This is a genomic window from Falsigemmobacter faecalis (assembly GCF_003863335.1).
Taxonomy (GTDB): domain Bacteria; phylum Pseudomonadota; class Alphaproteobacteria; order Rhodobacterales; family Rhodobacteraceae; genus Wagnerdoeblera; species Wagnerdoeblera faecalis.
Genome location: NZ_RRAZ01000004.1, coordinates 1 through 200354 on the forward strand (window position 1 = coordinate 1; position 200354 = coordinate 200354).

General features: G+C 64.3%; 175 protein-coding genes, 8 tRNA genes, 1 other RNA gene and 4 pseudogenes. 75 read left to right on the plus strand and 113 right to left on the minus strand.

The window, feature by feature from the left end; genetic code table 11:
• Window positions 1-574 (plus strand): annotated as a pseudogene (locus EG244_RS20820) (transposase); the annotation flags it as partial.
• A gap of 1877 nt (window positions 575-2451) precedes the next feature.
• Window positions 2452-3142, plus strand: a pseudogene (locus EG244_RS20620) (ATP-binding protein).
• A gap of 262 nt (window positions 3143-3404) precedes the next feature.
• Here EG244_RS20620 and rlmF read toward each other — a convergent pair.
• The 14 genes from rlmF to EG244_RS03345 form a co-directional block, all read right to left on the minus strand.
• Entirely contained in the window at window positions 3405-4310 is a 906-nt protein-coding gene (rlmF, locus tag EG244_RS03280; protein ID WP_199737765.1) for a 23S rRNA (adenine(1618)-N(6))-methyltransferase RlmF, read from the minus strand.
• Window positions 4311-4551: 241 nt separating this feature from the next.
• Window positions 4552-5592 (minus strand): peptidoglycan-binding domain-containing protein, encoded by a 1041-nt coding sequence (locus tag EG244_RS03285; protein WP_124963592.1) that lies wholly within the window; start codon window positions 5590-5592, stop codon window positions 4552-4554.
• Window positions 5593-5703: 111 nt separating this feature from the next.
• A complete protein-coding gene (locus EG244_RS03290; RefSeq protein WP_158617228.1) occupies window positions 5704-6585 on the minus strand; it encodes a LysR family transcriptional regulator in 882 nt (293 codons plus the stop codon).
• 210 nt (window positions 6586-6795) lie between these two features.
• On the minus strand, window positions 6796-7023 hold the full coding sequence (locus EG244_RS03295; RefSeq protein ID WP_124963594.1) for a hypothetical protein: 228 nt from the start codon (window positions 7021-7023) through the stop codon (window positions 6796-6798).
• Between the two features lie 187 nt (window positions 7024-7210).
• Window positions 7211-8425: an OpgC family protein gene (locus tag EG244_RS03300; RefSeq protein ID WP_267900255.1), complete on the minus strand. Its 1215-nt coding sequence runs from the start codon at window positions 8423-8425 to the stop codon at window positions 7211-7213.
• A gap of 267 nt (window positions 8426-8692) precedes the next feature.
• On the minus strand, window positions 8693-9655 hold the full coding sequence (locus EG244_RS03305; RefSeq protein ID WP_124963596.1) for an ABC transporter ATP-binding protein: 963 nt from the start codon (window positions 9653-9655) through the stop codon (window positions 8693-8695).
• Complete coding sequence (locus tag EG244_RS03310) at window positions 9652-10566, minus strand: ABC transporter ATP-binding protein (protein WP_124963597.1); 915 nt, start codon at window positions 10564-10566, stop codon at window positions 9652-9654. The genes EG244_RS03305 and EG244_RS03310 overlap by 4 nt, the downstream gene beginning before the upstream one ends.
• Complete coding sequence (locus EG244_RS03315; RefSeq protein ID WP_124963598.1) at window positions 10563-11384, minus strand: ABC transporter permease; 822 nt, start codon at window positions 11382-11384, stop codon at window positions 10563-10565. Before EG244_RS03315 ends, EG244_RS03310 begins: the two co-directional genes overlap by 4 nt.
• 5 nt (window positions 11385-11389) lie before the next feature.
• Window positions 11390-12325 carry an ABC transporter permease gene (locus EG244_RS03320; RefSeq protein ID WP_124963599.1) on the minus strand — a complete coding sequence of 312 codons (936 nt, stop codon included), beginning with the start codon at window positions 12323-12325 and terminating at the stop codon, window positions 11390-11392.
• 138 nt (window positions 12326-12463) lie between these two features.
• The gene (locus EG244_RS03325) at window positions 12464-14056 is read right to left on the minus strand and encodes an ABC transporter substrate-binding protein (RefSeq protein ID WP_124963600.1); all 1593 of its coding nucleotides are present in this window, start codon (window positions 14054-14056) and stop codon (window positions 12464-12466) included.
• A 98-nt stretch (window positions 14057-14154) separates the two neighbouring features.
• Window positions 14155-15774: an amidohydrolase gene (locus tag EG244_RS03330; protein WP_124963601.1), complete on the minus strand. Its 1620-nt coding sequence runs from the start codon at window positions 15772-15774 to the stop codon at window positions 14155-14157.
• A 396-nt stretch (window positions 15775-16170) separates the two neighbouring features.
• The gene (locus EG244_RS03335) at window positions 16171-16971 is read right to left on the minus strand and encodes a M55 family metallopeptidase (RefSeq protein WP_124963602.1); all 801 of its coding nucleotides are present in this window, start codon (window positions 16969-16971) and stop codon (window positions 16171-16173) included.
• Window positions 16968-18011, minus strand: a complete 1044-nt coding sequence (locus tag EG244_RS03340) for a DmpA family aminopeptidase (protein ID WP_124963603.1) — start codon at window positions 18009-18011, stop codon at window positions 16968-16970. Before EG244_RS03340 ends, EG244_RS03335 begins: the two co-directional genes overlap by 4 nt.
• Window positions 18012-18023: 12 nt before the next feature.
• On the minus strand, window positions 18024-19583 hold the full coding sequence (locus EG244_RS03345) for a D-aminopeptidase (protein WP_233588904.1): 1560 nt from the start codon (window positions 19581-19583) through the stop codon (window positions 18024-18026).
• Between the two features lie 94 nt (window positions 19584-19677).
• On the opposite strand from EG244_RS03345, the gene EG244_RS03350 reads away from it, so the two are divergent.
• Window positions 19678-20037 carry a YigZ family protein gene (locus EG244_RS03350; protein WP_124963605.1) on the plus strand — a complete coding sequence of 120 codons (360 nt, stop codon included), beginning with the start codon at window positions 19678-19680 and terminating at the stop codon, window positions 20035-20037.
• A 21-nt stretch (window positions 20038-20058) separates the two neighbouring features.
• On the opposite strand, the gene EG244_RS03355 is transcribed toward EG244_RS03350, so the two are convergent.
• Together EG244_RS03355 and EG244_RS03360 are read right to left on the minus strand one after the other, a co-directional pair.
• Window positions 20059-24150: a glycosyltransferase family 2 protein gene (locus EG244_RS03355; RefSeq protein WP_124963606.1), complete on the minus strand. Its 4092-nt coding sequence runs from the start codon at window positions 24148-24150 to the stop codon at window positions 20059-20061.
• Window positions 24151-24277: 127 nt separating this feature from the next.
• Complete coding sequence (locus EG244_RS03360) at window positions 24278-25159, minus strand: LysR family transcriptional regulator ArgP (protein ID WP_124963607.1); 882 nt, start codon at window positions 25157-25159, stop codon at window positions 24278-24280.
• An 84-nt stretch (window positions 25160-25243) separates the two neighbouring features.
• Here EG244_RS03360 and EG244_RS03365 point away from each other — a divergent pair, with 84 nt between their 5' ends.
• Genes EG244_RS03365 through EG244_RS03380 form a run of 4 tightly spaced genes read left to right on the plus strand, consistent with a single transcriptional unit; the run spans window position 25244 to window position 27626 of the window.
• Window positions 25244-25852 (plus strand): LysE/ArgO family amino acid transporter, encoded by a 609-nt coding sequence (locus EG244_RS03365; protein WP_124963608.1) that lies wholly within the window; start codon window positions 25244-25246, stop codon window positions 25850-25852.
• Window positions 25853-25900: 48 nt separating this feature from the next.
• On the plus strand, window positions 25901-26245 hold the full coding sequence (locus tag EG244_RS03370) for a DUF952 domain-containing protein (protein ID WP_124963609.1): 345 nt from the start codon (window positions 25901-25903) through the stop codon (window positions 26243-26245).
• Window positions 26246-26250: 5 nt separating this feature from the next.
• Complete coding sequence (locus EG244_RS03375) at window positions 26251-27306, plus strand: quinone-dependent dihydroorotate dehydrogenase (RefSeq protein ID WP_124963756.1); 1056 nt, start codon at window positions 26251-26253, stop codon at window positions 27304-27306.
• Window positions 27297-27626 carry an ArsC/Spx/MgsR family protein gene (locus EG244_RS03380; RefSeq protein WP_233588905.1) on the plus strand — a complete coding sequence of 110 codons (330 nt, stop codon included), beginning with the start codon at window positions 27297-27299 and terminating at the stop codon, window positions 27624-27626. Before EG244_RS03375 ends, EG244_RS03380 begins: the two co-directional genes overlap by 10 nt.
• A gap of 249 nt (window positions 27627-27875) precedes the next feature.
• Here the strand turns inward: EG244_RS03380 and ychF are convergent, their stop codons facing one another.
• The 3 genes from ychF to EG244_RS03395 form a co-directional block, all read right to left on the minus strand.
• Window positions 27876-28973 (minus strand): redox-regulated ATPase YchF, encoded by a 1098-nt coding sequence (gene ychF / locus EG244_RS03385; RefSeq protein WP_124963610.1) that lies wholly within the window; start codon window positions 28971-28973, stop codon window positions 27876-27878.
• A gap of 115 nt (window positions 28974-29088) precedes the next feature.
• Window positions 29089-29670 (minus strand): acyltransferase family protein, encoded by a 582-nt coding sequence (locus EG244_RS03390; protein WP_124963611.1) that lies wholly within the window; start codon window positions 29668-29670, stop codon window positions 29089-29091.
• A complete protein-coding gene (locus EG244_RS03395) occupies window positions 29667-30218 on the minus strand; it encodes an acyltransferase family protein (RefSeq protein ID WP_124963612.1) in 552 nt (183 codons plus the stop codon). Before EG244_RS03395 ends, EG244_RS03390 begins: the two co-directional genes overlap by 4 nt.
• A gap of 201 nt (window positions 30219-30419) precedes the next feature.
• On the opposite strand from EG244_RS03395, the gene trpA reads away from it, so the two are divergent.
• Complete coding sequence (trpA, locus tag EG244_RS03400) at window positions 30420-31211, plus strand: tryptophan synthase subunit alpha (protein WP_124963613.1); 792 nt, start codon at window positions 30420-30422, stop codon at window positions 31209-31211.
• Window positions 31212-31327: 116 nt separating this feature from the next.
• Entirely contained in the window at window positions 31328-31681 is a 354-nt protein-coding gene (locus tag EG244_RS03405) for a cupin domain-containing protein (RefSeq protein ID WP_124963614.1), read from the plus strand.
• 1110 nt (window positions 31682-32791) lie between these two features.
• Here the strand turns inward: EG244_RS03405 and preA are convergent.
• The 3 genes from preA to EG244_RS03425 form a co-directional block, all read right to left on the minus strand.
• Entirely contained in the window at window positions 32792-34090 is a 1299-nt protein-coding gene (preA, locus tag EG244_RS03415) for an NAD-dependent dihydropyrimidine dehydrogenase subunit PreA (protein WP_124963616.1), read from the minus strand.
• Window positions 34091-34190: 100 nt separating this feature from the next.
• Window positions 34191-34730, minus strand: a complete 540-nt coding sequence (locus EG244_RS03420; RefSeq protein WP_124963617.1) for a DedA family protein — start codon at window positions 34728-34730, stop codon at window positions 34191-34193.
• Window positions 34731-34820: 90 nt separating this feature from the next.
• Window positions 34821-36125: an NAD(P)-dependent oxidoreductase gene (locus tag EG244_RS03425; RefSeq protein ID WP_124963618.1), complete on the minus strand. Its 1305-nt coding sequence runs from the start codon at window positions 36123-36125 to the stop codon at window positions 34821-34823.
• 299 nt (window positions 36126-36424) lie between these two features.
• On the opposite strand from EG244_RS03425, the gene accB reads away from it, so the two are divergent.
• From accB to aat, 3 genes are read left to right on the plus strand one after another with little or no spacing between them, the layout of a single operon-like run.
• On the plus strand, window positions 36425-36913 hold the full coding sequence (accB, locus tag EG244_RS03430; RefSeq protein WP_124963619.1) for an acetyl-CoA carboxylase biotin carboxyl carrier protein: 489 nt from the start codon (window positions 36425-36427) through the stop codon (window positions 36911-36913).
• Between the two features lie 10 nt (window positions 36914-36923).
• Complete coding sequence (gene accC, locus EG244_RS03435) at window positions 36924-38270, plus strand: acetyl-CoA carboxylase biotin carboxylase subunit (protein WP_124963620.1); 1347 nt, start codon at window positions 36924-36926, stop codon at window positions 38268-38270.
• Window positions 38261-38860 (plus strand): leucyl/phenylalanyl-tRNA--protein transferase, encoded by a 600-nt coding sequence (gene aat / locus EG244_RS03440; protein WP_124963758.1) that lies wholly within the window; start codon window positions 38261-38263, stop codon window positions 38858-38860. The genes accC and aat overlap by 10 nt, the downstream gene beginning before the upstream one ends.
• A 116-nt stretch (window positions 38861-38976) precedes the next feature.
• Here the strand turns inward: aat and EG244_RS03445 are convergent, their stop codons facing one another.
• The 4 genes from EG244_RS03445 to EG244_RS03460 form a co-directional block, all read right to left on the minus strand.
• Entirely contained in the window at window positions 38977-39519 is a 543-nt protein-coding gene (locus EG244_RS03445; protein WP_124963621.1) for a GNAT family N-acetyltransferase, read from the minus strand.
• Between the two features lie 154 nt (window positions 39520-39673).
• Window positions 39674-39943 (minus strand): 50S ribosomal protein L27, encoded by a 270-nt coding sequence (gene rpmA / locus EG244_RS03450; protein ID WP_124963622.1) that lies wholly within the window; start codon window positions 39941-39943, stop codon window positions 39674-39676.
• Between the two features lie 13 nt (window positions 39944-39956).
• Window positions 39957-40343 (minus strand): 50S ribosomal protein L21, encoded by a 387-nt coding sequence (rplU, locus tag EG244_RS03455; RefSeq protein ID WP_124963623.1) that lies wholly within the window; start codon window positions 40341-40343, stop codon window positions 39957-39959.
• Between the two features lie 225 nt (window positions 40344-40568).
• The gene (locus EG244_RS03460; protein ID WP_124963624.1) at window positions 40569-41393 is read right to left on the minus strand and encodes a DUF2059 domain-containing protein; all 825 of its coding nucleotides are present in this window, start codon (window positions 41391-41393) and stop codon (window positions 40569-40571) included.
• 153 nt (window positions 41394-41546) lie between these two features.
• On the opposite strand from EG244_RS03460, the gene EG244_RS03465 reads away from it, so the two are divergent.
• The 3 genes from EG244_RS03465 (at window position 41547) to EG244_RS03475 (ending at window position 45416) form a co-directional block, all read left to right on the plus strand.
• Window positions 41547-41636 (plus strand) — tRNA-Ser (locus EG244_RS03465).
• 521 nt (window positions 41637-42157) lie between these two features.
• Window positions 42158-42247 (plus strand) — tRNA-Ser (locus EG244_RS03470).
• Window positions 42248-42356: 109 nt separating this feature from the next.
• Complete coding sequence (locus EG244_RS03475) at window positions 42357-45416, plus strand: bifunctional RecB family nuclease/DEAD/DEAH box helicase (protein WP_124963625.1); 3060 nt, start codon at window positions 42357-42359, stop codon at window positions 45414-45416.
• A 349-nt stretch (window positions 45417-45765) separates the two neighbouring features.
• On the opposite strand, the gene hslU is transcribed toward EG244_RS03475, so the two are convergent.
• The 4 genes from hslU to EG244_RS03495 form a co-directional block, all read right to left on the minus strand.
• Window positions 45766-47070 (minus strand): ATP-dependent protease ATPase subunit HslU, encoded by a 1305-nt coding sequence (gene hslU, locus EG244_RS03480; protein ID WP_124963626.1) that lies wholly within the window; start codon window positions 47068-47070, stop codon window positions 45766-45768.
• On the minus strand, window positions 47067-48116 hold the full coding sequence (locus EG244_RS03485) for a hypothetical protein (protein ID WP_124963627.1): 1050 nt from the start codon (window positions 48114-48116) through the stop codon (window positions 47067-47069). Before EG244_RS03485 ends, hslU begins: the two co-directional genes overlap by 4 nt.
• Window positions 48113-48673: an ATP-dependent protease subunit HslV gene (gene hslV, locus EG244_RS03490; protein ID WP_124963628.1), complete on the minus strand. Its 561-nt coding sequence runs from the start codon at window positions 48671-48673 to the stop codon at window positions 48113-48115. The genes EG244_RS03485 and hslV overlap by 4 nt, the downstream gene beginning before the upstream one ends.
• Window positions 48674-48741: 68 nt before the next feature.
• Window positions 48742-49218 carry an Lrp/AsnC family transcriptional regulator gene (locus tag EG244_RS03495; RefSeq protein ID WP_124963629.1) on the minus strand — a complete coding sequence of 159 codons (477 nt, stop codon included), beginning with the start codon at window positions 49216-49218 and terminating at the stop codon, window positions 48742-48744.
• Between the two features lie 291 nt (window positions 49219-49509).
• Here EG244_RS03495 and EG244_RS03500 point away from each other — a divergent pair, with 291 nt between their 5' ends.
• The 5 genes from EG244_RS03500 to EG244_RS03520 all read left to right on the plus strand — a co-directional run bounded on the left by EG244_RS03500 (window position 49510) and on the right by EG244_RS03520 (window position 54141).
• A complete protein-coding gene (locus EG244_RS03500; RefSeq protein ID WP_124963630.1) occupies window positions 49510-50328 on the plus strand; it encodes a ferredoxin--NADP reductase in 819 nt (272 codons plus the stop codon).
• 603 nt (window positions 50329-50931) lie between these two features.
• Window positions 50932-51270, plus strand: coding sequence for a P-II family nitrogen regulator (locus tag EG244_RS03505; RefSeq protein ID WP_124963631.1), 339 nt, complete (start codon window positions 50932-50934; stop codon window positions 51268-51270).
• 48 nt (window positions 51271-51318) lie between these two features.
• A complete protein-coding gene (glnA, locus tag EG244_RS03510) occupies window positions 51319-52728 on the plus strand; it encodes a type I glutamate--ammonia ligase (protein ID WP_124963632.1) in 1410 nt (469 codons plus the stop codon).
• A 161-nt stretch (window positions 52729-52889) separates the two neighbouring features.
• Entirely contained in the window at window positions 52890-53585 is a 696-nt protein-coding gene (locus EG244_RS03515; protein WP_124963633.1) for a glutathione S-transferase family protein, read from the plus strand.
• A gap of 100 nt (window positions 53586-53685) precedes the next feature.
• On the plus strand, window positions 53686-54141 hold the full coding sequence (locus tag EG244_RS03520) for a universal stress protein (protein WP_124963634.1): 456 nt from the start codon (window positions 53686-53688) through the stop codon (window positions 54139-54141).
• Window positions 54142-54144: 3 nt separating this feature from the next.
• Here EG244_RS03520 and EG244_RS03525 read toward each other — a convergent pair whose 3' ends face one another.
• The 6 genes from EG244_RS03525 to EG244_RS03550 form a co-directional block, all read right to left on the minus strand.
• Window positions 54145-54912, minus strand: a complete 768-nt coding sequence (locus tag EG244_RS03525; protein WP_124963635.1) for a TIGR02186 family protein — start codon at window positions 54910-54912, stop codon at window positions 54145-54147.
• Window positions 54909-55826 carry a sulfite exporter TauE/SafE family protein gene (locus EG244_RS03530; RefSeq protein WP_124963636.1) on the minus strand — a complete coding sequence of 306 codons (918 nt, stop codon included), beginning with the start codon at window positions 55824-55826 and terminating at the stop codon, window positions 54909-54911. The genes EG244_RS03525 and EG244_RS03530 overlap by 4 nt, the downstream gene beginning before the upstream one ends.
• Before the next feature lie 82 nt (window positions 55827-55908).
• The gene (locus tag EG244_RS03535) at window positions 55909-56325 is read right to left on the minus strand and encodes a GNAT family N-acetyltransferase (protein ID WP_124963637.1); all 417 of its coding nucleotides are present in this window, start codon (window positions 56323-56325) and stop codon (window positions 55909-55911) included.
• Window positions 56318-57040 (minus strand): tRNA (adenosine(37)-N6)-threonylcarbamoyltransferase complex dimerization subunit type 1 TsaB, encoded by a 723-nt coding sequence (tsaB, locus tag EG244_RS03540; RefSeq protein WP_124963638.1) that lies wholly within the window; start codon window positions 57038-57040, stop codon window positions 56318-56320. The genes EG244_RS03535 and tsaB overlap by 8 nt, the downstream gene beginning before the upstream one ends.
• 1 nt (window position 57041) lies before the next feature.
• On the minus strand, window positions 57042-57599 hold the full coding sequence (locus EG244_RS03545; protein WP_124963639.1) for a NifU family protein: 558 nt from the start codon (window positions 57597-57599) through the stop codon (window positions 57042-57044).
• 77 nt (window positions 57600-57676) lie between these two features.
• Window positions 57677-58240 (minus strand): 5-formyltetrahydrofolate cyclo-ligase, encoded by a 564-nt coding sequence (locus tag EG244_RS03550; protein ID WP_233588906.1) that lies wholly within the window; start codon window positions 58238-58240, stop codon window positions 57677-57679.
• A 73-nt stretch (window positions 58241-58313) separates the two neighbouring features.
• On the opposite strand from EG244_RS03550, the gene EG244_RS03555 reads away from it, so the two are divergent.
• On the plus strand, window positions 58314-58610 hold the full coding sequence (locus tag EG244_RS03555) for a hypothetical protein (protein ID WP_124963641.1): 297 nt from the start codon (window positions 58314-58316) through the stop codon (window positions 58608-58610).
• On the opposite strand, the gene mgtE is transcribed toward EG244_RS03555, so the two are convergent.
• Window positions 58607-59977, minus strand: coding sequence for a magnesium transporter (gene mgtE, locus EG244_RS03560; RefSeq protein ID WP_124963642.1), 1371 nt, complete (start codon window positions 59975-59977; stop codon window positions 58607-58609). The two genes, EG244_RS03555 and mgtE, sit on opposite strands and share 4 nt — an antisense overlap.
• Before the next feature lie 129 nt (window positions 59978-60106).
• On the opposite strand from mgtE, the gene guaD reads away from it, so the two are divergent.
• The 3 genes from guaD to EG244_RS03575 all read left to right on the plus strand — a co-directional run bounded on the left by guaD (window position 60107) and on the right by EG244_RS03575 (window position 64775).
• Window positions 60107-61390: a guanine deaminase gene (guaD, locus tag EG244_RS03565; RefSeq protein ID WP_124963643.1), complete on the plus strand. Its 1284-nt coding sequence runs from the start codon at window positions 60107-60109 to the stop codon at window positions 61388-61390.
• Window positions 61383-62582, plus strand: coding sequence for an MFS transporter (locus EG244_RS03570; RefSeq protein WP_199737768.1), 1200 nt, complete (start codon window positions 61383-61385; stop codon window positions 62580-62582). The genes guaD and EG244_RS03570 overlap by 8 nt, the downstream gene beginning before the upstream one ends.
• 144 nt (window positions 62583-62726) lie before the next feature.
• On the plus strand, window positions 62727-64775 hold the full coding sequence (locus tag EG244_RS03575) for a catalase (protein ID WP_124963645.1): 2049 nt from the start codon (window positions 62727-62729) through the stop codon (window positions 64773-64775).
• 33 nt (window positions 64776-64808) lie between these two features.
• On the opposite strand, the gene EG244_RS03580 is transcribed toward EG244_RS03575, so the two are convergent.
• Window positions 64809-65783 carry a TerC family protein gene (locus tag EG244_RS03580; protein WP_199737771.1) on the minus strand — a complete coding sequence of 325 codons (975 nt, stop codon included), beginning with the start codon at window positions 65781-65783 and terminating at the stop codon, window positions 64809-64811.
• A gap of 294 nt (window positions 65784-66077) precedes the next feature.
• On the opposite strand from EG244_RS03580, the gene EG244_RS03585 reads away from it, so the two are divergent.
• From EG244_RS03585 to pdeM, 9 genes are all read left to right on the plus strand, one after another.
• Window positions 66078-66152 (plus strand) — tRNA-Gly (locus tag EG244_RS03585).
• A 145-nt stretch (window positions 66153-66297) separates the two neighbouring features.
• Window positions 66298-66372, plus strand: a tRNA-Gly gene (locus EG244_RS03590).
• Between the two features lie 145 nt (window positions 66373-66517).
• Window positions 66518-66592, plus strand: a tRNA-Gly gene (locus EG244_RS03595).
• Window positions 66593-66738: 146 nt separating this feature from the next.
• Window positions 66739-66813 (plus strand) — tRNA-Gly (locus tag EG244_RS03600).
• Window positions 66814-66959: 146 nt separating this feature from the next.
• A tRNA-Gly gene (locus tag EG244_RS03605) sits at window positions 66960-67034 on the plus strand.
• 96 nt (window positions 67035-67130) lie between these two features.
• Window positions 67131-68135, plus strand: coding sequence for a ligase-associated DNA damage response exonuclease (locus EG244_RS03610; RefSeq protein ID WP_124963759.1), 1005 nt, complete (start codon window positions 67131-67133; stop codon window positions 68133-68135).
• Window positions 68132-69676: a cisplatin damage response ATP-dependent DNA ligase gene (locus EG244_RS03615; RefSeq protein ID WP_124963647.1), complete on the plus strand. Its 1545-nt coding sequence runs from the start codon at window positions 68132-68134 to the stop codon at window positions 69674-69676. The genes EG244_RS03610 and EG244_RS03615 overlap by 4 nt, the downstream gene beginning before the upstream one ends.
• Window positions 69673-72075 carry a ligase-associated DNA damage response DEXH box helicase gene (locus EG244_RS03620; protein WP_124963648.1) on the plus strand — a complete coding sequence of 801 codons (2403 nt, stop codon included), beginning with the start codon at window positions 69673-69675 and terminating at the stop codon, window positions 72073-72075. The genes EG244_RS03615 and EG244_RS03620 overlap by 4 nt, the downstream gene beginning before the upstream one ends.
• Complete coding sequence (gene pdeM / locus EG244_RS03625; protein WP_124963649.1) at window positions 72068-72718, plus strand: ligase-associated DNA damage response endonuclease PdeM; 651 nt, start codon at window positions 72068-72070, stop codon at window positions 72716-72718. Before EG244_RS03620 ends, pdeM begins: the two co-directional genes overlap by 8 nt.
• A gap of 35 nt (window positions 72719-72753) precedes the next feature.
• Here the strand turns inward: pdeM and EG244_RS03630 are convergent, their stop codons facing one another.
• The 5 genes from EG244_RS03630 to EG244_RS03650 all read right to left on the minus strand — a co-directional run bounded on the left by EG244_RS03630 (window position 72754) and on the right by EG244_RS03650 (window position 76204).
• Window positions 72754-73245, minus strand: a complete 492-nt coding sequence (locus EG244_RS03630; protein WP_124963650.1) for a copper chaperone PCu(A)C — start codon at window positions 73243-73245, stop codon at window positions 72754-72756.
• 51 nt (window positions 73246-73296) lie between these two features.
• A complete protein-coding gene (locus tag EG244_RS03635) occupies window positions 73297-73662 on the minus strand; it encodes a hypothetical protein (protein ID WP_124963651.1) in 366 nt (121 codons plus the stop codon).
• 222 nt (window positions 73663-73884) lie between these two features.
• Entirely contained in the window at window positions 73885-74337 is a 453-nt protein-coding gene (locus EG244_RS03640; protein ID WP_124963652.1) for an RrF2 family transcriptional regulator, read from the minus strand.
• A 142-nt stretch (window positions 74338-74479) separates the two neighbouring features.
• Window positions 74480-75634 (minus strand): acyl-CoA dehydrogenase family protein, encoded by a 1155-nt coding sequence (locus tag EG244_RS03645; RefSeq protein WP_124963653.1) that lies wholly within the window; start codon window positions 75632-75634, stop codon window positions 74480-74482.
• Window positions 75635-75706: 72 nt separating this feature from the next.
• On the minus strand, window positions 75707-76204 hold the full coding sequence (locus EG244_RS03650; RefSeq protein WP_124963654.1) for a methylated-DNA--[protein]-cysteine S-methyltransferase: 498 nt from the start codon (window positions 76202-76204) through the stop codon (window positions 75707-75709).
• 99 nt (window positions 76205-76303) lie between these two features.
• Between EG244_RS03650 and EG244_RS03655 the strand changes: the two genes are divergently transcribed.
• Complete coding sequence (locus EG244_RS03655) at window positions 76304-77365, plus strand: ACP S-malonyltransferase (protein WP_124963655.1); 1062 nt, start codon at window positions 76304-76306, stop codon at window positions 77363-77365.
• Between the two features lie 40 nt (window positions 77366-77405).
• On the opposite strand, the gene ispG is transcribed toward EG244_RS03655, so the two are convergent.
• The 4 genes from ispG to EG244_RS03675 all read right to left on the minus strand — a co-directional run bounded on the left by ispG (window position 77406) and on the right by EG244_RS03675 (window position 81760).
• Window positions 77406-78557 (minus strand): flavodoxin-dependent (E)-4-hydroxy-3-methylbut-2-enyl-diphosphate synthase, encoded by a 1152-nt coding sequence (gene ispG, locus EG244_RS03660; RefSeq protein ID WP_124963656.1) that lies wholly within the window; start codon window positions 78555-78557, stop codon window positions 77406-77408.
• A gap of 90 nt (window positions 78558-78647) precedes the next feature.
• The gene (locus tag EG244_RS03665; protein ID WP_124963657.1) at window positions 78648-79853 is read right to left on the minus strand and encodes a helix-turn-helix domain-containing protein; all 1206 of its coding nucleotides are present in this window, start codon (window positions 79851-79853) and stop codon (window positions 78648-78650) included.
• Between the two features lie 121 nt (window positions 79854-79974).
• The gene (hemA, locus tag EG244_RS03670; protein ID WP_124963658.1) at window positions 79975-81204 is read right to left on the minus strand and encodes a 5-aminolevulinate synthase; all 1230 of its coding nucleotides are present in this window, start codon (window positions 81202-81204) and stop codon (window positions 79975-79977) included.
• A 157-nt stretch (window positions 81205-81361) separates the two neighbouring features.
• Window positions 81362-81760, minus strand: a complete 399-nt coding sequence (locus tag EG244_RS03675) for a hypothetical protein (protein ID WP_124963659.1) — start codon at window positions 81758-81760, stop codon at window positions 81362-81364.
• Window positions 81761-81881: 121 nt separating this feature from the next.
• On the opposite strand from EG244_RS03675, the gene EG244_RS03680 reads away from it, so the two are divergent.
• Together EG244_RS03680 and EG244_RS03685 are read left to right on the plus strand one after the other, a co-directional pair.
• Entirely contained in the window at window positions 81882-83264 is a 1383-nt protein-coding gene (locus tag EG244_RS03680) for a dipeptidase (protein WP_124963660.1), read from the plus strand.
• Window positions 83265-83363: 99 nt separating this feature from the next.
• Window positions 83364-84086, plus strand: coding sequence for an NYN domain-containing protein (locus tag EG244_RS03685; RefSeq protein ID WP_124963661.1), 723 nt, complete (start codon window positions 83364-83366; stop codon window positions 84084-84086).
• 424 nt (window positions 84087-84510) lie between these two features.
• Here the strand turns inward: EG244_RS03685 and rpmG are convergent, their stop codons facing one another.
• Entirely contained in the window at window positions 84511-84678 is a 168-nt protein-coding gene (gene rpmG, locus EG244_RS03695; RefSeq protein ID WP_101752137.1) for a 50S ribosomal protein L33, read from the minus strand.
• Window positions 84679-84792: 114 nt separating this feature from the next.
• Entirely contained in the window at window positions 84793-85428 is a 636-nt protein-coding gene (locus tag EG244_RS03700; RefSeq protein WP_124963663.1) for a DUF533 domain-containing protein, read from the minus strand.
• 375 nt (window positions 85429-85803) lie between these two features.
• On the opposite strand from EG244_RS03700, the pseudogene EG244_RS21635 reads away from it, so the two are divergent.
• A pseudogene (locus EG244_RS21635) lies at window positions 85804-85953 on the plus strand (thermonuclease family protein); the annotation flags it as partial.
• Between the two features lie 64 nt (window positions 85954-86017).
• Here the strand turns inward: EG244_RS21635 and rnpB are convergent.
• The 22 genes from rnpB to EG244_RS03805 all read right to left on the minus strand — a co-directional run bounded on the left by rnpB (window position 86018) and on the right by EG244_RS03805 (window position 104497).
• Window positions 86018-86433, minus strand: an RNA gene (gene rnpB, locus EG244_RS03705) — RNase P RNA component class A.
• A 164-nt stretch (window positions 86434-86597) separates the two neighbouring features.
• The gene (gene cysE / locus EG244_RS03710) at window positions 86598-87407 is read right to left on the minus strand and encodes a serine O-acetyltransferase (protein ID WP_124963664.1); all 810 of its coding nucleotides are present in this window, start codon (window positions 87405-87407) and stop codon (window positions 86598-86600) included.
• Between the two features lie 401 nt (window positions 87408-87808).
• A complete protein-coding gene (locus EG244_RS03715) occupies window positions 87809-91699 on the minus strand; it encodes a baseplate multidomain protein megatron (protein WP_124963665.1) in 3891 nt (1296 codons plus the stop codon).
• A gap of 24 nt (window positions 91700-91723) precedes the next feature.
• Window positions 91724-92155 (minus strand): C40 family peptidase, encoded by a 432-nt coding sequence (locus EG244_RS03720; protein ID WP_124963760.1) that lies wholly within the window; start codon window positions 92153-92155, stop codon window positions 91724-91726.
• On the minus strand, window positions 92152-93000 hold the full coding sequence (locus EG244_RS03725) for a DUF2163 domain-containing protein (protein ID WP_124963666.1): 849 nt from the start codon (window positions 92998-93000) through the stop codon (window positions 92152-92154). The genes EG244_RS03720 and EG244_RS03725 overlap by 4 nt, the downstream gene beginning before the upstream one ends.
• Window positions 92997-93641 carry a DUF2460 domain-containing protein gene (locus tag EG244_RS03730; RefSeq protein ID WP_124963667.1) on the minus strand — a complete coding sequence of 215 codons (645 nt, stop codon included), beginning with the start codon at window positions 93639-93641 and terminating at the stop codon, window positions 92997-92999. Before EG244_RS03730 ends, EG244_RS03725 begins: the two co-directional genes overlap by 4 nt.
• 6 nt (window positions 93642-93647) lie before the next feature.
• Window positions 93648-94307, minus strand: coding sequence for a phage tail tape measure protein (locus EG244_RS03735; protein WP_124963668.1), 660 nt, complete (start codon window positions 94305-94307; stop codon window positions 93648-93650).
• Window positions 94249-94521 (minus strand): rcc01693 family protein, encoded by a 273-nt coding sequence (locus EG244_RS03740; RefSeq protein ID WP_124963669.1) that lies wholly within the window; start codon window positions 94519-94521, stop codon window positions 94249-94251. The genes EG244_RS03735 and EG244_RS03740 overlap by 59 nt, the downstream gene beginning before the upstream one ends.
• Entirely contained in the window at window positions 94502-94831 is a 330-nt protein-coding gene (locus EG244_RS03745; protein ID WP_124963670.1) for a gene transfer agent family protein, read from the minus strand. Before EG244_RS03745 ends, EG244_RS03740 begins: the two co-directional genes overlap by 20 nt.
• Window positions 94831-95244 (minus strand): phage major tail protein, TP901-1 family, encoded by a 414-nt coding sequence (locus EG244_RS03750; RefSeq protein ID WP_124963671.1) that lies wholly within the window; start codon window positions 95242-95244, stop codon window positions 94831-94833. Before EG244_RS03750 ends, EG244_RS03745 begins: the two co-directional genes overlap by 1 nt.
• 9 nt (window positions 95245-95253) lie before the next feature.
• A complete protein-coding gene (locus EG244_RS03755; RefSeq protein ID WP_124963672.1) occupies window positions 95254-95661 on the minus strand; it encodes a DUF3168 domain-containing protein in 408 nt (135 codons plus the stop codon).
• Complete coding sequence (locus EG244_RS03760; protein ID WP_233588907.1) at window positions 95658-95981, minus strand: head-tail adaptor protein; 324 nt, start codon at window positions 95979-95981, stop codon at window positions 95658-95660. The genes EG244_RS03755 and EG244_RS03760 overlap by 4 nt, the downstream gene beginning before the upstream one ends.
• A gap of 11 nt (window positions 95982-95992) precedes the next feature.
• Entirely contained in the window at window positions 95993-96586 is a 594-nt protein-coding gene (locus EG244_RS03765; protein ID WP_124963674.1) for a head-tail connector protein, read from the minus strand.
• Between the two features lie 123 nt (window positions 96587-96709).
• Entirely contained in the window at window positions 96710-97879 is a 1170-nt protein-coding gene (locus tag EG244_RS03770) for a phage major capsid protein (RefSeq protein WP_124963675.1), read from the minus strand.
• 24 nt (window positions 97880-97903) lie between these two features.
• Window positions 97904-98467 carry an HK97 family phage prohead protease gene (locus tag EG244_RS03775; protein ID WP_124963676.1) on the minus strand — a complete coding sequence of 188 codons (564 nt, stop codon included), beginning with the start codon at window positions 98465-98467 and terminating at the stop codon, window positions 97904-97906.
• A gap of 14 nt (window positions 98468-98481) precedes the next feature.
• On the minus strand, window positions 98482-98709 hold the full coding sequence (locus tag EG244_RS03780; protein ID WP_124963677.1) for a GTA head formation protein, RCAP_rcc01685 family: 228 nt from the start codon (window positions 98707-98709) through the stop codon (window positions 98482-98484).
• 1 nt (window position 98710) lies between these two features.
• Window positions 98711-99898: a phage portal protein gene (locus EG244_RS03785; protein ID WP_124963678.1), complete on the minus strand. Its 1188-nt coding sequence runs from the start codon at window positions 99896-99898 to the stop codon at window positions 98711-98713.
• Between the two features lie 22 nt (window positions 99899-99920).
• The gene (locus EG244_RS03790; protein ID WP_199737779.1) at window positions 99921-101264 is read right to left on the minus strand and encodes a DNA-packaging protein; all 1344 of its coding nucleotides are present in this window, start codon (window positions 101262-101264) and stop codon (window positions 99921-99923) included.
• Window positions 101215-101544 carry a hypothetical protein gene (locus EG244_RS03795; RefSeq protein ID WP_124963679.1) on the minus strand — a complete coding sequence of 110 codons (330 nt, stop codon included), beginning with the start codon at window positions 101542-101544 and terminating at the stop codon, window positions 101215-101217. The genes EG244_RS03790 and EG244_RS03795 overlap by 50 nt, the downstream gene beginning before the upstream one ends.
• A gap of 253 nt (window positions 101545-101797) precedes the next feature.
• On the minus strand, window positions 101798-102982 hold the full coding sequence (locus EG244_RS03800) for a vWA domain-containing protein (protein ID WP_124963680.1): 1185 nt from the start codon (window positions 102980-102982) through the stop codon (window positions 101798-101800).
• 13 nt (window positions 102983-102995) lie between these two features.
• On the minus strand, window positions 102996-103160 hold the full coding sequence (locus EG244_RS20625) for a hypothetical protein (RefSeq protein ID WP_199737774.1): 165 nt from the start codon (window positions 103158-103160) through the stop codon (window positions 102996-102998).
• 20 nt (window positions 103161-103180) lie between these two features.
• Window positions 103181-104497 carry a DUF2927 domain-containing protein gene (locus EG244_RS03805; RefSeq protein WP_124963681.1) on the minus strand — a complete coding sequence of 439 codons (1317 nt, stop codon included), beginning with the start codon at window positions 104495-104497 and terminating at the stop codon, window positions 103181-103183.
• A gap of 160 nt (window positions 104498-104657) precedes the next feature.
• Here EG244_RS03805 and xth point away from each other — a divergent pair, with 160 nt between their 5' ends.
• Entirely contained in the window at window positions 104658-105440 is a 783-nt protein-coding gene (gene xth, locus EG244_RS03810; protein WP_124963682.1) for an exodeoxyribonuclease III, read from the plus strand.
• Between the two features lie 39 nt (window positions 105441-105479).
• Here xth and EG244_RS03815 read toward each other — a convergent pair whose 3' ends face one another.
• From EG244_RS03815 to EG244_RS03835, 5 genes are all read right to left on the minus strand, one after another.
• A complete protein-coding gene (locus tag EG244_RS03815; protein WP_124963683.1) occupies window positions 105480-106403 on the minus strand; it encodes a homoserine O-succinyltransferase in 924 nt (307 codons plus the stop codon).
• An 86-nt stretch (window positions 106404-106489) separates the two neighbouring features.
• Complete coding sequence (locus EG244_RS03820; protein WP_124963762.1) at window positions 106490-107350, minus strand: ATPase; 861 nt, start codon at window positions 107348-107350, stop codon at window positions 106490-106492.
• Between the two features lie 42 nt (window positions 107351-107392).
• Window positions 107393-108235, minus strand: a complete 843-nt coding sequence (locus EG244_RS03825) for a DMT family transporter (protein WP_158617229.1) — start codon at window positions 108233-108235, stop codon at window positions 107393-107395.
• Window positions 108236-108744: 509 nt separating this feature from the next.
• Window positions 108745-109506: an EcsC family protein gene (locus tag EG244_RS03830; protein WP_124963685.1), complete on the minus strand. Its 762-nt coding sequence runs from the start codon at window positions 109504-109506 to the stop codon at window positions 108745-108747.
• A gap of 65 nt (window positions 109507-109571) precedes the next feature.
• Window positions 109572-110090, minus strand: a complete 519-nt coding sequence (locus tag EG244_RS03835) for a GNAT family N-acetyltransferase (protein ID WP_124963686.1) — start codon at window positions 110088-110090, stop codon at window positions 109572-109574.
• 210 nt (window positions 110091-110300) lie between these two features.
• Between EG244_RS03835 and EG244_RS03840 the strand changes: the two genes are divergently transcribed.
• The 3 genes from EG244_RS03840 (at window position 110301) to ptsP (ending at window position 115648) form a co-directional block, all read left to right on the plus strand.
• Complete coding sequence (locus tag EG244_RS03840; RefSeq protein WP_124963687.1) at window positions 110301-111560, plus strand: aspartate kinase; 1260 nt, start codon at window positions 110301-110303, stop codon at window positions 111558-111560.
• Window positions 111561-111671: 111 nt separating this feature from the next.
• The gene (locus EG244_RS03845; RefSeq protein ID WP_124963688.1) at window positions 111672-113282 is read left to right on the plus strand and encodes a glucan biosynthesis protein; all 1611 of its coding nucleotides are present in this window, start codon (window positions 111672-111674) and stop codon (window positions 113280-113282) included.
• Between the two features lie 128 nt (window positions 113283-113410).
• Window positions 113411-115648, plus strand: a complete 2238-nt coding sequence (gene ptsP / locus EG244_RS03850) for a phosphoenolpyruvate--protein phosphotransferase (RefSeq protein ID WP_124963689.1) — start codon at window positions 113411-113413, stop codon at window positions 115646-115648.
• A 3-nt stretch (window positions 115649-115651) separates the two neighbouring features.
• Here ptsP and hisI read toward each other — a convergent pair whose 3' ends face one another.
• Window positions 115652-116011 carry a phosphoribosyl-AMP cyclohydrolase gene (gene hisI / locus EG244_RS03855; protein WP_124963690.1) on the minus strand — a complete coding sequence of 120 codons (360 nt, stop codon included), beginning with the start codon at window positions 116009-116011 and terminating at the stop codon, window positions 115652-115654.
• Window positions 116012-116093: 82 nt separating this feature from the next.
• Between hisI and EG244_RS03860 the strand changes: the two genes are divergently transcribed.
• Window positions 116094-116546 carry an iron-sulfur cluster assembly scaffold protein gene (locus EG244_RS03860; protein ID WP_124963691.1) on the plus strand — a complete coding sequence of 151 codons (453 nt, stop codon included), beginning with the start codon at window positions 116094-116096 and terminating at the stop codon, window positions 116544-116546.
• A gap of 413 nt (window positions 116547-116959) precedes the next feature.
• On the opposite strand, the gene EG244_RS03865 is transcribed toward EG244_RS03860, so the two are convergent.
• The 3 genes from EG244_RS03865 to EG244_RS03875 all read right to left on the minus strand — a co-directional run bounded on the left by EG244_RS03865 (window position 116960) and on the right by EG244_RS03875 (window position 119436).
• Window positions 116960-117199 (minus strand): sulfurtransferase TusA family protein, encoded by a 240-nt coding sequence (locus EG244_RS03865; RefSeq protein WP_407644025.1) that lies wholly within the window; start codon window positions 117197-117199, stop codon window positions 116960-116962.
• 58 nt (window positions 117200-117257) lie between these two features.
• Window positions 117258-118184: an ornithine carbamoyltransferase gene (argF, locus tag EG244_RS03870; RefSeq protein ID WP_124963692.1), complete on the minus strand. Its 927-nt coding sequence runs from the start codon at window positions 118182-118184 to the stop codon at window positions 117258-117260.
• A gap of 79 nt (window positions 118185-118263) precedes the next feature.
• A complete protein-coding gene (locus EG244_RS03875) occupies window positions 118264-119436 on the minus strand; it encodes an aspartate aminotransferase family protein (protein WP_124963693.1) in 1173 nt (390 codons plus the stop codon).
• Window positions 119437-119819: 383 nt separating this feature from the next.
• Here EG244_RS03875 and EG244_RS03880 point away from each other — a divergent pair, with 383 nt between their 5' ends.
• A complete protein-coding gene (locus tag EG244_RS03880) occupies window positions 119820-120446 on the plus strand; it encodes a GcrA family cell cycle regulator (RefSeq protein WP_124963694.1) in 627 nt (208 codons plus the stop codon).
• A 180-nt stretch (window positions 120447-120626) separates the two neighbouring features.
• On the opposite strand, the gene EG244_RS03885 is transcribed toward EG244_RS03880, so the two are convergent.
• From EG244_RS03885 to EG244_RS03905, 5 genes are read right to left on the minus strand one after another with little or no spacing between them, the layout of a single operon-like run.
• Entirely contained in the window at window positions 120627-121382 is a 756-nt protein-coding gene (locus tag EG244_RS03885; protein ID WP_124963695.1) for an ABC transporter ATP-binding protein, read from the minus strand.
• A gap of 2 nt (window positions 121383-121384) precedes the next feature.
• A complete protein-coding gene (locus EG244_RS03890) occupies window positions 121385-122218 on the minus strand; it encodes an ABC transporter ATP-binding protein (RefSeq protein ID WP_124963696.1) in 834 nt (277 codons plus the stop codon).
• Window positions 122215-123120: an ABC transporter permease gene (locus tag EG244_RS03895; RefSeq protein WP_124963697.1), complete on the minus strand. Its 906-nt coding sequence runs from the start codon at window positions 123118-123120 to the stop codon at window positions 122215-122217. The genes EG244_RS03890 and EG244_RS03895 overlap by 4 nt, the downstream gene beginning before the upstream one ends.
• 12 nt (window positions 123121-123132) lie before the next feature.
• Window positions 123133-124200: an ABC transporter permease gene (locus tag EG244_RS03900; RefSeq protein ID WP_124963698.1), complete on the minus strand. Its 1068-nt coding sequence runs from the start codon at window positions 124198-124200 to the stop codon at window positions 123133-123135.
• Between the two features lie 51 nt (window positions 124201-124251).
• Window positions 124252-125859 carry an ABC transporter substrate-binding protein gene (locus tag EG244_RS03905; RefSeq protein WP_124963699.1) on the minus strand — a complete coding sequence of 536 codons (1608 nt, stop codon included), beginning with the start codon at window positions 125857-125859 and terminating at the stop codon, window positions 124252-124254.
• A 180-nt stretch (window positions 125860-126039) separates the two neighbouring features.
• Between EG244_RS03905 and EG244_RS03910 the strand changes: the two genes are divergently transcribed.
• Window positions 126040-127059, plus strand: a complete 1020-nt coding sequence (locus EG244_RS03910; RefSeq protein ID WP_124963700.1) for a dipeptidase — start codon at window positions 126040-126042, stop codon at window positions 127057-127059.
• A gap of 222 nt (window positions 127060-127281) precedes the next feature.
• On the opposite strand, the gene hemP is transcribed toward EG244_RS03910, so the two are convergent.
• The gene (gene hemP / locus EG244_RS03915; protein WP_124963764.1) at window positions 127282-127434 is read right to left on the minus strand and encodes a hemin uptake protein HemP; all 153 of its coding nucleotides are present in this window, start codon (window positions 127432-127434) and stop codon (window positions 127282-127284) included.
• A gap of 168 nt (window positions 127435-127602) precedes the next feature.
• Complete coding sequence (locus EG244_RS03920; protein WP_158617230.1) at window positions 127603-128307, minus strand: SIMPL domain-containing protein; 705 nt, start codon at window positions 128305-128307, stop codon at window positions 127603-127605.
• A 156-nt stretch (window positions 128308-128463) separates the two neighbouring features.
• Between EG244_RS03920 and EG244_RS03925 the strand changes: the two genes are divergently transcribed.
• A complete protein-coding gene (locus EG244_RS03925; protein ID WP_124963702.1) occupies window positions 128464-131481 on the plus strand; it encodes a hypothetical protein in 3018 nt (1005 codons plus the stop codon).
• Between the two features lie 256 nt (window positions 131482-131737).
• Here the strand turns inward: EG244_RS03925 and EG244_RS03930 are convergent, their stop codons facing one another.
• The 13 genes from EG244_RS03930 to EG244_RS03990 form a co-directional block, all read right to left on the minus strand.
• Complete coding sequence (locus EG244_RS03930; RefSeq protein ID WP_124963703.1) at window positions 131738-132634, minus strand: alpha/beta fold hydrolase; 897 nt, start codon at window positions 132632-132634, stop codon at window positions 131738-131740.
• Window positions 132634-133611, minus strand: coding sequence for a threonine ammonia-lyase (locus EG244_RS03935; RefSeq protein WP_124963704.1), 978 nt, complete (start codon window positions 133609-133611; stop codon window positions 132634-132636). The genes EG244_RS03930 and EG244_RS03935 overlap by 1 nt, the downstream gene beginning before the upstream one ends.
• A gap of 246 nt (window positions 133612-133857) precedes the next feature.
• Window positions 133858-135519 (minus strand): DNA repair protein RecN, encoded by a 1662-nt coding sequence (recN, locus tag EG244_RS03940; protein ID WP_124963705.1) that lies wholly within the window; start codon window positions 135517-135519, stop codon window positions 133858-133860.
• A gap of 56 nt (window positions 135520-135575) precedes the next feature.
• Window positions 135576-136418, minus strand: coding sequence for an outer membrane protein assembly factor BamD (locus EG244_RS03945; RefSeq protein WP_124963706.1), 843 nt, complete (start codon window positions 136416-136418; stop codon window positions 135576-135578).
• A 133-nt stretch (window positions 136419-136551) separates the two neighbouring features.
• Window positions 136552-137487: a UDP-3-O-acyl-N-acetylglucosamine deacetylase gene (gene lpxC / locus EG244_RS03950; RefSeq protein WP_124963707.1), complete on the minus strand. Its 936-nt coding sequence runs from the start codon at window positions 137485-137487 to the stop codon at window positions 136552-136554.
• 250 nt (window positions 137488-137737) lie between these two features.
• On the minus strand, window positions 137738-139483 hold the full coding sequence (gene ftsZ / locus EG244_RS03955) for a cell division protein FtsZ (RefSeq protein WP_124963708.1): 1746 nt from the start codon (window positions 139481-139483) through the stop codon (window positions 137738-137740).
• A 178-nt stretch (window positions 139484-139661) separates the two neighbouring features.
• A complete protein-coding gene (gene ftsA, locus EG244_RS03960) occupies window positions 139662-140996 on the minus strand; it encodes a cell division protein FtsA (protein WP_124963709.1) in 1335 nt (444 codons plus the stop codon).
• 5 nt (window positions 140997-141001) lie between these two features.
• Window positions 141002-141892: a cell division protein FtsQ/DivIB gene (locus tag EG244_RS03965; RefSeq protein WP_124963710.1), complete on the minus strand. Its 891-nt coding sequence runs from the start codon at window positions 141890-141892 to the stop codon at window positions 141002-141004.
• On the minus strand, window positions 141880-142803 hold the full coding sequence (locus tag EG244_RS03970) for a D-alanine--D-alanine ligase (RefSeq protein ID WP_199737777.1): 924 nt from the start codon (window positions 142801-142803) through the stop codon (window positions 141880-141882). The genes EG244_RS03965 and EG244_RS03970 overlap by 13 nt, the downstream gene beginning before the upstream one ends.
• Window positions 142804-142916: 113 nt before the next feature.
• The gene (gene murB / locus EG244_RS03975) at window positions 142917-143852 is read right to left on the minus strand and encodes a UDP-N-acetylmuramate dehydrogenase (protein ID WP_124963712.1); all 936 of its coding nucleotides are present in this window, start codon (window positions 143850-143852) and stop codon (window positions 142917-142919) included.
• A 90-nt stretch (window positions 143853-143942) separates the two neighbouring features.
• Window positions 143943-144719, minus strand: coding sequence for an enoyl-CoA hydratase-related protein (locus tag EG244_RS03980; protein WP_124963713.1), 777 nt, complete (start codon window positions 144717-144719; stop codon window positions 143943-143945).
• Window positions 144720-144787: 68 nt separating this feature from the next.
• The gene (locus tag EG244_RS03985; RefSeq protein ID WP_124963714.1) at window positions 144788-145282 is read right to left on the minus strand and encodes a cytochrome c-type biogenesis protein; all 495 of its coding nucleotides are present in this window, start codon (window positions 145280-145282) and stop codon (window positions 144788-144790) included.
• Window positions 145279-147249: a heme lyase CcmF/NrfE family subunit gene (locus EG244_RS03990; protein ID WP_124963715.1), complete on the minus strand. Its 1971-nt coding sequence runs from the start codon at window positions 147247-147249 to the stop codon at window positions 145279-145281. The genes EG244_RS03985 and EG244_RS03990 overlap by 4 nt, the downstream gene beginning before the upstream one ends.
• Before the next feature lie 217 nt (window positions 147250-147466).
• Here EG244_RS03990 and EG244_RS03995 point away from each other — a divergent pair, with 217 nt between their 5' ends.
• Window positions 147467-148798, plus strand: coding sequence for an amidase (locus tag EG244_RS03995; protein ID WP_124963716.1), 1332 nt, complete (start codon window positions 147467-147469; stop codon window positions 148796-148798).
• 80 nt (window positions 148799-148878) lie between these two features.
• Here EG244_RS03995 and EG244_RS04000 read toward each other — a convergent pair whose 3' ends face one another.
• Entirely contained in the window at window positions 148879-149325 is a 447-nt protein-coding gene (locus EG244_RS04000; protein ID WP_158617231.1) for a hypothetical protein, read from the minus strand.
• A 112-nt stretch (window positions 149326-149437) separates the two neighbouring features.
• On the opposite strand from EG244_RS04000, the gene moaA reads away from it, so the two are divergent.
• Genes moaA through EG244_RS04020 form a run of 4 tightly spaced genes read left to right on the plus strand, consistent with a single transcriptional unit; the run spans window position 149438 to window position 153948 of the window.
• Complete coding sequence (gene moaA / locus EG244_RS04005; protein ID WP_124963718.1) at window positions 149438-150442, plus strand: GTP 3',8-cyclase MoaA; 1005 nt, start codon at window positions 149438-149440, stop codon at window positions 150440-150442.
• A gap of 26 nt (window positions 150443-150468) precedes the next feature.
• Window positions 150469-151995: a class I adenylate-forming enzyme family protein gene (locus EG244_RS04010; RefSeq protein WP_407644026.1), complete on the plus strand. Its 1527-nt coding sequence runs from the start codon at window positions 150469-150471 to the stop codon at window positions 151993-151995.
• Complete coding sequence (locus EG244_RS04015) at window positions 151995-152636, plus strand: DsbA family oxidoreductase (RefSeq protein ID WP_124963719.1); 642 nt, start codon at window positions 151995-151997, stop codon at window positions 152634-152636. The genes EG244_RS04010 and EG244_RS04015 overlap by 1 nt, the downstream gene beginning before the upstream one ends.
• 49 nt (window positions 152637-152685) lie before the next feature.
• Complete coding sequence (locus EG244_RS04020; protein WP_267900256.1) at window positions 152686-153948, plus strand: multidrug effflux MFS transporter; 1263 nt, start codon at window positions 152686-152688, stop codon at window positions 153946-153948.
• Window positions 153949-154112: 164 nt separating this feature from the next.
• Here EG244_RS04020 and rpmB read toward each other — a convergent pair whose 3' ends face one another.
• Together rpmB and EG244_RS04030 are read right to left on the minus strand one after the other, a co-directional pair.
• Window positions 154113-154400, minus strand: a complete 288-nt coding sequence (gene rpmB, locus EG244_RS04025) for a 50S ribosomal protein L28 (RefSeq protein WP_124963721.1) — start codon at window positions 154398-154400, stop codon at window positions 154113-154115.
• A gap of 336 nt (window positions 154401-154736) precedes the next feature.
• Complete coding sequence (locus EG244_RS04030) at window positions 154737-155504, minus strand: gamma-glutamyl-gamma-aminobutyrate hydrolase family protein (protein WP_124963722.1); 768 nt, start codon at window positions 155502-155504, stop codon at window positions 154737-154739.
• A 214-nt stretch (window positions 155505-155718) separates the two neighbouring features.
• On the opposite strand from EG244_RS04030, the gene EG244_RS04035 reads away from it, so the two are divergent.
• A complete protein-coding gene (locus EG244_RS04035; protein WP_124963723.1) occupies window positions 155719-156402 on the plus strand; it encodes a hypothetical protein in 684 nt (227 codons plus the stop codon).
• A gap of 72 nt (window positions 156403-156474) precedes the next feature.
• Here the strand turns inward: EG244_RS04035 and EG244_RS04040 are convergent, their stop codons facing one another.
• Together EG244_RS04040 and EG244_RS04045 are read right to left on the minus strand one after the other, a co-directional pair.
• A complete protein-coding gene (locus tag EG244_RS04040) occupies window positions 156475-158619 on the minus strand; it encodes a malate synthase G (RefSeq protein WP_124963724.1) in 2145 nt (714 codons plus the stop codon).
• 125 nt (window positions 158620-158744) lie between these two features.
• Window positions 158745-160058, minus strand: a complete 1314-nt coding sequence (locus EG244_RS04045) for an FAD-binding domain-containing protein (RefSeq protein WP_124963725.1) — start codon at window positions 160056-160058, stop codon at window positions 158745-158747.
• Window positions 160059-160212: 154 nt separating this feature from the next.
• On the opposite strand from EG244_RS04045, the gene EG244_RS04050 reads away from it, so the two are divergent.
• Window positions 160213-160659 (plus strand): DUF4177 domain-containing protein, encoded by a 447-nt coding sequence (locus tag EG244_RS04050; protein ID WP_124963726.1) that lies wholly within the window; start codon window positions 160213-160215, stop codon window positions 160657-160659.
• Between the two features lie 416 nt (window positions 160660-161075).
• On the opposite strand, the gene EG244_RS04055 is transcribed toward EG244_RS04050, so the two are convergent.
• Window positions 161076-161333 (minus strand): BolA family protein, encoded by a 258-nt coding sequence (locus EG244_RS04055; RefSeq protein ID WP_124963727.1) that lies wholly within the window; start codon window positions 161331-161333, stop codon window positions 161076-161078.
• An 87-nt stretch (window positions 161334-161420) separates the two neighbouring features.
• On the opposite strand from EG244_RS04055, the gene EG244_RS04060 reads away from it, so the two are divergent.
• The 18 genes and pseudogenes from EG244_RS04060 (at window position 161421) to EG244_RS04145 (ending at window position 184107) form a co-directional block, all read left to right on the plus strand.
• A complete protein-coding gene (locus EG244_RS04060) occupies window positions 161421-162056 on the plus strand; it encodes a J domain-containing protein (protein WP_124963728.1) in 636 nt (211 codons plus the stop codon).
• Between the two features lie 677 nt (window positions 162057-162733).
• Window positions 162734-163978 carry an aminotransferase class V-fold PLP-dependent enzyme gene (locus tag EG244_RS04065; protein WP_124963729.1) on the plus strand — a complete coding sequence of 415 codons (1245 nt, stop codon included), beginning with the start codon at window positions 162734-162736 and terminating at the stop codon, window positions 163976-163978.
• Between the two features lie 77 nt (window positions 163979-164055).
• A complete protein-coding gene (locus EG244_RS04070) occupies window positions 164056-164496 on the plus strand; it encodes a TrgA family protein (protein WP_124963730.1) in 441 nt (146 codons plus the stop codon).
• 23 nt (window positions 164497-164519) lie between these two features.
• The gene (locus EG244_RS04075; RefSeq protein ID WP_158617232.1) at window positions 164520-165602 is read left to right on the plus strand and encodes an NUDIX domain-containing protein; all 1083 of its coding nucleotides are present in this window, start codon (window positions 164520-164522) and stop codon (window positions 165600-165602) included.
• Between the two features lie 69 nt (window positions 165603-165671).
• Window positions 165672-166703 (plus strand): cysteine synthase A, encoded by a 1032-nt coding sequence (locus EG244_RS04080; protein WP_124963732.1) that lies wholly within the window; start codon window positions 165672-165674, stop codon window positions 166701-166703.
• 8 nt (window positions 166704-166711) lie between these two features.
• Entirely contained in the window at window positions 166712-169117 is a 2406-nt protein-coding gene (locus EG244_RS04085) for a DUF3772 domain-containing protein (RefSeq protein WP_124963733.1), read from the plus strand.
• A gap of 165 nt (window positions 169118-169282) precedes the next feature.
• Window positions 169283-170017 (plus strand): alanyl-tRNA editing protein, encoded by a 735-nt coding sequence (locus tag EG244_RS04090; RefSeq protein ID WP_124963734.1) that lies wholly within the window; start codon window positions 169283-169285, stop codon window positions 170015-170017.
• 333 nt (window positions 170018-170350) lie between these two features.
• Window positions 170351-172897: a putative PEP-binding protein gene (locus EG244_RS04095; RefSeq protein ID WP_124963735.1), complete on the plus strand. Its 2547-nt coding sequence runs from the start codon at window positions 170351-170353 to the stop codon at window positions 172895-172897.
• A 179-nt stretch (window positions 172898-173076) separates the two neighbouring features.
• The gene (locus EG244_RS04100; protein ID WP_124963736.1) at window positions 173077-173859 is read left to right on the plus strand and encodes a cell wall hydrolase; all 783 of its coding nucleotides are present in this window, start codon (window positions 173077-173079) and stop codon (window positions 173857-173859) included.
• A gap of 99 nt (window positions 173860-173958) precedes the next feature.
• The gene (locus EG244_RS04105) at window positions 173959-174852 is read left to right on the plus strand and encodes a dihydroneopterin aldolase (protein ID WP_124963737.1); all 894 of its coding nucleotides are present in this window, start codon (window positions 173959-173961) and stop codon (window positions 174850-174852) included.
• A 10-nt stretch (window positions 174853-174862) separates the two neighbouring features.
• Window positions 174863-175870 (plus strand): dihydropteroate synthase, encoded by a 1008-nt coding sequence (folP, locus tag EG244_RS04110; RefSeq protein WP_124963738.1) that lies wholly within the window; start codon window positions 174863-174865, stop codon window positions 175868-175870.
• Window positions 175871-176300: 430 nt separating this feature from the next.
• Window positions 176301-177959, plus strand: coding sequence for an energy-dependent translational throttle protein EttA (gene ettA, locus EG244_RS04115; protein WP_124963739.1), 1659 nt, complete (start codon window positions 176301-176303; stop codon window positions 177957-177959).
• 147 nt (window positions 177960-178106) lie between these two features.
• On the plus strand, window positions 178107-179186 hold the full coding sequence (locus EG244_RS04120) for a GIY-YIG nuclease family protein (protein ID WP_124963740.1): 1080 nt from the start codon (window positions 178107-178109) through the stop codon (window positions 179184-179186).
• Between the two features lie 176 nt (window positions 179187-179362).
• Window positions 179363-180304, plus strand: a pseudogene (gene folE2, locus EG244_RS04125) (GTP cyclohydrolase FolE2); the annotation flags it as partial.
• 234 nt (window positions 180305-180538) lie between these two features.
• The gene (glpX, locus tag EG244_RS04130; RefSeq protein ID WP_124963742.1) at window positions 180539-181501 is read left to right on the plus strand and encodes a class II fructose-bisphosphatase; all 963 of its coding nucleotides are present in this window, start codon (window positions 180539-180541) and stop codon (window positions 181499-181501) included.
• Between the two features lie 99 nt (window positions 181502-181600).
• Window positions 181601-183334, plus strand: coding sequence for a single-stranded-DNA-specific exonuclease RecJ (gene recJ, locus EG244_RS04135; protein WP_124963743.1), 1734 nt, complete (start codon window positions 181601-181603; stop codon window positions 183332-183334).
• Window positions 183335-183478: 144 nt separating this feature from the next.
• Window positions 183479-183553: transfer RNA gene (locus tag EG244_RS04140), tRNA-Glu, on the plus strand.
• Window positions 183554-183678: 125 nt separating this feature from the next.
• Window positions 183679-184107 (plus strand): DUF1489 family protein, encoded by a 429-nt coding sequence (locus EG244_RS04145; RefSeq protein ID WP_124963744.1) that lies wholly within the window; start codon window positions 183679-183681, stop codon window positions 184105-184107.
• Here the strand turns inward: EG244_RS04145 and EG244_RS04150 are convergent.
• Window positions 184104-185090 carry a YcjF family protein gene (locus EG244_RS04150; protein WP_124963745.1) on the minus strand — a complete coding sequence of 329 codons (987 nt, stop codon included), beginning with the start codon at window positions 185088-185090 and terminating at the stop codon, window positions 184104-184106. The two genes, EG244_RS04145 and EG244_RS04150, sit on opposite strands and share 4 nt — an antisense overlap.
• A gap of 241 nt (window positions 185091-185331) precedes the next feature.
• Between EG244_RS04150 and ileS the strand changes: the two genes are divergently transcribed.
• Entirely contained in the window at window positions 185332-188289 is a 2958-nt protein-coding gene (ileS, locus tag EG244_RS04155; protein WP_124963746.1) for an isoleucine--tRNA ligase, read from the plus strand.
• Window positions 188290-188354: 65 nt separating this feature from the next.
• On the opposite strand, the gene EG244_RS04160 is transcribed toward ileS, so the two are convergent.
• Window positions 188355-188978 (minus strand): NAD(P)-dependent oxidoreductase, encoded by a 624-nt coding sequence (locus EG244_RS04160; RefSeq protein ID WP_124963747.1) that lies wholly within the window; start codon window positions 188976-188978, stop codon window positions 188355-188357.
• Window positions 188979-189082: 104 nt separating this feature from the next.
• Between EG244_RS04160 and EG244_RS04165 the strand changes: the two genes are divergently transcribed.
• The 4 genes from EG244_RS04165 (at window position 189083) to EG244_RS04180 (ending at window position 193161) form a co-directional block, all read left to right on the plus strand.
• Window positions 189083-189466 (plus strand): winged helix-turn-helix transcriptional regulator, encoded by a 384-nt coding sequence (locus EG244_RS04165; protein ID WP_124963748.1) that lies wholly within the window; start codon window positions 189083-189085, stop codon window positions 189464-189466.
• 112 nt (window positions 189467-189578) lie between these two features.
• Window positions 189579-190037 (plus strand): (2Fe-2S)-binding protein, encoded by a 459-nt coding sequence (locus EG244_RS04170; RefSeq protein ID WP_124963749.1) that lies wholly within the window; start codon window positions 189579-189581, stop codon window positions 190035-190037.
• Between the two features lie 4 nt (window positions 190038-190041).
• The gene (locus tag EG244_RS04175; protein WP_124963750.1) at window positions 190042-192195 is read left to right on the plus strand and encodes a xanthine dehydrogenase family protein molybdopterin-binding subunit; all 2154 of its coding nucleotides are present in this window, start codon (window positions 190042-190044) and stop codon (window positions 192193-192195) included.
• Between the two features lie 84 nt (window positions 192196-192279).
• Window positions 192280-193161: an XdhC family protein gene (locus tag EG244_RS04180; RefSeq protein WP_124963751.1), complete on the plus strand. Its 882-nt coding sequence runs from the start codon at window positions 192280-192282 to the stop codon at window positions 193159-193161.
• A 1487-nt stretch (window positions 193162-194648) separates the two neighbouring features.
• Here the strand turns inward: EG244_RS04180 and EG244_RS04185 are convergent.
• From EG244_RS04185 to EG244_RS20830, 5 genes are all read right to left on the minus strand, one after another.
• Window positions 194649-196121 (minus strand): TniQ family protein, encoded by a 1473-nt coding sequence (locus EG244_RS04185; RefSeq protein ID WP_124963752.1) that lies wholly within the window; start codon window positions 196119-196121, stop codon window positions 194649-194651.
• The gene (locus EG244_RS04190) at window positions 196121-197119 is read right to left on the minus strand and encodes an ATP-binding protein (RefSeq protein ID WP_124963753.1); all 999 of its coding nucleotides are present in this window, start codon (window positions 197117-197119) and stop codon (window positions 196121-196123) included. Before EG244_RS04190 ends, EG244_RS04185 begins: the two co-directional genes overlap by 1 nt.
• Before the next feature lie 5 nt (window positions 197120-197124).
• Entirely contained in the window at window positions 197125-199230 is a 2106-nt protein-coding gene (locus EG244_RS04195; protein ID WP_124963754.1) for a DDE-type integrase/transposase/recombinase, read from the minus strand.
• A complete protein-coding gene (locus tag EG244_RS04200; protein WP_124963755.1) occupies window positions 199227-200015 on the minus strand; it encodes a hypothetical protein in 789 nt (262 codons plus the stop codon). Before EG244_RS04200 ends, EG244_RS04195 begins: the two co-directional genes overlap by 4 nt.
• A 134-nt stretch (window positions 200016-200149) precedes the next feature.
• Window positions 200150-200354 (minus strand): hypothetical protein (locus tag EG244_RS20830; protein ID WP_233588908.1); only part of this gene is annotated, 205 nt, incomplete at its 5' end.

A 200354-nucleotide genomic window follows, 5' to 3' on the forward strand; every position in this document is an offset into this window, starting at 1 on the left:
ATGAAACCTGGGCCATGGACTTTGTCCATGACCAGTTGGCGACAGACCGGAAGATCAGGGTTCTGACCGTTGCTGACATCTTCTCCTGCTTCTCGCCGGTCGTTAATCCGCGCTTCAGCTATCGGGCTGAGAATGTGGTGGAGACCCTTGAGCCTGTCTGTGCTGAACGCGGCTCCCCCAGGACGATCCGGGTCGATCAGGGATCTGAGTTCATCTCCCGCGACCTGGATCTCCGGGCCTGCACCAAGGGGGTCACCCTCGACTTCTCACGCCCCGGAAAGCCCACCGATAACGCCTTCATCCTGCGTCGGGGGAAACAGTCCCCCGGACTGTTTCCTAATCCCTCCTCACGTTCAACGGCCGCTTCCGCGAGGAGTGTCTCAGCGCTCACGGGTGCATGACGTTTGCAGATGCGAAGGAAAAGATGGAGACTTGGTTGAGCGACGACAACACCGAACGACCGCATGGCGCCATTGGCGACAAGACGCCCTGCGAGCTGGCAAATCCGGGGTCGCTTCCGACCCGAGCCCCGGTCAAACACCCGAAAACTCCGGCCTCGGGTGATCCGGATTAGAGGCTCACTTCAAAGGCCTGGGATGATCTTTGCCACACAGACGTGCTGAAGGGGGCAGGCAAATGAGCCGCTCCGGCAAAGGCACCGGCTTTCATAAGGATCTGGTGTCTTCCTCGACAGAGGTCATGGAAACACCGGCAATCAGTGCCGGCACGCTCTCCAGCCGGAAAGCGCAAGGTTTACGGCACAGTGAAGGAACCCGGCCAAATCTTTTTCGCGGTCAGGAACTGATCCGGTTCCAGGCAGAGAAAAAATCAACCGGGCAAGGGACGCGAAGCCTGACCTGCGGTGTGTTTCGGCGTGCAGTTTTGCCCCCCTGGAGTTTCTGCGTATCACTCGCTGTGGAGCCGCGGACGGAGGGGGGGGTAAGCAGGTGGATAGGATTGCGCGGGTCTGGCGGGCCTTCTCTGTGTGCAGCGCGGGTCGAGGAGGAAGACTGCGGGTCTCGCGGAATACACCCCGCAGAATTTTGCGGTCGGATGAGACAGGGTTCAGCTCTGAGCGCTGTCCTCAGCCGATGCCACGGATCGGGGCCTGGCCGGAGCAGCCGGACCGGCCTCTCTCATCGAATGCGAACAGGCCGTCCCGTGTGCAGCTGACACGGATCCGGGCCTTCGAAGCCCTGCGCGCGTCCTCGGATATGAGGGCGCTCTGATGCCGTCCGCCGATTTGCGCGAAGCGGGTCGCAGACCCGCGTGGCACCAGCGCCAGAGGCTTATGTTCCGCGGCCTTACGATCAGGCTGAGACCGGCCAGTCCGACCGGAGCCACGGGGGGCGACCTTTCCTGTGCAGGCCGCCCCTATTCGGCTTTGTCACAGCAGAATGATGCTGGCCTGTCCTCGCGAGAGCCAGAAGACTCAGCCGAGCAGGCCCGGACCGATGGCACCTCGCCGGCCTCGATTTTCGAGGCGCATGATCAGGCCTTTGGTTCTGCACGCGGGGCATCTGCGACATCTAGCCATGAGCGGGGCCATGGCAAGAGAAGGCGGTAGCAGAGGCGGTATTTACCGGCAAAGAACGGCTATAGAACCGCCATTTTCTGCAGATGTGCAGCCCTGATCGGGTCCGGCCGGTCGCCTGCACGCCCGCTTCGGGCGGCGACCGGGCCATTGTCCGCCATGAATGGCGAGCGGTCAGGTGGAGAACCAGGCCGGGCTGGTGTGGGAGAGGTGCTTTACGCCTCCTCTGCGGATGCAGAGTTTCGAAGACCTGAATGCATGGCTGCCGGATAAATATGTGGCCTGAGCCAAAGCGCACCGCCATCCTGAACAGACCCACCGGACCCTCCGGGAGGGTGTCGGGAAAGGGCGACGGCACCTCCTGCCCTGCGCAGATCCTTTCGATGGATGCCACAGGGCTCCGGCCTCCGTGGCAAAGACCGGCACAATGCGGTTTGATAGCTAAAATACGCCGTCGTGCCGACTGCCGCTGGTCGGCCGGCTGATGTGCATGCCTATGTAAAAGGATCGTTAGTCGCCCGGATGGGATGGGGGTCGGAGAGCACGCACGCCTCTGCGGTCACAGACAGACGGCTGATCATTATGGGCCTGTTCTGGCCGCGAACCGGATGCTCTGCGCAAGGGCGCAGCCTTCAAAAACCGGGTGTTCCCCCTGGGGATGGCGCAGTCGGGCGCAGACTGACGGGGCGCGATGATGGCGAGCGCCAGATGAGCTGCGTTCCGGAAGACGGCCTGCAGGCGGTCAACCAGGCTGTTCACCCGGCGCCAGTGGCCATTAACATTCCTGTACGTCGTCGTGGCCCGGCTCCAGCCGTTCTGCCCCCCCCCCGCGGCTCCGCGTCTGACCCACGAGCCCGTGGCGGATTGCGCAGGATATGACGACCTGGCCGAAATGCCCCCCCCAAATCCTCGACCTGATGGGGACGCTGAAGCTTTGCGGAATGCGCAGCGCCTGTGAGGAAGTCATGACCCGCGGCATCAGGCGCCTTCGCGCATCGTCGGTGACCTGTTTCCATCAGAGATCGCCGGGAAGCAGGTGCGCTCAATCCGGTACCAGATGACTGTTGCAAAGCTTCCGCGGACCAAAGACATCGGTGCGTTAGACTTCAGGGGATCCCCTGGGACTGAGGGCCTTGTCGAGGGCCTCAGTCCCAGAACAGGCAATGGGCTGACCGGCGTCATGTGGTCGCGATCGGCGGGACGGGCACGGGAAAGACCCATCCCGCAATTGTCCGTGCGCTTATCCGTAACGGGATCCGCAGCTGACTTCGTGAACCGCCTTGCAACCGAAACGCGCAGCGGCAGGCAGGGGCGGTTTGCCGACGACATACCCGCCTTGACCTCGCGCGTCAGGAAACGGTCCCCCGGACCGTTTCCTGACCTTCCGCGCTTCCTGGTGAACCCGGGCGATTTGCCCTGTGCTCAGTCAGGCGGCAGGTGCTCTTGCCTCTGAACAGCCGCCTCTGTGAGCGCAGCTCGATTATCGTCACCCTTCGGCGAATGACCGGTCGTCTTCAGCGATCCGAAGAGGGCAATGACCCTCTGACGCATCCCTGCGAAATCACAGGGACTGGCAACGCGTCATGGCACTGCAAAACCCGCGCCTGACACTCCTGGCCTGATCTGCCTGCAAAACAGGATCCGTCTCATTGGATCAGGCCAGGATCTCCAGTCCCTTGGGGGGAGTATTGCGCGCCGACGGGCGGTGAGGTTTGAGCGCGAATTGACCGGCGGCAGTCTTGAAACCGGACATCCGGAACCTCCTGGCTTTCGTTCCGTCGCCGATCCGCGGTGCCAGGAGGAACTTACCTGCATACCCGCAAAAATGGCGGCGCAGGCGCGCAAAGCCGCGGTGGCCGCCCGGGCGCGGTCACAACGTCCGCAGAGGCTCGGGGTAATATGTCCAGGCGAGAAAGCGGCTGATCTTCTGGCCCTGGCCCATATCGACAATCCGGTACTCAGCCACCCGCGCTTTGCTTAAGAGCCGCGTGAGGGGGCGGAGGCTGTCTTTCTTTGACACCAGCGAGGTGAACCACAGACAGTGCTCAGAATAGTCCTGGCTCTGTTCGATCATTGCGGCGATGAAACCGACCTCGCCGCCAGGGCACCACAGCTCAGCATTCTGGCCGCCGAAGTTCAGCTCTCCGGTCTCGCCTTTGCCGAGGTTGCGCCATTTGCGCCGGCTGCCCTCCTCTGCCTGCTCGGGGGAGGTGTGAAACGGCGGATTGCAAAGCGTGACATGAAAGAGGTCCTCCGGGGCAATCACGCCCGCAAAGATATCCTCCGGATTGTTCTGGTGCCGGAGCGTGATGCTGAGCCCGTTTCGCTGACAGATTTCACGCGCCGAGCGGATCGACACCGGATCGATATCGACACCCGTAAAGTCCCAGCCATATTCGCGCTGCCCGGTCAGCGGATAGACAAGGCTCGCCCCCGTCCCGATGTCGAGGGCCCGGATGCCCGGGCCGCGCGGACTGCGGCCGCCGTTGCTCTCAGCCAGCAGATCCGCGAGGTAATGGATGTAATCCACCCGGCCGGGGATCGGCGGACAGAGGTAAGTCTCGGGGATCTCCCAGAACTCAATCCCGTAATGCGCCAGCAAAAGGGCGCGGTTGAGGGCGCGGACTGCCGCCGCATCGGCGAAGTCCACCGTCGTCTCACCGCGGGGATTCAGTGTCGTAAAGGCACACAGTTCCGGCGATTTCGCCATCAGCCGCTCAAAATCATAGCCCTCGCGGTGCTGGTTGCGGGGATGCAACGTGCGTTTGACAGCCATGGAAAACCTTCGCGTAACCTGACGCTCACACAGCGTCTGACAGGGGGATGACTTTAAATCCTCCCGCCGCGCTGTGAAATAGCGGAACGGGGCTCTTACAGGAGATCTTCCCCGTCTGAGAGGTGATCCGCAGCTGGCGGATGAACAACGACAGTCCTCAACCGCGCCAAAGGATACCGGGCATGAAGAAACCCGCCGCGGTTTCGCACGGCGGGCCGGATGCATGCCAGATCCCTGCGCGTCAGCCGCCGGTCTGGCGCTGCAGGGCGCGCAGCTGATCGCTGTTGAGATAGCCGCTCTCCGGGCTGCCCTGGCTGCGCTGCCAGGCGCGCAGGGCCTGACGGGTGCGCCGATCGAAGGTGCCGGCGGTGCCCTGGGTGTCATGGCCCAGAACCGTCAGGCGCAGCTGAACTTCACGACGCTCGCTGACGGACAGGCCAAGCGCGCGCTCGGCAGCTTCATCGGCGGCATTTGTGACCGGTGGCGGGGTCGCGCCGGGGCGGCGCAGATCGCCGTATTGCCGCGACAGCAGCGCCACATCCTGCGCCGTGACATAGCCGGTCTCTGAGAGCCGGTTGGACCGCTGCCACGAACGGATCGCAAGGCGGGTGTTATTGCCCCAGGCCCCGTCCGCGCCGCGGGTGTCATGGCCGAGTGCGGTCAGCTGCTGCTGGATCTCAAGGCGCTGGTTGCGCGTCAGACCAAGGGCAGCCTCCTGCGCCGCGGGCGTGTTGACCGAAGGGGCGGGCGTCACCGGGCCGCGCCCGAGATCGCTGTACTGGCTGGAGATCAGCGCCACATCCTGGGCGGTGACATAGCCGGTCTCAGCAAAGCGATTGGCGCGCTGCCAGCCGCGAATGGCAAGGCGGGTGTTGTTCCCCCAGGCCCCGTCCGCGCCATAGGTGTTAAAGCCAAGCGCCGTCAGCTGCTGCTGAATCTCAACCCGGCGTGCCCGGCTGAGGCCAAGGGCGGCCTCAGTGTTGGCGGCGGGCGTCGCGCCGGGCTGGGGGATGACCGGCTGCCCCGCGCCCGGGCGCAGGGCATTGAGCGCGGCAATGGCGTCCTGGCGGAAGGCCCCCTGCGGGAAGCTGCCGAGATAATTTTCATAAGCTGCTGCGGTATTGCGGCTCTGGGCCTGGACGAAAGCGTTGCGGTCCAGCTCCTGGGTGATCATCGCGCGGGCCACGCCACCGATGACATCCCCGATCCCATCCTGCGCCGCTGCGGTCAGCGGGGCCCCGAGCCCGGCCATGACCAGCAGTGGCAGTGCGATGCGTTTCATCTCGCTCTCCTTTGTGGCGGATGCACGGGCGGGCCGAAACGCGGCCCGCCGTCTGCAGGGAGGAACGCCCGGCGCTGCGATCGGTTGCAGCCGCGCCCACAGATGCAGCGCTCAGGCGAATTTGCGCTGTGTCATGAAGTCCAGAAAGGCTTTCAGCGCCGCCGTGGCATGGCGCGCATCGGCGTAAACAAGCTGAATAACCACATCCTCAATCGGATGATCCGCCAGCACCTGCACCAGCCGACCCGAGGCCAGGTCATCCGCAATCAGACTGACCGGCAGCACGGTAATGCCCTGCCCGCTCACGGCAGCCGTCTGCAGCATCTCCCAGTTGTTGGCCTGAAGAACCGCGTTGACGCGCTGCCAGATCACCTCGCCGCTGCGCAAAAGCGGCCAGACGCCGGATTCGGAGATCAGCGTGTGATGCAGACAGCGCATCTCCGCCAGATCTTCGGGTGCCGCAGGAAATCCCGCCTCAGCCAGATAAGACGGGGCCGCCACCATCATCGCCGAGACGGTGTGCAGGCGACGTGCAAAAAGCGTGGAATCGGGCAGACGCCCGCCGACGATCGCCGCATCAAGGCCGTCCTGATGCAGATCCGAGCGCCCTTCGGTGAGCACCAGATCCAAAGTCACATCCGGAAACTCTTCCATAAAGTCCGCAAGCACCGGCTGCAGCGTGGTCATCATATAGATTTTCGGCACGCCAATGCGCAGACGGCCCGCAACTTTAGATGAGGCCTCACGTATATCTTCATTGGCGCAGCGCAGATCATCCAGGATGGGCCGCACCCTGTCGTAATAGCGCTGCCCCAGATCCGTCATCCGCAGCGAACGGGTTGAGCGCTGCAAAAGCCGGGCGCCCAGATCCTGTTCAAGATCGGCGATATATTTACTGGCCTGACTGCGCGAGATGCCCATGCGCCGCGCCGCAGCGGCAAAGCTGCCCTCTTCGACAACATGCACATAGGTCTGCAAAATATTCGTTTCCAACACCCGCCCCGCCGCAACACCGCCAATCCGGAGCAGAAGATTTAAGCAGTTCACCCCATCCGGGCAAGCCGGACAGGGGCGGAAAAGACAAACTGCCTCATCACAAGCAGCTGAGGGCTGCTCTGCCACACCGGAAACGCAGTGCGGGTGATGTTTGCGGGTGCCCTGACGGGCACCCGTATCGCATCCGGCCGGAGCCGAAAATCCGGCTCAGCGGGCCGAGGTGACCGGAGCGTTGCCCGAGGTTTCGACCAGGGTGACGGCCACTTTATCAGCGTTCACGAAATCATCGGAGATGACAACATCAACAGCCGGAACCTGGAGCACTTCGCCGATCAGGTGCGAAGCGGGGCTGTTGTCGCGGGCGTTATAGCCTTCAGCCGAAGCCGAGGTGGCAGCAAGAACAGCAAGGGTGAGGATGGAAGCAAGCTTTTTCATTTTTCTAAATCCGGTCATAGGGAAAGGCGTGTTTGCCTTTCGATGACAGAGAAGTAAGTCTCCCCCTCGAAAAAGATTAGATGTCATTCATCGCGCTCTGTGTTCGATCAGATCGGACAATCACGGGCGTGTGACGCAAAAAGCCCGGCACTCCGGCCGGGCTTTGGGGGGGTCTGTCAGACGAAGATCAGATCTGCGCGGCGCGCTGCGGCTCTGGTGCGGGGCGATGCGGATCAGGGATGACGATCGGCGGACGCGGTGCGCCAAGGGCAGCGCGCGACAACTCTTTCACCCAGGCCAGCGCCACCAGCGCCAGCAGCCCGCCCAGGATCACCACATCCTCGACAATCGTCAGCGTGGGGTCGAAATAATGCAAAGCGGCGCGCGCGGCAAAGGACAGCACCGTCCCCACGGCAAAGACCGGCAGCGCCTGACGGCCCATCACCACGAAGGGCCAGGCCAGGCGCGAGGCCGAGAGGTCGCGCAGATGCGGGCTGACGCTCACCAGATAGGCCAGCGACAGCACATGCAGCAGGCGCGGCAGCTGCAGATAGCCCTTGTTGAAATCCACGAGCACGAAAGGCACCCCCGCTTCGCGCAGCGTTTTCATCACCACGTAAAAGCCCTGATCGACCGGCGGCACCTGTTTAACCAGGAACGCCAGCGAGGCATAAAGCGCCGCCGCAATGATCAACCCGCGCTTCACCGGCACAAAGCGGCGTTGACCGCGCAGCGCAAGCCCGGTCAGAATGCCCAGCACAAAGATCAGCTGCCAGGAGAAGGGGTTCAGAAACCAGCCGCCCCGATTGGGATAATTCGGCAGGTTCTGCCAGGTGAGCCCCGCCACCGCCCAGACCGTAATAGAGGCGATCAACAGCCAGCCCGGACGCCGCTGCCCCGCCCAGATCAGCAGGGGGGCCGCCAGCATCAGCAAAACATAAAGCGGCAGAATATTCACATAGCCGAACTGATGCAGCAAAAGCGGCAGCCCGATCAGCACGCCCACCGGGTCTTCCACAAAGCGGTTGAAGTTGTCCCTTGAGATCAGTTCGGGCACTTCGCCAAAGCGCAGCATGGCCGCCACCAGGCCCAGCACCGTGACCGAAATCACGATATGGACCATATAGAGCGACCAGGCGCGATGCCAGGGACCGGCGATCCCGGCCCACCAGCGTCTGGCCTCAAAGTGCTTGCCAAAGGCCAGCGCCGCCGAGACACCCGCCAGCAGCACAAAGGCCTCTGCCGCATCCGAGAAGCCGAAATTCTTAGAGGTCAGCACCTCGTAACGATTGCCCGGCACATGGTTGATGAAGATCATCGCAAGCGCGAGGCCGCGGATCATATCAATCCGGCCATCACGGGGCGGCGCAGAGGCCGCTGGGGGGGAGTTGAGATGTGTCACAGCCTGGCATCTGCGACCTCTCGCGGGTAAAGGCAAGGGATGTAACAGATTTCTGACAAAAGCCGGCGAACTCCCGCCAGCGGAGGGCCGGAAGCACGGCGATGGTTTGCTCAGCAGCCCCCCGGGGCGGCGGGCGGCGGGAACCCTGCTGAACGCGGCGTGATCCCCGCGCCGCAGGCCGCCGGAGCGGAAACGGGCGGCCTCGCGCAGCAAAAAAACCCGGCTGCGAGGGGGATCGCAGCCGGGGCCGAATGTCGCTCAGCCGGATCAGGCGCGCAGGTAGCGCACCAGATGACCGCCGCCAATATCGATCAGTTCCGACACCTCGGGGGTCTCAAAGACATTGGGCGGCACCGAGCCGTCGCCCATATGGCGGTAGCCGGGCGGCGCGGGCGGCAACTCCCTGACCAGCGCTTCGGTGTCTTCCTTCAGGAAGGTATCCGGGTCCGGAATCGCCGCGATCAGACGGCGGGTATAGGGGTGCTGCGGGTTCTCAAAAATCGCCTGCCAGGGGCCCTGCTCGACGATCTGGCCAAAGAACATCACCACCACGCGGTCCGACATATGCTCAACCACGCTCAGATCATGCGAGATCATCACGTAAGACAGCTGGAACTTTTCCTGCAGATCGAGCAGCAGGTTGATGATCTGCGCCCGGATCGACACATCCAGCGCCGAGACCGGCTCATCAAGAACCACGATCTCCGGCTCAAGGATCAGCGCGCGGGCAATGCCGATGCGCTGGCGCTGACCGCCGGAAAACTCATGCGGATAGCGTTTGCCCTGCTCAGGCGTCAGGCCGACGTTTTTCAGCATGGCGCTGATGCGGCGCGCGATCTCGGCCTTGTCTTTCACGCCATGCAGCCGCAGCGGCTGCTCCAGCGACTGCCAGACGGTCTGACGCGGGTTCAGCGAAGCATAGGGGTCCTGAAACACCATTTGCGCAGCCCGCGCGCGCGCCATACGGCCCGGGGCTTCCGGTCCGGTCATCGGCTTGCCGTGAAAGCGGATGCTGCCTTCGGTCGGGTCCTGCAGCCCCATAACGGCCAGGGCCGTGGTGGATTTGCCGCAGCCGGATTCGCCCACCACCGAGAGGCATTCGCCCCGCGCCAGATCAAAGCTCAACCCATTGACGGCATGCAGATAGCGCTTGCCGCCGCCCAGAAAACCGCCCGAAGAGATCGGGAAGCGGACATGCAGGTCTTTGACCTCAAGGATCGGTGCCGTCATTGCGCCGCCCCTCCTTCTGTAATGCGGGGCGCGATAAAGCGCTCCTGCGTCAGCACCGAGCGGTCAGCGATGATGCTGTCGATATCCACCAGACGGTTGCGGCTGTCAGAGGTGCGCGAGCCCAGGCGCGGCAGCGCCCCCAGCAGACCCTTGGTATAGGTGTGCTGCGGATTGGAAAAGAGCGCGCGGGTGTCGTTCTCTTCAACCAGCACGCCCGAATACATCACCCCCACCCGCTGACAGACCGAGGCAATGACGCCCAGATCATGGCTGATGAAGAGAACAGCCGTGCCACGCGCCGCGCAAAGCTCACGGATCAGCTTCAGCACTTCGGCCTGCACGGTCACATCCAGCGCCGTGGTCGGCTCATCCGCGATCAGCAGATCCGGGTTGCAGGCCAGCGCCATGGCGATCATCACCCGCTGGCGCAGACCACCCGACATCTGATGCGGGTAGTTTCCGGCCCGCCGCTCGGGGCTGGGGACCTTCACGGCTGCCAGAGCCTCAATGGCCAGCTTTTCCGCCTCGCCCCAGGCTTTGCCCTGATGCAGCACGAACATCTCGGCAATCTGACGCCCCACGGTCTGCAGCGGGTTCAGCGCCGTCATCGGCTCCTGAAAGATCATCGCGATGCGGTTGCCCCGCAGATTGCGCATGGTCTGCTTTGAGGCCTTCAGAAGATCCTCTCCGCGGTAGAGGATCTGCCCCCCCGTGGCTTTCAGCGGCTTTTTCAACAGCCCCATGATCGCCAGCGAGGTGACCGATTTCCCCGAGCCGGATTCGCCCACCAGGCCAAAGGTCTCGCCCGGCATGATCTGCAGCGACACCCCTTTCAGGATCGGCACACCCTTCCCGCTTTTCAGCGGCACATCGACCTTCAGGTCTTTAATCTCGATCAGCGGAGCACTCATAGCTTGCGCGTCCTCATATGCGGGTCGAGGCTGTCACGCAGTCCGTCGCCAAGAAGGTTAAAGCCAAGCACGGCCAGAAAGATCGCAAGGCCCGGGAAAATCGCGGCCCAGGGGGCAAGTTGCAGCATCTCGCGCGCATCGGTCAGCATCGAGCCCCAGGACGGGAACGGCGGCTGAATGCCCAGACCCAGGAAGGAAAGCGAGGCTTCCGCCAGCACCGCACCGCCCATGCCAAGGGTTGCCATCACAAGGATCGGCCCCAGCATATTGGGCAGGATCTGCGTAAACATGATCCGCAGATCCGAATAGCCCAGCGTCTGCGCCGCCTGAATATAGCCCTGCGACTTCAGTGAGAGCGTGGAAGAGCGCGCAATCCGGCAGGTCCAGGACCAGTTGGTAAAGCCAAGCGCGATCAGCAGCGAGGGCAGCCCCGGCCCCAGCACCGCCATCACGGCCAGCGCAAAGATCAGCGAAGGGATCGCCAGCATGACATTGGTCAGACCGTTCACAAGGTCATCCCACCAGCCGCCCCAATAGCCCGCGGTCATGCCCAGCGTCACCCCGATCACCGAGTTGATGATCTGCGAGACAATGCCCACGGTCAGCGAAATCTGCGCGCCATAAAGAATGCGGGTGTAGATATCGCGGCCCTGACTGTCGGTGCCGAACCAGAACTCACCGCTCGGCGGCAGTTCTGAATTCATCAGATTGGCGTCCAGAACCGGATCAAAGGGCGCAAGCCAGGGCGCAAAAAGCCCGGCAAAGACCACCAGAACGGTCAGAAAGCCGCCAAACCAGAGGTTAAATCCAAGGCGCATAAGCGTCACTCCTGCTTGATGCGCGGATCGATCGCTGCATAGAGCAGATCGACGGCAGTATTGATGACAAGAAACCACAGCACGATCACCAGGATCGCGCCCTGAACGACAGGAATGTCGCGGATCGCCACGGAATCGACCAAAAGCGAGCCTATGCCCGGCCAGGCGAACAGCTTTTCAATCACCACAGCCTGCCCGATCAGCGAGCCGAACTGCAGACCCACGGTGGTCACGATCAGCACCAGCGCGTTGCGGGCCACATGGCGGCGCACCACGGCGCTCTCACTCATGCCCTTGGCATGGGCGGTGCGGACGAAATCTGAGTTGACGACATCCAGAACCCCGGCCCGCGTCGTCCGCGCCAGCAGCGCCAGCGGCGTCACCCCCAGGGCAATCGCCGGCAGGATCAGGTTTCGGATCGAGCCGTCGCCGTAACCAAAGCTCGGCAGCCAGTTCAGCTGCAGCGCAAAGAGCATCATCAGCAGCAGGCCCAGCCAGAACTGCGGCAGCGACAGACCCGAGACCGCGCCGATCATCGTCACGCTGTCAAACAGCGAGCCCGGGCGCAGCGCGGCCATAAAGCCCAGCGGCACGCCGATCAGCACCGCAAAGACCATGGCCGCAATCGCCAGCTTCAGCGAGGGCCACATCCGCTCTCCCAGCATATCCAGCACCGGCAGACGGGTGCGGAACGAAGTGCCAAGATCAAAGCGGGCAAGATCCCAGATATAGGTTGTAAAGCGTTCCCACAGCGGACGATCCAGCCCGAACTCGCGGTTCAGACGCTCAATCAGCAGGGGATCCGCATTGGTGCGGCCATCCGAGAAGAGCGCTGTCGCGAAACTTCCGGGCACCACAGAGAATATCACAAAGATCAGCAGTGCGACGACAAAGAGCGTCGGGATCATCTGCCAGATCCGTCGAAGCGTAAATTTAAGCATGTGCCGGTCCCCTGTCCGGGCCCGCGACGGAAGCACCGCCTGGGATCAGTTCTCAGTCAGGCTCTGCGCGTCTGGTCTGGCGCAGAGCCTGTCGGTGAGGGGCGGGGATGTCTCCCCGCCCGGGCATCAGTGAACTGATTACTTACGCGACGCCGGTGCGCTGTCGTCGATCCAGATCGAATCGTAGTCCTGCAGCGCCAGTTCGGTCGCATTCGGCGCAAGGCCATGGACCCAGGGCTGATAGGCCATGACGGCTTTGTTGTAGTTGAAGAACCAGACCGGGGCTTCTTCCTGCAGCAGGTTGTTGGCCTGTTTCAGAAGATCCATCTGCTTGGCTTCATCGGCCTCAGCACGGGCGGCTTCATAAAGCTTATCGAATTCAGCATTCGAGAAGTTGGTGTAGTTACAGGCCGACTGCGCGGTCTGCGACCAGAAGCAGCGCAGCACGGTCAGCGGGTCCGGCCCGGTCAGGTTCGACCACATATAGGCCTGGAAATCACCTGCCGAAACGGTCGAGCCGAGGGCAGCCGATTCGATCGGCTTCGGCTTCACGGTGATGCCGACCTGCTTCAGCATCGGCAGGATGGCTTCGATGATCGGCACGCCCCAGGATTCGTTGGGGGTGGCGGTCACTTCGAATTCAAAGCCGTTCTCAAAACCGGCTTCTTTCAGCAGGGCTTTGGCCTTTTCCGGGTCAAACGCATAGGGCTGCGCGGTGTCATCAAAGGCAGGCGAGCCCGCCGGCAGCCAGCTCACAGCGCGAACCGCTTTGCCCTTTACCAGACGCTCAATGATGAGATCCGAGTTGATGGCATAGTTGATCGCCTGACGCACGCGCTTGTCGGCAAGGGCCGGAACGGCGGTCTGGTTGAAGCCCACGTTGCGGGTAAAGGTCTCTGCCACTTCGAGGATATGGTCTTTCAGCGCCGGATCCTGCTGGTAAGCCTGATACTGCACCGGACCCAGAACCGAGACATCGACCTCTTTGTTGCGGAAGGCCACGTCACGGGCCGAACCTTCCGGCATGACGATGATATTCACGCGGTCGAGATAGGGTTTGCCTTCTTCGTAGTAGTTGTCAAAGCGCTCCACCACGACCTGGCTGCCGGGGACATGCTCTTTGAACTGGAAGGCACCCAGACCCACCGGCTTGATCGCCTGCTGGTCCAGCGGGTAATCCGACGGATAGATCGAGGTGGTCGATTCCATCAGGTTGAAGCCCGGGTTACCGGCGGCGTTCAGCGTCACCTCAAGGGTGTGATCATCGATCTTTTTCAGACCTTCGATCTCGGTGGCTTCGCCTTTGCCAAAAGCGTCAACGCCTTTGATGATATTGATGTAGCTCGCACCCGGCAGCGCGTTCTTGGCATCGGCCAGGCGCTTGTAGGTGAAGATCACATCATCGACGGTCAGCGGCTTGCCGTTGTGGAAAACGGCGTTTTTCTTCAGATGGAAGGTATAGACCGAGCGATCATCCGAGATGTCAACGCTTTCAGCCAGTTCCGGCACCGGCTTGTTGTTGTACGAATCCCACGAGTAAAGCGAGCGGTGGATCGCATAGGTGACGAAATGTTCCTGGATATTCGGGCTCGAATGGATATCCAGCGTCGAGAAAGCCGAGCCATAGGGCGCGGTGAAATTAAAGGTGCCGCCCTTGCGCGGGGTCTCGGCAAATGCAGTCGCAGCGGTGCCCAGTGCGAGCAGGGCTGCGAGGGAAAGTGAACGCATCATTCTATGGTGCTCCCATGTTGAAATCAGATGTCCGGGTTGGCCCCGGTTATTTCCTGGCTCCCCGGCCTGTCCGCCTGAACGGGCCGGGGGCCTTTGTCTCAGCGTGCGTCGTAAACAACGCGCCCTTCAAGCAGGGTCAGCACGCATTTCGTATCGTTCAGGATAACTTCCGGAGTGTCCTCCAGCAGGTTGCCCGAAAAAACGGCAATATCGGCGAGTTGTCCGGGCACCAGACGGCCCTTCACGCCTTCGGCCTTTTGCGAATAAGCGCCATATTCGGTCAGCACCTGCATCGCAGTGTCGCGGTCGAGAATCTCTGAGGCATCCATCACCGTGCCCTTCCAGGTCTTGCGGGTGATCAGCGCATAGAGATTCGGGAAGGGGTTCGGCAGACAGACCGGGCTGTCCGATCCGGTTGAGGGCTTCATGCCCATCCGCTCCCAGGTGCCGATCGGGAAAGAGGGCAGCCCGCGCTCTTCGCCCAGCACGCTGACATAGGCATCGCCGAAATCATAGATGAAGGCCTGCTGCGGCGCGGGCAGGATGCCTGCGGCTTTCATGCGGTCGTTCTGATCGCCTTTGGGGAAGCCGCAATGCTCAATGCGGTGGCGGCGGTCGGCGTCCGGGGTCTTCTCCAGGGCGCGCTCATAGGCGGTAATCAGCTGTTCAATCGCTTTGTCGCCAATGGCATGGCAGGCCAGCGCATAACCTTTGTCGTGCAGCTCCTGCACGCGCTCATAAACGTAGTCATCGGGCAGCATCTGCACGCCGAAGTTGTCGGGCTGGCCCTGATAGGCCTCCGACATCCAGGCGGTGCGACCGCCCGCCGAGCCGTCCAGGAAGAGCTTCACCGCGCCGACGCGCAAAAGATCATCCCCTGCCCCGGTGACCAGACCCATGCGGTAGCAGTCCTCGACGATGCTTTTGCTGGGATCGCCCAGCAGCGTCAGCCAGACCCGCACCGGCAGACGCCCTGCGAGTTTCGCAAACTCATAGGCGCGCATCTCTTCAAGGCCCGCGATATGGCCCACGGCGGCATCCATGCAGCTGGTGATACCGTGCGACAGCAGATAGGTACCGCCCGCCTCAATCGCGCCGATCAGCTGCTCGTTCGACGGGGTCGGGGCGATGGAATAGACCAGATCCATGGCGTTTTCGGCCAGAAGCCCGTTCAGACGCCCGTTCGAGCGGCCAATGACGCCGCCCTCAGGATCGGGGGTCTCATCGGTGACGCCGCCGAGTTCCAGCGCTTTGGAGTTGGCGATGGTGATATGGCCGCAGGCGCGGGTTACCAGAACCGGGTGATCGGGGGCCGCAAGGTCCAGATCATCGCGGGTCGGATGCGCGCCGGTCGGATATTTCGTCTGGTCATAGCCCCGCGCGCGGATCCAGTCGCCCTTCGGCGTGGTCCGGGCGCGCGCGGCAATCGCTTCAATCAGATCTTCGACGGTCGGGGCAAAGGCCGGGGTCGCATTGACCATGCCCATCACGAAGCCGGTGCCGATGAGATGCAGGTGGTTGTCGATCAGACCGGGGCTGGCAAAGCGGCCCTCAAGGTCGATCACTTCCGTTGCACCGCCCTTCAGCGCCATGATTTCAGCGGCACTGCCGGTGGCCAGCACCCGCCCCTGCCAGATCGCCACGGCCTCACAATAGCCTTCAGCTTTGCCGCGCCAGATGCGGCCATTGTGAAGGATCAGATCTGCAACTGCTGTCATTCTTGTTTCAGGCTCCGGTCAGGCGCAGCATCCGAAAGCCCCCGGGGCTTCCTTTCCGACGCGCATCCGCCTGATCTCTGTGCGCCGGACTGAAGGTTCAGGAAAAAACAACTCACATCCAGGCAGCACGCCCCTCGCGCGAAATGGCCCGCCCCTCCGGCAGACCCTCCCCGTGAAACGCCGCACCCCCGGGACATCCAGCCTCTCCCCTGGCCCCACTGTGCGAATTTGCCTCACCCCGCGCCAGTGCGCAATGGGCACAATTTCATGCCCGCACCGCATAACCTGCCGGAAAACAAAAAAAATCGCGGCACCCTGTGCAGGTGCCGCGAAAATCAGCGCAGAGGCTGCCAAATCTTTGTGCAAATTCAGGGCCCCGGCCCTGTGCACAAATTTTCAGCCCTTGATGAAACGCAAAGCGCGCAGGATCTCAAAGAAATCATCCGCCGCGAAGGTAATGGTGCGCGGACCTGCGGTTTTGACGCCCGGATACCAGCTCGACTGATAGGCGTTGACGGGATTGGTGAACTCAATCTTCACCTCAAAGGGGCCTTTGACATCGGGCATCCGGGTTTTGTTGTCCTGACGCAAAGCCCGCTCGACCCCCTCACGGATCAGCTTTTGCGACCGCTGCGGCGCGATGGAGTTCGAGCCCGGGCCATAGCCCTTCAGCGTCTCCACCGTCACGATCCCCGGCACCTCAGTCGCCACCTCGGCGCAGATCCCCTCATCGCCCGACAGAAAGACCGACGGCACGCCGTAACGCGCGGCGCAAAGCGCGTTGATGGTGAATTCTGACGCCGGTTGCCCGTTCAGATACATGCAGGAGATTTTCAGGTTCGAGGTATGCGCCAGCGGGTTGTCTTCCGTCCCCGCCCGCGAGTGATGCCCGGTAAAGACCGCCGCATCAAAGCTTTCATCAATGCCGAACATCATCTGATCGGGGTGCCCCGACCACGACCGCACCACCCGCACATAGTCCGGCAGACGGCCCACCAGGAGATTGCGACCGCTGTCATGGGCGTCTTTCACCACCACCTCGGTCGCCCCTGCGGCCCTTGCCCCTTCGCAGGCCGCCAGAACCTCCAGCGTCATCAGCTCGCGGAATTCCTCCCAGCCGCGCTCCCCGCGGATGGTTTCTTCCCAGTCGACAATCCCGGCGGTGCCTTCGATATCGGCGCAGATAAAGACTTTCATTGCTGGTTTTCCTTCAGCCAGTCGGCGAGTGAGGGGTAATAGCGGCTGTGCCCCTGGGTGCCGGGGGCATGGCAAAGCGCGTTGAGAACGGCTTCCTGGGTGGCCTCGGCAGCGGCGCGGAAGGCCAGATCGATCAGATCATCCGACAGGCGGCGCTGCGGTGCAAAGGGCGTGGCGGGATCATGCTCCACCCGGTCTGCCGTGGTAAAGATCACCGACAGATCGCCCGAGCCATGGCCATAAAACGCCCCGAGCCGCGCCAGACCTGCGCCCGCGCGTTTCGCCACGCGCTGCAACTGCCGGTCCGCCAGCGGCAGATCGGTGCCAAGGATCACGATCACGGAACCCTGCTCGCGCTCGGCCAGGTCTTTGGGATGCGGGCGGCGGCCATCGGGCAGCATCAATTGCCCCGCCGGGCCAAAATTCGCCAGCACCAGCACGCCAAGGGTAAAGCGCTCACCGCCGATTTCCATCACCCGCGAGGCCGTGCCGATCCCGGCCTTAAAGCCAAAGGCCGTCATCCCGGTCCCCGCGCCCACCGCCCCTTGGGCAAAAGCGCCCGGAGCGGCTTTTGCCAGCGCCTCAGCCGCATGCTCCTGCGTCACCGCCAGGGCACGAATGTCACTGATCGCGCCGTCATTGCACTCACAAACCAGCGCATTCACGGTGCCGGTGCTGCGGCCAATATCGTCATTCTCTGCCAGCGCGCGGCGCACCAGCGCCTCGGTGCAGGTGCCGACGTTGAGGGTATTGGTCAAAAGGATCGGCGTCTCGAGGGTGCCCAGTTCCGCCAGCTGCATCAGCCCGGCGGATTTGCCAAAGCCATTGATGACATCCACCGCCCCGCGCAGCTTGCTGCGGAAAAGATTGCCCTCACCCGGAATGATCGCCGTGACCCCGGTGGCCAGCCCCTCGCCCTGCAGCGTGACATGGCCGAGTTTCACCCCCGCCACATCGGTCAGCGCATTCAGCGGCCCGCTCGGCAGATGCCCCTCAAAGCGGATCCCGAGATCGCGGGCAGAAGCCTGATGTTTGCTCATAACGTCTCTCCCTCAGGCCTTTTTCCAGATCAGATTGCGCGCCAGCCAGACGCTGAGGCGGATCGCCTCAGGCGCACCGCCTTCATCCCGGATCAGTTTCATCGTCCAGTCCCCCGGAGCGGGGGCATCCAGCGAGCGGCGGGTGACAAGCTGCCAGTGATCTTTCGCGGCAGGCCGGATCAGCTCCGGCCGCCCGGTGCCAAGCGGGCCTTTAAAGATCGCATAGCCCATGCCGCCCTGCGTGGTGATCTCCATCTCAGAGCCGATCTCTTCGCAGATCCAGCGCCCGGTCAGATCCTGCGGCGAGGTGGCAAGATCACGCGCGAGAGGGGTCAGCCGCGCAGCGTAATTCTCAAGGCCGCGCGCCATGACCAGATCCGCGCCGTCCCGCGCAGCCTTCACAAAGCCGCCCTTCAGGCTGCCATCGGCCTGACCGGCCAGACCATCCGGCCCGGTGCCGAAGTGCAGCCGTGCATGGCTGCCCTGCGGCTCGATGCGCGCCAGAAGCCCGGTCTCTTCGCAATACCACTGGCCTGCCAGATCGGCGGCCACCGGATGCGCAGCCACAGACGTCACGCCCAGCGCGGCGCGGGCAATGCCATGGGCCGCGCCATGGGCATCGCCGTGGTGATTAAGCAGCACCACAACCGAAAAGCGGCTGTCGCGCCCCGCCATGCGGTAGGCCCGAAAGCCCCGCAAAGCGCCGCCATGGCCGGTGAAATGATCCCCGCCGATGCCATGATGCTGCAGGCCAAAGCCGTAATGCGCCCGCGTGCCATCGCGAAAGCTCTGCGGCGCGGCGGCAAGGTTGTAAAGCGAGGCGGGATCGTCGCGGGTCGCGTCAATCCAGCCCTCATAGCTGCACATATCGTTGAGCGAGGCCGCCATCCCCGCATCACCCATCCACCAGAGGCCGTTTTCGGCAGGCAGATAGCCGGTCTCTTCGCTGCCCTCATAGCCCGCGATGCCGTCGGGCGCGGTGCGGGTATCAGCGGCCAGATAAGCCGCCTCCATCCCCGCAGGTGCCAGGACATGACGCGAGAGCAGATCGGCAAAGGCCGCACCGGTCTCAGCCTCAATCAGATCGGCGATCAGACGGAAATTGCCGTTGTTATAGCTGTAGCGCGTGCCCGGCGCGAAATGCGGGCTTTGCAGATAAGCAAAAACGCGGGCGGCATCTTCGGGGGCAAAGAACTGCTCGGCCTTTGCGCCCATCAAAATGGTCTGCGCCCAGTAGTCGCGCAGGCCCGACTGGTTGTTCGCCAGATCCCGGACCTTCGGCAGATCGCCTTTGAAATTCGGCAGATGCGCGAGCAGACGTGCATCCAGCGCCTCCGGGGCCCCACAGGCCGCCAGCATCACCATGCAGGTGAACTGCTTGGAAATCGAGCAGAGCGGGATGCGCGTCTGCGCCGTCATCGCCTGCCCGGTCTCAAGATTGGCATAGCCCCAGACCCGCTCGGCTATGACCCTTCCTTCGTGCAGAATGGCAGCGGCGCCGCCGGGGCCGCGCAGGCTTTGCGGCAGGGCGTTCAGCGCGGCCTCTGCCGCACTTAGAGATAGTCTGGTCACGTCGGGTCTCCGGCTCATGCGGGGCTAACATGCCGAAGTGCAACCAAAAGGGGAAGAGCTTGACGCAGCCCCTCAGGACAGCCAGAGGAAAGCCATGCAGACGCTTGATAACATCATCTCAGATCGCGGCTCGCGCTATGCCGTCAGCTTTGGCCCCTGCAAAGATGCGGGCGAGGCAAAGGCCTTTCTGACCGCGCTGAAAAAAGACCGCAAATTCGCCAAAGCCACCCATAACACCTGGGGGGCCTGGACCGACGAGGGGCCGCTGCGCAACGACGACGGGGAAAGCGGTGCCGCCGCGATCATCCTGCGGATGCTTGAGCGTGAAGGCGTGCGCGATCAGATTTTTGTGGTGACCCGCTGGTATGGCGGCAAACACCTCGGCGGCGACCGCTTTCGTCATGTCCAGGAGGCGGTGCGAATCGGCCTTGCCGCCCTGCGGGACGCGGGCTGAACGCAGGCGGCCCGGCGAAATCTATCCCTCGCCCAGCACCTCCCGCGCCAGATCCGAGCGCTCCCAGGGGACCGAGACCCCCTCCTCATAAAGCACATCCCGCGCCTCGGAGAGCAGCGAGAGATAGCGCTTATATTCCTGCGCGCCGTTGAAATACTGGCCCCGCGTCACCTCGGCCCGGGCGCGGTTGAGGAATTCGGCATGATATTTGAAATGCGCGAACATCAGCGGCTTCGGGGCCAGCTTCACTTCCGTTGCATAATGCAGGCTCACCGAAAACCGCATCCAGGGCTGGTACTTCAGCAAAGCGACCTTTTCAGAGACGAAGAGTTCCGGCCCTGATCCGGGCAGCAGCCGGTGGCGCAGCGCCGAGGTGCGTGCCACCGCCTCACCATAGGGGCCGCTGATGGTGGGGGTGTGCAGCAGCGCCCTGCAATCGGCGTGAGAGGCCTGCTGAAAGGGGTCGCCTGCATCAAGAGCGGCCTCCTGCAACCGGCCCTTGGGGTAAATGTCGAGCATGGAGACCGCAAAGGCGTCAGAGTCGGCGAAGTCCTCTTTGCAGACAAACTCTGCAAGGCGGGTCTGCCTGTGGTCTCCATAGATCAGCAGCTCATCCGCATCGGCCACAAGGCTCCACTTCCCCGGCCGCAACTGCGCCATCAGCGCGATTTTCCACTCAGAGCCCTGAGCGGTTGAGCGGAAGGGGGCTTCGGCGGTGAAGACAAGGGTATCGGGCTGCTCCAGCAGAAATTCCAGCGTGCCATCGTCTGACATATTGTCAACAAAGAGAAAGCTGGTGACGCCGAGGCGACGGTAATGGTTCAGGAAATGCCGAAGAATGAATTTCTCATTGCGCACGACCGAGATCACCGCGACCGCCGCCTCTCTCGCCGCCTGCAGACGCTCGGGCGGGCTGACGAGGACCATATGCGGTGACTGATGATGAAGCGTCACCGCCCGGTTCGCAGGCCAGATCATCGGCGGCGAGAGACGCAGGCTCTGATAGCCCCGACTGATCTCCCGGAAGGCGTCATGGGTGTCGAGATGCGCGATTTTTGTCCCCGAGATCGCCGAGGGGAAAAAGCCCGCGCACCAGCGTACCACCGGGGCACCCCCATCGTGCACCCGGCGCATCAGCATGGCATTGCAGTCTTTCTGCTGCGGCGCGATCCCGGCCAGCGCCAGAAGATCACCGACCAGTTTGTCCTCTGAATATGACACGCTGCGCAGCCGCTGGCCGGCGCTGCTCTCAGCCTGGGCTCTCAGGGCCAGCAGGCTGCGGCGGCTCAGCGCATAGCCCGAGCCGCCATCGGTATAGGCGGAGGGTTCGGGGGATTTATCCAGCTCCATCCGCGCGCGCAGCGACTGCGAGCGGCTCATATGCCAGGCTGAGGGCTTTTGCCCGGCGTCGCGTTTGATCACCCGGCCGTGATAGTCGCAAAGCCGATGGCTGAGGCTGCAGAAATACTCCTGCACATCCAGATAGCAGTCGTCATCGATCTTCAGGATATGACTGAAGGGCGTGTGCTCTGCCGCCCAGGCCAGCATGGCGAGGCTTTTGGCCGGAAGGGCTTCATAGGTATCCCCGGCGCTCACCCGCAGCACATCGCCCTCGGGGCTGCCATCGCCGTCACCGACAACAATCAGGCAGGGGATGCCCAGCGCCTCCAGATCGCGCATCCAGGTTTCACGGATGCGGGCCACCCGGGTCGCCAGATTGGCCTTGCACGAATAGACCAGCACCAGGGTGTCAAAGAGCGCCGGGGTCTGCAGCCATCTTGCGCGCCAGTCGGATGCGACCTCCCCCCGCCGCACCGGATGGCTCAGACGGGCGGTCAGCTGCGCCAGCAGCGCCGCCTGGAACGCCCCCGCAGAGGCGGGGGTCATGAGCGCTGACAGACGGGCCGCCGCTGCCGCCACCACCGGATCATTGATCGTCAGGTCCGGCGTCTGTGCCAGCAGCCGTCCGATCAGCGGCTCAAGCAGCCTCTGCAAGGCCCTGTGCCCGACCCGCAGCGCATCGCAATAGACAAGCAGCGCCACATTGAACCGCAGATGCGGTGAGCGGTCCTGCCGCAGCGACAGCAGCCCTGCCTGCAGGTTGTCCAGATCACCAGGCTCGCCGCCTTCCGCGCCGCCCGAGAGGATCTTCAGGGTGAGGCGGGTCAGCTCCCGCAGCGGCTCATGGCTCTCCGAGATCCGCTCGGGATCGCGAAGCCGCCGCACGGCCTCGCGCGCCGGCGCATGAAACCGCTCTGGCGCGGCAGGGGCATCGGGAAAGGCGAGCGCACGAATGAGCTCGCTGCGAAAGCCCTCGGACTGGCAGTCGGCCTCTTCGCTCTGCGTCAGCAGGCCGGTCGGGCCCAGAAGCTCAATCCGCATCCTTTCGGTGCCAAAAACCTCCAGCTGCGCGAAGAACCGCAGGGCTCTGCGCAGAGCTGCCGGATCACCAGGCTCCTGCGCTGCGCGCGCCTCTGCATGGCTTTGCACCGCCGCGAAACCCGCCTGACCGCGGGCCAGCAGCAGCGAGCCTGCGGCGAAGTCCGGCAGATCTGCGGCAAGGCGCTGCCAGAAGGTGGGCGAAAAGCCGTGACAGCGCAGCGCGGACCGCTCAATCCGGTCCCTGAGCCAGACAGGCAGGCGCGGCGCGGCCATCAGAAGTGCCACCGAGGTTGCAATCATATTGCGGCAGGGACCACGGCCCCAATAGCTCGCGGCCATCCGCTCTGAGAGGGTCAGAAAGCCAAAGATGATGCGCTGCATCCTTTCAAGCCCGAGCCCGGGATCCGGGGTCAGCACGCTCGCTCTGACCGCCTGCCCGATGGCGGCGGTATTGAGCCAGCCAGTCGTCAGCCCCGCCAGCGCCTCAAGCCGCTCTGCCAGCTCCTCAAAGCTCCCCCGCATCGCCAGCCAGGGCAGGGCAAGGGAAATGCCCTCGCCGTCGCTGGCCCGAAAGCGCCCCTCCCGGGAGGCGCAGGCCCTGCGCCAGACCGCATAAAGCGCGTCGAAGTTCCCGATGCGGCAGAAGTGTTCGGTGAAGACCAGCAGCGCCTGCTCCGTCACCTCCGGTGCGACGGCTGGCAGATGCGCGGCAGCAGCAGTGAGGATGTCGCCGTGACGGCCCTCCTCAGCGGAAGCGAGCAGGGCCGTCACCTCGCTTTTCCAGCCCGCGATCAGCACCTCCTCAAGGCTTTGCGGCGGCGAAGGCGGCGGCAGGGCGGCAGACGGATCTTCCGCCTCGGGCAGATCCATAAAAGCGGAGAGCTGATAGCTTTCCGTCGCGCGCCGGATGTACGCCACGGTCTGCGGTGACAACCGGGGCAGCAGACCGGCGTATTTCACATGCTCCAGCGCAGAGATCACCTCAAAGCGGGACTGAAGCGGATCCGGACAGCGCTGTGCGAGCGCCTCAATCGCACTGACCACGGCGGCGCGGGTTAAAATCAGCTCCGGCTGCTCCGGCGCGGCATGGGGGGGGCCGATCTTTGCGCTCAGGCTTTCCCCCACGCCCTCCAGACTCCAGAGAAATCCCGGCAGCACGGCCTGCAGGCTGCTCAGGGCGGCGCGCCCGGTCTGCGGCCTCTCGCAGGCGCAGGGCAAGGTGATGTCGGTGCCCGCGATCTCCAGCGTCACCAGGGCGGGATCATCGCCAAGCGGCAGATCATAGCCGTAAATCATCAGATCTTCGCCGAACTTCAGTTCGGGCACCACGATCTGCGGGGCGGGGTCTCCCTTGACCTTCAGTGTCCCGAAAATCAGATCCGGCGGCAGTTCCAGGCAGTCAATGGCGCTCAGGTCCAGGCGCTGACGCGACAGACCCGCACTCAAAACGCCATTGAGGCGCAGTTCCAGCCCGTCCTTCACAACGCTGACCGATACCGCCAGCGGCAGGGTTTCATCTGCAGACAGGGGCAAGCTGCGGGGTTTGCCCCAGACGCCATTCCTGAACCGGCTGATAAGCACCACCTTTTCGGCAGGGCGCAGCGACAGATGCAGCGGGATCTCTGCCGAGCGCAGCCTGCGGAAGTTCAGCTGATGCCACTGCCCCTCCCGCGCCTCGAGTGAAAATTCGACGGAGAACCCGTCCGTGACCTGGCACAGCAGCAGTTTCATCGGCGCACTCACACTGACACAGAGGACCGGAACCGCGGTCCCCGACTGGTTAACGGAAATCAACCTTAAGTTGATTCGACTGCGCCGCCTGCGTCAACCCTCTTGTGCCTGCCGGACAGCGCCGGGCTTACCCGACCCGCAAAAGGCAGCCCGCTGCGGCGCGGCGCATGGCCCGGGTCAGCGGCTGCAGGATCCCCGCCGCCTGCCGCGTATACTGCCAGTAAAGCGGCACATCGAGCACCTGGCCCGGGATCACCTCACACAGCCGCCCCGCGGCGATATGATCGCGCACCAGGGCCTCGGGGTTCATCCCCCAGCCAAGCCCCGCCAGCGCCCCGTCCACAAAGCCCTGCGAAGAGGCCAGCCGATGCGTGCGATAGGCAAGCGGCCGCCCGGTCACCTGCGCCAGCCAGTCCGACTGCAGCCGGTCCTTGTCGGAAAAGGTGATCGCCGGGGCATGAGCGAGGCTCTCTGCGGTGACCCCACTTGCAAACCAGCGCGTCATAAAGCCGGGGCTGGCGGTCGCAAGATAACGCAAAGCGCCCAGCGCCTCGGTCTCGCAGCCCTGCAGGGGGCCGGGGTGCGAAGTGACGGCCCCCGCCACATCACCGCGCTTCAGCCAGTCCTGCGAAAAGCTCTGATCGTCGATCTCCAGATCGAAAAGCACCCCCTCCACTTCGGCCAGCGCCGGGATGACCCAGGTGGCAAGGCTGTCGGCATTGACCGCCAGCCGCAGGGTGACCGGCCCCTGCCCTTCGAGATCCAGATCCCGCGCAAGTCCCGCCTCCAGCAGCGAAAGCTCTTCAAAATGGCGGATCAGCCGCAGCCCCGCCGGGGTGGCGCGCGCAGGGGTTCCACGGCGGATCAACAGACAGCCGATGCGCTCTTCCAGCGCCTTCAGCCGCAGCGAGACCGCAGGCGGCGTGACCCCGAGTTGCGAGGCCGCGGCCTCAAAACTGCCGCGGCGGTAAATGGCCGCGAGGGCCGCAAGCTGGCCGGGATCAATCATAAGCGCGCCTTATCTGAGGAAAGGATCTTTAATTTGCCTTATCCTGCACCAGAGGCCAGGAGAGAGGCAACGAAAGGATTTCCCATGCTTCAGGCCCTCCTGGCAGGCTTTGCCACCAGCTTTGGATTGATCGCCGCGATCGGGGCGCAAAACGCCTTCGTGCTGCGCCAGGGGCTGCGGCGGGAACATGTGGGGCCGGTGGTGGCGATCTGTGCGCTGTCCGATGCGCTGCTGATCGCGGCCGGGGTCGGCGGCTTTGGCGCGCTGGTCCGGGCCACGCCCTGGCTGGGGCCGCTGATGATGTGGCTTGGCGCGGTTTTTCTCTTTTACTACGGGTCCTTGCGTTTTCGCGCGGCGCTGAAGGGGGGCGCGGCGCTGATGCCTGCCGAAGGCCAGTCGGTGCCTTTGGGCAAGACCATTGCCACCTGCCTTCTCTTCACCTGGGCCAATCCGCATGTCTATCTCGATACCGTGGTGCTGCTCGGCGGGCTCTCGGCACAATATGCGCCTTTCCAATGGGTCTTTGGCCTTGCGGGGGCTGCAGCCTCGGTGATCTTTTTCTCGGCGCTTGGCTTTGGGGCGCGGCTGATGGCACCGCTTTTTGCACAGCCGAAAGCCTGGGTGGTGCTGGAGGGCGTCGTGGGCTGCACCATGTGGCTGATCGCCCTCTCGCTGGTGCTGCGGGGGCTGTGACATGGTCTGGGGAATTGACCGCCCCGCCGCTTCGGGGCAGAAGGCCTTATGCTGATTTATAAGATCTTCCGCCGCCCTGAGTATGAAGCTTTCACCAGTGCCGGACGCACCTCGGGCGCGCCGGTTGATCTGGCCGATGGCTATATTCACTTCTCCACCGCCGCCCAGGTCCGCGAAACCGCGGCCAAGCACTTCAAAGGCGAAGCGGATCTGATCCTGCTCGCTCTTGAGGCCGAAGCCCTGGGCGATGCGCTGAAGTGGGAGCCCTCGCGCGGCGGCGCGCTCTTTCCCCATCTCTATCGTGACCTGACCCGCGCTGATGTGCTGTGGCAGGCGCCTTTGCCGCTTACGCTGAACGCGCAGGGGCATGACTTCCCGGAAGGTGTATTGTGAAGCAACTGGTCGAAACTCTCGGGCTGAAGGCCCTTCATAAACTCGACCCCGAGCAGGCCCATCACCTCTCGATCCGCGCGCTGCAAACGGGCCTCGTGCCGATGTCGGGGCTGATCACCTCGCCGCGGCTGAAGACCACGGTGGGCGGGCTGGATCTGCCGAACCCGGTGGGGCTGGCAGCGGGCTATGACAAAAACGCGCAAGTGGTGGACCAGCTTTGCAAAGCGGGTTTCGGCTTTGTGGAAGTGGGGGCGGCAACCCCGCGCCCACAGCCAGGCAACCCGAAACCGCGTCTCTTCCGGCTGACCGAGGACCGCGCGGTCATCAACCGCTTTGGCTTTAACAATGAAGGCGCAGATGCGATTGCCGCGCGCCTGCGCGCCCGCACCCTGGGCGCGGTGCCGGTGGGTCTGAACCTCGGCGCCAATAAAGACAGCATCGACCGCGCCGGGGATTTCGCCCATGTGCTGCGGGTCTGCGGTCCGTTCATTGATTTTGCGACCGTGAATGTGTCGTCGCCCAATACCGAAAAGCTGCGCGATCTTCAGGGGGCAGCCGCGCTTTCGGCGCTGCTCGCCGGTGTGATGGAGGCGCGGTCGGGCCTCAGCCGCCGCATCCCGGTCTTCCTGAAGATCGCCCCCGATCTCAACAGCGAGGAGATCGCTGAAATCGGTGAAGTGGCGCTGGCCTCGGGCCTTGATGCGGTGATCACCACCAATACGACGCTCGCGCGCGAGGGGCTGGCCTCTGCGCATAAGGGCGAGACCGGCGGCATGTCGGGCGCGCCGCTCTTTGAGAAATCCACCCGGGTTCTGGCGCAGCTCTCCAAAGCCACCGAGGGGAAAATCCCGCTGATCGGCGTCGGCGGCATCTCAACGCCGGAGCAGGCGATTGCCAAACTGCAGGCCGGTGCCAGCGCGGTGCAGGTCTATTCCGCCCTCGTCTATGAGGGGCTCTCGCTGATCCCGCGCATCGTCCGGGGCATTGAGAGCCACCTGCAGGCCACCGGCCTTGCCAATGTCTCGGCCCTGACCGGCTCGGGCCGCGATCAGTGGCTCTGACGCTCTGGCATAACCCGCGCTGCTCCACCTCGCGCCGCGCGGTGGAGCTTTTGCAGGCGGCGGGGGCGGAGATACAGATCCGCCTTTACCTTCAGGACCCGCCCTCACGGGCAGAGCTGACAGCCCTCGGCCTGCCCGCTGCGCAATTGCTGCGCCGCAAAGACGCCCCCGAAGCGGCAGACTACAGCGCCGCGCAGATCTTTGATCTGCTGGCCGCCGAGCCCCGCCTGATAGAGCGCCCGATCCTTCTGTCGCCCCGGAGCGCCGCAATCGGCCGCCCCCCGGAAGCCCTGCTTAAGCTGCTGGAAAAGCCCCTCTGAAGGCTTAACTCAGCAATCTGGCAAGCTCCCCTGCCCTGAGCTGAAGGCCGCAGCTTTCACCACGGCCCGCTCAACGCCCGAAAACGGGTGGGGTGTGGGGAGGGTGGTAAACCCTCCCCACCCTTCCTTTTTCAGCGCATCCACAGCCGCCCCATGCAAAAGGCCGCAGCTCTCGCCACGGCCCGCTCAGCGCCCGAAAACGGGTGGGGCGCGGGGAGGGTGGTAAACCCTCCCCGCACTTCCCTGTTCTTATGCGTTGAAAAGGAAATGCAGCACGTCGCCGTCCTTCACCTCATAGGTCTTGCCTTCCAGCCGGAACTTGCCGTTTTCACGGGCACCCGCCTCACCATTGCCGGCGATGTAATCGTCATAAGCGATGGTCTCAGAGCGGATGAAGCCGCGCTCAAAATCGCCGTGGATCACGCCCGCAGCACCCGGCGCCAGGGTGCCTTTGGTGATGGTCCAGGCGCGGGCCTCTTTCGGGCCGACGGTGAAATAGGTCTGCAGACCCAGCAGCGCATAGCCCGCGCGGATCAGACGGTCGAGACCGGCCTCTTCCAGACCCATTTCGCCCAGGAATTCTGCCGCATCCTCAGACGGCATCTGCGCCAGCTCTTCTTCGATCCGGGCCGAGATCACCACGGTGCCCGCACCCTGCGCCGCAGCCATGACCGCCACACGCTCAGATTCGCTGTTGCCGGTTGCGGCCTTCGCCTCTTCGACGTTGCAGACGAAGAGAACCGGCTTTGCGGTCAGCAGCTGCAGCATATCCCAGGCTTTGCGGTCGTCTTCCGAGATCGCAACCGTGCGCGCAGGCTTGCCGTCTTCCAGCACCTTTTGCGCCAGCGCCAGCAGACGGTCCTGATCGGCGGCCTCTTTGTCGCCCCCGCGCAGCTTGCGCACCAGATTGGCGCGGCGGCGCTCGATGCTGTCGAGATCGGCCAGCATCAGCTCGGTCTCGATGGTCTCAGCATCCGCGACCGGATCGATACGACCCTCAACATGGGTGATATCGCCGTCTTCAAAGCAGCGCAGCACATGCGCAATCGCATCGCATTCGCGGATATTGGCCAGGAACTGGTTCCCCAGCCCCTCCCCGCGCGAGGCCCCGCGCACGAGACCCGCGATATCGACGAAGGTCATCCGCGCCGGCAGGATCTGTTTCGAGCCTGCAATCGCGGCCAGTTTATCAAGACGCGCGTCCGGCACCGAGACCTCTCCGACGTTCGGCTCAATGGTGCAGAACGGGAAATTGGCGGCCTGGGCCGCAGCGGTGCGCGTCAGCGCGTTGAAAAGCGTGGATTTGCCAACATTCGGCAGACCCACGATGCCCATTTTAAAACCCATGGTTCCCTCCGGAGGCTGGTGTCGGTGCTGCTTCTAGGGCCTGACCCCAGTGGGATCAAGCGGCGAGACCTCCCGCAGCCCTGCGACAGCTGCGACGAAGCGGCTGAGAGGCCCCTCAGACCTGCTGCGAAGCCGCGCCCGTCCCCCCTTTGTGAGACCAGTCATCGTTCCATTTGCCGTTAAAGAGCAGCCGCGCCGCCGCAGAGCGATCAATCCACACGGCTCCCTGCCACGAGATCACCAGCGTCAGCGCACAGATCAGCCCGTATTCCAGCACCAGCGGCAGATCGACGGCGAAGAAGGCCACCCCCGGAAGGACGATCAGCGGCTGATGGATCAGACAGACGCTGAACGACAGATCCGCCGCACGCCGAATGAAGGGATGCGGGCGATCCAGCCAGCGATAAGCCAGCGCAACCAGCAGACGGGTGACGCAAAGCCCGCTCAGCGCCTGAGCAAGCTTGCGCTGTCCGGCGGGCACCTCCAGCCAATAGGCTGCCATGGCCAGAAGCAGGAATCCGACACCAAAGATCACCGCCGCGGGTGTCAGACGGCGATAACGCTCAAGAAACACCGGGCTCAGCGCCAGAGCCGCCCCCGGCGCGAAATGCGGCAGATAAACGAAAACGCTTTCAAAAGGCTCGCTCAGCCCTTTCGCCAGCAGCCCCTGCGCCACCAGCATGGCGAGGAAGGTCACGACAAAGGGGCGCAGAACGCTTCCGGAGAGGCCAGGGCACCCCGGCGCCGCGCCAGAGCCTGGACGCCCGGGCGCATGCTCAGGCGCTGTGCCAGCGCCATCAGCAGGATCAGAATCAGCAGCACTTCCAGAAACCACATATGCTGCAACAATCCGCGTGCCCCGATCGGGCTCAGCGCCGCAATCGCTTCGCCTGAGAAGTCACACCTGCCGTCATGGCAAAGGCCCTGCAGCCAGACGGTGGAGGTATTGAAGAGAACCCCCGCCGTCACCACCGGCAGCAGAATGCGCATCGCCCGCGTTGCCAGCCATTCCCCCGGCGGCCTGCGGTTCAAAAGCCAGGCACTGAAAAAGCCGGAGATCACAAAAAACGCCGCCATCCGGAACGCCTGGCTGACAGCCCCGGGCCAGACCTGCCAGGGGCTGCGCCCGGCCGCGCTGATCAGCCAGTCCAGCGCCGGCGAACAGATCAGCGAAGCGTGGTAGAAAATTCCTGAAAAGAGGCAGAACGCCCTTAAGGCGTCGAGGTAGTGCAGGCGCGCGTTCATCAGAAGCCCTCGCTTGCAGCAACCGCAGGGTCCGGGGACGCGCGGTCACTGACTGGCCAGGACCGGCAGCCTTGCGCCGCCGGTCGGGGGGCGCCGGACAGGAAGGATCGGGCGGGAGAACAATTTGACATTTTGAAGCGCCGCTTGCCTTTTCCGCCCCGCTGCCGCATCACCGAAGCGGAATTACCGGAGGCCTGACCCGTGACCCGTATTGATCAGACATTCGCCCGCCTGCGCGCCGAGGGGCGCAAGGCATTTGTCACCTATATCATGGGCGGCGATCCGACCTTTGAGACCTCGCTTGAGGTGATGAAGGGCCTGCCGGGGGCGGGCGTGGATGTGATCGAGCTGGGCATGTGCTTCACCGATCCGATGGCGGATGGCCCGACCATCCAGGCCGCAGGCCAGCGCGCGCTCGATCACGGGATGAACACCGACCGGGTCTTTGAGATGGCCCGCGCCTTCCGCGCCACGGACGACAGCACGCCGATCGTGCTGATGGGCTATTACAACCCCGTCTATGCCCGCGGCGTGGACCGTTTTCTGGCTGAGGCGAAGGAGGCCGGGATCGATGGTCTGATCATCGTCGATCTGCCGCCCGAGGAAGACAGCGAGCTGTGCCTGCCCGCCCAGGCCGCAGGACTGAACTTTATCCGCCTCGCCACGCCGACGACCGATGCCGCGCGGCTGCCGCGGGTGCTGCAAAACACCTCCGGCTTTGTCTATTATGTCTCGATCAACGGCATCACCGGCTCTGCGGCGCCGAGTGCCGACAGCGTCGGCCCGGAAGTCGCCCGCATCAAAGAGGCGACCGATCTGCCGGTGGTGGTGGGCTTTGGCATCTCCACCCCTGAGGGGGCTGAAGTCATGGCCCGCGTCGGCGATGGCTGCGTGGTGGGCTCTGCCATCGTGAAGCTGATCGGCGAAGGCCGCCCCGTGGCGGAAGTGCTCTCCCGCGTGGCCGCACTGGCCGAGGGCGCGCACCGCGGCTGAGCCGGTTTACAGTCTCTGAAACCCCGTCCGGCCCCGCGCCAGGCGGGGTTTTTCTGTCTTCAGCCTTTCTTAATTCCGCGCTGCGATGCTCGGCGGGAAGATGAAAGGACAGCAGTGTGCGCAGGATAGCCGCCCCCGGCATCGTGGGGGAAACCGTAACCGAAACCGGTGATCTGACGATCGTCCGCTGGACCTGGACCGGCGGCGCGCGCTCAGAGGCCGTAACGCTGCCATTCCCGCGCCACGTCGCGGTACAAAGCGGCGCTTTCACCCTCACCACCCCTGAGGGAGAGCGCCTCCTCAGCGCCAGCGACAGCGCCAGCATTCCGGTGGGCGCGCTCCACCAGCTGCACTGCCGGAGCGCCGGGGTGACGCTTGACGAAGTTGTCTCTGCCGCCTCCGTGCCCCCCGTCCCTCCCCCGGACGCGGGCCGCAAGCCCCGGCGACGTCGGACGGCGAAGCGCGAATAGCCGGATATCAGTGCCGGGGTCTTGGGTAAGACACCAGGGCTGGAGGGGAAGGTCCTGCGCGGATCGAAGGCTCACCGCCCATGCATACCAGAGCAGCGCTCCGACTGCCGCTGCCACATGACAGGAGTGGCAACCGCTTCACTTCGACCGGGCCCTCGCCCCTGTCCACGGGGGATGGCGCGATCATGGTGGCCGATGCCGGAGTGACAGGAGTGACAGGAGTGACAGGAGTGACAGGAGTGACAGGAGTGACAGGATGATAGCGGCGGCAAAGGGGGTCAACCATCTGCGCCTCACCCCAGGAGCCATGCCACAATGCCCCGTGACACTGCGCGGCACAGAAGTGAGACGTAATGGCTCTGCGCCAGCAATCTTCGGACGAAAGCGATCGGCTCAGAAGGTCACGGGAAACTGGTCCGTCCGAAGCCATGCCGGAAGTGCTTCGAGCCTATTCCTGACAGGCTGCCAGTGGACACTCACGACGCCAGCCGACAGCGCGCGGAACTCATTTGCAACGGCTGACCGGAACCGCATCGCCCCCTCAGGTCTCTCAGGGCGTCGGCCTTTCCATCCACAAAGGGAGGCAGCATCATCCTGACATGGATCCCCCGGCACATAGCCTGTTGCCCCCTGCGGGTAAGTGAGTCTATCGCCCGGTTCTTCCCGGGGACCACAACCGCATTGAGAGGCCGGATGAGCCTTTTCGCAGGTGCCCGGATACCGCAGCGCAGCCTGAGCCGGCCCTTTGCCCCGACATCACCCATTTTGAGGCGGATGAGGCCGATGTCCCGACTGAAAGCCCAAAATCATCCATGGATCAGCACCATGCACCGGGCGTTGCCCCTTATTCCCCGCCGCTCTCGGGAGCCGGGCACTCTCTGGCCAGCCGCGATCCCGCGCAAAGCGACGCTTGGCTCCCTGCATCTGCCCCCCTCAAACCAGACCGATTGCCCCCGGCCCAGCGAACCAAGAGCAGGTGCCAATTGCATCTGCGGGCAAGGAGCGCAGGGCGGGCGACAGGCAAAAGCCCCATGGCCTGCCGGGGAGCTGTTTACAAAACAGGCCCCAAAGGGGCCTGTTCTATCGCGCGCCGCGCCTAAACCAAAAATCTCACTCAGCGGCGGTGGCTGAGGGGTTGTTCGGATGCTCGGTCCAATTGCTATAGGGCACCACATTGCGACCGGTGCGCGGATCGAGCGTGCCGAGCGGCAGCTCCTCCATGGTGATGCAGTTCTCGACCGGGCAGACGTTGACGCAAAGGTTGCAGGCGACGCATTCGGCGTCATTCACCTCAAAGACCCGGCCCGGCTTCATCAGGATGGCCTGGTGGCTGGTGTCCTCGCAGGCGGCATAACAGCGACCGCATTTGATACAGTCGTCCTGGCTGATCCGCGCCTTGGTGACATAATTCAGGTTCAGATGCTGCCATTCGACGAAATTCGGCACCGCGCGTCCGACCAGATCATCCAGCCGCATCTCTTTCTCGTCAAGGTATTGCGAAAGACCGGAAATCATCTCCTGCACAACCTTGAAGCCATAGGTCATCGCCGCCGTGCAGACCTGCACATTGCCCGCGCCCATGGCGAGAAACTCGGCCGCATCGCGCCAGGTGGTCACGCCGCCGATGCCGGAAATCGGCAGGCTCCGGGTCTCATCATGACGGGCGATCTCGCCCACCATATTCAACGCCATGGGCTTAACGGCAGGGCCGCAAAGGCCGCCGTGGCTGCCCTTGCCGTCGATCATCGGGAAGGGAGAGAAGTTGTCCAGATCGACATTGGTGATCGATTTCACCGTGTTGATCAGGCTGACCGCATCAGCGCCGCCGCGATGCGCCGCCACGGCCGGGGGCAGGATCGAGGTGACATTCGGGGTCAGCTTCACGATGCAGGGCATCCGCGAATATTGCTTCACCCAGCGGGTGACCATTTCGATATATTCCGGCACCTGACCCACGGCAGATCCCATGCCGCGCTCGGCCATGCCATGCGGGCAGCCGAAGTTCAGCTCAACGCCGTCAGCCTCGGTATCCTCAATCGCCTTCAGGATATTTTTCCAGCTGTCCTCATCACAGGGCACCATCAGCGAGATGACCAGCGCGCGGTCGCGCCACTTGCGCTTGACCTCTTTGATCTCGCGCAGGTTCACCTCCAGCGGGCGGTCGGTGATCAGCTCGATGTTATTCAGCGCCAGCAGGCGGCGGTCCGCGCCCCAGACCGCGCCATAGCGCGGCCCCGAGACATTGACCACCGGCGGCCCTTCGGAGCCGAGGGTCTTCCAGACCACCCCGCCCCAGCCCGCCTCATAGGCGCGCTCGACGTTATACTTCTTATCCGTCGGCGGCGCCGAGGCCAGCCAGAAGGGATTGGGGGATTTGATCCCGATGAAATTCGACGTGAGATCGGCCACGGCTGTCCTCCCGCTTGAGGTTAATGGCGAATGGCAAAAGAAAAGGCGCGCCTCTTTGCAGAGGCACGCCGATGAAATTCTGTCGAAAAGGGTCGGTCGGTCAGCGACCGGTCAGACGTTCCCAGATCCACCAGGCCGCATTGCCGCCCAGCTCGCCCGATTTCGGCACGAAGTAGGCCCAGGCGATGCAGCCGATCACATTGACCACCAGGAAAAGCGCCACATTCATCCGCGCGATCCCGGCCATCAGAAAGACCACCGCGCGCAGCGGGCCAAAGAAATGCCCGATCAGCACGGTGATGATGCCGTATTTCGCAAAGACTTTTGACGCCTGGCCCACCAGTTGCGGATAGCGGTTCATCGGCCACCAGCCCATGATGGTCGGGCCAAACCGCCAGCCCAGCAGATAGGAGATGGTCGAGCCGAGCATCGCCCCGATGCTGCCCCCGATCCAGATCGGCGTGAAGTCGAGCGCGCCGGTCGCCACCACCGCGCCGACCCCGATCAGGATCGCCGTTGAGGGAATGAGGATCGAGGCAAGCGCCAGGGTTTCGGCGAAGGCGAAGATAAAGGCAATCGGGCCAGCCCAGTCGCGATTGTCGCGCACGAACTGGATGGCAGTCTCGACGAGGGCTTCCAAAAGCGGGTCTCCGGATGATGGACAGGGGCCGCGCCGGAGCGCCGCCTCTGTCGTCTACAAATCCAAAGCCCCCCCTGCAAGCCATTGGCGTCAGGCCCCGCTCAGTTCGCTGTGAATGGCCTCAGCGGCATCGCGCCCCTCCGCCACGGCGGTGACGGTCAGATCTTCCCCGCCGGCCGCACAATCGCCCCCCGCCCAGACCCGGGCCATGGGGCGCTGCGCCATTTTCGCGCCTTCCGCCTGAAGGCCCGGCGGCAGCGCGCCCAGGCGCTGGCCGATGGCTTTGAAGACCTGATCGGCCTTCAGGGTGAAAGTCTCAGCCCCCGGCCTGCCGTCTTCGGTATAGGCAAAGGTCACGCTGCTGACCCGGCCCGCGCCTTCGATCTTCACCGGGGCCGCGCCATAGATGATCTTCACGCCGGTCTGCGCGGCGTGGTCCTGCTCATATTCACTGGCGCTCATGCGGTCTTTGCCACGGCGATAGACCATGGTGACGTTTTCCGCGCCAAGCAGCTTTGACTGCACAGCCGCATCCACCGCCGTCATGCCGCCGCCGATCACCACCACATCGCGCCCGACGGCCACCGAGGTGAAGTCGGACTGCCGCAGCCCGGCGATGAAATCGACGGCATCCTGCACGCCGTTTAACTCCTCCCCTTCCAGCAGCAGCGCGTTGACGCCGGAAAGACCGATCCCAAGGAAAACGGCGTCATATTGCGACTGCAGATCTGCAAGGGTGACATTTTCGCCTAAGGATTGCCCGGTGCGGATCTCAATGCCGCCGATCTGCAGCAGCCAGTCCACTTCGGCCTGGGCAAAGCCCTGGGTCGCCTTATAGGCCGCGATGCCATATTCATTGAGGCCCCCGGCTTTCGCGCGGCGCTCATAGATGACGACATCGTGACCCTTCATCGCCAGGCGATGCGCGCAGGACAGACCCGCCGGGCCCGCCCCCACCACAGCCACGCGCTTTCCGGTCGATGCCGCGCGGGTATAGGGGTGGGGATTCTCCATGGCGACGCCGGTGGCATAGCGCTGAAGCCGCCCGATCTCGACGGGCTTGCCCTCCGCCACCTCCCGCACACAGACCTCTTCGCAGAGCGTCTCTGTGGGGCAGACGCGGGCGCAGATGCCGCCAAGGATATTCTGATCCCAGATGGTTCTGGCCGCCGCCTCCGGGGTTCCGGTGGCGATCTGGCGGATGAAAAGCGGAATGTCGATCGAGGTCGGACAGGCCGTCATGCAGGGCGCATCATGGCAAAAATAACACCGATCCGCCGCCACACGCGCTTCATGCGCGTCAAAAGGCGGCTCGATGTCGTCAAAATTCGTCGCAATCTGATCGGCGGGCAGACGCCCCGGAACGATACCGGGGGTGAGCTGGCTGTAAGACAAGCGGGCCTCCCTTAGGCGGTATTCTCAATGTCAGTCGGTAGACTCAGGCTGACACAGGTCCGATTTTTATCAAGCGGTAAATTTTCACCGCAGCGTTTTTCCGGGCGCTGAGGCCCCTCCCGCGCAGCTTCTGCCTGAAGGAGAGGCATCGCAGCGCTTTTCCTTGCGACACTGAAGGCGTATATAGTCCCGCAGGCCCGTTCGTCGGGCAGAAGAATGAACCGGGGCGCGAGCCCCCGACTGGCTCCCCCGCGTGACAGCGCGACGCCGGTCTGGCGCGGAACCTGATCGAGGACGGCATGAGCAAAAACAATCACGAAGCCGATGTGGCTTTCATCCAGGCACTCGCAGAGCTGCTGAACCGTAACGAGCTGACCGAGCTTTCGGTAAAGCGCGAATATGGCGAAGACGACAGCCTTGACGTGCGCGTTGTGAAACAGGCGACCGTCGTGCAGGCAGCGCCCGTGACCTATGCGGCAGCCCCCGCAGCCGCCGCTCCGGCAGCCGCCGCAGCCCCGGCCGCCGCCGCGATCCCGGAAGATCCGGCGCAGCACCCGGGCGCGGTCACCTCGCCCATGGTCGGCACGGCTTATCTGGCCGCCGAGCCGGGTGCGGCTCCCTTCGTTTCGGTCGGCGCGCAGGTCTCGGAAGGCCAGACGCTGATGATCATCGAAGCGATGAAGACCATGAACCACATCCCGGCGCCGAAATCGGGCACCGTGAAGCGCATCGTGGTCACTGACGGCACGCCGGTTGAATTCGGCGCGCCGCTGATGATCATCGAGTGAGGTCAAAGGCATGTTCGACAAGATCCTGATCGCCAACCGGGGGGAGATCGCGCTGCGCGTGATCCGCGCCGCCCGTGAAATGGGGATCAAATCGGTCGCCGTGCATTCGACCGCGGATTCGGACGCCATGCATGTGCGCATGGCCGACGAGTCGGTCTGCATCGGCCCGCCGTCCTCAACCGACAGCTATCTGAAAAAGTCGGCCATCATCTCGGCCTGCGAGATCACCGGCGCACAGGCTGTGCACCCGGGCTATGGCTTCCTGTCGGAAAACGCTTCTTTCGCTCAGGCGCTGGAAGATCACGGCCTCGTCTTTATCGGCCCGACGGCGGAGCATATCCGCATCATGGGCGATAAGATCACCGCCAAAGAGACCGCGAAAGAACTGGGTATCCCGGTTGTTCCCGGCTCTGCCGGGGGTGTGCCGGACTTTGAAACCGCGCTGAAAGTGGCTGAAGAGATCGGCTATCCGATCATCATCAAAGCCACCGCAGGCGGCGGCGGCCGCGGCATGAAAGTGGCGCGCGATCCGTCGGAGCTGGAGGTGTCTTTCCGCACCGCCCGTTCGGAATCGAAAGCGGCTTTCGGCAACGACGAAGTCTATATCGAGAAATACCTGCAAAAGCCGCGCCACATTGAGGTGCAGGTTTTCGGCGACGGCAAAGGCAATGCGGTTCACCTCGGTGAGCGCGACTGCTCGCTGCAGCGCCGCCACCAGAAGGTCTTTGAGGAAGCCCCCGGCCCCTCGATCACGCCGAAACTCCGCTCGGAGATCGGTGAGGTCTGTGCATCGGCGATGCGCAAGCTGAAATATATCGGCGCGGGCACCATCGAGTTCCTTTACGAAGACGGTAAGTTCTATTTCATCGAAATGAACACCCGCCTTCAGGTGGAACACCCGGTCACCGAGGCGATCTTCGGTGTGGACCTCGTGCGTGAGCAGATCCGTGTGGCCGCCGGCATGCCGCTGTCGTTCACGCAGGATGAGCTGGAAATCAACGGCCACGCCATTGAGGTCCGGATCAACGCGGAGCGTCTGCCGAACTTCGCGCCCTGCCCTGGCACCGTGACCCAGTATCACGCCCCCGGCGGTCTGGGTGTGCGGATGGATTCGGCGCTTTACGACGGCTACCGCATCCCGCCTTACTACGACAGCCTGATCGGCAAGCTGATCGTGCATGGCCGCGACCGTCCCGAAGCGCTGTCGCGTCTGCGTCGCGCGCTTGGAGAACTGATCGTGGACGGCGTCGACACCACGGTGCCGCTGTTCAATGCCCTGCTGGCAGAGCCGGACATTCAAAACGGCGAATACTCCATCCACTGGCTTGAAAAGTGGCTGGACAAGCAATTCGGCTAAGCCCCGAGCTGCTGCTTCGCGCCTATGCCATGGGGATCTTCCCCATGGCAGAAGGCCGCGATGATCCCGAAATTCACTGGATCGACCCGCGACGGCGCGGGATTTTTCCGCTCGATCAGTTCCATATCTCGCGCTCGCTCGCCCGCCGCATCCGGCGTGGCGGTTATGAAGCGGTGGTGAATCAGGACTTCGCCGCAACGGTGCAGGCCTGCGCCGCCCGCGAAGAGACCTGGATCAATGAGGAAATCTTTACGCTTTATACCGCGCTTCATGCCGCAGGCTTTGCCCACAGCCAGGAAATCCGCATGGACGGAGCGCTGGTCGGCGGCGTTTACGGCGTGGTTCTGGGCGGGGCTTTCTTTGGCGAAAGCATGTTCTCACGCGTCACCGATGGCTCAAAACTGGCGCTGGCGCATCTGATGGCGCGGCTGCAGGCCGGGGGATTTACCCTCTTTGATACGCAGTTTCTGACGCCGCATCTTGCCTCACTCGGCGCCATCGAGATCCCGCGCGCAGAGTACCGCAGGCGGCTGACGCAGGCGCTGGAGACAGAGGCAGATTTCTTTCGCAGCCCCGGGGAGCTGCTTTAGGATCGTTGGCAAAGGCCGAAAGGCGCAGGGCTTTCTGCGGCCTGCGGGATGTCCGGCGCAGGGCTGAAATCCCCGCAAGGATTTCAGCAGGCAGTCAGTCGCCCGCCTGAAGACCCTCAGCTGAGTTTTTTCATATAGGTCCAGGTCGGCACACGGGCATTGCGCGCCACGCTGAAGGTCTCAGCATCGCCAAGATAGTCAAAGCCAGCCTGGGTCAGCACCCGCGCCGAGCCGGGGTTGTCCTGATGGACCGCCGCACAAATCGTGCGGTCGTTCAGCGGGTTGGCGGCAATCAGCGCCTTCACCGCCTCAGAGGCGATGCCGGTGTTCCAGAAAGCGGGGGCCACCCAATAGCCGATCTCCGACTGGCCCTGAATGACATGTTTCAGGCTGATGACGCCGATCACCTCAGGCCAGCCCGACCGGGTGCCGTCGATGATCCAGGCATCCTCTTCGCGGCCGGTTTTTGAGACACGCTCAACCCAGGCCTCCGTCGCACCAGGCGGCAGAGGATGCGGGATCGAGGAGGTCATCCGCGCCACGCGGGCATCGCCGGAGTGAAAGGCAAGAAGGCCGGCATCCGATTTGCGCACGGCACGCAGCTGAAAACGCTCTGCCATGATTGCAGGGGCCTGATCGGCCAGATGTTCCATCTTCATCGCTTTCCTCCCTGAAAAGCGCGTGGGGTGTCCATGGTCCCGTCCCGGCCGCCCGACCGGTCGTGATGACCAAATCCCCGGTTTCCCCCAAAAGGGTCGGGGGACCGGCGTTTCCGCCGATCCCCCGTTTACATTCCGAATGTAAAGGTTCGGCTTATTCTGCAGCTTCCGCGGTCTGGACGACCGAAATGAAGGTGCGGCCCTTGAGGCCTTTACGGAACTCAACGCGGCCGTCAGTGGTCGCGAAGATGGTGTGGTCTTTGCCCATACCAACGTTGTCGCCCGGGAACCATTTGGTGCCGCGCTGACGAACGATGATATTGCCGGCGATGCAGACCTGACCGCCGTAAAGTTTCACACCAAGGCGGCGACCGGCTGAGTCGCGGCCGTTGCGGGAGGAACCGCCAGCTTTTTTATGTGCCATGGGAGGTTACTCCTTATTTCGATTCGTGTGCTGCACGACGTGCGTCGGCAGTACCGGTTGCCGCAGCAACGCCCGAAGTTTCTGCGCCCGAAGCAAGGATGCCGGTGACGCGGACCAGGGTCAGCTTCTGACGGTGGCCTTTGGTGCGCTGCGACGAGTGCTTACGACGACGCTTGACGAAGTTGATCACTTTGTCAGCTTTGATCTGATCGATGACTTCAGCCTGAACAGCTGCACCGGCAACCAGCGGAGCGCCAACGGTCAGGGCTTCGCCACCAACCATGAGGATCTCGTTGAACTGGATTTTGTCGCCAGCGATTGCATCAAGCTTTTCAACGCGCAGGACGTCACCGGCCTGTACCTTGTATTGCTTGCCGCCAGTCTTGAGGACCGCAAACATGGTCTTTCCTTCCTACAGTTTCCGCGTCCTGCGGCCCCGGGGTGTGACCCGGCGTTGATGCCTTCGGACTGCGCGCCCCGGAGCGGGTTGACCCCGGCGGAGCGTCATAAAAGAACTCCGGCCCCGAGTCGCCCCGGTCCGGATGGGGGCTTGTCGCAAAAACGCCCCCCCTAAGTCAAGGCTTATGGCAGCCCCGGCAGGCAGTTTCGCCGTTTAAAATAAGGCTCAGATGTCGCGCCCGTTCAGCATCCCCGCCGCCGCCGTGCCCAGATCGCGCGACACGGTGACAAAGACCTTGTCAAAGGTCGCAAAGAGCGCGCGGTTCAGCAGCTGCCCGTCGGGGCTTTTGGAGAACGCAACATAGGCGCTGAGTTCGGCATCGCTTAACGGGCGGTAAGCCATGGCGAGATAAGGCAAAAGCCAGCCGGCAGTCTCTTCGCGGATCGCATCTTCCTGCGACCAGAGATCCGCCATCATATCCGGCTCGGGCACATCTTCGCCAAAGGCCCCGGCCGCGCGCATGCCCTGATAAAAGGCCAGATTGGCATTCATGCCGCCGGCTACGTTTTGCTCAATGAGATCATTGGTCTCGACCAGGGTCTCAATCAAAACAACGCGGCCGGGAAGATCGACACCAAAATTGCCCCAGGCCCGTTCTGCTGCCGCCTTGACGCGGTCATCCAGATAGGCCCTGCGCGCCGCAATCTCCAGATCACTGATCTTCTGCCCGGTGGGGCTGTCGAAAAAGGCCTTCATGCGGGCCAGGGCTTCGGGCTGGTTTTCCAGACGCTCTTCCAGATCCGCCTCGGCCAGCTCCTGCATGGTTGCGGCGTCATGAATACGCGCCACATCGCGGCGCCAGCGCGCCCCGCCTTCGCCGGGAAAGAGATCCGCCTGCAGGCTTTCGCCAAAGCGCAGCCCCTCATCCTGCAGCACCTCAAAAAGCTGAGTAAAGCGCATCGAGGCCGCCAGATCACGCACCGGGCCCGCCAGGCCCTGACCCGACATCAGACAAACCAGCAGGACCGGGGAAAGAAGACGCGCAAACATAGAAGGAAACTCCGACAGGATCCGTCTCTTTAGCCTGCCCTTTGGCCCTTGCGAAGGCCAGTGAAAAAAATGTGTGTTTTTTCCGACTTTTCCCCCTTGCAGCGGACCAGTGCCCTCAGTAGAAACCGCTTCATACGACCCCCAGATGCTCACGGAGAGGTGGCGGAGTGGTCGATCGCGCCGGTCTCGAAAACCGGAGTACCTGCAAGGGTACCGTGGGTTCGAATCCCACCCTCTCCGCCATCATCCCTTTGATGTGGCATCTGTTTTTCCAGATCTTTGCAAGCGTCGCTATCCCGCTGATCCGGCCGGTATGCGCTTTCGCACGCTCAGCGCGCGGCAAGCCGTCTCCTTCACCGCAAAGCTATATTCTCAGCCCCCTGCATCCCGCAGATCGGGGCTATGCTACAGCTTTCCGGCTGAAACCTCCGGATTTTGCAGATGCTGCCCCCGGGCGTGAGAGCCTTCAGCGCCCTGAACCGCCGGGACTACTGCCAGGCGGCGCTATCCGCTGACCGTCGCTCCAGTGCCAAGCGGGATGACCCGTGCAGCGGCCCCCGGCTCCGCAGAGAGCATCCGGGCCCTGGTCCGCGCCGGAAGATCGCCGCGAAGGCCCCCGCCAAGCACCTGACGCGGATGCTTTTCCCGAAGTCCCGCCCCCGCGCGGGCGGCGGATAAAAACTTCACCCCTCAGCCGCTTTCCCCCCTTGCAGCGCCCGAGCACCCCGGCTAAACACCGCCTCAGACGACCCCCAGATGTTCACGGAGAGGTGGCGGAGTGGTCGATCGCGCCGGTCTCGAAAACCGGAGTACCTGCAAGGGTACCGTGGGTTCGAATCCCACCCTCTCCGCCACATCCCTCAGGGGTGTGATACAATCCGGCTCCGGCCGGATTTTTTATTTTCCGACATAGGGTTGCACCCCGGGTCCTGTCTGAAAGACCCGGCCTGAGGTGAGGTAGAGATGAGCGCTTTGCAGCAAAGCCCCCTGGTCACCGCGACGGATCTTCTGCGGTTTTCGGCCTGCGCTCATGCCAGCGCGCTCGATCTGCAGGACATCGCGGCTGCCCCGCCAGAGGCAGGCCTTTCCGAAGCGGCAGAGGCGACCCTTCGCGCCATGCGCCGCGGCGAGGCGCTCGTATCGGATCCGGTCTTTCTCACCTCAGAGATCCTGGTGCGGGCCGATTTCCTGCAGCGGGTCGGGCATCCCTCGCGCCTCGGTGCTTTCAGCTATGAGCCGGGGGTGATCCGACCGGGCCCGCCGACCCCCGCAGAGATTATGACGCTTGCGCTTTGCGCCGATCTTCTGGCGATAGTTCAGGGCAATGTGCCGCGTCAGGGCCATATCAGCGCTGAGATCGGCGGCTGCGGGCCTGTGCCGTTGCAGGATTATCTCCACTACACCCGAAGCCTTCATGCGCGGCTGCGGGCCTTTGCGACCGATCCGCCCGTCACGCGCCCGCAGCCCTGTGCGGCCTGTGACACCTGCCGCTGGCAGCCCCGCTGTGCGGCGGGCTGGGAAGCCGCGGACAGCCTTTATCAGCTGCCAGGCCTGCGACGCGGGCAGGTGAAAAAGCTGGAGGCCGCCGGGGTGCAGACCCTGACGGCGCTTGCAGAACTGACCGCGCCACCGCGCGGCTTCGGCGAAGGCACGACCGCAGGGCTTGCCGCCCGCGCCCGGCTGCACCTCGCGCGCGCGCGCGGTCAAAGCGGCTGGGAGCCGCGACCGGCCAGCCCCGGTCAGGGCTTTGATCTGCTGCCCGAGCCGCAGGAGGGCGATCTTTTTTATGCGCTCTCCGGCGAGACCCACGCCCTGCGCCTGAACGAAACCACCCGCCTTTATGGGCCGGGCGGCACGGATCTGAGCGCCCTGCCCCTTGATCTGAAACACCATTTCGACAGCTTCCCCCGGGCGCAGATCTGCCATTTCGGCACCGAGCCGCTGACGGCGCTGAAACGGCTGATGATCGCGCTTGGCACCGGAGAGGCCTTCCTCGACCGGCTGCTGCGCGAGCGGCGTCTGACCGATCTGGCCGCCGTTTTGCGCGGCGCCTTTCTCAGCGCAAAGCCCCCGGCCCGGATCCGCGATCTGGCGGGCTTTGCGGGCGAGGCGCCCTCTGCCGCCGAGCCCTCCCCGGAAGAGGCCTGCCGGTTGACCGGGGCTTTGCGCGACTGGCTTTTGCAGCGCCGCCCCGACAGGCCCTGGCCGCAGCCCGCCCCAGAGGCTGCCGAAAAAGAGAGCTTTGAGGAGAGCGACAGCGCCGATCTGCGCCGCGCGCTGGCCGCCTCTGATCTGCCCCCCGCGCGGCAGGCGATGCTTTTTGATCTGGGGCTTTTTCATCAGCGCGAGGCAAAGCCCGCGCAATGGGCGGTCTTCGAGTCGCTGAGCAAAGACGAGGATGCGCTGCTGGAAGACCTCAATGCCCTTGCAGGGTTAAGGGCGATCGGGCCGCCGGAGCCGGTGAAACGCTCGTTTCAGCGCAGCTACCGCTTTGCACCGCAGGAGACGAAACTCCGGGCGGGAAAACGCGCGACACTGCCGGTCTCAGACGGTCCCCCCGCCTCGGTCACGATTGAGGCGCTGGACCGCCGCGCGGGGCGGATCACGCTGAAGGCCGGGCCGGGCAAAGCCGCGCTGCTCAGCGATCACCTGAGCCTGCATCCCGACTGGCCGCTGGAGACCAAAGTCCTGGCGGCGGCGCTGCGCGATGTGATCGACGATCAATGCGGCCCGCGCAGCTACCGCGCCGTTGACGATCTGCTGGCGCGGCGCGCGCCACGGCTGCACAGCGGCGAGCTGCAGACCGGGCCCGATCCGCTGAGCGCAGTGATCGCGGCGACGACCGCCATGGACCAGAGCCTGCTGCCGATCCAGGGGCCGCCTGGCACCGGCAAAACCTATGTCACCGCCCGCGCGATCCTGGCGCTGTTGCGGCAGGGCGCGCGGGTGGGTGTCACCTCCAACAGCCATGAGGCGATCCGCAATGTGCTGACGGGCTGCCTTTCGGCGGCCGCCGAAGAGAGCCTGCCCTGTCCGATTGATATCGTTCACAAAACCTCTGGCAGCGAGGATGGCTACCCCGCGGACAGCCCGGTGCGCCGCACCGGCAGCAATGACGAGGCCGCCGGCGGGCGGCAGATCGTCGGCGCGACGGCCTGGTTCTTTTGCCGCGATGAGAATATCCAGGCTTTTGACTGGCTCTTCGTGGATGAAGCCGGTCAGGTCGGCCTGGCCAATATGGCGGCCATGGGGCGGGCGGCCAAAAATATCGTGCTGGTGGGCGATCCGCAGCAATTGCCCCAGGTGATCCAGGGCGCGCATCCCGACCCGGCGGGGCGCTCCTGCCTGGAGTGGATGATCGGCGAGGGCGGGACGGTGACGCCGGATCGCGGGATCTTTTTGTCGGTCTCGCGCCGGATGCATCCGCAGGTCTGCGGCTTTATCTCGGATCAGGTCTATGGCGGGCGGCTTGAAAGCCACCCTGAAACGGCAGATCAGGGGGTGACGGGCACCCGCTATCCCCAGGCCGGGGCCTTCTTCGTGCCGCTGGCGCATGAAGGGAACACCCAGATCGCACCAGAGGAGGCCGAGGCAATCCGCGTCACCGTTGCGGAGCTGCTGTCGGGTCAGTGGCAGGGAAAGACCGGCGCCCCGCGCCCGCTGTCTCTGCGCGATATCATGGTCGTGGCGCCCTTTAATGCCCAGGTCAATGCGCTGCGCGAGGTCATGCCGCAGGGCATTCGGGTCGGCACGGTGGACACATTTCAGGGCCAGGAAGCGCCGGTCTGCCTTGTTTCTATGACGGCCTCATCTGCAGAAGAGAGTGCCCGGGGGATGGACTTTCTTTTGTCGCTCAACCGCATCAATGTGGCGGTCTCGCGCGCGAAAGGCTTAGCGCTGGTCTTTGGCGCGTCGCGCCTGCGCGAGGCGGCCTGCACCACGGTCGAAGAGATGCGCCTCGTCAATACACTCTGCGCGCTGCCGCTGTGCCCGGCCCCTGCCCCGGAACGTCCGGATTTGTGATCGATCCGGCCGGGGGCTGGTCACGAAGGGCTTGTCGGACCGCCTGCGCATCCGGCCTGTTACCGCTTATTGCCCAGGCTTTGCCAGTGTCCCTGACCTCATCGCCGAGCAAAGCGCCTTCACCTCCGCAGACACCGATGAGCCGGGGCATGATCCGGGCGGCAGGCCGATGGCGGGCACAGGCCTATGTAATTGCGGGTCGTAAAGGCTGGCCCGCGGCGGATCAGACAGCCGTGACGGGCCTGATGCCCGGGCGGCGCGGCAGGACATCAGGGATCGCTGTCGGTGTCACATAAGATCGGCGCGGAAGAGGTCAGCCGCCTTGAGCGCGGCTGACCTCTCACCCCGATCAGAGCACGTAGCGCCCGAGATCTGCCGAGCGGGCCAGTTCGCCCAGTTGTGCCTCAACATAGGCCGCGTCGATCACCACGGCCTGACCGCCCCGGTCCGGTGCGGCGAAGGACAGCTCTTCAAAGACCCGCTCCATGACGGTGTAAAGCCGCCGCGCGCCAATGTTTTCCACCGTGCGGTTCACTTCCGCCGCGATGCGGGCCAGCGCGTCGATGCCGTCTTCGGCGAAGGTCACGGTGACGCCCTCCGTGGCCATCAGCGCGGTATACTGACGGGTCAGCGCGTTGTCGGTCTCCGTGAGGATGCGGCGGAAGTCGGCTTCGGTCAGCGCCTTCAGCTCTACCCGGATCGGCAGACGGCCCTGAAGCTCGGGCAGCAGATCCGAGGGTTTGGCGACATGAAACGCGCCCGAGCAGATGAAGAGGATGTGATCGGTCTTCACCGCGCCGAGCTTGGTGGAAACCGTCGTCCCCTCAATCAGCGGCAGCAGATCGCGCTGCACGCCTTCGCGGCTGACATCGGCACCACGGGTTTCGGCGCGGGCGGCGACCTTGTCGATCTCATCGATGAAGACGATGCCCGATTCCTGCACGGCTTCCAGGGCTGCGGCCTTGACCGCATCATCTTCCAGCAGCTTGTCGGCCTCTTCCGAGATCAGCACCTCATAGCTTTCCGCCACGCTGAGGCGCTTGCGGGTTTTGCGACCGCCAAAGGCCTTGCCCAGCAGGTCCTGCAGGCCCTGCATCTGGTCCATGCCGCCCCCCGGCATTCCCGGCATCATCTGCAGCGCGGGCGCGGCCTCCGAGACCTCAATCTCGATCATGGTCTGATCGAGCTCGCCGCGCTTCAGCTTGCCGCGGAACATCTCACGGGTCTGCTCACGGGCATCCGCGCCGGCAATGGCGGCGACCACGCGGTCTTCGGCGGCCTGATGGGCGCGGGCCTTGACCTCTTCGCGCATCCGCGCGCGGGTCTCATTCATCGCCACATCAGCGAGATCGCGGATGATGCTGTCCACATCGCGGCCAACATAGCCCACTTCGGTGAACTTCGTGGCCTCCACCTTCAGGAAGGGCGCCTGGGCGAGCTTCGCGAGACGGCGTGAAATCTCGGTCTTACCCACCCCGGTCGGGCCGATCATCAGGATGTTTTTCGGCTGCACCTCTTCGCGCAGCCCGCCCTCCAGCTGGCGGCGGCGCCAGCGGTTGCGCAAGGCCACGGCGACAGCGCGCTTGGCATCGGACTGGCCGATGATGAAGCGGTCAAGCTCGGAGACGATTTCGCGAGGGGTCAGATCAGTCATATCCGTTGTCCATAAGGAGGAAGGCGGGTCTTGCCGGGAAACTCCGGCAGCGCCCGCAAAAGCGCCCCGCGCAGCCGGTCCCACTGCGCCCCAAGGAACACCAGGCCAAGGCCCAGTCCCAGGATCACCAGCATCGGGCTGTCAAAGAGGGCAAAGACGATCCCGACGGCATAGGCCGCGCCGGAAACCAGAAAGGAGCGCCGGTCGATCACCAGAGCGACCAGCGCCAGCAGGCCAAGGATCAGCAGCAGCGCAAGGCTTTGATCCGCCCCGAGAAGCCGCAGTGCGATCGGATTAATGATCGCAGGCGCGGCCAGCACATGCAGCCAGAAGCCCGTCGCCGCCCGGGTGGAAATCCGGCGCGGATCACTCAGATCAAAGCGCATGGCGATGGCAAAGCAGGCCAGACCAAAGCCCATCGACAACAGCGCCGGCAGCCCCTCAGAGGAGAAATGCAGGATCGCAAAAGCCTCATCAGGGACCATGTCGCGCTGCGCAAGCCAGGTCCAGAGCGTCGTAAAGACCGCCGCCCCGATCAAAAGCGCATCAAAAGGCACCCGGAACACCCGGTAGTGCAGCGCCATGCCAACCGCCGCCGTGGCAAAGGTCAAAGGCGCAAGCGCACTGCCGCGCAGGCCAAAGGCCTCCCCCAGGATGGCACCGAGGGTGAAAAAACTGATCCCGAACATCACCGCCAGCGCGATGGAGGGGGCCACCATCCGCCGCACCAGCGTGAAATAGCGCTGCACCCCGTAAAGCCCCGCCAGCGTCAGCAGAGCCCCGGCCAGCGCCGAAGGCGTCTCCGGCAGGCCGTTTGAGGCAAGCAGGAGTGCCAGCACCCCGGTCCAGCCCGCAAAGAGAATGCTGAGCCCGATGACAATGAAGATCTCATTGAAGCCGCGAAAGAGCTGAAACGGCTCTTCCGAGGGGGCGAGCCCCGCGGCGGTCGAGAGCCGCTGATCGGCCAGCGCCGTCAGACCCGAGGCCTGCGCCTCTGTGATCAGACCCGAGCGGATGGCGCTGTGCAGATCCTCGCGACTGATCATGGGGCGGGCACGCGCTCTACAGTGAGATTGCCGTTGGTATAGACGCAGATCGAGGCCGCAATCGCCATGGCGCGGCGTGCCACATCCTCGGCCGAAAGATCGGTCTCCATCAGGCCGCGCGCTGCGGCCAGAGCAAAGTTGCCGCCCGAGCCGATGGCCGCCACGTCATGTTCCGGCTCCAGCACATCGCCCGCGCCGGTGATGACGTAAAGCCCGTCGCCGTCGGTCACGATCAGCATGGCCTCCAGATTGCGCAGGTATTTGTCCATCCGCCAGTCTTTGGCCAGATCGACGCAGGCGCGCAAAAGCTGCCCCGGGGCGGCTTCCAGCTTGCGCTCCAGCCGTTCCAGCAGGGTGAAAGCATCGGCGGTGGATCCGGCAAAGCCCACCACCACATCGCGCCCGCCGGGAGAAAGTTTGCGCACCTTGCGCGCACTGCCTTTGATGACGGTCTGCCCCAGGCTCACCTGGCCGTCACCGGCAATCACCACTTCCCCGCCCCGGCGCACGCCAAGAATTGTCGTCCCGTGCCAGCCGGGGAATTTATCGTCAGCCATCGTGCCGTGCTCCGTCATAGTCCTGATCCGATATGGCGGCAGGACCCGCAGGGTGCAAGGCCGCGACCTTAATCCACCGCAAGGCCAAGCGGCAGAATTGTGGTGGATTTGATCTCTTCCATGCTCAGAAGCGCGGTGACGTTGTAGATCCGCACCTCTGAAATCAGCGCCTGATAGAAAGTGTCATAGGCGCGGGCGTTTTTCACGCGGACCTTCAGGATATAATCGATGTCACCCGCCAGGCGGTGGGCCTCGAGCACCTCGGGGCGGCTTTGCAGCACCTGAAGGAACTTGCCCTGCCATCCGGCATCATGCTCAGAGGTGCGCACCAGCACGAAAAAACAGGCCTCAAGCCCAAGCGCCTCGGCATCCAGAAGCGCCGTGGTGCGCAGGATCACACCGCTTTCTTTCATCCGCCGGATGCGGTTCCACACCGGCGTCTTGGAGCTGCTGACCCGCCGCGCAATCTCATCAAGCGAGAGCGAGGCATCTTCCTGGAGTGCGGCAAGGATTTTCCGATCCATCTCATCCAGACGGGCAGCCATACCATAGATCTCCTGATGACCGGGACAGATGCGCCCCTTATCGCTAATATCCGGGAATTCCTCCCAAAGCTCAAGGGTGGAACCGCAGATCGGGGGCCGATCTCCCGCTCTGACACCCGTGACGATCCGCCGCCCTTGCACGAAAGGACTGCGGGGCGCATCTCCTCTTCGCGCGGCTTTCCCTTTGCCTCAGATTTCGCTAAGGGAAAAGCCGTTCTGAGTGCGGCCTGACAAGATGGGTCGCGACCTCGCTGTTGCGGTGCCTGACACCCTGAAACGGACCCGAGACGCATGACCGATATGCCCGCCTCTACCCGCCCTGCCACTCTGCTGCCCGATGCGCAGACCGTGACGGAGGTGAAACACTGGACCGACCGTCTGTTTTCCTTCCGCGTGACGCGGCCGCAAAGCCTGCGCTTTCGGTCGGGGGAATTTGTGATGATCGGCCTGACGGGCGAGAACGGCCGCCCGCTGCTGCGCGCCTATTCCATCGCCTCGCCCGCCTGGGATGATGAGCTGGAGTTCTATTCGATCAAAGTGCCGGAAGGTCCGCTGACCTCGAAGCTGCAGCACATCAAACCCGGCGATGAGATCATCCTGCGCCCCAAGCCCGTGGGCACCCTGGTGCATGATGCGCTGCTGCCGGGCAAACGGCTGTGGCTTTTGTCGACGGGGACCGGCTTTGCGCCCTTCGCCTCGCTGCTGCGCGAGCCGGAGACCTGGGAGAAATACGACCAGGTCATCATGATGCACACCTGCCGCGAAGTGGCGGAACTGGCTTACGGCCAGGAGCTGGTCGCAAATCTGCGCGCGGATGAGCTGATCGGAGAGCTGATCGGCGACAAGCTGTTCTACTATCCGACCACCACCCGCGAAGACTTCAGCCATATGGGCCGCGTCACCGACAACCTCAGCTCCGGCAAGGTCTTCCGCGACCTCGGCCTTGAAGAGGGCCTGACGGCTGAGCGCGACCGCGCGATGATCTGCGGTAGCCTGGCTTTCAACGTCGATGTCAAAGCCATCCTGGAAGGCGCGGGCCTGCGCGAGGGCGCAAATTCCGATCCCGGTCACTTCGTGGTCGAAAAAGCCTTCGTCGGCGAAGGTATCTGAACCGACAGTCCTCGCGATAAGGGGCCGGATCTTCCGGCCCCTTTTGCATCTCCGGGGGATGGTTTGCGCATTTCCGCGCCGTTTTCACCGATGCGGTCTCCAGGTGTTTAACGCTTTGGAGGGTTTCCGGGCGATGGCCCCTCCCTGGCGCGGGGAGACCCCTCGCGCAAAAGCCGCGCCGTCGTCTCTTGCGCCCGGACTGCGAAGCACAGAATTTCAAATCTTCCCGGCATATTGGCAGGGAAATGCCCCTTTTCGACCCGCCCCCTCCCGGACAGACGTGCCGCAGCCTGCGACATATCCGCCCGCCTTTGCGGCAGAATCACTTTCGGGGGCGCTGACCGACGTTCCCCCCTGAGCCGTGAAAATCGCCCTGAAATGGCGCAAAATCTGCGGCGCGGAATTGGGCAGTTGTTGCAACTTCAGCCACTTTACGCGCAGCGCAATTCTTTCCATGCTCCTATTTACGCCGCTTTGCATATTTTTTATGCAACACTCAGGATTCCCCAGCAGGCATCTGACTGCACAACGCCCTTCCCTTGTTCCCGCCCTCCGAACATGGTCAGGAGATCACAGGAGAGGGCAACGAAGGAGATCCGGGCCATGAAGAAGATCGAAGCGATCATCAAACCCTTCAAGCTCGATGAAGTCAAAGAGGCGCTCCAGGACGTTGGCATCCAGGGCCTCAGCGTGATCGAAGTCAAAGGCTTCGGTCGCCAGAAAGGTCATACCGAACTCTACCGCGGTGCAGAATATGTCGTCGACTTTCTGCCCAAGGTGAAGATCGAAGTCATCCTCTCGGATGACATGGTGGATGCCGCCGTGGAAGCGATCATCTCCGCTGCCCGCACAGATAAAATCGGCGATGGCAAGATTTTCGTCTCGCCCGTCGAACAGGTCATCCGCATCCGCACCGGCGAGACCGGCGAAGACGCGATTTAATTCCGGGCCAAGGCCCGAACCCGAAACCGAAAACGGAAGGAACCAGGTATGAGCAAGGTTCAGGACGTCCTTAAGCTTCTCAAGGACGAAGATGTCGCTTACGTCGACGTGCGCTTCACCGACCCGAAAGGCAAGCTCCAGCACGTGACGCTGGATGTGGACCTGGTCGACGAAGACTTCTTTGAAGAAGGCTTCATGTTCGACGGCTCCTCGATTGCCGGCTGGAAGTCGATCGATCAGTCCGACATGAAACTGATCCCGGACGCAGGCTCGGCCTATCTCGACCCCTTCTACGCGGAAAAAACGCTTTGCGTTCACTGCGACGTGGTTGAACCGGACACCGGCGAATCCTACGACCGCTGCCCGCGCCAGATCGCGAAAAAAGCAGAAGCCTACCTGAAGTCGACCGGTATCGGCGATACCGCTTACTTCGGCCCGGAAGCTGAATTCTTCATCTTCGACGACGTCCGTTACTCGGTCTCGCCGCAGAAAGTTTCCTACTCGATCGATGCTGCGGCGGCTGCCTGGAACACCGATGCAGAGTTCGAATCCGGCAACCTCGCGCATCGCGCAGGCTTCAAGGGCGGCTATTTCCCGGTCAACCCGATCGACGAAGCGCAGGATCTGCGTTCGGAAATGCTGTCGACCATGAAGCGCATGGGCATGAAGGTCGACAAGCATCACCACGAAGTGGCGAGCTGCCAGCACGAACTCGGCCTGATCTTCGGTGGTCTGGTTGAGCAGGCTGACAACATCCAGAAATACAAATACGTGATCCACAACGTGGCCCACGCCTACGGCAAAACCGTGACCTTCATGCCGAAGCCCATGAAGGGCGACAACGGCTCGGGCATGCACGTGAACATGTCGATCTGGAAAGACGGCAAGCCGCTGTTCTCGGGCGACAAATACGCTGACCTCAGCCAGGAAGCTCTGTGGTTCATCGGTGGTATCCTGAAGCACGCCAAGGCGCTGAACGCGATCACCAACCCGTCGACCAACTCCTACAAGCGTCTGATCCCGGGCTTTGAAGCTCCGGTTCTGCGCGCCTTCTCGGCACGCAACCGCTCGGGCTGCGTTCGTATTCCGTGGACGGAATCGCCGAAAGCCAAGCGCGTTGAAGCCCGCTTCCCCGATCCTTCGGCAAACCCCTACCTCGCGTTTGCAGCGCTCATGATGGCCGGCCTTGACGGCATCAAGAACAAGATCGACCCGGGCCCGGCTTCGGACAAAGACCTCTACGACCTGCCGCCGGAAGAACTGGCAGCAATCCCGACCGTCTGCGGCTCGCTGCGTGAAGCGCTCGAAGAGCTGACCAAAGACATGGACTTCCTGCTGGCTGGTGACGTCTTCACCCGCGACCAGCTGGAATCCTACATCGCGCTGAAGTGGGAAGAGGTTTACGCCTACGAGCACACCCCGCACCCGGTCGAGTACCAGATGTACTACTCCTGCTGATCCCTTTCGGATCAGCCGCAGGCGAAGCACCCCCGGGGGCTTCGCTTTGCGAAAGCTGACAGCGGCTCCCTTCGGGGGGCCGTTTTTATTTGGCCCGGCCCGGGGCTGGTCGCAGGACGCCTGCGGGGCTACCTTTCAGCACATCTGAAGGGAGATCGTTCATGACCACTGCCTCTGACAGCCCCGCCGCTTCCCGCTGGGCCCCGCAGCAGCCCAAAGCCATTCAGTTTTATTCCTACCCCACGCCCAATGGCGTCAAAGTCTCGCTGATGCTCGAAGAGACCGGCCTGCCCTATGACGCCCATCTGGTCGATTTTGGCAAAGGCGATCAGAAAACCCCGGCCTTTCTTGCCGTGAACCCCAATGGCAAAATCCCGGCGATCTATGACCCCGAAGGCCCGGACGGCCGCCCGGTGACGCTGTTTGAAAGCGGCGCGATCCTGCTTTATCTGGCTGAGAAGTCCGGAAAATTCATGCCCGCCGATCAGAAGTGGCAGATCACCCAATGGCTGATGTTCCAGATGGCGGGCATCGGGCCGATGTTCGGGCAGTTCGGCTTTTTCCACCACTATGCCGGTAAAGCCGTCGAAGACCCCCTCCCGCGCGAGCGTTACCGCGCAGAGGCCGCACGGCTGCTGACGGTCCTTGATGGCGCTTTGGAAGGCCAGGACTGGATCGCGGGCGATTATTCCATCGCCGATATGGCCATCGGCCCCTGGCTGCATGGCATGATGCATCACTACAAAGGTGCAGAGGCGGTGGGCTGGAATGATCTGAAAAACGTCCCCGCCTATTTTGCGCGGTTCATGGCCCGCCCGGCGGTGCAGCGCGCGCTGAATATCCCCGCCGTGGCCTGAGCCTGAGCCTGCGGATGCAGCGGGGCGCGCTCCGCTGCATCACGACTGGACAAGTCGGGATTAAGAGAGCAGTCTGGCAGCGCAGAGCCGGGGGGATATGATGCGTAAGTTCATGGTGGTGCTCGATGACAGTCGCGAATGCCTGAATGCGATGCGCTATGCCACGCTCAGGGCCTCGCATACCCATGCGGCCGTGGTGATCCTTTCCATCATTCCGCCGGAAGAGTTTCAGCACTGGATGGGCGTCGCCGATCTGATGCGGGCCGAAGCGCGCGAGCGGATTGAGGCGCATTTTGAGGTCTTCGCCAAATGGATGCGCTCAAAACATAACGTCCATCCGACCCTTGTGATCCGTGAGGGGGAAGTGGCGGCAGAAGTCCTGGCGCAGCTGCGCGAGGACCCGGAAATCGGCGTGCTGGTGCTGGGGGCGGGCTCGGATAAATCGGGCCCCGGTCCACTGGTGACGCTTTTGTCAAAAGGCTCGGCCAATCTGCCCTGCCCGGTCACCATCGTGCCGGGCGAGATGTCGAAAGAGCGGCTTGAGGCGATTACCTGACGCTCAGCTCCGGAAGCGGTTAAACGCCGCCGAGGCCAGCCAGCCCGCCGCAATCGCCAGGGCCAGCGACAGGATGCCATAGATCAGCGGCTGATCGAGGGCGAGGCGGTGCAAAAACCGCTCAAGCCCTTCTTTATGCACATCAATCAACTGCTCTTCTTCGGCGATCACCCGGCCTTCGCGCAACAGAAACACCCGGGTCCGGAAGATGCCTTCCGTCAGATTGGCCGGCAGCAGCACATCGGCACGGATCAGCACCTCACGCTCAAGCTGCACCCCGCCGTCATCGCGGCTGAAGGCCCCGCTTTGGGTGCGAAGCCGCATCAGCGCCTCTGTGAACAGCGCGGTATCATCCGCCTGATGCACCACCCCGATGGTGCGCACCATCTGCGGCAGCGTGATGCGGTGACGCAGATCATCGGTGGCCGAGAGGATCTCTTCGAGCGGGCGGGTTGAGGCTACGGCGTAATAGACCGGGGCCGAAGTGACCTCGACCGCATCCGTATTGACCCAGATCCCGAAGACCCGCTCTTTGCGGCGCACCGTCACCGGGCCCGAGGGGCCTTCGATGGTCACAATGACATCCAGAGGGCCGTCCGGTGCGGGCGCATCCCGCGCCACCGCCCCAAAGACCATGATCTCAGAGCCGTCGAAATTGACGGTGATCCCCACCCGGCTTTGCGACAGGCCGGTAACGACATCCTCCGCCACAGCGGGGGTAGCCGCGCCCAGCAGGAAAAGGGCACTCAGAAGGCGGCGCAGACCCCTCATGGCAGCCGCCCCGGCGTCAGCACGTAAAGCTCTCCCGGCGTGATCAGCAGATCAAGGGCGATCTTCAGCGACATCGTCAGCACCAAAAGCGCCAGCAGCAGCCGCAGCCGTTCGGCCTTGAGCTTCAGCCCGATCCGCGTGCCGATCTGCGCGCCGATCACGCCGCCCACGATCAGCATCACCGCCAGCAGAATATCGACCGAATAGGCCGTGATCGCATGCATCAGCGTGGTGAAAGCGGTCACAAAGATGATCTGGAAAAGCGAGGTCCCGACCACGACTTTCGTGGGCATCCCCAGCAGATAGATCATCGCCGGCACCATGATAAAGCCGCCGCCGACCCCCATGATGGCCGCCAGAAAGCCCACCGCCGCCCCGACCATGATCGGGGGGATCGCGCTGATATAAAGCCCCGAGGCGCGGAATTTCATCTTCAGCGGCAGCCGGTGCACCAGGCGGTGCTGATGCGCGCGGCGCGGGGCCGTATTGGTCTGCGCACGGCGGATGGCGCGCAGGCTTTCCTGCAGCATCATCAGCCCGATCAGCCCGAGAAACAGCACATAAGACAGCTGCACCAGCAGCTCAACCTGGCCCATTTCGCGCAGGATCGAAAAGACCCAGATCCCGACCGCCGAGCCGACCATGCCGCCGCCCAAGAGCACCAGCCCCATCCGGAAATCGACCGTGCGCCGTTTGACATGCGCCAGAACGCCCGAGACCGAGGAGGCCACCACCTGGTTTGCGCCGGTCGCCACAGCCACCCCCGGCGGCACACCGATCAGCATCAGCAAAGGCGTGATCAGAAAGCCGCCGCCCACGCCGAACATGCCCGACAGCACCCCGACCACGCCGCCAAGGCCCAGCAGAGTCAAAGCATTGACCGAGACCTCAGCGATGGGAAGATAAAGCTGCATGAAGACCTGAAGCGCCAGAGTAGCGGAGAGCCTCCACAGTTGCACCCCGTGGCGGCATTGTCAAAGCGACCGAAGCCGCGCCTTACGGCAGGCGGCGCGTCAGCACCAGGGCATCGACCGCAGTGCCCGCAGCCGTGCGGTAATAGCCCCGGCGCCGCCCCGCATTCTGCCAGCCTTCGGCCGCGTAAAGCGCGCGGGCGGCGGTGTTGTCCTCGGCCACCTCCAGAAAGGCGCTGACGGCCCCAAGTGCTGCGCTGCCGTCCTGAAAGGCGGCCATCAGGCGACGGCCCAGCCCCTGGCGCTGTGCGGCGGGATCGACGGCGATGGACAAAAGCTCGGCCTCATCCAAAGTCACCCGGCCCAGCACAAAGCCCCCCGGCAGCACCCGCAACACGGCTCCGGGAGCCGAGGCCAGATCGCGCAGTTCCACCGCGCTCCAGGGGCGGGGATGGGTGAAGCATTTCGCATGGATCTGCGCCAGCGCCGCAAATTCAGGCATCGAGGATCACAGGCGGCGGGTCCGAGGGCGGTGCGGCATCCGCCGGACGCACATAAAGCGGTGCCGGACGCGGCAGCGCTGCCCCCGATCCCAGACGCCGGGTCGCAATCCGGATCATCACCTGCGGCAGATCGAAGTCCTCAAGCGCGCTCCAATGCGGCAGATCGCGCAGGCCAAGGCCAAGCCCGGCCGCAATCTCTGCCGCCGCATGACCGGTGACATCGGCGCTGAGCTGCGCCAGATCCGGTTCCCCCTCGCCCGGGGTCAGCAGATGCGGGGCCGCCAGCGGCGCACCTCCGCCAAAGCGCTGCAGATAGGCCCGCCCCTGAGGCGCGGGAAGCGCGATGAGCAAAGGCCCCTCGCCCGCTCCCTCGGCCTGAATTTCAAACTGCGAGACACCCACCGCCGGGATTTTCAGCGCCAGCGCCAGCCCGCGGGCCGCCGCCACCGCGATGCGGATGCCGGTGAAATTTCCAGGCCCCGTCCCCACCGCCAGGGCAGAAAGGTCGCGAAAGCCCAGCCCCTCTGCAGCCAGAAGCTCGCTCAGCATCGGCATCAGCCGCTCAGCCTGGCCTTTGGCCATATCTTCGCGCCACATGGGCCGGCCTGAAAGGCCCGCCATGATCCAGGGACCGGAGGTATCAAAAGCCAGAACCGGCCCTTTCGGGGCCGGTTCGCGCGCGGGCGCCAGGGCGCTTTGCAGATCAGATGTCATCTCAGGCAGCGACCGGGCGAACCTCGGTGACTTCCGGGATATAGTGACGCAGCAGGTTCTCAATGCCCATCTTCAGGGTGAGCGTTGACGACGGGCAGCCTGCGCAGGCGCCCTTCATATGCAGATAGACCACGCCGCGGTCAAAACCGTGGAAGGTGATATCGCCACCGTCCTGCGCCACAGCCGGACGCACGCGGGTGTCGAGCAGATCTTTGATCTGACGGACAATCTCACCGTCTTCGCCGTCATGGGCCATATGGGCGGCGGCGGCCTCCCCCTCAATGACCGGGGCGCCGGACTGGAAATGCTCCATGATGGCGCCAAGGATTGCAGGTTTCACATGCTCCCAGGCGACATCGGCGGCCTTGGTTACGGTGACGAAATCATGGCCAAGAAAGACCCCCGTCACACCACCGGTCGCAAAGACCCGGCGCGCGAGCGGCGATTTCTGCGCGGCTTCCAGCGAGGGAAAGTCCGCGGTGCCGAGATCCATGACCTCACGGCCAGGCAGGAATTTCAGCGTTGCGGGGTTCGGGGTGGTTTCGGTCTGAATGAACATGGCGGTCCCTCCGGGGCGTTGAAATGGATATGCGACCGGGGGGCGGGTCTGTCAAGGCAAGCGCCCCTCCGGGGGGCTCAGGCCGCCATCGGCCAGATCAGCCGGGTCGGCGTGACGATCAGATCAAGCGGCTGGTCGGTCAGCTCAACAGGGACCAGATCGGCCTCCTGGGCATCAAAGGCAAAGCCGATGGCGGTCACCGGGCCCTTCGCGCGCAAAGCCTCCAGGGTGCGGTCATAAAAGCCGCCGCCATAGCCCAGGCGGTAGCCGCGCGCATCAAAGGCCAGCATCGGCACGATCAGCACCCGGGGGATCCGCTCCGGCGCCGTCCCGGGCGGCATACGGGTGCCGAAACTGCCCTCAACCAGCGGCTCTCCGGGCGTCCAGGTGCGAAAGATCAGCGGCGCGGCTTTGCGCAGCACCACCGGCAGACAGCAGCCCCCCTCATGCGCGGCCATGGCCAGAGCAGGATCGGCCTCGCTGCGCATCGCCGCATAGCCTGCCAGCATCTCACCGCGAAAATCCCCCAGCACCGCCGAGAGGCGCAGATTGGCGGCCGTCAGATTTTCCCGCGCAGCAGCCTCTGCGCGCAGATCCGCCGCCCGCCGTCTCAGATCGGCTTTGAACTGCGCTGTCTGCACGGCCCGCTCCCTTAACCAAATCCACATCTGTCGGGTTGAAAGTGATCCGGACACACCGGCTTCGGGGGCTATTATGCAAAGCGGACACAACCATCTGCAAGACCTTCGCCACAGTCTGGCGGCGGCACAGGCCCGCGCCATGGCCTCAGGGCAACGCGCAGAGGCGGCACGGGCGGGTTTTGCCGCAGCCCTTCCGGGGTCTGAGACACCCTTTGCCCCCTCGGCGCGCAGCCTTGCGGCCCCCGCCATCGCGCTTTTGCGCGAGAAATACCGCCGCGATCACATCCGCCACTGCGAAGATCTTTCAGAACTGGCAGAGGCTGAGATGGCTTTGTCAGAGCGGGGCGCGGATGCGGACCCCCCTGATTAAAGCAGCACCACCGTTGCAAGGCCCAGGAAGGTGAAAAAGCCGATCACATCGGTCAGCGTCATCACGAAAGTACCCGAGGCCAGCGCAGGGTCCAGCTTCATGCGGTTCAGCACCAGCGGCACCACCACGCCCGCCAGCGCCGCCACGGCCAGGTTGATGATCATCGCCGAGCCGATCACCACGCCCAGCCAGATGTCGCGGCCATAAAACGCCCAGGCCATAACGCCCATACAGACCGCAAAGACCAGGCCACTGATCACACCCACCCTCAGTTCCCGCCAGACCACCCGCCCCGCGTTAGACGACGTCAGATCCCGCGTCGCCAGCGCGCGCACCGCCACCGTCAGACTTTGCGTCCCGGCAATCCCGCCCATCGAGGCCACAATCGGCATCAGCGCCGCAAGCGCCACGATCGCCGCAATCGTGCCATCAAAAAGCGAAATCACCAGCGCTGAGACATTGGCCGTCAGAAGGTTGATCCCCAGCCAGGGCAGGCGCTGCTTCAGCGTCTCGCCCACACCGTCCGAGATCGAGCTTTCCTCGCCCACACCGGCCATGCGCAGCATGTCTTCTTCATGCTCTTCATCAAGCACATTCAGTGCGTCATCAATGGTGATGGCGCCGACCAGTCGCCCGCCCGCATCCACAACCGGCAGCGAAATCAGGTGATACTGCTTGAAGAGATAGGCCACATCCGCCTCGGGCATCTCACCTTCAACGGTGCGGAAACTGTCTTCGGCCAGATCGGTCAGACGCGCGCTGCGCCGCGCCGAGAGCATCCGCCCCAGCGTCACATAGCCCTGCGGGCGCATCCGCGGATCAACCAGGATCACATGGTAAAACTGATCCGGAAGCCCGTCATCTTCGCGCAGAAAATCAATGGCTTCGCCCACCGTCCAATGGAGCGGCGCGGTCACCACCTCGCGCTGCATCAGACGACCTGCGGAATATTCCGGATAGGCCATCGACTGCTCAACGGCCGCGCGATCATCGGCCTCCAGCGCGTCAAGGATCAGCTCCTGCGCGGGCTCTTCCAGGTCTTCGAGGATGTCGACCACGTCATCCGTATCGAGATCCCGCACCGCCCCGGCCAGAACCTCAGGCTCCAGCTGGCCGATGACCTCTTCGCGCAGGCTCTCGTCAAGCTCCGACAGCACTTCGCCGTCGATCTCTCCGCCCCAGAGCGCCAGAAGATCATTCCGCTCCTGCGGGCGGATCTGCTCAAGAACGTCGGCGATGTCAGCCGGGTGCAGCGGCTCCAGCAGCGCCGTCAGCTGCGGCGCATCCGAGGCTTCAACCGCGCCGCGAATCTGATCGATTAACCCACGCTCTGCGCCGCCCCGTGTGGTGTCACTCTCATTACTCATCACACGTCTCCTGGTCGGCGGCCAATCGGGGGGACCATATCCAAAGCCTGTTGGCGCGAACAGAGGCCCCTCGTCAATTTTCTGCCGCGCTGGTAAAGTTGAACGCAGAAAACAGGTAAGGGGTTCAATATGGCCGAAATTCTGACCGGACAGGTGCTGCAGTTCACCGCCGACCCCTTCCTGGCCGGGCCGGAGGCAGCCCGTGTGGAAACCGATGGCGCCATCCTGATCGAAGGCGGCGTAATCCGTGCGGTTGGTCCACGCGCAGAGATCCTGGCGCAGAACCCCGGAACTCCTGTCACCAGCTACGGCAATCATCTGATTTCAGCGGGTTTTGTTGACAGCCATGTGCATTACCCGCAAACGGCAATCATCGCCTCCTGGGGCAAGCGGCTGATTGACTGGCTGAACGATTACACTTTCCCCGAAGAGACCCGCTTCGCGGATCGCGCCTATGCCGATGAGATCGCGAACCGCTATCTCGATCTGGTGCTGGCGCGCGGCACCACCACCGTTTGCTCTTATGCGACGATCCATCCCGAGAGCGTCGATGCGATTTTCACCGCCGCGCAGACCCGCGGGATGCGGATCGCGGCGGGCAAGACCTGTATGGATGTCAACGCCCCCGACGGGCTGCGCGACACGGCGCAATCGGCCCATGACGACAGCGCGAAACTTCTGAACAAATGGCATCAGCTGGACCGGCTGAGTTATGTCATCACCCCGCGTTTTGCCCCCACCTCCACGCCCGAACAGCTTGAAGCACTCGGCTCGCTCTGGGCGGCCAATCCCTCCTGCCTCATGCAGACCCACCTCTCCGAGCAGACTGATGAGATTGACTGGGTGAAGGGCCTTTATCCTGAGGCGCGGGATTATCTTGATATTTATGAACGCTTTGGCCTGGTTGGTCCCGGCGCGCTCTTTGGCCATTCGATCTGGCTGGAGGAGCGCGAAAAAGCGAAGCTTCTCGATATGGACTGCAGCCTGATCCACTGCCCGACCTCGAATACCTTCATCGGCTCAGGGCTTTTTGACCTGAGCGGGCTGAAGGCCGCGGGTCACCGGGTGGGTCTGGCGACCGATACCGGCGGCGGGTCGAACTTCTCGATGCTGCGCACCATGGCCTCAGCCTATGAGGTGGCGCAGCTGAAGCGCCGGTCGATCCACCCGGCGCAGCTCTGGTGGCTGGCGACGCAAGGCTCGGCCCGCGCGATGCGGATGGACGACCGCATCGGCAATATCGCCCCCGGCATGGAGGCCGATCTGGTTGTGATCGACCTTGCCTCAACCCCCGCCATTGCCCAGGCCACCGCCCGCGCCGAGACGATCTGGCAGTCGGTGTTCCCGACCCAGATCATGGGCGATGACCGCGCCGTCGTGGCGACCTACGTGAATGGAGACCGCCTTGTCTGATAAAATTCCCTCTCCCTCTGCGGCACGGCTGACCATGCTACTGTGCTGGATCGCCGTGGTGCTCGACGGCTTTGATCTGGTGGTTCTGGGGGCGCTGATCCCCACCCTGACGGGGGGCCCCGCGCCCTTCATGAGCACGGCTGAGGCGACTGCCGTCTCGACCCTCAGCCTTGTTGGTATGACCCTCGGTGCGATCAGCACCGGAGCGCTGACGGCGCGTCTCGGACGGCGGCGGGTGATGATTACGACGGTGTTTTCATTCTCGCTTTTCACCCTGGCCTGCGCCTTTGCCCAAAACTGGATCAGCCTTGCGGCCTTCCGTTTTCTGGCGGGCATGGGGCTTGGGGCCTGTCTGCCGACCGCCATGTCGCTGGTCGCCGGGGCCGCAAAAGGCCGTGCCGGGGCCGCGACCACCACGCTGATGACCGGCTATCACGTCGGCGCAGTCAGCACCGCGCTGCTGGCGCTTCTGCTGCTGCCCGAGCCGGGCTGGCGGGCGATGTTTGTCGCAGGCGCCGTGCCGGGCTTTGTGCTGACGGTGACGCTTTATCTGTGGCTTCCGCAGGAGGCGCCGGTCGTGCCCACGGCGGCAACGGGCGGCCGCGCGGCCAGTGCTGCGGATCTTCTCAGCCCTGAGCGGCGGCTGCAGACCCTTGCGATCTGCGCCACCTCTTTCCTGGGGCTGATCCTTGTTTACGGGCTGAACACCTGGCTGCCGCAACTGATGATCGCGGCGGGTTATGATCTGGCGGGCGGCCTGCGGCTTTTGCTGCTGATGAACGCGGGCGCGATTGTCGGGCTGCTGGTCTCAGGTCGGATCGGCGACCGCATCGGGCTGAAAACGGCGACGATCTGCTGGTTTGCGATGGGCGCCCTGCTGCTGGCGGCGCTCTCGGTGAAAATGGCGCCCTGGCTGCTGAACCCGGTCGTCTTCCTGACCGGGTGCATCGTGTTTTCGGCCCAGGTTCTGGTCTATGCCCATACCTCTGCCGCGCATCCGGAGTATCTGCGCGCCGCAGCGCTTGGCTGGGCGGCGGGCATCGGGCGGATCGGTGCGATCATGGGGCCGCTGATCGGCGGCACGCTGGTCACCTTTGGCATCGGGCACCCCTGGGGCTTTTACGTCTTTGCCGCCATCGGCGCCCTTGCGGCCATGGCCACGCTGATGTGGCGGCCGGCGCCCCGGGCCTGATCCCGGAACCCCCTCTGCCCCGGCGGGTTAACCCTGCGCTCAGGGGCCTCGGAGGGCCGGCATTTGCCGGCCCTTTCACGTCTGCTGCCGATGTCCCGGGGCGAGAGTGCTTGACCCGGTAACATCGTTGAAAAGGCAGCCGATATGACGCAAGCCCCCTATGAAACCCGGACCGGCCATGCCGGTGAGACACAGCAGATCGGGGGAGATCCCCTGACCACCAATCACGGCATCCCCTTCTCAGACAATCAAAACAGCCTGAAAGCCGGAGCCCGCGGCCCGACGCTGCTGGAAGATTTTCTGCTGCGCGAAAAGATCTTCCACTTTGACCATGAGCGCATCCCCGAGCGGATCGTGCATGCCCGCGGCTCGGTCGCGCATGGCGAATTTGAATGCACCGATCCGATCCCGGACCTGAGCCGGGCGAAGCTGTTCTCGAAGAAAGGCAAAAAGACCCCGCTGATCGCGCGGTTTTCCACCGTGGCAGGCGGCGCAGGCTCGGTCGATACCCCGCGCGATGTGCGCGGCTTTGCGGTGAAATTCTACACTGAAGAGGGCAACTGGGATCTGGTTGGCAATAATATCCCGGTCTTCTTCATCCAGGATGCGATCAAATTCCCCGATCTGATCCATGCCGTGAAAATGGAGGCCGACCGCGGCTATCCGCAGGCCGCCTCAGCCCATGACACCTTCTGGGATTTCGTCTCGCTGATGCCCGAGACCATGCATACGCTGATCTGGGCGATGTCGGACCGCGCCATCCCGCGCAGCCTGCGGATGATGGAAGGCTTTGGCGTTCACACCTTCAAGCTGGTGAATGACCAGGGGCGTGAGCATTTCGTGAAATTCCACTGGCGCCCGCGCCTGGGCACCCAAAGCCTGATCTGGGACGAAAGCGCCAAGCTGCAGGGCGCGGACAACGATTTCCACCGCCGCGATCTCTTTGAGGCGATTGCCGCGGGCGATCACCCCGCGTGGGATCTCGCCGTGCAGGTCTTTGACCAGGAGCTGGCCGACAGCCTGCCCTATGATGTGCTCGATGCCACCAAGATCATCCCCGAAGAGGTGGTGCCGCTGCGGGTGATCGGGAAAATGACCCTCAACCGCAATCCCGATAACCACTTTGCCGAAAATGAGCAGCTGGCCTTCCTGCCCTCCAACGTGGTGCCGGGGATTGATTTCTCGGATGATCCGCTGCTGCAGGGGCGGCTGTTTTCCTATCTCGACACGCAGAAATCGCGGCTTGGCACGACGAATTTTCACCAGATCCCGGTGAATGCGCCGAAATGCCCCTATGCCAATATGATGCGCGACGGCATGATGCAGACCCAGGTCCCCAAAGGCCGCGCCAATTATGAGCCGAATTCGCTCGATCAGGCGGGCGAAGATCCGGGGCCGCGCGCGCAGGCCCAGGGCTTTGCCACCGCGCCCCAGCAGATCAGCGGCGCGAAGACCCGCGACCGCTCGGAGAGTTTCGGCGATGCCTACAGCCAGCCGCGGATGTATTGGAACTCGCTGACCGCGAATGAGCAGGCGCATACCGCTTCGGCCTATGTGTTTGAACTGTCAAAGGTCAGCCTGCCGCATGTGGTGGAACGCATGCTGAGCCGCCTTTCGGCCATCCATCCCGATCTCGGCAGGCGCGTGGCGGAGGGCCTGGGCCTGCCGCCGGTGAAGCCCGCGGAAACGAAGTTCCCCGCCCGCAACCTTGGCACCTCGGATGCGCTGTCGATCCAGAAAAAATGGCCTGCCACGCTGAAGGGGCGCAGGGTGGGGCTGCTCTTTGCGGAAGGCTCGGACAAGGCTTCGATCGATAAGCTGAAGGCGGAAATTGAGGCAGAGGGCGGGACGCTCTTTACCATTGCCCCCAAAGTCGGCCCGCTGAAGCTGAAGGGCGGCGAGATGAAGGCAGACGGCCAGCTTGCGGGCAGCCCTTCGGTGCTGTTTGATGCCATCGCCATGATCATGATGCCCGATCAGGCCGATAAGCTGATGAAAGACGCCGCCTGCATCGCCTGGGTCTCGGATGCCTTTGCGCATCTCAAGGCCATCGGCCATTGCCCCGGCACGAAGCGCATTCTCGATAAAGCGGGGATAGAGCCGGATGAGGGCATCGGCCCCAATGAGGGCCTCGCTGAGCGGGCAAAGCACCGCTACTGGGACCGCGAGCCAGGCCTGCGTGATCTGGCCTGACGAAAAGGCCCCCCGATCCGGGGGGCCTTTCTTTTAAGCGGCTTCGGGTTTTTTGGTTTTCACCAGCGAGACAATCACGCCCGCCGCCAGGATCGCAAAGGTGATCCCCAGCGACCACATCGGCGGAAACTTCTCCCATCCCATCAGATCAGCGATGAAGATTTTCGAGCCGATGAAGATCAGCAGGATTGAGAGCGCATATTTCAGATAGGCAAAGCGGTGCAGGATCGCCGACAGCGCGAAGTACAGCGCACGAAGCCCCAGGATCGCGAAGATATTCGAGGTATAGACGATGAAGGGATCAGTGGTGATCGTAAACACCGCCGGAACCGAGTCGACCGCGAAGATCAGATCGGCAAATTCAATCATCACCAGCGCCAGCAGCAGCGGCGTGGCATGGCGCACCATGCGGCCCGCACTGTCCGGCAACTTCACCATAAAGCGGTTGCCATGCAGCTCTTCCGTCACCCGCAGCTTTGATTTTGCAAAGCGCAGGATCGGGTTTTTGCTCAGGTCAGGCTCTTCGTCGTCTTTGGTGAACAGCATCTTAATGCCGGTAAACACCAGAAACAGCGCGAAAATATAAAGCACCCAGTGATAATTCGCGACGATCCCGGCCCCAAGGCCGATCATAATGCCGCGCAGCACGATCACGCCAAGGATGCCCCAGAACAGCACCCGGTGCTGATATTTGCGCGGGATCGCAAAGAAGCTGAAGATCAGCGCGATGACGAAGATATTGTCGAGCGCCAGGGTCTTTTCGATCACAAAGGCCGTCAGATAGGCCGCCGTGGCCTCGGGCGTCATCTGCCACCAGACGAAACCCGAAAAGGCCAGACCGATCGAGATATAAAAGGCCGACATCTTCAGGCTGGCGCCGATTTCGATCTCACGGTCTTCTTTGTTGAAGACACCCAGATCCAGCGCCAGCAGCGTCAGCACCGCGCCCATGAACACCAGCCACATCCAGACCGGGGTTCCCATAAATATCGATGTTAAAAGCTCCAAAACTTACCCCTGTTGTTCACCGTTATGCCGGTGTCGGGGAAGATCGCGGGCGATCGGGCCAACTCCGGCTTTGCCAGAGTGGTCCGACATCACAGCCATTCGGCTGCCAGAGGGGCCCGGTCCACAGAAAGGCAGATGGGGGCGCAAAGCCCTCGTTCAAGGGCAGTGGTGGCAAAAAAACAGTCAGCGGCCTGCCCTTCCCCCCTCCGGGAGAGGGTGACACCCTGACAGAGCGGCGCCGAATTTTCCGCTTGCACCCGCCTGCGCGGCAGCCTAAACACCCTCTCACAGAGAGCGGGCGTAGCTCAGGGGTAGAGCATAACCTTGCCAAGGTTAGGGTCGGGCGTTCGAATCGCCTCGCCCGCTCCAGTTTAAAAAAGCCATCCTTCGGGATGGCTTTTTTAATTTCCGCATCACTTTTTCCCGACCAGAAAAATCGCCGGGCCCGCGATATCGGATGCATTTTTCCTCTTGCACCAGCCCGCGCCGCCGCCTAAACACCGCCTCACAGAGAGCGGGCGTAGCTCAGGGGTAGAGCATAACCTTGCCAAGGTTAGGGTCGGGCGTTCGAATCGCCTCGCCCGCTCCAGTTTAAAAAAGCCATCCTTCGGGATGGCTTTTTTAATTTCCGCATCACTTTTTCCCGACCAGAAAAATCGCCGGGCCCGCGATATCGGATGCATTTTTCCTCTTGCACCAGCCCGCGCCGCCGCCTAAACACCGCCTCACAGAGAGCGGGCGTAGCTCAGGGGTAGAGCATAACCTTGCCAAGGTTAGGGTCGGGCGTTCGAATCGCCTCGCCCGCTCCAGTTTAAAAAAGCCATCCTTCGGGATGGCTTTTTTAATTTCCGCCCCCCTTTCCCCGTACCGCGAAAAAATCTCCAAGCCCGCGATATTGGTGCATTTTTCCTCTTGATCCCGCCTGCGCTGCCGCCTAAATACCGCCTCACAGAGAGCGGGCGTAGCTCAGGGGTAGAGCATAACCTTGCCAAGGTTAGGGTCGGGCGTTCGAATCGCCTCGCCCGCTCCAGTTTAAAAAAGCCATCCTTCGGGATGGCTTTTTTAATTTCCGCCCCCCTTTCCCCGTACCGCGAAAAAATCTCCAAGCCCGCGATATTGGTGCATTTTTCCTCTTGATCCCGCCTGCGCTGCCGCCTAAATACCGCCTCACAGAGAGCGGGCGTAGCTCAGGGGTAGAGCATAACCTTGCCAAGGTTAGGGTCGGGCGTTCGAATCGCCTCGCCCGCTCCAGTTTAAAAAAGCCATCCTTCGGGATGGCTTTTTTAATTTCCGCGACCGCCCCTGCCGGATTTCGCGTTGCCGCCCCATCAGGGGGTGAGCGTGGCACTGAAGACCGACAATCTGCTGGAGCCGCATCCCGAAGGGATCTATTGCCCCGCGGGCGATTTCTGGATCGACCCGATGCGGCCGAAGCCCCGCGCGCTGATCACCCATGGCCATGCCGATCACGCCCGCGCGGGCCATGGCGCGGTGCTGGCCTCTCGCGAGACGCTGGAGATTATGGCGATCCGCTATGGCGAGGAGTTCACCCAAAGCCGGCAGGTAGCGGAGGGCGAGATCCGGATCGGCGAGGTCTCGGTCAGCTTTCATCCGGCGGGCCATATTTTCGGCTCCTGTCAGATCCGGATCCGGCCGGATAACGGCCCGGTGATCGTGGCCTCGGGGGATTATTCGCGCCGCGCCAACCCGGTCTGCGCGCCCTTTGAGCCGCTGGCCTGCGATATCTTCATCACCGAGGCCACTTTCGGGCTGCCGGTCTTCCGCCATCCCGATCCTCTGGGAGAGGCCGCGAAGCTGTTGAAAAGCATGGCGGATTTTCCCGAGCGTCCGCATATCATCGGCGGCTATGCGCTTGGCAAGACCCAGCGGCTGATCGCGCTGCTGCGCCAGGCGGGCTATGATCTGCCGATCGGGCTTCACGGCGCGCTGATGCGGCTGAGCCGCTATCATCAGGAAAAGGGCATTGCCTTAGGCGATCTGTTGCCCGCGCCTGAGGCCCCGCAGCTCATCATCGCACCGCCCCCGGCGCTTGGCTCGCCCTGGGCGCAGCGTTTTGCCGATCCGGTGCTCGGCTATGCTTCGGGCTGGATGGGGGTGCGCTCACGCGCCAAAGCGCGGCGGGTCGAGCTGCCACTGGTGATCTCAGATCACGTTGACTGGCCGGAGGTGACGGCCACCCTTCAGGAGATCGCCCCCGAGGAAGTCTGGATCACCCATGGCGCCGAAGACGGGCTGCTGCGCTGGTGCGCGCTGCAGGGTCTGAGCGCGCGGCCTTTGCATTTGAGCGGCTATGAAGACAGCGACAGCGCGCCTGCGGAGCCGGAGGCATGAAGGCTTTCGCGGCCCTGCTGGAGCGGCTGGCCTTCACGCCGGGTCGCAATGCCAGTCTGACGCTGATGCGGAATTATTTTGCGGTCACGCCGGACCCGGATCGCGGCTGGGCGCTTGCGGTACTGACCGGCGGGCTGGAGCTGCGCCATCTGCGCCCGCAGCTGCTGCGCCATCTGGTCTCTGAGCGGGTGGATGCGCAACTCTTTGCGATCTCTTATGAATTTGTCGGCGATCTGGCCGAGACCATCGCGCTTCTCTGGCCCGAACCTGCGGAGTATCAGGTGGTGCCTCTCGCAGAAGCGGTGGCGCTTTTGAGCGGGGACGACCGCGCAGGCAGCACTCTTGCGCGCCTCCTCGACCGTCTGCCCAAAGACGAGCGCTTTGCCCTTTTGAAGCTCGCCACCGGCAATCTGCGGGTCGGCGTCTCGGGGCGGCTGGCGCGCACGGCGCTGGCGGGGATCGGCGCGCGCAGCCTCTCTGAGATTGAAGAGATCTGGCATGGTCTGGCGCCGCCCTATCCGGGGCTCTTTGACTGGCTGACCGGCGGCCCGCTGCCGCAGGTTTCGGCCACGGCGCGGTTTCGCCCGGTGATGCTCTCGACCCCGGTCACCGAAGAAACCCTGCCCGGTTTTGATCCCGCCGATTATGCCGCCGAGTGGAAATGGGACGGCATCCGCGTGCAACTGGTCTGCGAAGCGGGGCAGCGCCGGATCTATGCCCGCTCGGGCGATGAGATCTCGGGCAGCTTTCCCGATCTGCTGGCGGGGCTGGAGTTCGAGGGCGCGGTGGATGGCGAATTGCTGGTTGCCCGCGCGGGCCGGATCGCGCCCTTTACGGATCTGCAAAAGCGCCTTGGCCGCAGGACCGTCAGCCGCGCCACCATGACGGAATTCCCCGCCCATCTGCGGCTCTATGATCTGCTGCAACAGGGCGCTGAGGATCTGCGCCCCCTGCCCTTTCGCATCCGCCGCGCGCGGCTGGAGGCCCTGGGCGAGATCAGCCCGCGGATGGATCTGTCACCGATCCTGCCCTTTGCGGACTGGGACGAGCTGGCCCGTCTGCGGGCCGATCCTCCGGCGGCGGTGATCGAAGGCGTGATGCTGAAGGCCTGGGACAGCCCCTATCTGGGCGGTCGCCCCCGCGGCCCCTGGCTGAAGTGGAAACGCGCGCCGATGCAGATTGATGCGGTGCTGCTTTATGCCCAGGCCGGGCACGGCAAACGCGCGGGCTATTACAGCGATCTGACTTTCGGTCTGTGGCATCAGGGCGCGCTGGTGCCGGTCGGCAAGGCCTATTCCGGCTTCACCGATGAAGAGCTGCGCCGCCTTGACCGCTTCATCCGCAAAGAGACCCGCGACCGCTTTGGCCCGGTGCGTCAGGTCACGCCAAGCCTGGTGCTGGAGGTGGCCTTTGAGGGGGTGAACCGCTCGGCCCGGCATAAATCGGGGGTGGCTCTGCGCTTTCCGCGGGTCTCGCGGATCCGCTGGGACAAACCCGCCGCCGAGGCCGATCAGCTGAGCACGCTTGAGGCCCTTTTGTGAGCAGCCTTCCTGCGCAGTTTCAAGCCTGGTTTGCCGCCCGGGGCTGGCAGCCCCATCCGCATCAGATCGCGCTTTTGCAGGCGAGGGGCGACAGCCTGCTGATCGCGCCGACGGGGGGCGGCAAGACGCTGGCGGGCTTTCTGCCCACGCTGATTGATCTGGCGAAGGGCGGGATGACGGGCCTTCACACGCTCTATGTCTCGCCGCTCAAGGCGCTGACGGCGGATATTGCCCGCAACCTCGCCACCCCGATTTCGGAGATGGGCCTGGCGATCCGGGTTGAGGACCGCACCGGCGATACCTCTGCGGCAAAGCGCAGCCGCCAGCGGGTGGATCCGCCACAGATCCTGCTGACCACGCCCGAAAGCCTGGCGCTGATGCTGTCCTGGCCCGAGGCCGAAAAGATTTTTGCGGGGTTAAAGCGGGTGCTTCTGGATGAGCTGCACACGATGGAGGAAAGCCGCCGGGGCGATCTTCTGATGCTGGGCCTTGCGCGGCTGCGCCACCTCGCCCCCGGGCTGCAGGTGACCGGGCTCTCGGCCACGGTCGATGATCCTGAACGGCTGGCGGCCTTTATGGGCGGGGCTGAGGTGCTGCGCGCAGGCGGCGGGCTGGCCCCGGATCTGGGCCTTTTGCCCACCACCGCCCCGCCGCCCTGGGCGGGGGCGGGCGGGCGCTATGCGGCGGCGGATGTGATCCGGGCGATCACTGCGGCGAAATCGACGCTGATCTTTCACCACTCCCGCGCCCAGGCCGAGTTGTTCTTTCAGGCGCTGTGGCTGGCCAATCCTGCGGGGCTGCCGATCGCGCTGCACCACGGCTCGCTGTCGCGCGAGGCGCGGGGCAGGGTCGAGGCGGCGATGGCAGCCGGTGCTTTGCGCGCCGTGGTTGCCACCTCAAGCCTGGATCTGGGGATCGACTGGGGGGATGTTGATCTGGTGATCCAGGTCGGCTCTCCGCGCAAAATTCGCCAGCTGGTGCAACGGATTGGCCGCTCAAATCACCGCTACGACAGCCCCTCAAAGGCGCGGCTGCTGCCGGTCAACCGTTTTGACGTCCTCGAATGCCTCGCCGCGATTGAGGCTCTGCGCGCCGGTGAACTCGACGGCCCCGAGCGTCACCCCGGCGCGCCGGAGGTGCTGTGCCAGCATATCCTGAACATCGCCTGCGCCGGGCCGTTCTCTGCCGATGCGCTTTATGACGAAGTGCGCAGCACCGGGCCCTATGGTGCGCTGACGCGGGCTGAATTTGACGACTGCCTGCAGTTTGCGGCCACGGGGGGCTATACGCTTCGGGCCTATGACCGCTGGCAGCGTTTGATGGAGCGCGGCGGGCTCTGGCAGCTGCGCGACCTGCGGGCGGCGCGGGTGATCCGCATGAATATCGGCACCATTGTGCAGCGCGAGATGGTGCGCGTGCGGCGGCGCGGTGGCGGTGAGGGCGGGCTGCTCGGCGAGATCGAAGAGCGTTTCGCCGCCACCCTGCGCCCGGGCGACAGCTTTTTGCTGGGCGGTCAGGTGCTGCGGGTGGACCGCTTCAAAGAGCTGACCCTGGAGGTCACCCCCCGCCCGAAGTCTGCGCCGAAAATTCCCGCCTTCAACGGCGATGCCCCCGGTGCCTCGCCCGAGTTGTCCGCCCGGGTGGCGCGGCTGGTGCGGCAGGGCGGCGCGGGGCTGCCCGCCCCGGTCCGGGACTGGCTGGCCTTGCAGACCGAACGCTCGCGCCTGCCGCGCGAGGGGCGGCTGTTGTGCGAGATCTTCCCGCATCAGGGCGATTACACCCTCGCGCTTTATCCCTTTGCCGGCAAGCGCGCGCATCAGACCCTGGGGCTGATCCTGAGCCACCGGATGGAGGTGGCGGGTCTGGCACCTTTGGGCTTTATCGCCACCGATCATGCGCTGCTGATCCGTTCCGCCCTGGAGGTCACTGATCCGCAACGCCTTTTTGATCCCGCCACCGCGACCGAGGGCTTTGAGGACTGGCGCGCAGGCACCTCGCTTTTGAAGCGGGTGTTTCGCGATGTGGCCACCGTGGCGGGTCTGTTGCAGCGCCAGCTTCCCGGCGCGCGCAAAACCGGGCGGCAGGCGAGCTTTTCTTCCGACATCATCTTTGAGGTTCTGCGCCGCCATGAGCCGGAGCATCTGCTGCTGCGCGCCACCGAAGCCGAGCTGCGCCACAGCCTGCTTGACCTCGACCGCCTGGGCGATCTGGCCCGCAGCCTGCCGAAGCTGGATCCGGTCTTTGCGGACCGCGTGACACCCCTGGCCGCGCCCCTTCTGCTGGAGATGGGCCGCGTGCGGCTGGCCGGGGCGGGGCAGGAACTTGCCGCCGCGCGGATGGCCGATGCGCTGATGGAGCAATCGGGCCTCTCGTCGCTGCGGGAGGATGCGGATGGGTGATTTTTCCTTCCGCTTCAACGGATTGCGGGTCATCGCCCGCCCCTCTGGTGCGCTTTGGCTGCCCGAGAGCCGCAGTCTGACGGTCAGCGATCTGCATCTGGGCCGCGCGACCCGCATGGCGCGGCTGCGCCACCAGCTTTTGCCGCCCTATGAGACCGCCGAGACCCTGCGCCGCCTGCAGGCCGAGATCAAAGCCCTGAACCCCGCCCGGGTCATCAGCCTTGGCGACAGTTTTGACGACAGCCCCGCCATGGCGGAGTTAAACCCGCCCGATCTGGCGCTGCTGCACGACCTGATCGCCGGGCGCGACTGGATCTGGATCCGCGGCAACCATGATCCGGTGGCCGAAAATCCCCCCTTCGGCGGGCGCTTTTGCGATGATTGGCAGGAGGGCGACAGCCCGGTCTGGCGGCACATCCGGCTAGACGGCGGTGCCGATATTTCAGGTCACCTGCATCCGGTGGTGCCTTTGGGCGGGCGGCGCTGGCGGGCGTTTCTGGTCAGCCGCCGGCATCTGATCCTGCCCGCTTTCGGGGCCTATACCGGCGGGCTGGAAATCTCAGACCCCGCCTTTGACGGCTGGCTGCGCCCCGGTCACGCGCTTTTATGCGCAAGCCGCATCATGGAACTGCCGCTGCCCTGATGAAAAGCGCCCCGGGGGGGGGGCGCTTTTAGCGTTCAGTGATGGGCGTGGGGGTCTTTGCCCTTTGCGCCCGGCTCGGGCTTTTTCGGGGCCTCGACCGCGAAATCCACCGCCACACGACCGGCTTTTTCAAAGACCAGCGTGCCCGGAAGCTTCGCCCCGGCCTCAAGGCCCGACTTCAGGCCCATGAACATCACGTGATAGCCGCCGCGCTCAAAGGTCACGGTCTCACCGGGGGGCAGATCGATCGCCTCAACATGGACCATTTTCGCCGAACCATCGGTGCCATGCTCGGTGATATGGACCTCGGCGCGTTCGGCAAAATCCACCTCGACGCCGATCAGGCGATCCGCCTGCAGGCCAGTATTGGTCACCGCGAAAAAGCCCCCGGCACTCATGGCGCGGGTGAGGGGCTGGGGGATGGCCGGATGGGCAATCGCCAGATCACCGGCTTTATAGTCATGGGCGGCGGCAGGAACGGCCAGCAGGGCAGCAAGGGCGAGGCCACGGGTCAGATTGGAAAACATAAGATTTATCCGTCACAAAGGCGGCGCAGGGCCGCGGGCTTTCGGGGCGTGTCAGATCGTCCGAAAATCCCCCGGTGGTGCCCTGATCGCCCCCGGCCCGGTGGCGCGCAAAGCAACCTCGCGGAGCGAAGGCCGCACCTCTACCACCGCCAAAAGCCGCAGCGGCGGCGCAGAGAAAACCGCAGCCGGCCCCTGCAGGGTCCAGACCGTCTGCGGCAGACAGGCGTGACAGGGCGCAGCGCTGCCATCCTCCATCCCGCAGAGATCCTCCGGCGCGGCCCCGGCCAGAAGCGCCTCTGCGATCTGAAGTTCCATCAAAGAGGGCGCAACATGACGCGGCCCCGCCATCAGCGCCAAAAGCAGCGCCGGAAGGGCAAGCAGCGGCACAAGCCGACGGAGGCGTGGAAGCAGCATCATGCCCGATCTCTGCGCCGGACCGGCGATAAAATCAAGAGGAGGCCTGTTCACAGCGACCCTGCGCCGGGCCACGCCTCTCTGACGCAGAGCAGATCACCTGCCAAGCCTCGCCACAGTCAAAGCCCTGATCACGGCATGGGACGGGAACCGGGTTGGGCATGTCACATGCGTGATGCAAAGATCTCACGCAGCCTTTAGCGCAGCCCTGCAGCAGACGCCGCTTCAGGGCCCCATGACCTGGGCTGCGACCCGGGGCGAGGCGGCCATATCTTCCAGCGTCAGCGATTCGATGATCAGCAGATAGGACCAGAACACTTCGGCAAAAACCTTGCGGATGCGGCAGGCGGCCTCATCGGCGCAATCCTCGCAGCGCTGGTAGTAATTGCGCGAAAGGCAGGGCAGCGGCGCGATGGGGCCGTCGATCAACCGCAATAATTCGGCGATCTGGATCTCGACCGGGCGCTTCAGCAGCAGATAGCCGCCCGAGCGGCCCCGGATTGAGGTGATGATCCCGGCATTGCGCACTTCCAGCAGGATATGCTCAAGAAAGCGCTTCGGCGTTGAGGAGCGGCGGGCGATTTCTTCAATGGTCAGCGGCTCAGGCCGCTCGCGTGCGGCCTCATCGGCCAGCACCAGCAGCGCCTTGAGGGCATATTTCATCTTCTGCGTAATCATTGCGCCGCCCGTGCTCTGCGTGCCCCTTTCCGGTCACGCCTCCCCGTTCCGAATGCCCGCTTTCCCATGGCCTGACCAGCCCTTTTGGCAAAAAGAGTAAAGCGGTGACCGCCGGGCTGCCCTGCGCCCGGCGGTCGGGAGGTTACAGCCCGGCGCGCAATGCGCGGCTGATGACGATATTCTGCACCTCTCCGGTGCCATCCATACATTCAGTCACCCGCACACCATTGAGCTGCCGCGGCAGGCTGCTGCCCCGTTTCAGCGCATTGGCCCCAAGCGCGCGCATGGCCTGGCTGATCCCCTCAAAGGCGGTGCGGCAGGCGTATTTCTTGGCATGGGCCGTCAGCGCCGCCACGGGCTGGCCGCTCTCAAAGGGGCGTGCCGCCTGAAAGGTCAGCGCGCGGCTGGCCTCCAGCCCGGTGGCCACATCCGCGAGGGTAAATCCCATCGCCTGATGCTCGATCACCGCACGGCCAAAGGTCTGCCGCCCGGCCGCATAAGAAATCGCCACATCCAGCGCCCCGGCCAGCGCGCCATTGCACATGGCCGCCACGCCAAGACGGGCCACATCAATGCCATACATCGCCGCGCGAAAGGCGGTGCCGGTGGCAAAGGCCACATCCTCGTCAGACAGCGCGATATCCTGAAAGCGCGCATCCGTGGTGCCCATGGCCATATTGCCGGTCAGATCCAGCGGATCAGAGGTAGAAAGCCCCGCCATATCGCGGCGCAGGATCACCGCATTGATCCCCTTTGCGCCGCTGCCAGCCTCGGTCTGACAGAAGGTCGCGAAGACATCGGCCCATTTGCCATTGGTCACCCAGGCCTTCTCACCGCTGAGGCGGTAGCCGCCCGCCACCGGCGTGGCCGCGCAGGTGATGGCGGTCGCATCGGTGCCGGTCTGCGGCTCTGTCAGCAGGAAAGCCCCGATGCTTTCGCCGCTCATCAGGCCCGGCAGGATGCGGTCACGCAAAGCGGCATTGGGCGAGAGCGAGGTGGCAATGGTCACTGCCGTATGCACCGCCAGCGCACAGGTGAAACCGATGTCGCGCCGCGCCAGTTCCTCATAGCAGCGCAGCAGCGTGGCGACACTTTCGCCATGCCCGCCAAGCGCCTGCGGCACGAGGATCGGCGCCACCAGCGGGATGATCCGGCGCAGCGCCGCCTCGGGCGAGGCGGTGCCACGGTCCCAGGCCTCACCCAAACGGCTGAGTTCGCCCTCAGCAAAATCGCGGGCCGCCTTCACCCGATCTTCATTCACCATCCCCTCCGGATGGCACAGTAACTTATAGCTCATATCCCCTCCCTGCCCCTCGCAGTTCTGCGCCAGTTTCCGCCAGGGCGGAGGGTCTTGCAATCGCAGGCAGGTTCAGCCGAGCGCCAGATCGCCGCTTATGACGCCCTCCAGGACCAGAAGCTGCCTTTTGACCTCAATACCGCCGGCAAAGCCCGTCAGGCTGCCATTGCCGCCGATCACCCGGTGGCAGGGCACCAGAATCGGCAAAGGGTTGCGGCCGTTAGCAGCCCCCACCGCCCGCGCGGCACCGGGCTGGCCCAGATCACGGGCCAGATCGCTGTAACTGCGGGTCTGCCCCCAGGGGATCGCGCGCAAAAGCGCCCAGACGCGGTGCTGAAACGCCGTCCCCTCTGGTGCCAGCGGCAGATCAAAGCTGCGCAGCTCTCCGGCGAAATAGGCGGCAAGCTGCGCGCGCAAAGCCTCAAAGCCCGAGGCCTCCGCGCGCCAGTCCGGCTGCGGGCCGCGCGCGGTTTTTCCGCTGGCGAACTGCAGCTCGCAGAGGCCCTCTTCGCCCGCAACGGCCAGCAGATCCCCGATGGGGGTGGCAATGCGCGTCCAGTGCTTTGGCATGTGAGACCTCTTTCCCCCGCAGTCGCACCACTCTGTCAAAGCCAGGCCCCTCGCGCAATCGGGCTTGCCCTGGCCCCCCTGCCTGGGATCTATAAGAGCATGCGACAGGCTCTCTATATCGGTTCCCGGATCACCCTTTTCGGCGCGGGCCTGGCCACCGCCCTTTGGGGCTGGTCGCAGCAACCCCTGACAGCCGCCCTGGTTGAGCGCAGCGCAGAAAGTGCCGGCCGCGCGATTGAGGCCGCTTTTCAGCGCAGTTTCACCCCTGAGGAAGCCGCAGCCCGCATCCGCAGCGCCCTCGCGGCAGACGACGCGTTCCGCGCCCTCTGGCTTGCGGATCTGGCGGAGGAGGAGGCCATCGCCCTGCCCCCGGACGTGAACCTTGAGATTGAGGCGCTGCGCGCGTCGCGCGAGGGGGTGATGGCGGGGGCAAAGGACTGCGCGGTCTGCGCCTGGGATATCCGCGCCTGTGCCAGCCTCTCTGAGATCGCCTTTTGCGCGCTGCCGGTGGAGATGACCCCCTTGGGCGATCTGAACGCCCTGCGCCGTCAGGGGGCCAATGCGCTCGCGGGCCAGGAGGTGGATCAGCTGGAAACCGGGCTCGCGCTGGTGGGGCTGGCGGCGACCTCGGCTCTTTTGGTGACGGGCGGCGGATCGGCGCTTGTGAAGGCCGGAGCCACGGCCCTGCGCGGCGCAAAGCGGCTGGGCAGTCTGACGCCGGGTGTGGCGCGGATGATCAGCGGCCTTGGCGATCTGCCGATCCGCTGGTCCGCCGTGCTGCGCGGCGCACCGCTGGATGAGATCACCGATGCCGCAAGGCTGACCCGGGTGACGGATATGGCTGCGGATATCGGTCGGATCGCGGGCAATACCTCGGCGGCTGAGACGCTGCTGGTGCTGCGCCATGTGGAGACGGCAGAGGATGCGGCGCGGCTGGCGCGGGTCTCGGATGTGGCGAAGGCGAAGACCACGTCCCGGCTGGAAGTCCTTGGAAAATCGCGGATCTTTCGCGCCACCCTGCGGCTTTCAGACACTGCAATTGCAGCCTTTGCAGCACTCTGGGCCGGGATCACCGGGCTTTTAAGCCTGGTGGCAGGCTGGCTGATGCAGGGGGTTTTGAAGCTTCTGAGACCCCCGCCACAGCGGCGCGGCTGGCGGTAAAGACAAAGCCCGCAGCGGCGCTGCGGGCTTTTCAGGGATCTTACCCGGCTGCGTTTGCGGCGGCCTCTTCGGCCTCTTCGGCTTCTTTTGCGGCCTCAAGTTCAGCGGCCTTTTTCTCAACCTGGCCGACGATGTGATCCACCATCGCCTCATTGGACAGCTTGTGGCTTTGGCGTCCGGCGAGATAAACCATCCCGCTGCCCGCGCCGCCGCCGGTAAAGCCGATGTCGGTCATCAGCGCCTCCCCCGGGCCATTGACCACGCAGCCGATGATCGAAAGGCTCATGGAGGTGGTGACATGGGCCAGACGCTCTTCCAGCGTCGAGACGGTTTTGATGACGTCAAAGCCCTGACGCGCGCAGGAGGGGCAGGAAATAATGGTCACGCCGCGGTGGCGCAGACCCAGAGATTTCAGGATCTCAAAGCCGACCTTCACCTCTTCGACCGGATCCGCCGAAAGCGAGACGCGGATCGTATCGCCAATCCCCATCCACAAAAGAGTGCCCAGACCAATCGCCGATTTCACGGTGCCGGAAACCAGGCCCCCGGCCTCAGTAATCCCAAGATGAATCGGCGCATCGGTGGCATCGGCCAGCTGCTGATAAGCGGCGGCAGCCATGAACACATCCGAGGCTTTGACCGAGATTTTATACTCGCGGAAGTCGTTGTCTTCGAGCAGGCGGATATGTTCGAGCCCCGATTCCACCATCGCATCCGGGCAGGGTTCGCCATATTTATCAAGGAGATGCTTCTCCAGAGAACCCGCGTTCACCCCGATACGGATCGAGCAGCCGTGGTCCTTGGCGGCCTGAACCACCTCGCGCACCCGGCTCGCATCGCCGATATTGCCCGGGTTGATGCGCAGGCAGGCGGCCCCCGCCTCAGCGGCCTCAATGGCGCGTTTGTAGTGGAAATGGATATCCGCCACGATCGGCACCGGGCTTTCGGCACAGATCTCGCGCAGCGCCTTGGTCGAGGCCACATCGGGGGTCGAGACCCGCACGATATCGGCACCCGCAGCGGCCGCGCGCTGGATCTGCTCGATCGTCGCCTTCACGTCAGAGGTGATGGTATTGGTCATCGTCTGGACGGAAATCGGCGCATCGCCCCCGACCAGAACTTTACCCACCCGGATCTGACGGGATTTACGGCGCTCAATATTGCGCCAGGGGCGGACGGGGTTGAGAGACATCGGCGGCTCCGTTGCAGGCTGCGCCCGTGACATAGCCCCGGGCGCCCTGTCAGACAAGGCCGCGGCCGGTCACAGAGGGCTTATCAGGGGTTACTCAGCGGTTTCAGCCGCGCCACCGGGCGTCAGATAGCGCTCCTGCACCAGCTCAACCACGCGGGCGACGTCGGGTTTGGCGGTCAGATCGACCTCAGCGAAGCTGCCCTCAAGCTTTTCGGGCGAGAGCGCGAGATTGCTCACAACCTGCGCCCCGGCAGCGGCCGGACCATAGGCCTTGCCCTTCACCATGAAGTAGACCGCGCCCGAGTTGCCCGCCCGCAGGGTCGGCGGCGCATCGGACTGCGGCACGACATAGCTTTTGCCGGTATCGAGGATCTGTTCAAAAAGCACGGTGCCGTCCGCGGCTCTGACGCGCATCCAGGCGGGCTTTACGGCGATGATCTCAACCGCAGGCGCAGCCTCTGCCAGCACTTTGACCGGGGTGCTTTCCAGAACTTCCGCCGGGGTCCCGGCGGTCGGGGCCTGATTTTGCGCCAGGGCCTCTGCCCGCTCGGTGATGATGGCGGCGATGGGGCCATCGCGCGAGACAAGCTGCGGCACCTCCAGCGCCTGGGGGCGGTAAAGCCGGCCCAGAGCCTCAGCAGTCGGGGCCTGAGCCACCGGATCCGAATCAGCGACCTGCAAAATGGCACCCGGGGTGACATCGCCCAGCGGATCAACCGAGACCACGACTTCAGGAGACTGCTCAACCGGGGCGACATGCACGCGCTGCACTTCGCGCAGCACCGACCAGCCGCCGTAGCCAATGCCGCCGATCAGCGCCAGCAGCACCAGCACCGAGCCTGCGGCCCCCGGCTCAATCCGGCTGGTCCAGCTGGGGCCACGGGGCACAAAAAGCGCATCCGGATGGCCAAGCGCCTCCAGCCCGGTCGGGCGCGGACGGGCCTGACGCGGCCGCGCCGCAGGGCTGCTGCCCCCTAAGGTTTTGGGAATAGGGCTGAAATTCGCTTCCGTGCAGAACTGACGGTAAGCCGCATCCGGGTCCATGCCCAGATAGCGCGCATAGGACCGCACATAGCCCGCCACGAAACCCGGAGTCTCAAAGACCGAGACATCGGCGTTTTCAATGGCGGCGATAACGGTGGCTTTGATCTTCAGTTCACGCTGAACATCGAGCAGCGACTTCCCCATCGTGGCGCGTTCACCGCGCATAAGGTCGCCCAGCCGAAGGTCATAGGCATCAAAGCCCTTCGGCTGCTGCTCAGGTTGCGAAGAAGGTTTCACCTTCCGCCAGATCATACGGCCTGCCCCATCCGGTATTCTGCCGCCCGCGATCATAGCTTCGCCGCGAGTCGGCTTTCGTGAACATGTGAGGCTTTTCTAACACAGCCCTGTAAAGACTGCACTCGGAGAATTGATCTCAGGCCGAAGCTTCGGCGCGATTCAGCGCACAGTGTGACCAGAGCGAATCCATCGCGCGAATCAGCGAATCGATCTCTTTCGCGCCATGCACCGGCGAGGGGGTAAAGCGCAGACGCTCGGTCCCGCGCGGCACGGTGGGGTAATTAATCGGCTGAACGTAAACGCCAAAACGCTCCAGCAGCATGTCCGAGAGCATCTTGCAATGCACCGGATCGCCGACGTGAACCGGCACGATATGGCTGCCATGATCAATGATCGGCAGGCCCAGACCGCGCAGACGCAGCTTCAGGATTTTCGCCTGGGTCTGGTGCTCTTCACGAAGCTTCACGCCGCCGTCACCTTTCAGAAAGGCGATTGAGGCCGCAGCCCCGGCCGCCACGACCGGCGGCAGCGAGGTGGTGAAGATGAAACCCGGCGCATAAGAACGGATCGCATCGACCATTTTTTCCGAGGCCGCGATATAGCCGCCAAAGACGCCAAAGGCCTTGCCGAGCGTCGCGTTGATCATATCCACGCGGTGCATCTGGTTGTCGCGTTCCGCCACACCGGCGCCGCGCGGGCCGTACATGCCAACGGCATGCACTTCGTCGAGATAGGTCAGCGCGTTAAACTCTTCTGCCAGATCGCAGACCTCTTTGATCGGGCCGAAATCGCCGTCCATCGAATAGACCGATTCAAAAGCGATCAGCTTCGGCGCGGCCGGATCATCGGCTTCCAGCAGCTGGCGCAGATGCGCGAGATCATTGTGACGCCAGATGCGCTTTTCACCGCCACCGCGACGCACGCCTTCGATCATCGAGGCATGGTTCAGCGCATCGGAATAGATGATGAGCCCCGGAAACAGCAGCCGCAGGGTCGAAAGCGTCGCATCATTGGCGATATAGGCCGAGGAAAACACCAGCGCCGCTTCTTTGCGGTGCAGATCGGCGATCTCAGCTTCAAGGCGCTTGTGATAGACAGTAGTGCCCGAGATGTTGCGCGTGCCGCCCGAGCCTGCGCCGGTGGCATCCAGCGCCTCATGCATCGCCGTGAGAACCGCCGGGTGCTGCCCCATGCCGAGATAGTCATTGCCACACCAGACAGTGACAGCCTGCTCTGCCCCATCGGGACGGCGCCAGACGGCATGCGGGTAGTGACCCTTCCTGCGCTCCAGATCGATGAAAGTGCGGTAACGGCCCTCTTCGTGCAGACGGTTGAGGGCGGTATCCAGAGCGCTGTTATAGTCCATCTATCGACTCCGTGGCTTCCTGCGACACGGGCTCTTTGCCGTGTTTGCCGGGCTTCGGCCTTGACCTTAATCAAATTATTTCAAGCGGGACCTGGACATATTGCCACTCCGCGCCCTCTTCCGCTAGTCCGCTTTGCCCTGAGGGTCAACCAGGCCCTTAGGATGACGGGGCCACTTCCAGCACCAGAAGGCAGTCTTTTTTGCCCTTCCGGGCCGCATTACACTCCCGAAGTGCCGCCGCGCGCGCCGCATCGCGGGTCTCCAGATCCGAGAGCGCCGCCGCTGAGGCCGCGGGTTGTCCGCCGCGGATAAATCCGTCATCGGGCGAGACCGCCATGGCCGAATAGCGCCCGGGCTTGGTCACGAACAACGCCAGCGCCTGCTCATTGGTTGCCACCATTTGCAGCGTGGTCTTTTCCTCGTCGCTCAGAAAGGCGTGGTCATAGACCGTGACGGTCTGTGCGCCAAGGCGGTAGGCCTTGCCGCGCACTTCCTGCGCCTGCAGAGGGGAAAGGGTCACAAGGCCAAGCGCCAGGGCAGCAACAAGCGGTTTCATCTCGGCTAAGCTCCGGGAAAAGATAACAGACGCCAATCTTACCGTCTTCGCCGCCGCATGGACAGCCCCTGCGCAGCGGTCTAGCCTGCCGCCATCCAAGAGACCCCCGAAGGAGGCTGAGATGACCCTCGCACCCGTCCTCGACCGGATTGACGCCGATCTGCCCGAAGCCCTTGAGCGGCTGAAAGATCTGCTGCGCATCCCCTCAATTTCCACCGATCCGGCCTTTAAGGCCGATTGCGACCGCACCGCCGACTGGCTGGTCGCCGATCTCGCCTCCATGGGCTTTGAGGCCTCCAAGCGCCCGACGCCGGGTCACCCGATGGTGGTGGCGAAATACAAAGGCCCCGAGGGTGCGCCGCATCTGCTGTTCTACGGCCATTATGACGTGCAGCCGGTCGATCCGCTGGAGCTGTGGGACAATGACCCCTTCGATCCGCAGATCGAAGATCTCGGCGACAAAAAAGTGATCCGCGGTCGCGGCACCGCCGATGACAAAGGCCAGCTGATGACCTTTGTAGAGGCCTTCCGCGCCTGGATTGCCGAACATGGCAGTCTGCCGCTGACCGTCACGGTCTTCCTCGAAGGCGAGGAAGAATCAGGCTCGCCCTCGCTCATTCCCTTCCTCAAAGAGAACGCGGAAGAGCTGAAAGCCGATCTGGCGGTGATCTGCGACACCGGGCTTTACGATGGCCGTGTGCCCTCGATCACCACCATGCTGCGCGGGCTGCTGGGCGAAGAGCTGACGATCAAAGCCGCCAGCCGCGATCTGCACTCGGGGTCTTACGGCGGTGTGGCGATGAACCCGATCCGGGTTCTGGCCGATATCATCGACAGCCTGCATGACGATCAGGGCCGCATCACCATTGAAGGCTTCTACGACGATGTGCCCGAGCTTTCGGAAGAACTTCGCCAGCAATGGCAGGGCCTTGGCTTTGATCACTCGCGCTTCCTCGGCGATGTCGGCCTCTCGCGCCCGGCGGGCGAACAGGACCGCACGCCTCTTGAGATGATCTGGTCGCGCCCGACCTGCGAAGTGAACGGCATCTGGGGCGGCTATACCGGCGCAGGTTTCAAAACCGTGCTGCCGGCTGAGGCCCATGCCAAGATCAGCTTCCGCCTGGTCGGTCAGCAGGATCCGGTGAAACTGCGCGAGGCCTTCCGCGCCCATGTCCAGGCCCGCCTGCCCGCAGATGTTGAGGTCGAGTTCCACGACCATTCCAGCAGCCCGGCCTCGGTGATGACCATCACTGACCCGGCTTTTGAGAAGTCGCTGCAGGCCCTGACTGAGGAATGGCAGATCCCCGCCGCCTATACCGGCGCCGGTGGCTCAATCCCGATCGCGGGCTATTTCAAAACCTGGCTTGGTATGGATGCCATGCTGATCGGCTTTGGCCGCGACGACGACCAGATCCACTCGCCGAATGAGAAATACGACCTCGAGAGCTTCCACAAAGGCACCCGCTCCTGGGCGCGGATCCTCGACAAACTGGCTGCAAAATGAAGAAAGGCCCCGCGAAAGCGGGGCCTTTTCACCAGATGCCAGAGGAATGCCCGGATTCGGTCGCAATCATCCTTAATCCTCTCCGCAGGAGGAGACAGGATGATCCAGAAAATCTGCGTGATGACCGATGGCGATAATATCAGCGCGAAATACGCCGCCGATATCCTGAAGGCAGCCAATACCGAGGGGCAGTTGATCGCCTGCCGGGTCTATACGGACGCGACGAAAGCCAATGGCTGGGCCAGCACCCCGGGCTATCGGCTGGTCCACTCAGGCGCCGGGAAGAATGCCGCCGATATTCTCATGGCGCTTGATGCGGTGGATCTCTGCCTGACGAAAAATGTCATGACCTTCCTGATCGCAAGCTCGGATGGCGATTTCACGCATCTCGCCACCCGCCTGCGGGAATATGGCGCGAAGGTGGTGGGCATCGGTGAGGCAAAGGCCCCTGCCGTTTACAGAGCTGCCTGTTCCAAATTCCTCGAAATGAAGCCCATAGCACCAGCCGTCACCGTAACTGCGCCGCCTCAGGCACCTAAGCCGAAGAAAGTTGCGGCGACCCCACAACTCTCACTGCTCGACAGCCAGATACACCGGCTCATCCAGGAAAGTCCTCAGGGGCCAGGCGAGATGACCTATGGTGCTTTTTGCGGCCTCATGCGGGCAACCTATGACATAACCCCAAAAGATCTGTCAGAGACGGATTGGCGGAGCTATCTGCAAAGTCGGCCAAAACTCTACTTCGTCTCCCCGAAAGGAGCCGAAGCGGTCGTCAGGCTGACATCGAAGCCTCTGCCGAACGCGGCTCACTCTGCCGGATAATGATCCCGCTTCGGGGCCGAGCGCTCATGCAGGCGCAAGGCCACATAGCCTGCGGCCACCACAAAGGCGGGCATAACGACAAAGGCGAGGATAAATCCGCTCATCTCCCCCCTCCAGGGACGCGTCTTGCCAGATAATGCAGGGCAAAACAGGCTGTACACCAACCCAAAGCTGCGATGAACATCAGCCAGACCGATAGGTTCTCCCTCAAATTTGAGATATTGCAGATATACCCTGCCAGCGGCGTGGCGATTCCCGCCGTGAAGCAGGCGGTGGACGCGCGATCAGGCGCATTGGCCAGAAGCTTCGTGCGCTCATTGTGAAGCATCCCGCACCCGCCCCGGTCTGCCCGGTAACGCCGTGCCCGAAAATGCAAAAAGCCGCCCCAAAGGACGGCTTTCGCTCAAAATCTGCAAGCCTCAGCTTACTTGATTTTGCCTTCTTTGTACTCGACGTGCTTGCGCACAACCGGGTCGTACTTGTTGACCGTCATTTTCTCAGTCATCGTACGTGCGTTTTTCTTGGTCACATAGAAGTGGCCGGTGCCCGCCGAAGAGTTGAGGCGGATTTTGATCGTGGTCGGCTTCGCCATAGTCGTGTCTCCTTCAAGCGGTCAGCCGCCGCTCAAGGCGCGCGATACCCGCAAATTCTGAACCCTGCCTTTGCCCTTTCACCGGGACAGAGTCAAGCGGGCTCTGTGGATAAATCAGGCTTTCGGTGCCGCTTTTCCCAAAGAAAGATGGATGCCCGCGACGGTTGCGGCATCCAGTCCCATGCCGCGCGCAAGCGAAGCCAGAAACTGCGTCTCCGAAGGACCATCGGTGCGGACCGTCATGGCCGCGGCCGAATAGACCTGGGTCTTCACCGCATCCGAGGCATCCCGCGCCAGCGCCAGCGCATCGACCGGTGCCGACATCTGCTCTTCGACAAAGGCGCGTTCTTCGGCCGAGGCCTCTTTCAGGTGATCCATAATCACCGCGCGCTCTTCATCGTCGATAACGCCGTCCGCCCGGGCTGCCTGGATCATCGCCCGGATCATCAGCCGCGCATTGGCCTCAGCGGTTTCCGTGGCCACGGAAGTGCCGGTGATCTGGTCGATCATCCCCGTCATACCTGAAGCGGCAGCAGCGCCCATCCCGGTCAGGGTGCCGACAATGCCACCCGCACCTGCGCCCAGACGACCCAGCACCTGCTCGGCCTGTTCGGCCAGACCAGCGGTCTGCGGGTTCTTCTTCAGCGCATCCTGCACTGCGCCCAAGCCCCCGGCCTGTTTCACTTTGCCGTAGCCTTTGACAGCAGCAACACCCAGGGCCAGCGTGGCAAGCGTGCGGACGAAACTCATAATGGCAATCCTCTCAAAAGATCCGGCGCAGCCGGGTTGCACTGACGGACACTCAACCGGAAGCACCCGCAACGGGTTCCCTCAACGCCCGAGCTTAACGGGCGATCCCGCGCTGTCATGCAAAAACTCTGTGACCGGGCAGCGGATGGCGAAATCCCCCCCATCGCCGGAACCACCGCCAGCAAGGCCCCGCAGCGCCAAAGCCTCCCTGCAAAAGCCGGCACCTTCGGCCAAAGATTAACCAATCGTTACTGCCAGCCAGAAGCTCCACCCTCCATGCAGAACTGCCGCCCGCAGGATGTTCTGACAGTAAGACGGACAACACCGGCTTTTGCCCTTATCGCAGGGGCTCTGATACTACCGCCCCCTGAGGCCATGACTCAAAGCCGCAATGGCTGCGTGATCAAAGGCAGGATCAACACTCCGGATGAGCGGATCTGCCATCTGCCGGACAGTCACTATCATGACCACACCCGCATCAGCACCGCTCATGGCGCGCGCTGGTTCCGCTCTGAACAGGAAGCCCGCGCCGCCGGACGCGCAAATAAACGGGGCCTCAGCCCCGGATCTGTCTGCAGAAAAAGAAGATTTGCGCGGAAGGCCTGTAAGCCGGATTCTGTCCAAGGGGTTGCCCCCTCTGGATGACCATTCCTCTTGTCCCGCCATTACTGACGGGCTTTAGCTGCCAACCCGGACCTCTCGGGCTGAAGTGTCCCTGCGGCGGTCTCGGTTGCCCGACCCTGGCCCGCGCGAGGTCCCTATTCGGCATTGCTCCGGGTGGGGCTTGCCGTGCCGTCCCGGTTGCCCGGTCCGCGGTGGGCTCTTACCCCACCGTTTCACCCTTACCCTGCAAGCAGGGCGGTCTCGTTCTCTGTGGCGCTTTCCCTGGGGTTACCCCCGCCGGGCGTTACCCGGCACCCTTACTTCATGGAGTCCGGACTTTCCTCGTGTGACGCAGTTTCCCTCACGGGACCCGCAGCCACACGCGGTCATCCGGCCTTCCGCGCGAGAGGGGGCATACGCCCCCCCAAAGCCCGCGTCAACCGCAGCACCGCGAAATTCGCTTTGGCTTTTCTGAAATACTCCCGGGCGGGGTCCGGGGAGGGCAGGCAGCCCTCCCCGGCGCTCTCCCGCACGTCCTGCCGCTGCCAGGAAAACCCGCGGCGGCCTCAGACCGCAGGCTTCAACAGCTGATCCATCATCGCTGAGGGCTGCGCACAGCCCGCCTCCCCCACGACCTTCGCAGGCACACCCGCCACCGTGGTGCAGGCCGGCACATCCGCCAGAACCACAGAGCCTGCCGCCACGCGGGAGCAGTGCCCGACCGAGATATTCCCCAGAATGCTCGCCCCGGCCCCCAGCAGAACGCCATCCGCAATCTTCGGATGACGGTCGCCATCCGACTTGCCCGTGCCCCCCAGCGTCACCGAATGCAGCATCGAGACATTGTCGCCGACCACTGCGGTCTCACCGATCACAATGGAATGGGCGTGATCAATCATAATCCCGCGCCCGACACGCGCCGCCGGGTGGATATCCACCCCAAAGACCTCAGAGACGCGCATCTGCACAAAATAAGCCAGATCCGTCCGCCCCACGCTCCACAGCCAATGCGCCACGCGGTAGCATTGCAGCGCCTGAAACCCTTTGAAAAACAAAAGCGGCTGGATAAAGCGGTGGCAGGCCGGATCGCGCTCGTAAACCGCCACCAGATCCGCCCGCGCCGCCTGGGCCAGTTCGCGGTCCGCCGCATAGGCCTCATCGGCCACCTCGCGCAGGATCTGCTCGCTCATCTCACCCGAGGCGAGTTTCAGCGCGAAACGGTAAGCCAGCGCGCCCTGAAAACTGCTGTGATGCAAAATACCGCCATGGATCAGCCCGCCAAGCCTCGGCTCCTGCCGAACGGCCTCACGCGCCTCCTCACAAAGGCGATCCCAGACCGGGTCAAGAGTGGCAAGACGGACCTTGGTCTCAGACATGGCAGGCTCCTTTGGATGGCCCCGTTTAACAGATCCCGCAGAGGGAAAGAAGCCGCGCCAGGGGCGGCTGCGGCAATTGTTCCCTCTGCGGATACCGGAGAAAAGCCTTTTTGGGTCGCAAAACAAGGGCCAGAGGCGAAAATTTTCCCTGACACCCCACCGAAACAACCAGACCTCAGGACGGCCTGACCGCCTCACGCATCCGTCTGTGAGAGGGCGGCTGCCTTCTCCCCGGGCCACAGGAAAATCTCACCTGCGAATGAAGACCTGACCGCCGCCCGCCCGGGACAAATCCCCCGGCTTCCCCCTGAACCAGCCCCGCTCCCTGTCAGTAGCACCTGAAAATCCGCCCCAAAGACAGCCGCGAAACAGCAGGCACATCGCGGCCGCCCTGGCTTACCCTACAGCGCCAGCCCGGCCTCATCGCCGCGCCCGGCCAGATCGGAAAGCTGCGCCACGGTGAAACGCCAGGGACCGCTGATCCCCAGCTCCGCCACCCGCGCATCGCTCAGATCAAAGACCGGCCCCTCTGTGCGGGCCTCATAAAGCACATCCTCTCCCGCCAGAATGCGGACCTCATAGATCTCACGCTGCTCGCCCAGGGGGATCTCCCCCTCCCAGCTGTCCGCAGCGATCCGGCCCCGGCGGATCCAGCTGAACCGCCGCCCCCCGGCGAAAGCCCGCACCTTCAGATGCACCGGCGCAGGGGGTCGCAGACCCATGCCCTCAAATCGCTCGATCCGGTGGCCTGCGACCGGGCTGGCGTAACCCGCCACCAGAGGCGCCAGGCGGTAATGCCGCAGCAACCCCCGCAACCCTGGCGACAGGTCAGGCTGCGCCACCGCCTCGGTCAGCAGCACCACCACAGAGCCCACGGGCCAGACCTCGGGCATCCGCGCATCACTGCCCGCCTGACCGCGCAGCCGCTGCGAGATCTCCCATTCCCCGCCGCCCATCGGCTCGGCTGTCGCAAACTGCAAAATCTCCCAGGATCCCGGCGCGCCATCCCCGATCGCCAGCGCATTCGCCCCGCCCAGCACCCGCGCTCCGCTTTCCGAGGCCAGCGCCCCGCGCGTCAGCCGCAGCCGCAGCGCAGGCCCGCGGTCCCAAAGCCCCGAGGCCGCCCGCGGCAGCGGCGTCAGCGTCACCCCCATGGTGGCCGGCCGCAGCGCAATATGGCTAAGCCGATAGCCGTCATCACGGTCGCTTTCCCACAGCCCCGCAGGCCCCGCCCAGGGACTGGCTGTCACCGCCAGATGCGGCAACTGCGGATCCTCATCGCCGCGCAAAAGCGGCAGATCGAGAAACATCCCCCAGACCGGAAGCTGCGGCAGCAGGGTCGGAAGACGCCGCACCGGCTCCGCGAAATCCGAGGGCAGCGAGACGCCGGGATCGACCCGCACCGCCTCAACAGACAGCGCGCCCGCATACTCCATGCGGTCAATGCGGAAGCGCCCCGCCGCACCAAAACCGATCACATCCCCCGGCCCCAGATGCAGCTTTGAGGGCGGCAGCGTCAGGCGCAGCACATCCTGCGCCACCTCCGCCTCTGAGAGCCAGCGCTCTGCCACCGCCCGCGCCTCGCCGCGCGTCAGCGCCAGCGGCAGCTCATAATAAGCGCCGCCCACCCGCGCCCGGTCAGGCCGCGTCGCGGTCTCTGAGGCCGCCGCGAAATCCCCCTCGCCGCCCAGATAGCCCAGCCGCACCTCTGCGGGCAGCTCCGCATCCGGCTGGCGCGTCAGCTCGGGGCCACTGCTGCTTTCGGGATCAAGCGCGATCACGTCCGGACCGATCTCTTCGCTCAGCCGCCCGCTGCGCGGCAAAAAGACCAGCCGCCCCCCGCGCTCCACCGCGTCAAAGCCATAGGCCAGCATCAGATCCTGCAGCGCCGCCCGCCCGCTCGCGCCCTGAACCAGGACATAGCCCTGAACCACCTGGTAAAGCCGCGAGACATCCGCCTGCAGCCCGGCCCGGGTGCAGATCTCAGCCACCACCGCCGCCAGCGGCTGATGCGAGGCCCGCCCGTTCAGCCAATGCCCGCGCGCATGGTTATCGCCATCACTCCAGATATCGCTGCGGCCCGGAAACCAGGGCCAGGGCCGCGCATCCCAGGCCCAGACAAAGGCCCGCGCCATATCCACCATCCGGCCCGGATAGGCACTGGCCTGCGGGTTGTTTGCAGGATCGCCCCAATGCGCGGCCATGGCGCGCAGATAGGCGGTCTGCATCGCCTCTTCGCGCCGACCCGTTGAAAAGCGCGGCAGCGCCGATTCTGAGGATTTCGGATCGAGAAAAAGGTTCGGCTGATTTCCCCCGCGATCAATCGCAGCCACGCCCAGCTCCGTAAACCAAAAGGGCTTTGAGCCCGGCACCCAAGGCGTCGGCTCTCCGGACCGCACTCCGCCGGGGCGGTCAAAATGGCGGTTCTCCCACCAGGATTTCAAATCCTTATAACGCCAGATCCAGGGCTCTCCCTCACCATCGGTGATCGGCCTGCGCCGACCGGCGAGGGCATCGGCCTCGCTGGCGTAATACCAGTCAAACCCCTCGCCCCCGGCCACATTACCCGCCAGATAGGCCGGGTTCAGAGCCGATCCCCAGGCGGCGTCAGCATGGTCCTCACCGTCGCGCCAGTCCGAGAGCGGCATGTAATTGTCGATGCCAATGAAATCGCAGTTCTCATCCGCCCAGAGCGGGTCGAGGTGGAAATACCGCCCGCCGTCCGGCGCGGTATAGCCGCCATATTCCGACCAGTCGGCCGCATAAGAGAGCCTGCACTCCGGCCCCAGGATCCCACGCAGCTCCCCCAGAAGCCCCCGCAAAGAGGCGACCATGGGAAAGCTGTCCCCCGCCCCGCGGATCTGCGTCAGCCCGCGCAGCTCGGATCCGATGCAGAAAGCCTCCACCCCGCCCGCCGCCTGGCAAAGACAGGCATAATGCAGCACAAAGCGGCGATAGCCGCGGTCCGCCGGATCGCCGCTATAGAGCACCCGGCCGTTTTCAACCGTGAAATCCGCAGGTTGCGCGTTACCCATGAAAGCCGCCACCTCAGCCTCTGCGGCTTCGGTGCCATCGGGGCTGCCATCGCGACCGGGGGCGACGGACAGGGTGATCCGCCCCCGCCAGGGCATGGCGGGCTGATCCGCGGCCCCCGTCCAGGGATCACTCAGCCCGTTGCCTTCCTGCTGCTCCATCAAAAGGAAGGGATAAAACATCACCGCCTGCCCCCTGGCGCGCAAAGCCTGAATGGCCTCCCGGACGCTCTGGTCAGAGGGGGTGCCACCATAGACCGGGCGGTCGTCTTTGGTCGCAATAAGCGCCGCCCCGGCGCGGGTCTGCCCGCCCGCCTCCCAGGGCTGGCCCGCACCATCGACCGCCTTTTGCTCGACCTTTGGCGCGATCTCACAAAGCCCGCAGCGCAGGTCCGAGCCGAACCAGCTGACCACCAGCGAGACCGCACGGCACTCGGGCAGCTCTCCGCCCAGCTGCTCCAGCGAGACCACCAGATCGCTGCGCCCGCCGGGGCTGTGGACATTGGCCGTCACCGCATGACCCTGGCCATAGTCGTAATGCACCGGCGTTGTGGAAAGCGCATATTCCCCGCAGCCCGGGATCATCGCCACAGCCCGCGTCAGATCCTGCACCCCCGCAGGCCCCGCAGCCGCTTTGCGCACCACCTCAAAGGAGAACTGCGGCACGCGGTTGCCAAAGGGCGACAGATCCAGATCCTCAATCACCACATAAGCAAGCCCGCGAAAGGCAGGGACCATCCCTGCCCCCTCCACGGCCTCAATCTTCGGGTCCGGCATCTGCCCCTCTGAGCCGGTGCAGACCCTGAGCGCCAGACGGTCCGGCCCGATCTCTTCACCGTCGGCCCAGACCCGGCCCACCCGCAGGATCTCTCCCTCACAAAGCCCAAGCGCCAGCGAGACCCGATAGCTGTAGCTGTCGATCCGCGTGTCCCCCCGCCCGCCGCCGCCCTTGCCGCCGCGCTGCACCTCCGAGCTGACGATCTCTTCAAAGGGCGAGGCCCAGATCACATGCCCCCCCAGACGCACGCGCCCCCAGACGCGCGCCATGCTCTGGCCCTCGCCCGCCCCCGTCAGCCGGAACCGCTCGATCCGCCCGCGCTCGACCAGCTGCGAGCCGCGCCCCGCCAGCCGCGTGTCGATCATCCGCCCGAGCGTGGCCCCCGCAGCCCGCCCGATGACCGCCCCCGAAAGCCCCATCACCGTGCCGCCAAAGCCCGAACCGATCGCCGCCCCCGCGGCCGAGAGTACCAGCGTCGCCATTCCCGTTCCTTTCAGAAAAACCTGTCAGATCAGTCGGTAACGCCCGACAATCCGCCGCGCCCAGGGCGGTGTCAGGGCGGATTCCACCACTCCATGCCCGCTATAGGCGTGAATAAAACTGCCCGCCGCGCCGGTGCGCCCGCGAAAGCCCAGATGTTTGGCAATCGCGCCGTCGAACATCCGAAACAAAAGCACCTCTCCCGGCTCGGGCGGCGCCTCTGGTGGCAGCGGGGTAAGATAAGCCTCCGCCGCCGCCATCAGCACCTCGCGCCGTGCCGCTTCCGCCCAATCCGCGCTGTAACGCGGCACCACGCAGGGCTCAGCCCCTCGCAGCCCGCGCCAGACGCCGCGCAAAAGGCCCAGACAATCGCAGCCCACGCCGCGCTTTGAGGCCTGATGCAGATAGGGCGTGCCAAGCCAGAGCCGCGCCTCGGCCACCACCGCCGCGCCGCTCATATCTGCCGCCCCGGCACCGCGGTCAGCCAATCCTCTGAGGGCAGATGCGGAAAGCCGCGGAAATTAAGAAAATTCCCGAATTTCCCCCGACAGCTCGCCGCCTGCCGGTCACAGCCCGCCGTCAGTTCCAGCCGGTCGCCGGGCGCAATCTCAGCCGCGAGGCGATCCCAAAGCTCCACTTCCCGCGCAGGGCCGGACTGGCGGTCGTTGCGGATCATCCCCGAGAGCCCCGCCCCCGCGCCGCTCAGCACCCGCAGAACACCGCGCTCAAACCAGCGATCCTCAAAGCCTTGGGCATCAAAGCGAAAAATCCGCCCCTCGCGGATCTCTCCGGCCTCCAGCTCCAGGCGATACGCGGGGTTGCTCAGATCCACCCGGCAAAGCGCATCGCCCAAAGCGGCGGTGCAGGAGCGCTGATAGATGCGGTCCTGCACCTGACCCAGCGCCTCACTGAGCCCGCGCAGCTCCGCCCGAAAGGCCCCCTCCGCGCGGGAAATCTCGCCCAGCGTTCCCGCAAAAAGCAGCTGACGCGCGCGGACATCCGCCCAGTTCACCAACAGCACCTCGACCCGCGCGCCATCATAGCGCCCCGCCCGCAGATCAACCTCTGAGAGCGCCGCTGACTGCAGCGCCCCCAGCGCCTCGCTGTTGTCCGCAGAAAGCCCCGTGGTGCGGCTCAGGGCCCGCGCCGTCAGCCCCGAGGAAGCCTCATAGCGACAGCCCGCAAACTCCAGATCAAAGTCATGATCGGTGAAGCCCAGCACCCGCCCGTCACTGCGGGTGATCTTCCAGCAGCGCGACAGCGTGGTGCAGCCGCCCTCCAGATGCGCCCTGAGCCCGCTCACAGCCGGATCTCCACCACCGGAACCATCGGCAGATCCCCCGCCTGAAACGAGGCGACCGAGACCTGAATGACATCGGTATCAAAGCGCACCGGCACGTCAAACTCAAAGCCCGCCCGCACCTCCGCCCCCTCGGGCACCGGATCTTCAAAGGTGATCAGACCGCTGTCGTAATCCGCCTGCCATTCAATCCCCTCGCGCATGGGCTTTGCCGCCAGCGCCAGCTGCAGCGTGCCGCGCACAGGTTTGCTCACCCCGCGCCAATGCGCCTGAGCGCCCGAAGCATAGACCTTGCGCAAAGCAAACACCCGCCGCGCCCCGTCGCCCGCGCCCAAAAGCTGATCGAGCGGCGAGACACTGGCTGAGGGCGCGCAGGATTTGAAATCCGCCCAGTCCTTCCAGCGAAACCCGTAAAGCTGCCCCGCCCGCGCCTCAAAGAACGCCACCAGTTCGGCCACATCATCCAGCGAGCGCAGCCCCAGCCCCGCATCATAGCGACGGCGTGACTGCGCCCAGGGCGAATTGCGCTCCTCAAAGCCATTGGCCAGGGTGACGATCTCGGTGCGCCGCTCCGGCCCGCCGACCGAGCCGAAGCTGAGGCTCGCCGGAAACCGGACCTCATGAAAATTCCGCTGCTCTGACATGGCATCCTATCCGTTGCGCTGCCCCAGCGCGAGCATCCGCCCCATCCGGGCGGCAAGCTGGCTCTGAGAGCGTTGAAAAGACGGCAGATCGGGGGTGGAGACATTCATCACCACCTGCACCGGACGCCCGCCACCGCCACCGGCCTGCACCCCAAGCCGCCCGTCGGGGCCGCGGGCCAGCGGCAGGATCGCCTCGGGCCCGGCCTCGCCCATCAGCCCGGTCAGCCCGCCGCGCATCGGAAAACGCACCGGGCCGCTGACGATGCCGCCCTCGGCAAAGGGCATCACCCGCCCCTGGCTGAAGGGGGCACCATCGGCAAAGGGCATGATCCCCGACATCACCCCATTCAGCACCGCGCCAAGCCCCTGGCCCGCCGCCTGGGTGACCGGCCGCATGGCGGTGTTATACACCGTCTGGCTGACCGATTGCCCCAGCCCGCGCAGCACATCGCTAAGCTTTGCGCCATCAAAGACCAGTCCCTCAAAGGCCCGCCTCAGCCCCGCGCCAAGCCCCGAGGACAGCTGCGCCACCTCACGTCCGCTGAAGACCATGCCCTCATTCAGCCGCTTCAGATCGCCCTCAAAGCCCGTGGTGGCGCTGCGCGCTTCACTCAGCGCGATCTCCAGCCGCTCCAGTTCTGCACTCAGGCTCTCCCGGTCCTGCATCGCCTCTCTCCTTTGTATCGGGATAATCTGCCATCAGCGCCGCCAGCCCCGCGCGCGTCAGCGCCATGGCCCCCGCGCCGCGCCCCAGCATCAGACGCAGCTCCAGCGGCGTCAGCTGCCAGAACGCCTGCGGGTGCAGACCCGCGCCGCCCTGCGACAGCGGGGCCAGCCCCGCGCGTAAAAGCCCCGCCCAGTCAAAGCGAAGCCCGCTCATCCGCGCCCTCCGGCAGGCTGAAGGCCCGCGCCAGCAAAAGCCCCGCAACCCGCAAAGCCTCTGCCAGACCGCCGCCGATCTCTGCCGCACCCAGATCCCCGGCAGACCCCTGCCAGCCCGCACCACGCAGCCCGGCCAACAGCACCGCCAGCACATCGCCGGCGCCAAAGCGGCCCTCCTCAAAACGGGCAATCAGCGCGATCAGCCCCTCGCCCCGGTCCAGCCCCTGCAGACTGCCGAGAGTCAGACGGCAGGCAAAAGCCTCGCCATTGACGACCAGCGCCACCTCTCCGGCAAAAGGATTGGCCATCAGATCGCCGTGAAGCTCAGCGCAGCCGCCGAGGCCAGCGAGATCTGCCAGGTCGCTTCTCCGTTATGGCTGCCCGAATACTCCAGCCCGGTGATCTGAAACCGCCCCGCGATAATGCCGAAATCCGGGATCACCACCTGATACTCCGGCGTCTCCCCGGCAAAGAAAATCGCCCGCACCCGCTCATCGGTGGCCGCATCGCGAAACACCCCCGAGCCCGAGACCGAGGCCGATTTCATCCCCGCGCCGCCCAGAAGCTCGCGCCAGCCCCCCTCTGAGGCGAGGCTCGTCACATCCACGCTTTCCGCATTAAAGCTGATCCGCGTGGCCCGAAGACCCGCCACGGTCTCAAACTGACCGTCATCCGACAGATCCACCTTCAGCAGCAGATCTTTTCCGTTCTGCACCGCCATTTTCGCCCCCTATGCCGTCACCGGATCCAGCCGGACCCGAAATGTCAGATCAATGCGCCTGAGCGCGCCGCCCTGCAGGCGATGCGCCCGGGCGCGGTGAAACCAAAGGCCACTGACGCGGCTTCCCGCCACCGACAGCCCGCCTGCGCCCAGCGCCTGAGAGATCTCGGCCGCAACCGCTTTGGCCTGCTGAAACCCCGCCGCCCGGCTCAGGACCGAGAGCTCCAGCCGGTGCTCGGCCCCCGAAGAACTCACATCCGAGGCATCCCTCACCTCCTCCGCGCCGATCAGAACCCAGGTCTCCGGCGCGGTCCCCCCGGGCACCGCATCGGCAATCAGCACATCCTCCAGCCCGGGCCAGGTGCTGAGACAGAGATAAAGCCCGGCCTGCAAAGCAGCGCCCCCCTGATAGCTCACAGCGGAACCTCCTCTTTGACATGCGAGATGAGATAGCGCGGATCACTGCCCGCCTCAGCGACCGCCAGAATGGACCAGACCCGCCCGCCCTCGCGAAAGCGCTGCCCCGGTGCGGGGCGCTGCGGACTGCCGGGCAAAGCGGCGCGGGTCAGAATGCGCGCGGGGATTTCCCCCCGCGCAGCACCCTCCCCCGGCTCCAGCCGCCCGCCCGAGGGGGTGATCTCCGCCCAGAGATACCCAAGCCCCTCCCAAAGCCGACCCAGACCCCCGGCCCCGTCAGGTGTCAGGCGCAGCTCCTCCAGAGCCAGACGGCGGCTCAACCGCGGCGCCCTCATCTGCGGCCCCCAAAGCTGCGCACCACCCGCCAGGGCTCCAGCAGGGCCGCCACCCCAAAGGGCATGGCGCTGACCGCAACCTCCCCCTCGTGGCGGTGATCGTGATAAAGCGCCGCCAGCATCAGAACCGCCTGACGCAGATCGGGCGGCAGCTGCGCAAATGTGCCAAAACCGGCGGTCAGGGTGATCTCAACCCGCCCGCCTTTGGGCAGCACCGGCAGGGTCAGATGCTGCCCCTCCAGCCGGGGGCGATGGTCATCCGCCACCAGCCGCCAGCGCGCGCCATCCAGAACCGAAGAGGCCCCCCCCGCATCAAAGAGCTTCACCTCGGTGATGGCGCTGACCGGTGCGATCGGCAGCACCTGGGCTTCAGCATCGCTCCACCCCGGCAGGCTCAGGATAAAACTGCGCGAGATCAGCGCCTTATCCAGCCTTCGCTCCACAGCCGCCAGGGCCGCCCGCAGCCAGCCGCGCAGCACGGCATCCTGCGCGCCCTCATCGGCAAACCCGCTTCCCAGCCGCAGCTGGTCCTTCAGCGCCGCCAGCGGCAGATCGCCGTCGGCCAGTGCCGCACCCTCTCTCAGCCGCATCCCGGCCCCTCCCCTGCTGTGATCCGCAAGCCCGCGCGGCCGACAGCAAAAGGCCCCACCCGTGGCACCCATGCTGAACCGGCCTCTCCCTGCCCGCCGCGCGCACCCTTCGCCGCCCCCGCCTTAAGAGGTCGCGAATTTCATCAGTTTGATCGCGCCGAAATCGCTCACATCGCCGCCGACACGACGGCTGGCGTAAAAGAGCACATGCGGCTTGGCCGAGAAGGGATCGCGCAGCACCCGCAGATCAGGACGCTCGGCAATGGTGTAGCCGGCGTGGAAATCCCCAAAGGCGATCGAATAGGAATTGGCCGCGATATCGGGCATGTCTTCCGCGATCAGCACCGGATAGCCCATCAGCCGCGCGGGCTCTCCGGCGGCCAGACTGTCCGACCACAAAAAGCGCCCGTCGCTGTCCTTCATCTTGCGCACGGCACCTGCGGTCTTTGAGTTCATCACAAAGGTCGCATTGGCGCGGTAGGCCGCATTCAGCGCATAGACCAGATCGACAATCGCATTGGCCGGAGAGGTCGCGTTGAAATCCCCCGCCGTGCCGGTTGCCACATAGCCCAGCTTGCCCCATTCCCAGCTGGCCTGCGCCACCTTGGTATGGGCCAGAAACCCCTTCGGCTTGCCCGAGCCGTCCCCGCTGACAAAGGCCAGCGCCTCAGCGCGCGAAAACCGCTCGGCAATGCGGTCGGCAAGCCAGGTCTCCAGATCGAAAGCACTGTCATCGAGCAGCCGCTGGCTGGCCTTGGGCATGGCGGTCAGCTCATGCAAAGGAATGGCGATACGCTCAATCGCCGCCGTTCCGGTAGCGGCAATCTCTGAGGCTTCCGTCACCCAGCCCGAGCCCACATCCCCGGTATCGACCAGCACCTCAAAGCTTCCGGCCTCAATCTGCACCACATTGGCCACGCGCCGCAGCGACGAGGTTGAGCGCAGCACCGAGCGGATCGTATCCGAGGTCTGCGGATCCACCAGATAGCCGCCCTCGGCATTGACGGCGGTGTTCAGCCCCTTGCCCTCCAGCACCAGCCCGCGCAGCCCCTCATCATCGCCGCCGCGCAGATAGGCATCAAAAGCCTTGCGGTGGGGCGCCTCAGGGCTTGCGGCCTGCGACAGGATCGGGCGCTGCGGCGCCACGGCGGATTTGCGTTCTGCCTGCATCATTCGGGTATCCGTCCTTTTCAGAATGTCTTTGACATCGGCCTGAAAGCCTTTGAGTTCAGTCACAAAACCATTCAGCGCAGAGGCAAACTCTGCGCTTTCGCCTGCACCGGTCACGGTCATGGCAACTCCTTCCTGAGGTTTGGATTACGCGGTCACCTGCCCGCCAAGCTGCTGACGGGCACCGGCCAAAAGCCCCGTCAGCCGTGCCAGATAAGGGATCAGCTCCCCCGTCTTGGCCTCAAGTCTGGCCTCGCGCTGCATGGGAAAGGTCACCAGCGAGATCTCCCACAGATCGACCTCTGCCAGCAGCCGGCGCCCCTGCGGATCGCGTGAGGCCTTCACCGTGCGGTAGCCGATCGACAGCCCGTCAAGCGCCCCCGCCGCGATCAGCACCTGCGCCTCCCGCGCCCGGGCGACCTCCGGCAGCAGACGGCCTGAGACGCGCAGCCCGCGCGCATCCTCAGCGATCTCCTCCCAGATCCCCACGGGCTGCGCCGGATCATGCTGCCAGAGCATTTTCACCCTGGTGCCCGCGCGATCCAGCGCCGCAAGCGAGGCCTGATAAGCCCCCGGCAGCACAATATCGCCGCCCTGATCGGCCCGCCCGAAAAGCGAGGCATAGCCGCTGATGCGCCCCTCTTCACTGACCGCCAGCCCGCCGCCTCCGGTCATGAACTTGCGTTCAAGCCGCAGATCATCCCCATCCATTCCGTGATCCTCCTTCATGGCAGCGCCGCCCGGAGCAGGGTTTCCGCGCCCTGGGCCAAAAGGAAGGCCGCCACCCCGCAAACCCCCAGCCAGATCCGCTTTTCCAGCCGCTCCAGCGCCGTATCGATCTGTAAAAGCCGCCGCTCCAGAGCGCTCCAGCGCTCCTGCAAAACCCGCTCATTGGCCTCAATCCGGGCGCTGGCGGCATCAAAACTGTCGTAAAGAAACCGCGAGCCCGCCATCTCAGCCCCCGTCCGGCAAAGGCGGCAGCCCAAGCGCCGCGCGCTTTTCCGCCAGCGTCAGAAATTCCGCGCCAGAGACCCGCGCCCATTGCGCATCCCGCTCTGCAGAAAGCGCCGGAAGCTGATCGAGATCCGGCCTCAGGCTCACCGGAGTGCCGCAATGCGCCCCCAGAAACTGCGCCAGCTCACTCAGCACCCGCGCGGCCAGCGGCAGCACCGTCAGCCGGAAAAACGCCCGATTCGCCTCCTGATAATTGGCGTAAGTGGCATCGCCGGGGATCCCCAGCAGCATCGGCGGCACCCCGAAAGCCATGGCAATATCGCGCGCCGCCGCCTCGCGGGTCTGATGAAACTCCATATCTGAGGGCGAGAACCCCATGGGCTTCCAGTCCAGCCCGCCCTCCAGCAACATGGGCCGACCGGCGTTGCGCGCGCCCATATGGTGCGATTCGATCTCGCCGGTCAGCCGGTCATATTGCTCCGCCGTCAGCACGCCGCTGCCGTCTGCGCCGCGATAGATAATCGCCCCCGAGGGCCGGGCGGCATTGTCCAAAAGCGCCTTGGACCAGCGGCTTGCCGCGCCATGAACATCCATAGCGACCGCTGCCGCCCCAAGTGCAGAATACCCGTAATGATCATCCAGAGGATGAAATGCGCGGATGTGGCAGACAGGCTTCAGATCCCCGCTCAGATCAAAGCGGTGACTGCGGCCACCGACATTATACTCGCAGGCCACCGGCCAGCCATCCGCGCCCGGCACCAGCGACATCCGCTCCGGGCGCAGGGCGTAAAGCTCACACAGCCCGCCGCTCTGCGGATCGCAGACCGCCTCCACCCAGGCGTTTCCTGCGAGCAGCAGATGCCCGCAAACCGCCTCCAGAAACTCTGCCCGCCCCTGAAAGGCATTGGGTCGGTCCAGCAGCGCCAGCACCGGATGAGTGTCGTAGCGCTGTGCCTCATCCTGAACGATCAACGGCAGGCTGGCGGCTGATTCTGAGATCATACGTATTGCTCGAAAGACAACAGGATTGCTCATATATCCATTGCGGATCAAAGATCCGGTATCTCTCGGGCTCCAGACCACACGCCCGCTTCCCGCCGCCCGCGCTGCCACCCGCCCCGCGGCCGAGGATTTGACCTCAGCGCATGCGGCATCCGGCGGAGAGGTCCGCCTGCGAAATCCAAACATGGATCACCTCCTTTGAGAAAGTTCAGAGCCCGCGAATGCCCGGACGCCCCTGCCCCGCTGCGGGGCGGATCATCAGCTCATGCAAAGCCCAGACCAGCGCATCGACCCGGTCGGGCGAGCCGCGCCCCTGATAGCCCTGCAGGCTCATGCGGCACATCTGATCCTCCAGCCCCTGCAATCCGCGCAGATGGCTGACCCGGCCCTGCTCATAAAGCGCGGCGACAGGCTCAGCCCGGGCCACCTTGCCCCGGCTGGCACGCACCGGCTTTACCGGGATCGCCCCGTCGAGCGAGCGGATGAGGTCGGTCACCAGATCCCCGCCCTGATTGACCTCAGCCACCAGGGCATCGGCCCCGTGGCGGGTAAAGGCCGCAATCGCCGCCCGTGCCCAGCCCTCGGGGCTCGCCCCCGCGACGGTGGCATCTTCGATCACCACCGCGCGCCAGGACTGCGGCGGGCCCTGCATCACCACGCCCGCCACGACAATTCCACATTCGTCTGAGGATGTGCCCCCCGTGACCGGCGGATCAACCGCAACGACGACCCGGTCAAAGGCGGGCAGCGCATCAATCCGCGCCGCCTCCAGCCCCAAGGATGTCCAAAGCGCCCCCTCGGCATCCTCCAGCAATTCGCCGTCGAGTTCCTGCCGCCCAAGCCGGGTGCCCGCATAACGCGCCCGCACCTCCGCCAGGAAAGAGCCCGCCAGATGCGCCCGATTCGCTTCAGTCGGCGCATGGGTCAGCACGGTTGAGGGATTGCGCAGCACCGCCTTCAGCACCGCCACATTCTGCGGCGTGGTGGTCACCACCTGCTGCGGCAGATCGCCCAGACGCAGCGCGAATTGCAGCATATCCCAGGCCTGATCGCCCTTTTTCCACTTCGCCAGTTCATCCGACCAGGCCGCATCAAACTGCGGCCCGCGCAGGCTGTCGGGCTCATGGGCGGAAAAGACCTCGGCCACGGCCCCATTGGGCCATTCCAGCCGTCGCCGCCCCGCCTGCCACTCCGGGCGGCGGTCGGGCGGAGAGCAGGCCAAAATCCCGCTCTCGCCAAAGATCATCACTTCGCGCACCTGATCGAGGGTTTCCCCGACCAGAGCCACGCGGCGTGCCCGCCCCGGATCGCCGGGCCGCGCCCCTTCGACCTGGACGCGCACCCATTCTGCCCCGGCGCGGGTCTTTCCCGCGCCGCGACCGCCCATAATCACCCATGTCCGCCAGTCGCCTTCCGGCGGCAGCTGATGCGGCAGCGCCCAGAACTCAAAGACCCAGGGCAGCGCCGCCAGAGCAGCATCGCTCAGACCATTTAAAAATTCGTCAATCATCTCCGGCGTGGCGGAGGCGAGCCAGGCGGCGCCCGATTTCATCGCGCGCTGCGCCGAGATCGAGGGCACCGGCGCAAAGTCCGCCGGACTGCTCGCGGGCAAGTTTTTCGACATTCTGCCGCTCCGTAACCAGAAGTTTCAGGGCCTGAGAGACATCTTTGGTATAGCTGGCCAGCTCCCGCGCACTCTCAGCGGGCGCATCGGCGCGGATCTCTTCAAGGAGACGGCGCAAAATCGTGCTGGCCAGATCGAACAGTTCAAGCGCCTCCGCCGCCTCGCGGCGGGGGTCCGGGGGCGGCGTCACCGGCTTATGCAGTGTCATCAGATGGCATCCTGCGGCTTGAGGGACCGCACGGGTCGGAAATAGAAAAAGCGGCAACGGGGGTGAGCCCGGGCCGCTTCAACAATTCATCCAGCATGCACTTTTGATGCCATGGACCGGGCGCAGGGTCAAAGGAAAGACCCGTAAAAGTTGAATCAATCCAAAAACAACCGCCAGCCCTTTGTCACGGCTCACTATTCTGCCCAGGCCTCAGCGCGCGCAGCCCGCGACGCGGCCCGGGCGGGGACGCGAATCAGCGGCTGAGCTCCTTGATTCCCCGCGACAGACCTTCCAGCGTCATCGGCACCATGCGGTTTTCAAAGATGCTGTTCACGATGCCAATCGACTGCGTGCCGCCCCAGAACCGCTCGGGGGTGGGGTTGATCCACAGATGCGAGGGCCATTGCGCGCGCGCGCGCTGCAGCCAGACCTCACCTGCTTCCTGGTTCCAGTGCTCATTGGCGCCGCCCGGATGCAGGATCTCATAGGGCGACATGGTGGCATCGCCCACAAAGATACATTTCCAGTCCGGCCCATAGGTCCGCAGCACCTCAGCGGTCGGGGTCTGCGCTTCCCAGCGGCGGCGGTTGTCGCGCCAGATCCCCTCATAGAGGCAGTTATGAAAGTAGAAATACTCAAGATGTTTGAACTCAGCCCGCGCGGCTGAAAACAGCTCTTCCAGCACCTTGATATGCGGATCCATCGAGCCGCCGACATCGAAAAACATCAGCACTTTCACGGCGTTGCGCCGCTCAGGCCGGACCTTCACATCCAGCCAGCCGTGCTCGGCGGTAGAGCGGATGGTGCCGTCAAGATCCAGCTCATCCTGCGCGCCGTCCCGCGCCCAGCGGCGCAGTCGTTTCATCGCGACTTTGATATTGCGGGTGCCAAGCTCAACCTGATCATCGAGGTTTTTGAACTCGCGCTTGTCCCAGACCTTCACCGCGCGGCCGTGGCGGCCCTCTTTCTGGCCGATCCGCACGCCTTCGGGGTTATAGCCATAAGCGCCAAAGGGCGAGGTTCCGGCGGTGCCGACCCATTTATTGCCGCCCTGGTGACGCTCTTTTTGCTCTTCCAGCCGCTGGCGCAGGGTCTCCATCAGCTTTTCAAAACCGCCAAGGGCTTTGATCTGCTCCATTTCTTCGGGCGAAAGATGCTTTTCTGCCAGCTTCTCCAGCCAGTCGCCGGGCAGATCCAGCGCCTCCAGAACCTGCTCGGGCGTGATGGTATCAAGCCCCGCGAAGCTCGCGGCAAAGGCGCGGTCAAAGCGGTCGATATGGCGCTCGTCTTTCACCAGGATCGTGCGGGCGAGGTAGTAAAAGGCCTCGCTGTCCCAGGTGACCAGACCGGCCTGAAGCCCTTCGAGAAAGGCGAGATGCTCGCGCAGGCTGACCGGCACGGCATGTTTGCGAAGCTGTTCGAAGAAGGGCAGAAACATCACCGCCCCCCGGTCAAATCAGTCGGTCAAGGATCAGCGTGGCAAACAGCCCGAGGATCCCGAAAAGAATGCCAAGTCCGGCGGCATATTGGGCGATGTCAAAGCCTGCGCCGCCCTTGCGACGGGCAAACCAGGCCCCGCCCAATGCTCCCAGCACCAATCCCGCAATCACCAGCATCCGCCCGCCCCCGTCTTATCTTACCGCGCCTGCCCTGCATCGCGCAGAACCTCCGGCAGGGCGGCCTCACCCGGGAAGCCATAGCCTGCCAGGGGCAGGCTGTCGAGGCGAAGTGCCGCAGCCTCGGCCCCGCGGTCCAGCCGCTCCAGCGCCTCGGCGCGCAGCAGATAAGAGAGCGCGAGATCCGCGCGGTCATCGGCCAGGCGCAAAGCCTCTCCCGCCTGTTCCGCAAGAAAGAGGGTCGCTTCGGGCTGATCGGCGGCCAGAAAGACCCCGGCCATCTGCAGATCCACCAGCGCCATATGCAAAGCGGCCTCCGGCAGATCGGCATAAAGCCTGCGGCTTTCACCAAAATGCTGCACGGCCCGGTCGGGATCTGCGCTCAGCCCGTGGAACCCGGCCAGATAATGCGCAAAGGCCCGGCGGTTGTCCTCCCAGCCGCGGCTGTCGGCAAAGGCGGCCAGACGCTCTGCCATGCGCAGACGCTGCTCCGGTGCCAGCGAAGGGGTCAGCACAAGCTGCATCTCCTGCGCCCACCAGCGCGGCGGCAGCCGTGAGGGCACATCCTCCACCGCCCCGCCGGCCGGGTTCAGCCGGTTGAGAAGCGCGGGCAGCAGGGCCGCGACCTCCGCCCGGCTCATGCCGCTTTTCAGCTCGGGCTGATAGGCCAGGCGCAGCACCAGCATATCAAAGGCGGTCAGCCGCCCGTGGACATTGTCGTCGTTGAACACCGAATCCGAGAGATGCCACAGATCGTTCACCGGACCCAGCGCCTGGGCCAGCTCCTCATGCAGACAGTCGCGGATGTCCTGCCCGGCAGAATCCGAAGGGATCACCAGCAGCGCCTGGCCCCGCGTCTGCAGATCAGCCCAAGGGGTGATCTGCGCGCCTTCCGCCACATAATCCGCAAAAGAGCGCTGCTCCGGCACCACAAAGCAGGCAATATCCGGCACAAAGGCCCGCATCTGCGCGCGCGGCACAAATTCCACCACCAGATCGGCCTTTTCGACGTGGCGCGTGCGGGTGATCGGCACGCCCCCCTCATTGCGCAGGCGGCGCAGCAGCGGATCAATCTCGCTCCAGGCGGCTTTTGGCACCTCTCCGGCCACCACCAGCTTGACCGGATGCTCATACCGGGTGAACTGCGTGAGGGTCTGCCCGCTTTCGAGGCGGAAAAACAGCTCCAGAAAATCCGCAGCCGTCTGGCTGTTGCTGCGCGTCAGAACCGGCAGCGGGGCCGCCGCCCCGGGCGGAACGGCACTCGGCCCACAGGCCGAAAGAAGAAGCGTCGCAACAGGAAAAACCAGGCGGCGCAGAGCAGAGAGAAGCGAAGTCATAGCGCACCGAAGAACGCCCGCAGGACCGGACGGGCCATTGCTCTTTACGCTTCCGCCGCGCGAAGAAAAGGCCAAAGCGCGGGCCGTGACGGAATGTTTGCTTGGCCGCTGCCCGCGCCTTCGCTAAAACCCTCTGAACCCCCAGATGCCGGAGCGCGCCGTGAAAATTTATACCTTTAATATCAACGGCATTAAGGCGCGCTTTGAGACCTTCACCCGCTGGCTCGAAGACACAAAGCCCGATGTCGCAGTGCTGCAGGAAGTCAAATCCGTCGATGAGAATTTCCCGCGTGAGCATTTTGAGGACATGGGCTACCGCGTGGAGACCCATGGCCAGAAGGGCTTTAACGGCGTGGCAATCTTTTCACGCCTGCCGCTGGAAGATGTGGTGCGCGGCCTGCCGGGCGACGACGAAGACCTGCAGTCGCGCTGGATTGAGGCCACGGTGATCGGCGACAAGGGGGCTGTGCGTCTTGCGGGGCTTTACCTGCCGAACGGCAACCCCGCGCCGGGGCCGAAATATGACTATAAGCTCGCCTGGATGGCCCGGATGGAGCGTCACGCCCGCAGCCTGCTGGAGCTGGAAATGCCGGTCATCATGGCCGGGGATTACAACGTCATCCCCCAGCGCGAAGATGCCGCCAAACCCGACGCCTGGGCCGAGGACGCGCTCTTCCTGCCGCAGACGCGCGAGGCCTTCCGCCGCATCCTGAACCTTGGCTTCGCAGATGCCTTCCGCCTGCGCGTTCAGGGCCCGGGGCATTACAGCTTCTGGGACTATCAGGCGGTTGCCTGGGAGAAGAACAACGGCATCCGCATCGATCATCTGCTGCTGAACCCCCAGGCCCAGGACCTTCTGCTGGAGGTCGGCATTCAGCGCGAAGAGCGCGGCCGCGAAAAGCCCTCAGACCATGTCCCGGCCTTTGTTGAGCTGGATCTTTAACGAAAAACGCCGCTGCCCCGAAGGTCAGCGGCGTTTTCTTTATTTGCCGATATCAGCCATATCATAAGAGGTGGTCTGATAAATCTGGTTGATCCAATTGCCGTAAAGCAGATGCGCGTGGCTGCGCCAGCGGTTCAGCGGCTGGCGCGAGGGATCATCCTCCGGATAGTAGTTCAGCGGCACATTGATCGGCGTGCCCGAGGCGACATCGCGGTCATATTCGCCCTTCAGCGTGCCGCTGTCATATTCAAAGTGGTTAAAGATCCACAGCGCCCGATGCGCCGCATCCTCCACCAGACAGGGCCCCGTCTCGGGCGAAGCGATCAGCACGTTCAGCCCCTCGACCTGCGCCATGTCCTCGTCGCGCATCTCGGTCCAGCGGCTGACCGGGATCAGCACATCGTCCGAAAAGCCCGTCAAAAATGGCGAGGCCGGTTGCAGCACGCGCTGACGGAAACAGCCGAAGGCTTTGTGATCCAGCACATATTTCGGCACTTTGTGGAAATGCCAGGCCATGGCCATGGCCCCCCAGCAAACGCCGAAGGTCGAATGCACATGGCTTTGGGTCCAGTTGAAGACGCGCTGCAACTCGTCCCAATAGGTAACCTCTTCGAAATCGAGCGTCTCAACCGGCGCGCCGGTGATGATCAGCCCGTCGAATTTCTCGCCCGAGGCCTCTACTTCCGCGAAGGTGCGGTAGAAGGTCTCCATATGCTCCGGCGCGGTATGGCGCGACTGATGCTCGCTCATGCGGATCAGATGAAAATCGATCTGCAAAGGCGTGGCCCCGATCAGCCGGGCAAACTGCGTCTCGGTGGTGATTTTCATCGGCATCAGGTTCAAAAGCCCGATGCGCAAAGGCCGGATATCCTGCCGCGCTGCACGGGCCGCGCCCATGACCATGACGCCTTCGGTCTGAAGGATGTCATAGGCGGGCAGGCTTTCGGGCAGTTTAATCGGCATTGTCTCGGTTCCATTTACTACGGCCGCAGGGGCAGAGCTGCCCCCGGGACCTTGGGATATGCGCCCCGCCCAGGCGGGGCACAAGGTCAGTTACGCGCAATCGCCTCTGCGATCAGAGCGTCGAAATCCTGCACATCGCGCAGAGCCGCCACTTCATCAGCGGTCACTTTGATGCCCCAGTTTGCCGCCATCGCCGCATAGCGCGGCTGGCGGTGCGCCAGTGCGCGGGCATAGGTCCAGCGCACGAAAGCATCGGGATCAACCGAGGTCTCCGAGCATCCGGTCTCCTCCAGATAGCTCTCCCAGGCGGCAGTCAGGAAACCCGGCTGATAATACATCGGCTTTGGCGCGCGATCAAAACGGCGGACCAGCTCGCCGGTATGGGCCTCTGAGCCCTCAATCCAGACCATCAGCAGATTGGCGGACAGCGCCCGCATCACCGGATCCTGCGCATCCTCGGGATCCACCACCTCACAGATCGAGCCGCCGGTGTCGCAGATAAAATTCGGATAGCCGTAAATATCTTCGGCGCGGCCGATGAAATGCGGCGTATCGAGCAGCGACGAGATTTCCGCCGCGCGGTGCTGGTCCTGGCGCTTGCGATATTCCGCAAAACTCAGGCCGCCCTTCGCCGGATCACCGGGCTTGCCCAGATAGGTCGAAAGCGGCGCCAGATTATCAAAGGTGATATTCGAGGCGATAAAGACCGAATCCGTCAGCAGCAGTTCGCGCAGGAACGGCACCTTCATCGCTTCGCGCTTGAAGTTATCCGCGATCAGCTCGCCCATATAGCGGGTGCCGATGCGGTAATCGACCGAGTAGTGAAACCAGCGGCCCGCGCCGCGCAGCGTGCTGGCCACATGGGTCTTGCCAAGGCCCGACATGCCAAAGAGCAGCACCCTTTTGCGGGCACTCGCGGCCCAGTCTGCCGCAGTCGGATAGATCAGAGAAGCGTGAGGCATAAGGATATTCCGGCAGGCAAAAAGGGGTTACCCGGCGCTCCGGGGCCGTTTTGCCCCGTAGCGAATGTTGATCGAGTTGCCAAGCAGGATCAGCGCGGCACCGACAAAGACCGCCAGCTCAATCTGCTCAGCGTAAATCAGAAAGCCCGCGATCACCCCCAGCGGCAGGCGCACGTAATCCAGCGGATAAACAAAAGAGGCCGGGGCCACCATCAGCGCCCTGGCGATGCAAAAATGCGCGCCCAGACCGCCCAGCCCCATCAGGATCATCCAAAGCCAGCCGATCCCCTGCGGCAGCGCGATCTGCAGATCATAGCCCGCCACCAGCAGCCCCAGCGGCACCTGCATGGCGACCTGCCAGAAGACCAGCGACTGCGCGGTATCGCTGCGGGTCATCACCCGCGTCATCAGCGCATAGATCGCAAAGAAAATCGCACAAAGCGAGCCTGCAATCACCCCATAGCTCAGATCCGAGAAATCCGGCCGCGCCACCACCAGGACCCCGGCAAACCCCACCAGCGCCGCCAGGACCTGCGCGCCGTTCAGCCGCTCGCCAAGGAAGGCGACGGACAGCAGCAGCACCCAGATCGGCGTGGTGAACTCCAGCGCGTAAAGCTGCGCGATGGGGATCAGAAACAGCGCCTGATACCACAGCAGCTGGCCGATATAATGGATCGAATTCCTGAGCACATGCCGCCCGATGGCCCGGGTGCGCAGGCTGGCAAGTTTGCCCGACAGCGCCAGCACACCGCCCAGCACCAGCACCCCCACAAGGGCGCGGTACAGCAAAAGCTCGGTCACATCGAGCTGCCCGCTGAGTTCACGGGCCGAGATGGTCACGGCAAGAAAGGACAGGACCGTTCCGGTCATCCAGGCCACCGCCACCAGCGGACGGCTTTGAGGGTAGTCAGGGGCTTGCGGGGGGGAGGCGCTCGGCGGCATCGCGGGTCCGGTCAGGAAGAACTGAGCGCACCATGACGATGCGCCCTGAGCTTGTCCAGCGCCGCCCTGAAGCGGCCCGGGACCCACACGCGCCCGCTCAGGACCATAAGCTGCTGAGGGTCTGCGACCGAAGGGACAGCCCGACACCGCCACCAGAACGCCCGCCCCCCAAGCGACGCCCATTGGCCTTGCCCCTGGCCTCACGGCGATATCTGTCCAGCCCCTGCGAGAACCGCTTCAGCCTCTGAAGCCACGCGCCCCCGATCAGACATCTCTCTGAGGTAACCCAAAGACCCGGGGCCTGCCAAAACCCGCCCCGGAGACGAAGCCTCAGCACGTCCAGGACCACCCGAAGAGCAGCGCCGGGACAGCAGGCGCAGTCACTCCCCCCACCGCAGGTGAAACGAACCCGCCGGAGGCCGCCGCCCCTGCGCTGCTCAATGGCGCAGGGCCGCCGGGCGGCGCAGATGGGTCGCGAAAGCCGCCGTGACGGCCTCAGCCTCATGGGTCTGCGCAAGGCGCAGCAGCGAAAACCGGATCTGCGCCATCTCGCGGTAATAGCGCAGAAAGGCGATGTTCAGCCCGGCCCCGGCCACAGCGCCAAGGATCGGCACCGATTGCGCGGCAAGCTTCGGGCCGAGTGCTGCCGCGATGCGCGGCGCAAGCGTTGTGATCACCCGCTGGACCGCAGGCCCGGTCAGGGTCAGCCGCGCACCGATAAAGGCTGAGTTCACGCCGTCATCCGCCGCCCCCGGCCCGCCGGAGGCGAAGATGTGCAAAACCTCGCGGCGCACCGCCTCAGAGGCGGGATCAAAGCCCTGCTCTTCGGCGACGCTTTGAATGGCGCGCAGGATCAGCGTCACCGTGACCGGCACTTCCGCGACGGCTGAGGCCAGCCCCGCCGCACCACCTGCCGCCCCCGTCAAAGCCGAAAGCGCGATCTGGCCGGCCCCGGCCTTCGGCGTCAGCCCCGAAGATTTCGCCGCCAGACCATAGGAGGACTGCAAAGCCCCCTCGGTCAGTTTCAGCACTCCGGCGCGGGCGGGCGCGGGCAGCCGCTCCAGCCAGCCCTCGGCCTTGCCGCCGAGCTTATTCAGCGCGGCCATCAGCCCGCCGGAAGCGCGGTCATGGCGCAGCGCCAGGGCGCGGATCTCGGCCTCGGGGAAAGTCTTTGCAGAAAGGGTCAGAGCGTTTTCCATAACCTTCAGATGGGAAGCCCGGGGGCGGCTGTCAATCTGCGGGCCAGGGCCGCCGTGCCCGGTGCTTACTCCGCAGGCTCTGGCGGATACTCCAGGCCTTTGGGAAATTTCGTCACCTCGCCCGTCACACCCTCCCAGGCGCCGGGCTGCAGCGGGATGCCCAAAACCCGCTCGGGGTTGGTGGGCGGCGGCATGATAACGCCCTCGCGCTTCTCAAAGCCGAAGCGGCGGTAATAGGGGTAATCGCCGACCAGAAGCACGCGCTCCCAGCCCAGACGACGGGCCTCAGCCAGACTCTCGCGCATCAAAAGCGCCCCAAGGCCTTCGCCCTGGCGGGTCGGGTGAACGGCCACAGGCCCCAGCAGCAGCACCGGCAGATCGCCGACCAGCACCGGCCAGTAGCGGATCACCGCCGCCAGCGCATCGTCCTGATCGCGCAGCACAAGGCAAAGACCGGCCACTTTGGGCACATCATCGCGCAGCCGGTAAGACGACAGCGCCTCCCGCCCCGGCGCGAAGCACAGGTCATAAAGTGCCTCCACCTCATGAAAATCTGCCGGAGTTTCCTCTCTCAGCTGATACATGGCCGCGCCGCCCCGATCTTACCGTCCCTGTCAATCCGCCCGCTATCACGCGCAGAGAGACAGGAAAACAGCCCTCTGCGCTTTTTTCAGCGCTCCGGCGGCTTTGCGCAACTTTCGCAAATTTCCCGACATTCGGGCAACATATCTTGCAAGCCCCCCCCGGATCACATAGGAAACACGCGATTTTTGCTGGCAGCGCGGAGGGTGCCCATGCCGGTCCTGGTGATGAAATTCGGTGGCACTTCGGTAGCCGATCTTGAGCGTATCGCGAATGCGGCGGCCAAGGTACAAAAGGAAGTTGACCGTGGCTATGACGTCATCGTCATCGTCTCGGCCATGTCGGGCAAGACCAATGAGCTGGTCAAATGGGTGAATGACACCTCGCCCTTCTATGACGCGCGCGAATATGACGCCGTTGTGGCCTCGGGCGAGAATATCACCGCCGGTCTGATGGCGCTGCGCCTGCAGGAAATGGGCATTCCCGCCCGCTCCTGGCAGGGCTGGCAGGTGCCGATCCAGACCACCTCGCAGCATGGCGCGGCGCGGTTCCTGGAAATTCCGCGCGACAACATCGACCGCAAATTTGCCGAAGGCATGAAAGTGGCGGTTGTGGCGGGCTTCCAGGGCGTCACCCCTGAAGGGCGCATCACCACGCTCGGCCGCGGCGGCTCGGACACCACGGCGGTGGCTTTTGCCGCCGCCTTCGGGGCAGAGCGCTGCGATATCTATACCGATGTGAACGGCGTCTACACGACCGACCCGCGCATCGCCAAAAAGGCCCGCAAGCTCGACAAAATCTCTTACGAAGAGATGCTGGAGCTGGCTTCGCTGGGCGCAAAAGTGCTGCAAACCCGCTCGGTAGAACTTGCGATGCGCTATAAAGTGCGTCTGCGCGTGGTCTCCTCCTTTGAGGAAATCGACGAAACTTCGGGAACTCTTGTCTGCGACGAGGACGAAATCATGGAATCCAAAGCCGTTGCCGGTGTCGCCTATTCGCGTGAAGAGGCAAAGATCACCCTGTTTACGATCGAGGATCGTCCCGGCATCGCAGCCGCGATCTTCGGCCCGCTGGCGGATGCCGGGGTGAACGTCGATATGATCGTGCAGAACATCTCGGAAAAAGACTACGACGAAGCCCACCCGGGTGCCGTCACCGATATGACCTTCTCCTGCCCGATCGATCAGGTCGCCCGCGCGAAAAAAGCGCTGGAAGAGGCGATGGAAAAAGGCCTCATCAAATACGACGAGCTGATCATTGATGATGATGTCGCCAAGGTCTCGGTTGTGGGCATCGGCATGCGGTCGCACACCGGTGTGGCCGCAAAGATGTTCCAGGCGCTGCGCGATGAGAACGTCAACATCAAGGTCATCAGCACCTCTGAGATCAAGATCTCGGTGCTGATCGACCGCCGTTACATGGAGCTGGCCGTGCAGTCGCTGCACGACGCCTTCGATCTCGACAAAGCCTGAGTTCAGGCTCTGCGGCGGGACCAGATCGCCCCGCCCCTTAAAAAGAAGGCGTCGGACCCCCTGCGGGCCCGGCGCCTTTTGCGGTCCAACCCCTTTGCCTCTGAGCATCCCATGACCCCAGTCGTCTCTGACCGTCGAACTTTCCTAGGCAGCCTGCTTGCGGGGGGGGGCTTTTTCCTGCTGCCCGACCTTGCGCTGGCGACCGCCAAAGGCCCCGCGCTCGGGCAGCCGGAGGCTTTCTCTTTTGATCTTCTCAAAGAGATGGCCCGCAGCCTGGCGCAAAAGCCCTATGAGGCCCCCGCGCTGCGCGATGCCGCCGTGCTGGAGCGGATTTCTTACGATTTCCACAACCAGATCCGCTTTCGCGACGATCAGACCCTCTGGGCGGATCAGGGCAAGACCTCGCCGGTGCAGCCCTTCTTTCCGGGCACCTATTTCCGCCAGCCCGTGCGGCTTTATGCGGTTGAGGGTGGTCAGGCCCGCGAACTCAGCTTTGATCTGAGCCTCTTTGAGATCCCCGAGGGCAACCCCGCGCGTGAGCTGCAGCACACCGAGGGCTTCGCCGGTTTTCGGGTGAAGGATGCGGAAACCAGCCTCGACTGGATGGCTTTTCTGGGGGCGTCCTACTGGCGGACCTCGGGCTATTCGGGGCAATTCGGCCTCTCGGTGCGCGGCCTTGCCCTCGACAGCGGGATGCCGACGCCGGAAGAATTTCCGATGTTCACCCGCTTCTGGCTCGAGCCCTCGGAGAGCGGCAACATCACGGCCTATGCGCTTTTGGAAAGCCCGCGTGCGACCGGGGCCTACCGCATCGCCTCAAAGCGCGATGCGGAGGGCCGACCGGGCATCACCCAGGAGGTCAGCGCCGCGCTGTTCCTGCGCGGCGATATCGGGCGGCTGGGCATTGCGCCGCTGACCTCGATGTATTGGTTTGGCAAAAACAACGCCTTCATTGCGCCGGACTGGCGTCCGGAGGTGCATGACAGCGACGGGCTTGAGATCCATGCCGCCAATGGCGAGCGGATCTGGCGGCCGCTGAACAACCCGCCGCGCACCATGGCCAATAGCTTTCTGTCGCCGGGTGTCAAAGGCTTTGGCCTGATGCAGCGTGAGCGGAATTTTGAGCAGTATCAGGATGATGGCGTCTTTTATGAAAAGCGCGCCTCGGTCTTTGTGGCGCCTGCGGGCGATTGGGGCGACGGGGCGGTCACGCTGATTGAGCTGCGCACCGATGATGAGATCCACGACAATATCGGTGCCTTCTGGACCCCCACGGCTCCGGCAAAGGCGGGTCAGGAATATGATCTGCACTACCGGCTGAGCTGGCTTGAGGATGCCCCCGCCGCGCCCCTCGGCGCGCGCTTTCTGGCCACCCGTCTGGGGGCCGGCGGCATTCCGGGACATCCGCGCCCGGCGAAATGCGTCAAGGTCACCTGCGATCTGGAAAACCTCGGGCTGGAAACCTTTGACCGCACCTCGGGGGTGACGGTGGATGTCAGCGCCTCGCGCGGGACCACCTCCAATACCGTGGCCTATCCGGTGGTCGGCACCAAGCGCTGGCGCGCCATGGTGGATGTCGATTACGCCCTGCTCGACGAGGGCGATGACACGCCGATCGATCTGCGCCTCTGCCTGCGCCAGGACGGGACTGCGCTCAGCGAGACACTGCTTTTGCAGCTTTTTCCGTCACAGCTGAACCGGCTGCTCTCCGCGCGGGCCTGAGGCAAAAGACGCCCCTTCGGGCGAAAATCCAGCGGCTGCGCCGAAATACCCGGCGCGGCTGCACTTTCCATTTCCGCCCGCCCCCGTTTCCCTTTTATAGAGAGAGGGAAGCGAGGTGAGGAGCCGCCATGGCAAACCGCAGCGAAACCGACAGCCGCACCCTTTTGCGCAGCCTGCGCGACACCCTGGCTTCTGAAGCTGAGGGCCAGGCACGGCTGAACCGCGTCGTGGGCCTTATTGCGCAGTCGATGAAGACAGAGGTCTGCTCGATCTATCTCTTTCGCGACCGCGAAACGCTGGAGCTCTGGGCCTCGCACGGGCTGAAAGCGGAAGCCGTGCACAAATCGCGCCTGCGTCTGGGCGAGGGCCTGGTGGGCCGGGTGGCGCAGAACTCAAAGCCGATCAACACGGCGAATGCCCCTTCGGAGAAGGGCTTTCGCTATATGCCCGAGACGGGCGAAGAGTTGTTTTCCTCCTTCCTCGGGGTGCCGATTCAGCGGGTCGGTGAAAAAACCGGCGTGCTGGTGGTTCAGACCCGCGCGCGCCGGCAGTTCTCAGAAGATGAGCTGGATGCGCTGGAACTGGTGGCCATGGTGTTGGCTGAGATGAATGAGCTCGATGCGCTTGCGGGTGAGCCGCAGAACGGTCTGGCGCTGCACCGCCAGCCGCTGATGTTTCGCGGCGGCACGGCCCAGGAGGGCACCGCCGAGGGCCATGTCTGGCTGCATGAGCCCCGCGTGGTCATCACCAATCCCGTCGCCGAAGACCCCGAGGCTGAGACCCTGCGCCTGCGCGAAGCCGTGGCGCAGCTGCGCGTCTCGGTTGATGATCTTCTTGAGGCTGAAAGCCTTGATAAGGACCAGAAGCAGGTGCTTGAGGCCTACCGGATGTTCGCGCAAAGCCGTGGCTGGGTGCGGCGGATGGAAGAAGACATTGCCCATGGTCTGTCGGCAGAAGCCGCTGTTGAGAAAGAACAATCCACCGCCCGCGCGCGTCTTGAGATGGTGCCCGACGCCTATCTGCGCGAGCGGCTGCATGATCTCGATGATCTCTCCAACCGGCTGCTGCGCATCCTGACGGGTCAGGGTCAGGCCAATGGCGAGATGCCCGTGGATCCGGTGCTGGTGGCGCGCAATATCGGCCCGGCGGAACTGCTGGAATACGGCCGCCGCCTGAAGGGCGTGGTGCTGGAAGAAGGCTCGGTCGGCTCTCATGCGGCGATTGTCGCCCGCGCGCTGGCAATCCCGCTGATCATCCATGCCGAGCGGATCACCACCGAGGCGCTGAACGGCGACCGCATCCTGATCGACGGCGATATGGGCGTGGTGCATCTGCGCCCCGATGACACCATCTCAGCCGCCTTCCGCGACAAAACCGCCATGCAGGCCAAAGCCCAGGAGCAATATGCCTCGCTGCGCGGCCTGCCCGCCCAGGCGCGCTGCGGCACCACCATTGCGCTGCATATGAACGCAGGGCTGATGGCCGATCTGCCAAGCCTTGAGGGCTCGGGCGCGGAAGGCGTGGGCCTGTTCCGGACGGAACTGCAGTTCCTGATCCGCAGCCAGGTGCCCAAACGCGATGAGCTGGCCGCGCTTTATGCCCGCGTCATGGAGGCCGCCCGCGGCCGCCGCGTGGCCTTCCGGACGCTGGATATCGGCTCGGATAAAGTGCTGCCCTATATGAAGCCGCAGGATGAGCCGAACCCTGCCATGGGCTGGCGCGCGATCCGCGTGGGCCTTGAAAAGCCGGGCGTTCTTCGGATGCAGCTGCAGGCGCTGATCCGCGCGGCCAATGGCGGCCCGCTGACGGTGATGTTCCCCTTTGTCACCCAGCCCTCTGAGTTTGACGCCGCAAAAGTGCAGCTTTCTCAGGCCCTTGCCCATGAGGAGAAGATGGGCCGCGCCCTGCCCTCTTCGCTGGAAATCGGCGTCATGCTGGAGACCCCAAGCCTTGCTTTTGCGCCCGAGAGTTTCTTTGCGCGCACCGATTTCGTCTCGATCGGCGGCAATGATCTGAAGCAGTTCTTCTTTGCCGCCGACCGCGAGAATGAGCGGGTGCGGCGGCGCTATGACACGCTTTCGGCGGCCTTTCTCGGCTTTATCGGGCTGATCGTGCAGCGCTGTGACGCGGCGGGAACGCATCTGTCCTTTTGTGGCGAAGACGCAGGCCGCCCCCTTGAGGCGCTGGCCTTTGCCGCCATGGGGCTGCGCAGCCTTTCGATGCGCCCGGCCTCTATCGGGCCGGTGAAGGCGCTGCTGCGCCGTGCCGATCTGGGCGAGGTCCGCGCGATCATCGACGGCTGCATTGCGCGGGGCGAAGAGAACCTGCGACCCGCGCTGACGCAATATCTGGAAACGCTGGTCTGAGGCTCAGGCCATCGGCGCGGTGAGGATCTCTTCCCCGCCGCCGCGCAGAGCCGTGTAAAAGCACGAGCGGCGGTTGGTGTGGCAGGCGGGTCCGGTCTGATCGACCTGCATCAGCAGGCAGTCGCGGTCGCAGTCGATCCGCAGATCGATCAGCCGCTGGATATGCCCCGAGGTCTCCCCCTTGGCCCAGAACGCCTGGCGCGAGCGCGACCAATAGGTCACCACCCCGGTTTCCAGCGTGCGGGCCAGTGATTCGGCGTTCATCCAGGCCATCATCAGCACCTCGCCCGTGGCGTGGTCCTGGGCGATGGCCGGGATCAGCCCCTGGGCGTCATATTTCAGGCTCGCGGGATCGAAGGCCATGGGCCACTCCTTTGCATTGGCGGGTCTCCGGGCCTATCTAGAACCTGCTGCCCCCGGGGGAAAGTCCAAGCGTGAGGATGCCATGAGCGACCAGGATCTGATGAAGCTTTATTCGGGGAAAATTCTCGAACTGACCACGCGCATCCCGCATCTCGGCACCCTTCCCGCCCCGGAGGGAGAGGCGAAACGCCGCTCGCCGCTCTGTGGCTCTTCGGTGAAGGCGGGGGTGGTGCTGCGCGACGGGCGGGTGGCCGAATTCGCCCAGGAGGTCCGCGCCTGTGCGCTGGGCCAGGCAGCCGCCGCCATTACCGGCGCCGCCGTGCTGGGGCGCACCCCTGCGGAACTGCGCTCCGCCTCCGGGGCGCTGGCCGCGATGCTGGAGGGCGGTCCCGTCCCCCCCGCCCCCTTTGAGGGCTTTGAGGTGCTGACCCCGGCGCGCGAGTTCAAAAACCGCCACGCCTCCATCCGCCTCGCGCTCGAGGCCGCAGCAGAGGCCGCCGAAGCCGCCCTTACAGCGCAGACCGCCGGGTCCTGACGGCGGGCAGCGGATAAAAAAGCCGCCGGGCCCGGCAGGGGTCCCGGCGGCGAGTTTTCTCTGTCAGGCAGGCACGGCGGGACAGGCCGCACGGAACACAGAGAATGGCGAAAAATCAGCCCTCAGCCCGCAAGCGAGAGCGTGCCGATCAGGGTGGCGAAGAGCACGGCCACACCGGCTGCGTCTTTAACAAGCTCACGCCGCGACCGGCTGAAGATGGCGAAAAATTCAAAGAACATTCTGGCCCCCATTGTGATGTTGCCAGAACGTTCTCATTTTCACATCCGAGTCGTCAAGAACTTTATGGGAACAAGTGTGAACATTTCATTAACTGGAACACTGCGGATACCGCCCATGAAAAAACCGCAGCCCGTCAGAGACTTAGCTGCGGCTTACAGGATCGATTGCAGGGCTCAGGCGCCCCGGCGCAGCAGATAGGCAGTCACACCGCCTGCAAGCTCTTCGCTGCCAAGGAACTCATGCCCGCCCTCGCGGGCGAAATGCGGCACGTCAATCACGGCCGCAGGATCGGTGGCCAGGAGGCGCAAAAGCGCGCCAGGCTGCAGGCTGAGAATCACTTTTCGCGCCCGCAGAACCGGCAGCGGACACAAAAGCCCGCAGGCATCGACCTCACGGGCCTCATTACTCATCATCACAGCTCTCTTTTGCAGGCAGGCGGGGAAAGCGGGGACCGGGGGCCCCCGCGGGTCCTCAGAGGCCAAGGCACCAGCGCATGACGGCCTTTTGCGCGTGCAGACGGTTCTCGGCTTCATCGAAGATCACCGAGGCCGGGCCGTCCATCACCTCGCTGGTGACCTCATCATTGCGGTGCGCGGGCAGGCAATGCATGAAAAGCGCATCGGGATTGGCGCGGTTCATCAGCTCTTGCGTGACCTGATAGGCGCGCAGCTGGTTGTGGCGGCGCTCTTTGGCCGATTCCGGATCATGCATCGAGACCCAGGTGTCGGTGACGATCAGATCGGCGCCTTCGACCGCCTTGAAGGGGTCGCGCTCAATCGCGACGGTCGAGCCTTTTTCGCGGGCGAATTTTACCCAGACATCTTCCGGATCAAGGGTTTGCGGACCGGTGAAGGTAAAATCAAAGCCAAACTGCCCGGCAGCATGCAGGAAGCTGGCGCAGACGTTGTTGCCGTCGCCCGCCCAGACCACCTTTTTGCCTTTGATCGGGCCGCGGTGCTCTTCATAGGTCATGACATCGGCCATGATCTGGCAGGGATGCGTGCGGTTGGTCAGGCCGTTGATGACCGGGACCGTGGCGTAATCCGACATCTCTTTGAGGGTGTCTTCTTCAAAGGTGCGGATCATGATGAGATCGACATAGCGCGAGAGCACCCGCGCGGTATCGGCGATGGTCTCACCATGGCCGAGCTGCATCTCTTTGCCCGAGAGCACCATGGTCTGTCCGCCCATCTGACGTACGCCGACATCAAAGGAGACGCGGGTCCGGGTCGAGGGCTTCTCGAAAATCAGGGCCACCATGCGGCCGGCCAGCGGCTGGTCTGCATCGGGCGTGCCGCGCGGCAGACCGGCGCGGGCCTCTTTCATGGCGCGCGCGGTGTCGATCATGGCGCGCAGGTCAGCCGGAGAGGTGGTGTGAAGATCAAGGAAGCTGGGCATTGGGGTTTTGCTTTCGGCTGAAGGCCAGGGGCTTCACGCCCCCGGACCCCCGTGGAGTATTTTTAAAAAGCCAAAGTCCTCAGGCTTTGAGGCTGGCGGCGGCCTGATCAAGGCGGGTCAGCGCCTCAGTGATATCGGTGTCGGGGATGTTGAGCGCCGGGAGCAGGCGCACGACATTATCCGCGCCGGGCACGGTCAGAAGATGCTGCGCGTAGCCGGCCTGAACGACATCACTATTGGCCACTTTGCACTTGAGGCCCAGGATCAGGCCGAGGCCGCGGACTTCCTCAAAGACATCCGGATGGCGGGCAACGAGGCTTTCGAGACCCTGACGGAAGAGCGACGCTTTGCGGTTCACTTCGCCAAGGAAGGCGGGATCTGCGATGGTTTCCACCACCGTGCAGCCCACGGCGCAGCCGAGCGGGTTGCCACCATAGGTCGAGCCGTGGCTGCCTGCGGCCATGCCGGATGCGGCCTCCTCGGTGGCCAGCACCGCGCCGAGCGGAAAGCCGCCGCCGATGCCCTTGGCCACCATCATGATATCAGGGTTAACGCCCGCCAGCTCATGGGCAAAAAGGCGCCCGGTCCGGCCCATGCCGCATTGCACTTCATCAAGGATCAAAAGTGCGCCTGCCTCATCACAGATGGCCCGAAGTTCTTTGAGCTGGGCGTCTGAGACCGGGCGGATGCCGCCTTCGCCCTGGATGGGCTCAATGATGACGGCGGCCACATCGGCGCCCATCCCGGCGCGCAGGGCCTCCATGTCGCCGAAAGCGAGCGTGGTGAAGCCGGGCATCAGCGGGCCAAAGCCCTTCACCATTTTCTCCGAGCCCGCCATGGCGATCGCGCCGGTGGAGCGGCCATGGAAAGCGCCGTCGAAAGAGATGATCCGGATGCGGTCTTTCTCGCCCTTCTCGTAGAAGTGCTTGCGGGCCATTTTGATCGCAAGCTCTGCAGCCTCGGTGCCCGAGTTGGTAAAAAAGACCGTGTCTGCAAAGGTATGGGCGACCAGAAGATCCGCCAGCTTCTGCTGGTTCGGCACCTCATAGAGGTTGGAGGTATGCCAGAGCTTCCCGGCCTGATCGGCGAGCACCGAGACCAGTTTCGGATGGGCATGGCCAAGGGAATTCACCGCGATCCCAGCTCCGAGGTCGAGATATCGCTCGCCCGTCGTGGTGATCAGCCAGCTGCCTTCGCCGCGCTCAAACGCCAGCGGTGCACGATTATAGGTGGGCAATACGGAAGCGATCATGGAAATTCCCTGAATAGGGCCGCAAGGGCTTGTCCCAAGGGGTGGCGAAGGCCACCGGGACTGTCAACATCAGATGAGGAGAGCGCCCGACATCCCGGGCAAAGCACGACCAATGTGGCGCAAAACGCATCAGCGTCGGCGTCGGAGCAGTTCAGTAAGGAGGGCTGCCTGGGTCATGGCATTTAATTAGCTCTGCTCACGCGCCCGTGCAAGGAATTTTGCCGCATGCCCTATGAAATCCCGCCCAAGGGTGCCATATCTTGCAGACAGCCGGACCACCGCGCCCTGCGGGGGCGCTTGCGCTTGAACCCGGGCGCACGGTCTTGTATCCGTATCCGTCACCGCTAAAATGCGGGCAATCAGCCGAAACACGAGGTTTCCCGATGACCTGGACCGACGAGCGCGTCGAAACGCTCAAGCGCATGTGGGGCGAAGGCCAGTCGGCCAGCCAGATCGCCAAGGAACTCGGCGGGGTCACCCGCAACGCGGTGATCGGCAAAGTGCACCGCCTCGGACTGTCGAACCGCAATGCGGCTCCCGAAGAGGCCGCCGCCCCGGCACCTCAGGCTGCGCCCGAAGCGGCCAGCCCGCCACCGGCCCCCGAGCCTGTGGCAGCCCCTGCCCCCGAGCCGGCGGCCGCTCCGGCGCGCCCGGCGCCGGCGCCTGCCGCCGCCGCACCTGCCGCCCCGCCCGTAGCCCCGGCTCCGGCCCCGGCTGCAGTGGCCCTGCGCAAGACCATCGTGCCCGCAGGCCAACCCCTGCCGCCGCAGCCTGCACTCAATGAGATCTCGCCCGAAGCCCTCGCCTCGGTGCGCGAAGTTGAAAAGCGCGCCCGCCGCCTGACGCTGATGGAGCTGACCGAGCGGACCTGCAAATGGCCGATCGGCGATCCGGCAACGGATGATTTCTGGTTCTGCGGCCTGCCCTCGCAGGCCGGCAAACCCTATTGCGACGCCCATGTCGGCGTGGCCTTCCAGCCCATGAGCGCGCGGCGCGACCGCCGCCGCTGAGCGCAGCGCCCGCTCTCTCCCAAAGCCGCCCCCCCGGGGCGGCTTTTCGCTTTCCGCCCTGCCAAATGAAAAGGGGCCGCCCGACCGGACAGCCCCTGATTTTGGCTTTTACAAAATACTCCCGGGCGGGGTCCGGGGAGGGCAGGCAGCCCTCCCCGGCGCTCTCCGTACGAGCGCCGCTTACCCCAGCATGCGGTCGGCCGAAGCCTCATAAAGCATGCGGGCATAGTCGGTTTTCATCGAGGCATTGGCCAGCGCGCCATTTTCCATCTCTTCCACCGCGCGACCATGCTGCATGACCAGAACCCGCTCACACATGTGATCCACCACCGCCAGATCGTGGCTGACCATCAGGAAGGTCAGCCCCCGCTCAGCACGCAACCGGTTCAAAAGGTTCAGCGTTTCCGCCTGCACGCTCGCATCCAGCGCTGAAGTCGGCTCATCCAAAAGCAGGATCTCCGGCTCCAGCATCAGCGCGCGGGCAATCGCCACGCGCTGGCGCTGACCGCCCGAAAGCTGGTGCGGATAACGGAAACGGAAGCTCTCCGGCAGACCCACATCGCGCAGGGCCTGAACCACCCGGGCATCGGTATTGCCAATGCCGTGGATCGCCAGCGGCTCGCTCAGGGTGCGGTCGATGGTGTGACGCGGATGGATCGAGGCATAGGGGTCCTGGAAGACCATCTGCACCTTGCGGGTAAAGGCTTTACCGCGCGGGGTCAGCAGCGGCTCACCGCCAATCAGGATCTCGCCGCGCGAAATCGGCGCCAGACCACAGATCGCGCGCAGAATGGTGGATTTGCCGGAGCCCGACTCCCCCACCAGACCATAGCTTTCCTTCTCATCCACGCTCAGAGAGACGTCTTTGACAGCCTGGACGATGCGGTCCCCGGCCTCAAAGAAAACCGAGAGGTTCTTAACTTCAATCAGCGCCATGATTACGCCTCCGCCCAGGGTGCAGACCGGTCAAGCGAGGGCAGCGGCCCACGGCCACCACCGATGCGCGGCAGACAGTTCAGCAGCCCCTGGGTATAGGGATGCTTTGCCTCCATGAGCTTCGAAGCCTCAACCTCTTCCACCACACGGCCCTTATACATCACCAACACCCGGTCGCAGAACTGCGAGACCAGACGCAGATCGTGGCTGACAAAGATCAGCCCCATGCCGCGCTCTTTCACCAGATCATCAAGGATCTTCAGAACTTCCGCCTGCACCGTCACATCCAAAGCCGAGGTCGGCTCATCGGCGATCAGCAGATCGGGGTTCGGGATCAGCATCATGGCGATCATGACGCGCTGGCCCATGCCGCCCGAGAGCTCATGCGGCCAGGCTTCCATCACCCGCTCGGGGTCACGGATCTTCACCGCCTCAAGCGCCGCGATGGCTTTCGCCCGCGCCTCTTTGTCGGAGATCTTCTCGCGCAGGCGCAGCCCCTCAGTCAGCTGACGGCCGATCTTCATCACCGGGTTCAGCGAATATTTCGGGTCCTGCATGACCATGGCGATGCGCGGGCCGCGAAGCGCGCGCATCTGCCGCTCTGAGGCCTTCATCAGATCGATGCCGTCGAAAGTCATCTCATCGGCTTCAATCCGGCCCGGCTTGCGCACCAGACGCAGGATGGAGCGGCCGGTCATGGTCTTGCCGGAGCCGGATTCGCCCACAATGCCCAGACGCTCGCGGCCAAGGGTGAAGTTGACGCCGCGCACGGCCTCAACCTTGCCGGCCTCAGTGTCAAAGGTGACCCGGAGGTTTTTAACAGTCAGCAAACTCATTTACCGGCACTCCGCGGATCAAGAACATCCCGCAGACCATCGCCCAGCAGGTTAAAGCCCAGCGAGACCACGAAAATCGCCAGACCCGGCATGGTCGCAACCCACCAGAAATCGGTCAGGAACTTGCGCCCGGACGAAATCATCATGCCCCATTCCGGCAGCGGCGGCTGAACGCCAAGCCCCAGGAAGCCCAGACCGGCCGCGGTCAGAATGACCCCCGCCATATCCAGCGTCACCCGGATCACCACCGAAGACATGCACATCGGCATGACATGGCCCCAGATGACCCGCACCGGACCCGCGCCCTGCAGACGCACGGCAGCGATGTAATCGGCATTGCGCACGGTCAGGGTTTCGGCGCGCGACATCCGCGCATAGGGCGGCCAGGAGGTCAGCGCGATGGCCAGAACCGCATTCTCAATCCCCGGCCCCAGCACGGCGACCAGCGCCAGCGCCAGGATCAGCTTCGGGAAGGCGAGGAAAATATCGGTGATCCGCATCAGCACCTGGTCCACCCAGCCACCGGCATAACCGGCAACGGTGCCGACCAGCAGGCCGAAAAGCGGGGCCGTCACCGCCACCATGGTCACGATATAAAGCGTCACGCGCGAGCCATAGATGATCCGCGACAGGATATCGCGACCAAATTCATCGGTGCCCATCAGATAGCCCGGGGTGCCCGGCGGCAGCAGACGCTGGCTCAGATCCTGGGCGATCGGGTCATGCGGCGCGATCAGCGGCGCAAAGGCCGCCAGCACGATCAGCAGCAGCACAATCAGCGCCCCCGCCATAGCCAGCGGGTTGCGCCGAAAGCGCAGCCAGCCCAGGTAGCTCTGCCCCACACGGGCCTGCACACGGCTTTTCGGCGAAGGGTCGCGCAGCCATTCAGTCAAAGTCGTCATCGCTGCCACCCCTTATTTCGCACGCGGGTCGACGAGGCGGTAAAGCACGTCCGACAGCATATTGATGGCCACAAAGACCAGACCCACCACCACGGTGCCCCCCAGAACGGCAGGCATATCCGCCGAGAAGAGCGCATTGGTGATATACATCCCCAGACCCGGCCAGGAGAAGACGGTCTCGGTCAGAACCGAGCCTTCCAGCAGGTTGGCGTAAGACAGCGCAATCACCGTAATCAGCGGCACCATCACGTTTTTCAACGCATGCACCCAGATCACCCGCCACTCCGGCATGCCTTTGACGCGGGCCGTGGTGATATATTCCTGGCTCAGTTCATTCAGCATGAAAGAGCGCGTCATCCGGCTGATATAGGCCATGGAATAATAGCCCAGCACCGCCGAGGGCAGGATCGCATGTTTCAGCGCATTGGCAAAAACCGCCCATTCACCGGCCAGCGCCGAGTCGATCAGCACAATGCCCGTGACGCGCGCGATGTCAAATTCCAGGATATCGACAAATTCATTGCCAACCCGGCCACCGCCGCCCACCCAGCCAAGGGTGCCGTAGAACAGCAGAAGTCCCATCAGACCCAGCCAGAAAACCGGCGTCGAATAGCCTGCCAGACCAATGATCCGCACGATCTGGTCAATCCAGGTGCCAGGGCGCGTTGCCGCCAGAACACCGGCCGGAATCCCGGTCAGAACGCCGAAAATCGTTGCAATCGTGGCCAGCTCCAGCGTCGCCGGGAAGACATTCATGATGTCCTCAAGCACCGGACGGCGCGTCAGCAGCGAGGTGCCAAGGTCGCCCTGGAAGACATTGACCACATAGATGTAGAACTGCTCCCACATCGGACGATCAAGGCCCAGCGCGGTCCGCGCGGCCTCAATCTGCGCCTGAGACGCACGTTCGCCGACAATCGCCAGCACAGGATCAATCGGGACCACCCGACCGATGATGAAGGTAACAAAAAGCAGACCAAGGAATGTCGCGGCCAGAGCCAGCACGACACTCAGGACCGTTTTCGTGCGCCGCCAGAGTTTGGACGGCGATCGCGGAGCGGGGGTCTCGGTAATCGTCATGATATCCAGATGTTATGCCCCCGGAGTCTTAATCCGGGGGCACGGGTTTGCTTAGTTTTTCTCGGTGTACCAATAGGTCGCCGAATCGATGGTGCCGCCGGTGTGGAAGCCGCTCACATTGGCGCGCAGCGCCGTCTGAGCAATCTCCTGGAACATCGGAACAAAGCCCGAGTCGTCGCGGAATTTGCGCTGCATGTCTTCATACATCGCTTTGCGCGTCTCAGTGTCGCGTTCCACCACGGCCGCATCGACGGCAGCGGTCAGTTCACCCGGATCCCAGGCGTTGCGCCAGGCCAGAACACCGGTCAGTTTTGCCTCATCGGCGTTATCAGGGTTCCAGGCAAAGGTCGAGGCATTGGTATGGGGATCGGGGTAATCCGGGCCCCAGGACTGCAGCGTCAGCTCGTGGTTACGGGCGCGGTAATCGCCCAGAACTTCGGCGCCGGCACCCGGCTTCAGCGTCACTTTGATGCCCGCCTGACCCAGAGTGTTCTGGATTGCCTGCGCCATCTCCATACGCAGCTGGTCGTTGCGCACGGTCATGGTCACTTCAAAACCGTTCGGATAACCCGCAGCCGCCAGCAGCTCTTTGGCTTTCGCCACATCAAGGCTGTAGGGGGTCTCATCCAGCGAGCCGAGATAGCCGGCCGGCAGGAAGCCCTGCTGCACCATCATCTGACCTTTGAGGACGGTGTCGGTGATGCCTTTGTAGTCAACGGCCCAGCGCAGGGCATCCATGACTTCCGGCTTTTTCAGGATCTCGTTTTTCTGGTTGGCGGCGATGTAGTAGATATAGCCTTTCGGGGCCTCTTCCACTTTCACATCCGCCTTGCCCTCAAGACCGGCCACATCGGTGTTCGACAAGCCGCGGGCGATATCGATGTCACCCTTTTCCAGCTGCAGACGCTGGGTCGCGGATTCGGGAATGTGGTTCACGCGCACGCGCTTCAGCTTCGCATCACCACGCCAGTAGCCGTCACGGCGATCCAGCACATAGCTGTCCTGCGGCTTGAACGAGCGCAGCACATAAGCGCCGGTGCCAGCCGAATTGCTCTTCAGCCATTCATTGCCCATGTCGCCGTTGACTTCATTGGCCATGACCGTCTCTTTGTCGACGATCCCGGCCAGACCGGCGGTCAGGCAGTTGTAAAACATCGACGGCGCAAAGGGCTTCGCGAGTGTGATGACGACGGTATCGCCATCTGCCTTGATCATCTCTTCGACGTTCTCAGGCGTGAAGCCGAACTGCGCCAGCACGAAAGCCGGGGTTTTGTTCAGCTTGATCACGCGCTGCAGCGACCAGGCGGCATCTTCCGCCCGCACCGGATTGCCCGAAGCAAAGGTGATGCCTTCCTTCATTTTGAAGGTGAAGGTCAGACCATCTTCCGAAACATCCCAGCTTTCCGCCAGACCCGGGATCAGCTCACCCGGTTTGTTCGGATCCAGCTCAATGAGCGAATCATAGGTGTTGTTGATGATGTTAACGCCCGAGAACTCAAAGGCTTCCGCCGGATCCAGCGAGACGATATCGTCAATCTTATCCGCAATCACCAGGGTGTCAGCCGGGGTGGCCGCCATCAGCGCCGCAGGCGAAGCCCCCAGCGTGAGAGCCGCGGCCAGCGCCAGCCCTGCGGTTCCGAAACGAACATCCAACTTCATATGACTACTCCCTATACGCTCCGCGCCTGGCGCGTTATTCGATCGGCAGACGGGCCGTTTGAGATTTGACCCTCTGATCAGGAAAGCGTGGTCAGAACGCCGAAGTTGTCAAGCAGGCTCACCCGGCAGAATGTCTGCCACCCCAGACATTTAGCACGATTTTGAGGTAAGGCGGAGAAAATGATCCCGGATTTCACCCTGTTTGACGGTCACAATGATCTGCTCTGGCACCTGCACAACCAGAGAGATCTGAAAGGCGCCTCCTTCTTCACCGGGCGCGAAGGCGCGCTTGATGTGGCAAAGTGCCGCACGGGTGGCTTTGGCGGCGGCTTCTTCGCGCTTTTCGTCGCCGGAGACGATCTGCCCGGCGCCGATGTGAAGCTCCCGGTCGATATCGACAAAGCCCGCCGCGTCACCTTTGAAATGGCGGCCATCCTGGTCCGCATGACCCGGGCCGACCCCGCCCGCCTGCGCCTTTGCACCACCGCCGCGCAGATCGAAGAGGCCCGCAAAACCGGCGCCATCGCCGCCGTCATGCACCTCGAAGGCGCCGAGGCCATCGGCCCCGATTTCGCCGAACTTGAGATGCTCCACGCCGCCGGCCTGCGCTCGCTCGGGCCCGTCTGGAGCCGCTCCAACCGCTTCGGCCACGGCGTGCCCTTCGCATATCCCTCCACCGGCGACATCGGCCCCGGCCTCACCCCCGAGGGGCTGCGGCTCATCGCCGAATGCGAACGCCTGCGCATCCTGATCGATCTCAGCCACCTCAATGAGGCCGGCTTTAACGATGTGGCAAAGCTCTCCTCCCGCCCACTCGTCGCTACCCACTCCAATGCCCATGGCCTCTGCCCGCATTCGCGCAACCTGACCGACCGGCAACTCTCGATCATCGCAGAATCAGGCGGCCTTGTGGGGGTGAATTTCGGCACCCGCTTCCTGCGCAAAGATGCGCAGGTGAACCCCGACACCCCGATCACCCTGATCGTCGAGCATCTGAAATATCTCATCGACCGCCTCGGCGAAGGTGGCGTGGCCTTTGGCTCAGACTACGACGGCACCCGCGTGCCCGCCGATCTGCAAACCGCGGCAGACCTGCCCAAACTGATCACCGCCCTGCAGGACGCAGGCTTCGGCGCCTCCCTCATTGAGCGGATCTGCTGGGGCAACTGGATCAGCCTCCTGCGCCGCGTGGTCGGCTGACCCCGCCGCTTTGGCTTTTTAAAAATACTCTGCAGGGGGTCCGGGGGCCGCACAGGCCCCCGGCGCCTGCCCCCCTCACCGCCGCCCGCCAGGGAATCCCCCACCCGGACCCTGCCCTGAAAAACCAAACCGGGGGCGCCGTTCAGGACGCCCCCGGTCAGGGACAGGGCGCGTGAGGGAGCCCGCACCTGTCGTACCCGCCCTGCATGCGGGGATCACAGCTCACTTCGTCAGGATCAGCTTGCCCTGGCGCGTGATGCGGAGCGTGTAAATCTGCCCCTGAAGTTGAATATGCGCGAGATTGCCGCCCGCCGTCAGGCTTTCGGCTGCGTGCACCGGCATCGCGACAGGGGATGCGGGAACGGCGGGGATCATGCGGTCATGCCAGCTCATGGCGAACTCCTGCGGGAGGTTGCGGTCTCTCCGGGGCTGGCCGTCACGGCGTGGCTGGGATGTCTAAATCCTGACTGATTCACCTGGAATTGTCAAATCCCGATTTCACCCCGCCCGCAACTTGTCGGCCGGGGTGCGGAAATCCGCCGCTCAGGGCTTTATCAACTCCCATGTCAGGGTCACCGAGGTGGAAAACTCCATCTCGCCCGCTTCAATCGGGGCCGGGGCCATGGCCGCCTCTGCGGCAGCCATCCGCATCATCGGGCGCGGTGCCGGCTCAGACCCCTCCCGGATCTCCAGCACACGGCCCAGCTTCACGCCCTCCGCCTCTGCCATCATCTCAGCGCGGCGGCGCGCCTCTTTGACGGCTGCGACCCGCGCTTCATCCTGCGCCTTCCCGCTTTCCTGCAGACCAAAGCTCAGCCCGCCAATGTTATTCGCGCCGTCTTTGGTCACCTGATCCAGAATACCGCCCAGTTTTGCCAGATCGCGCACCTGCACGTTCAGCCCGTTGGTGGCGCGGTAACCCTGCAGCACCCGCTCACCGTTTTGCGGATAGCTGTATTCGGGCTGCACCGACAGACCGCTGGTCTGCAGATCACGGTCTTGCAGACCGCTGGCGCGCAAAGCCTCCTGCACGCTGCGCATCTGTGCGCTGTTGTTCTGCATGGCCTCTGCGGCCGTCCCCTCAAGGGTATCCACCCCGATCCGGATGGTGGCCATATCGGGCGCGACTTTCACCCCCGCCTCACCGGTCACGGTAATCACGGGTTTCATCTCCTGTGCAAAAAGCGGCGCTGCCGCCAGTTGTGCCATCATGGCGGCGGCCAGAAGTCCGGTCAGTGTCCTGCGCATCGGTTCACTCCCTTGATGCATTGATGAGAGTATGACGCGGGTGGTTAGCGAAATCCTGGCAGATTTTCTTTTACTTGGCAGAATCCTGCTATACGTAACAGATGACCCCTCACGTCCCAGTGGTAAGCCCGCGCGCACCGGTACATAGTAAGACGCATGAAGCCTTCATTCGCCCTTCTTTTCAGCCAGGACAGCGTCGGTCTTTTGCACCGCCTGCCCGAAGGCTGGACCTCTCTCGGATCTGTCCGTTTCGACGATCCTGATCTCATGGATTCGCTGGGCGCCCTGCGCGGCCAGGCGCAGGATATTGCGCCCGAGGGATTCAGCTCGCTGCTGATCCTTCCCAACAGCGAAGTGCTTTATACCGCGATTGAGGCAGGTGACGCCGACCCTGCTGACCGCACAGCGCGGGTGATTGAGGCGCTTGAGGGCCGCACCCCCTATGCCATCGGCGATCTGGTCTATGACTGGGCTGACAGCAACGGCGTGATCCGCATCGCCGCCGCCGCCCGCGAGACCCTGGCAGAGGCCGAAAGCTTCGCCCGCGATTACCGCTTCAATCCCGCCGCCTTCGCCGCACAGCCGGAGGACGGCTCCTTTGAAGGCCTCGCCTGGTTTGGCCTGAGCGAAGAAGGCGCGGCCCTGCCCGAAGCGGATCGCCCCGCGCGCGAATCCGGCCCGCTGGTGATCTTGACCGCCGCCGCGCTTTTTGCGGCCCTGCCGGATGCTGAAGCGGCAACCGAGGCTGAGGCTTTCGCCGAACCGGAACCGGTTCACGACGCCCCTGCCCCGCTCGTTGAAGAGACCGCGCCTGAGCCTGAAGCGGCCTCAGACATCGACACCACCGAAGCATCTCCGCTCGCGGATCCGCTGCCCGCAGCCGAACCAGAGCCCGAGCCCGAGCCCGAGGCTCTGCCCGAAGACCTGGCACTGCCAGCGCCTGAGCAGGCAGTCGAACCTGAGCCTGAACCCGCGCCTGTCTGGCAGGCCGGACCCTCGGTTGAACGTGCATTCGCAACGGAGCCGGAGCCCGAGGCAGAGCCGCTCTGGCACTCCGCCTCGCTGTCGGATGAGCTGGCCTCTGACGCAGAGTTTGAAACCGACGGAGAGCCGGAGGGCGAGGCCGAACTCCCCGCCGCCGCGCATATCCTTGAGGACCAGCAGACCGCTGCGCCGCTTTATGAGCAGTCGGACTGGGCGCCCGCGCCCAGCGATGTCTCGCCCGCCGCGCGACTGCTGGCCGAACTTGCCACCCGCCCGCAAACCGCAGGCCCCGCCCCGGCCACCCTGGCCGAGCGTCTGGCCGCAGCCGCTGCGGCCGAGGCCCCCGAGGCGGAGCCCGCGCCCCCCGAAGAGCGCCCTCTGCCTTCTGCCACAGAAGATCTCAGCATCTCAGAGGCGATCGCTGCCGAAAGTGATCCCGCAGAGCTGACCGAATCCTGGCCCGGGGATGCAGAAGACATTCTGGCGGCCACGAAAGATTCACTCGCCGCCTCGCTCAATCCGGCACCGATTGTGGCCCCGCGCGCGCCACGGCCCGGCCCGAAGGTCGCCGCCGTCCCGGCGGCACCCGACCGGCTGCGCAAAGCCATGGATCAGGGCGCGCCGCGCCGCCGCGCCGAAAAGACCCCTGCCCCCCGCCCGGCCACTGCCGCCACGCCGCCGCAACTGCCCGCTCCGTCTGCGCGCGTGAAGGTCAGGCCCGCGGCGACGGAAGCCGAAGCCATGACCGTCTATGGCCGCCGCCGGGATGTGGGCGGCAAGCCGCGCTACCTCGGTCTTGCGATGACCGGTGCGCTGCTGGCGCTGCTGCTGGCGGTGGCGATCTGGGCCGCGATCTTCCTCGAAAGCCCCGCGGATCAGGGTGCAGCCGACCAGACCGAGGAGATCCTTCTCGCGCAGGAAGGCGATTTTCTGACCGAAACGGATCTGCTGCCCGCAGAAACCGCGGAAGCCGTCCCCGCGCCCGCCGCAGAGCGTCCCGCCCCGCTGCTGGCAGAAGCGCTTCCCGAAGCGGCTGACGCGGAAGAACTGGCCGATGCCCCGCTCGCCGCCGCCCTGCCCGAAGCGGCGTCGGAAAGCACCGCCGGTCTCACCGTAGATGAGCTGACCCTGCCCGGCACCGAGGCCCCGGTTGCCAGCCTGACCGCACCGCAGCCGGTGCAAAGCGCCTCGGTCTCGAGCGCAGGTCAGGATCCGGCCCCGGCCCCCGTTGGTGCGCTGCCCGCGGTGGGTGCGCTGTATCAGTTCGACGCTGAGGGGCGGATTATTCCGACTGCGGAAGGGGTTATCACGCCGGACGGTATTTTGCTGGTCGCCGCGCGCCCCGCCAAAGTGCCCCCGGCCCGCCCGGCTTTCGCAACGCCTGAGCCGGCGGCGGCCGCGGCAGTCCCTGCCCAGGCGGCAGAGGGCACCCCGACAGAGGAAACAACGGCGGAAGTCTCCGGCAGCTTTGAACCCGATAACCGCCTGACCCGGTTTCGCCCGAAGCTGCGCCCGGAAACCGCGCCCGCTTCTGAGCAGGGCGCGGTTGCGGCAGAGCCTGAGATCACCACCGCCGAAGCACTGGTCCCCGGCGCGCCGACCCGTCGCCCCGCCGCCCGCAATGCAGCCGCTGAGAGCGCCGCACTGCGCCTGAATGATGCGGAAAAAGCGCAGTCCCTGGCGGAGGCCGCCGCCGCTGCGGCCAGCGCGGCTTCGCTGGTCTCCGCCGAGAGTGCCCTCTCGGCGACGCGCCGCCCGCCCGCGCGTCCCGGCGCTCTCGCGGCGGCCGTGACGCCCGTTGCGGCCATCGCCGTCCCGCCGCAGACGCGCCAGGCCGCTGCTGCTCCGGCACCGCGCCGCAATGCCGCGCCGCCGAATGCCCATGACAACAGCATGGACGACGACGGCGAGCCGGAGACCGCCCGCGCGGCGCCCGGCATTCCGACCCAGGCCTCCGTCGCGCGTCAGGCCACGCTGACGCGGGCCATCAATCTGGCACAGGTCAATCTGATCGGCGTCTTTGGCACCACCTCGCAGCGCTATGCCCTGGTGCGCGAGGGCGGTGGCCGGGTGGTCCGGATTAAGGTGGGTGACCGGGTGGACGGCGGCCGCGTGACCGCAATCGGTGCCGCTACGCTCAGCTATCAAAAAGGCGGCTCCGTCCGTCAGCTGGCGCTGCCGCGCGGCTGAAGTGCGACCACATTTGCCCCCCCCACTCCCGGGGCGCTGACCTGTGGCAGGGCCAGGGGCTCAGCCGAAATATCCGACCCTTTCCGCGACATTTGACCTGACAACAGCAGGACAGGCATCCGCCACGGGCAAATGACTCTTGCCGAAGGCTGCGTCCTGGTCCTGACACCGCAGGCGCTGTGCAAGCCCCGGACCCATGGGATATGCCCTCAGCCCGGGCCGGTATTTGCCGAACCGGGCTGAGGTGCAGGACGGATCAATGGCTGTGACCGCAGCCGCCGTGGTGGTGGTCAGAATCGTGATCTGAGCCGCAGCCACAGCCGTCACCGCAGTCCGCAATCGGCGTGCGCGGGCCGGGCTCGTGAAGGGCGTGACCGACGCGCGCCAGAAACCCATCGATCTGAAGGGCCAGGTCTTCCGGGCGATCCAGCGCGGCCAGATGCCCGGCCCCGCGCAGCAGCACGAAATCCGCGCCGGCCATCAGATCGGCGGTCTCGCGCAGCATGTCCGGCGGGGTCGCGCCGTCATTGGCACCCGCCAGAACCAGCGCCGGAAGCGTCAGCCGCGCGGTGGTGGCGTAGAAATCCGTCCCCGCAATGGCACCACAGGCCGCAAGATAGCTCTCCGGGCGCATCGACAGCAGCATCTCCCGCGCCGCGCCCGCGGGCTTTGATTTTTGCGCAAACCTCGGAAACCAGCGCGCCAGCTCAGCCTCTGCCACGGCCTCCATGCCGTCAGCGCGGGTTATCCCGGCCCGCGCCGCCCAGGTCTCGGCGGTGCCGATCTTGGTGGCGGTGCCACTAAGCACCAGCCCGCGCACCAGATCCAGCCGCTTCACCGCCAGCCCCTGGGCCAGCATCCCCCCCAGCGAATGGCCGATGAAGATGCAGTCGCGCAGCCCCAGGTGATCCAGAAGCCGCTCAGCATCGCGCACGAAGGCCCCCATCGACCAGGGCGCAGGGGGTGCCCCGGAAAGGCCATGGCCGCGCAGATCATAGCGGATCAAGCGAAATCCCGCCGGGAGTGCGGCGATCACCTCGTCCCACAGCTCAAGGCGCGTGCCGAGGCCATGGGCGAAGACCACCGGCGCGCCGCCGGGGTCGCCGTCTTCGCGCCAGTGCAGACGATGGTCGGGAAGGTCAAGAAAGGGCATCAGCTCTCCGGCAGTTGCAGCGCGCGCAGGAAGATCTCAGGATCGACATTGCCGCCCGAGGCGATGCAGATCACTGCCTCGCCCGCGATCTCTGCACCATGAAACAAAGCCGCCGCAAGGCCCACGGCCCCGCCCGGCTCGATGATGATTTTCAGCCGCTGAAAGGCCAGCGCCATCGCACGCAGCACGTCCTCTTCGGTCACGACAAGGCCCGGACCGGACAGCCGCTGCTGCACCGGAAAGGTGATCTGCCCCGGCATCGGCGTCACGATGGCATCGCAGAGCGACGTCGCCATGGTCGCATTCGACAGCCGCTCTCCGGCCCGCAGCGAGCGGGCGGTATCGTCGTAATTCTGCGGCTCGCAGGGGCGCACGCGCAGACCAGGGGCCACGGCTTCCAGCGCCAGGGCCACACCGGCGCTGAGGCCGCCTCCCCCGCAGGGGATCAGCACGTCGGCGCGGGTGACGCCCGCTTCTGCCGCCTGTTCGGCGATCTCAAGGCCCGACGTGCCCTGACCTGCGATCACCATCGGCTCATCGTAGGGCCGGATCAGCGTCAGCCCGCGCCGGGTGGCAATCTCCTGACCGATGGCGTCACGGTCCTCTCCGGCGCGGTCGTAAAGCACCACTTCAGCGCCATAGGCGCGGGTATTGGCGATCTTCAGCGCGGGGGCATCTTTGGGCATGACGATCACGGCAGAGGTGCCATGAAGCTTCGCCGCCAGCGCCACACCCTGGGCATGGTTGCCGCTGGAATAGGCGATCACGCCGCGGGCGCGCACCTCAGGTGACAGCGCCGAGAGCGCCGACCAGGCGCCCCGGAACTTAAACGAGCCGGTATGTTGCAGGCATTCCGCCTTCACCAGCACGCGCCGCCCCGCGATCTCATCGAGGAAAGGCGAGGACAGCAGCGGCGTGCGGCGCAGATGGCCCCGGCCCCGCTCTGCAGCGGCGCGGATTTGCGTGATATCGGTCATGAAGCTCTCCCGGCTGGCGTTGCGCGAAGCTACACCTGAGCCAGCATGAATGACCAGAGGCCCTGCCCTGCGGCAAAGACTATGCCGCCTGCCCCGCTCTCCCGGAGGCAGCGGGCGCTGGCCTTGCAAATGGTCGGTCGGGGCTCTCACGATGAGAGCCTGACCCGATCGGACCTCGGTCAACCAGCTGATCCGACGCCACAAAAAGGCGTGAGAATCGCAGGCAGACGCCTGAGGAGGATGGCGTCAGGCGCTGATCAGGGCGCGGGCGGCTTCGCGGGCGGCATCGGTGATCTGATCGCCCGAAATCATCCGCGCCACTTCATCAACGCGGTCCGAGGGGTCCAGGGCCGTGATGGTTGAGAGCGTCCTCTCATCAATCACGCGCTTTTCCACCCGCCAGTGATGCGCGCCAAGGGCAGCCACCTGCGGGCTGTGGGTGACGACCAGAACCTGGGCTTCCTCGGCCAGACGGCGCAGACGACGGCCCACGGCATCGGCGGTGGCCCCGCCCACACCGCGGTCGATCTCATCAAAGATCATCGTCAGGCCCGAGGTGCCTTCCGTCAGACAGACCTTCAGCGCCAGCAAAAAGCGCGACAACTCACCGCCCGAGGCGATGCGGTTGAGCGGACCTGAGGGCGCGCCAGGGTTGGTCGCCACGGTAAAGGCCACCGCATCCGCGCCGTCCTGGCCGGGGGTATCGGGGCGCACTTCGGTGCGAAAGACCGCGCGTTCCATCTTCAGGGGGGCCAGTTCAGATGCCATGGCCTGATCGAGGCGAACTGCGGCTTCTGTCCGCAGCGCGGTCAGCTGTGCGCAAAGCGCCAGATGCGCGGCGCGGGCTGTGCTTTCGGCCTTCTCCAGCGCGGCCATATCGCGGTCCGCGCCGTCCAGCGCCTCAAGGCGGCGGCGCAGATCCTGGGCCAGCAGCCCCAGATCATCCGCCGTCACAGAATGTTTGCGGGCCATGGCGCGGATCGCAAAGAGCCGCTCTTCGACGCGGTCCAGCTCCGACGGGTCGGCGTCAAGCGCGTCGAGCGCGTGATCGATTCCGGCCTGGGCATCCGAGAGTTCCGCCATGGCGCGGGTCAGCGCAGCAAGCGGCGCGTCCAGACGGCCCTCAAAGACCGTGGCGCCGCGCTCGGCCGCGCCCTCCAGCCAGCGCTGCGCATCGCGCAGCACGCCTTCTGCGCCCTGGGGCGAGAGTGCCTGAACGGCCCGCGCCATATCTTCGCGGACCTTTTCCGCCTGCTGCAGGGCGCGGCGGCGCACATCAAGAAGCGCATCCTCACCCGGTTCGGGGGCAAGCTTGTCCAGCTCGCCCACCGCGTGGCGCAGGAAATCTTCTTCGGCTTTCAGCTGTTGCAGACGACTTTCGGCCGTCTCGCGGTCCCGCCGCGCGCGGCTGAGCGCGCTAAAGGCCGCGCGCACCTCCGCGAGCAGCGGCGCAGAGCCCGCAAATTCGTCCAGAAGCGCGCGGTGACCTTTGGGATCCAGCAGGCCGCGGTCATCATGCTGGCCGTGCAGCTCCACCAGATGCTCAGAGAGGTTGCGCAGCAGCTCTGCGCCCACGCGGCGGTCATTGGCCCAGGCCTGACGACGGCCCTCAGGGGTGACGGTGCGGCGCAGAATCAGCGTCTCTTCCGCCTCAATCCCGGCCTCGCGCAGCACGGCTTCGGCACCATGGCCCGCGGGGAGATCAAATTCGGCGATCACCTCGCCCAGATCCGCGCCCTGGCGCACCAGATCCGCGCGGCCCCGCCAGCCCAGCACAAAACCCAGACAATCAAGCAGGATCGATTTCCCTGCCCCCGTCTCACCGGTCAGCACATTAAGCCCGGGACGGAGATCAAGCTCCAGCCGGTCAATCAGCAGCATATCGCGAATGGTCAGACTGCGCAGCATCGGGTTCTTCCGGGGTCGTCGTCGTCAGCAGGTCGAGGCGGCAGTCGGAAAATGGCTCAGAGCCATTTCCCTTGAATCGTGCGGCGATAAACGGTCTGCAGCCAGCCCTGCCCTTCAGAAACCGGAGCAAGACCACGTCCGGTCAGCAGGCGGTAACTGTCGTCATAGAAGGGCGAGCCGCGGAAGTTGTGGCCCAGAATAGCCCCCGCCGTCTGCGCTTCACCGGTCAGACCAAGCGCCAGATAGCTTTCGACCAGACGGTGGAGGGCTTCAGGCGTGTGGCTGGTGGTCTGGAACTGCTCGACCACCACGCGGAAGCGGTTGATGGCGGCGGTATAATGACCACGGCGCAGGTAATAGCGCCCGATTTCCATCTCTTTGGCGGCCAGATGATCGAAGGCGAGATCGAATTTCATCGTCGCCGAGCGGGCATATTCGCTGGTCGGATAATCCTCGATGACCACCCGCAGGGCCTGAAGCGCCTGGAAGGTCAGCCCCTGGTCTTTGCCGATCTCATCGATCTGGTCGTAATAAGAGATCGCCAGCAGATACTGCGCCCAGGCGGCATCTTCCTCGCCCGGATACTGGTCGAGGTAGCGCTGCGCCGCACCGCGGGCATCTTCGTATTTCTTTTGCTGATGGAAGGCATAGGCCTGCATCACCAGGGCGCGTTTGGACCATTCAGAATAGGGGTAAAGCCGTTCCACTTCGGCAAAATACTTGCCGCCGTCGCCCTTGCGGGGATCACGCTCCATCGCGCGTTCGCCCAGAGCGAAGATTTCACCAGCCTGCATCGCTTCGAGATTAAGTGACTCGTCGCTTTTAGATGCACAGCCCGCAGCCAGCCCGATCGCCAGCACTGCCGCCACATATCTGGCGCCTTTGGCCCAACCCGTCATTGTTCCGTCTGCTCCTGCGGCCTGAACGTCCGGTCAGCCCGGGGCGGTTCCTCCCCGGCCTTCCGCTGCCTCTGTCTGACACCTAGCACAGAAAAATACAGTGCGCAAAACGCCTTTCACGCTTCAGGCGTGTTCAGGCAGGCATCCCTTCGGTCCGGATAGGCAGATCCGCCACAGTCACGCCCGCCCCCGGCAGTTTGCGACCCGAACGCGCGGTGACTTCCGTCCAGATCCAGGCACCGGGGGTGGCGAAAAGCTGCCGAAGCAGGCGGTTGGTCATCGCGTGACCGGCACGGATGCCGGTGTAGCGCCCCAGAATCGGGCCGCCCGCCAGTGCGAGATCGCCCAGAGCGTCGAGCATCTTGTGACGCACCGGCTCATCTTCATAGCGCAGACCACCGGGGCTGAGCACGCGGTCGCCGTCCACCACGACCGCATTCTCCAGCGTGCCGCCCAGGGCCAGGCCATGGGTCTGCATGAAGTCCACATCGGCCTGACGGCAGAAGGTGCGGCTGTCGGAAAGCTCGCGCACAAAGGTGCCATTGGTCAGATTGAGCTGTTTTTCCTGATGGCCGATGGCGGCATCCGCAAAATCAATCTCGAAATTCATTTCCATCGAATCGGCGGGCTCAAGGCGGGCAATCGCCTCGCCGTCGCGCACTTCCACCGCTTTCAGGACCTTCAGCACCCGCACCGGCACCTGCGAGCGGGTCAGGCCCACGCGCAGAAACTCACGCACGAAGGGCGCGGAGGAGCCGTCAAGGATCGGAACTTCCGGGCCTGAGACTTCGATACGGGCATTGTGCACGCCACAGCCGGCCAGCGCCGCCATGATATGCTCAACGGTCGAAAGGGTTGCGCCCGATGCGTTCGACAGCAGCGTGCAGAGCTTCGACGGGACAACCTGGTCCCATTTCGCCAGCAGACGACGCTCTGCCTCAGGCAGATCGGTGCGGAAGAAGACAATGCCATAGTTCGCCGGTGCCGGATGCACGGTCATGCGAACAGGAGCCCCCGAGTGGAGGCCAACACCGTCAAACACAACTGATGTTCCGAGAGTGCTTTGCACGTTCAACTCCGTCTGCTCATTTTCGCTTACGCGATGTGGGACATCCCACGGGCAACCCCTGCCAAAATCGTCACTGCGGTCTGCGCCGCGTTACGGGTTATTAGCTATGCGACTGCAGCATGAACGGCAACTCACACATTCCTTCCGTCTGTAACGGGGATGAAACAATTGAAACAAACAGGTTAAGTGGCTGATAAATATAAAAAAGCCGGGGTTTCCCCCGGCTCTCTATCACGCAGTGTTACAGCGCTTAATTGGCCTGGCGACGCAGGAAGGCCGGGATCTCGATACGATCGTTGTCGTGATCCTGCTCATCCTCATAGGTACCATGCACCGGAGCCTGCGGCTGAACCCGCATTTGCGGCTGCGGGGCCGGGGCGGGCGGCGCGGGCGCCGGGGCCGGTTCCGGCGCGTGACCTGCCATACGACCGATCAGCGAGCCCAGACCAAAGCGCGAGCGCACGGGCTCTTCCTGACGGGGCGCGGGGGCTGCGGGCTGCGGCGCGGGCGCACGGTGCTGCATGGTCTGCGACGGGGTGCGCGACACGGCATCGCGCAGACGGGCCAGGGCTTCCGGCGAAGGGGTCCCGGCGGGCGAGCGGCGCGGCGCCATGAACTCACCGGCGTCCCCCTCGATGGCCGAAGGGGCCTGACGGTGCATCGGCTGCTGAACCGGCTGCTGCAGGGGCGCCGGGGCGCGGGTCTGCGGCTGGTAAGCGGGCGGCGGCAGTTCCGGCTCGGCGGCAGGCTGGTGATGCTGCGCCGGGGCCTCATAGGCCTGACGCTCATAGCTGTCCTGCGGCTGATGCGACGGAGCGGCCGGCTGCTGCCAGGACTGCTGCGGCGCGGGCTGCTGCACCGGGGCGGCGGGCTGATGATGCTGCGCGGCGGGCTGATAGCCCGGCTGGAAAGCTGCGCGCTGCTGCGGCGCCGGGGCGGGCTGGTGCTGCATCGGGGCCGGGGCGGCCTGCTGCGGTGCCGGAGCGGCAGCGGCGGCATGACGGGCAGCTGCTTCGACCTGACGGGCGGCAGCATCAATCCCGGTTGCAACAACCGAGACGCGGATGCGGCCTTCCATCGACGGATCCATGGTGGAGCCGACGATGATATTGGCGTCCGGATCCACTTTCTCGCGGATCAGGCCAGCGGCCTCATCCAGCTCAAAGAGGGTCAGATCATAGCCGCCGGTGATATTGATCAGCACACCCTTGGCGCCGTTCAGCGAAATCTCATCAAGGAGCGGGTTGGCGATCGCCTTCTCAGCCGCCTCGATGGCGCGGTTCTGGCCCTCGGCCTCACCGGCACCCATCATGGCTTTGCCCATCTCATCCATCACCGAGCGGACGTCGGCGAAGTCGAGGTTGATCAGGCCCGGGCGGACCATCAGATCGGTCACCCCTTTGACGCCCTGATAGAGCACGTCATCGGCCATGGCGAAGGCTTCGGTGAAGGTGGTCTTTTCATTCGCCAGACGGAAGAGGTTCTGGTTCGGAATGATGATCAGCGTGTCGACGACCTTTTGCAGCGCTTCCACGCCGTCATCGGCCTGGCGCATCCGCTTGGCGCCTTCAAAGGCGAAGGGCTTGGTCACGACGCCAACGGTCAGAACACCCAGCTCCCGCGCGGCCTGCGCGATGATCGGGGCCGCACCGGTGCCGGTGCCGCCGCCCATACCGGCGGTGATGAAGCACATGTGTACGCCAGCGAGGTGATCGACGATCTGCTCAATCGATTCCTCAGCGGCGGCTGCACCGATCTGCGGCTTGGCCCCTGCGCCCAGGCCCTCGGTGACCCTTGCGCCCAGCTGCACCCGGTGCGAGGCGCGGCTTTGCGCCAGCGCCTGAGCATCGGTGTTCGCAACCACGAACTCCACGCCCTCCAGCTGCTGCTCGATCATATTGTTGACCGCATTCCCACCAGCGCCGCCAACGCCGAATACCGTGATCCGGGGTTTCAGTTCGGCCCCGTCGTCCGCCATGAGAAGATTCAACGCCATACTCGCCGCCTGCCTTATTGACTGTGCCGCCACCAACCCCGTGACCGAGGCCTTTTATCTCTCTCGATTCTACCCGCAGCCGACCGGAACGTCACCTGGAAAACCGACTTCCAGTCCAAATATTGACGCATTTCCACAACCGGAAGCGGGATTTCGCTCAATTCCCCGCATCTGGTGGTCACCAGTTATCGCGGAACCAGCGAAGCGCCCGGCGCAGCGAACGGGCGGGGTAACGGTCCGAGGGGATCTCGAAGTCCCACCACTCGTCCTGCGGATGCGCTGCAAAGAGACAAAGCCCAACGGCGCTTGCAAAACCCGCGCCTGCCGCGCCCTGGGGCAGCCCCTGAACCCGCAGCGGGCGACCCAGCCGCACCCGCTGGCCAAGGATCCGCGCGGCCAGCATATCGACGCCCGGAATAAGCGATCCGCCGCCGGTCAGCACGATCTGCTGCGAGGGCAGATGCTCAAACCCCGCCGCATCCAGATGCTGCCGGGCGTCCTCAAGGATTTCTTCAACCCTGGGGCGCATGATGCCAATGAGCTCGGTGCGCGAGACTTTGCGGCTGTCCTTCTCCCAGTCGCCGGTATCGGCGGTCAGCGGGATCATATCGCGGTCATCCATCCCGGTGGCATGAACGCCGCCGTGGAAGGTCTTGATCCGCTCGGCCAGCGGCAGCGGGATCTGCAGCCCCATGGCGATGTCGCGGGTCACCAGATCGCCGCCCATCCGCACGGTATCGGCATAGATCATATGCTTGCGCATGAAGATCGAAATGCCGGTGGCCCCTGCCCCCATATCGATACAGGCCGAGCCGAGTTCCTGCTCATCCTCCACCAGCGCGGAAAGCCCCGCGACATAGGCCGAAGAGGCGATCCCCGCGACCTCCAGATCGCAGCGCTTCAGGCAATGCAAAAGGCACTCCACCGCCGAGCGGTTCACCGTCAGCAGATGCATATCCACCGAGAGGTGATGCCCGATCTGCCCGCGCGGATCCGACAGCCCCGAGCGGTTGTCGAGCGCGAAATTCACCGGCTGCGCATGCAGCACCTCGCGCCCCTCACCGATGTCGGGGATATCACAGGCGGCCAGCACCCGGGCAATGTCCTGCTCGGTGACCACATTGTCGGTCAGCGGGATCTCCCCCGCCAGGCCATAGCTGCGCGGGCTGGCCCCGGCCATACAGGCGATGACGTGATCGACCCGCTGCCCGGCGGCCTTCTGCGCCGATTGCACCACGGTGCGGATCGCGCGCTCAGCCTCCTGCAGGCCCTCCACCTCGCCAAAGCGGATGCCGCGCGAGCGGGTGGTGGCGGCGCCAATCACCCGAAACTGCGACTGCCCGGCCAGGGGGCCGACCCCATCCTCCGCGCGGTTGCGGTCGGGGCCGTCAAAGCGCAGCACCATGCAGGCAATTTTTGAACTGCCCACATCGAGGACCGCGACAACGCCGCGCTGCATGGCCGCTTTGCGCATCTGCCGCATGGCACGCTGCGAGTGATAGAGGTCTGTCACGTCTCTTATCCTCCGGTCTGAGCAAGTCGGATTTTACGTAAACTTTCAGCACCTTCCGGCGAAATCCGGATGGTCAGACGACGGTCCGAGCGCAGATCGGCCGCCAGAACATCGCGGCTGAAAAGCCCCGTGGCCTGGTCCTGTGCCAGAATGCGCTCCAGCGCGCGAACCGGGTTCGCTTCGGGCAGCAGGATGCGCTGATCGCGGTCCAGCACCACATCCCAGCGGCGCTCTCCCATCCGCACAAGGCCGCGCAGACGCTCTGTCAGCGGCTTTGCGGCTGAGATCAGCTCAAGCGCGTCAGCAACATGCTGATCGGCCCCCTCGCCCGCGATCAGCGGCAGATCCCCGCGCAGCGAGCGCGCGCCGATCTGCGCCACGCGGTGGCCGCCCTCATCAATCAGCCAAAGCCCGTCGGGCGCACGCCAGACGAGGGCCGGAACCCGCTCGGTCACCGAGACCTGCAGCACGCCGCCCGGCAGGATCCGCATCTCAGCGCGGCGCACGGCGTCAAAACTTTCCACGCGTTTGCGCGCGCCTTCGAGATCAATCCGGAAGGACGACTGCGGCAGCGGCAGCGCCAGACCCACGCGGATCGCCTCAGCCAGAACCGGAGAGGCGCCCTCGATGGAGACCAGATTCACCATGAATTCAGGACGTTCCTGAAACTGATCGCGCAGGCTTTCATAGCTGGAGACCAGGATCGCCCGGCGGCTCTCAGAGGCCAGCCAGCCGCCCGCGATCAGCGCCGTCACCGCGATCGGCAGGCCCACGCGCACCAGGGTGCGAAACCCCGGCGTCAGCCAGAGACGCGACCAGCGGTAAGCCCAGCGGGAGGGGGCCGGATCACGCCGGCCCGGAGAGGGAGACTTCGGTGCACCGCTCAGCGGTCGCATGAAGCATCCTCCACCAGCCATTTACAAAGATCCGGGAAAGAGATCCCGCAATGCGCCGCCTGTTCGGGCGCAAGCGAAGTGGGCGTCATCCCCGGCTGGGTATTGGTCTCCAGCAGGATCAGCCCCTCAGGGCCCCTGCTTTCATCCCAGCGAAAATCGGTGCGCGACAGCCCCCGGCAGCCAAGCGCCTGATGCGCGCGCAGGGCGTAGTCCATGATGACTGCGCTGATCTCCGCCGGAAGATCCGCCGGGATCACATGGCGCGAGCCGCCGACCGAGTATTTCGCGGTATAATCATACCAGCCCTCGGTGAGGATATCGGTCACCGCAAGGGCCCGGTCACCCAGCACCGCGCAGGTCAGCTCCCGCCCCGGCGCAAAGGCCTCCACCATGACCCGCGCCGGCATCTCATCAGAGAGTTGCGGCGGCTGGTTGGAGCCTTCATTGACGATATAAACGCCAACCGATGAGCCCTCATTGAAGGGCTTCACCACATAGGGCGGCGCCATCACATGGCGCGCGCGCACCTCATCGCGGTCGGCGACAAGGCTTGGCACCACGGGCAGGCCCGCCGCGCGGTAAACCTGCTTGGAGCGCTCTTTGTCCATGGCCATGGCCGAGGCGAGAACGCCGGAATGGGTATAGGGAATGCGCAGCCATTCGAGCAGGCCCTGAACGGTGCCATCCTCGCCAAAGCGGCCATGGAGCGCATTGAAAACCACATCGGGTTTCAGGTCCTGCAGACGCGCTGCCAGATCGCGGCCGGCATCGACCTCGACAACCTCAAATCCCGCCGCACACAGAGCGGTGGCGCATTCGCGCCCACTGGACAGAGACACTTCCCGCTCTGCGGAAAATCCCCCCATCAGAACTGCCACTCTGGCGGCTGCTCTGTCCGAACTGCCCGCCATTTACTCACTGCCTCATAGCCTTACGGCTTGTTATTGCCGGGGAAATTCCCGGGTCTTCCATGCGGGACTTTGCGTCCCGCAGTCTCACTCAAAGTCCGGAGTGTTCGGCGGGATCAGATCCCCTGATCTGCGGCAGGCTCTCCCACGCGCATGATTTCCCACTCTAGCCATATTCCGGCCGTATCGAAAACCCTTTTTCGCACCTGCTCTCCCAGGGCCTCCAGCTCGGCTGCGGTGGCGCCTCCGGTATTGGTCAGGAAGTTCGCGTGTTTCTCAGACATCTGCGCCGCGCCAAGGCCTGCGCCCTTCATGCCCGCGTCCTGAATGAGCTTCCAGGCCTTCAGCTCATGGCTGTCATCCGCCCTGCCGGTGCTGGAGAAACCCGCCGGATTGCGGAAGGTCGAGCCTGCGGTGCGGTCCTTCACCGGCTGGGTGGCATCGCGTTTGGCCAGCTGATCGGCCATACGGGCCGCAAGCTCTGCCGGATCCCCGGCCTGCGTGCGGAAAACCGCCGAGAGGATCACCGCGCCTTCGGGCAGGTCCGACTGGCGGTAGCGCAGGTTCAGATCCGCCGCCGCCAGGGTGACAATCTCACCCGAGCGCAGCGCGACCCGCAGCTCCACCAGATGATCCGCAACATAGGTGCCATAGCAGCCCGCGTTCATCCGCACCGCCCCGCCGATCGAGCCGGGGATGGTGCGCAGAAAGGTCAGATCGCGCCCGGCCGCCGCCGCCGCCTGGGCCACCCGCGCATCCAGCGCCGCCGCCCCCGCCGTGACCAGATCGCCCTCAACCGAGACATCCATAAAGGCGCGGCCCAGCTTGATGACCACGGCCCGCAAGCCGCCATCGCGCACGATCAGATTGGAGCCCGCCCCCAGCGGGAAGACCGGCACTTCGGCGGGCAGCGCGGCCAGAAACTGCGCCAGATCCGCCTCATCCGCGGGCAGCACCACCGCATCCGCAGGGCCGCCGACGCGCAGCCAGGTCAGATCGCCGAGCGCCTTGCCCGCCATCACAGAGCCGCGCAGGGCGGGAAGTCCGGTCATCACTCACTCCTGACCCGCTCCGAAATCTCCGGAGCGGTTCTTATTCTTCACCAGGACAGACCTAATCCCGGCCTGCCCCGGCAGCAAGCCTCAGCGCCCCTGAAAGACGGCTTTGCGCTTTTCAAGAAAGGCCGCGACCCCTTCGGCGAAGTCCTGGCTGGCGCCGCAGCGCCCCTGGATCCCGGCCTCAAGCGCCAGCTGCGCCTCAAGATCATTGCCCTGAGAAGCGCGCAGAGCCTGTTTGATGCCCGAAAACGCCAGCCCCGGCCCGGTGGCCAGATGCTGCCCGCGCGCCTGCCAGCGGGCGGCAAAGTCCGCATCCGGCACCGCTTCCCAGATCAGCCCCATGGCGACGGCCTCGCGCGCCTTTACCGGCTCTGCGAAAAGCGCCATGCCCATGGCGCGGGCAAAACCCACCTGACGCGGCAGCGTATAGGTGCCGCCCGCATCCGGGATCAGACCGATTTTGGAGAAGGCCTGCAGAAAAACCGCGCTCTCGGTGGCGATCACCACATCACAGGCCAGCGCAAGGCTGGCCCCGGCCCCGGCGGCCACGCCGTTGACGGCCGCGATCACCGGCAGCGGGCAGTCGGAAATCGCTTTCAGGACAGGGTCATATTCTTCGCGCAGCAAAGGCCCGAGATCCGCACCCGCAAGAGAGCCCCCCAGATCGGCCAGATCCTGGCCCGCGCAAAAGCCGCGCCCGGCACCGGTCAGCACAATGGCGCGGGCCTCTTTTTCGGCCCGCGCGAAGGCCGCGACCAGCTGGCGGCGCATCACGCCGGTCAGCGCGTTCATCACGGCCGGACGGTTCAGCGTCAGGACCGCAAGGCCCCCGCTTTGCTCGTAAAGAACTTCCTCTGACATCTCGTCCCTCCCTGACTGACTGGCTTTTTAGCGCATATCAGCCCCTGAAAGGCGAGATGAACCCTGCGTCAGGACAGCTTGTCCTCGGCCATGATCTTTGCCAGACGGTCCTCTTCTTCCGTGCTCAGGGCCTCCTGGCCGGGGGCTTTGGGCCTCTCGCGACGCCCGCGCAGATAAACCAGCGCACCGCCAAGCGCGATGACGAACATCACCGGCCCCGCCGCCCAGAGAATCGCATTGGCCCCGCCCGGAAGCGGACGCAGCAGCACATATTCGCCAAAGCGCTCGACGATGAAGTCGATCACTTCGCCGTCCGAATCGCCCGCCACCAGGCGCTCACGCACCAGAAGGCGCAGATCGCGGGCAAGGTCTGAGGTCGATTCGTCGATGCTTTCATTGCGGCAGACAAGGCAGCGCAGATCCTTGGAGATCTCGCGCGCGCGCTTTTCCATCAGCGGGTCTTTCAGCACCTCATCGGGCTGCACCGCAAAGACCGGCAGAGGGGCCGCCAGAGGCAGCCCCAGCGCGAGAATCAGCGCAAGGGGGCGAAGCGCGCGGATCATTCTGCCGCCACGGGTTTCGCCGCCTCCCGCCCTGCCCCGGCCGCCACGCGGTAGCGCCGGTCGGTCAGGCTGATCAGCCCGCCAAAGGACATCAGCAGGATGCCGCCCCACAGCCAGTTGGCCAGCGGTTTGATATAGCTGCGCACGGTCCAGGCGCCATTGGCCTGCGGATCCCCCAGCACGACATAGACGTCGCGCAGGAAGCCGTAATCAATGCCGGCCTCCGTGGTGGGCATCCCCGCCGCCGGATAGAACCGCCGCTCGGGGTTCAGCGCAAAGCGGCGATTGCCGTCCACCACCTCAAGCCAGCCCATGGTGGAGCGGTAGTTCGGGCCCTGCTCTTCGGTCACCTGTTTGAGGGTGATCTGATAACCCGCGAGCTCAAAGGGCTCATTCACCTGCGCCACGCGGATGTCTTCCGACTGCCATGAAAGCATGGCCGCCACCGCAAGGATCGTGACACCCATCCCGCCATGCGCCACCGCCTTGCCCCAGTCGGCACGCGGCAGACGGGTCAGACGGCCCAGGCGCGACAGCACAGAGCCGCGCCCGCTGCGCAGCCACAGATCCGCGATGGCCCCCAGAATGACCCAGAGACCCAGCGCCAGCCCCACCGGACCAAGGGCCGAGCGCCCGCTTTGCAGCGCAAAGGCCAGCGCTCCGGCTGCGACGGCCAGAAACAGCACCACCCGCAGCGAGGCAAAGGCGCGATCCGCTTTGGCGCGCTTCCAGGGCAGGATGGCCCCGAAGGGCAGGATCACCGCCAGCGCCACCACAAAGGGCGTGAAGGCCGCGTTAAAGAACGGCGGGCCGACCGAGACCGTGCGGCCCCAGACAAGCTCTGAGATCAGCGGCCAGATGGTGCCGATGAAGACCACAAAGCTCGCCACCGCCAGCAGGACGTTGTTCAGCACCAGCGCAGATTCGCGGCTGACCGAGGAGAAAACCCCCTTGGCCTCCATGATCCCCGCCCGCGCCGCATAAAGCATCAGCGCGCCGCCGACGAAGAAGGCAAAGAGCGCCAGGATATAAACGCCGCGCTCCGGGTCATTGGCGAAGGCATGGACCGAAGTGATGACGCCCGAACGCACGATGAAAGTACCGATCAGCGAGAAGCCAAAGGCGATGATCGCCAGCAGCACCGTCCAGGCCTTCAGCGCCTCGCGCTTTTCCACCACGATCGCGGAATGGAGAAGTGCGGCCGAGATCAGCCAGGGCATGAAAGAGGCGTTCTCAACCGGATCCCAGAACCAGAACCCACCCCAGCCCAGCTCATAATAGGCCCACCACGAGCCAAGGCCGATGCCGATGGTCAGCGAGACCCAGGCCGCCAGCGTCCAGGGCCGCACCCAGCGACCCCAGGCGGCATCAACGCGGCCTTCCAGCAGCGCCGCAATGGCGAAGGAATAGGTGATCGAAAGGCCGACATAGCCGAGGTAGAGGAAGGGCGGATGGAAGGCGAGACCGGGGTCCTGCAGCAGCGGGTTCAGGTCGCGCCCGTCCATCGGCGGGATCTCAAAACGCTCAAAGGGGTTTGAGGTGAAGATCATAAAGGTCAGGAAAGCGACCCCGATCAGACCCTGCACCCCGATCACCCGCGCTTTCAGCGAGGGCGGCAGATTGCCGCCGAACCAGCTGGCACAGGCGGCGAAGAAGGCCAGAATCAGCACCCAGAGCAGCAGTGAGCCCTCATGGTTGCCCCAGGTTCCGGCGATCTTATAGATCAGCGGCTTCAGCGTATGCGAGTTCGACACCACCAGTTCGACCGAGAAGTCCGAGGTGATGAAGGCATGCATCAAAGCCGCAAAGGCAAAGCCCAGCAGCAGAAACTGCGTGACGGCCGCCGGATCAGCCACCGCCATCCAGCCTGACCAGCCTTTATGTGCGCCGATCAGCGGCACGATGGTCTGGACCAGCGCAACCGCAAGCGCAAGACAGACCGCGAAATGTCCGAGTTCTGTAATCATGCCTGTTCTCTTACTCTCTGGAACCCGATACGCCAATGGGCGTAACATCCGCCCCTGACCTGCCCTATACGCGGCATGCGGCTGTATACGCCGCTTTTCGCCCGCTTGCAGGCCAGTGCTTTTACGCTAACCTGCGCTCCGACGTCGCAGGCTGAAATTTTGCCGCGCCCCCGAAGACCCGTGCGATCCGGGCTGATCGGTACAGGAGAAGACCCTCATGAGTGCAGACTGGCTGAAGACGAGCGCCGCCGATCTCGGGCGTGGCATTGCCGCAGGCCGCATCGATCCGGTCGCGCTGACAGAGACTTTCCTTGAGGCCGCAGAGAACCACCCGGAGACTGCGCGCATCTATGCCCGCCTGACGCCCGGGCGGGCGACCGCCGAGGCCCTGGCCGCGCGCGGACGCGCGGCGACGGGCACCCGGGTCTCAAAGCTCGATGGGGTGCCGGTGAGCTGGAAAGACCTTTTCGACAGCGCGGGTGTCGCGACGGAGGCCGGCTCTGCCCTGCTGAAAGACCGCGTGCCGCTGCGGGATGCGCCGGTTCTGGCGCAGGGCTCGGCCTCAGGGCTGGTCTGTCTTGGCAAGACGCATATGTCGGAGCTGGCGTTTTCGGGCCTCGGGCTGAACCCGGTGACCGCGACGCCGCCCAACGTCAATGACCCCAAAGCCGTGCCGGGGGGATCGTCTTCCGGGGCGGCCGCTTCGGTGGCTTTTGGTCTGGCTGCGGCCTCGATCGGCTCGGACACCGGCGGCTCAGTGCGGATCCCGGCGGCCTGGAATGATCTGGTCGGCTATAAGCCGGTGGTGGGGCGGGTGAATACCGCAGGCAGCGTGCCGCTGTGCGAGCGCTTCGACACCGTCGGGCCGATCTGCCGCACGGTTGAGGATTGTGCGCTGACCTTTGCCGCCTTTCAGGGCGAAGCGCCGGTGGATTTCTCGGGGCCTGAACTTGGCAACCGCCGGATTGCGGTTCTTGACAGCGTGGCGCTGGATGATCTGCGCGAGGCCCCGGCGCGGGCCTTTGAGGACGGGCTGAAGCGGCTTTCCGAGGGCGGTGCGGGGGTGGTGCATATCCGCTTTCCCGAGATGGCGGAGGCTTTGCAGCTTGCGGGGAGTTTGTTCACCGCCGAGGCCTGGGGCATCTGGCGCGAGGTGATTGAAGCCAATCCGACGGCCATGTTCCCGCGGATCTATGAGCGGTTCCGCTCGGGCGCGGAGGTGATGGCGGCCGATTACGTCGCCGCCTGGCGGCGGCTGGAGGAGATCCGCAGGTCCTGGGCCAAAGCCACCGCCGGCTTTGACGCGGTGGCGCTGCCGACCTCGCCCATCCTGCCGCCGGATGCCGAGCGGCTGATGAGCGACAGTGCTTATTATGTCACCGAGAACCTGCTGGCTTTGCGCAACACGCGGATCGGCAATCTGATGGATGCCCCGGCGATCAGCCTGCCGACGCGGGAGGCTTCCTGTGGGTTTATGCTGCTGGCCTCAGGCCGGGCGGATGCCTCGCTTTTGCGGCTCGCGGCGGCGGCGGAGAAGGTGCTGCGCTGACGGCTGCGGGGCTGGACAGAGAAACACCCGCGGGCCTTGTGCGCACGGGTGATTTTTTGAGTATTTTTAAAAAGCCAAAGTCAGCGGGCGAGCACGGTGACGCGCGGAAGGTCTGTCAGGTTCAGGCCGAGGGCGCGGTAGGCGGCCAGAGAGAGTTGCGGGCCGCCGCCGCTGAGGGGCAGAAGATCAACCTGGGCGGTTTTGCCTGAGGCCAGTTTCACCACGCCCGCGCGCTTTTCTTTGACCAGCGCCGAGCGCAGCCAGAAGCCCTGTTCGGACGGATTGCCCAGCGAGGCCGTGACCTGACCGAGCGGCGTGCCGGAGGCGGGGGCGGCGAGGGCGGCGGCTTTTTCGGCCGCGCTGGTGCGGTCAAAGGCGGCCGCGGTGCGCGAGCCCGCGGGGGGGGCGATGCGCTGCGGTGTGGCCTGGCTGGCCGCGGGCGGCGGGGTCGCGGGCGAAAACGGGGTTTGATCGCAGCCGGACAGCGCGAGGGTGATCGGGGCCAGAACCAGGGCAACGCGTGACATCTTCATGGCCGCGAAGATATACCCGCACCGGGGGGGCGTCCATAAAATTCCCTGCGCACAGCCGCTTGCGCAGCCCTTGCCGCGGCGCGGTCCGGGGCCTAGTCTCTGCCCTATGAACACTCCGCTGATCGATCCTTTTGCCCGCGCGATCACCTATCTGCGCGTCTCCGTCACCGACCGGTGCGATTTCCGCTGCAAATACTGCATGGCGGAGCATATGACGTTTCTGCCCAAGGCCGATCTGCTGACGCTGGAAGAGCTGGACCGGCTGTGTAGCAATTTTGTCGAACTGGGCGTGCGCAAGCTGCGCATCACCGGAGGGGAGCCTTTGGTGCGGCGCGGGATCATGGAGTTTTTCCGTGCCATGTCGCGTCATCTTGTCTCAGGGGCGCTGGAAGAGCTGACGCTGACCACCAACGGAAGCCAGCTGAAGCGCTTTGCGGGCGAGCTGGCGGACTGTGGTGTGAAGCGGGTGAACGTCAGCCTTGATACGCTGGATGTGGCGAAATTTGCCGATGTGACGCGTTGGGGGCGGTTGCCGCAGGTGCTTGAGGGCATTGCAGCGGCCAAGGCCGCCGGGCTGCGGGTGAAGATCAATGCGGTGGCGCTGAAGGGTTTTAATGAGGATGAGCAGTTCTCGCTGACCGAATGGTGCGCGGCTGAGGGCCATGATCTGACCTGGATTGAGGTCATGCCCATGGGGGAGATGGGCGAGGAGAACCGGCTCGATCAGTATTGGGCGCTGTCCGATCTGCGGGCGCGTTATGCAGCGCGCTACAGCGTGAGCGATCTCACCGAGCGCACCGGGGGGCCTGCGCGCTATGTGCGGCTGGAAGAGACCGGGCAGAAGATCGGCTTTATCACGCCTTTGACGCATAATTTCTGCGAAAGCTGCAATCGGGTGCGGCTGACCTGCACCGGGGAGCTTTATATGTGCCTCGGCCAGGAGGATATGGCCGATCTGCGGGCCCCGCTGCGCCAGAGCAGCGAGGATGCGGTGGTGAAAGCCGCGATCCGCGAGGCGATCACCCATAAGCCGAAAGGCCATGATTTTGACTATTCGCGGCGCAGCGTCGAGGGACAGATGCGCCGCCATATGAGCCACACCGGCGGCTGATCCCGCCCTGCTGTCCGGAGCCGCCTTTGGATTCGCTTTTTCGTCAGACCCCGCCCGCGGCCCCTGCTGCGTTCAACATGGCCGCCCATGTTCTCGCCGCAGCAGAGCAGAGCCCTGAAAAGATCGCGCTGCAGATCCTGAAGCTCTCAGGCGCGGAGCGCTGGTCTTACGGCAGGCTGGCGGCGGCGGTGCGCGGCACCGGCAGCGGGCTTTTGCAGGCCGGGCTGCAGCCGGGGGACCGGCTGCTGATGCGGCTGGGCAATACGGTGGATTTTCCGCTGGCCTATTTGGGCGCGATTGCGGTGGGGGTGGTGCCGGTGCCGACCTCCTCGCAGCTGACCGGGGCCGAGATCACGAAGATGGCGGCGCAGGTGACGCCTGCGGCCATCGTGGCGGCACCGGGCGTGGCGCTGCCCGGAGGCATGGATCTGCCGGTAATCGATCTGGCGCAGCTGCAGAGCTTTCGCGATCTGCCGCCCTGTGACTGGGAGATCGGCGATCCCGACCGGCTGGCCTATCTGATCTTCACCTCCGGCACCTCGGGGCAGCCGCGCGCCGTGATGCATGCGCATCGCGCCATTATTGCGCGGCAGATGATGTATGACGGCTGGTACGGACTGCGGGAAGAGGACCGCCTGCTGCATGCGGGGGCCTTCAACTGGACCTATACGCTGGGGACCGGGCTGATGGACCCCTGGGTCATGGGGGCGACCGCGCTGATCCCGGCGGAGGGTATCACGGCCGCGCAGCTGCCGCTGCTGCTCAAGCGCTTTGATGCGACGATTTTTGCAGCCGCGCCGGGGGTTTACCGCCAGATGCTGCGCGCCCCCCTGCCCGCGCTGCCGCGGCTGCGCCATGGGCTGTCGGCGGGCGAAAAGCTGCCCCCCGAGATCCGCACGGCCTGGGAAGCGGCCAGCGGGACGAAGATCTGTGAAGCGCTTGGCATGTCGGAATGCTCGACCTTTCTGTCGGCCAGCCCTGCGCGGCCCGCGCCGGAGGGGGCCTCTGGCTATCCGCAGCCGGGGCGGCAGATCGCCGTGCTGGATGCGGCCGGAGCGCCGGTGCCGCGCGGTACAGCCGGGACTCTTGCGGTGCACCGCAGCGATCCGGGGCTCTTTCTGGGCTATTGGGGCCAGCCTGAAGAGACAGCCTCGAAATTCGCGGGTGAGTGGTTTTTGACCGGCGATACCGTCTCCATGGCTGAGGACGATGCCGTGAGCTATCTGGGCCGCGATGACGATATGCTGAATGCCGGGGGCTTTCGCGTCTCGCCGCTGGAGGTCGAGGAGGCGATGAATGCGCATCCCTGCATTAGCGAATCGGCGGCGATTGAGGTGGAGATCGGCCCTGGCAGCCGCGTCATTGCGCTGATCTACAGCGGCAGCGAGGTGCCGGAGGGCGAATTGGCCGCCTTTGCGGCGACCCGCCTTGCCCGCTATAAACAGCCGCGCCTTTACCGCCATATCGACGGGCTGCCTAAGGGCGCCAACAACAAACTTGCCCGACGGGCCCTGCGTCAGGGTTTCGCTCTGACGCCCGCAGGAGACATCTGATGGTCACCCTCGACATCTTTTCCGATCCGGTCTGCCCCTGGTGCATGATCGGCAAAGCCTATCTCGACCGCGCGCTTGAAAAGGTCGGCGATCACCCCTTCCGCATCGAATGGCACCCCTTCATGCTGAACCCGGATATTCCGGCAGAGGGCGTGGACCGCCGCGATTTTCTGGAAGCGAAATTCGGCGGCCAGATGGAGGCTGCCAAGGCCTATACCCGCGTCATGGAAGCCGCGACCTTCGCGGGGGTTGAATTCAACCTGGAAAAGATGCGCGTGCAGCCCAATACGCTGAACGCGCATCGCCTGATCCACTGGGCCGGGCTTGAGGGGCGGCAGACGGCCGTGGTCTCGGCGCTGTTCAAAGCCTATTTCCGCGATGGTCTTGATATCGGCAACCCCGACGTGCTGGCCGATCTTGCAGCGGCTCAGGGCATGGACCGCGCGGCCACGCTGCGGCTGCTTGCCTCGGACGCGGACCGCGAAGACATTTTCTCGCGGGCCATGGATGCGCGGCGCAAGGGCGTGCAATCGGTGCCGAGCTTCCTGATTGCGCGGGAATTTATGGTGGCCGGCGCGCAGCCGGTGGAGACCTGGATCAGCATTGCTGAAGAAATTGCCGAAAAGCTGCGCGAAGGCTGAAACCCTTCGCGTTCTTCACACCACATTGTAACATCAGCGCGGCCACAGACTGGCCGCGCCGTCGTTTCCGACATATGGATTTTCCATGACGCAAGGCTTAAGCCCCTCCCCCCGCATTTCGCTGCCGGAATTCATCGCGCTGCTGGCGATGCTGACGGCCACCGTCGCTTTTTCCATCGACGCCATGCTGCCCGCGCTGCCGGAAATCGCGCGGGAACTGACGCCCTCGGATCCGAACAATGCGCAGCTGATCCTGACCAGCTTTGTGCTGGGGATGGGGGTCGGCACCTTTGTCGCGGGCCCGATGTCGGACGCCTGGGGCCGGCGGGCCGTGGTGATGATCGGGGCGGTGCTGTTTTGCGCCGGGGCCATGCTGGCCTGGGCCGGAACATCGCTTGAGACGGTGCTGGCAGGCCGGATCCTGCAGGGCGTCGGGGCCGCCGGGCCGCGTATTATCGCCATGGCCACGGTGCGCGACATCTATTCGGGCCGCCAGATGGCGCGGATCATGTCTTTTGTGATGATGATCTTCACCATCGTGCCCGCAGCGGCCCCGCTGATCGGCGCGCAGATCATCGCCTTTACCGGCTGGCGCGGGATCTTTATCGCCTTCGTTTTGTTCATGCTGCTGGCGGCGACCTGGTATGGCACCCGCCTTGGCGAAACCCTGCCGCCTGAGAAGCGCCGTCCCTTTCGCATGGCGACCCTGATCAGCGGCGCAAAAGAGGTGCTCTCGCACCGCACCGTTCAGATTGCGATCGGGATGCAGGCGCTGCAGCTTGCGGCGCTCTTTGGCACCATTTCGCAGATCCAGCCGCTGTTTGAGACCACCTTCGGGCGCGGTGAGACCTTCCCCTTCTGGTTTGCCATGATCGCGCTGATCTCGGGCGGGGCGAGCCTTTTGAACGCGCAGCTTGTGGTGCGGTTTGGCATGCGCCGTCTGGTGAAGCTGGCGCTTGGCGCCCAGCTGGCGCTGGCTCTGACCGTCGCCCTTCTGCTCGCCGGAGAGGTCCTGACAGGCACCGCCGCCTTTGCCCTCTTCCTCGTGTTCGTGACCGGGATTTTCTTCATGGTGGGCTTTATTATGGGCAATATCAACGCCATCGCCATGGAGCCGCTGGGCCATCTTGCGGGCATGGCCGCCTCGCTGATGGCGGCCCTCAGCACGGTGATCGGCGTGGCCTTCGCGGCTCCGCTGGGGCTGGCCTTCGACGGCACCGTGATGCCGCTGGCCCTGGGCATCACCGGCCTCTCGGCCGCCGCCCTGGTGCTGCAGGTCTTCCTGCCGAAATCCACCTCAGCGCCGCATTAAGCCGCGCCACAGCCACATGAAAGCCCGCCCCCTTCCACGGGGGGCGGGCTTTTTCATTGCCCCTTCAGGCATCGCCCGCCCGGGACATCAGCGCGGGCCCCAAAAAGAAACCCCCCGCAACCTGAGTTGCGAGGGGCTTTAATCCGGCGAAGGCCGCAATCAGATCAGGCGGTAGCCTGAGCCTTTGCGATCTCGCGCTTGATTTTCAGAGCGCGATCCGACAGCTCTTCGTCGCGGGATTTCGCGAAGAAGGCGTCCAGACCACCGCGGTGGTCGACCGAGCGCAGAGCATGCGCCGAGATGCGCAGCTTGAAAGATTGGCCCAGCACGTCCGACTGCAGGGTCACTTCGTTGAGGTTCGGGAGGAACCGACGACGCGACTTGTTGTTGGCGTGGCTGATGTTGTTGCCCGTCATCGGGCCTTTACCGCTAAGTTCGCAGACGCGCGACATCGTCCTGATCCTTCGTATCCGACAGTGAACCGCGCCACCCGAAGAGCAGCGCTCAATACCATTGCGAGCCGTTTAGGAGGAAAGCCGTCGAAGGTCAAGCCTTACAGCCCTTCCCTTCAGCCTTCCGACCTTCGGCCGCAACATGATTGAAGGCTTATGGCAGAACTTATCCCCAGGGGCCAGAGGCGCATTGACCCATGCGGCGGGAATCTCGCCTGAATCCAGGGTTTCATCGGCCCCGCTCCCAGGATGTTGTGGGATTCACCGCCCGGGCGGGCTTCGCGGGGCAGAATCAAAGCCCTTCGAATCGCAAAACCGCGCCAGGACCGCCCCGCCTCAGCTGCGCCTGGCCGCAAAGGCGCGCGCGGCCTCTCCGAAAGCGGTAAAGAGCGGGCGCGAGACCGGATCACCTGCGGCATTATACTCCGGGTGCCACTGCACCGAGAGGGTAAAGCCCGGCGCACCCTCGACCCGAATCGCCTCCGGGGTACCATCGGGGGCATGCCCCTCAATCACAATGCGGCTGCCGGGGCGGTTGATGCCCTGACCGTGCAGCGTATTGGTCATCACCTCGGTCGAGCCGAAGATCTTCGCAAATTCGCCGTCGGGCGTCAGAGTGACGGTGTGGCGCAGCGCGAATTTCTCTTCGATGGTGCCATCGGGCGGCATCCGGTGATTCATCCGCCCCGGCAGATCGCGGATTTCGGGATAAAGCGTGCCGCCCATCGCGACGTTCACTTCCTGAAAGCCGCGGCAGATGCCGAAGAAAGGCTGCCCGCGTTCGACACAGGCGCGGATCAGCGGCAGAGTGATCGCATCGCGGTTGCGGTCAAACGCGCCATGCGCCGGGGTCTCTTCCTCGCCATATTCGCTGGGGTGCACATTGGGGCGGCCCCCGGTCAGCAGAAAGGCATCGCAGCTTTCCAGCAGCTCTTCGACCTTCACAAGGCGCGGGTCGGCCGGGATCACCAGCGGCAGGCATCCCGCCACCCCCGAGACCGCCTGACAGTTCATCAGCCCTGCGGCATGGACCTGATAGGTGTCATTGAGAACGCTTTCATTGCTGATGATTCCCACAACGGGACGGCGTGTGGCTGGCTGCATTGTCTCTCAACCCGAGGTTCCGGCGCGGCTCCCTGCGCCTGTCGGGGCAAGACTAGCCCCGCCTCCGGGAAAGGGAAACCCCTGGCCCCGCACAGCGGCCCTGCACCGCTGCGGGAGCCGCCCTGATATTAAGCAGCACTTAATCATTCCCATGTGACACTCGCCTGACCGACTTTGCCTGAGGCCGATCATGCCCCCCGGAGGTTAAGAAAGAATGCCCCACTCCCGCGAAAAAGATCTTGAAAGGTTTTACGATCTGCTGGCCAGACTACCCTGCCTGCCGTTTCCCGCCGCCCTGGCCGTCGCCCCGCCTCAGGGGGTTTATTTCGTCTTTGAGCCCGGAGAACAGCGCGCAAAGGGCGGATTGCGGGTGACACGCATCGGCACCCACGGGCTGACCCCGGGGGGGCGGGCGGTGCTGAAGACGCGGCTGCGACAGCATTACGGGCGCAAAACGGGCGATGGCGGTCACCACCGCAGCTCCGTCTTTCGCCTGCTGACCGGGGCGGCGCTGGCGCGGCAGGCGGGCGGAGATATGCCTGCGGGATGGGGGGGCGAGCGCCCGCAGGATACCCAGACACAAGCCGCCGAACAGCGGCTGGAGGCAGAGGTCAGCACCTTAATGGCCAGGCTGGAGCTGCGCTGCCTGCCCGTGGCAGATCCGCCGGGGCAGCAGTCCCTGCGCAAAGTCCTGGAGGCGGGGGCGATTGCGCTGCTCTCGAATCACGGGCGTCTGCCGATTGATCCGCCCTCCGCAGGCTGGCTCGGACATCACAGCCACGCGGCGCTGGTGCGCAGCTCGGGCCTGTGGAACCGCGATCATGTTCAGCGCAGCCCCGATCCGTCTTTCATCGCCACCCTGGAGGCGGTGGCCGCGCAGGCACTGCAGCCCGCCTGACAGGGCGTCTCCGGGCCGGAGCATGGAGAAACACTCTCTGCCCCGAAACCGGGGCAGAGAGCGGCCTTCTGCTTAAGCCGCTTTGGCTTTCAGACGCCAGGCGTGCAACAGCGGCTCAGTATAGCCCGACGGCTGGGTGGTGCCCTCAAAGATCAGCTCTGCGGCGGCCTGATAGGCGGGGCCGTCAAAGCCCGGGGCCATCGCTTTATAGCCCGCATCGCCCGCGTTCTGGCCGTCCACCACCTCGGCCATGCGGCGCAGGATCGCCTCAACCTCCTGGCGGCCCACGATGCCGTGGTGCAGCCAGTTCGCCACATGCTGCGCCGAGATGCGGCAGGTCGCGCGGTCTTCCATCAGGCCCACGTCATTGATGTCCGGCACTTTTGAGCAGCCGACACCCTGATCAACCCAGCGCACCACATAGCCCAGAATGCCCTGGCAGTTGTTCTCCACTTCGCGGGCGATCTGCTCGGGCGTCCAGCGGCCCCAGGTCGCCAGCGGGATCGAGAGCACCGCATCGACATGCGCGCGGCGGCCCCCTTTGGCGAGTTTGGCCTGAACGGCTTTCACATCCACCTTGTGGTAATGCAGCGCATGCAGCGTCGCCGCGGTGGGCGAGGGCACCCAGGCGCAGTTCGCGCCCGATTTCGGGTGATCGATCTTCGCCTCCAGCATGGCGGCCATCAGATCGGGCATGGCCCACATGCCCTTGCCGATCTGCGCACGGCCCGCCAGGCCACATTCCAGACCAATATCGACGTTCAGCTTTTCATAAGCCGCGATCCAGCCCTTCGACTTGATGAAGTCTTTGCGCGAGAAAGGACCCGCCTCCATCGAGGTATGGATCTCATCCCCGGTGCGATCAAGAAAGCCCGTGTTGATAAAGGCCACCCGCGCTTTGGCGGCGCGGATGCATTCCTTCAGGTTGACCGAGGTGCGGCGCTCTTCGTCCATCACCCCGATTTTCACGGTATTGGCCGGAAGACCGAGGGCCTTCTCAACCCTGGTGAAGATCTCATCTGCAAAGGCCACCTCTTCGGGGCCATGCATCTTCGGCTTCACCACATAGACCGAGCCCTTGTGGCTGTTGCGCAGGCCATCGGGCTTTTTGAGGTCATGCATGGCGATCAGCACGGTGACCATGGCATCCATCAGCCCTTCCGGGATCTCAGAGCCATCTGCCAGCAGGATCGCCGGATTGGTCATCAGATGACCCACGTTGCGGATCCACAGGATCGAGCGGCCCTTCAGCGTCAGGCTGCCGCCGTCGGGCGCGGTGAAGACGCGGTCTTCGGCCAGACGGCGGGTAAAGCTTTTGCCGCCCTTGGAAACCTCTTCCGAGAGATCGCCCTTCATCAGGCCCAGCCAGTTGGAATAGGCCTGAACCTTATCTTCCGCATCGACGCAGGCGACCGAATCCTCACAGTCCATGATGGTCGAGAGCGCCGATTCCAGCCGCACATCGGCCAGACCTGCGGGATCGGTTTTGCCGATCGGATGGGCGCGGTCAAAGACCAGCTCGACATGCAGGCCGTTGTTTTTCAGCAAAACCGAGGCCGGGGCCGAAGCCTCGCCGGTGAAGCCTGCGAATTGCTCAGGCTTTTCCAGCGGCAGACCATTGGCCAGCAGCTGGCCGCCCTCGACCTTATATCCGGTGATCTGAACATGGCTTGCGCCCTTCACCGGGAAGGTGTCGTCGAGAAAGCTCTTGGCGCGGGTGACCACACGGCCGCCGCGGCCCTGCTCAAAGCCCCCGGGCGGCGGGTTCGAGCCCATGGCATCGGTGCCGTAAAGCACGTCATAAAGGCTGCCCCAGCGCGCATTGGCAGCATTCAGCGCATAGCGCGCATTGGTGATCGGCACGACCAGCTGCGGCCCGGCGATCTCAGCGATCTCGGGGTCGACATTCTCGGTGGTGATCTGAAAATCGGGCCCTTCGGGGACCAGATAGCCGATCTCCTGCAGGAAGGCCTTATAGGCGGGGAAGTCATGGGGCTGGCCGCGACGGGCCTTATGCCAGAGGTCGATCTGCTTTTGCAGCGCCTCGCGTTTGGCCAGCATCAGGCGGTTCTTCGGCGCAAGGCCAGTCACCAGATCTGCGAAACCGGACCAGAAAGCCTCTGCGGTAAGGCCGGTTCCCGGCAGCGCCTGCGCTTCGATGAAGGTGGCAAGGCGGCTGTCCACCTGAAGGCCATGGCGGTCGGTGCGGTTGCTCATCTGATCTCTCCCCAAACGGTCGCAGCTTTGGCCATTTGTAGCAGAGCCCGCGCGGTGACGGCAGTTCATTTTCGCCCAAACCCAAAGCATCACTTTCTGCAAAACGCGAAAAGTGAACCCCGGGATTACAGATCAAGCGTCAGCTGCGCATTGGGGGCCCGGGGCGAAAAGAGGAAGGGGCGCGGATCCTCAATCACCGCAAACTCCGTCTCATCGCGCAGCCGCAGCCGGTGCAGCGCCGCCGCTTCGCGCAGCGCCTTTTGCGGGTCGGCCAGCGGCTCAGGATAGCGCCGCCCCAGCACCGATCCGGCCCCCGACCAGCGCCAGGGCCGGTGCAGATGCGCCTGAGGGACCGCGGCAAGTTCCGGGCACCAGCGGCGGATGAACCGCCCCTCCGGATCAAAGGTCTCGCCCGCGCGCAGCGGATCCAGCGGGCGGGCGGCGGCGACCTTTTGCAGCTGAAACCAGAAGATCGCCGGATCATAATCGCTCAGCAGCCGCGCGAGCATCTGCCCCGTGGCGCTGAACTCCGCCCCCAGATGGTGCAAAGCCACTGAGGCCAGCAGGCTGCGGGCATGGGCATTCACCCAGCCGGTCGCGCGCAGATAGCGCATCAGCGCATCCGCAAAAGGCAGGCCAGAGCGCCCCTCTGAAAAGGCCGCAAGCGCCGCCGTCAGGGGGGCTGCGGGCTGCGCGCCCCCCTCCAGCTGGCCCGCGCGGCGGCGGGCGTTCAGCCGCGCGGTCACCGCCTTCACCACCTCCGGCGGCAGCGCGCCCGGCAGTGCGGCGCGCAGCTCGGCCTGCGACAGCAGCCCCCAGGTCAGAAAGGCCGAAAGCCGCAGCGAGCTGCGCTCTCCCGCCAGCGGCGAAAGCGAGCCGACCGGAGCCTGAGTGCCGCGCCCGGTGACGAAACTCTCCAGCAGCTGCAGCCCCGCGCGCCGACCGCCCCCCTGGGCAAAGGGACAGGGGTCATCCTTCAGGCCGAGACTGCGGGCGGGCGGGATCAGCCCCGCCACCGCCCCCTCAACCGGGGTCAGCCTCTCAGGCGGCGCAAGGCCGGGGGTCTCCTCTGAAAGCTCTTCCCAGGTGATCCCCTCGGCCTCCAGCACCCGGCGCAGGGCCGCATCCCGCGGGGCGGTCCATGCGCGGCGGTGGCTGACGATATGGCGGATGCCCCGCGCGCGGCACAGCCTTGGCAGCACCTCTGCCGCAGCCCCCTGGCGCAGGCTGAGGGGGGCGCCAAGCCGCGCCAGATCCTCGCCCAGCTCTGTCAGCGCTGCCGCCACAAAGGCCCAGTGCCGGCCCGAGGCCGCAGGCGCCGCCCAGTCCTGCGGATCCGCCACAAAAACCGGCAGCACCGCGCCCAGCGTCGCGGCGCGGCTGAGGGCGGGATGATCGCTCACCCGCAGATCGGATCGGAACCAGACAAGAACATCCATGAAACAAAGCGATACTCCCGGCCCTCGGGGCTGTAAAGATCCTCCGTGCAACAGCCGCAGGCAAAGCTTTGCCGAGGGCGGGAAAGGGCCTTTTCACAGACCCGCTTTCTTGCTTTAACCCTCAGGCCTTCAGAAGCTGGTAAAGGACGACGGTATGCAGACCCATGAATATAAGGTGGTCCCTGCCCCCCGGAAGGGCGACAAAGCCCGCGGGCTGAAGTCCGCCGAGGACCGCTTTGCCTATGCGCTGACCCGGGTGATGAATGAGATGGCGCTCGATGGCTGGGAGTATCTGCGCACCGACACCCTGCCGGTGGAAGAGCGCACCGGGCTGACCGGCCGCGTCTCAACGAGCTTTCAGTCGCTGCTGGTCTTTCGCCGCGCGCTGAAATCCGCCGCAGATGCCGGCCCCGCCGCCCTGCGCGCGGTGATGGCCGATCCGGTCGCACCGCCGCCCCTCCCCGCCGTGGCACCCGCGCCGGTCCCACCCGCCACAGCGCCCGCCGTGCCGCCGCCGGCCCCGGTTGCAGCCCCGTCCCCCAGGCTGAACACCCAGAGCGATGCAGGCCCCGCCCCCCTGCTGGGCAGCGCCCGGGACTGAGCCGCCCCGCCGGAAATGGCCCGCAGCCCCCGCTTCGGATCATTGCTGTGGGGGAAGAGCGATCCTGACACCTCAAAATTGCCACCCGGCGTGATGAGAGCACTGCCGCTCTGACAGGCGGCATCCGCAGCTGAGCCATCCTCTCAAATCGGAGCAGGGCACCGGCCACCGCTGCGGATCACTGCTGTCGGTGCGGATGGATCTGACACCGAAAACGGATCGCCCAACGTAATGAAAGCCCCGCCGCTCTGACGGGCGGCATCCACAACTGAGCCATCCTCTCAAATCGGGTCAGGGCGCTGGCCACCGCTGCGGGTCACTGCTGTCGGGGAGGGACGATCCCGATGCCCCAACCTGACTGGCCGGGGTGATGACGTCCCGGCCTTCCTGCCCGGCGCCGACATCGCCCGCCCCGTTCAGCCGCTGATGTCGAGGGCGAGCGCGTGGATGCGGGTGGTCAGATCTTCGCCCAGCGCTTTGTGCACGGCGCGGTGGCGGGCGATGCGGCTTTGTGCGGCAAAAGCGCCCGCCCGGATCACCACCTGGAAGTGGCTCTCGCCGGTGCCATTGTCGCCCGCATGTCCGGCGTGCTTGTGACTTTCGTTAATCACCTCAAGGTGATCGGGGTGGAAGGCGGCTTCAAGCCTCTGGCGAATTTCGGCCTCGATGCCCATTTTATCTTCTTCGTCCCTTCAACTGTCTGCGGAATGGTCTATGCTCTCCGCCCTGAGTCGGAAAGGCAAGCCCGGAGCCCCAAAGTAATGACCACCAGATCGCCCTTCGAGTTTGATATCCGCGTCACGAGTGACAAAAAGAAGAAAGCCCGCACCCGCCGGGGCATGTCGGGTGCGGTGGAAAACACCGATCGGCCGTGCTCTTATCCGGACTGTAAAGACCCCGGTCAGTACCGTGCACCCCGCTCGCCGGACCAGCTGAACGACTTTGTGTGGTTCTGCAAAGAGCATGTCAGGGAGTATAATCTGAAGTGGAATTTCTTCCAGGGCCAGTCCGAGGAAGAGTTCCAGAAATTCATCGACAAAGACCGTGTGTGGGGCCGCGAGACCAAGCCTTTTGGCGAGCGCCCGGATGAAGGCAATGCCTGGGTGCGCATGGGCGTGAACGACCCGCTGGAGATCCTTGGCGACAAGGGCACCCGCAATGGCGCGGGCATCCCCAAGGGCAATACCCGCCGCCTGCCGCCCACCGAGCGCAAGGCGCTGGAGATCCTCGACGCCCGTGACACCTGGACACGCGCCGAGATCCGCAAGCAGTATAAAAGCCTGGTGAAGGATCTGCACCCCGACCTCAACGGCGGCGACCGCTCGGATGAGGAGCGGCTCCAGGAGGTGGTCTGGGCCTGGGATCAGGTCAAAGACAGCCGCTCATTCAAAGACTGAGCTGCGTGCAAAGACGACCTGGCCGGTCCTTCGGGGCCGGCTTTGTCATATCCTGCGCGGCCCATGCGGCGCCCCGGCCATACAGCTCCCTCACGATCGGTCCGCCCCCCCCTTAAGGGGTGCAGGTCAGAAGAGTGGCGCGACAGCTTCGGCCATAACCGCGCTCCGCCGCCATTCGGGAGGCGCGCAGCGCAAGGGAAGCTGCCCCTCATGAACCTTCGCGCCCCTGCCCCCGGGGATTGACCTGCGCAGCGGTGCGCGCCGCAAGGGGCAGACCCGGCGCGGGGGCGGGTCAGATCAACCGCCCTCACATCCCCTGTCGAAAGCCCCCATCACCTGTGAGCTGAGAACAGGAGACCGCGCGACACGGGCACCTGACGGAAGTGAGGGCGCAGAGGTCCGTCAGCACAGGACGATGCGCAGGGCCAGGGGCACCCTGCGTATCGTACAAAGCGCCGAAGACCTCTGAGAGGCGGGGGCCGCAGGGCCGCCTCAAAGCTCTGCGCCTGATCAGCCTGCCGCCCCCAAAGCCGGGACCGCCTTTGCCCGATGCCCCCCGGTCAATGCGCTGAATTTCGGCATTGCCGAGGGGCAGGCGCGGTCTTCCGCACGGCAGGGCTTGCCAGGCGGCGGGGGGCGCGGCAGGCTGCCGGGGCCGATATTTCAGGGATTTACCGATGACTGCGCTGCCCCGGTTTGACACCGACTTTACCCGTGCCCAGTTTCCCGCCTTTTCCGCGCCCGCCCTGCAGGGCCAGGCCTTTTTTGAGAATGCGGGCGGGTCTTATACCTGCGCCCAGGTGATCGCGCGGCTGACGCGGTTTTACCATGAACGCAAGGTGCAGCCCTATTCCGCCTATGAGGCGAGCCGTCTGGGCGGCGAAGAGATGGATGAGGCCCGCACCCGTCTGGCAGCCCTGATGGGGGTTGAGGGGGAGGAGGTCTCCTTTGGCCCCTCAACCAGCGCCAATACCTATATCCTCTCTCAGGCCTTCCGCCAGAGCCTGAAGCCCGGCGATGCCCTGGTCGTCACCAATCAGGATCATGAAGCCAACAGCGGCGCATGGCGGCGGCTGGAGGCAGGCGGGATTGAGATCCGCGAGTGGCAGATTGATCCTGAGACCGGCCATCTTGACCCCGCGCGTCTGGCGGATCTGCTGGGCGATGGCCGGGTGAAACTGGTGGCCTTCCCGCATTGCTCCAATGTGGTGGGCGAGATCAATGATGTGGCGGCACTCTCGGGCATGATCCGCGCGGCCGGGGCCATCAGCTGTGTCGACGGGGTCTCCTATGCGCCCCATGGCCTGCCGGATATCCCCGCGCTCGGGGCGGATATCTATCTCTTTTCGGCCTATAAAACCTATGGCCCCCATCAGGGCATCATGGTGATCCGCCGCGCGGTGGCAGAGGCGCTGCCGAACCAGGCCCATCACTTCAACGGCGATGTGCTTTACAAACGCTTCACCCCCGCGGGGCCCGATCACGCCCAGGTTGCCGCCTGCGCGGGCATGGCGGATTACATCGAGGCGCTGCACGACCACCATTTCCCCGCCCGGCAAAGCCGCAGCCCGCGCGAGAAAAACACCGCCGTCCACGCCCTGATGCGCACCCAGGAGCGCGCGCTGTCCGCGCCGCTGCTGGCCTGGCTCTCGGCGCGCAATGACCTGCGGCTGCTCGGCCCGCGCGAGGCCGAGGGGCGCGCGCCGACCTTCGCGCTCGATCTGGGCCGCGCGGCCGCGCCGGTGGCGGCGGATCTGGCGCAGGACGGCATCATGGCGGGGGGCGGCAATTTCTACGCCCAGCGCCCGCTGCAGGCCATGGGGGTGGATCCCGGGCCCGGTGTTCTGCGGCTCTCGTTCACGCATTACACCTCTGAGGCAGAGATTGCGCAGCTGATCTCAGCGCTTGAACGCCGCCTCTGAGCAATCCAATGTCGCGCGGGGGACGGTGGCTCTGACGGCCCCCCCTCGCGCTGATACGCTCTCCGGAAGGTTCTGCCATGCCCACCGCCGCCCGCCTGTTCGCTGCTCTCGCCTTTATGGCCGTGGGCTTCTTTGCGGCAGAGACCTATCGTCTTGGCCTGCCGCCGCGTCCGGCCTGGGGGAGTTATTCGCTGGTGGCAGCCCTTCTGGGGTCGCTGCTGGGCTGGAGCGTGATGGGAAGGCTGACGGGCCGCGGCATGCCCCAGGCCATGGCAGGCGGGCTCAGGACGTCGTTTCTGCTTGCGGTTTCGGGGCTTTTTCTGTTTTCCGTGATGGAAATGGGCAAACGCAGCCTGCTGAAGCGCTATGACGGGGTCCTGGACGCACTTCTGGGCGTGGTCGATCTGTTTTTCCACCATGCGGCCGGGATCTTTCAGCCGCAGCCGATACTTGTTCTGATCCTCGGGGGGGTGCTTGGCGGCGCTCTGGCCGAATGGAGCGGGCGGCGCTGGTCCTGAGGGGCGGCGCAGAAAGGAAGCGCATGACATCGCTGTTTCTTCACGGGCCGCTGGCGCGGCTTGAGGGGCTCAGCCTCGTGCTGGGTCATCCGGTGGCCGTGGGCCGTGCGCGGCTGGCGGGCTTTGAGGCCCATGCCGCCCTGCCCGGTCACTGGCCCGCGCTGGCGGCGGCTGAGGCGGCGCAGACCGAGGGGCTGGAGCTGCGCGACCCCTCGGAGGCCGATCTGGCGCGGATCGACTGGCTGGCCGCCTGCTTTGGTCAGGCTCGCCTGCCGCTGCCCGACGGGCGTGAGGCGCTGTTGCCGCTGCACCCCGCCGCTGCCCCCGCGGTGCCCCAGCCCCCCGGCCATGAAGAGGTGGTCACCGAGGCGCTGCGCGATCTGATGGCCGATTATCAGCGCCTTGATCTGCCGCTGACCGTGGTGCGCTGGGATATGATGCTGCGCCGTGCCGCCTCGCGCCTGCGGGCGCTCGGACAGGAAGGCGCAAAGATCCGCCGCGACGCGCGGCCGGGGGATGTTGCGGTCCGCGACCGCCGCGTGGTCTATGCCAATTACTTCTCGGTCGAGGAATATGATCTGCGCCACAGCCGCTTTGACGGCGGCGAAAGCCCCGAGATCAACCGCGCGGCCTTCATCTCTTCGGATGCGGCCACGGTGCTGCCCTATGACCCAAAGCGCGACCGCGTGCTGGTGGTCGAGCAGATCCGCTCGGGTCCGCTGGCGCGCGGCGCGGAAAACCCCTGGCTGCTGGAGCCGATCGCAGGCCGCGTCGATGCCTTTGAGACCCCCGAAGACTGCGCAAGGCGTGAGGCTGAGGAGGAAGCCGGGCTGACGCTCGACCGGCTGATCGAGGCGGCGCGTTACTACCCAAGCCCCGGGGCCAAGGCCGAGTTCCTCTATTCCTATATCGCGCTTTGCGATCTGCCCGATGATCTGCCGCGTCTGGGCGGGCTTGCCTCTGAGGCCGAGGACATCCGTGCGCATCTGCTGCCCTTTGACGCGCTGATGGCACGGATCACCACCCCGGAATTTGCCTCCGGCCCGCTGATCCTGTCGGCCCTCTGGCTGGCCGGGCAGCGCGACCGGCTGCGGGCTGCGGGCTGAGCGCTGCCTTGTTTTTCCGCAACTGAGATCCTAAACCTGACTGAAAGCCCCTCCGGGAAGGACAAAGCGATGCGCATGAGCCGCGATCTGGCCGATATGGTCGGCAACACCCCCATGATCCGCCTGAAAAAAGCCTCTGAGCTGACGGGCTGTGAGATCTGGGGCAAGGCAGAATTTCTCAACCCCGGCCAGTCGATCAAAGACCGTGCCGCGCTTTATATGATCCGCGATGCCGTGGCGCGCGGGGCGCTGAAGCCGGGCGGCACCATTGTTGAGGGCACTGCCGGCAATACCGGCATCGGTCTGGCGCTGGTCGGCTCCTCGCTGGGCTTTAAGACGGTGATCGTGATCCCGGAAACCCAGAGCCAGGAAAAGAAAGACATGCTGCGCCTGGCAGGGGCCACCCTGGTGGAAGTGCCCGCCGCGCCCTATGCGAACCCCAATAACTACGCGCGCTATTCGGGCCGTCTGGCCGAGGCGCTGGCAAAGACGGAACCCGGTGGCGCGGTCTGGGCCAATCAGTTCGACAACACGGCCAACCGTCAGGCCCATATTGAGACCACCGGCCCCGAGATCTGGGAACAGACCGGCGGTAAGGTGGATGGCTTTGTCTGCTCGGTCGGCTCGGGCGGGACGCTGGCGGGGATCGGCATGGCGCTGCAGCCCAAGGGTGTGAAGGTCGCGCTGGCGGATCCCGATGGCGCGGCGCTGCACAGCTTTTACACCACGGGTGCGCTGAAATCTGAGGGCACATCGATCACCGAGGGCATCGGCCAGGGCCGCATCACGAAAAACCTCGAAGGTTTTACCCCGGATATGAGCTTCAATATCCCCGACCGCGAAGCGCTGCCGGTGGTTTTTGATCTCTTGTCCGAAGAAGGCCTCTGCCTTGGCGGCTCTTCGGGGGTGAACGTCGCGGGTGCCATTCGCATGGCGCGCGAGATGGGTCCGGGCCATACCATCGTGACGGTGCTTTGCGATTATGGTACGCGGTATCAGACGAAACTCTTTAACCCGGAGTTCCTGAAAGCGCGTGATCTGCCGGTGCCTGAGTGGCTCGACCGCGCGCCGCGTCAGGTGCCGGATGTAAGCGAAGGCTGATCCTTTTGATGACTGTGCTGTTGCGTTCCTGCCTGGTTCTTCTGTTTCTCACCATGGCAGGGGCGCTCAGTCCGGGCCTTCACGCGCAGGCGCCCGCCGCGCCGGGCACAGCTTCTGAGGCCGCCGCCCCTCCGGCCCCGGTGGTCGATGAGCAGACGGCCGCCTGGCTGGCCTTTGCGACCCGCACGGAAGAGCTGATCGCCGATCCCACCACCCGCTCGGAACGGCTGGAGAACCTGCGCAGTGAGCTGGCCACCTGGCGCCAGACCTTTCTGGAAGCGCAGACCGGCAATGCGCTGCGCATCACCACCCTGCGCGAGCAGATCGCGGCCCTGGGCGAGGCTCCGGCCGAGCCTGCCGCCGAGCCTGCGGAGATCGCCGCCCGCCGCGCGGAACTGGATGAGCAGCTTTCCCGCGCCCAGGCCCCCGGCATCGCCGCCGAAGAAGCTTACCGCCGCGCCGATGGCCTGATCCGCGAAGCCGATACCATCCTGCGCCAGCGTCAGGCGAGTGAGCTGGTCGCGCGCGGCCCTGCCCCCGCCAACCCCGCATCCTGGGCTCCGGCGGCCGGGGTCTTTGGCAAATGGGTCACCGACCTCTGGGCCGAGACGGAGCGGTCCTGGGCCAATCCGGCGCGGCGCAAGGCGGTCATGAATGCCGCCCCCGTGCTGGCCATTGAGCTGCTGATCGCCATTGCCATGATGTGGCAGGGCCGCCGCCTCATTCAGCGCGGGATCTCGCGGCTGCAGGCGCGGGTGCGCCCGGTCTGGTGGGGCGTGATCGAGCTGCCGCTCTCGCTGGCCCAGGTGGCGCTGCCGGTCATCGCGGTCGCCGTGCTGATCTCGGCCTTCCAGCGCACCGGGTTTGGCGGGATGCAGATCCGCGCCATCGCCGATGCGGCCGTGCCTGCCACCTTCGTCTTTGCGCTGACCACCTGGATCGCGGGCCATATCTTCCCCGCGCGCGAGCATCTGGCCACCATTCTCCCCCTCGCGCCTGAGCGCCGCCGGGAGGGCCGCATCCTCGTCACGCTTTTTGCGCTGGCGGGCGCGGCGGAGACGCTGTTTTCCGCCGCCCTGAGCCCCGAGCGTTACGGCGATTACGCCCAGCTTTTGCTTTATCCCTTCACGCTTCTGAGCGGGCTTTTGCTGTTCCGGATCGGCCAGCTTTTGCGCCTTGCGCTGACCGAGGCCCCGGATTCGCAGGAGGTGTCGGGCTTTTCCGCCACGGTGGTGAACCTGCTGAGCCGCGCCGCCATGGTGATCGGCATTGCAGGCCCGCTGGCCGGGGCAGCCGGCTTTATGACGCTGGCGCAGTCCACCGTGCGTCCCGCCATGGTGACGCTGGGGGTTCTGGCGCTGGTCACGCTTACCCAGCGGCTGATCTATGATCTTTATGCGCTGGTGACCCGGGCGGATGCGAAACTGGCGCGGGATGCGCTTTTTCCGGTGCTGGTCTCTTCGCTTCTGGTGATCGCGGCGGTGCCGCTGCTGGCGCTGGTCTGGGGTCTGCGTCCGGCGGAGCTGACCGAATACTGGAGCACCTTCCAGGACGGGTTCAAGCTGGGCGATGCCCGCATCAGCCCGATGGATTTCATCTTTTTCGTCATCATTTTCGGCCTTGGCTATGGCGTGACGCGGCTGATGCAGGGGGCGCTGAAAACCTCTATTCTGCCGAAAACCTCGCTGGATACCGGCTCGAAGAATGCCATCGTCTCGGGGCTGGGCTATGTGGGCATCGTGCTGGCGGCGCTGGCGGCCATCACCTCGACCGGGCTTGATCTTTCGAGCCTTGCGATTGTGGCCGGGGCCCTGTCGGTGGGCATCGGTTTTGGTCTGCAGAACATCGTGCAGAACTTCATCTCCGGGGTGATCCTGCTGATTGAGCGCCCGGTGGCTGAGGGCGACTGGGTCGAGGTCGGCGGCGTGCAGGGCATTGTGCGCGGCATCTCGATCCGCTCAACCCGGGTGGAGACCTTTGACCGCAATTCGGTGATCGTGCCGAACGCCAGTCTGATCTCAGGCCAGGTGACCAATTTCACCGCCTTCAACAAGACGGGCCGGGTCATTGTACCGATCTCGGTGAGCTATGACAGCGACAGCCGCAAAGTGCAGAAAATTCTCCAGGAGATCGCTGAGGCGCAGCCCATGGTGGTGCTGACGCCGCCGCCTTCGGTGCTGTTCCTTGGATTTGGCGCGGATGGGCTGAACTTTGAGATCCGCGCCATCCTACGCGATGTCAATTTCAGCAGCTCTGTCCGGACCGAGATCAACCATCAGATCCATGCGCGGCTTCAGGCCGAAGGCGTCGCCATTCCCTTCGCGCAGCGCAATGCCCATCTTCCGCTGCCAAGGATCCTGCCAGAGCCGCCCGCCCCGCCCGCCGGAGCGGCCCCGGCCCCGTTTACGCGCTGAGCGCTCGCCCCGGAGCGGCGCAGCCCCCCAAAGGACGGCAGATCCCCCCGGGGGGCCTGCCGCCTTTTCGCGGCACCGCTCTTGTCAGGCCCTGCGGGATCGGGAACAGTCTCTCTGACTGCGGCATCAGACCGCCCGACAACACACACGAGAGAGAGCCTGCCCGTGACTGCTGATCCGCTGTACCGCTCCGATGCCTATGCCCGTGAAACCATCGCCCGCGTGGTGGCGCAGACCGATGAGGGCGGGCTGATCCTTGAGCCGGAACTCTTTTACCCCCAGGGCGGCGGTCAGCCCGGCGACAGCGGCTGGCTGGACTGGGAGGGCGGCCGCGTCACCATTGCCAATACCGTGAAATCGCCTGAAGCCCGCGCCGTGCTGCTGGCCTCTGAGCCCGGCACCCTGCCCCCGGTCGGGGCGGATGTGCGCGTCACGCTGGACTGGGAGCGGCGCTATAAGCTGATGCGGGTCCATACGGCTTTGCATCTGCTGTCGGTGGTGATCCCGCTGCCGGTGACGGGGGGGCAGATTTCCGAGGGCAAGGGTCGGCTGGATTTCGACATGCCGGACATCCCGGCCGATGTGGCGGCGATTGAAGAGGCGCTGAATGCGCTGATCTCGCGCGATCTGCCGGTCTCGACCACCTGGATCACCGATGAAGAGCTGGAGGCGAACCCCGGTCTGGTGAAGACCATGTCCGTGAAGCCCCCCACCGGCCAGGGCCGTGTGCGTCTGGTGCAGATCGGCGAGGGTGAGGCGCGGATCGATCTGCAGCCCTGCGGCGGCACCCATGTGGCGCGCACCGCCGAAGTGGGCCGTGCCCGGATCGGTAAGATCGAGAAGAAGGGCAAACAGAACCGCCGCGTCAGCCTGGTTCTGGACGATCCGGCAAAGGACTAAGGCGGGCTTTCCGGAGCTCTGCGCCGTCACAGCGGGACTGAGAGCCTGCGGGTCACGGGGCTTCTGCCGGGGACGGGGCAGCCCCCCGCTTGCGGGGGGATCGGGGCGGGAAGCCGCGCGGCCTGGTTCGGCGAAAGGGCGTGGCGCGGTCAAAACCCCGGGCCGCAAACAGGCAGCCGCCCCCTTTATCGACGGATCCCAGGGGGGCGCGGGCAAGGTTTGCGGCCTGCGTATCGCGCTAAACCCGCTGCATTGCAGCGAAACAGGGCGCGGGCTCCTTGCGCCGCCCGCGCAAGGGGCTATGCTTTCGCAGTCTCAGCGACAGGTGCAGCCGTGCAGAAAACCCCGGACCATGCCGTGATCACGCCCACCGAGGCCATCCAGGCCGGCACCCATGGCTGGCGGGCGAAATGCCTGCAACGCCTGATCCGGCTGGATCTGCCGGTGCCGCGCACGGTGGCGCTGCCTTTTACCGCGGTGCGCGCCATTGCCAGCGGTCAGCCGGCGCCCGCGGCCACGATATTACAGGCCTTTGAGCCGGGGGTGCTGCTCTCGGTCCGGCCTTCGCCGCAGAACACCGACTGGGGCGGGCCGGGAACGCTTTTGAACATCGGGCTGAACGCCGAAAGCCATGCGCGGCTGGCGCAGACCCATGGCCAGGCGGTGGCCGATGCCCTCTATCTGCGCTTCATCCAAAGCTATGCCATCCACGTCGCCCGGCTTGATCCGGATATGTTCGACGCCTCGGCGGCCACGCCGGAGGCCCTGCGCGCCGCGCTGCGCGCCTATGAGCAGGAGACCGACGAGCCCTTCCCCGAAGATGCCGCCCATCAGCTGACCCAGGCGCTGCGCTCGATGTCGCGGGCCTGGGAGGGGACCACGGCGCGGCTGCTGCGCAAGGCCAAGGGTGCGCCCGAGGATGCGGGCCTGGGCCTTGTGGTCCAGGAGATGGCGCTTGGGATGGGCCATGGCGTCTCAGGCTCGGGTGTCATTCAGTTTGTCGACAGCACCACCGGCCTGCCGCAGATCACCGGGCGCTATCTCAGCCAGAGCCTGGGGCGCGATGCGATCACCCGGGCCGGGGAAGGCACGATCTATCTGCAGTGCGACCCGCGCGGCCCCTCGCTGGAGGAACTCGCGCCGGAGGTCTTTGCCGATCTGATGCGCTATGGCGCGGTCTGTCGTCGCCGGTTGCGCGAAGAGATGCAGATCGAGTTTACGCTGGAGAACGGTCAGATCCGGGTGCTGGACGCGATCCCCGTCACCCGCTCATCGCGGGCGAAGCTGAAGATTGCGGTGGCGCTGGCGGAAGACGGGGTCATCGGCAAAGACGATGCCGTGCTGCGGGTGGAGCCGCGGGCCCTTTCAGAGCTTCTGCACCCCCAGGTCGATCCGCGCGGCGCGCGCGATGTCTTTGCGCGCGGCATTGCGGCAAGCCCGGGCGCGGCGGTGGGGCGGCTTGTCTTTTCGTCAACCTCGGCCCAGGCCTCGGCGGCGCGGGGCGAAAGCTGCATCCTGGTGCGCCGTGAGACCAGCCCCGAAGACATCCGCGGGATGCATGCAGCCCAGGGCGTGCTGACCGAGCGCGGCGGCATGACCAGCCATGCGGCGGTGATCGCCCGCGGCCTTGGGCTGCCCTGCGTGGTGGGCGCGTCAGGCCTGCAGCTTGATGCCCGCGACAAGCGGCTGATCGCGCCGGGCGGTCGCATCCTGCATGAGGGCGATCTGGTCACCCTTGATGGCACCACCGGAGAGGCCCTGGCGGGTGAGGCCATGATGCTGGCCCCCGCGCTGGATGATGACTTCCGCGAGTTCCTGTCCTGGGCCGATGAATTCCGCGATATCGGCGTGCGCGCCAATGCCGATACGCCGGAAGATGCCCAGACCGCGCTGAACTTCTCAGCCGAGGGTGTGGGGCTGTGCCGCACCGAGCATATGTTCTTTGATCAGGACCGTCTGATCGCCATGCGCGAGATGATTTTTGCCGATGATCCAAAGGACCGCGCCTCCTCGCTGACCCGGCTTCTGCCGATGCAGCGTGAAGATTTCATCCATCTTTTCAGTATCATGGAGGGTCTTCCGGTCTGCATCCGGCTGTTTGATCCGCCGCTGCATGAGTTCCTGCCGCACAGCCGCGAAGGCCTGCGCGAACTGGCCGAAGCACTGGACCGTCCGCTCTCAGAAATCACCCGACGCGCTGAGGCGCTGTCGGAGTTCAACCCCATGCTCGGGATGCGCGGGGTGCGGCTTGGTGTCACCCTGCCCGAGATCTATGAGATGCAGGCCCAGGCCATCTTTGAGGCCACCATCGCGGTCGGCGCGCGCGGCATTCAGGTGGTGCCCGAGATCATGATCCCGCTGGTTTCGGCCATGCGCGAGGTGGAACTGGTGAAGACGCGGCTGGAGGCTGTGGCCGCCCAGGTCCGGGCGCGACGCGGTGTCGACTTTGCCTATAAGCTCGGCGTCATGGTTGAGACGCCGCGCGCCTGTCTGCGCGCCGGGGATATCGCGCAACATGCGGGCTTTTTGTCCTTCGGGACCAATGACCTGACGCAGATGACCTATGGTCTGTCGCGCGATGATGCGGGGCGATTCATGTCGGCCTATGTGAACCAGGGTGTCTTCCCGGAAGACCCTTTCCACACCCTCGACATCGACGGGGTCGGCGAACTTTTGCTGATCGGTGCGGAACGGGGTCGCGCCACGCGGTCTGATCTTACATTGTCGATCTGCGGAGAGCATGGCGGCAACCCCGAATCAATCGCCTTCGCACGGCGTGCAGGCTTCGATTACGTCTCCTGTTCGCCCTATCGCGTGCCACTCGCGCGGCTTGCCGCAGCGCATCTCGCGCTGCAGGAGCGAAATGCGCTGAAAAGTTAACGGCTACAGGCGGTTAACACTTGGTTAAATCCGGGCCGAATCGGCGCCGGGCCTGTGCGTTTTTGCGCAGAAATACCCCCGGATGGACGAAAACGCACAATTGGGCTACATACCGCCGGTCGCCGGTGGCATTTCTTCCCCGCAGGCGATGCCCTGAAACTGACCCGGGAACGGACACCATGCGCTGTAAAGCGATCATGCTCCGCAGCCTCGTCGTGCTGTGTGCCTTATCTGGAAGTGCCCTCGCCGACGTGACGGTGAGCACCTCAAATTCGCCCTGGACGGGCTATAGCGCCGATCTCGGCCGCCTTTTTGAAAGTGAAAAATCTGCGCTGCACGCCAGCGCACCCGCCCTCGTCCGCTCGGCTGCGCCCGAGACCTCGCTGCGCCCGCGTGAGCGCAGCCGTGAACGCTGGTACGAAGACAGCGCCCTCGCGGCCATGCCGCCTGCCTCCGGGGGGCCGGAATGGACCTGCCTGACCGAGGCCATCTACTTTGAAGCCCGCGGCGAAAGCATCAAAGGCCAGTTCGCCGTGGCCGAGGTGATCCTCAACCGCGTCGGCACCAAAGGCTATCCCAACTCCGTCTGCGGTGTGGTGAACCAGGGCGCGCAGAACCTGAACGCCTGCCAGTTCTCTTATGCCTGCGACGGCAAGCCCGAAGTGGTCAGTGACCGCCGCGCCTGGGAGACCGCCGGTAAAATCGCGCGGCTGACCATGGAGCAGCCGGTCTCAGAGCTGACCGACGGGGCCACCCATTTCCACACCCGCGCCGTGCGCCCGGGCTGGAGCCGGAAATTCCCGAAGACCGCGCAGATCGGCGGGCATCTGTTCTACCGCCAGCCCGGCGCGCGTCCGGCCTTCTCGGGCCGCATCGCCAGTGCCGATCAGGCCCCGGCGCGCGGCGCCCTGCCGCTGCCGCTGGCGGCGCGCGGTCTTGCACGGCTTGACATAGGCCTCTGAAGACACGACCTCTGGCCGCACGACCGGCCCGGCCCGGTTCCGGGTCCTGACAGCGCCCGGGCCAGTGCCCGGGCGTTTACCATTTGTGAAAGCCGATCCATGAGCACCGATCTCCCCCGGGCCTTTGGCCATCCCGAAGCCCGTGCCGCGCAGTCGCGCGACCGCATCTCGGTGCGCGATCTGGTGCTTGAAGCCGACATCGGAGCCTTTCAGCTGGAGCGCGGCCGCAGCCAGCGTCTGCGCTTTAATGTCGTCGTGGAAGTGGCGGGCGCGGGTGAGCCGAAGGACGATGATGTCGACCGCATCCTGTCTTACGACAAAATCACCGAAGCCGTGACCGGGGAGCTGGCCGCGCGCCGTTTCAACCTGCTGGAAACCCTGGCCGATGACATCGCCGCGCGGATCCTGCGTGAGCCGCAGGCGCAGAAGGTCTTTCTGCGCATCGAAAAGCTCGATCGCGGCCCCGGCGCTCTGGGGGTTGAGATTGAGCGCAGCGCCGATGCGCCACATGCGGCCCTGAGCGAAGATCCCCTGCCGCATCCGATGGTCGTTCATCTCGATGAAGCGGCGCTGAGCGCGCCGGATCTGTCGGCAAGGCTTGACCGGCTGTCGCAGCAGCCCGCGCCCGTAATCCTGACCGTGGGCTTTGCCCCCGGCCCCCGGCCGGAAGTGCCCCAGGCCCAGGCGCAGCGCCGGATTGATCTGCTGGCGCTGGAGCAGAACGCCTGGCGGCTGGCCGCGCGCGATCCGCGCTGCATGGTGGTCGCCTCGCGCACCGAGATCGACTGGGCGATGCGGCAGGGCAGAATGCTGGTCTGGGCGCCCTCGAAGCTGGTGCTGGATACGCCCGATGCGCCGAAGGGCGTGGTGACAGATCCTCTGGTTCTGGCGCTCTGGTTTGCTGAGAAGTTTCAGGCGGTGCAGATGCAGGTCTGCGGAGCGCTGCCGCAGGCCGGGTCCAGCGCCGTGCCGGTCGTGGCCGCACAAGTCTGAGGGTCGGATCATGAGCAGAATGTACTGGCGTGCCATCCCGCTGAACGACCCCGCCCGCAGTGCGGGCGCGCAAAGGATCGCCGGGGGCTGGCTCTGGTTTGACCGGGTGGAAAAGCTGACCCGGGGTGCCGCCCCTGAAATCGTTGAGATCAGTGAGGTGCCCGCCGATGTGCTGGCGCAGATCACCGCACCGCGCCCGGATCTGGTGGGGCTCAACCTCAGCGCGCCGCGCGTCATGGCGATCCTGAACACCACGCCGGACAGTTTTTCCGATGGCGGCAAATTCTCGGAACGGGAAGACGCGATTGCCCGCGCCCGCGCGCTGGCGGCGGTCTCGGACATCCTCGACATCGGGGGCGAGAGCACCCGCCCCGGGGCCGATCTGATTGCGCGCGGCGAAGAGATCGCCCGCACCAAGCCGGTGATCGCCGCGCTGCGCCATGAGGGGCTGACGATCCCGATCTCCATCGACACCCGCAAAAGCCATGTCGCGGATGCAGCGCTGGAGGCCGGGGCAGATCTCATCAATGACGTCACCGCCATGGAATTTGACCCCGCCATGGCCAGCCTTGCGGCCTCCAGCGAGGCGGCGCTTTGCCTGATGCATATGCGCGGCACGCCCGACACCATGACCGGCGAGGCGGTTTACGACGACGTGCTGCTCGATGTTTATGACTATCTGGAGGCACGGCGCGATGCCGCGATTGCCGCCGGTGTGCGGCCCGGGCGGATCCTTCTCGATCCCGGCATCGGCTTTGCAAAAGACGAAGGCCATAATCTGGCGCTGACCGCGCGGCTGAGCCTGTTTCATTCGCTGGGCTGCCCGATCCTTTATGGTGCCTCGCGCAAACGCTTTGTCGGCAGCATCGGCCAGGAGCCGGAGGCCGCACAGCGCCTTGGCGGCTCGCTCGCGGTGCATCTTGCGGCGGTGGCCCAGGGCGCGCAGATCATCCGCGTCCATGATGCCGCCCAGATGCGCCAGGCCCTGCGGCTCTGGCAGGCGGTGGCTTTGGCCTGAGACAAAAAGCCCCCGCGCTGCGGGGGCTTTTTGCTGATCCGGCCGATCCGGCTGCGGGATGTGGTGACAGCCATTTCAGACCGGTCAGGACCCCGGGGAGGGGCAGCCCCCCCGGCGCAGGCCGTCGCGCAACGGCCCTCTGTGCTGCGGCTCAGAACACGTCGAACAGATAGAGAATAATAATCAGTGGGATCGGAATACCGATCAGCCAGGCGGCAATACCCTTCATGTGACCTCCGTTACGTCAGCTTCACAGTGCAAACCCCCCGGGCTGCGCAAAGTTCCGGGGCGGGCACCGGGAAATCCCCCCCGCCGGCCTGCCCCGGCTGCAGCCCGCCCGGGCACCGCTGCAGGGGACCCCGCCCTTGTGTGACAGGCCCTCATTCTGTAGGAGAGGTGTCAAATCCCCTATTCTGCACAGAGCGAGCCCATGGCCTCTTATCAGTATGTCTATCACATGGACGGCGTGTCCAAGACCTATCCCGGTGGGAAAAAGGTCTTTGAGAACATCCGTCTGAACTTCCTGCCCGGTGTTAAAATCGGTGTCGTCGGCATCAACGGCGCCGGCAAATCGACCCTGCTGCGCGTGATGGCCGGCTGGGACAAAGACTTCCAGGGCGAAGCCTGGGCCGCCAAAGGCGCCAAAGTGGGCTATCTGCCGCAGGAGCCGGTGCTGGATGAGACGCTGAACGTGCGCGGCAACGTCATGCTGGGCGTCGCCGAAAAGCAGGGCAAGCTTGATCGCTACAACGAACTGGCGATGAACTACTCGGATGAGACCGCCGATGAGATGGCGCAGCTTCAGGACGAGATCGACGCGCAGAACCTCTGGGATCTCGACAACCAGGTCGATATCGCGATGAACGCGCTCGACTGCCCGGCCGATGATGCGGAAGTCTCGACCCTTTCGGGCGGCGAGCGCCGCCGCGTGGCGCTGTGCAAACTGCTGCTCGAAGAGCCGGATATGCTGCTGCTCGACGAGCCGACCAACCACCTTGACGCTGAGACGATCGCCTGGCTGCAAAAGCACCTGATCGCCTATAAAGGCACCATCCTGACGGTCACTCACGACCGTTACTTCCTCGACGACATCACCACCTGGATCCTTGAGCTGGAGCGCGGCAAGGGCATCCCGCATGAGGGCAACTACTCCTCCTGGCTGGAAGCCAAAGCCAAGCGCATGGAGCAGGAAGCCCGCGAAGACAAAGCCAAGCAGAAAGTGCTGGTTAAAGAGCTTGAGTGGATCCGCGCCGGTGCCAAAGCCCGTCAGGCGAAATCCAAAGCCCGTATCTCGGCCTATGACAAGCTGGTGGAAACCTCGGTCAAAGAGCGCGTCGGCGAAGCCAAGATCGTCATCCCGAACGGCCCGCGCCTCGGTGGTAAGGTCTTTGAGGTCGAGAACCTCTCGAAAGCCATGGGCGACAAGGTCCTCATTGAGAACCTGTCCTTCTCGCTGCCGCCGGGCGGGATCATCGGTGTGATCGGCCCGAACGGTGCCGGTAAATCGACCCTCTTCAAGATGCTGGTCGGTCTGGAACAGCCCGATGAAGGCACCATCAAGGTCGGCGAGACCGTGAAGATGTCTTACGTCGATCAGTCGCGTGACGCGCTGGATCCCGACAAAAACGTCTGGGAAGAAATCTCGGGCGGCGCAGAGATCATTCACCTGGGTGACATGCAGATCTCGTCGCGCAACTACACCGGTGCTTTCAACTTCAAAGGCACCGACCAGCAGAAGAAAGTCGGCGTGCTGTCGGGTGGTGAGCGCAACCGCGTCCACCTCGCGAAGCTGCTGAAATCGGGCGGCAACGTGCTGCTGCTCGATGAGCCGACCAACGACCTCGACGTGGAAACCCTGCAGGCCCTCGAAGCTGCGATCGAAGATTTTGTCGGCTCCGCCGTCATCATCTCGCACGACCGCTTCTTCCTCGACCGTCTGTGTACCCACATCCTGGCCTTCGAAGGCGAAGGTCACGTGGAATTCTTTGAAGGTAACTTCGAAGAATATGAGGCCGACAAGATCCGCCGCCTCGGCGCGGAAGCTGCGAACCCGAAGCGTTCCAAGCACAAGAAATTCTCGCGCGCCTGAGGGATGTGAGAGATGCGAAAGGGCGGCCCTCAGGGCCGCCCTTTTTGCATGTCTGAAGGTCTGACACGGCTCAGAGGGGGTTGCTCAACTCAAAATTGAAACGCATTCTTTGTCGCGCGTTTTCATCCGCACAAAAGGAGCCCTTAGATGTCAGCACACGGCCGCTCAGTGAGGCTCTTTCTCGATAATGGCAAAGTCACCGGACTTGTGACGGCGGAAATTATGAACTGGACCGGGATTATTCTGACCGGCCCGCGCGCGCTTCTGCCACTCGCTGTGAAGCAATACCCCCTCGCCTGCACCGGCGTTTACCTGCTGCGCGGTGACAGCGACGAGAGCGGGCTGCCACAGATCTACGTCGGCGAAACGGATGACTTTGCCCGGCGCATGACGGAGCATGAGCCGAAGCCCAATATGGAGTTCTGGACGCACTTCACCCTCATCTTCAGCAAAGATCCCTATCTGACAAAAGCCCATGTGACCTGGCTGGAAGCGGAACTCATCTCGGGCCTGCGCGAGGCGCGTCTCTGCACACTCTCGAACGGCAACGACGGCAGGCCGGCAAAGCTGCCGGCAGCGGATCTCGCCGATATGAGGACGTTTTTTGAGGAGGTCCGCCTCCTGCTGCCCGTCATCGGATTTGATCTGCTGCGCATGCCTCTTGCCGCGCCGCCCGCTCAGGGCACCGGCACCAACCCGTCAGGCCCCGCGCAGACGACCAACCTGCCCCAGACAGAGACTGACATCGCGACGCTCAGCCTGATCATGCGCAGCAACACCATGGGCATCGCGGGAAAGGCCCTTGAAACCGCAGATGAATTTGTCGTCCTCGCTGACAGCATCGGCACTCTGCAGATGCTGGAGTCGTTCTCCCCGGCCCTGCGCCTGCGCAGGGTTCAGGCCTTGGAAACCGGTCTCATCACGCCCGTCGGGCAAACCCATTTCCGCCTCACAGGCAATATGTCCTTCAAGAGCCCCAGTGCCGCCTCGCAGTTTCTGTGGGGAACGTCGCGGAACGGCAAAACTGACTGGCTCCCTGCAGACAGCGGCACGCCATATGGCACCTCAAAAAGCCTGCAAAGGGGGGGCCTTGCGAAAAGTGCCGAAGGCGCTGCCCTCCCGGTCGGGGATGCCCCTGCGGTCTCTTCCTGCGCGGCGCGGATCGAGACAGCCTGCAGCGATGAAACCCCCGCCCCCTTCCCCCCGGAGCGCACAACGCCTATCTGAGCAGTTCCCGCGCACCAAGGAGACTGCCGATGGACAGCCGCGCCCCCGAGCCCCCCGCGCAGCCCGACAAAGCTCAGGCCGAAGCCGCTTTGGCGATCCTGCGCGCCTGGATGGCCCATGCCCCCGAGAGCGAGCGCCTGGCCTTCGGCCTCGGAGCCGCCAACCTCGCGGGCCACAACGCCCCGGCTCTCTCGCGCGACTACCCGGAAGATTTCACCCCCGATGCGGCCTATAAGGCCTCGATGCCCGATCTGCAGAACGGCCCCGCCAGCCTGATCGTTGGCGCAAAGGCCACCATCCAGCACGTCGGCATCTCCAACTTCCGCCTGCCGATCCGCTACCTCACCCGTGCGGGCGGCGAGATCACGCTGGAGACCTCCGTCACCGGCACCGTCAGCCTCGAAGCCGGCAAAAAAGGCATCAATATGAGCCGCATCATGCGCTCGTTTTATGCCCATGCCGACCGGCAGTTCTCCTTCGGCGTCGCCGAAGCGGCGCTCGAGGACTACAAACGCGACCTCGACAGTTTTGACGCCCGCATCCAGCTGAAACTCTCCTGGCCGCAAAAGGTGCAAAGCCTGCGCTCGGGCCTCTCCGGCTGGCAATACTACGACCTCGCGCTCGAATTGCTCGACCAGGGCGGCCTGCGCCGCCGCCTGCTGCATCTCGATTACGTCTACAGCTCCACCTGCCCCTGCTCGCTGGAACTTTCTGAGCATGCCCGCCAGCTCCGCGGCCAGCTCGCCACCCCCCATTCGCAACGCTCCGTCGCGCGGATCTCGGTCGAGCTGCGCGACACAGAACGCCTCTGGTTTGAAGACCTTATTGATCTCGCCCGCCGCGCCGTGGTCACCGAGACCCAGGTCATGGTCAAACGCGAAGACGAACAGGCCTTTGCCGAACTGAATGCCGCAAACCCCATCTTCGTCGAAGACGCCGCCCGCTCCTTCTGCGAGGCCCTGCGCGAAGAACCGCGGATCGGCGATTTCCGCGTCATCGCCAGCCACCAGGAAAGCCTGCACAGCCATGATGCCGTCAGCCTTCTGACCGAAGGCCCGCTCTTTGCCGCCCAAAGCCTCGACCCCACGCTTTTCGTAAGCCTGATACACCGCGGCTGAGGCCGCCGGCCCTGATTGGCTTTTTCAAAATACTCCCGGGGGTCCGGGGGCCGGCAGCCCCCGGCCTCTCCACCCGGCACCACCACCCGACACAACCACCCGCCCCTGTCACATCCCCGCGACAATTGCGCGACCTCAGGCGCTAACATGACGCCCCGCCCCCTCTCGCCGCTTTCCAAGCAGCAGCCACGGCGCTACACCCGGGCCAAGGTTCGCAAAACGTCAGGATATGCCATGTCGCAGACCGTCGATTTCAATGATCGCATGCTCTCTCTGGGCCTCGCCCGGGTCTCCGAAGCCGCCGCCATCGCCTCGGCCAAGCTGATCGGGCGCGGAGATGAAAAAGCCGCCGACCAGGCCGCCGTGGATGCCATGCGCACCCAGCTGAACCTGCTCGACATCGCCGGCACCGTGGTCATCGGTGAGGGCGAACGCGATGAAGCCCCGATGCTCTACATCGGCGAAGAGGTCGGCACCGGCAAAGGCCCGGGCGTCGATATCGCGCTTGATCCGCTCGAAGGCACCACGCTGACCGCCAAAGACATGCCCAATGCTCTCGCCGTCATCTCGATGGCGCCGCGCGGCACCCTGCTGCATGCCCCTGACGTTTACATGGACAAACTGGCCGTGGGCCCGGGCTATGCCGAGGGCGTCGTGACCCTCGATATGGATCCGGCCGAGCGCGTCTATCAGCTCGCCAAAGCCAAGGGCGGCACCGCAGCCGATATCACCGTCTGCATCCTTGAGCGTGACCGCCACGCCGATCTGATCAAAGCCGTCCGCTCGACCGGCGCGGCGATCCGCCTGATCCCGGACGGCGATGTCGCCGGCGTCATGCATTGCGCCGAAGCCGATCAGACCGGCATCGATATGTACATGGGTTCGGGCGGCGCGCCGGAAGGCGTGCTGGCAGCCTCGGCACTGAAATGCATGGGCGGTCAGATCTATGGCCGTCTGCTGTTTCGCAACGACGATGAGCGTGGCCGCGCCGAGCGCGCCGGCATCTCGGATTTCAACCGCATCTATGCCCGCGACGATATGGTCACCTCCGACGTGATCTTCGCCGCCACCGGCGTCACCGACGGCTCGCTGCTGCGCGGGCTGAAGCGGGAAGTGGGCTGGATCACCACCGAGACCGTTCTCATGCGCTCGAAAACCGGCTCGGTGCGCCGCATGACCTACCGCACTCCGGTCTGATTGCCCTCTGATTGCAGACCACTGAGGTTTGCGCAAAACTCATCGGGGGGCTGCCTGGCCCCCCGTCTTCGTTTCAGACGACCTCAGAAAGGCCCTGGCATGACGTTTCTCGGTGTGGACACTTCGATAACCGGACGGCGCTGGCTGGGGCTTTCGCCCGAAGAAGACCGCGCCGCCGAGGCGATCCGTCAGGCCACCGCCCTGCCCTTTGCCGTGACCCGGGTTCTGGCACGCCGGGGCGTTGCGCCCGAAGGGGCGGCGGGCTATCTCGCGCCCACTCTGCGCGATCTGATGCCCGACCCCATGGTGCTGCGCGATATGGAGCCTGCCGCCATCCGCTTTCTCCAGGCCGTGAAACAGCGCCAGCGCATCGCGGTCTTTGCCGATTATGACGTCGACGGCGGCTCTTCTGCCGCTCTGTTGCTCTGCTGGCTGCGCGACATGGGGCTGCAGGCCACGCTTTACATCCCCGACCGCATTGATGAGGGCTATGGCCCCAATGTCCCCGCCATGCAGGATCTGGGCGCACGGCATGATCTGATCCTCTGCGTTGACTGCGGCACGCTTTCCCATGAGCCGATCGCCGCGGCGGGCTGCGATGTCATCGTGCTTGATCACCACCTTGGCGGCGAGACCCTGCCCGACTGCGTGGCGGTGGTGAACCCCAACCGTCAGGATGAAACCGGGGATCTGTCGCAGCTTTGCGCGGCGGGCGTGGTTTTTATGATGCTGGTCGATGCCAACCGCCGCCTGCGCGCCGAAGGCGTGAAGGGCCCGGATCTGATGGGCTATCTGGACCTTGTGGCCCTGGCGACGGTGGCCGATGTGGCCCCGCTGACCGGGGTGAACCGGGCGCTGGTGCGCACGGGGCTTTCGGTCATGGCGCAGCGCAGCCGCCCCGGGCTTGCGGCGCTGGCCGATGTCTCGCGGCTGACCCATGCGCCAAACTCGCATACGCTGGGCTTTCTCTTCGGCCCGCGCGTCAATGCAGGCGGGCGGATCGGTCAGGCGGATTTAGGCGCAAGGCTGCTCGCCACCGACAACCCGGCTGAGGCCGCGCTGATCGCCGGGCGGCTGGAGGAGTTGAACGTCGAGCGCCGCGCCATTGAGGCCGAAGTCCGTGCCGAGGCCATCGCCCAGGCCGAGGCCCGGGGCGTCGACGGCCCCCTCGTCTGGGCAGCGGGTGAGGGCTGGCACCCCGGCGTGGTCGGCATCGCGGCCGCACGTCTGAAAGAGGCCTATAACCGCCCCGCCGTGGTGATCGGGATTGAGAATGGCATCGGCAAAGGCTCTGCCCGCTCGGTCACCGGGGTGGATCTTGGGGCCGCGATCCACCGGGTCGCCGCCGAGGGGCTGCTGGAAAAGGGCGGTGGCCATAAGATGGCCGCAGGCCTGACCGTGAAAGCAGAAAAGCTGGAGGCCGCCATGGCGCGTCTGGCCGAACTCCTCGCCCGTCAGGGCGCGGGCGAGGCCGGCCCCGCCGATCTGCAGATCGACGGCATGCTGGAGCCTGAGGGCGCAACGCCTGAGCTGGTCACCCAGATTGAAGCGGCGGGTCCCTTTGGTGCCTCTGCCCCCGCCCCGCGCTTTGCCTTTGCCAGCCAGCGCGTCAGCGATGTGCGCCAGATCGGCTCGGGCCATCTGAAGATCACCTTCGGCTCAGGCGCCACCAAACTGACCGGCATGGCCTTCGGCGCCTGGGACGGCCCGCTGGGTCAGGCGCTTCAGGCCGGGGTGGGAGAGCGCTTCCATCTGGCTGGCCGGGTGGAGGTCGATACCTGGGGCGGGCGTCAACGGGTGCAGCTTCGTCTGGAGGATGCGGCAAAGGCCTGATTCCCCGGCCTTTTTCCGGGCAAAGCGATTTTTTGCGGAATTTTTCATTTTCCGCAAGAAACCCCCTTGCAGGCTCTGACACCTCTCTGTAAATACCCCCTCACACGACAGGCGCAGCACACTGCGACGGTCGGAAGAAAGAGTGGCCCGTTCGTCTATCGGTTAGGACGTCAGGTTTTCAACCTGAAAAGAGGGGTTCGACTCCCCTACGGGCTGCCACTTCTTCCTGAAAACAAAGCGAATGACGGGCGGCAGATTGCCGCCTTTTTGCGTTTTCACCCCTCATCGCCTTGCATTCCCCGGCCTCAATCGGCATCTGCTCAGAGGGTGGATGGGGTGTCAGAATGACCAAAGTGGTGAATATCATCAAACTCTGCGTCGGCGCAGAGGATGTCTCGGATTTGCAGCACTGGCAGGATGCCCAGCGCCACCGCTGGCCCGAGGGCCGGGCTGTGCATGTCACCCGCTCCTGGCCGAAACGTGAGGCTGAGGCGCTGAAGGGCTCGCTTTTCTGGGTGTTCAAGGGCCAGATCCTGGCGCGGCAGCGCATCCTTGGCTTTGAGGATGCGACCGGCGCGGATGGCATCACCCGCTGCGCCTTTCAGCTGGATCCCGAGATCATCCGCACCCAGGCCACGCCGCGCCGCCCCTTTCAGGGCTGGCGCTACCTTGAGGCCGCGGACAGCCCGCCTGACCTGCCCAAAAGCCGCCCCGCCGATGACCTGCTGCCGCCTGAGCTTGAGGCGGCTCTGGCCGAGATGGGTCTGCGTTAATCTTTCGTCCCGAACAGCCCGGCCAGCGCGCGGCTGAGGACATTGGCCACCTTCGGGCGCGGCAACGCCTCAAAGGGCAGCGGGCGGCAGACCTCCATGGCGGCGATGCCGACCCGCGCGGTCAATGCGCCATTGATCACCCCCTCGCCAAAGCGGCGCGAGACTTTCGACAGCACGCCGCCCCCGGCGACCGAGGAAATCAGATCATCGCCCACCGCCACCGCCCCGGTGGCCACCAGATGCGAAAAGACCCGCTTCAGCATCCGGATAGATCCCACCTGCCCGGCGCGGCCACCATAGATATCGGCGATGCGCCTTATCATCCGCAGGTTTGACATCAGCGCCACCGCCACATCGACCAGGGCCAGCGGCACCAGAGCCGTGGCCGTGGCCACCCGCCGCGCCGCCGCCTCAATCTCGCGCCGCGCGGCCTGATCGGCGGCGCCCAGAAGCTCAACTTCCGCCAGACGCACCAGGGCATCGGGGTCAAAGAGATCACCGCCCTGCTCGGCCAGACGACGGCGGTTCCAGGCCAGCTCTTCGCGCCGCGCATAGATGCCATCCAGCTCGCGCACCAGACTGCGGGCCTGATCGAGATCGCCCCGCGCCGCAACCGCCCGCTCACGCAGATGATCGATCCGCGTCAGCCGCATCAGCGCCGCCCATTCGCGCCCCGCCATCCAGAGCAGAGACAGCGCCGCCACCCCCGCCAGCACCATGGCCAGAAACCCCAGCACCGGCCAGCGGTTCAGCGTTGAGGCGATAAACTCCCAGGTCGCGATCGACACCGCCAGCGACAGAAAAAGCCCCCCCGCCCAGTAAAACAGCCGCCGCGCAACGGAGGGTTTCGCGGGGGCCCGCATCATCGCCGCCACGGCGGTCTGCGGCGGCGCGGTGTCTTCCTCCGGGACCGGCGGGGCATCGGCTACGGAAACCTCCGGCCCGTCGATTTCGAGGACAAAGGGCTGGTGCGGGCTGGCCATCGGGATCCTCTCAGCAGCATCTCTCCAACATGTGGGAGGAAAGCGGCGGCGGAGCAAGGGGAAGCGCGGTCAGGCTCTGGACCGCGCACAGGCACCGCCCTATAAGCGCGCCATGAAGTTACCGGTCGCCTTTTCCCGTCGAATTAGCGGCCCGGCGCGCTGAGCGGTCTCGCGCGTCGGGTAAAGCCTTTTGACCCCGCCCCGCGCGGGACCCAAAGCCCTGACTTCGAAGGACACGCCGATGTGCGCTGACACCCCTGACTACCGCTCTACCGTCTATCTGCCCGAGACCGATTTCCCGATGCGCGCGGGCCTGCCCGCCCGGGAGCCGGCATGGCTGGACCGCTGGGAAAGCCTTGGCATCTACGACCGTCTGCGTGAGCAGGCCGCTGAGGCTGCCGCCAATGGCGCGCCGCGCAAGCCCTATGTGCTGCATGACGGCCCGCCCTATGCCAACGGCAATCTGCACATCGGCCATGCGCTGAACAAAACCATCAAAGATATGGTCGTGCGCTCGCATCAGATGATGGGCTTTGATTCGCGCTATGTGCCGGGCTGGGATTGCCACGGCCTGCCGATCGAGTGGAAAATCGAAGAGCAATACCGCGCCAAAGGTCTGAACAAAGACGACGTGGATGTGGTCTCTTTCCGTCAGGAATGCCGCAAATTCGCCGAAGGCTGGGTGGCTGTCCAGCGCGAGGAATTCAAGCGCCTCGGCATCACCGGCAATTGGGCGAACCCCTATCTGACGATGGATTTCCACGCCGAATCCGTGATCGCGCAGGAATTCATGAAGTTCCTGATGAACGGCACGCTGTATCAGGGTTCCAAACCCGTGATGTGGTCGCCGGTTGAGAAAACCGCTCTGGCCGAAGCTGAGGTCGAATATCACGACCACACCAGCCATACGATCTGGGTGCGGTTCCCCGTCGCCTCGGCTGCACATTTCCCCGAGCTTGACGGCTGCATGAACACCGCGCTGCTGCAGGCTGCGGTTGTCATCTGGACCACCACGCCCTGGACCATCCCGCAGAACCGCGCGGTGGCTTACGGCGAGCGCATCGCCTACGGCCTTTACCGCGTCGATACCGTCGAGGAAAAATCGACCGCTGTTGCGGGTGAGCTGCTGGTGCTGGCGGATGGTCTGGCTGAATCGGTGAAAACCGCCGCCAAAGTGGCGGAATGGACCCGTGTGCGCGACGTCGCCGCCTCGGAATTCGAGGGCATGATCCTGAAGCACCCCTATAACGGTGTCGAAGGCGGCAATGGCGAATGGGATTATGACGTGCCCATGCTGCCGGGCGATCACGTGACCGATGATGCGGGCACCGGCTTTGTGCATACCGCCCCGAGCCACGGCGATGACGACTATCAGCTGGGCGTGAAATACAAGCTGCCGATGACCTATAACGTCACCGAAGACAGCTCTTACCGCAAAGACCTGCCGCTCTTTGGCGGTCAGCATGTCTTTGACACCAACGGCAAAGAAGGTCCGGCCAACGTCAGCAATATCAAACAGCTGGCCTATTCGGGCGCGCTGCTGGCCAAGGGCAGGGTCAAGCACAGCTATCCGCATTCCTGGCGCTCAAAAGCGCCGGTGATCTTCCGCAACACGCCGCAGTGGTTCGCGGCGATCGATGCAAAGATCAACGACGGCATGGGCACCTATGGCGACACCATCCGCGAGCGCGCGCTGAAGTCGGTCTCAGAGCTGGTGACCTTTACGCCTGCCACCGGCCGCAACCGCCTGCATGCGATGATCGAACAGCGCCCGGACTGGGTGCTGTCGCGCCAGCGCGCCTGGGGCGTGCCGCTGACCTGCTTTACCAAAAAAGACACCCTGCCGACCGATGCGGACTTCCTGCTGCGCAATGATGAGGTCAATGCCCGCATCGCCGCCGCCTTTGAGGCCGATGGCGCGGATGTCTGGTACACTGAGGGCTTCAAAGAAAAGGTTCTCGCGGGCATCGTGACCCCGGAAGATTACAACCAGGTCTTCGACGTGCTTGACGTCTGGTTCGATTCCGGCTCGACCCATGCTTTTGTGCTGCGTGACCGCGAAGACGGCGTGCCGGATCAGATCGCAGATGTCTATCTGGAAGGCACCGACCAGCACCGCGGCTGGTTCCATTCCTCGCTGCTGCAGGGCTCGGCCACCATTGGCCGCGCGCCCTATAAGAACGTCATCACCCATGGCTTCACGCTGGACGAAAAGGGCATGAAAATGTCCAAATCGCTCGGCAATACCGTGGCACCGCAGGAAGTCATCAAGGAATACGGCGCAGATATCCTGCGTCTCTGGGTGGCTCAGGCCGATTATTCGACCGATCTGCGCATCGGCAAAGAGATCCTGAAGGGCACCGCCGACAGCTACCGCCGTCTGCGCAACACGCTGCGCTTCCTGATGGGCGCTCTGCCCGCCTGGGACGGCACACATGTTGCCCGCGAAGAAATGCCGGAACTGGAGCAGTTCATCCTGCACCGTCTGGCCGAACTCGATGCTCAGGTGCGCCGTGACTATGCCGCCTTTGATTTCCAGGCGGTCTTCCAGGCGATCTTCACCTTTGCGACCTCGGATCTCTCGGCCTTCTACTTCGATATCCGCAAGGATGCGCTTTACTGCGACGCGCCGGACAGCCTCGAGCGCCGCGCCTGCCTGAGCGTGATGGATCACGCCTATCACGCGCTGGTCACCTGGCTGGCGCCGATCCTGCCCTTCACCATGGAAGAGGTCTGGCTGACCCGCTTCCCCGGTGAGGAAAACTCGGTGCACCTGCTGGACTTTGTGCAAGTGGAAGCAGGCTGGCTGAACGCCGGCCTGGCGGCCCGCTTTGCCAAGACCCGCGCCGCCCGCCGTGTCGTCACCGGCGCGCTGGAAGTCGAGCGCACTGCCAAGACCATCGGCTCCTCGCTCGAAGCGGCTCCGACCGTCTTCGTCTCGCCGGAGCTGGCCTCGGTTCTGGGCTCGGCCCAGGGCTTTGACACGCTGTGCATCACTTCGGGGCTGAAGATCTCGACCGAAGCGGCTCCGGAAGGCGCCTTTGGTCTGGACGATGTGGCAGGCGTGAAAGTGGTCTTCGAGAAAGCGGAAGGCGGGAAATGCCAGCGCTGCTGGAAGATCCTGCCCGACGTCGGCAGCCATGCCCATCCGGCCACCTGCGCGCGCTGCGATGCGACCCTGAGCGCCGCCGGCCTCTGATCCGGTCACAGACTAAAAAAGCCGGCCCTTTGCGGGGCCGGCTTTTGCGTTCAGAACGGCGACTGTCAGCCGGTATAGCCCACGGTCGCGAGTTTCCCGACCAGGGTCTTCATTTCCGCCTCATTGAGCACCGCATCGGCGAAATCTTCCGCCGAGATATGGCTGTTGCCTTTGCTGTCCGACAGCAGCGTGGTGCCGCCGATGGTGTAATCGCCGGTGAATTCCCCAGGTGCGATCTGCGCCGAAGGGGCAAGCACCGTCCATTTCAGACCGCTTTGCGCCAGCAGATCCCAGGCCGCTTTCATACCGCGCGCCTCAGCCACATATTCGGGCGGCAGCACATCGACGACCGGCGTGCCATCGGGCAGCGAAAGCGAGCCTGCGCCGCCGACCATGATGACCCGCTGCGGTTTTGCCGCGATCAGCGCTTTGGCATAGGCCGTTGCCTCGGCCAGGGCATCGCCGCCATTGCGCGGCGAGACAGCACCGATCACCAGATCGGCCTCGGCGGCATAGGCGGCAAAGGTCGCGGCGTCATGGGCATCGACCTTCACGGCCGTGACGCCCGGATACTCCGGGATCTGATCGGGATTGCGCGCCCCGGCGATCACCTCATGACCGCGCTCTGCGGCTTCAGCGAGAATGCGCGAGCCGATCATACCGGAGGCGCCGAGCAGGAAAATTTTCATGATTTACTCCCATTACAGAGGTTACTATTAGTAACTGATACCGCCTGCATAGCCGCGATCTGCAGCTCTGGGAAGGCCCTCGTGGTTACCTGAAAGGAAGCACAATGCCCGCGCCGCGCGCCCGAAGCTATGACTGCCCCGTCCGCGATGTGCTGGACCGCATCGGCGATGCCTGGTCGGTGCTGGTGCTGATGGAGCTTGGCCGCGCCGACTGCCGCTTCAACGCGCTGTCGCGGGTGGTGCCGGGGATCTCGGCCCGGATGCTGACGGTGACTTTGCGCAACCTGTCGCGCGACGGGCTGGTGACGCAAAGGGCGGCGGGTGGCGCCTATGGGCTGACGCCGCTGGGCCATTCGCTGCTGGGCCGGATTGAGGCGCTGGCGGCCTGGGCCCAGGCCGCGCAGCCCGAAGTGCGCCGCGCGCGGGGCAGCTGGGATGCGGCGCACTCACCGGAAACTGAAGTCCTGACCGAAGCGATTTCTATTTAATTCAGGCGGTCGCGGACATATCGTCGCAATTTGCAGTGGTATGTGACCGCATCACTTGCTCCCCGCGCATGTGGGGCGCATAGCCCCCGCACCCCCCGCTATGAGGCCAGGTATGACTAAGTTTATTGTGAATGGTCAGGAGCGTGAGCTCGACATCGACCCCGAAACCCCGCTTCTGTGGGCGCTGCGCGATGAGCTGCGCCTGACCGGGACGAAGTTCGGCTGTGGTGCGGCGCAATGCGGTGCCTGCACCGTCTGGGTCGACGGCGTGCCGACCCGCTCCTGTGTGACGCCGATCGAAGATATCGCCGGTGCGACCATCACCACGATCGAGGCGGTCGACACCAAAGAAGCCAAAGCGGTTCAGGCGGCCTGGGCTGCGATTGACGTCGCACAATGCGGCTGGTGCCAGTCGGGTCAGATCATGGCCGCGACGGCGCTGCTGGCAGAGAATCCCGCCCCGAGCGACGAAGACATTGATGCCGCAATGGAAGGCAATGCCTGCCGCTGCGCAACTTACGTCCGTATCCGTCAGGCAATCCACAACGCCGCAGACGCGCTGAAAGGCTGAGTTCATGACGATCCAGACCACCCGTCGCGGCTTTATGGCCACCGGCTCCGGCCTTCTTCTCTCGCTGACCCTGCCGGCAGGCGCCGTGGCTGCCAAAACCGGTGAAGCCGTGGTTGAGGCCTTTGAGCCCAACGCCTTCATCCGCATCGGCACCGATCACAGCGTCACCGTTCTGATCAAGCACCTTGAGATGGGTCAGGGCCCCTATACCGGCCTTGCCACCCTGGTCGCGGAAGAGCTTGACGCCAGCTGGGACCAGATGCAGGCACTCGGCGCTCCGGCCAATACGCCGCTTTACGCCAATGGCGCGCTTGGCGTGCAGGGCACCGGCGGCTCGACCTCGATGCTGTCGTCCTTCCTGCCGATGCGCCAGGCCGGTGCGGCTGCGCGCCAGATGCTGATCACCGCCGCCGCCGCCGAATGGGGTGTGCCGGCCGATGAGATCCTCATCAAAGCGGGCATCCTGAGCCATCAGGGCACCGGCAAAAACGCAGGCTTCGGAGATTTCGTGGCCGATGCCTCGAAACTGCCGGTTCCGGAAAACCCGAAGCTGAAAGACCCGAAGGACTTTGTGTTCATCGGCAAAGACCGTCCGCGTCTCGACACCGCTGCCAAGATCAACGGCTCGGCGATGTTCACGCTTGATCATTACCCCGAGGGGATGCTGGTCGTGATGGTCGCCCATGCGCCGAAGTTCGGTGCGGTGGTGAAAAGCTTTGACGACAGCGCGGCTCTGGCCGTTGCGGACGTTGAGATGGTGCGCGAAGTTCCCATGGGTGTGGCGGTCTATGCCAAAAACACCTGGGCTGCGATGAAGGGCCGTGAGGCGCTGATCATCGAATGGGACGAGAGCAAAGCTGAGACCCGCTCGTCGGACGCGATCTTTGCAGACTACGCCCAAGCGGCGGCAGAAGGCGGTCTGACCGTCGAGGAAAACGGCGATCTGGCGGCGGCTTTCGCAGGTGCCGAGAAGGTGCTGGAGGCCGAATACCGCCTGCCCTATCTCGCCCATGCGCCGCTCGAAGCGCTGGATGCGCTTATTGAGGTGAAGGACGGCAAGGCCGTGCTGACCTATGGCTGCCAGTTCCCGACCGTCGATCAGATGGCCTTTGCCGGCACCTTCGGCATTGAGCCCGCGGATGTCACCATCAATGTGCTGATGGCCGGTGGCTCCTTTGGCCGTCGTGCCCAGGGCTCGGCGCATTTTGCCACCGAAATGGCCGAGGTCGCCAAAGCGGCGGGCCGTGACGGCACCTTCAAGCTGCAGTGGACCCGCGAAGACGACATCCGCGGCGGTCACTACCGTCCGGCGGCTTTGCACAAGATGCGCGCAGGTCTGGATAAAGACGGCAAAATCGTCGGCTGGGAAAACATCGTGGCGACCCAGTCGATCATGATGGGCACCGTGATGGAGCCGATGCTGCAGGGCGGCCCGGACCCCTTTGCCTTTGAGGGCTCGTCGCATCTGGCCTATGATCTGGGCACCCGCCGCATCGCCTGGTCGGCCATGCAGACCGGTGTTTCGGTTCTCTGGTGGCGCTCGGTCGGTCACAGCCACACCGCCTATGCGGTTGAGACCTTCCTTGACGAAGTGCTGGAAGCCGCTGGCAAAGACGCCATCGAGGGCCGTCTGGAACTTCTGCCCGCCGAAGCCACCCGCGAGCGCGCTGTGATCGAAAAGGTCCGCGGGATCTCGGGCTGGAAAGGCCGCAGGGGCGAGAACGGCAAAGCTTATGGCTTTGCCTTCGTGAAGTCCTTTGGCTCTTATGTAGCGCAGGTCGCAGAGGTCGAAGAGAAAGACGGTCTGCCGCGCGTCACCCGCGTCTGGTGTGCCGTCGATTGTGGTCTGGCGGTGAACCCGAACCTCATCACCGCGCAATGTGAAGGCGGCATCGGTTTCGCGCTTTCGACCGCGCTTCACAGCGAGATCACCCTTGCTGAGGGCGGTGAGGTTGAGCAGTCGAACTACCACGACTATCCGCTGCTGCGCATCACCGAGATGCCTGCGGTTGAGGTGGCGATCATCGCCTCCAACGAAGCCCCCTCGGGCATCGGCGAGCCGCCGGTTCCGCCGCTGGCTCCGGCGGTCGGCAATGCCTGGCGTCAGCTGAGCGGCAGGACCAAACGCCAGCTGCCCTTCGCCCGCGCAGAGGCCTGAGTTCAAAGATGGCCCGGAGTTCCGGGCCATCTGCTTTTCCGGCGGCGGCGTTTTGTCCCCGTCCTTTGCTTTGAGACGCCTGCCATGACGGCCACAGCCCCCCTGACCCGCATCTGCGAAAGCGACCTGCCCCTCGCCGCTTTGCGCGCGGCGCTGCAGCGCGGTGAGCCCGCCGCGCTGGCGGTGATCACCGGGGTCCTCGGCGCCTCCTATCGCCCTCTCGGGGCGGGCATGGTGGTCACCGCCGGCGGGCAGCGCTTTGGCAATCTGTCCTCCGGCTGCATTGAGCGTGATGTCGAAATCCACGCGCTTGCGGCGCTGGCCGACGGGCAGATCCGGCACTTGCGCTATGGCCAGGGCTCGGCCTGGCAGGATCTGCAGCTGCCCTGCGGGGGCGGGCTGGATATTCTGCTGCTGCCCTGCCCCGATGCCCGCGCCCTGGAGGCGGCGGCGCTGGCACTTGCGGCGCGGCGTGAGGCGGATCTGACGCTTGGGCCCCTGCGCCTGACCCTGCTGCCGGAACTGCGCTTTCTGATCTTCGGCAAAGGCCCCGAGACCCGCGCACTGGCGCAGATGGCCCATGCCGCGGGCTATCTGAGCGAGGTCTTCTCGCCGGATCCTGAGACGCTGGAGGGGCTGCCGGAGGCCCGCCTGACCCCTGGATCTGACTGGCCCGAGGGGGTCGCGATCGACCCCCGCACCGCGGTGACGCTGTTCTTTCACGACCACGACCGCGAGCCGCAGCTGCTGGCCCGCGCCCTGAGCTCCGAGGCCTTTTTCATCGGCGCTCAGGGCTCTGCCCGCGCTGCGGCCACCCGTGACGAGGCCCTGCGTCAGGCCGGTATCCCCGAGCCCGCGCTGACCCGCCTTGCGCGCCCCTTCGGGCTGATCCCCTCGGTGCGCGACCCGCGCTCGCTGGCGATTTCAGTCCTCGCCCAGGTCCTCGACCGCGCCCGCTCTCTCTGAGATCAGCGCCCTTCACAGGGTGCCTCTCCCGGCGCGCCGACCTGCCGGACGCCGATCCTGCCACGAACACCCACTCGTCACAGCTCCGAAGGGCGCTGTTGCGTCACCCGGCATCTGAGCAGACAACCCCCTCCCCCTCGCGGATGATGCAACACGAGCGGTCGTCTTTGTACCGGGGCGGTGAAGCGGTCGAACGCCATTGATCCGAGAGAAACACGGATCCGGACCTCTGCGACCTGCCTGTCGCATACTCCGGCCACGAGGCGCGGGCCAAACTATTTGACGCAGTTCATCCCACCGCCGGTAAACCAATCGCAGGGCATTTAATCTCCCGGATCAGATACTTGTCCTGCTCATGCCCGGACGGTTTGCTGATCCTCCTTACCGCTCCGGGTTACGCTTGCCGGAAGGCGTGGCCTCCCCCCATGCCCGCATCAAGCCAAAGGGGCAGGCAACCTCGGCGCTTCAATGCCTCGTTACAGGCCCGCCAGTGGCTGGTCTTGTAGCGGGGCTTCGAAGGACAGCTCATGCGGACAGCACAGCCGGATCAGGCAGGACACTGAATCCTGAGAGATTTGTGCATCAGCGCCCAACCGTCGGAAAAACGATCCCCCGGAGCGTTTTCTGATCCTGCTCACTCCAGAGTTCCCTGCTCAGTTCCGCGAGCACTCAAGCCTGCCGTTGAGCCGATGGCGGGCAAGCCCTCAGTATAGCAGCTCGGACGGCCTGCCCTCGCCATGGTCACTCGGACCAATGGCATTCCATGGCTCGATCGTGGCGCTGCCATGACGAAGCTGTCCCACGGGCATCCTTCCATTTCCCCGAAAGGATCGCACCATCAAACCCTGGGATCAAACACCTAGGGCCATCTCATCCAAAGGCTGCTTTGTGCAACAGCGCCAGTTGCTGATAATCGTTATGCGCGAACCACGAGGTCCATCGTCTCAGCCAGCCGACTTTGCAAAGAATATTTTCACCTCGACTGCATCTGAAATGACTTAAAATCCTGCGACTCGGTTTCCGCCAACTTGAGGGTGCATTGTAATTACGCCCCCTGAAGTCTGCCCAAAAACCTCTCTCTCCGCAATCCGGACTAGAGAAAGATGCAAAAGCCGCCCTCAAAGGGCGGCTTCAATCATTTCAATCACTTGCAAAAACTATGATCCGAACGGCGCGATCTTTGCCCCCAGTTGGCAGCAACTATGCCCGGATCTGCACCTCTTGTTGGTCCGGCCATAGTTGCTGCCAAAGCCCCTGAAAAACCCTATGATATCAATGGTGACGTTGGAACTGGGAGCAAAGTTCTCACCGGCTAGGACCATAGTTTTTATCAATTTTCATCAGCGAAGCCCCCGCGTTCCTCTGCTCAGCGGCCCACACAGGCTTCAACAGGCAACATGACCCATCTGAAAACAACGAAAAGGCGCGGAATATTCCGCGCCCTCGACCACCCCATATACCGATATCACCTCGTGGACATGCGATCTTTATGCGTCAGTCATGGCCCGCACCTTATCACGGAATTTCAGTATCTCGCCTCGTTCCACATGAAGCGCATGCAGGCTGGGACCACCGTGACCACGCAGAGCTGCAAGCTGACCGGTCAGGATCGCGGTAAGAGCATCTCCTGCCCGCACTCCAAATCTCTGACAGGCACCAGCCAGCTGAATAATATCGACATCTCTTCCCGCAGGAGCCAGAGGCAGCGCATCCAGCACAGCCAAGACCCGATCCAATTCACGGCGGGCGAACACCACTTTCCGCACAGCGCCTGGCGCGTCGGCGGGGATAAGCGATTTTAACTGCCCAGCGCCATAAAGAGCCAACACCATAGCCTTTGAGCCACCCAGATATTCGGGCACCAAGGCCAGCGGAACCGCGCTATGGTAGTCCTGCACAAGTTGCTCTATCTCCTGGACCGGAAAGACAAGCTTACCGCTTTCCGCGTCCGTTGCCCCCTCGGGGACCAGCCCCAGCTTTTGCAGAAGGCGGGACATGCGGCGGCGATCCGTTTTCAGGGTCTCGCTCAAACTCTTCACCGAATGCAGGCGCCGCTCCTTCACCCGCTCACCCAGCAGCATTTCATCAGATGCCCACACCTCATGCTCCAGAATGTGTTCACGCAGGATCGCTTTGATAGGGCCCGGAGGAAGCATATTTGCTCGACGATCCAGCCAGTCGAACAGAGGCCCATAGGTCGCCAACGGTCCCGCCTGCACGGCCTGCGCAACGGCATTGCACCTGATGTCGGAGAGCGCAGTGCGGATCGCAGCCTCGCCTTCCCGATAGACAAGGAAACCAGCTTCCATGGCTTCACTACGTTGCTGGCGGCTGAGCTGCTTGGGGCGCACCTTTTCACCGTGCAGCATGACCAGACCGAGCATCTCCGAACTATGCAGGACCTGCTCGATACTCTGACCTGCCAGCCATTGAGACACGGGTTGTCCCTCCAGACGGACGCCAAGCCATTTGATATGCTCCCCCACGGTTGCAGGCTCAGCTTCGCTCGTTTCAGGCATAGGCAGATCGCGAAGATCGATGACATCCTCCGCTTCAACCTGCTTCATCACACAGGCATGGCGGGCGCAAATCGGCACCGAGGCGAATGACCAAATGATTGGGCAATGCCAGTTTTCCTTGCCACCCTGCTCGATAAGGCAACTGGAGCAAAGCTGGACGATGCGCCCCGACAGGAAGCTCCGCGAGAAATCCTCGCCGCGGAACCGGTTGTAGCGCTTCAAACGGCGAATAGTGTTCTGCGACAATACCTGAGGCTCAGCACCAATCGCCTCTGCAAAAGCGAGCACGGCATCGGGCTCCCCAGCTTCGAAGTCGATCCCATTGATCCGCAAGTCAGCCAACAGGCGACGCAGGCCCTGCCCGGTATGCCGATAGGCCAAACGGCAGGCGTAGGAGAGGAGCGCTTCGTCCGGGTAAGCAGGATAGCACGGGCGCAACATCAGTCAGCCTCCACCGGAGGGCGAAGCTTTTTCGACAACTTAGACCAGTCCTGAGGGTCGAAGGGCGAAAGCCCATCCGCATTACCGCCTCGGAGCACCCAGAGACGATGAGCCTCTTCAAGGGTAAGCTCCTTTCTTCCGGCATGCAAAGTCCGGCGAATGACGCTCTTCGCGAAAGCAGTAGATTCCCCGAGCGCGCCATGCTGAGAAAACGCGATCCGCTCGGCGAAGGCCGGATCAGAGGGCCAGTCCAGCGCGAGATGGGAACAGCAAAGCCGAAGGAACTTTTCGAACCGCCTGATTTCAGCCTGCCCCTCGACCAGGGGACGCAAACGCAGTTGCAATTGATAGCGGCGGTAGGTCTCGTCATCTTTGCTCAGCCGTTGCTCCAGTTCGGGCACACCAGACAAAATCACCGCGACAGCTCCGTGCCCCTGCAACAGGTTCTTGAGCGTTTGCAGGGCCATGACAGGATCGTTCCCAGGGCCACCCCTCAGCAGTTGGTGGACCTCGTCGATCCACAGCAGGGCAATCCCTGCCTCCCTCAAACGATGCCGCACCATGGCCCATGCCTCATGCGCCTTCACCTTATCATCAGGTCGCACATATCCGGTGGCTTCCAAGATGTCCGAGGCGAGGCTCTTAATCGTCGCTGAGGGAGAGACCGTAATATCAATATGATTGCCCTGGATCTCCTTCGTGCTTTTAACGAATCCCGGCAATGCCGTGAGGTTGCGCCGGATCATCACCGACTTTCCAGACCCAGTGGCCCCGATCACCCTCATACCCGACGTTTCGCCATTCAGCGGACTACGCACAGGTTCAGGCAGGATCATGCCGTCAGCCCCGACCACCAGGATTTCGCGCAGACAGTCCTGAAACGCCTCATCCCGCTGGTTCTTAAAATACCGCGCCTCGAGCCAAGCGACACGGCCTTCCCTATCATCGGGGACTGCCAAGCCAGAGGTTTCCGCATTCAAGTGAAGATCATTCGTCATAACAGTCACTCCATCAGATCATCATCGACATCGTTGCTGGACAGCTGTTGCGGAGTAGGCAGCTGAACCTCGTCAGCAAAAAGATCGCGCCGATCGCTTTCCGCGAGTTCCCGATCAGTCGTGACCATGTAACGCCGCAACTTCTTTTCGTTCGTGTCGAAGTTCTCGGCGTTCAGGATGTGGGGCAGCATGCCACGACGGACTTTGCCATCTTGCGCCGCAGCATCGATCGCCTGAATCGCTTTCGCACGAACAACGTCAGACACAGCCCGCTCACCACGCAGGTAGTGACGCAAGCGCTCCAAATCTTCGAAAGACTTTCCGATCCACTGATTGTCTGCGGCAGGCACAGAAAGCCAATGGTCATCCGAGACCCTCATCAGAACAACACCGATATCGGCCGGCGACCAAAAGACCTCGAAGGTCTTACCCATGCCATAGCGGTTGCAAAACTCGGCCAATTCATCGGATTGGTAGTCAATATGCATGACCCTGAGGCCTTTACGGCCGAGCTTCACGCGCCGCTTGATACCGAAAGCCCGCCTCAGCTCGTCACGCGTCACACCTCGAGGACGATGAACGGCGATTGCCTGCTGCCACGCCTCGGCGGGCGTCCGCCCTCCCAAGCCGCGATGGGGCGTATTGTGGTAGACATCGACCACCCAACGCACCAGCCATTGCAGGAACTCCGGCAAAGTGATCGAAGCCCGTTCCTCGGCCTTGTTTTCTCCCTTAGCAACCACGTTGCTAAACGTCCGACCAGAGAACCGCTGCAGCAAGCCGTTGTGGATCGTGCGGAAGAGCCTTTCGATGAAAGGACGAAGCCAGGGCTTGCGCGACGGGGCGCCATGATAGTCGATACCAAGCCCAGCCAGCAGATCGTAGAACTCATCCTTTATGTAGGTGGGCCCACGATCAAAGACGATCTTCTCCGGGCATCCAAACATATCCCACCGATCATGAGCGCCCAAGGCATCCGCAACCGGCGTCTTATCCTGCAAGAGCATCTCGATCGTATCGCGCGCCAATGAAGTCGTATCGCCTGCCGAAATCCGCATCGCCCCGATACAACGGGTATGCACGTCGATGGCAGCAGACAGCTTGACCCGTTTAGCTTCACCGTTGAGCCCCAACCCAACGCGTTCATCCTCTGTCAGCCAATCCCAGACTCCGGCACTGTTCAGGAGGACGTTCAAATCGACGTCATATTCGTCGATTTCGACCCGCTCGAACGCGCGGGTCGTCGTAATGCCAACCCCCAAAGAGTGCATGTCTTTGTAGGCGACTTTGAATCCGCGCGTGCGAATTGCATGCTCGGCAGGGGCAATGGCGTCGATCAATCCATGAACGAAGTCATACCCCGGCAACTTTCCACGATGGTCCTCGCCAAGGCTGTCATAATGCACAATACATGCTGCCCGCACACTATCGGTGATGGAGGTCACCGTGGGCCTTTCCTCATCAAGGCGCATCTCGATGATGCTCTGCGCAATCGAAGCGATTACATGGTCATGCCGGTCCCGACGGTTTCCCGACCGCGCATAGTCATCGAACAGGGCGTCTGCCCCGCCCCTACGAAAGCTGAGATACCACTTATGAACCTGAGCAGCGGAGGTCGGAGGCGCATGTTGCTGCCCCAGGTCGACAACCGCACCCCCACGCCTTTTGGCAGTGTTGGTTTTGCGCAAGCAGGTCTCACGATAGATGTTTTCTCCAAGCCTCAGAAGCTCCACAGCATTTTCCACGAAGGATGCCCGCGTCCGCTGCAAGATGCCCTGAGCAATCAGATTTTCTGCCGCCATCACATGGCAGCGCCGCCAGTTCTGGCGCCCGATTTCTTTCTCTGAGCGGAGAAAGGCAGGGCGTTCAGCATCATGACGCTGCACAGAGGGCCGCGACAAAATCCGCAACGCCCCGCGTTTATCTGCATCCTCGATGACATCATGGGCGATGCCATCAGCGATCTGAAAGAATACCTCTCCAGTTTCCGGATCGACATATTCGTCCCAAAGAACCACCATGTCGGCCCTGCGCACAGTGAGCACAGTGCCAACCCGTTTGCTAAGTGCGAACTTTGCACCGACTTCGAGAATGGGAACGGTTTCCCTCATGCCGCACCCTCCAACGAGAAGGGCATAACGGCGCTGTCCGTGGTGATCCGTCCAAGCGTCAACAAACGCAGCTGACCGCGATGGATAGCGCGTGCAACGCTCCTCAACGTCACGCCCTCTCTCTCCCCCATGGCAATCATCTGCCCAATGGTCAGTGGCGACGCCATTTTCGCCATCGCCAAGCGAACAGCATGATCTTCCCGAGAATCGGAAAACCGAGCCGCGTGAAACAACTCCGCATTCGCGAGTTCATCGGGATCGATGTTGCGCTTTCCGATCACGACCAAACGATCAAAAAACACTGACTGGCCGGCAATCAACAATGCCTTCATTTCGTCTTGAAACGCAGGGGTTTGCGACCTGACCTCAGGCTTGACCGCCATGCCGATGCGGTGCCCGCCACGATAGGTCGCGCAGAAGTCGATGTAATGGAACTTTCTGCGTCCATCCGGCAACTGAAGGCTAACCGGACCGACCTGTTCACGAATATCCTCGAAACCCGGCCGATAAATGGCGCAGAGCGCGGCTTGATATTCGAGCAGGCTCTCAAAGTTTAGCCGCTGCGGTTGCTTGTCACCCCAACACAGAACGCCAGAGAAATGCCACTCCGAGACTTTGTTGACAGCCCGCTGCGCACGGCTAGGTGCAGGTTCCCGGCGCAAAACAGCACGCCCCGAGTAGCCGCATGCAGCTTCGATATCAGCGCCGCCGCTGCGGGACGGGAGGGAAACAGCCCCACCGTTGGACAAACATTCTCCGTTCGCAGACTCGACGTCTGCGCTCACCAAACCATCCGATGACATGTTAAGCCTCAGCTCTTCCGTTCTCGATCAGGTGAGCCGACAAGTCCGTTGCACCAATTATGCTGATGCTGTTAGACTGATGTCTGAGTTTATGGGTGGCTCGCCAACCCACCTATTCAGCCGGCCCTTCGCAGGGTCGGTTTTTTCTTTCGATATGCTAGCCCATGCATTGCTCCTCCTTCTGCCCATAACTCTGGGCAGATTTGAGCGACAACAGCTACACGCTGATTTTGGTTATCCACATTTTCCGAAGCGCACTCATCGAACACGCTAGCAGGGCGCTGTTGCACAAATCTATTTGGATTCAGTGTTTTGCCTGAT

Bases quoted from the DNA above. Each gene is read 5' to 3' on its own strand.
- EG244_RS03895 (WP_124963697.1), bottom strand. From the start codon at position 123,120: ATGACGACTTTGACTGAATGGCTGCGCGACCCTTCGCCGAAAAGCCGT.
- EG244_RS03285 (WP_124963592.1), bottom strand. From the start codon at position 5,592: ATGAAACGCATCGCACTGCCACTGCTGGTCATGGCCGGGCTCGGGGCC.
- EG244_RS04040 (WP_124963724.1), bottom strand. From the start codon at position 158,619: ATGAGCAACCGCACCGACCGCCATGGCCTTCAGGTGGACAGCCGCCTT.
- EG244_RS03925 (WP_124963702.1), top strand. From the start codon at position 128,464: ATGAAGCCTTCATTCGCCCTTCTTTTCAGCCAGGACAGCGTCGGTCTT.
- EG244_RS03800 (WP_124963680.1), bottom strand. From the start codon at position 102,982: ATGTTTCTGCCCTTCTTCGAACAGCTTCGCAAACATGCCGTGCCGGTC.
- EG244_RS03655 (WP_124963655.1), top strand. From the start codon at position 76,304: ATGCGACAGGCTCTCTATATCGGTTCCCGGATCACCCTTTTCGGCGCG.
- rplU (WP_124963623.1), bottom strand. From the start codon at position 40,343: ATGTTTGCGGTCCTCAAGACTGGCGGCAAGCAATACAAGGTACAGGCC.
- EG244_RS03910 (WP_124963700.1), top strand. From the start codon at position 126,040: ATGATCCCGGATTTCACCCTGTTTGACGGTCACAATGATCTGCTCTGG.
- EG244_RS03825 (WP_158617229.1), bottom strand. From the start codon at position 108,235: ATGACCGGAACGGTCCTGTCCTTTCTTGCCGTGACCATCTCGGCCCGT.
- EG244_RS03325 (WP_124963600.1), bottom strand. From the start codon at position 14,056: ATGATGCGTTCACTTTCCCTCGCAGCCCTGCTCGCACTGGGCACCGCT.
- EG244_RS04015 (WP_124963719.1), top strand. From the start codon at position 151,995: ATGGTCACCCTCGACATCTTTTCCGATCCGGTCTGCCCCTGGTGCATG.
- EG244_RS03815 (WP_124963683.1), bottom strand. From the start codon at position 106,403: ATGCCGATTAAACTGCCCGAAAGCCTGCCCGCCTATGACATCCTTCAG.
- EG244_RS03520 (WP_124963634.1), top strand. From the start codon at position 53,686: ATGCGTAAGTTCATGGTGGTGCTCGATGACAGTCGCGAATGCCTGAAT.
- EG244_RS03965 (WP_124963710.1), bottom strand. From the start codon at position 141,892: ATGCGACCGCTGAGCGGTGCACCGAAGTCTCCCTCTCCGGGCCGGCGT.
- EG244_RS03445 (WP_124963621.1), bottom strand. From the start codon at position 39,519: ATGAAGATGGAACATCTGGCCGATCAGGCCCCTGCAATCATGGCAGAG.
- EG244_RS03875 (WP_124963693.1), bottom strand. From the start codon at position 119,436: ATGATCGCTTCCGTATTGCCCACCTATAATCGTGCACCGCTGGCGTTT.
- EG244_RS04170 (WP_124963749.1), top strand. From the start codon at position 189,579: ATGACTAAGTTTATTGTGAATGGTCAGGAGCGTGAGCTCGACATCGAC.
- hslU (WP_124963626.1), bottom strand. From the start codon at position 47,070: ATGACTGATCTGACCCCTCGCGAAATCGTCTCCGAGCTTGACCGCTTC.
- EG244_RS03545 (WP_124963639.1), bottom strand. From the start codon at position 57,599: ATGTTCATTCAGACCGAAACCACCCCGAACCCCGCAACGCTGAAATTC.
- EG244_RS04000 (WP_158617231.1), bottom strand. From the start codon at position 149,325: ATGTCACGCGTTGCCCTGGTTCTGGCCCCGATCACCCTCGCGCTGTCC.
- ptsP (WP_124963689.1), top strand. From the start codon at position 113,411: ATGGCAAACCGCAGCGAAACCGACAGCCGCACCCTTTTGCGCAGCCTG.
- EG244_RS03330 (WP_124963601.1), bottom strand. From the start codon at position 15,774: ATGACAGCAGTTGCAGATCTGATCCTTCACAATGGCCGCATCTGGCGC.
- EG244_RS03945 (WP_124963706.1), bottom strand. From the start codon at position 136,418: ATGACGGGTTGGGCCAAAGGCGCCAGATATGTGGCGGCAGTGCTGGCG.
- EG244_RS03350 (WP_124963605.1), top strand. From the start codon at position 19,678: ATGCAGACGCTTGATAACATCATCTCAGATCGCGGCTCGCGCTATGCC.
- EG244_RS03995 (WP_124963716.1), top strand. From the start codon at position 147,467: ATGAGTGCAGACTGGCTGAAGACGAGCGCCGCCGATCTCGGGCGTGGC.
- EG244_RS04045 (WP_124963725.1), bottom strand. From the start codon at position 160,058: ATGGATGTTCTTGTCTGGTTCCGATCCGATCTGCGGGTGAGCGATCAT.
- hemP (WP_124963764.1), bottom strand. From the start codon at position 127,434: ATGATCCCCGCCGTTCCCGCATCCCCTGTCGCGATGCCGGTGCACGCA.
- accC (WP_124963620.1), top strand. From the start codon at position 36,924: ATGTTCGACAAGATCCTGATCGCCAACCGGGGGGAGATCGCGCTGCGC.
- EG244_RS03885 (WP_124963695.1), bottom strand. From the start codon at position 121,382: ATGGCGCTGATTGAAGTTAAGAACCTCTCGGTTTTCTTTGAGGCCGGG.
- ileS (WP_124963746.1), top strand. From the start codon at position 185,332: ATGTGCGCTGACACCCCTGACTACCGCTCTACCGTCTATCTGCCCGAG.
- EG244_RS03525 (WP_124963635.1), bottom strand. From the start codon at position 54,912: ATGAGGGGTCTGCGCCGCCTTCTGAGTGCCCTTTTCCTGCTGGGCGCG.
- EG244_RS04055 (WP_124963727.1), bottom strand. From the start codon at position 161,333: ATGGGCATCGAGGCCGAAATTCGCCAGAGGCTTGAAGCCGCCTTCCAC.
- EG244_RS04190 (WP_124963753.1), bottom strand. From the start codon at position 197,119: ATGACGAATGATCTTCACTTGAATGCGGAAACCTCTGGCTTGGCAGTC.
- mgtE (WP_124963642.1), bottom strand. From the start codon at position 59,977: ATGAGTAATGAGAGTGACACCACACGGGGCGGCGCAGAGCGTGGGTTA.
- EG244_RS04175 (WP_124963750.1), top strand. From the start codon at position 190,042: ATGACGATCCAGACCACCCGTCGCGGCTTTATGGCCACCGGCTCCGGC.
- EG244_RS03315 (WP_124963598.1), bottom strand. From the start codon at position 11,384: ATGCGCCTTGGATTTAACCTCTGGTTTGGCGGCTTTCTGACCGTTCTG.
- EG244_RS03360 (WP_124963607.1), bottom strand. From the start codon at position 25,159: ATGATTGATCCCGGCCAGCTTGCGGCCCTCGCGGCCATTTACCGCCGC.
- argF (WP_124963692.1), bottom strand. From the start codon at position 118,184: ATGCCCAGCTTCCTTGATCTTCACACCACCTCTCCGGCTGACCTGCGC.
- recN (WP_124963705.1), bottom strand. From the start codon at position 135,519: ATGCTGCGCAGTCTGACCATTCGCGATATGCTGCTGATTGACCGGCTG.
- EG244_RS03530 (WP_124963636.1), bottom strand. From the start codon at position 55,826: ATGCAGCTTTATCTTCCCATCGCTGAGGTCTCGGTCAATGCTTTGACT.
- EG244_RS03355 (WP_124963606.1), bottom strand. From the start codon at position 24,150: ATGAAACTGCTGCTGTGCCAGGTCACGGACGGGTTCTCCGTCGAATTT.
- ychF (WP_124963610.1), bottom strand. From the start codon at position 28,973: ATGGGTTTTAAAATGGGCATCGTGGGTCTGCCGAATGTTGGCAAATCC.
- EG244_RS03310 (WP_124963597.1), bottom strand. From the start codon at position 10,566: ATGAGTGCTCCGCTGATCGAGATTAAAGACCTGAAGGTCGATGTGCCG.
- EG244_RS03880 (WP_124963694.1), top strand. From the start codon at position 119,820: ATGACCTGGACCGACGAGCGCGTCGAAACGCTCAAGCGCATGTGGGGC.
- folP (WP_124963738.1), top strand. From the start codon at position 174,863: ATGAGCAGAATGTACTGGCGTGCCATCCCGCTGAACGACCCCGCCCGC.
- EG244_RS04080 (WP_124963732.1), top strand. From the start codon at position 165,672: ATGCGCATGAGCCGCGATCTGGCCGATATGGTCGGCAACACCCCCATG.
- EG244_RS03750 (WP_124963671.1), bottom strand. From the start codon at position 95,244: ATGGCGGTGCAGAACGGAAAAGATCTGCTGCTGAAGGTGGATCTGTCG.
- moaA (WP_124963718.1), top strand. From the start codon at position 149,438: ATGAACACTCCGCTGATCGATCCTTTTGCCCGCGCGATCACCTATCTG.
- EG244_RS04060 (WP_124963728.1), top strand. From the start codon at position 161,421: ATGACCACCAGATCGCCCTTCGAGTTTGATATCCGCGTCACGAGTGAC.
- EG244_RS04065 (WP_124963729.1), top strand. From the start codon at position 162,734: ATGACTGCGCTGCCCCGGTTTGACACCGACTTTACCCGTGCCCAGTTT.
- rlmF (WP_199737765.1), bottom strand. From the start codon at position 4,310: ATGGCTGTCAAACGCACGTTGCATCCCCGCAACCAGCACCGCGAGGGC.
- EG244_RS03845 (WP_124963688.1), top strand. From the start codon at position 111,672: ATGACCCCAGTCGTCTCTGACCGTCGAACTTTCCTAGGCAGCCTGCTT.
- rpmA (WP_124963622.1), bottom strand. From the start codon at position 39,943: ATGGCACATAAAAAAGCTGGCGGTTCCTCCCGCAACGGCCGCGACTCA.
- EG244_RS03370 (WP_124963609.1), top strand. From the start codon at position 25,901: ATGCTGATTTATAAGATCTTCCGCCGCCCTGAGTATGAAGCTTTCACC.
- accB (WP_124963619.1), top strand. From the start codon at position 36,425: ATGAGCAAAAACAATCACGAAGCCGATGTGGCTTTCATCCAGGCACTC.
- EG244_RS03395 (WP_124963612.1), bottom strand. From the start codon at position 30,218: ATGAACGCGCGCCTGCACTACCTCGACGCCTTAAGGGCGTTCTGCCTC.
- EG244_RS03365 (WP_124963608.1), top strand. From the start codon at position 25,244: ATGCTTCAGGCCCTCCTGGCAGGCTTTGCCACCAGCTTTGGATTGATC.
- EG244_RS03720 (WP_124963760.1), bottom strand. From the start codon at position 92,155: ATGAGCGGCGCGGCGGTGGTGGCCGAGGCGCGGCTCTGGCTTGGCACG.
- EG244_RS03515 (WP_124963633.1), top strand. From the start codon at position 52,890: ATGACCACTGCCTCTGACAGCCCCGCCGCTTCCCGCTGGGCCCCGCAG.
- EG244_RS03805 (WP_124963681.1), bottom strand. From the start codon at position 104,497: ATGACTTCGCTTCTCTCTGCTCTGCGCCGCCTGGTTTTTCCTGTTGCG.
- EG244_RS04085 (WP_124963733.1), top strand. From the start codon at position 166,712: ATGACTGTGCTGTTGCGTTCCTGCCTGGTTCTTCTGTTTCTCACCATG.
- EG244_RS03535 (WP_124963637.1), bottom strand. From the start codon at position 56,325: ATGCCTGAATTTGCGGCGCTGGCGCAGATCCATGCGAAATGCTTCACC.
- EG244_RS03770 (WP_124963675.1), bottom strand. From the start codon at position 97,879: ATGACCGTGACCGGTGCAGGCGAAAGCGCAGAGTTTGCCTCTGCGCTG.
- EG244_RS03320 (WP_124963599.1), bottom strand. From the start codon at position 12,325: ATGCTTAAATTTACGCTTCGACGGATCTGGCAGATGATCCCGACGCTC.
- EG244_RS04050 (WP_124963726.1), top strand. From the start codon at position 160,213: ATGCAGACCCATGAATATAAGGTGGTCCCTGCCCCCCGGAAGGGCGAC.
- EG244_RS04185 (WP_124963752.1), bottom strand. From the start codon at position 196,121: ATGTTGCGCCCGTGCTATCCTGCTTACCCGGACGAAGCGCTCCTCTCC.
- hisI (WP_124963690.1), bottom strand. From the start codon at position 116,011: ATGGCCTTCGATCCCGCGAGCCTGAAATATGACGCCCAGGGGCTGATC.
- rpmG (WP_101752137.1), bottom strand. From the start codon at position 84,678: ATGGCGAAGCCGACCACGATCAAAATCCGCCTCAACTCTTCGGCGGGC.
- glnA (WP_124963632.1), top strand. From the start codon at position 51,319: ATGAGCAAGGTTCAGGACGTCCTTAAGCTTCTCAAGGACGAAGATGTC.
- EG244_RS03890 (WP_124963696.1), bottom strand. From the start codon at position 122,218: ATGAGTTTGCTGACTGTTAAAAACCTCCGGGTCACCTTTGACACTGAG.
- rpmB (WP_124963721.1), bottom strand. From the start codon at position 154,400: ATGTCGCGCGTCTGCGAACTTAGCGGTAAAGGCCCGATGACGGGCAAC.
- EG244_RS04070 (WP_124963730.1), top strand. From the start codon at position 164,056: ATGCCCACCGCCGCCCGCCTGTTCGCTGCTCTCGCCTTTATGGCCGTG.
- EG244_RS03990 (WP_124963715.1), bottom strand. From the start codon at position 147,249: ATGATTACAGAACTCGGACATTTCGCGGTCTGTCTTGCGCTTGCGGTT.
- EG244_RS03475 (WP_124963625.1), top strand. From the start codon at position 42,357: ATGAGCGCTTTGCAGCAAAGCCCCCTGGTCACCGCGACGGATCTTCTG.
- EG244_RS03980 (WP_124963713.1), bottom strand. From the start codon at position 144,719: ATGTCAGAGGAAGTTCTTTACGAGCAAAGCGGGGGCCTTGCGGTCCTG.
- EG244_RS03575 (WP_124963645.1), top strand. From the start codon at position 62,727: ATGACGCAAGCCCCCTATGAAACCCGGACCGGCCATGCCGGTGAGACA.
- EG244_RS03905 (WP_124963699.1), bottom strand. From the start codon at position 125,859: ATGAAGTTGGATGTTCGTTTCGGAACCGCAGGGCTGGCGCTGGCCGCG.
- EG244_RS04075 (WP_158617232.1), top strand. From the start codon at position 164,520: ATGACATCGCTGTTTCTTCACGGGCCGCTGGCGCGGCTTGAGGGGCTC.
- EG244_RS04180 (WP_124963751.1), top strand. From the start codon at position 192,280: ATGACGGCCACAGCCCCCCTGACCCGCATCTGCGAAAGCGACCTGCCC.
- ettA (WP_124963739.1), top strand. From the start codon at position 176,301: ATGGCCTCTTATCAGTATGTCTATCACATGGACGGCGTGTCCAAGACC.
- EG244_RS03305 (WP_124963596.1), bottom strand. From the start codon at position 9,655: ATGACGGCACCGATCCTTGAGGTCAAAGACCTGCATGTCCGCTTCCCG.
- EG244_RS03935 (WP_124963704.1), bottom strand. From the start codon at position 133,611: ATGACCGATATCACGCAAATCCGCGCCGCTGCAGAGCGGGGCCGGGGC.
- EG244_RS03630 (WP_124963650.1), bottom strand. From the start codon at position 73,245: ATGTTTTCCAATCTGACCCGTGGCCTCGCCCTTGCTGCCCTGCTGGCC.
- EG244_RS03640 (WP_124963652.1), bottom strand. From the start codon at position 74,337: ATGATTACGCAGAAGATGAAATATGCCCTCAAGGCGCTGCTGGTGCTG.
- EG244_RS03795 (WP_124963679.1), bottom strand. From the start codon at position 101,544: ATGACACTGCATAAGCCGGTGACGCCGCCCCCGGACCCCCGCCGCGAG.
- EG244_RS04165 (WP_124963748.1), top strand. From the start codon at position 189,083: ATGCCCGCGCCGCGCGCCCGAAGCTATGACTGCCCCGTCCGCGATGTG.
- EG244_RS20625 (WP_199737774.1), bottom strand. From the start codon at position 103,160: ATGCTGGTGATTGCGGGATTGGTGCTGGGAGCATTGGGCGGGGCCTGG.
- EG244_RS04100 (WP_124963736.1), top strand. From the start codon at position 173,077: ATGCGCTGTAAAGCGATCATGCTCCGCAGCCTCGTCGTGCTGTGTGCC.
- EG244_RS03700 (WP_124963663.1), bottom strand. From the start codon at position 85,428: ATGAGTTTCGTCCGCACGCTTGCCACGCTGGCCCTGGGTGTTGCTGCT.
- ftsZ (WP_124963708.1), bottom strand. From the start codon at position 139,483: ATGGCGTTGAATCTTCTCATGGCGGACGACGGGGCCGAACTGAAACCC.
- EG244_RS03790 (WP_199737779.1), bottom strand. From the start codon at position 101,264: ATGAAATCGGGCGCCGCCTGGCTCGCCTCCGCCACGCCGGAGATGATT.
- EG244_RS03830 (WP_124963685.1), bottom strand. From the start codon at position 109,506: ATGGAAAACGCTCTGACCCTTTCTGCAAAGACTTTCCCCGAGGCCGAG.
- EG244_RS03920 (WP_158617230.1), bottom strand. From the start codon at position 128,307: ATGCGCAGGACACTGACCGGACTTCTGGCCGCCGCCATGATGGCACAA.
- EG244_RS03555 (WP_124963641.1), top strand. From the start codon at position 58,314: ATGCAAAGCGGACACAACCATCTGCAAGACCTTCGCCACAGTCTGGCG.
- murB (WP_124963712.1), bottom strand. From the start codon at position 143,852: ATGACCGGACTTCCCGCCCTGCGCGGCTCTGTGATGGCGGGCAAGGCG.
- EG244_RS03680 (WP_124963660.1), top strand. From the start codon at position 81,882: ATGACCCTCGCACCCGTCCTCGACCGGATTGACGCCGATCTGCCCGAA.
- EG244_RS03335 (WP_124963602.1), bottom strand. From the start codon at position 16,971: ATGAAAGTCTTTATCTGCGCCGATATCGAAGGCACCGCCGGGATTGTC.
- EG244_RS03775 (WP_124963676.1), bottom strand. From the start codon at position 98,467: ATGGATGGGGATGATCTGCGGCTTGAACGCAAGTTCATGACCGGAGGC.
- EG244_RS03765 (WP_124963674.1), bottom strand. From the start codon at position 96,586: ATGCGGCTGAGAGAGGGTGCGGCACTGGCCGACGGCGATCTGCCGCTG.
- EG244_RS03495 (WP_124963629.1), bottom strand. From the start codon at position 49,218: ATGGCTGCCCGTCTGGATGAGATGGATCGGAAAATCCTTGCCGCACTC.
- EG244_RS03835 (WP_124963686.1), bottom strand. From the start codon at position 110,090: ATGTATCAGCTGAGAGAGGAAACTCCGGCAGATTTTCATGAGGTGGAG.
- hemA (WP_124963658.1), bottom strand. From the start codon at position 81,204: ATGGACTATAACAGCGCTCTGGATACCGCCCTCAACCGTCTGCACGAA.
- EG244_RS03745 (WP_124963670.1), bottom strand. From the start codon at position 94,831: ATGGCCAATCCTTTTGCCGGAGAGGTGGCGCTGGTCGTCAATGGCGAG.
- EG244_RS03970 (WP_199737777.1), bottom strand. From the start codon at position 142,803: ATGGCGGGCAGTTCGGACAGAGCAGCCGCCAGAGTGGCAGTTCTGATG.
- EG244_RS03715 (WP_124963665.1), bottom strand. From the start codon at position 91,699: ATGGCGACGCTGGTACTCTCGGCCGCGGGGGCGGCGATCGGTTCGGGC.
- EG244_RS03730 (WP_124963667.1), bottom strand. From the start codon at position 93,641: ATGTCAGAGCAGCGGAATTTTCATGAGGTCCGGTTTCCGGCGAGCCTC.
- EG244_RS04150 (WP_124963745.1), bottom strand. From the start codon at position 185,090: ATGGCCAGCCCGCACCAGCCCTTTGTCCTCGAAATCGACGGGCCGGAG.
- EG244_RS04105 (WP_124963737.1), top strand. From the start codon at position 173,959: ATGAGCACCGATCTCCCCCGGGCCTTTGGCCATCCCGAAGCCCGTGCC.
- EG244_RS03650 (WP_124963654.1), bottom strand. From the start codon at position 76,204: ATGCCAAAGCACTGGACGCGCATTGCCACCCCCATCGGGGATCTGCTG.
- EG244_RS03740 (WP_124963669.1), bottom strand. From the start codon at position 94,521: ATGAGCGGGCTTCGCTTTGACTGGGCGGGGCTTTTACGCGCGGGGCTG.
- EG244_RS03340 (WP_124963603.1), bottom strand. From the start codon at position 18,011: ATGAGCAAACATCAGGCTTCTGCCCGCGATCTCGGGATCCGCTTTGAG.
- EG244_RS03840 (WP_124963687.1), top strand. From the start codon at position 110,301: ATGCCGGTCCTGGTGATGAAATTCGGTGGCACTTCGGTAGCCGATCTT.
- EG244_RS03735 (WP_124963668.1), bottom strand. From the start codon at position 94,307: ATGCAGGACCGGGAGAGCCTGAGTGCAGAACTGGAGCGGCTGGAGATC.
- EG244_RS03615 (WP_124963647.1), top strand. From the start codon at position 68,132: ATGAAGGCTTTCGCGGCCCTGCTGGAGCGGCTGGCCTTCACGCCGGGT.
- EG244_RS03985 (WP_124963714.1), bottom strand. From the start codon at position 145,282: ATGATCCGCGCGCTTCGCCCCCTTGCGCTGATTCTCGCGCTGGGGCTG.
- EG244_RS03675 (WP_124963659.1), bottom strand. From the start codon at position 81,760: ATGAAACCGCTTGTTGCTGCCCTGGCGCTTGGCCTTGTGACCCTTTCC.
- EG244_RS04035 (WP_124963723.1), top strand. From the start codon at position 155,719: ATGCCCCACTCCCGCGAAAAAGATCTTGAAAGGTTTTACGATCTGCTG.
- EG244_RS03635 (WP_124963651.1), bottom strand. From the start codon at position 73,662: ATGATGCTGCTTCCACGCCTCCGTCGGCTTGTGCCGCTGCTTGCCCTT.
- EG244_RS03685 (WP_124963661.1), top strand. From the start codon at position 83,364: ATGATCCAGAAAATCTGCGTGATGACCGATGGCGATAATATCAGCGCG.
- EG244_RS03665 (WP_124963657.1), bottom strand. From the start codon at position 79,853: ATGATCTGGCGGAAGGTGAAACCTTCTTCGCAACCTGAGCAGCAGCCG.
- EG244_RS03485 (WP_124963627.1), bottom strand. From the start codon at position 48,116: ATGATCAGTCGCGAGGATCTGCACAGCGCCATCCGCTCGGGTCTGATC.
- EG244_RS03460 (WP_124963624.1), bottom strand. From the start codon at position 41,393: ATGTTTGCGCGTCTTCTTTCCCCGGTCCTGCTGGTTTGTCTGATGTCG.
- EG244_RS04120 (WP_124963740.1), top strand. From the start codon at position 178,107: ATGTCAGCACACGGCCGCTCAGTGAGGCTCTTTCTCGATAATGGCAAA.
- EG244_RS03860 (WP_124963691.1), top strand. From the start codon at position 116,094: ATGAGCGACCAGGATCTGATGAAGCTTTATTCGGGGAAAATTCTCGAA.
- hslV (WP_124963628.1), bottom strand. From the start codon at position 48,673: ATGGCTGACGATAAATTCCCCGGCTGGCACGGGACGACAATTCTTGGC.
- EG244_RS03505 (WP_124963631.1), top strand. From the start codon at position 50,932: ATGAAGAAGATCGAAGCGATCATCAAACCCTTCAAGCTCGATGAAGTC.
- recJ (WP_124963743.1), top strand. From the start codon at position 181,601: ATGACGTTTCTCGGTGTGGACACTTCGATAACCGGACGGCGCTGGCTG.
- pdeM (WP_124963649.1), top strand. From the start codon at position 72,068: ATGGGTGATTTTTCCTTCCGCTTCAACGGATTGCGGGTCATCGCCCGC.
- EG244_RS03500 (WP_124963630.1), top strand. From the start codon at position 49,510: ATGACCGATATGCCCGCCTCTACCCGCCCTGCCACTCTGCTGCCCGAT.
- EG244_RS04030 (WP_124963722.1), bottom strand. From the start codon at position 155,504: ATGCAGCCAGCCACACGCCGTCCCGTTGTGGGAATCATCAGCAATGAA.
- EG244_RS04145 (WP_124963744.1), top strand. From the start codon at position 183,679: ATGACCAAAGTGGTGAATATCATCAAACTCTGCGTCGGCGCAGAGGAT.
- EG244_RS03900 (WP_124963698.1), bottom strand. From the start codon at position 124,200: ATGACGATTACCGAGACCCCCGCTCCGCGATCGCCGTCCAAACTCTGG.
- glpX (WP_124963742.1), top strand. From the start codon at position 180,539: ATGTCGCAGACCGTCGATTTCAATGATCGCATGCTCTCTCTGGGCCTC.
- tsaB (WP_124963638.1), bottom strand. From the start codon at position 57,040: ATGACATCTGATCTGCAAAGCGCCCTGGCGCCCGCGCGCGAACCGGCC.
- EG244_RS03780 (WP_124963677.1), bottom strand. From the start codon at position 98,709: ATGGCGGGCTCGCGGTTTCTTTACGACAGTTTTGATGCCGCCAGCGCC.
- EG244_RS03865 (WP_407644025.1), bottom strand. From the start codon at position 117,199: ATGATGAGTAATGAGGCCCGTGAGGTCGATGCCTGCGGGCTTTTGTGT.
- EG244_RS03295 (WP_124963594.1), bottom strand. From the start codon at position 7,023: ATGAAAAAGCTTGCTTCCATCCTCACCCTTGCTGTTCTTGCTGCCACC.
- EG244_RS04160 (WP_124963747.1), bottom strand. From the start codon at position 188,978: ATGAAAATTTTCCTGCTCGGCGCCTCCGGTATGATCGGCTCGCGCATT.
- EG244_RS03930 (WP_124963703.1), bottom strand. From the start codon at position 132,634: ATGCCCTTTCTTGACCTTCCCGACCATCGTCTGCACTGGCGCGAAGAC.
- EG244_RS03785 (WP_124963678.1), bottom strand. From the start codon at position 99,898: ATGTTTGGATTTCGCAGGCGGACCTCTCCGCCGGATGCCGCATGCGCT.
- guaD (WP_124963643.1), top strand. From the start codon at position 60,107: ATGGCCGAAATTCTGACCGGACAGGTGCTGCAGTTCACCGCCGACCCC.
- ispG (WP_124963656.1), bottom strand. From the start codon at position 78,557: ATGTCTCTCAACCCCGTCCGCCCCTGGCGCAATATTGAGCGCCGTAAA.
- EG244_RS04195 (WP_124963754.1), bottom strand. From the start codon at position 199,230: ATGAGGGAAACCGTTCCCATTCTCGAAGTCGGTGCAAAGTTCGCACTT.
- EG244_RS03645 (WP_124963653.1), bottom strand. From the start codon at position 75,634: ATGAGCTATAAGTTACTGTGCCATCCGGAGGGGATGGTGAATGAAGAT.
- cysE (WP_124963664.1), bottom strand. From the start codon at position 87,407: ATGTCTGAGACCAAGGTCCGTCTTGCCACTCTTGACCCGGTCTGGGAT.